Source organism: Lientehia hominis, assembly GCF_021044755.1.
Classification (GTDB): Bacteria; Bacillota; Clostridia; order Lachnospirales; family Lachnospiraceae; genus Lientehia; species Lientehia hominis.
On the sequence record NZ_JAJNOR010000004.1, the window covers coordinates 57,672 to 288,357 of the forward strand.

The following is a 230,686-nucleotide window of genomic DNA, read 5'->3' on the forward strand; positions in this document are numbered from 1 at the left end:
GCTGGCCCAGGGGGAATTCAGCCAGTTTCTGACGGCCTCCTCCAAAGAGAGAACGCAGATATTCCGGAATATTTTTGAGACAAGAATCTATGATTCCATACAAAAATATCTGAGCGGACGGGCCAAAGCACTCAGCCGGGAAATCCAAGAATGCCGTGTGAGGGAAGAAGAGGCCGCTGCCAGGATACGGACGGAGGATGAGGAATTTATACAGCTTCTTCAGGCCGAAAAGAAGGACTATGAGAGGATATTCCGCCGTCTTGAGGAAGAATTGGAAGAGTTGGAGAGTCAAAAGAATAACACGGCTGAGCTGGCAGAAAAAACGGGCAGGGAACGGGAAAAATGCCTTTCTCGTCTGGACAACGCCCGGAGCTTGAAAAAAAAGGAAGAGGAGGCAGGCCGGTTAAAGAAGACCATAGAAATTCTGGAAGAGGAGGCCGGACGCGCGGGGAAAGAGAAATCACAGATAGAAAAAGGCAGAAGAGCTCTGGAAATATACCCTTTCAAAGAAAGGCTTTTGTCGGAGAAGGACCGCCTGTATTCTGCTCAGAAGGAAATAGATAAAGAAAAGCAAATTCTGATCAGGAGGCAGGAAGCGTTTCTGGAGGCGCTCCAGAAAAAGAAACGTTTGAGGGAGCGTCTGGAAGAAATAAGGGATATACAGAAGAAACAGCTGATAGGGATTTTGGCAGAGGGACTGGAGGAAGGGACGCCATGTCCGGTGTGCGGCTCGAAACGCCATCCGTCTCCGGCGTATTGTAAGGAACAAAAGGATTCCGGATTCACGGACGCAGATCTGAAAGCCATGGAAAAACAGGTGCAGGCGGCGGAAACAGAAGAGGAAAGGGCTCATGAGGCCGCAGCATTGGCAAAGGGTACGCTGGAACGGCTGGAAAAACAGGCCGCGGACGATGAGAAAGAAATTTGCCGGCTGGAGCGGATTTGGAAAAAGAAGCTTGAAGACGCGGGGTTCTCGGGCGGGGAAGATTACCAGGCCTCTTTTTCGAGCAGGGCAGAAATAGAGAAGAAGGAAAGGGAAATACGAAAAAAAGAGGATGAACTACGGGAGAAAAAAACACTTTTCAGACGTCTGCGTCAGGAAATCGATACAGGGGAGAAAGAGGATGACAATGTCCTGCAGGAGGAAGCAGAAAAAATCCAAAGGGAATATGACCGCCTGACGAGAGAAAAGGAAGCCATAGCCGTCCTTCTGGAGACTGGAAAAAACAGCGCTGAGGTGCTGCGCGCACAGCAGAAGAAAGAACGCAGCCTTTTGGATGCCTATGGAATAGCTGGAGACGTGGAACGAGCCGTATCCGGCTACAATAAAAAACATTTGGTCTTCGAACAGTATGTGCTGTCCGTCTATTTTGAAGAGATCCTGGAGGCGGCCAACAAAAGATTCGGCAGGATGAGCGACGGACGGTATGGCTTTAAGCGGGCCGAGGAAGCAAAAGACGGGAGGACGAAGGAAGGGATGGAGCTTCTCATATTGGATGCTTATACGGGAAAAGCACGATCTGTGAAAACATTGTCCGGGGGAGAATCTTTTAAAGCCGCGCTTTCTCTGGCTCTGGGGATGGCAGACGTCATACAGGCCTATGCCGGAGGAATCCAGGTGGAGACTCTGTTTATCGATGAAGGGTTCGGTTCTCTGGACAGCGAGTCTCTGGATCAGGCGGTAAATGTGCTTCGTTCCCTGGCCGGAGGAAACCGCCTTGTGGGAATCGTGTCCCATGTGGAGGAGCTTAAGGAGCGGCTGGAGCGCAGGATCATCATAGAAAAATCGAATACAGGTAGCACAATACGCGCTTCTGTGATATGATGATTTGGAAAAATAGGTTATTATTCGGAGGGAATGGCGTGAAATTGGCATGGAAAAGGGGAACAGCCCTTTTGCTGGCTCTGGCGGTAATATGCGGCCTGTGTGGCTGCCAAAAAGGAAAAAGCATCCGTTTTACCACAGGGCTCGGCGATAAGGAACTCTTTAAAATAGGAGATGAGATATGTACCAGACAGGAGGCCATGGTATTTGTTCTGAGCCAGAAGAAGAATTATGAACGTTCTTACGGCAGGGAAATCTGGGATGTGAAGATATATGGCGAGACTTTTTCCGCATATATGCGGGACAACCTTCAGGACTTTCTGGCGAAGATGAAGTGTATGGTGCTGATGGCTGATAAATATAAAGTGGAGCTGAGCGATGAAGAGAAGCTCCGGATCGAACAGGCGGCGGAAACCTATTTTGAAGGACTTCCGGAGAATGTGATACAGGCTTCTGGGATTGGGGAGCCGGATGTGAAAACGGTGTTTCATGATTACTATGTGTCCAATAAGCTGATGAAGCAGCTGACAGCGGATGTCTCCACGGAGATCAGCGAAGATGAGGCGCGGGTGATCACGGTGCAGCAGATTTTTTTGAGCACAGAGGGTCTGAGCGCCGAGGAAAAAGAAGCGAAGAGAAAAACGGCGCAGAAGGTCAAAGAGCAGGCCGACGCGGGAGCGGATTTTGCCGTGTTGGGGAAAAACAACAATGAATCCGAGAGCTTTGAACTCCAGATTGCCAGGGACGATACGGAAACCCAGTTCGAGAATGCGGCATATGCGCTGAGCACCGGGCAGATCAGCGAGGTTGTGGAGACTGCCTATGGCTTTCATGTCATTAAATGTATCAACAATTATGACGAGCAGGAGACGGCAAAGCATAAAACGGAGCTGGCCAGAAAATGCAAAGAGGACCGGTTCTACGAGTATTATGACGCTTTTGTAAAGACCATTGTGGCAGAATACAATGAAAAAGCCTGGAAGACCATAGACTACAGCCAGGAGCTGGAAGAACCGCAGGCAGATTTCTATGAAGTATATGACCAGTATTTCGGAGCAGATACGTATTGAAATGAGGGAAACGAAAAAAGGGATGCCGAAGCATCCCTTTTCGTTGTTTGGAATCAGCATCCACTGCCGCAGATACAGGACAGAAGAAGAATCCAAATCAGGCATCCGCAGCCGTCGCCGCCGAAGTTGGCAATGCCGCTGCCGCCGCCGCATCCGCAGCCGTCGCCGCAGGAGCCGTTTCCGCCTCCGCACATGCACAGGATCAGTAACAGGAATAAAATGTTGTTTCCTCCACAGCCATTTCCACAGCTAGTTCCGCATCCACAGTTTGTTGCAGCCAAATCACTCATTTCGAGTCCTCCAATATTTGATTACAATATATGATATGTGAGGAGGCTTGCCCTTGTTTCCTAGGTTTCAATTAATTATTTAAAGTTTGGTGTTAGAAAGACTTGAAAAAAGTAAGCATGACCCCTATAATGAAATAGGAAACTATACAGGGGGTAATGTGTTATGATGGATTATATAGACAGACAGATTGTAAATATTTTACAGAAAAACGCCAGAACACCGCTTAAGGTCATCGCGGAGAAAGCATATCTCTCTTCGCCGGCCGTTTCGGCCCGTATTGAGCGTCTGGAGAAAGCAGGGATCATCACCGGCTATTCTGCTGAGGTGAACGTGGAGAAGCTGGGATACCATATCATGGCGTTTATCAATCTGGAAGTGCAGCCTAAGCAGAAGGCTCAGTTTTATCCCTTTATTGAAGCGTGTCCCAACGTGCTTGAATGCAGCTGTGTGACCGGACAGTTTTCCATGCTCATTAAAGTGGCTTTCAAGAGTACCGTGGAACTGGACCAATTTATAGGGCGCCTTCAAGATTATGGAAGGACCAGCACTCAGATTGTATTTTCTACGTCGGTGGGCCCCAGGGGGATTCAGGTGCTGGGAGAAGGTGCCGATGAGACAAAAGGGGGAGAGGGATGAAGGCCTGGGAGCATTTAAAGACGATATCCCATCATAAGCTTCTGGTCATGGAGAACTGTTTTGGGGTAGGGCTTTATAAGCAGGGGATTCTTCATGATCTGTCAAAATATTCTCCATCGGAGTTTTTGGTAGGCTGTAAATATTACCAGGGAAACAGGAGCCCCAATGCGGCGGAGAGGGAGATCAGGGGATATTCTTCCGCCTGGCTGCACCATAAAGGGAGAAATAAGCATCATTTTGAGTACTGGATTGATGTGGATACCGATAAGGGATGCCAGATAGCGGGCATGAAAATGCCGGTAAAATATGTGATCGAAATGTTTATGGACCGAATCGCCGCTTCAAAAACTTATAAAAAAGAGGCGTATACCGACAGCAGCCCCTGGGAATATTACGTGCGGAGAAAAGACGTTATGGTCATTCATCCGGTATCCCGAAGACAGTTGGAATTTTTGCTGAAAAAACTGGCAAGGGACGGTGAACAGGAGACATTCCGGTATATCCGGGAGAAAATCATGCAGAAAAAGCCGAAGTGATATGAAGATATCCTTCGGCTTTGCCATTATCCGGCATCTTTTGTGAAACTTGCGTGAATTCCAAACAAAAACTATGGAATAAATAGGGCAAGTCTGCTAAAATTACTAACAATAGCAGTTATTTTACAGGAAAGTGGGTCGGGAAAATGGATAGATTGAAAATACTTGTGGTAGATGATGAAAGCAGGATGCGGAAGCTGGTAAAAGACTTTCTGGTCAAGAAGGAGTTCGTCGTTTTGGAGGCCGAAGACGGCGAACAAGCGGTGGACATTTTTTTTGCGGATAAGGATATCAATCTGATCATCATGGATGTGATGATGCCGAAGATGAACGGCTATGAGGCGGTCCGGACCATCCGCCAGTATTCCCAGGTACCTATCATTATGCTGACAGCCAAAGGGGAAGAGCGGGATGAGCTTCTCGGATTTGAGCTGGGCGTGGATGAATATATCTCAAAGCCTTTCAGCCCTAAGATCCTGGTGGCCAGAGTGGAAGCAATCCTCCGGCGGAGCAAGACCGTGAAAACAGACAGTATGGAGATTGGAGGAATCGTCCTCGACAAAGCGGCACATCAGGTGAGTGTGGACGGTAAGTCCGTAGACTTGAGCTTTAAGGAATTTGAGCTTCTCACTTATTTTGTGGAAAACCAGGGACTTGCGCTCTCCAGAGAAAATATTCTGAATCATGTGTGGAATTATGATTATTTTGGAGATGCCAGGACCATAGATACCCATGTAAAGAAGCTGCGGAATAAGCTGGGCGCCAGAGGGGAATATATCAAAACCATTTGGGGCATGGGATATAAATTCGAGGTGGATAAATAAATGAGGCACACCATTCGCTTTAAATATACGATGATCCTGGCAGGAGTAGTGGCTTCTGTGATATTAGCCAGCTGGATGTTTATCAATCTCTGCCTGGAGCCGTTTTATATGCAGAGCAAGCAGCGTACACTGATCCAGTCTCATGAACAGCTGGAAAGCCAGCTTTCCAACGATGGGACGGTGACTGATGAGACAAAGATGTATTTGCGGAGAATCAAAGAGAATTACAATATTGAGATTTTTCTCTGGGATTCTTCTCAGAATGTGCTCTATTCTTCCAGTAATGCCGACGCGCTGAAAAATGGGAACGATCCATTGTCCTATATCTTGGGACGGCAGCAGACGGTGCAGCTTTTAAAATCCACCGATGAATATCAGATTAATAAGACATATGACAGCAATCTGGAGGCGTACTATATGGAGATGTTTTCCACCTATACGGGAGGGAGCTTTTCCATCATGAGAGTGCCGCTCCAGAGTATTGAAGAAACCGTGAATCTGGTGAACAGGTTTCATATTTATATCGCGCTGGGAGTCGCGTTCATCGGTATAGTGGCGGCCTGGTTTCTGACTAAGAACATGACGGCGCCGATCCTCCGCCTGTCTTCTCTGGCGGACAGGATGGCAAGATTGGATTTTACCGCGAAATATGAGGGCGGGGATGACAATGAGATCGGAATACTGGGACGGAATATGAACCACATGTCGGAGCAGCTTGAAAAGACCATTCTGGAATTAAAGACTGCCAATCTGGAGCTTAAACGGGACATTGAACAGAAGACGAAAATAGATGAAATGCGTCAGGAATTTTTGTCCAACGTATCCCATGAGCTGAAAACTCCGATCGCCCTGGTGCAGGGATATGCGGAGGGACTTAAGGAAGGCATCAGCGACGACCCCGACAGTATGGAGTGGTACTGCGACGTGATCATTGATGAGGCCGCGAAGATGAACAATATGGTAAAGAAGCTCCTGACTCTGAACCAGATAGAAGCAGGCCGGGAACAGATTTCCATGGAGCATTTCGATCTGATCTCCATGATCGAGGGCGTGCTGAATTCTTACCGGATACTGATCGAGCAAAAGGAAGCGCAGGTTGAGCTTCATAGTCCTGAAAGTCTTTATATCTGGGCGGACGAGTATATGGCAGAAGAAGTGATACGAAATTACGTGGGTAATGCTCTGAACCATCTGGACGGAGAACGGAAAATATCCATCACTGTGGAACGGCGGGATACGAAAGCGCGCATTTACGTGAAGAATACGGGAAACCCCATTCCGGAAGAAGATATTGGAAGGATCTGGGATAAGTTTTATAAAGTCGATAAGGCCAGAACCAGGGAATATGGAGGCAGCGGCATAGGTCTGTCCATCGTAAGGGCAGTCATGGAATCTCATAACTGCGGGTACGGTGTGGAGAACCGGGAGGACGGTGTGGCCTTCTTCTGTGAGTTTGACTGCGGCTAGAAGTCAGGTTGCTTTTTGCAGGAAGGATATGGTATACTAGACTCTATTGGGAAGAGGCGGATTTCTCCCTGTTTTATAAGTTTTATGATATGGAAATATGAGGAAAATATATGGCATTGATTATCACGGGAATAGTTTTGCTCCTTATATTCCTGCTGCTGTTTGCCTGCTCTCAGTATGAGCGGAAGCATGTGGCGGTGAGGGAATATGAGGTGGAGTCCCCGGACATCGGAGAGGCCTTTGACGGCTATACCATGGTGGTGATGGCCGACCTTCATGATGAGGGAGCCGGACGGCGGAACAACAGGATGATGGCCGCCATTCGAAGAGTGCACCCGGATGCTGTGATGGTGGCAGGCGACATGGTAATGGCCAGGAAGGGACGCTGCAGATACGCGGAGACGATACGTCTGATGAAGAGACTGGCGTTCCGCTACCCGGTCTATTATGGCCTTGGAAACCATGAAGACCGTATGGGGCGGGAACGGGAAGTCTATGGAGATGCGTATACAGATTGGTATGAGGGAATGATGCGCGCAGGAGTGACGATTCTGGACAATATTTCTGTGACTCTTCGCGACGGAAAAGATGCCATTACCATAACGGGTCTCAATATGGATAAGAGTTATTATCATAAATTCCATCTTAAGCCCATGGAGGACGGTTATCTGGATAAGACGCTGGGGTTTGCCAGAGGCGACGAATACCACATCCTGCTGGCTCATTCTCCTTCTTATTTTGAAGATTATGCCCGATGGGGCGCGGATCTGACCTTCAGCGGCCATTATCATGGCGGGACCATAAGGCTTCCCGGGATCGGAGGCCTGATTTCTCCCAACCTGGAGCTGTTCCCGGAATACAGCAGAGGGAAATACCAGAAGGGAAAAAAGACCATGATCGTCAGCGGCGGACTTGGCACCCATTCAGTCAATATACGGCTGGGAAATATGTCCGAACTTTTGGTGGTCAGGCTTAAGCGGGTGTCCTGAGACTAGTACAACGAGAACAGAAATAGAAATGAGGGTTTGACATGCCGCTCAAGCTGTCGGTAAAGCTGCAGGCATTTGAAGGTCCGTTGGATCTGCTCCTGCATTTGATAGACAAGAATAAAGTGAATATATATGATATTCCCATTGCGGAGATCACCGACCAATACATAGAATATGTGCGTGATATGGACAAAGAGGATCTGGATCTGGTCAGTGATTTTCTTGTCATGGCGGCGACGCTGCTTGATATCAAGTCGAGGATGCTCCTGCCCGCCGAAGTGGACGAGGAGGGCGAAGAGGAGGACCCCAGACAGGAGCTGGTAGAGCGGCTGCTGGAATATAAGATGTATAAATATATGGCGGAGGAGCTAAAGGACCGCCAGCTGGATGCGGGGAAGCTTCTGTTTAAGCCGGAGACGATTCCGGAGGAGGTCATGAAATACCGGCCGCCGGTGAACCTTTCGGAGCTTTTGGAGGGAGTCACCCTTACCAGACTTAACGATATTTTTCAAACGGTGCTCAAACGGCAGGAGGATAAGATCGATCCGGTCCGCTCCCGTTTTGGCCAAATACAGAAAGAACCGTTCCGGGTGACGGATAAGATTGTCCAGGTGCTGGAGCTGGCTGTGAGAAAGCGGCGGTTCAGCTTCCGGAGGCTCCTGGAAGAGCAGTCCAGCAAACTGGAGCTGGTGGTCACCTTTCTGGCGGTGCTGGAGCTCATGAAGATGGGAAACGTTGTGCTCATGGAAGAGTCCGGGAATGCAGGTGGTGATGATCTGATCCTGGAGGCGGCCGGAGGACTTGCGGACAATACAGAAAAATTGGCAGAAGAGATCGCGGTCAGCATGGAAGCGTAGAGGTACGGGAAGTTTATGGAAATTAAGGAAGCAAAGACGATATTGGAGGCAGTCCTTTTTGCCATGGGCGGCTCAGTGGATCTTAAGTCCCTGTCGGAGGCCGCGGGGCAGGATGAGGGGACTACGAAAAAGCTGGTGCAGAGTTTGGCGGATGACTACGACGCGGAAGGACGTGGAATGAAGATCATTGAGCTGGAGGGGGCTTTCCAGATGTGCACCAGGCCGGAATATTATGAAAATCTGATCAAGGTGGCTGCTCAGCCGAGGAAATATGTCCTGACTGAGGTACTTTTGGAGACACTATCTATCATAGCCTATAAGCAGCCGGTGACAAAGCTGGAAATAGAAAAGATCCGCGGGGTGAAATCGGACCATGCGGTCAATAAACTCATTGAATATGGACTTGTGGAAGAGGTGGGCAGGCTCAGTGTGCCTGGTAGGCCCATACTTTTTGGCACCACGGAGGAATTTTTGAGAAGCTTCGGGGTGTCTTCTGTGGAGGAGCTTCCTGTGGCGAATCCGGAGCAGGTAGAGGAGTTTAAACAGGAGGCAGAGGAAGAAGTGCAGCTTAAGCTGGATATTTAGGAGGAGACGGTATGAAGAGAATCGGTTTTATCGGATGCGGAAACATGGCGAAAGCGATCATCGGCGGGATCGTGGGAAAGAATATCATGGCGCCGGGCGACATCATCGCGTCTAACCGGAGCAGAAAGGCTCTGGACTATGCGGAGGAGACCTGGGGAATCTCGGTGACGTCCGACAATCTGGAGGTGGCAAGGGAAGCGGAGATTGTGGTACTTTCGGTAAAGCCTCAGTTTTACAGCCAGGTGATCGGAGAGATCAAGGAAGCGGTACAGGAGAGCCAGCTGATCGTGAGCATTGCCCCCGGAAAGACACTGGCATGGATGGAGGAGCAGTTCGGGCGTCCTCTTAAGTTCATCCGCTGCAATCCCAATACGCCTGCTATGGTGGGAGAAGGCATCACTTCTGTGACCCCCGGGGACAAAGTGACAGAGACGGAGCTGTCACGGGTGATCGAAATCCTGGAGAGCTTTGGAAAAGCCTCTGTAGTGTCTGAGGCGATGATTGAGGCGGTCATTGCCGTGAGCGGCAGTGCGCCGGCTTATGCTTTTATGTTCATGGAGGCCATGGCAGATGGAGCGGTTTCTTTGGGAATGCCCAGAGCACAGGCTTATGAATTTGCTGCCCAGGCAGTGCTTGGCGCGGCTAAAATGGTGTTGGAGACAGGGTTCCATCCGGGAGCTTTGAAGGATATGGTGTGTTCACCAGGAGGGACGACGATACAGGCAGTCCGCGTCCTGGAGGAAAGAGGGCTCAGAAGCAGCGTCATTGAAGCGATGATTGCCTGCGCCGACAAAGCGAGGAGTATGTAGAGGCCAATTAGGGGCATTGTTGAATATGTCAGGTGAAAAAGGGATATGGCCTATGGCCGGGAAGGAGCAGTTACAATGAAGAAAGTCACGGAGATGACGAAGGAAGAGCTTTTAGAGCTGCAGAAGGAGCTGCAGAAGCAGTATGAGGATTTTAAGGCGCAGGGCCTTAAACTGGATATGTCCAGAGGAAAGCCTGCCGCCGCTCAGCTGGACCTTACCAACGGACTTTTGACAGCCCTGGATGACTACCATACAGAGTCCGGCCTGGATGCCAGGAACTACGGCGTGCTGGACGGAATTCCGGAGGCTAAGCGCCTGTTTTCTGATCTGCTGGATATCCCCGCGGAAAAGATCATCGTGGGAGGAAGCTCCAGCCTGAACCTGATGTATGATGAGATGATGAGGCTGATGCTCTTCGGCACCCAGGGAGAAAAACCCTGGAAGGATGTGAAAGGGATCAAGTTTCTTTGCCCGAGCCCGGGATATGACAGGCACTTTGCCGTGACAGAGGACATGGGGATCGAGATGATACCGGTGCCTGTGACGGCGGACGGACCGGATATGGACGTGGTGGAAAAAATGGCGGCGGAGGACGAGGCCGTCAAAGGTATCTGGTGTGTCCCGCTTCACTCCAATCCTCTGGGCGCCTGTTATACAGATGAGACTGTGGACAGACTGGCTTCCATGAAGACGGCGGCGAAGGATTTCCGGATTTTTTGGGACAATGCCTATGGCGTTCATCATATTTATGAGGAAGTACCGCTCAAAGATATTTTTAAGGCGGCGGAGGCCTGCGGAAATGAGGACAGGATCCTTTACTTTTTCTCCACGTCAAAGATCACGTTTCCCGGCGCAGGGCTGGCGGTCATGGCTGCCAGTGAGTCCAATGTGGCTGAGATCAAGAAGCATATGACTGTACAGACGATTGGATATGATAAACTGAATCAGCTCCGTCATGTAAAATACTTTAAGACCGCCGACAATATCCGCGCTCATATGAAGAAGCTGGGGGATGCTCTGCGGCCGAAATTTGACATGGTGCTGAATACTTTAGAGGAAGAACTGGGCGGAACCGGTCTTGCGTCCTGGGTGAAGCCGAAGGGTGGATACTTCATTGCCCTTGATACGCTTCCCGGCTGTGCCAAGGCGACAGTGGCGTTTGCCAAGGAAGCGGGAGTGGTGATGACAGGCGCCGGCGCCACGTATCCATACAAGAAAGATCCGAAAGACAGCAATATCCGGATCGCGCCCACTTATCCTACGCCTGAGGAACTGGATAAAGCAATTCATCTGTTCTGTCTGTGTGTAAAGATGTCCGGAGTAAATGAGCTCTTAAATGAGCGGGGATAGCGGAAAAAGAGGAGGATGACAGCGATGTTTGCAGAAAAGATGGTTGAGCTCGGGAGCAGACGCTCTACGATTCGAGAAATTTTTGAGTTCGGGAAAAAGCGCGCGGCTGAGGTGGGAGCAGAAAATGTTTTTGATTTCAGTTTGGGAAATCCCAATGTTCCCGCGCCTCAGGCTGTGGAGGATAATATTCTGAAGTTGGTGACCACAGAGGAATCGGCGGCACTTCACGGATACACCAGTGCCCAAGGGGACTCAGGAGTGAGAAGCCGCATTGCCGGGTCCATAAACAGAGCTCACGGAACCCATTTTCATGCGGACAATCTGTATATGACGGTTGGGGCCGCGGCCTCCCTTTGCATATGTTTCAAGGCATTGGCGGAGGAGGGAGATGAATTCATCACGTTTGCCCCTTATTTTCCGGAATATAAAGTTTTTGCAGAGGGAACGGGGGCAGAGCTCCTGGTGGTGCCGGCGGATACCGGCAGCTTCCAGATCCATTTTGAAGAATTTGAGAAAATTCTCGGTCCTAAAACAAAAGCAGTCATTGTCAATTCTCCCAACAATCCTTCCGGAGCCGTCTATTCAGAAGACACGATTCTCAGGCTGACAGAGCTCATGAAGAGAAAATCGGAAGAATATGGCCATGCCATTTATCTGATTTCTGATGAGCCTTACCGGGAGATTGTCTATGGAAATGTGAAAGTCCCTTATCTGACTAAGTACTATGACAACACCTTTGTATGCTATTCTTATAGTAAGTCCCTGTCACTGCCGGGAGAAAGAATCGGATATGTGGTGGTTCCCGATGAGATGGAGGATCAGAAAGCCGCTTATGCGGCGGTCTGCGGCGCGGGCCGCGTGCTCGGGTATGTGAATGCGCCCAGCCTGTTTCAGCAGGTGGTCGGAGAATGTGCAGGAAAGACCTCCGATATCTCCATATATAGGAGAAACAGGGATCTGCTGTATAGTGCTCTGACAGATATGGGATATACTTGTGTGAAACCGGATGGCGCTTTCTATCTGTTCCCCAGATCCCTGGAGCCGGATGCCAATGCCTTCTGTGAAAAGGCGAAGGAGTTTGACCTCCTCCTGGTCCCGGGAGATGATTTCGGATGCCCGGGACATGTGAGGATTGCCTATTGTGTGCAGACGGAGATGATTGAACGGTCTTTGGATGCGTTCCGGAAGCTGGCAGAGCAGTACCGGTAATAGAAACTCCCCGCAAAGCGGCTTTCCTGCTTTGCGGGGAGTTTTAGGTTATAGAGATTATTTCTGACTGAATTTAACCGGCGGTGATGACAGTTCCGGTTTTACCGGCAAGCCCCTCCTTAGCCTTGGACAGATCCGTGATAACTGCCTTTCGGTCGGGACACGCGGAAACAAATTCAATGGAAGCTTCAATCTTCGGAAGCATGGACCCGGCTTCAAACTGGCCTTCCTCCATATACTTTTTGGCTTCTTCTGCAGTGAGACGGTCCAGGAAGATCTCATCGGGCTTCCGATAGTTTAATGCGACCTTTTCCGTCCCCGTCAGAAAGAGGAGAACAGAAGCATCCACCATATCGGCCATGCGGGCGGCTGCCAGATCCTTTTCAATGACTGCGCTGGCCCCTTTCAGCCTGGTGCCCTGCTGAAGAACAGGGATTCCGCCGCCGCCTGCCGCGATGACTAGCTGGTTGGCGTCAAGCAGCGCCCGAATGGCATCTATTTCATATATATCGATAGGTTTGGGAGCGGCAACGATTCTGCGGTATCCTTTTTCTTCTTTGACCACATAATTGCCTTTTGCCACTTCCGCGTCGGCTTCATCTTCACTCATATACCGTCCGATCACCTTAGACGGTTCACTGAAAGCCTCATCAAACGGATCCACCCGCACTTGCGTGATGACAGTGGAAACTGGTTTAAAGATTCCACGGTCCAGGAGTTCTGTCCGGATGGCATTCTGCAGATCGTACCCGATATATCCCTGGCTCAGTGCGCCGCATACGGACATGGGAGCTACGGTATATTCCGGCGAGAGACGGCTGAATTCCGTCATGGCCGTGTGAAGCATACCCACCTGGGGGCCGTTGCTGAACGTGATGGCGATCTGATATCGTTCTTCCACCAGATCGGCGATCGCACTGGCGGCTTTTGCAACAGCTTTTTTCTGTTCCGGGAACAAAGTGCCGAAAGCATTCCTGCCCAGGGCAACTACAATCTTTTTTTCATTCATGGTAATCCCCTCATTTCTGTATTAAAAAGAACAGCGTCCGTGCTCTTGTCAACTGACGCTGACTAGATTATACCATGACTTATCCGATTTTCATAGCATTTTCAGGCAAAGTTTACTTCGTAAAGAAACCAAATTCTACAGTTCCCTCAGGCCATGTGGCTTCTATCAGATAGACGTAGCCAGGATCGGATGAGGGGATGCAGAAAACGCCTTCCTCCAGAGCGGTCTCCACGGCTTCTTCCTGGGAAGAGGCGTCGGCAGAACCGGATTTCCATAAGTTCACAGGCCATCTGGTGACCATGACAGAATCCGGCTGGGGAGAACCGGACAGAGTCAGCTTCGTACCGCTGTCCAGGGAGACATCCACTAATTCTTCCCATTCGAGGATATGGGAACCGCAGGCGACTGCTTGCTGCTTTTCTCCGTTCTTGTCTGTATAGCTCCAGGAATAATTCCCTCTGGACAGCATGACCGCCGCCGCAGCCTGTTCAGTACGGTACTCTAGATTGAGAGATGCCGGCTGGCTGGGATCCGGCTCTGTATAGATTTCGTCTATCAGGTACTGGTATACAGCCGCGTCTTTCGCGGTCCCTTCTTTTACTACCGCCATTTTGGTGACACCGGGATACTGTCCGGGATAGCTTTCCAACATAATGCCGTTTCCATAGATATCCAGAATATATCCGGCGCTCAGATCCTCAGAAGACAGGCGGTTTCCGGAAGCATCGTATAATTCTTCCGGAATCGGAGCAGTAAAAAAGGTACCGTTATGGATGTCTACAAAGTAGATCTGCCCGTCGGGAGAAGTCAGATACATGGCCCGGAGCGCTTCGGGAGAATTTGGAGAAACGGCCTCGCTGCCCGCCGGTTTCATGGTTTCAGTGGTTTCTGGTTCCTCCGTCTTTTTGCCGCAGCCGGAAAGGAATAGGCACCCGGCCAGCACAAAGAAAAATCCTGCTTTCCATCGTTTCTTTTTTGTATGAGTTTTCAATGATGACCCTCCTTAATGATTGACACATGATAATCCTTCATAAAAGTAGTGTATCCGGAAATGAAAAGTGTTGCAAGAAAAATAATCTCTGGCTTGTCATGAGTGGGGGAAAGTATTAAAATAAAAACATAGATAAATGATGGATTTAAAAAGACAGGAAGGAGGCGGATCCAATGGAGACCAAGGTAAAAAAAGAAGAGTTTTTTGTGAAGTCGGGCGAATCGGGGCAGATGCTCCATTGTATAAAATGGGAGCCGGCAGACTTATATGTAAAGGCGGTGCTTCAGATTGTGCACGGCATGGTGGAATACGTGGAGCGGTATGATGAATTTGCTTTCTATTTGGCAGAAAGAGGATACGCAGTGGTCGGCCATGATCATCTGGGCCATGGAAAGACGGCGGCTTCGGAGGAAGAGCTGGGGTATTTTTCCGAGAAAGACGGTGACCGCCATGTGATCGGCGATATTTACCGTTTGACATGCAAAGCCAGGGAATTGTGGCCGGACGTGCCGCTCTATATTATGGGACACAGTATGGGTTCATTCTTTACGAGAAAATATCTGACCAGATGCAGCCGAAAAGTGGATGGAGCCATCATCATGGGGACCGGATATATGGGGCTGCCTCTCGTTGCCGCAGGAAAGTGTCTGGCTGAGATCATCTGCAGGATAAAAGGCAGCCGCTACAGGAGCCGTCTTCTTTACAAGATGACCTTAGGCGGTAATAATAAGCGCATTCCGGAGCATCGGACAGAGAATGACTGGCTGAGCCAGAATGAAGAGTCGGTGGACGCATACTGCAGGGACCCTTTCTGCACCTTTATTTTTACGGCAGGGGCGTACAGAGATTTCTTTGCCATTCTGGTGGACCTGGCGAAGAAAAAAGATTTCGGAAATATGAACCGGGAGCTTCCGATTTTGATGGTATCAGGAAAAGAAGACCCCGTGGGAAACTACGGAAAAGGAGTCAAGGCCTGCTATAAGCAGTTTCAGTCCATGGGTTTTCAGCATGTCCAGATGAAGCTTTATCCGGGGGACCGCCATGAAATCCTCAATGAACTGGACAGAAGTATCGTGTTTGAAGATATAAAAGTATGGATGGATGCCGCTGCGGAAGAGATAACAAAGCATTGAACAATCCGTGCGTAAAACAGCAGCTTCAAACATGGGAAGAGGTTTCCGGCCGCCACGATCGGCTCGGAACCTCAGCCGATTCAATTTAGATAATCAAATCTAATTCTGAAATTTCTTGATCTGATCTTTGATACATTCTTTAAATTTCTTTTGTTTTTCCATATGCCTTTATTGTTTGCTGTGTTTCATAAAGATTTGGAAAGGAGTGGAGTGTTTGTACAGTAAGGTCTATAGCGCCGCCATCCAGGGAATGGAAGGGCGGCTGGTCACAGTGGAAGCGGACGTGAGCGACGGGCTTCCGAGCTTTGATATGGTCGGAGCACTGTCCACTGAAGTAAAGGAGGCCGCCCCCAGAGTACGGACGGCGTTAAAAAATGCGGGCTACCGTCTTCCGCCGAAGAGAATCGTCATAAATCTGGCGCCGGCGGATGTGAGAAAGGACGGGACTTTATTTGATCTGCCTGTGGCGGTAGCGGTCTTGGCGGCAATGGACATCATACCGGCTGAAAACCTGGAAGGATTGCTGCTGGCCGGAGAACTGGGGCTGGGAGGGGAGCTGCGTCCGGTGGCCGGAGTAATGGCTTTAGCCGCGTGCGCGCAGGAATCCGGACTCAGCGAAATGCTGGTGCCGGATGGAAATGTGCAGGAAGGAGCGGTGAATCAGGAGATCCGGGTCTGCGGCGCCTCACATCTGAATGAGGTGGTGAAACTTTTAAAGGAGCCGGATATGAGAAAAGCAGTGCGTGTGGACCTGGCCTCCTGTATGGAGAACAGGCATTCAGGGATGGATTTTAAGGATATCAGAGGACAGGAGACAGCGAGACGCGCGGCGGAGATCGCCGCTGCCGGAATGCATAATCTGCTGCTCCTGGGGCCTCCCGGCGTGGGAAAAACCTTGATTGCCAGATGCATTCCGGGTATCCTGCCGAAGCTTACTCTGGCAGAAAGTTTGGAAATCAGCCGAATCAACAGCATCTGCGGACTGATGCCGGAAGGGACGGCTTTGCTTATGGAAAGGCCTTTCCGGGCGCCTCATCATACGGTCACGGCGGCGGCGCTGACCGGAGGGGGACGAGTCCCCCGGCCGGGAGAGCTGTCTTTAGCCAGTCATGGCGTTTTATTCCTGGACGAGCTTCCGGAAATGTCCCGGATGTCGTTGGAGGCCCTGCGCCAGCCTCTGGAAGAAAAACGAGTGGTGGTCTCCAGGCTATATGGTTCCTATGAGTTTCCGGCGAAATTCATGTTGGTGGCCGCCATGAATCCGTGTCCGTGCGGCTATTTTCCAGACAGAAATAAATGCAGATGCTCTGCGCCGCAGATACAGAAATATCTGGGAAAATTGTCCCGTCCGCTGATGGACAGGATCGATATCAGTGTGACGGTGGAACGTCTCCCGTTTCGGGAACTCCAGGAAAAGAACGGCCATGCGGAAGCCTCGGGCATCATCCGGGAACGGGTGGAAAAGGCGAGGCTGGCACAAAAAGAACGTTTTGCGGGAACCGATTTCCTATATAATTCTTCCATACCCGGCTGCAGGATATTGGAGTATTGTTCATTGGGCAAACCGGAAGAAGAATTTATGAGAAAAGCTTTTGACACAATGGAAATGAGCGCCAGGGCATACCACCGGGTCCTGAGAGTGGCCAGGACCATTGCGGATCTGGAGGGAGCAGTCATTGTAGAGAAAAAACATCTGAAGGAGGCAATTCTTTACGGAGCCCCCAAGCTGCAAAAAATGTAAAAAATTGGAAAATAAATCATATAATAATAGGAAGGAATAGGAACTATGGAAAAGAAAATAAATGTATTTTCTGAGCAGGAATATTGGTTTTGGTACTGCGGGTTGAGCCAGATACCGCTTCCGGTGAGAGAACGGCTTCTGCAGCGGCTGGGTACTCCGGCGGAAATTTTTCACGCATCAGAGAAAGCCCTGAGGGATGTGCTCAGGCCTGCGGGGCAGCCGGGCGGACAAATGGAACCTATGGGAGACACGGATGAGGCAGATGTGTTTTATAACAGAAAGATTCTGGAACGTGCGGTGAGGGATATCCGGGAGGGGCGTGAAACGGATAAGATTCAAAGAATGCTGGAAACTATGAATCAAAGGGGTATTTTATTTATACCGTTATGTGATGAAAATTATCCGAAACGGCTTTTGTCCATTCCGGGACGCCCCCTTGGATTATTTATAAAAGGCGGCCTTCCTTCCGATGACAGGCCGTCAGCTGCCATAGTGGGTTCCCGGAACTGCAGTTATTATGGACGTTCCATGGCAGAGGATTTAGGAAAAGCTCTGGCAGAAGCCGGCATACAAGTCATAAGCGGGCTTGCCAGGGGAATCGACGCCGCTGGGCACCGGGGAGCCCTGAGGGCTGAAAACCGAGTAGCCGGGACCTTCGGCGTTTTGGGATGCGGGCCGGACATGGTCTATCCCAGGGAAAATCAAAGTTTGTACGGAGAGGTGGAGGCAGCCGGAGGACTGATTTCCGAATATCCGACGGGCACGAGGCCGCTGCCCATGAATTTCCCGGCCAGAAACCGTATCATCAGCGGTCTGTCGGATTGTGTGGCTATCATAGAGGCGGGAAAGAGGAGCGGATCTTTGATCACCGCGTCCTATGCCCTGGAACAGGGAAAGGAGATCTGGGCAGTTCCCGGCAGGGCCGGGGACTACTTGAGCTGCGGAACCAACAGTCTTTTGAAGGACGGAGCAGAGCTATTGACAGAGCCGGAGGATATTCTCAGCTTCTGGAATCTAAAAGGGAAAAAATTAAGAATTTCTAATAATAATCAGTTATCTCTTGATAAAAATTTGGAAAGGGTGTATAGTTGTCTGGATTCCGAACCCAAATCTACGGAGAGAATCTGCCTGGAAACGGGACTGAACAGTGCCGATTTAGCGGTCTGCCTTGTGGATCTGGAGATGGAGGGGCTGGTTGTGCAGCCATATGAGCACTATTATGTGGCAAAAAGAGATAAAGGAGAACACTATGGCAAAGTATCTGGTCATTGTAGAGTCCCCCGCAAAAGTAAAGACAATTAAAAAATTTTTGGGGGCCAATTACGATGTAGACGCATCCAACGGGCATGTAAGAGACCTGCCGAAAAGCCAGATGGGCATTGATATAGAGCACGATTACGAGCCAAAATATATCACGATACGCGGGAAGGGAGACATTCTGGCAAACCTTCGCAAGAAAGTGAAGAAGTCGGATAAGATATATCTGGCTACTGACCCGGACCGTGAGGGAGAAGCAATTTCCTGGCATTTGATGACGGCTCTTAAGCTGGAGGACAAAAAGGTCCAGAGAATCAGTTTCAATGAGATTACAAAAACTGCGGTAAAAGCTTCCCTGAAAGCGCCGAGAGACATTGACATGAATTTGGTGGACGCCCAGCAGGCACGCCGTGTCTTGGACAGAATGGTGGGCTACAGCATCAGCCCGTTATTGTGGGCGAAGGTGAAGCGGGGACTGAGCGCCGGACGGGTACAGTCCGCAGCGCTTCGGATCATCTGTGACAGAGAAGAAGAGATTTCTGCGTTTATCCCTCAGGAGTACTGGTCACTGGAGGCAGATGTCCAGTGCGGCAGTGAAAAAAAGCCTATGAGGGTGAAATTCTATGGAAACAGAAAGCAGAAGATTACCATCGCAGACAAAAAACAGCTGGATGATATTTTAAAGGACGTGGAAAAATCTGAATTTAAAATCGCCGATATCAAACTGGGAGAACGGATCAAGAAGCCGCCTCTCCCTTTTACGACGAGCACTCTTCAGCAGGAAGCGGCCAACGTACTGAATTTTTCGACGCAGAAGACTATGCGGCTCGCCCAGCAGCTATATGAAGGAATTGATATAAAGGGAAACGGAACAGCCGGTATCATCACATATCTTCGTACCGATTCCACCCGTATATCCGAAGAAGCCCAGAAAGCCGCGGCAGAGTATATCTCGGCGGAATACGGACCGGAATATGTGCTGGCAGATGAACAAAAAGGAAAATCCGGCGGAAAGATTCAGGATGCCCATGAGGCTATCCGGCCGACGGATATCGAATTGTCTCCCACAAAGATCAAAGATTCCCTTTCCAGGGATCAATTCCGGCTGTATCAGCTCATCTGGCGCCGATATACCGCGTGCAGGATGTCGTCGGCCGTTTATGAGACGACTAATGTAAAGATCGACGCGGGGAACTATCGATTTACCGCTTCAGCTTCCAAGGTGAAGTTTGAAGGGTTTATGACCGTATATACGGATCCCAATGAGAAAAAAGAACCGAATACGCTGGCAAAGAATCTGACCACCGAGACGCCATTAACATTGAAGGAGTTTGATTACAAGCAGCACTTCACTCAGCCGCCGGCCCATTATACGGAAGCCTCTTTGGTGCGGGCGCTGGAGGAGGCAGGCATCGGCCGTCCCAGTACCTACGCTCCTACCATTACGACGATCATTGCCAGGCGCTATGTGGCAAAGGAGAATAAAAATCTTTATGTAACGGAGCTGGGAGAGATCGTAAATCACATTATGAAAGAAGCGTTCCCCAGTTTGGTGGACGTGGCGTTCACCGCGAATATGGAATCTCTTCTGGATGGAGTAGAAGACGGGGTCGTGAAGTGGAAGACCGTCATCCGTAATTTTTATCCAGATCTGATGGATGCAGTGACGGCCGCTCAGAAAGAACTGGAGGCCGTGAAAATAGAGGATGAGGTCACAGAGGAGATCTGTGAGAACTGCGGCCGCAACATGGTCATCAAATATGGACCTCATGGAAGATTTCTGGCGTGTCCGGGTTTTCCGGACTGCAAGAACACAAAGCCGTATTTGGAGAAGACCGGGGTCAGCTGTCCGGTCTGCGGCGGCGATGTTGTCGTGAAAAAAACCAAAAAAGGCAGAAGATATTATGGATGCAGCAACCATCCCGACTGCGAATTCATGTCCTGGCAGAAGCCGTCCAATGAAAAGTGTCCAAAGTGCGGGAGTTATATGGTGGAAAAGGGAAATAAGCTGATTTGTTCGGAACAGACCTGCGGTTTCCTGGTTGAAAAGGTAAAATAATCGAAATTATATAAAAATTACGAAAAGAAATGTGAAAAGTGTTGCGGCGTCTTAAAAAGTATGATACGATAAGGCTGAATAAGTTGGAATTACTGAATATGAATAGGAGGCCAGCAGTGAGCGTACAATTATTGGATAAAACCAGAAAAATTAACAAATTGCTCCATAACAACAATTCCAGCAAGGTTGTCTTCAACGATATTTGTGCCGTGCTGAGCGATATTCTTGATTCTAACATCCTTGTTATCAGTAAAAAAGGCAAGGTGTTGGGAGTAGGTATCAGCGAAGGGGTAGAAGAGATTGAAGAACTCATTGAAGATCAGGTGGGGGGCTTCGTAGACCGGATGCTGAATGAAAGACTGCTCAGTGTTCTTTCTACCAAGGAAAATGTAAATTTGGAAACGCTGGGATTTGCAGAGACGAACGTGGAGAAATATCAGGCGATTATTACGCCGATCGATATCGCCGGTGAGCGTTTGGGGACATTGTTCATCTATAAGTCCAATGATCAGTATGGAATAGACGATATTATCCTCAGCGAATATGGCACTACGGTAGTCGGGCTGGAGATGATGCGTTCCGTGAATGAGGAAAATGCGGAAGAGACGAGAAAGATTCAGATTGTAAAATCTGCCATCAGCACGCTGTCGTTTTCCGAGCTGGAAGCTATCCAGCATATCTTTGAGGAATTGGAAGGAAATGAGGGAATCCTTGTGGCCAGCAAGATTGCAGACCGAGTAGGTATTACCCGTTCCGTGATCGTCAATGCACTCAGGAAATTTGAAAGTGCCGGAGTCATTGAATCCCGTTCTTCCGGAATGAAAGGTACTTATATCAAAGTGCTGAATGACGTGGTGTTTGAAGAACTGAAAAAGCTGAAGGAAGTATAGAATAGTTCTGAATGGTCAGGAAACAGAAATGACAAATCCTGCGGAGGCCTCCGAATGGAAGGCGCCGCAGGATTTTTGCTTTCATCTATGTTGTCAAAACCGGCAGCGGTTGACGCAGGCATAGATTTCCTGAAGCCTGGGCAGAGCCATGAAGGGAGGACAGTCCCAGGAGGTGATGGATTCCATGCCCTCCCGGACTATCTTCTCATACAGTTTTGGAAGCTGGTCTGACAGTGGGACGGGCGAATTTAAATGCGTATTCAGATACAGCAGAATATAGCCCAGAGCTCTTGTCTGTTCCTCATCGGCCAGCTGTTCCACATAACGCAGGTCAATCATGGACTTGTCATAGAACAGGCTGTCTTTACCCTGTACTTTGATTTTAGGAGGTCTGGAGTCACGCTCAGAATTTTGAACGGAGCGGCGGCGATCATTCCCGCTTTTTTGGACGGCGGGCCGGTATATCCGATTCAGGGTGCCGCAGGGAAAACAGAAAAGATCAACGCCGCTGTTTTCTCCAGGAGAATCGGCGTGGGAAGCGTTATAGACCGCTGCTTCCTTTTTTGCGTGTATGGTGATATCCTTTGCCTGATAATTGTCCATTTGAAGGACACAGTCGGCCGTATGAAAAAATGCTCCGGAGCTTCCGACCACCAGGATGGTGGAAATGCCAAGCTGGGAAAACAAAGGGCGGATACGGCTGAGAAAAGGCGTGATAGGCTCCTTGTCAGGAGAGATGACTCTGCGCATCAGCTCATCACGCACCATGAAATTTGTCGCGCAGGTATCTTCGTCAATCAGAAAGAGCTTGGCCCCGGCTTCTATTCCTTCTATGACTCCGGCAGCCTGTGAAGTGCTGCCGCTGGCGTCTTCCGTGGAAAAGCTGCTGGTGTCTTTTCCGTTGGGAAGATGATTGATGAAAGGAGAGATATCCACCTTTTTTACGACACGGCCTTCCTCTGCCCGGAGCTTCACCGCTGAGGCGTCGGTTATGACGAATTCTCTTCCGTCTCCGGCAGTGTGGTTATAGACGCCGGTCTCCAGCGCTTTCAGGAGGGTGGATTTTCCGTGGTAGCCGCCTCCGGTGATCAGAGTGACGCCCTTTCGTATGCCCATGCCGGTGATTATCCCTCTGTGGGGAAGAGAAACCGAGATTTTCATGGAAGAAGGTGAAGAAAAAGGAAGGGCTTCTTTCATGGGAAGATTTGATACGCCGGATTTCCGGGGCAGGACTGCGCCGTCTGCTACGAATGCGATCAAGTCGTTTTCCGGCAGGAATGCACGGAGAGCCTGCTGGTCTTCAAAGAGCTCTATGGCGTTTTGAAGGGCTCCCCGGCTGATGTTTTTATGGTACAGGGATTTTTCCGCACACTTTGGCAGATAATCAAACAGGATTTTGCGAAGCTCCCTGGAATTGATGGTGCGCCCGTTGGCAGGAAAACCGGCTTCAAACCGCATGAGGATAGTTCTTTCCCTGATGGTACAGGCCGTGCGTCTGAGTACCTGGGGACCGCAGCGGGTGGTGAACAGAGCGCCGCTTTTACCGGAACCTTTGGCCTGGAAGGAATAATCCTGTACTGCCTTTTCAAACTGCCGGAGCAGAAAGTCGCAGAAAGCTGTTTTCCGGTCCTCCGAGCTCCAAAGATCTGGAGAAAATCCGGAGGCCTTGTCCGTGATGTGAATAGTGAGCCTTGAAGGAGAGGCGAACGGATCGCCCTGTACGTGGTCGATAGAGAGAGTATAGGTCCCGAAATCATAGACTCCCTTCAGCGTCTTATATGCCGGATAACTCTTGTGATCGATGTCACGGAGCATGGAGTCAAGCTGAGCAGATGTTTTCATAAGATAAACATTCCTTTCTGGATGATAGATTCTTTTCTATTATAGCATGTCTTTGCCGGTAAGAGAGCGGTTTTGCAGGAATAAAAGAAAAAATACTTGCATTTGAAAATGTGTCATGGTACAATGATAGGGCTGAAAAATTGTCACGTGGATGGATTCCGACGACGGTGCCGGGTATGCCCGGTCTCAAAGGAAAAAAGAAATTCACGGAAGTTTAAACCAAATGGAGGAAAGAAAATGAGCGTTATTTCAATGAAACAGCTGCTGGAAGCAGGCGTACACTTTGGTCATCAGACGAGAAGATGGAACCCTAAAATGGCTCCCTACATTTACACGGAGAGAAATGGTATTTATATCATCGATCTGCAGAAATCCGTAGGAATGGTAGACGACGCTTACAAGGCAGTAGCCGATATCGCGGCCGACGGCGGCACGATTCTCTTTGTGGGAACAAAGAAGCAGGCACAGGACGCGATTCAGATCGAAGCAGAACGCTGCGGTATGTATTATGTAAATCAGAGATGGCTCGGCGGTATGCTGACAAACTTCAAGACCATCCAGAGCAGAATCCAGAGACTTCGCACCATTGAGAAAATGCAGGAAGACGGAACCTTTGAGGTCCTTCCGAAGAAGGAAGTCATCGCTCTTAAGAAGGAGCAGGAGAAGCTGGAGAGAAACCTGGGCGGTATCAAAGATATGAAGAAGCTTCCCGATGCCATTTTCATCGTAGATCCGAAAAAAGAAAGAATCTGTGTACAGGAAGCTCATGCACTGGGCATCACACTGATCGGTATCGCGGACACCAACTGCGACCCGGAAGAGTTGGATTATGTGATTCCCGGCAATGACGACGCTATCAGAGCGGTTAAGCTGATCGTATCCAAGATGGCAGATGCCGTTATTGAAGCGAAGCAGGGTGAAGAGGTAACGGAAGAGACAGCAGACGTACAGGTTGAAACGGAAGCTGCAGAGGCGTAACAGCAGGACGTTATCCCGGAAAATTCTCAAGATTAAGAAAGGATTGAAATAATTATGGCAGCAGTTACGGCAGCAATGGTTAAAGAGCTGAGAGAAATGACAGGCGCCGGCATGATGGACTGCAAGAAAGCGCTTGCGGCCACCGACGGCAATATGGACGAGGCAGTGGAATTCCTGAGAAAGAACGGACAGGCAAAGGCAGAGAAAAAAGCCGGAAGAATCGCGGCGGAAGGTCTTGTCAAAACCGTTATCGACGGACAGAAGGCCGCTATTGTGGAAGTGAACTCCGAAACGGATTTCGTTGCGAAGAACGCTGATTTCCAGGCATACGTAGCGGATGTGGCAGATCAGGCGGTCAAATCGGATGCGGCGGATATGGATGCGTTCATGGCAGAGGCTTGGACGGCTGACGCCTCTAAGACAGTGAAGGAAGCCCTGGTGGAGAAGGTTGCCGTCATCGGCGAAAACCTGAGCATCAGACGTTTTGAAAAGGTAGAAGCAAAGGACGGCTGCGTAGTGGATTACATCCATGGCGGCGGAAGAATCGGCGTTTTGGTCGTGGCGAAAGCCGGCGTGGTCAATGACGCTGTTAAGGAAGCACTCAAGAATGTTGCGATGCAGATCGCAGCGCTCCATCCCCTGTATGTTTCCCGTGCTGAGGTCCCTCAGGACTTTATCGAGAAAGAGACAGCGATTCTTAAGGAGCAGGCAAGAAATGAGAATCCGGATAAACCGGAAAACATCCTGGACAAGATGATCGTCGGCCGTCTGAACAAGGAGCTGAAGGAGTTCTGTCTGCTTGACCAGGCATATGTAAAAGACGGTGATCTTACTGTCGGAAAATATCTTGCGGCTGTTTCAAAAGAAGTGGGAGCAGAGGTTTCCATCGAGAAATTCGTCCGCTATGAGACAGGTGAAGGCCTGGAGAAGAAGAGCGAGAATTTCGCAGAAGAAGTTGCAAAACAGATGGGACAGTAAAGAACCTTGCTGTAATTTTTAGATATCAACACCCTTGTAAATGGCGTGAGCGCGTCGTTTGCAGGGGTGTTTTTGTGTTTTGTTTAAAAATCAATCCGACGTTAAAGTAAACGCTTATGGCTATGATACGAGGTTTGATGTAACTGGTATTTTATATTGTGTATAAAAAATATAATTATATGTTTATATAGTTGACTTTTTTCGACCAAAATAATAGAATTTTATTAGAGATTTGATATGATATTGAATATATTTAGATATAAAATATATAATTGGAGGTACATAATATGGCTATCATCCAATGCCCTGAGTGTGGACAAAACATTTCGGATAAAGCATCGAAATGTCCCATGTGTGGTTATCCATTGAAAGCTGACCCGATGGAAGAAAGAAGCGATTCTTCAACGATTATGGGCGCAGGTACGGTAGAAAAAAGTGATATCAAAAAAAAATCTCATAAAAATATGATGATTATAGGGGTTATTGTTTTCATTGTTGTTTTAGTTGGAATTACAGCAGTTGTGTTATATAGCCGCCAGATGTCTGGAGATAATTTGTCTATCAGTGAGATAAACTTAAGCAAGTGGAAACTGATTGATGAGAGAGAAAATTCTGTAAGCTATGAAGGAATGGTGACCTCTAATGAATCCAGGCCGTTTGTGGCACTTATTGGATATTATGAAGAGCCAAACAACACTCCTCGTTTAGTATATATGGAAAATGGAAAGGGTACGATTAAAACGTATGAATCATCAGAAGATGATCCTTCCATTAAATATACTGCTGTTGGATACATGGCCGGCAAGAAGATTAAAGAATCCGATATTAGCATAGAACAAAATGATAAATATTATAATGATTGGACATGCGATGAGAGAACAAGCTGTTCAGTTGATTTAGTGATTAAAATGAGAAAAAAAGTTAATGGTTTACTTTTTATTGAGCTGAAAAATGATATGACCAAAGATATTACAAGAAATATTGCAGTTGTGATTGTTGACGGCGTAGGGGAATATTCCTGTTATTTAGATGATTTGCCATTGAAATCAAGAGGCGTTGAAGTGACAGTTACTCCTCAGATTTTTTGCGGCAGCAAGGAGCTTAAAGAAGCTGATTATACAGTCGAAACGCCTTTTGCGGTAGAAAAAGAAGAGGGAAAATATACCACGAGTTTTTCGGGCAAAGAGGAATTGTCCTTCAGCGGATATGAGGATGGGTTAGTAATATATACCAGCGAGCTGTTGGATGGAGGAAGGAAAGAAGACAAAGGGGAATTGATCAGAACCGCTTCCTGTTTGAGAGATGGTCGTTGCACTTTAGCAACATACACATGGGAAGACAGTGATAAAAAAATACTTATGCCTTCGTATGATATTAATGTAATTGGATATTTAAAATGGAATAATTTTAATAAATAAGGGGGAAGAAAATCATGGTAGAAATGAGATGTATGGAATGTGGAGAAGTGTTGTCAGAAGGAATGAGTGTATGTCCAAAATGTGGCTGCCCTGTTTCTCAACCGGAAAGAGAAATAAAGGCAGAAGACAGAGATGATCGATCATCATATGCTGCAAATTCGAACGGACAGAGCGGCAAAATAAAAATTATGCCTATTATATCTTTGATAATAGGAGTGGTAATCGTTATATTGGGTTTTACTGTTTTATCCCATAAGGAAAAGATAGAGATTTATGATGCGAAGACATATAATGTGGACAAAGCAGCGTTTGGCGGTGATTTCTACACAGAAATTTATGGCGCGTCTGATACTATTGTAGATGAATTAAGTGATATAAACGGTGGAATAGCGTCGTTATCTAATTCATTTGTCGCAGTTGTTAATATGATTTGTTACGGTTCTGGTATGATTATTATAGCATTGGGGTTGGGGGTTATTTCTGTATCAATTGTATATGTGGGTAAAGCCAAGAAATAAATAGCGTAATAATATAAGGCTGCTTGAGATATAGCAGTCTTTTTTATTTTATAAGAAAGTTTCCAAGGCGATATAAAACACAAACCCAGTAGAATCAGTCCCTCTTATATGATACAATCAAAAAAGAAATTGTTGGAAAATCTGCCGGCGGGATATGGCCGGAAAAGGATAGGAATACATGAGATGAAAGAGGACAAGGTATTTTATCGAAGCTTTTTTTCCATATATGTGGCGCTGGTGCTGCAAAATGTGATAACGCTCAGCGTAAACCTGGCGGATAATATGATGCTGGGGGCCTACAGTGAAACGTCATTGGCGGGGGTGGCCGCGGTCAATCAGATTCAGTTCGTATTTCAGCAGGTCCTTTTGGCCCTGGGAGACGGACTGGTGATCTTCTGCAGCCAGTACTGGGGAAAAAAGCAGGTCGAACCGATGAAGAGGATCACAGCGGCAGCAATGAAGACAGGGCTGGCGGTCGCTGTGGTCTTGTTTCTTGTCATTAGTCTCTTTCCTTATCAGGTGGTGGGGATATTCACCACAGACGGGCCCATCATCCAGGAGGGCGTAAAATATATCCTCATAGTCCGTTACACTTATCTGTTTTTTGCGGTGACCCAGCTTTTGCTGGCTTCCCTCAGAAGCGTGGAAATGGTAAAGATTGCTTTTTATCTTTCAATCATGACCTTTTTCATCAACTGCGGCATCAACTATGTGCTGATATATGGAAAATTCGGGGCGCCGGAGCTGGGAGCGGCCGGTGCCGCTATCGGGACCCTGGCTGCCAGGATAGTGGAATGTGCAGTCCTGATTCTTTTTGTGGCAAAAAAGGAAAAGCGTCTGCGGATGAGGCTTCGGGATTACCTGCGTTTTGATCAGGTGCTTTCCAAAGATTATTACAGGCTGACGGTTCCCATGGTCGTAGTCCAGAGCCTGTGGGGAATCAATACGGCGCTTCAGACTGTGATCCTCGGCCATATGGCGGCTGCGGCAATCGCCGCCAACAGTGTGGCATCCACCTTGTTTTTGGTAGTGAAGTCCACAGCCATAGGGGCTGCCTCGACTGCCTCAGTCATCATCGGAAAGACCATAGGGACCGGCGATACCCAACTGGTAAAGCGGTATGCGGGAAAGCTGCAGAAGCTGTTTTTGATCATAGGGATTTTTTCGGGTATCTTGCTTTTTTTTATCCGGATACCGATTCTTAACCTCTATGACTTGTCTCCGTCTACAAAAGAAATGGCCAATACCTTTTTGATTATTCTGAGCGTTGTCTGTGTGGGCATGTCCTATCAGATGCCGACGAACAGCGGCATCATCCGGGGCGGCGGAAATGCTATGTTTGTGGTGAAGATGGACCTGATCAGCATTTGGCTGATCGTTCTGCCCCTTTCCTTTTTTATGGCTTTTGTGGTGAAAGCTTCGCCGGTGATTGTGGTCTGCTGTCTGAATGCGGACCAGATATTCAAATGTATTCCGGCGTATCTGGAATCCCATTATGGGAACTGGATACGGAAGCTGACCAGAGACTGAAAAACCGGAAATAATTGTTGCTTTTTTATCAATTAAATCTTGACCAAAATAGTACAGTATAGTATAGTGGAGACAGTGAGGTGCTGTCATGTTAATTACCAGAGAATGTGATTATGCGGTCAGGATTTTAAGGGCCCTGTCCGGAGGAGAAACGGTCAGCGTGCAGGACATCTGCCGGAAGGAAAACATCACCGTGTCCATAGCCTACAAGCTGGCCAGGAAGCTGGAAAAGTCCGGATATATCCGGAGCCACAGAGGAAGCAGCGGAGGATATTCCCTGAAAAAGGACTTAAGAGAAATCACACTGTATGACGTATGCCGGGCGGTGGACAAGGAACTGCTCTTGACAGAATGTACGGTTCGGGGCCATCGGTGCTCTCAGAATACGGAAGCGACTCCCTGTATGGTGCATAAAGAATTCTGCCGCCTGCAGGAAATGATCACCCGGGAGCTGAAAGGCAGATCGCTTATGGAAATTCTGGAAGGATAGGGCTCACCTGAAAAATGGATAAAACTATAGGAGGAATTCTTATGAATCAGTGTTTTGGATGCAATACATGTAAAAGCGCGGATAAACCGCTGGAGACGTTTATCAAGGGGCTTCCCATGGAGACCTCCCACCACCGTGTGGATACGCAGAAAACAAAGTGCGGGTTTGGACTTCAGGGTGTCTGCTGCCGGCTGTGTGCCAACGGCCCCTGCCGTATCACTCCTCAGTCCCCGAGAGGTATCTGCGGCGCCAATGCCGATACGATCGTGACCAGGAATTTTCTGCGCGCAGTGGCTGCCGGCTCCGGATGTTACATCCATATCGTAGAGAATACGGCACGGAATCTTTTGAATACGGCAAAGTCGAAGGGAGAGCTGAAAGGGATCCACGCTTTGGACCGGCTCTGCGGGATGTTTGGAATTCAAGAAAAGGACGACTATGCCAGAGCGGAAATGGTGGCAGAAGCCGTACTGGCGGATCTCTATAAACCAGAATATGTGAAAATGGATCTGGTGGAAAAGGTAGCTTACGCCCCCCGCGTAAAAAGATGGAAAGAGCTGGGCATTATGCCAGGCGGCGCCAAATCTGAGGTGTTCAAAGGGGTCGTGAAATGTTCAACCAACCTGAACTCGGACCCTGTGGATATGCTGGTGGACTGCCTGCGTCTGGGAATCTCCACTGGTGTATACGGCCTGACACTGACGAACCTGCTCAATGATGTGCTGCTGGGAGAGCCGGAGCTTCGCTTGGCGCCGGTAGGTCTGCGGGTGATCGATCCGGAGTACATAAATATCATGATCACAGGACATCAGCATACGATCTTTGTGGATCTGCAGGAACGTCTGACTAAGCCTGATGCGGTGGCAAAGGCCCAGGCGGCGGGGGCTAAGGGTTTTAAGCTGGTGGGATGTACCTGCGTGGGACAGGACCTTCAGCTCAGGGGAAGCCATTATGAAGAAGTGTTCGACGGACATGCGGGAAACAATTATACCAGTGAGGCCATACTTGCCACGGGAGCCATTGACGCGGTGCTTTCAGAATTTAACTGCACTCTGCCGGGTATCGAGCCCATTTGTGATGAGTTGAAGATCAAACAGATATGCCTGGACAGCGTGGCGAAAAAGGCAAACGCTGAGATGATGGAGTTTGACTTTTCCAAAAGAGAAGAACAGAGTGAAGCCATCATCGATAAGATTGTGGCGGCATATAAGGAACGCCGCGGAAGCGTAAAACTGAACCTGCTTCCGGATCACGGGAATGATAATACGCTTACTGGTGTGAGTGAAGGCTCTCTGAAAAAATTCCTGGGTGACAGCTGGAAGCCCCTTATCGACCTGATCGTATCCGGTGATATCAAGGGAATCGCCGGAGTGGTGGGCTGTTCCAATCTGACGGCGGGAGGCCATGATGTGCTGACCGTAGAACTTACGAAGAAGCTGATCGCGAAAGATATCATCGTTTTAACGGCAGGATGTTCTTCAGGCGGCATCGAGAACTGCGGATTGATGACGCCGGATGCGGCGAAATACGCGGGACCTAAGCTCCGTGCGGTCTGTGAAAAGCTGGGGATTCCGCCGGTGCTGAATTTCGGACCCTGCCTGGCGATCGGCCGTCTGGAGATCGTGGCTACAGAAATAGCGGAAGAGCTGGGTGTGGATCTGCCGCAGCTTCCGCTGGTCCTTTCCGCCGCCCAGTGGCTGGAAGAGCAGGCTTTGGCTGACGGAGCTTTCGGACTGGCTCTGGGACTTCCTCTTCACCTGGGGCTTCCTCCCTTTGTGACCGGGAGCAAAACAGCGGTCAAGGTTTTGACGGAAGACATGAAGGAATTGACCGGCGGCCGTGTCATCATCAATTCAGATGCCGCAGACAGTGCAGATATCCTGGAGAAGATCATTCTGGAAAAACGTGCTGCTCTGAATATATAGGAGGATTCTGCTATGAAAAGGATCATGATAGATCAGGCGAAATGCGATGGCTGTAAAAGCTGCAGCATAGCCTGTATGCAGGCTCACCGGACGGATGAGGGTACGGTTTATGATCTGGACCTGACGGACATCCATAATGAGTCCAGGAACCACATCATAGAAATGGAAGACGGCACGTACCGGCCGATCTTCTGCCGGCATTGTGACCAGCCGGAGTGCGTAATGTCCTGTATGAGCGGGGCCTTGACCAAGGACCCGGCGACGGGCCATGTCTTATATGACGGGACAAAATGCGGCTCCTGCTTTATGTGTGTGATGAATTGTCCTTACGGAGTGTTGAAAGCGGATACGGCTACCCGCACAAAGGTCATCAAATGTGATTTTTGTATCGATGCCGGAGGAGAACCGAGCTGTGTGAAAGCCTGTCCTAAGAACGCTGTTTTTGTAGAGGAGGTGGTCCTGTGAGGCATGTGATCATCGGAGCAGGCGCGGCAGGCATCACAGCCGCAAAGACCATACGGGCCTGTGAGCCTGGAGCGGAGATTGTGATGATCTCTGCTGATACCCACGTACATTCCAGATGTATGCTCCACAAATATCTGAGTCATGAAAGGGATGAGCGCCGCCTGAGCTTTGTGCCGGAAGATTTCTTTGAAGAGCAGAAGATCACCTGGATAAGCGGAAAACGAGCGTCCCATGTCTGGACAAAAACGCATAATGTCCAGCTGGAGGATGATACGGTGATTTCATATGATAAGCTGCTGATCGCTACCGGCGCGGACAGTTTTATTCCCCCGGTGGGAGATTTCCGGAAAGCGAGAAACGTCTTTGGCCTGCGGCATCTGGAGGATGCAAAGCAGATAGACGAGGTGGCAGAAACGGCAGAGAGGGTGCTGATCGTGGGATCGGGCCTGGTGGGACTGGACGCAGCTTATGCCCTTTTGGAGCGGGGGAAGGATGTGACCGTTGTGGAAATGGCGGACAGAATCCTGCCGATCCAGCTGGACGAAACGGCGGGGAAGACTTATCAGAAACTGTTTGAAGAGGCAGGCTGTAAGTTCCTTTTAGGCAGAAAGGCGTCGAATACGGTAATGGATCAGACTGGATCCATCAGAAAGGTGATCCTGGATGACGGAAGGGAGATTTCATGCGATTTGGTCATTGTGGCGGCGGGCGTCCGCTCCGCGATTTCCTGTGTGGAATCCGGGGAGATAGCCGCCGACCGGTTCATACAGGTGGACGAATATATGAGGACCAACTGTCCTGACGTTTACGCGGCCGGAGATGTGGCCGGGCTGTCGGGAATCTGGCCCAATGCCATGAAGCAGGGACAGACGGCGGCGTATAATATGTGCGGCAGGAAGGTTCAGTATCTGGACCGGTATGCCATGAAGAATACTATGAATTTCTATGGGGTGACCACATTGTCCCTGGGAAAAGGCGCGGCAGAGGAGGGGGATGAGGTCGTGATCTGCGAAGACAGCCGTAGTTACAAAAAGGCGGTCATAAGAGACGGAAAGCTGGACAGCATCCTGCTCCAGGGAAATATGGATTATTCAGGCGTTTACCAGTACCTGATCAAGAATCAAGTGGACATTTCCGAAAAAAAAGACAGGATTTTTGCCTTATCCTTCGGAGATTTTTATGGAATCGCTCCGGACGGGCAGTATGATTATCAGATATAGACAGCGTCTATGTACGAAGGCGCAGCGCATTACTAAGAAAAAATTCATAATTTTTATATGGAAGTCTTTTACAGACCGTCGTATAATAACTCCGTATACAGGAGGATTATACTATGTGGCGGAAACGTAAGGAAGAGCTGGAAATAGAAGAGGAAGCAGTATATGACGCAGGGCGTGCTCCATTTACCCGTTATGCGGCGGATTACCGTGTCGGGCTGAGCCGGGACCAGGTCATGGAGAGAATGGATTATGGGCTGGACAACGTGGCTGTGGATTCTGCTTCCCAGACTACGAAAGAGATCATCTTAAGCAATCTGTTTACTTATTTTAACCTGATTTTTACCGTGCTGGCGGTGCTTCTCTGCGTGGTGGGGTCGCTTCGGAATCTCACGTTCCTGCCGGTGATCATCGTAAATACACTGATCGGGATTGTTCAGGAGATTCGCGCCAAAAAGGTTCTGGAAAAGATGAACATGCTCAATTCCCCGAAAGCCACTGTGATTCGGGACGGAAAAGTATGGACTGTTGATTCGGAAGAGCTGGTTCTAGACGATATCGTGGTGTTTAAAGCGGGAAACCAGGTCTGTGCCGACGCGGTGGTGGTTGCGGGAGAGGTGCAGGTGAACGAATCGCTTCTGACCGGTGAGGCAGACGAGATAACGAAACGGCGCGGGGACTCCCTGATATCAGGAAGCTTCATCGTATCCGGACAGTGCCACGCAAGGCTGGAGAAGATCGGGGCCGATTCCTATATTTCCCGTCTGACTCTGGAGGCGAAGGCTATGCAGAAGGGAGAGCAGTCAGAGATGATGCGCTCCCTGAATAAGCTGGTGAAATTTGTCGGGATCGCATTGATTCCCATTGGCATCGTATTGTTCGTTCAGGGTTTTTATTTCAACCATGAGACCTTCCGCGGGAGCATTACCTCCATGGTAGCGGCGGTCATCGGCATGATTCCGGAAGGGCTGTACCTGCTCACCAGTGTGGCTCTGGCCGTAAGCTCCATGCGTCTGGCGAAGCGCAGAGTCCTTCTGCACGATATGAAGAGTATTGAAACACTGGCCCGGGTCAATGTGCTCTGTGTGGATAAGACCGGTACGATTACGGAAAATACTATGAGCGTGAAGAAGCTTTTACCGGCGGAAGGATACGATCCTGAAACAATGCCGGAGCTTTCGAGACTGGTAGGAGACTTTGTCAGGGTCATGAGTGACGACAACATCACCATGGAGGCGATGAAAGCTTATTTTACAGAGGGGACAGACGCTGCTGCGGTCAGGGTCACTCCATTTTCCTCTTCTGTAAAATACAGCGGAGTTGCTTTTGAGGACGCGTCTTATGTTCTGGGTGCGCCGGAATTCATCCTGAGAGAGGATTATGAGAAATACCGGGAAGACATTCAAAGTCATGCGTCCAAAGGATACCGGGTGCTGGTGTTCGCTACTTACGAAGGAAAACCGGACGGAAAGCCGCTGACTGAAAAAGCGGAGCCTTTGGGTTATATCCTGCTTGCGAACCCCATCCGGAAAGAAGCCCCGGAAACCTTTGCTTATTTTGCGGAGCAGGGAGTGGAGGTCAAGGTGATATCCGGTGACAATCCGCTGACTGTGGCGGAAGCGGCAAAGGAAGCAGGCATTGTGAACGCGGACAGGTATGTGGACGCCGCTTCACTTAAGACAGATGAAGACGTAGACCGGGCCATGAGAGAATATACGGTATTCGGCCGTGTTACGCCGGATCAGAAGCGGCAGTTCGTACAGGCCTTAAAGAGCCAGGGAAAGACCGTCGCCATGACAGGGGACGGCGTCAATGATGTGCTGGCATTAAAGGACGCGGACTGCAGTGTGGCCATGGCATCGGGAAGCGACGCGGCTGTGCAGGCGTCTCAGGTGGTGCTTCTGGATTCCGATTTCGCCTGTATGCCGGCCGTTGTGCTGGAGGGCCGGCGGGTGGTGAATAATATCCAGCGTTCGGCCAGCCTGTTTTTGGTAAAGAATATTTTTTCTTTTCTTCTGTCGATTTTTTCCGTAGCATTTATGATCACGTATCCGCTGGAGCCGGCCCAGATTTCTCTGATCAGCATGTTTACGATTGGAGTTCCGGCCTTTTTCCTGGCGCTGCAGCCCAACAAGGATATGATAAAAGGACATTTTCTTTCCAACGTATTCCTGAAAGCGCTTCCGGCCGGCCTGACTGATGTGATAGCGGTGGGGGCTTTGGTGTTGTTTGGCCAGACCTTCGGCGTCCATCCCGATGATATCTCCACCGCTGCTACGATGCTGCTGGCCATCGTTGGGTTCATGATCCTGTTCAAGATCTGCCGGCCCATGAACAAACTGCGGGCCGCCGTGTGGTTTGGATCTATCGCCGGTCTGCTGGTCTGCAGCATTTTCCTTCCGGATCTGTTTGCGATCACCGGAATGTCCATGGAATGTATCATGCTCTTTGTGGTGTTCTCCATAGCCACGGAACCGGTTCTCCGGTATCTGACCGCGGCTTTGGAAAAGCTTCGGGAATGGGCGGGAAAACTGAAGGTAAAATGGCAGAGCCGGAGATACTGACAGCTCAGAAAGGCTCATTGCCGGCTGGAGCTTTGGCACCTGGCCTGACGCAGATGCCGTTGACCTCCACATGTTCGTCCATGGGGATGACGAGGCATTGGCGCCCGTCAACGATGCGGGTTTCCACCAGGTCGGCCCGGTCCGGGCTGACCTGAATGATGACATCGGGCGTACGGATTTCAAATTTTCTTGTGTTGATGACATTTGATGCCAAGATGGGAGCATGGGAACCGGCCGCTTCTTCATAACGGGAATCAAAGTCATGCAGGCGCTCCGGAGCCGCACCGCTTTCGGACAGAAGAGCACGTACCTCTGCTTTATCAAGGGTAAGAGGCTCCGGCTCTTCTTTTTTTTCCTCTACCATTTCGCTCAGCTTCTCATGGATGATCTTAACAGATTCATAATCGCAGTCGTCCCCAAGAGTTTCCTCGATCAGAGAGTTGAAGGTTTCCTTCTGGCTGCTGGCGGGCATGGGAAGAGTACATCCCAGGACCTCCTCAACCAGCTGCGCCTGAAATTCGTCCGCGTTTTTAGAATAGAAGAGAAGGCTGTGGATATCGGTGCTCCGCTCATTGAATGCCGGAAATAAAAAACCGGTATCCGGAAGCTCCACCAGCCAGTCCCGCACCCGGTTCTGGATGGTTCCCTGTTCCGCATTGTAGCAGAGTCCGGGTTTTGAGAGCTTGACCGGACATATGCTGCAGATCAGGTATTCATAGACCTCGTCGGAGGCGTCGAACATTTCATGGCCGTCGGCAGACTTTCCGGGAATGTCGTAGGCGCTGTGGATCAGCAGAATCAAAAAACTGCCTGTGTAATCATAGTTTTCGATAACCTTATCATAGAATAAGTCCAGCAGAGCATCATCGCCGAGACGGGAGGCCCGCAGCTTCATCAGAAAGTCGTGAGTATCTCCTTCTGATTCTGCCGACAGGGGAAATTCCATGTTGATGAGATTCTTTCCCAGAGTGCCTGAGAGATTTTTTCGGAAAATTTCAAAATATTTGAACATTTCTTCCTCGGGAAGGGAGAGAAATGCCTCTCTCATCTCAGACTTTTTTTCTTTTTCCCCATCCACATAGCAGCCGCATATGCGGGTGATGGCACAGCTGCCGGGGGTGAACTGTTTCTTTATTTCAGAGATATCTTTTTTGTTCATATGTGATTATGTTCCTTTCTTGTGCTCTGGTCTAGGCTACGTATTCATTTTAGTTACCAGGTGTGGTTCTGTCAATGGCACAAAGGGAGGAAAAAGGAGAAGACAATATGTCAGTGGATTGGAAAAAATATCTGGTGCCTTTAAGAGAGGTTTCCAGCGATACAGAGAGAATCCGGAAGGAATATTTCCGGAATAAGGCAGAAACAGCAGTTAAAAATTTAAAGAAAAATGAATTTGACGCATATTATACTGATAACAGGACCGAAGCCGGGAAACTCCTCCTGAGCCTGGTCCCAGAAGGGGCGACGGTCGGATGCGGTGATTCACACACCTTGTTTGCATTGGATATAGAGGAGGGCCTCCGGAAAAAGGGATGCACGGTAATCGCCCATGTCTGTGCACGGAACCGCCGCGTTTTTGAAAGTGAGACTGGGTTTCAGAACAGGGAAGAGGCCAGGGCGGCCATGCGGGAGATTCTTCAAAACTATTTGGTAAGCGACGTTTTTCTTCTGGGGGCCAACGCCGTTACCATGGATGGGCAGATCGTGAATGTGGACGGGAGAGGGAACCGGATAGCGGGCAGCATCTATGGCCCCGACCGGATCATCGTGATCGCCGGAGTCAACAAGCTGGTACCGGATGTGGAAGCCGGCAGACAGCGGGTGGGCTTTACAGCGGCGCCTATGAATCATTTGAAATATGGGCGGGACGGACTTCCCTGTTTGAAAGCCGGGGTCTGTTTGGACTGCCGTCATCCGGAGCGCGCCTGTCACATCACTTCTATTATTCACAGAAAGCCGCAGGATTCAGATTTTCATGTGATACTGGTAGGGGAAGAACTGGGATTTTGATTGCAGCTGTGTTTTGTTATATAGAATTTTCTAAATGGTTTATTTTGGTATGACAACAAAGGATTTCCGACAGAATACACGGAATATTTGTTGACAAAATTCGCTTAAAACGGTATAGTCGTAATAGTAAATAAAACATTTGCTTTTCCGGCGGGGGACAGACAGCAGCCTGAAAAAAGGCGTATCTGCCGTTGAGATGGGGAAGCATCAGGAGGGAAAACATGATAAGTAAATTGAGAAGCAAAGCAAAAAGCAAGAAGGGCTTCACACTGGTGGAGCTGATTGTAGTAATTGTCATCATCCTGATTTTGGCGGCAGTTATGGTTCCCAGCATGTTGAAATACATCGACCGGGCGAATAAGGCGAACTGCAAGGCTGACGCGGCTACCATACTTTCTCAGGTACAGGCGGATTATGCGGCGAGCCAGGCATCGGAGCAGACAGATGTCACTGCTAACTGGACGGATGGAAGCTATAAGATAGACGGCGTTCCCGTGAAGACTGGAGATATTGCGGCAGTGGCAAACAAGAATGCTGTATTTGCCGTCACAGATAAAAACGGCTACAGCGAGATCACAGCCTTTGCCTATAACAACGGAAAGTATACGGCAGTATGGGATGGGACCAAATGGGAGGTCAAGAAGAATTAAGTTTGACCGGTCAAGAAATAAAAATGAATTAAAGGGATTAGTGTAAACGAGAGGGGGTTATATCAGGATGTCAGATGATTATAACGCCCTCTCTTACCGTCATAAGTTACGGGTCGCTTTCCGGACGGCTCTCATCCTGCTGGCCGTGGTGCTGGGGGTAGCAGTGCCGGCGGTATGGTGCTGGGAACAGTCTGTATTGAAGCGGCAGACACTTCGGGAGGCGAAGAACGTACTGGAAAATATGGATCTTCTTTCCCTGGAATATTATGGCTTTGGTGAGCCTCTCGCTGACTCGAGCCGGCCCAGCGGCCTGTCCGAGTACGCAGAGGAAGAAATCCGCCGGTTTGCCGGCGTAGAGGGAGAAATCCATCTGGCGGCATGGAATCAGAAAGAGAGCGCTGTGACTGCCATGACGTATCAGAAGGGGAAATATCTGGTACAGTTCCGCCGGGAGAAGGCGGGAGAAAACGGGACCTGGGAAGTATACAGGAGCCTGCACCGATATGGGAAACAGAGCTAAAGGGGATTCGGTCCGGCAGGAGCGCCGGGCGGAATCTCTATTCCCTTATGAGGGCTTATAGAGAGTCTTTATAGGAAGATTACAGGGCCGTCGGGCCGGAAAGAGAAGACAGTGCTGCTTTTTTATGAGATTTTTTTGGGGCTCCTGATTTTTTTGGCCGGAGCCTGTGTGTTTTCATTTTTGAATGTCATCGTATACCGGGTTCCCCGGCATATGTCATTTATAAAAGGCTTTTCCATATGCCCGGCCTGCGGGCACAGGCTCAGGGCGGGGGATCTGGTCCCGGTCTTGAGCTATCTTTTGCTGAGGGGAAAATGCCGGTATTGTAAAAAGCCCATAGGTTTGAGAGATACTGTGACAGAGCTTCTCGGAGGGGGCGCGGCTCTTTTGTGTGCGGCGCACTATGTAGAGTGGCCGGAAGCGCTCACAGTCTTTCTTTTTTTCTCTGCCCTGATTGTGACGGCGCTTATCGATGCGGATACCATGGAGATTCCGGATGGCTGCTGTATAGCGCTTACGGCTCTGGCGGCAGTCTCGGTTTTTACGATGGGCGGCACATCCATCCTTTCGCGGATAGTCGGAATGGTCTGCGTCAGTGTTCCGATGCTTTTGGTGACCTTGATCGTCAAAGGGGCATTCGGCGGCGGAGATATCAAGCTGACCGCGGCGGCAGGGCTGCTTTTGGGCTGGAAGCTCATGCTGATATCCGGGGCTATAGCGGTTTTTCTGGGAGGCGGCTACGGGATATACCTGCTCGCTTCCGGAAAGAAAAAGAGAAAAGACCATTTTGCTTTTGGGCCTTTTTTATGTGCAGGAATGGCTGTTGGAATCTTATACGGGCAGCCGCTTATTGACTGGTATCTGGGCTTTTTGTTATACTGAGAGTATCGGATCATCATAAAGGATATGGGAAGAGGAGCTTTATGGCACAATATAAATATAAAGCACAGACATATGAAGGAAAGAAAAAATCAGGCGTCATGAATGCGGCAGACGAAGCGGAACTCCAGCAGCGTCTGCGGGAAGAGGGAGCCCTTTTGCTTTCCGCGAAGCTTACAGACCAGCGGAAGGCGGAGCGTCAGATAAAGCCGAAAGCGTTATCTGACTTTTCCAGACAGCTTGGAACTCTGATCTCTGCCGGTGTGACTCTGGTACGTTCGCTGAATATCATTGCGTCCTCAGAGTCCATTAAGCCCAGAGAGCAGCGGATATATGAAGACATGCTCCGCCAGATCCGGCAGGGCGTTTCTTTGTCGGATGCGATGGAGGCGCAGAACGGCGCGTTTCCTCCACTGATGGTATACATGTTCCGTTCGGCGGAAAGCAGCGGGAATCTGGACCAGGTAGCCGTGCAGATGGCGGATCATTATGAGAAAGACCACAGGCTGAATGCCAAAATATCTACTTCCATGGTGTATCCGAAGATTCTGGGGGTCATGATCATCGGTGTCATCCTCGTGCTGACAAAGTTTGTCATGCCTCAGTTCCAGGAGCTGTTCGACCAGATGGAGACCTTGCCCCTGCCGACCAGGATCCTATATGCCGTAAGTGATTTCATGGCCGGATACTGGGTGCTGGTGATCGTACTGATACTTGGAATGTGGATCGGCATCCGGGCGCTTCTGCGGGTGCAGAGAGTACGGGTCTGGTGGCACAGAAAAAAGCTTCATATTCCTTTGCTGGGAAAGTTATGGAAGACGATTTGCACCTCTCGGTTTTCCCGTACCTTGAGCGCCCTTTATGCGTCGGGTATCCCTATTGTTCCGGCGCTTCAGATCGCGAGGAAGACGATCGGAAATGATTATATCGATGCCCAATTTGACGACGTGATCCCTTTTGTGAGGGCAGGCAATAATTTGAGCGACGGTCTGGATATGGTAGACGGATTTGTGAGGAAGCTTTCTGATTCCATAAGGGTAGGGGAAGAAACAGGGAGTCTGGATACGATGCTCTTATCCACGTCGAACGCTCTGGAATTTGATGCGGATGCCGCCGTCACCAAGATGGTTTCCTACGTAGAACCGGTCATGCTCATTATTATGGGCATCATAGTGGCTTTTGTTATGGTAGCGGTATTCAGCGCGCTTTATGGTTCTTATGATTCCATTGCGGGCATGGAATAAGGAGGAAGAGCTATGCTGATAGTATATTTGTCAAACCGATATATCCGGGTGGTGTCTGGTGAAGCTTCCGGCGGACATATCACAGTCCGCGGCCTTTACTATACGGTGGACCACAGAGGCTGCATTCTCAATGGAACCGTTACTGATGAAGAAGGGTTCCTGGAGATTATCCGGGAGCTGTGGGAGAGCAACGGCCTGCCGAAAAAAGATGTGAATCTGGTGATTGACAGCAGCCAGTTCACGGCCAGGGTGATTGACGTACCGGCCCAGAAGCCGGCGCAGACCATTCAGTATCTGAGCCGGGAATTTACAGACGTCGGGAGGATATCAAATCCTGTCTACGGCTGTTTTCCGATGCCGGATGAGAAAGAACATAAAGCGAAGATACAGACGGTTTATGCGTCTGTGGTGCAGAAGGAGTTCATAAGCGGATATCTGGATCTTTTTGAACGCCTGGGAATCACCATAGACAGCGTGGAATGCGCATCCGGGGCCATGGTACGGCTTCTGGCATGTCTGCCTCAGCTGAGAGGGATGACCGGGATCGTGCAGTTTGTGGACGATATGATATTGGTGAATGTGCTGCTTGTAGAGGGCAGGTACGAGTATTCCAGCAGGAACCGCCTGTTTTCCGATGCGGGGACCAGGGAGTTCGCGGCGGAGGTGGCCAGGGCGGTGAACGGTATCCTGCAGTTCGCAAAGGCCCAGAACATACCTCAGAAGATATCCGTGGTCTATATTGCCGGTTTTTCAAGGGAAGACGTTTCCTTCTATCATGACAGCATCCGTCAGATAAACGACGGACTCAGAGTTGAGGAGCTGGACGGAAGCCATATCGTGTCTGGTGGGCGGAACAGCCAGCCGTACCAGTGTTTTTCCAATTTTGCGGTGGCCATCGGCGGACTAATTAAGACCGGGGCAAAGACCAACATCATGAGCCAAATGCGGCGGAACCCGGAAAGCCAGGAGCTCAAGAAAAGACGGAGAAGGGTATGGGTCCCTCTGTCGGTGCTGGGGCTGGTCATGGCGGCTGCAGTGACGGCGGCCGGCGTCTACTCTCTTTATCTTTCCTCCGCCTTGAGAGAGGTTCAGGATTACAACAGCCGTGCTGACGTACTGGCAGACTGTGAGGAATACGATAACCTGAAGCAGGAGATTCAGACCGCTGGCAGCCTGAATAAAAATCTGACGGGTCTTCGGTCCAGTATTTTGGAATATCCCGTGGTAGACAGCACCGTAGAACAGGTGCTCTCCTACTGCGCGGCAGGGTTGGTATCGGCGGAAATAAGCAGCTATGATTCTGGAACGGGAGTCGTCAGCTTCCATACCAGTGCGGGAAATGTGGATCAGATCCACCAGTTCGCAACTCTGCTCAGTCAGCAGGATATTTTCGCGTCCGTGGATTACAGCGGATATACCCAGTCATCCGACGGCAGCTGGAGCGTGAAGGTAAATTGTGTCATGGCAGGCAGACAGGGGGAATAGGAATATGACGTTAAAATTGACAGAACGGGATAAAAAACTTCTGGTCTTCCTGACGGCCTTTGTCATTGTTGTCGGCTTGGGATTCGGGGTACTTTTTCCGCTGCTGGAAAAAAATGAGAAGAAAGCCGAAGCTCTGTCCGAAGCCAGGCTTGAAAGGCTGGAAAAAGAGCGGAAGAGTTCGATGCTGGGAGACATGAGGACGAAAGTGGATTCCATGAAGGAGGAGCTCTCTGACTCTCAGAGGAGCTTTTATGAGATCACTCCCAGTATGGGGATCGATAAGATGCTTACGGGAATGGCCCTTTCCTACGGCCTTGAGGTCAGGGACCTGGATATCGTGATGCCGCAGACAGGAGACTACACGTCCCTTACCGGCTATACGGAGATTCTTCTTAAGCTTGTTTCTCAAAACGGCGGAGGGGAAAGCGCTTCCGTTTATTCCGGAGCGTATACGGCGGATATCACCATGATCATGAAGGGCGGCCGTGAGGGGCTTCAGTCTATGCTGGATGCCTGTGCCGCCCAGGAGCCGAAGCTTCGGATATCGGAGTTTTACTGGCAGGCGGAGAAGGAAAAAGAAGGACAGTTCATCCTGTCAGTCTCGATGGAGCTATATATGTATGAGGATATCGATCAGTATACGGCGCTTCAGAAAATACTGGCTGCCGAGGAGACCGAGGCGCCTGCAGACGGCGTTCAGGATGGGACGGAGGCCGGAGAGCTTCCGGAAGAATGATAAGAGGGGCTTATGGATAAGAATATCAGGAATCTGAGAATAGGCGATGTATTAAAAGAATATGGGTATATTTCGGATGCACAGATAGAGGCGGCCCTGGCATATCAGAAGGAACACCGGAATACACGTATGGGAAGCGCCCTGGTGGAGCTCGGCTATATCACGGAACAGCAGGTGCTGGAAGCGCTGTCGGAGTGTCTGAACCTCCGCCTCGTGGAAATTTCCAATGTGGACGTGGATGTGGAGGCGGTGGAGAGTATCCCCCGCCCTCTGGCGGAAAAATATGAGATGCTGGCAGTCCGTCAGGCGGAAGGCGTGCTGACGGTCCTGCTCAACGATCCGATGAATTTTTATGGGATAGAGGACATCCGCCAGCTGACAGGAATGCAGTTGGAGATTTGCCTGTGCGAGCTGTCTGTCCTGAAAAATGCCATTAAGTATTACTACGCGGAAGTGGAGGCCAGAGACGCGGCGAAGATAGCCAATCAGAGCTTTGAAAACCAGCAGCTGGAGGAGTTCGATGTCGCGGAGGAAGGGGACGATGATACACCTGTCATCAATCTTCTGAACCGGCTGATCAGGCGGGCATACAGCACCAACGCTTCGGATATCCATATAGAGCCCTTTGAGGATAAGACCATTGTCCGTATGAGAATCGACGGCGTGATCGTCGAATATGTGACTCTTCAGAAAAGCCTCCATGGCTCTCTGATCGCACGTATCAAGATTCTTGGAAATATGGATATCGCGGAGAGACGGATTCCCCAGGACGGCCATTTCCGGCAGAAGGTAGAGGGAGAGTACGTCAATATCCGTGTTTCGGTCATTCCGACCGTATTCGGAGAAAAGGCAGTGCTCCGGCTTCTGACAGGAAATGCCAGAGTGGACTATCCCGCCACATACGGGATGGGGGAAGAGGATTTCCTGAAGATGCAGAAGATGCTTCAGTCCCCCAATGGGATCATCTATTTTACAGGACCTACCGGTTCCGGAAAGACCACAACTCTTTATATGATCCTGGAGGAACTGTCCAAACGGTCTGTCAATATCTCTACCATAGAAGACCCGGTGGAAAAGAATCTGCAGAAGATCAATCAGATGCAGGTGAACAACCAGGCGGGGCTCACCTTTGAGACCGGCCTGCGCGCCCTGCTGCGCCAGGATCCGGATATCATAATGGTGGGAGAGACGAGGGATGTGGAGACCGCGGCCATATCGGTGCGCGCGGCCATCACCGGCCACCTGGTGTTTTCCACTCTTCATACCAACGATGCCGTTTCCTCCATCGTCCGCCTGGAGGATATGGGGCTTCAGCCTTATATGGTCTCCAGCTCCCTTGTGGGGATCATTGCCCAGCGTCTGATGCGCAAGGTATGCCCCGACTGCGGAGAGAGCGTTATTCCCACTGAGGAAGAGAGACAGATTCTGGGGGAAGACGTAAAAACCATCAGACAGGCGAAGGGGTGCCCTCTCTGCAATTATACTGGTTACAGGGGACGGACCGCGATTCATGAGATCATACAGATCGACAGGCCCATAAGGAAAATGATACAGGAGGGCGCTTCCGTGGAAGAAATCCAGGATTATGCGGTGATGAAACAAGGGATGCGCACGCTGAGAGAATGTGGCATAAATCTGGTAAAAGAAGGGATCACCACAGCCGAGGAGCTTAAAAAGGTGGCATATTATTCGTAGACAGGAGTCGGAGAGCTTATGTATGATATAAACAGAATCATTTATATGGGAAGAGAGCTGGAGGCTTCGGATATCCATATTTCAGCCGGACAGCCGCTTCTCATCCGCAGATATGGAAAGCTGGAAGAAGCACCGCTGCAGCCCACGGAGGCGGAGACGGAGGAGATGCTCTACGGCCTTTTGGACGGGCGGCAGAACGAGTGGCTGAAGGAGGGGAAAGACATTGACTTCGCGGTTCAGACTCAGGACGGAAACCGCCAGAGGATCAACGTCTTCCGCCAGCAGAACCGGATCGCTGCGGCCATCCGTCTGCTGAGCAGCCATATACCGAGTCTTAAAGAGCTGCATCTTCCAGAGAAGCTCTATGAGCTGGCGGCAGAACCGAGAGGACTGGTGCTGGTGACCGGTCCTACCGGAAGCGGAAAATCCACGACTTTAGCGTCCATGATCGAGTATATCAATCAGAATCAGGCGGTCCATATTATCACTATTGAGGACCCTATTGAATATACTTATGAGGGAAAAAAGGCTCTGATTCATCAAAGGGAGACAGGAAGGGACACCGCCGGTTTTGCGTCTGCCCTCCGAAGTGCCCTGCGTGAAGACCCGGACATCATCCTCGTGGGGGAGATGCGGGATTTTGAGACTATCCAGGCGGCCCTGACGGCGGCGGAGACGGGCCATCTGGTCCTGTCCACGCTCCACACAACAGGGGCTGCACAGACCATAGACCGTATCATCGACGCCTGCCCGGCAGGTTCACAGAACCAGGTGCGTACCCAGCTGGCCGGTGTGCTGAAGGGTGTGATTACCCAATGCCTGATGCCCATGGCAGGCGGCAGAGGCAGGATAGCGGGGACAGAGGTCCTGCTGGGCACCGATGCGGTGACCAACCTGATCCGGGAAAATAAGAGCCATCAGATGGGAAATGTGATGCAGTCCGGAGGAGCTCTCGGAATGCACACTCTGAACATGGACTTAAGGCGTCTGACGGCACAAAATTATATAACAAGAGAGACTGCGTTCCAATATACCAACGACCGGAAGGATCTGGAGCAATATTTTTAGAAAAGCGGGAGAATCATGAAAGCATTGAAGATCAGGGGGAAGAACAGAAAAGCGGGAAGAAACAGCCGGGGTGGATACACGCTGGTTGAGTTGATTGTCGTGATCGTGATCCTTTTGATTCTTGCGGGGGCCACTGTTTTTGGGATCACGAGATGGCTGAGTTTTACAGATTTTAAAAGACAGAATGAATATGCCCAGACCATTTTTGTGGCGGCCCAGAACCAGCTGACAGAATACAGTGAGAACGGCCGGCTGAGTGAGCTTCAGGCTGCTGTTTCAGACGAAGCAGGGGAATATGAGCATGTTCTGGATGTCACAAAGCTTAAGGGAATGGACGGAGAACCGTATAAGTTATCTGAGGTCTGGCCTGAAAGCGACAAGGATACCACCAGGCCCAACGCATCCCGCTATCAAGGAGAGATATGCTCTCTGATCGGAACAAAGGAGGATTATCAAAACTATCTGGCAGGAAACGCCGGAAAGGAAATGACGGCCCTCTATGATATGCTGTCGGCATATCTTTATGATACTTCTATACTTAACGCTGCTGTCTGTGTGGAGTTCACTCCGGAGGACGGCCAGGTGTTTGCAGTCCTTTACAGTGACAAAAGCACAGGATTTGAATATAATCCGGACAACAAGGCCAAACGGAATACCGTGGATATTTCCAACAGAAAGAGTGACTACCGTAAAGCGCGGATGATAGGCTATTATGGAGTGGATACTTTATCCAGAGCCACCAGCACCAAGACGGAAAAGCCTTCCATCGGTGAGGTCAGACTGAATAATGAAGATACTTTAAATTTCTCTTTCCGGCTGACTAAGGTGAAGACGGCGACTCAGGAATTGGTCTATGAGATCGCGGTCTGCGCCAAAGGGACCAAGAATCCCCTCTTAGTATTCACTCTGGACGGAAGCCGGCTGAAAAATGAACTGTTTAAATCGGAGGTCGCATGCGGTGTGACCAGATACAGCTATGATGAAAACGGCAAGAATCCGACGGCGCAGAAGCTGGGAGATTATGAAATTCCCGCCTGGGTGGAAAGCGACGGGACGGTGCGTGTGGTACTGGACGCGGCGGATCTGGGAGCCACCAGTTCTCTTTATTATGATGTATATGAGGCGCTTACGGGAGAGACGGATACTTTGTCACCTGATCTCAGCAAATTCAAGTCCACTTACAGCTTCCGCCGCTTCGGCATAAAGGCGGAGGATATTTACTGTACCGTTCAGGGCTCCGGCGTTTATTATAAGACGACTGCGAAAAAGCAGAGCAATTTGGAGAATGCTTATTTTGGAAGTGTGCGTTCTGTTTCGGCACAGGACCATACTGTGGCTTCATATGCCGTTGAAAACGGACGGCATCTGTATAATATCCGCTATATGGAGGATTATTCAGAGGAACAGAGGGAAGTGGAGGGCTATGAAGACCTTAAGACGGCCGACAGGGTGATTTATCAGCTGACCTCCGATGTGGACTGGAATATCTTCGCTGAGAGCGGCAGCCTGTTTGAGACGAATGAATATGGTGAGACGGGGTCCGTATCCGGAGCCGGTTTTCCTTCTTTTAAGCAGCTTAGGGAATGCGCCGTTTTTGAGGGGAACGGCGGAAAAAGCCATACCATCGGCGGAATTGAAATCTCCGTGAGCCGGAACCAGGAGACGGGGCTCTATGGCGACGGGACGGGAATCAGGCCCGCAGGGCTGTTCTTGAAAAATGCAGGCGTGATAAGATACATTTCCCTGGACCGTATCACCGTGTCAGGAGAGGAGCAGACAGGGGCGTTCTGTGGTGTGAACAGCGGAACGCTGGAGGATCTGACGGTTCTGGATTCAGAACCTTCCACACATCCGAGTACGGTGACGGGAACAGAGGATGTGGGAGGAATCACAGGAGCACAGGAAAATGATGTAAATGAGACGGTCATTTACGACGGTCTGGTAAACCGCGCCCGCGTGACAGGGAACGTTTACGTAGGAGGCATTGTAGGGAGGCTGAAAGCAGAAAAGGACGGCGAGATCCTCGTGGAAGGCTGCCAGAATTACGGACCGGTGGAAGCGTCTGGGGATGATCCCGCGGAGGCCAGATATATAGGAGGAATAACAGGATACAGCGAAAATATTACCGGAGATCATGACGGACTGATCATAAGGGACTGTATCAGTTCTCCTCAGTACACAGATTCGTATCTGGAGGAGATATTGGGAGATCGCGCCGGTCTGGAAAAAAGACTTCGCGGAGTCTATGTGGGCGGCATAGTGGGATATAATAAGTCTGCTTCCATTGAATCCTGCAGCACAGAAGAAGAGACCGGGAAGGAAGGCTATATTTTTGGGTGGCGTTATGTGGGCGGCATTGCCGGCTTCAGTGAAGGCTCTGAAACTGGGATAGACGGCAGCACCGGACATGGAAAAAGCGGTGTGAATGAAGCTAATGTTATCGGCAGTTCTTATGTGGGCGGCATAGTGGGCTGCAGCGCCGGCGTCTGGAAACAGGATGATAACGGCATCCTTATACCGAAAGAGGACAGAAACCTGTCTTTCCAGGTCAAAAATTGGACGAACAAAGGTGTCGTTCTGGCAGCAGACGGATATGCCGGAGGGATTGCCGGTTACAATACGGGACTCATTTTTGCCTGCAGCAGTGAGGTGGACGGAGGCTCTGTCTCAGAAAAACTTTCAGCGGCGGCTTCTCTGAGCGGCGATTATGCCGGGGGAATTGCCGGGTATAACAATGGGATACTGGGCAATACGGCCCGGGATCTTTCCGGCGCCGTTATTTCCGGACAGGGAAAGGCTCTGTCGGTGGTATGCTATGTGGCCGGCCGGAATTTTGTGGGCGGGATAGCCGGATACAACGACGTGGATGCTGTTATTGAGGATTATGAAGTGGCAGGCGGTTATATAAAAGGAAGCGGCTGCTATGCAGGCGGTTATGCCGGTTTCAATGCTTCACTGGCCCTGCTTGCCGATGAGAACGGACAGGGACGTTCCATAAGCGCCGACCCCAATGAAGTGACCGGCACCTACTGCGTGGGCGGAACCGTGGGAGGCAATGTCCTCGCTGCAGAGCAGGAGATCAGCGCGGCTTTCCAGACTGACAATTTCCTTGGCAAGCTGACGGCAGATGCTTTTGCAGGCGGCTTTATTGGTTATAACCGTCTGGTGGCCGGCGATACCTCCAGGGAGGAGATCCGGGCCATGGCAGAAACCAGCGCCGGAGAACTTAAAAATGCCAGCCTGGAGGAGATTGCCGGAATTCTGGACGGCAGCGGGCTGAAGACAGGGAGCGCAAGGCTTGTCATCCGCGGAATGGAAGAAGGTTCGGGGACACAGAGCAAATTCGGAGGAATCACTGCACAGATCTACGCCGGCGGAGTAGTCGGTTACAGCGATAAGGATACGTTTCTTTTGATTCAGGACGTGGTGAACCTGACTCCGGTCACAGCGACAGGATCCATAGAAAACGGGACGGAGCAGCCGGGCAGGCGGACTTATGACGGAAAAATGTTTTCATATTCCTATGCAGGCGGCATCATCGGAAAAGTGGAAAAGAATGTGGTGCTGGATGCCTGCCGGAACCAGGACGTGGGAGATGTGGTGTCTTCCGGAACTTATGTGGGCGGCCTCTGCGAAGTAAATGAAGGCATCATCCGCAACTGCAGCGTTTCCAGTATTGGGAGCGGCAGTTCAGATTATGTGGGCGGTCTCACCGGCGTCAATAAAGCAGGCGGGATCATAGAAAACGGCAGATTCGAAAAGAAAACCGTTACAGGACGAAACTTTGTGGGAGGAATTGCCGCGGAGAATTTCGGGACCATTGACGGCACGGTTGTGGAAAGAGCTTCTGTGACGGCCTACGGTGAAACAGGAAATGTGGGAGGTATCACCGGATATCATTATGGAGAAGCTTTCCTCACTTTGAACCAGGATATTTCTGTAACCGTCACATCCTCCGGCAGCAATGTGGGAGGGGTGGCCGGAACCACGGAGGGGAATCTTGGGCCGGGTCAGGGAGCAGGAACGGTCCGCCTGGAGGGCTCTGTTTCCGGAACAGGAAATGTGGGAGGCATCGCGGGAGACAGCAAGGCAGATCTGATAGAAGGATTTGAGAATGAGGCGTCCGTAAGCGCGGAAGACGGCGCTGCCGGAGGGATCATCGGAAAAGACAGCGGTACTGGCGGAACGATTCGGAGCTGTATTAACCGGGGAAGTGTTTCTTCAGCGAAAAGCGGAGATGCGGGAGGTATCGTCGGGCAGAACCAGGGAACCATACAGGGCTGTAAAGGATATGGAACCGTGTCGGCGTCCAACGGCATCGGAGGCGGCATTGCCGGAGTGAACAACGGAAATATTCAGGGCTGCTTGGTGCAGAAAGAGACAGGAAGCGGGATGCTTTCCTTCATGGGACGAAAATATGCCGGCGGAATCAGCGGCTTAAACAACGGGACCATAGCGGACAGCAGCGTTTCTGGGGTGAAGCTCACCAACCCCGCCGGAGGCAGAGGAGGAGCTCTCGGCGGAATCAGCGGACGGAATACAGGAATAGTTTCCGGATGCAGCGTGGGGGAGAACGGAAAAGCGGCAGAGCTTCTCTCCAACGTCCCGGATGTTTCCATGGGAGGCGTTTCTGGTGAGAACACAGGGACCATTGAAGGAACCAATCCGGAATACAGCCGTGTCTACGCACAGCTTTCCTTTATCCAGACGAACATGTCCTATTACGGGAACTTGGGAGGGATTGCCGGAAGCAACACCGGCGCCATCCGCCGTTATGAGTTCAACGGAACCGTGGAGGGCACGGCGAATGATCCGCAGAACACGCCGGAATATAATCCCAACACAGACTTTGAGACAAATGGAGCGAAGATATACGGGTACGGCGGCATAGCCGGGATAAACGGGAGCTCCGATGCGGGCAGCGGCGGTAGTATTTCTGACTGCCGGGTGAATGTGGCGAAGGTCACTGGTACCGGTGATCCCAACAATGTGTCCAACATCGGCGGCGTGACCGGTGTAAACGGGCAGGGGTCGTCTGTGAGCCGGATTGTGTTCGGTACATCTGCCGGAGAATACCAGGTCAGCCTGAAAGGGAACAGCAAGCTCGATGAAGTGAAGAATGCTGCCGGGTGTGTTTATGTGGGAACTGGTTCGAATACTTCCGCCTACGCCCATACGGGAGGCGTCGCCGGTCTGAATAACGGGACCATCACGGATATCGGCTTTGTAAACGGGACCTATTCGGACAACTGGGATGATACCAGCGTCATCGTGGAAAGTTACAGGGGTCATGTGGGAGGAATTACCGGTTACAACCGGAAGAACGGCGGGATCACATACGCTGCCACAGGAAAGAAATGGGCAGTCTTCGCGCCTCAGAATGGTCAGGACAACGGCTGCGGAGGCATCATAGGCTACAGTGCGTCGGCGAAGGATACCTTATATTGTATTAACCGCGCGGCGGTAGAAAAGACCGTGCCGGCTTCCAACGGTACCGGAGGAATCATCGGAAGGCTGGAATGCGCCACCGGAAGCACCTGGTCTATTCGCTATTGTGAAAATTACGGAAAGGTCAGAGGCGCTAATCGTGTCGGCGGTATGGTCGGCATCTGGAAATATTATGGGGGGACTATTTCAGACTGCGTCAATTATGGAGAGATACAGTCGGACGGCAATGAGGGGAGCAGCGGTATCGTCGGAATGCTCTACGATATCCGGTCTACGGCAGCCAGGGCGGTGCGGTGTGAGAACCACGGCACAATCCGCGGCAGCCGTTCAGGGGGCATCGTCGGTGCATCCTACGGAGGAAAGGCTGTATACATGCAGCTTCAAAGCTGTGTCAACACCGGCCTGATCCAATCAGGGGATAACTGCGGCGGAATCACGGGATCCATCACAAATTACGTGAATGGATCGTATATTACAGCCTGTAATAATTATGGCTATGGAATCGGCGGAGGCAGCATCTGCGGAATCGCGGCAAAAAACACCAGCGGTCTGACGGTATCCAAATGTTTTGGCATTGCGGATACGGTCTGTCCGATTTCGGAAAATGTGGGAGATTCGAACAACTATTATCTGTCCGATGCTCAGGCGGGGACGGAACTCATCTGTTATGACGGGGCCGGAAAAGAGACCAGTCAGGCGCCAAACACTTTTTATGTGAAAAAGATCGATGCGCCGGGCATACTGAAGCCAGAATTCATGAGAAAGCTGGTGCTGGATACATCAGGCCTTTCTGATGGAGACCGTTCTTATTATTCCAATACCCAGTCAGGAACGATCTCTCTGTCTTATACCTTTACATTCAGTACGGCCATAGAGCTGAACAGTATGGATCTTTACTGGAACAGGAATGGAAATGACGGGCGTGTGACGGACTATACCGTGTATTACAGCTCTTATACGGAGGGAGGAACCTGGAAAGAGCTGGCCTCCATGGATAACGCTTCCTCCGGGAACTTTACGGCGGATTCCAAAGAGACGGTGAATGCCGGAAGCCCTGTGGAAGCGCGCAGAGTGCAGATCGTGATCACGAGGTCCATTAAAAAGGGAGGCGCGGGAACCAACGCCTGCCTGATTCGCGCGCATTTTAAAGGGACGGTTTCCGGACAGGATTACGACGGAAGCCAGGGCTATGCTGACTTCGGAAACGGCAGTCTGACCTGTACGAAGTACGATGGGGCAGACAGCAGTCTGTCCTATAAACAGAGCGGCACGGTTTGCACTTACAGCGGGGCTGGATATGAGACCTTCCGTTATAGAGAAGCGTCCGGAGACAGCGGCAGGGGAAGAGGCACCGGCGCCAATGTGCTGCAAATGGGGGAGGGCAGTGCCTATCGTCTTGCTGTCGGCACAGACGGGGAGCAGGTGACGCTGGGCCTTCCGGGTTTTTCCATGAACCCTAAAAAAGAATTCCTCACAGAAAATGTGTCCTCAGATACCTCCTTAAGGTCTATGGGAGATGCAGAAGATAACATCCGTTACCAGGTATTCCTGGCGGATGATCCTTATTTTGATGTGGATGCCTCTGAGACCATATCCAGTCTGGGTGTTCCGGATGGGATCAAAATGGCCGATGTGGGAAATGCCGTATATCAGGCGGAATGGATCCGTGTGCCGAAAGCGGCATTCTATGAATATGAAGCTGTTTATTACGGAGCGGACGGCAGAGAACTGTCGGTGAAACAGGATACCGTCTATGATACGTCGGTTCAGCTTCCCGTTTCCTCCATAGACGGCGATGCTGTCCGTAAGATCGTATTCCGCGTGCGTGCCGGAGCCAATACTATTGACGGAAACGGCGGGGTATCGGAGATTTGGTCATCTTATTCTGATCCGGCGGAGCAGGCGGTCGCGGATGTGCTGCCGGTTCCTCAGTATCATCTGGAATTGGTGAGGGACGGTTCTGATCTGAAATATCAGGCGTTCCTGGACAATCAGGAAGAGTACCGGACATTTCTGCAGGAAAGGGGAAGCGCCGATGTGGAAGCGGATATGGAAAACATTCAGATCACCGTGGATGCGGGCGGGACAGATCTGTCCTTTACGGCGCAGTCCGGAAAATCTGAGGGATATTTTGGGGGAAGCGAGGGCAACTGCCTGTTTTCTTCCTATGCGGTTCACAAGGAAAAGACATTTACCAGCTCTGTGAAACAGCTGAGGGAATCCATGGCGCCGGTTTCCGACAGTTATAAAAGTGGCGACACGGATTTCGCGCAGGTCAGCCTGAAGCCGGATGCAGGAAACGGCGTCGGCTTCATGGGAATCACTTCCGATACCCTCAGCTATCAGCTTAAGATCAGGCACAATAAATATATTTTGTATATGCGGTCAGAGCTGACAGCACTGGACAAAGAACTGGGAGTGCCGGTAGTGCTTTCCAGCTCTCAGCTGCGTACTTCAGACACTACTTCTTCGGCAGTGCCTACCTCCTTAAGCTCCCTTCCTGAGGAGCTTTTGGATGAGTCCGTATACGGAGAACTGATGGTGAGGAGCTATCCGTCCATGATGTCAAATAACATTGTATATACCGGCCATACGGTAGATATTTCTGCGTTTAAAACAGAGATGGGGGCTGTCGGACTTTCTAGGGACGAACTGAAAGAACTTTATGTGGCTGAAAACGGACAGGTGACAGACGCAGTGACCGGAACTCATTTGATCGAGTCAGGGAAACTGGCCGGCGGATTTGTGATCGAGCTGGCATCCGACGGCACCTATACTTTATATTACAATTCTCTTCTGGAGTACAACAATCATCAAAGCTTCGATTATCCGGATTCTGGGCAGGGGAAACAGACTCAGGTGTTTTATTACCGCCTGAATGAGGAAAAGATAAAAGCGTCTGTTCCTGTCGTCCGCGTCAATGACCATGGACAGAATGGGACAGACGGAGATCCCAATGAAGATTTCCTGGTCCTCACCTGGGATCTTGATAAGGACGGATATGAAAATACGTCAGGAGGCCGGAATTATGAAAGCGGAGCCGTTTATGACTATGTGATCGTGGGATATACTGCCGACGGCATAGCTGTACAGCTGGATAAAGGAGTCTATGTCACAGGGACGGACGGAGAAAACAGCCTGATCTACGACATCACTTCCTGGAATTATAAAAAAGCAGAGATATCCGTCAGCAGGAGAGGAAAAGAAAGCCAAAGCGGCATGACGGAGATTTTTCCGGCAGGAGCAGTGAAGACTTGTGAATTCAAACTTAGATTTTCGCAGATTGCAAAGCCGGTTGTTTCTCTGCACAGAAATGAAAGTGGAATCGTAGAGAAGAATTCACTTCTTTATGACGTGACATGGGACGGCATACCGACGGCGGAACGGAGTGAGCTGGCGGGGTATCAGGTGACGGCAGAGCGCTCGGAAGAGGATTCGGGGGCAGTAAGTACGTATGCGGATGAGAATGAATTTGAGGCGGCAAGGCAGGCACTCATGGCGCTGTACGGTGGAAAACCTGGAGTCCAGTCGGCAGAGGAGGAAGGAAAAATCCTTTATTCCTGGAATGAGGATACGGCCGGCGCTTCCATAAGTAAGACCATGATCATCCAATGGAAGAAGAGCGAAAACGATTCTGTCTGGACAATGGAACGGAGTCTGGAGACAGTCTGGATTTTTGAGATATCGAAGGACAGCCAAGATGCCGGAGGAGACGTTCTGACCCGAATGATCGATCTGAACGACTATGAACGCGGCGAGACGCTGGATATTTCTGTGAAAGCCCTGGCCGCAGCGGATGCCGGAATCTACCGGGACGGATCCAAGGGAGTGATACGCAGTATGACGCTTCCCAGCCGACTGGATGTGCCGGATGTGGAGGAGATGACAGGAAGCCCGGCGTACCGAGTACACGGGGACCAGGGAGCGGATGGAACTGAAAAACCTTTTATGACCCAGAAAGAACTTGTGGCAGACGGTATAAAGCTGGTATTTGAACCGACGTCAGAGAGCGGAATCCTGCAGGGGAAATATGAAATAGCGGCGGCCGTCTATGACAGCAGAGAAGACGCTGATTCGGAAAAAATCATGTATACAGGAGACGGTGACGGCAGTCAGGCGGGATACTGGAACTACGGGGCGATTGAGACAGTGATCACGAAAGCTTCCGCAGCCTCGATGGGAGGAAACTTCCTCCGGTCTGAATATACGATGGAAAGTCTGTCGGCGGATTATGCAGGAAAATGGCTTAAGATTGCCATGAGGAGCGTATCCGACAGCAATGTCAGCTCCATGTGGTCCGATGAGGATGAGGCGGCAGATGGAACCGTAAATTATAAGTGGATTCGTATCCCGCGTATACAAACGAGCGCTCCGGAGATGGAAGAGGGCGCCAGGACATTATACTACATGGACGGAAAATGGAAGGGGGATTTCTCCCAGACCGAAGCAGGCACGGATGATCTGGCCGTTTCACAGACTGCTCTTACCTTCAAGGAACAGAGCTATGGAGACGGATACCAGGTACAGCTTGTAAGAGCTGGGGAGGATTCTGAGATAACCGGCACGGCGGAGGATCATACGGTCTATTATGCGGACTGGATCTATCTGGAGAAAAATGGAGCAGGGGGATACCATGTGTTTTATTCTTCCTCCGTTCCTTCTTTTCAAAGGGAAAACTGGATGGATCCGAATGCGCCTGTCTGCATGGCCGACGATCTGGCGGTTTATCTGGGCGATGTCGGTCCTGAGACGGCTTATGTAAAACTTCCCTATACCGGAACGGCCTGGGAATCCGCTGCTGATTCCGCATCAGAGGTCACAGCCATATCAGCGTTCCAGTGGGCGGACGGCGTGTTTACACTGATACTTCCGGATGTCATATCGGTGGGAAGCGGCGACAGTGCGTATTTTGACAGCGCTTTCCTGTTTACGGCTCATGTGTCGGCGCGCACCAGGGTTTCTGAGGAGAATCTGGAGTGGTATGAGAACTCTGAAATAGCGGGATGGTACCGGACTGCAGGTGCAGCCGGCGAGCACGGAACTGCGGCAGAGACAAGGGAAGAATTTCAGCCCGCGCCGTCTCTGACGGTGAGCCTGAGCGCTTCCTCACGGCCTGGAACCGCCTATGAGATTTCAGCCGTATCGGATAAATGGCTGGTCTTTGAGGTCTCTGTCAAAGACGGCGCCGGCGGTGTATACAGCAGAAGACGGCTGAGCGCCGCAGGCGCGGGGACTAGTGATATTTCCTCACTTCTTCTTTTATCGGACGGAGAATACGCCGCTTTTGCGGGAAAGACTCTGGATGTGCGGGCTGCTTCTGTGGATATGAAAACAGGAGGACTCAGTGAGTGGACAGAATGGGTGTCTCTCGGCATTCTGCCGGAGCTCATTTTAGAGGCTCCTGTGGTATCAGAGACTTCCGTATCCTCATTGAACGGGATCATAAATAAAGAGAACAGGTCAGAATCCGTTTCAAATCTGCCTGGAAAGACTTATAGCTGGATGTCGAATGCGAAAGCGTCAGGCTATGACATTCTGTCTGGCGGCCAGTCAGGGAGGATTGGTCTGGAGACAGGGACCTATGTTCTTGCCACGCTGACGGCAGAAAGTAACAGTGGAGGGACTTCAGGAACACTTTCGGTGGAGGTGGCTGTTTCAGTTACGGAGACTTCTTCCGGGTACCGCTTCACCCTTACAGTGCCGGATGATACCGTGACAGTGGATACAGGAGACGGTTTACAGGTATTTCGGTTTGAAAACAGTACAGAGATCCGGGGCGTGCCGGAAGATCCAAATTACCAGGTCAGGGCATACGTAAGTCCATCATAAGCAGTAATTATGCAGGGAAAGGAGACAGAGGATGAGTGTTAAAAATCTGAGAAAAAAAGACGGATCCGCGCTCCTCAGCGCAGTAGTGGTCATGGCGGTGGTCATGCTCTTAAGCCTTTCCCTGCTGCTCATCTCTTATTCTCTGTTCCATACAGTAAATAAACAGCAGAATGATGCTCAGTGCAGGGAGCTTGCCCAGAGCCTGAGCAGGGCCCTGGAGGAAGAAATCACCATTCCGCCTTTTGCGTCCTACAGGGAACAGGAAACGGCATTAATTGAGGGAAGCTGCCCTCTTTGGTTTTATTTGAGATACAATGTCTGGCAGAGCAGCTGGCCTTATTTCAACGCAGAAGAGCGGGGTCATACCGCGGCCTACGCGTACCGGTATTTTAAGCTGGACCCATCCGATAGCGGCCTGGACGGGGCGGAACTCATGGATGATATTTCCGTGATGATCTACTGGGAAAGTGAGTCTGGGGCTGAGGCAGCAGGGACTCCTCTGGTGATACGGGTCAGCTGCAGAAAGGGCAGACAGGAGAGCACCATAACATCTGCTTATGAGCTGATCGTAGGGAGTACCGATTACAACGATGCGCCGGAGGAAAGCTATACGCCGGCGGGACAGGGAGTGAATCCCAATGGGAATTACATTGAGAATGAGAAGATATGGAGCTGGAGCCTGAATATCAGAGAGTGACAAGGAGACCGGTATGAAAAAAAGCATAATAGGACAAAAGAGCAAAAAAACAGATACGGCCGGTTCTACTATGGTGGAGGTGTTGGTGGCTTTTCTGATCGTGATGATCATGGTGGTGATGTTTTCCAAGGTGATCGCGGTATCGGCTGATATGCTGAAACGGTCCCAGCAGATGACCGCAAGGTATGAGACTTTCAATGAGAACTATTATAAGACAGAGAACAGAAAACGAAGATCGGAAATTGGCGGCCTGACATTACGCCTTTCGGTGGATACAGAAAAGACTGCTGCGGGGAACAAGGCGAAGGGCGCCAGCCTGGAGCTTCCAAAGACTGGTCTTCAGGTTTATACGGATACGGAGACTGGTCTGAAAATGTACTCCTTTCAAAGCCAGGAGAGCGAAGCAGCGACGGATTAGCAGAAACGCAAGGGGTATGAAGGATGGCAGACAAGAGGTATCATGGGAAAGTGGATAAGAAGAGAAATAAAAGGAGGATTCTGAGAGACAAAGGCGGAGTGACCCTTGTGGAGCTTGTAGTGGCCTTCGCACTTTTAGGTTTGTTTCTTGCGCTTTCCTGCCAGGTCATTGCTTCCTGTATGAGAGTATATTATCAGGTCAAGGGAGCGTCTTATGGCCGGCAGGTTACGGAAACCTTGTTGGATAAGATCACCGGTGAGATTGAAGGAGCCCAGGTAAGTATTGCAAGGGGGACGGGAGAGAGCGAAGACAAGACTCTGAAAATATACGGAGATGGCCGGGTGATCGAGCTCTATGACAGAACAGGGAGCCATATCTGCATCACCACGGCCCTTGCAAAGGAGGAGATAAGGGATCCGGAAAACGCAGATCTCAGTACAGAAGCGTATCAGGGAGCTGGTAATCAGCTTCTGATCTATTATTATGCGGTGCTGAGCAGCGTACCCGGCGCCGGCGGGAGCGAGACAAGGGTCACCCGTTATGAGGCGGTGGACTGGACCTTTGATAAAGCGTCCTATATGGGGTACGGTGTCGAAACGCTCCGGTTTTCTCAGGCGGATCCGACTGGAACGGTCTATCCCAAAAATGTGATAAAAGTGGAGCTTAAAATAAAGAGCGGACGGTACGGAAGCTATAAAGCTGTCCGGTATGTGGAGTGTTATAATTTCTCGGAACCGGCAGATTTTGACAAAATCATCGATGAAGACGGTTCCGGAGGCGGGACAGATCCCGTGGAAGCGGATACGGAACCGACGGAGCCTTCGACGGAGCCCACCACAGAATCCCCTACAGAGCCTTCCGGTGAGCTTGCGCCCGGAAAACCTTCTGATATGGATTTTACAGACGGGACGGAAGATATGGATTCGCTGGTAAAAGCCCTTGATGAATATTTCAGCTCCGGATGGAATGAGACGCAGATCGTGGACAAAAATGGAACAGCCGGAACGGTATATTACAAGATCACGGAAAACAATGGCAGGAAATATATTACTGTCTACCGATGCGGTCTTGATATCGACAAAGGTGATCTGAAAAATTTTGCAGAAGCTGTGACGGGAGATAAAAACAACCGGATGATCGACATCAACAACGAAGTTTTGTCCAATAACTCTGACAGTAAGAAACTTTTAGAGGCTCTGGGGGAAAACTATTCGGAAGAATATAAACAGATAAACCTTTATTTTGATACGGAACGGAAAAAACTGATGGGTGTGAAATATAATTATCACGATGGGCAGGATCAGAAAAATCATTGGGGCTATTACGGAGATCATAAGGAAGAAGATATTCGGGCTTAGTCTTTGAACAAGTAAAAAGTGCGGAGCTGACGGGAAGGAGTGAGCGTATGACGGTCTGGAATCCATGGCATGGGTGCCGGAAGCTGTCGCCCGGATGTACGAACTGTTACGTATACCGCAGGGACGCGGAATTCGGAAAGGACAGCAGCCTGGTCTCCAAGACAGCCGGTTTTGCCCTGCCGGTGCAGAAGAACAGAAAAAAAGAATACAAGCTCCAGTATGACGGAGAGCCAGTGTATACTTGCATGACTTCAGATTTTTTTCTGGAGGAAGCGGATACATGGAGGGAAGATGCCTGGGGCATGATACGGGAACGACAGGACCTGTTCTTCATCATTATCACTAAACGGATTCAGCGGTTTTATTCCGGGCTTCCCACTGACTGGGGAGACGGGTACGGGAATGTGGAGATCATGTGCACTTGTGAGGACCAGAGGAGGGCAGACGAGCGTCTCCCGGTTTTTCTGGAGCTTCCCATCCGCCACAGGGGAATCGTCCATGAGCCCATGCTGGAATCCATCTGTATTGAGCCGTACTTGGCATCGGGAAAGATAGGCCTGGTCATCTGCGGCGGGGAATCAGGCTCCGGAGCGAGACTCTGTGATTTTGGCTGGATTCTTTCCACTATGGAACAGTGTGTGAAATATGATGTCCCGTTTCACTTTAAGCAGACAGGGGCAAAGTTCAAAAAAGGAAACAAGGTCTATCATATCGAGAGGAAGGACCAGATGGAACAGGCGGCCAGGGCGGGAGTGGATTATAGATTTGGAGGATAGACATGGAGAGAAGACCAAAGGATGGAAATAGAGCAGAATGCAGCCGTGCGGAACGGGCCGCGGAATTTTTCAGCCAGGGATATAACTGCTGCCAGTCGGTGTTCCTTGCCTTTTACGATAAATACGGGATTGAGCAGGAAACGGCGCTCCGTCTGGCATGTTCCTTTGGAGGGGGCATGGGCCGGATGCGGCAGGTCTGCGGGGCAGTGTCTGGGATGGCCCTGGTCTGCGGCCTGGAGACCGGAAACACAGACTGCGGGAACCAGCGGGCAAAGACTGAAAACTATAAAACCATGCGCCGTTTGGCAGAAGCGTTTCGGAAAGAAAACGGGAGCATCATCTGCGGCGAGCTTTTGGGACTTACGGACACGGAAAAGAAGGCCGAGACAGCGGCGCCGTCTTACCGCACCGCCGAATATTATAAAAAACGTCCCTGCAAAGAACTGGTGCGGTGCGCTGCGGAGATTCTGGAAAAAGAATTTTATTAAAACCTCGTTGACAAATTCAGGCGTAGTGATATAATTATGTCTATATCAAATATGGGAATACGTTGATGAGACCAGTAGGATGCAGGAATGTCCAGAGAGAAGGGATTTAAGGTGGAAGCCCTTTACAGGAGAGCATATCGAAGACCAGCTCGGAGCGGCTTTAATACAGCCCGGCAGGCGCCGTTACCGCCGCTTAAGTGGATTCCTGGAATCAATCAGGGTGGAACCGCGGATTAAAAGTTAATTCGTCCCTTGTCGTGCAGTGTGCGTGGCAGGGGATTTTTTATTACATAGGGAACGAAGTTTCCTATGTAATAAAAAATGCTCCGCAGGATCGCACTGCGGTGCGCATAGTGACCTCGCTGCAGCGGAAAGGAAGGTATAGAAACCATGAAATGTAAGAAATGTTTATGCAAAGCCTGGCTGGAAAGTGACTGGAGCAAGAAAGACAAGACACTGTATCTTATGATCACATTAATGGCAGGATTCATCGCCGGCATGTTTTTGTCGCCGGCAAAAAAGAAGATTCTGTTTTTAAGAGACAATGACTGGGAGCTCTGCGAAGACGCCTCCGGGGATGACAAATAAGGCATATATAGAGAAGAAGGAGAAAACAAATGAAGATTACTTTAAAAGACGGATCGGTGAAAGAGTATAGTGAGCCGAAATCCGTTATTGAGATTGCGGCAGATTTAAGCGAGGGCCTGGCCAGAGCAGCCTGTGCCGGTGAAGTGGATGGAGTGGCCGTGGATCTGAGGACGGCAGTGGACAAGGACTGCAGCGTGAATATTCTGACCTTTAACGATGAAGAGGGAAGAGCGGCGTTCCGCCATACCGCCTCCCATATCATGGCTCAGGCTATCAAACGTTTGTATCCTGATGTAAAACTGGCCATCGGGCCTTCCATATCCGATGGATTTTATTATGATATTGACAGTGAAGAACCTCTTGCCGCGGAAGATCTGGAGAAGATTGAAGCGGAAATGAAAAAGATCGTGAAGGAGGCTCTTCCGCTGAAGAGGTTTACGAAGCCCAGAGAAGAGGCGATCGCGTTTATGAAGGAGAAAGAAGAGCCTTATAAGGTGGAACTGATCGAAGACCTTCCGGAGGATTCCATTATCAGTTTTTATGAGCAGGGCGAGTTCGTCGACCTCTGTGCCGGCCCTCATCTGATGACAACAAAGCCTGTGAAAGCTTTTAAGCTGACCAGCATTGCCGGCGCCTACTGGAGAGGCAGTGAAAAAAATAAGATGCTGACCAGGATCTATGGCACGGCGTTTCCCAAAAAGGCGGATCTGGAGGAGTATCTCCAGAAGATTGAAGAAGCGAAGAAGCGCGACCACAGAAAGCTTGGCAAGGAGCTGGGCCTTTTCATGATGAGTGACGAGGGACCCGGTTTTCCGTTCTTCCTTCCCAAAGGAATGGTGCTCAAGAACACACTGCTGGATTACTGGAGAGAGATCCATAAGAAAAACGGGTATGTGGAGATTTCTTCTCCGATCATTTTAAACCGTCATCTGTGGGAGACCTCCGGACACTGGGATCATTATAAAGAAAATATGTACACGACAGTGATCGATGAGCAGGATTATGCCATTAAGCCCATGAACTGCCCCGGCGGTATTCTGGTATACCAGTCGGAGCCCAGGTCTTACCGTGACCTGCCCCTTCGGATGGGAGAACTGGGCCTGGTACACCGCCATGAAAAATCCGGACAGCTGCATGGACTCATGCGTGTCCGCTGCTTTACCCAGGACGATGCTCATATCTTTATGATGCCGGATCAGATTCGCGGTGAGATCAAGGATGTCGCCCGCCTGATCGATGAAGTATACAGCCTGTTTGGATTCAAGTATCATGTAGAATTGTCCACCCGTCCGGAAAACAGCATGGGAAGCGACGAGGACTGGACGATGGCTACAGACGCGCTCCGCGGCGCGCTGGATGACCTGGGTCTTGACTATGTGGTAAATGAAGGCGACGGAGCTTTCTATGGTCCTAAGATTGATTTTCATTTGGAAGATTCCATTGGAAGGACCTGGCAGTGCGGAACTATTCAGCTGGATTTTCAGCTTCCCCTGCGGTTTGAGATGGAATACATCGGTGCTGACGGCGAGAAGCACAGGCCCATCATGATCCACCGTGTGGCGTTTGGTTCCATCGAACGTTTTATCGGTATCCTGATCGAACATTTTGCGGGCGCATTCCCCACATGGCTGGCTCCTGTACAGGTGCGCGTACTGCCTATCTCCGACAAATACATCGATTATGCGAAAAAAGTATCCGGTGCCCTTTTAGCAGCAGGAATCCGTACAGAGATTGATTTGAAGTCAGAAAAGATAGGTTATAAGATCCGGGAAGCGCAGCTCCAGAAGCTGCCTTATATGCTGATTGTGGGGGAAAAGGAAGAGGCTGATGGGAAGGTGTCTGTGAGAAGCCGTTCTGACGGCGACGAAGGACAGAAGACGCTGGAAGAATTTCTTGTATCCATCCAGGAGGAGATCCGGACGAAGGAAATTAAAAAAATGAAAACTGAAAAATAAAAGGCGGGCATAAAACAGTGAAATTGGTGCAGACTAATTCTGACTACCATATATAAAGGAGGAACAGTCATGACTAATTTGAGCTGTAGTGCGGAAACCTGTGTTCACAATTCCGACAAATGCTGCTGCAAGGGAGAGATCCTGGTAGACGGTGCAAATGCAAAATGTTGCAGCGAGACCTGCTGTGCCAGTTTTGACGAGCGTGTTCAGGGATGTTGTACCAACGAGTACGAGACCCCCTGCCATGCCCTCAATGTAGAGTGTGAAGCAGAGTCTTGTATCTTCAACGAGTCAAGGAAATGTACGGCTAAGGAAATCTCCATCGCCGGACATGGCGCGAAGAACGCAAATCATACGGAGTGTGCAAGCTACCGCAGCCGCTAAACGGAAGAAAGACAGAGAAAAAAGGAATGCCATGGAGATATTTTCTTCGTGGCATTCCTTTTTACAGAAACATAAATGCCATGCCGCGCTCATTACAGATCTGCAGGAAAGAAGGGGGCCAATGAAACGGTATTTTCAAAATGTAACATATATAGTTCGGAGTATTTTCAGCAATTGGAGAGTCCTGCTGTTATTTGAATTCGTTTATATGCTGATCGGAAGCCTTGGTCTCTATCCCTTCTTCCGTTTTCTGCTCAGGAAGTCACTTGCCCATATAGATGCGGCTTATATTGAACTGGGTAATCTTCTCATATGGCTGCGCCAGCCTCTTACTCTTCTTGTTCTTCTTGTGTGCTTCGTGCTGGGCGGTCTTTATATCTTCTATCAGATGAGCGCCCTGGCGCTTTACTTTGACTGTGCCCGAAAGAAGGAGAATTTATCCTTTTTTTCTTTGTGGAAGGAAGCATTTGTAAAAGCCTTTCCGGTGCTTTTGCCGAAAAACTGGGCGCTGCTGTTTTTTGTGCTGGCGATATTTCCGCTGACCTCCCTGTCCCTTACGCCGGCTGCCCTTACGAAGGTCCGCATACCGGAATATTTTGTTGATTTTTTTAAGGGGCAGGGCAGTCTGTATTATTTTTATATTGCGGCGCTTATCGGGCTCAATATCCTGGTATTTTATATGCTGTTTGTTATACCAGTGTTCCTTCTGGAGAAAAAGAGCTTTCTTTCCGCATTCCGGGAGAGCAGGAAGCTAATGAAAAAACATTTTTTGAAAACACTTATTTCCTATGTCATGTGGCAGATAGGGGTGACGGTGGTATTTGTTCTGCTATGGTGCGGAGCGATATCGCTCCTCAGTCTGCAGTATTATCTTATGCCGGATTCTGTCTCGTCCGCGGCGGGATTCCAGCTGGATTATATGCAGCTTAAACAGTATGCGGGCTTTATATTCCAGATTATCACGTTCACCGGAAGTCTGGCTATCATCATGTATTCCTATTTCAGACGCACGGGTCTGGAAGTCATGGAGGAAAAAAGAAAAAAGAAACATTCATGGAAAACGGCGGTTCTCGGCGTCCTGGAGGTGATCTTGATCGTAATGGCGCTGGGGTTTTATTTTGATTACCAGGGAAATGCCTCAGCGGAATACAATATCATGCGAAAGCCTATAGAAGTCGTGGCTCACCGGGCGGGGACGCTTTTTGCGCCGGAGAATACGATACCCGCTCTGGAATATACCATCAGCACAGGGGCCGCCTACGCGGAGATCGATGTACAGCAGTCCAGGGACGGGGAGCTGTATATTCTTCACGATACCAACTTCAGGCGTACTGCCGGCGTGAATAAAAATGTATGGGATGTAACATCGGATGAGATCGATACTTACGATGCGGGAGTTCTGTTTTCGGGGCAGTTCAAGGGTACAGGGATTCCAAGGCTTGAGGATATGATAAGAGCCGCGGATGGGAAAATAAAACTGATGATAGAGCTAAAGGAAAATGGACATAGTCAGGGGCTGGCGGAAAAGACCGTAAAGCTCATTAAAGAATATGGATTTGAAGACCAGTGCGTGATCGCGTCCATGGATCTGGAATTATTGACAAAGGTGAAGGGGCTGGAAAGCAAAATGACGACTGCCTACATCGCTCCCGTGGCCTACGGAGATTATTATGATCTGGAGCAGGTGGATATTTTCAGTGTAGAAGCCACCTTTGTGAATCACGATATGATAAATTCCCTGCACAGGTGCCAAAAGCAGGCGTTTGTGTGGACGGTCAACAGAGGCGGAGAATTTAAGCGTCTGCTGTCCATGGACATCGACGGAATCGTGACCGACAATCCGGAGCTCGCTTTCTATTATAAGCAGGCGGGCAAAAGGGACGATTTTATGGATGAGATCATGAAAATTTTATTTCCGGAGAGCAGTGCTTTGATGCAGATGGAGGGATGAAGACAATTCATCCTGCAAAAAGAGGAAAAGTACTTGCACTTTACTCTGATAATGTGCTACTATTACGTAGTCAACAATAAACGAGGGAGGATTTATCATGAAAAAACTAATGGTATTGTTAATGACGACGGCCTTGATCGTTGCTTCATTAGCCGGTTGCGGCGGCAAGGATGCGAAAGAAACGACATCGGCCAAAAAGACGACGGAAGCCGCCAAGGATGAGACGACAAAGGCGGCGGATAATGGTGAGAGCAAGGCGGAAGAAAAGACGACGGCTGCTGAAGAGGGTTCTGAAAGCGGTACGTTTACGGTGGGGTTTGACCAGGATTTCCCGCCCATGGGATTTGTCGGCGATGACGGCGAGTTTACCGGATTCGATCTGGAGCTTGCGGCGGAAGTGGCGAAGAGACTCGGACTGGAGATCAAATATCAGCCCATCACCTGGGATTTCAAGGATATGGAGCTTAATTCAGGGACGATCGACTGTATATGGAACGGTTTTACCATGAACGGCCGTGAGGATGAATATACCTGGTCAGAGCCTTATCTGGACAACAAGCAGGTTTTTGTAGTGAATGCCGAAGCAGGCATCGTCACATGGGATGACTTGAAGGGAAAGGCTGTGACTGTACAGGTGGATTCTTCTGCCGAGGCGGCTCTCAAGGACGATCCAGATCTGACGGCTACCTTTGGAAGTCTTGATACCTGTGCGGAATATAATACGGCATTTATGGAGCTTGAGTCTGGTGCGGTGGACGCCATTGCCATGGACGTCGTGGTTGCCGGATACCAGATCGAGAGCCGCGGATCAAACTTTGTCATATTGGAACAGGAGATCTCCACAGAAGAATATGGAATTGGATTTAAAAAAGGCAACGAGGAGCTTCGGGACAAGGTACAGGCTACTTTGGAAGAGATGGCAGAAGACGGCACCATGTCTGAAATTTCCATGAAATGGTTTGGCTCTGACATCACCACCATTGGAAAATGACCGGACGTTTATAGTATGAGCGCGTTTTTGAGGAGGAGTCCATGAAAAGCTTTAGTCTTCTGATTTCCCAACTGGGAGCAGGCATGGCCGCGACCGTAAAGATTTTCTTTCTGACGCTGGTTTTTTCTCTGCCTCTGGGACTTTTGCTGTCCTTCGGGCGGATGTCTAAGAACTTCTTTGTCCGGAATCTGTCAAAATTGTATATATCCATTATGCGGGGCACGCCGCTGATGCTTCAGCTGGTCGTGGTGTATTTCGGACCGTATTTTCTCTTTAATATGCAGATTTCCTCTGCCTACCGTTTTCCGGCGGTCGTCATTGCCTTCGTGCTGAACTATGCGGCTTATTTTGCGGAGATCTACCGGAGCGGCATTGAATCCATGCCGGCGGGGCAGTATGAGGCGGCCAAGCTTTTGGGATATTCCAGGACGCAGACATTCCTGAAGATCATCCTGCCACAGGTCATCAAGCGGATTCTGCCGCCGGTGACCAACGAAGCTATTACGCTGGTGAAGGATACTTCTCTGTCCTTCGCAATCAGCTACGTGGAGATGTTTACCGCGGCGAAAGCGCTCGCCACATCCTGGACCTCCATGATGCCTTATCTGGGCGCAGGTGTCTTCTATTACATTTTTAATCTGCTGATAGCGGGGATCATGGGCTTTGCTGAGAAAAAACTCAATTACTACAGATAGGAGGGAATGTCATGAGCCTGTTGGAAATGAGTCATATCAAAAAACGGTTTGATGATCTGGAAGTGCTTACGGATATTTCCCTCACGGTAGATGAAGGGAATGTTTTGGGGATCATCGGGCCTTCCGGTTCGGGAAAATCCACACTTCTGCGCTGTGCTGTCATGCTGGAAAAGGTGGACTCCGGAGAAATTACATATTTGGGAGAGAAAGCCGTATGGGATGGGCAGAACGGCCGGGCAGTGTATGCGCCTAAGAAAAAGCTCAGAGAGATCAGCAGAAATTATGGGCTGGTATTCCAGAACTTTCATTTGTTCCCCCATTATTCTGTCCTTAAAAATGTGATGGACGCGCCGGTGCATGTGCTGGGGCAGTCTAAGGAGGAGGCCGCGCAGTCGGCAATGGAGCTTCTGAAAAAAATGGGACTGGAAGAAAAGGCGGGAGCTTATCCGTATCAGCTGTCCGGCGGACAGCAGCAGCGGGTCTCCATTGCGAGAGCGCTGGCCATGAATCCGAAGGTGCTTTTCTTTGATGAACCCACCTCTGCTTTGGATCCGGAGCTAACCGGTGAGATTCTTTCTGTTATCCGGAGCCTGGCGGCGGAGAAGATGACTATGGTGATCGTGACCCATGAGATGAGTTTTGCGCGGGATGTGGCCGACCATATTATTTTTATGGACGGCGGTGTGATCGTGGAGCAGGGAGCGCCGGAACAGGTGATTAACAGCCCGAAAAACCAGAGGACCATGGATTTCCTGTCAAGATTTCAGAACTGAACTTTACGGCAGAGAGATTAAACTGATAGATGGAAAAACTGGTTGACAAGAGAACGCAGACATGGTATTATATAAAAGCTGTGTTAATGAAAAGAAGAGTATCCGCTCTCACCTTAGCACCATCGAGTGACTTGGGTTATTATAGTTCTCATTTCTCTGGAGAGATTACAGAGGAAACGTGACGTGATATTTTAAGTGGATAGTTCTTCTATCCACTTTATTTATTCTATGGAGGTGTAGAGTTATTAGCGAGTTAATGGTGAATGAACAGATTAGAGACAAAGAAGTCCGTCTGGTTGGCGAGAACGGCGAACAGCTTGGTATCGTATCATCCAAGGAAGCGCAGCGGATGGCACGGGAAGCGGAGCTTGACCTGGTGAAGATCGCTCCGATGGCGAAACCGCCGGTATGCAAGATCATTGATTACGGCAAGTACCGCTATGAATTGGCCAGGAAAGAGAAAGAGGCCAAGAAAAAGCAGAAGGTCGTCGAAGTCAAAGAAGTACGTCTATCTCCTAATATTGAAGAAAATGACTTGAATACAAAAGTTTCGGCCGCCAGGAAGTTCATTGAGAAGGGTAATAAGGTGAAAGTCACCCTGCGGTTCCGCGGCAGGGAAATGAGCCATATGAATAACTCCAGACACATCCTGGAAGATTTTGCAGAGCAGCTTTCTGATATCGCAGTGGTAGATAAGCCGTCTAAAGTAGAGGGCAGAAGTCTTGTGATGTTTTTGTCGGAGAAGCGTTAGAAGAAGAACAGGCGCCATGCCTGGGACAAAGTTTAAGGAGGAAGAATCATGCCTAAAGTAAAAACCAGCAGAGCAGCAGCAAAGCGTTTTAAAAAGACCGGTACCGGTAAATTAAAGAGAATGAAGGCGTATAAGAGCCATATCTTGACCAAAAAGTCTCAGAAAAGAAAAAGAAATCTTAGAAAAGCGGCCGTTACCGTTCCTGCGAACGCAAAGGTCATGAAGAAGATTTTACCGTACTGATTGATTGAGAGAATAAAGGAGGAAGACCGAAATGGCAAGAGTGAAAGGCGGTTTAGGCGCTAAAAAGAGACACAATAGAGTTTTGAAGCTGGCAAAAGGCTATAGAGGAGCACGTTCCAAGCAGTATCGGGTAGCAAAACAGTCCGTTATGAGGGCTCTGACAAGCTCTTATGCAGGCAGAAAGCAGAGAAAGAGGCAGTTCAGGCAGCTCTGGATCGCACGTATCAATGCTGCTGCCAGGATGAACGGCCTGTCTTACAGCCGTTTTATGTATGGGCTGAAGGAAGCCGGCGTTGAGATGAACCGGAAGATTCTGGCTGATATGGCTGTTAATGATGCGGCAGGCTTCACGAAGCTGGCAGAAGTTGCAAAGGGAAAGCTTGCTTAATTTTTCCCTGGCAGGCGGTGTACAGGCCGTCAAAAAAAATGAGTCAAAATTTGGCAGGGAAAATAAAAAAAACACTTGCCAGAATGTAAAATATATGATAAAGTATACGAGGATTTGGTTCTGAGATATACACAGAACCAAATCTGAATATCGGAATGTGGCTCAGTTTGGTAGAGCGTTCGGTTAGGGACCGAGAGGTCGCAGGTTCGAATCCTGTCATTCCGACTGATTATTGCAGATAAGCAGATGCTTATCTGCTTTTTTATTTCATAGAAAAGTGCGTCCTATGAAATAAAAGCCCTCCGGGCAGGGCCCGGCGTAATTGACAGTGCCGGGACGGAATGTTATAATTTCCATATCCCCCTATGGGGGATATGGAAAGTTCGACTGTTATATATGATGCAGAAGAGGAAAAACATAAACATTGTGAATATCCCCGAGGGGAGGATGAAAGGAGAAAGGAAGATATGCATGAAGGTAAACATGGGATTTTAGACGGTGTGGAGGATATGGATGAGCTGTATGGAATCGGTCATGAACATTCCCATGATCATGAATCCCGTCACACTCCCCATGACAGACATAGCTGTGAGAAAAAGGAACAAAAGCCAAGGGGAGTGCTGGGGAAACTTTTTGGAAAAAAAGAGTCGTGAGGACGAATCTAAAGAAAGGTGTGAAGGATGGACGGAAAAAAATTGCGGAAACGAAAGTGGCTTTTTCCGGCTGCCGTATTGGTTCTGATTATAGCTGCGGTGATCGTGGATTATATCCTTGAGCTGCGGCTGCCGGTTCCTTTTTCCATGATTCCGCTGGCAGCAGCAGGAGGCTATGTGACCGTGTCGGCCATTGGCGCCGCCGCCGCGCTTAAGAAAATAACGGCCGGTATGCTGGTGGTGCTGGCACTGATCGGCTGTATTTTTGTGGGAGAATATCTTTCCGGTGCGATTGTAGCCTTTATGATGATTTTCGGGGAATTTCTGGAGGATCTGACCATGGAAAAGACAAGAGGCGCAGTCGGAGAGCTTCTGAGTCTGGTTCCCCGCACCTGCCGGAAACAGGAAGACGGCGTCTGGAAGGAGGTCTCCATACGGGAGGCGCGCCCGGGAGATCTGATACGGGTGATTCCGGGAGAAAGGATTCCGGTGGACGGAGTCATCGTAAAAGGCAGCGCTTCTCTCAATGAAGCTTCCATTACCGGAGAATCGATTCCCGCAGATAAGACGGCGGGTGACAGGGTATTTGTGGGTTCCTTGAGTGAGAACGGGGCCATAGAGATCAAGACAGAAAAGATCGGGAGCGATACTCTGCTGGGGAAGATTGTTTCGACGGTCCATGATGCACAGGAAAACAAGGGACGGGCACAGAGGACAGCAGACACTTTTGCAGCGTTTTTTCTGCCTGCCATAGTATTCATATGCGTTCTGGTATGGATTTTTACAGGCGATATTATACGGGTGATGTCGGTGCTCGTCATCGCCTGTCCCTGTGCGCTGGTCCTGGCCACCCCCACGGCCGTGATCGCGGCAGTAGGAAATGCGGCGAAGCGGGGCATTCTCATCAAAGGAGGAACCGCCATTGAAGCTATGGCAAAGATTACAGTCATCTGTATGGATAAAACCGGGACCTTGACGGAAGGAAAGCCAAAGGTCACGGATTTTACGGTATTTGGCGGGATATCCCGTGAGGAGGCGGCATATGTCCTGGCTGCCGCCGAACAAAGCTCCCAGCATCCGGTCGGAAGAGCTGTCATGGAGTATCTGAGGACGGAGGGTCTGCTTCCTGAGGAACTTCCCCAGGGAGAATTTGAAGTATTGTTTGGCCGGGGCGTGAAGATGTGTCGGGAAGACTGTGTTCTTCTGGTATGTAATGGCGCGGGGCTTTTGGAAGCGGGAATCAGCGATGAGGAGGCACTATCCTATCTGGAAGAGAGAGAAGAGGAGGGCCAGACAGCGATGATAATCTCTGAAAACGGCCGGGCTTTTGGTGGTGTCTCTGTATCGGACACGCTGCGGAAAAACAGTCGAAATGTGGTCAGAGAATTGAAAGATACCGGGTGCAGCCGGATCGTGATGCTCACTGGGGACAATAAAAAGACGGCAGAGTCCATTTGCCGGAAAACCGGAATCAAAGAGTTCCATGCCGGACTTCTGCCCCAGGAAAAACTGGAATTTCTGAAAGGGCTTCAGGAAAAAGGAGAGCGTGTAATGATGATCGGAGACGGCATCAACGATGCGCCGGCTTTGGCGGCGGCGGACGTGGGAGTGGCCATGGGAGCGGCCGGCACCGATGTGGCGGTGGAAGCTGCGGATATGGCGCTGATGTCAGACTGCATAGAGCTTTTGCCGGCTGGAATGGCGCTCTGCCGCCGCACCTATCGTATCATCTTGGAAAATATCATTGTTTTTGCTTTTATCGTCAACATTGCAGGCATCACGCTTTCTAGCATGGGATTTTTGAATCCAGTGGCGGCTGCCCTGATCCACAATGCTTCCTCGATCTTTGTCGTCATGAATTCTTCCAGGCTTCTGGCCTGGAGACCCAGGAAAGGAGGCAGGACAGAATATGCCTGGAGAAAAGAGGACAGTTCCGGAGATCATCAGGCTCCTGAAAGCCCTGATAGACTGTGATACCACCAGAGGAAAGAAAAATGAACGTCAATGTGCCTTGCAGTTGCAGGCGTATTTTGATAAAATGGGCATTGAGAACAGAATTTATGAGCCAGAACCGTTCCGGACAAGTATCGCAGCGGTGATTCCAGGAAGAAATCCAGATGCTCTCGTTCTTTATTCCCATTTGGATACGGAAGATTACCTGGATCTGTCCTGCTGGAGATTTCCTCCCGGTCTGGGAGTCCTGTCAGAGGGCAGGGTTTATGGGAGGGGAGCTCTGGACGATAAAGGGATGACGGCGGTAAACGCAGTAATCATGGCGGAAGCAGCAAGACAGGACAGGGAAAAGACATTGATCTTTGTTTCTGCGTGTGGAGAAGAAGATTGTGAAGACTGCGGCCTTCCGTGGCTTTTGAATCATACGCGGCTGTTTTCCCATGCCGGGCTGGTGTTGAGTGAAGGCGGGGGTTTTCCGGTCTGTGCCGGAGGCGTCTGGTATTACACCGTGCAGGTAGGAGAACGGGACGGTATCCCGGCTGAAAGGACCGGTTGCGGACAGGACGGGGCTGTCCTGTCTTATCGGGAAGGCCGGAGGTCCGATGGTGAGAATAACAGGAGGCATGTGGCGGAGGAATGTCTGGAGGACGCGTACCTTCCGGAAGAATACCGAAGTCTGCTGAAGCCTCATCTGGACCGGTTCAGAAAGGCGGAGCTTCTTCCGGTTATTTCTTCCGGTTTCAGTGATAACCGCCATTTCCGAAGGGCGGGGATTCCGGTGCTGGGCTTTTTTCCGCTGGATGAGAGAAACAGCATATCCGGAATTCATGGATATCAGGAATATATTTCCGTGGATTCTCTGGAGCTGGCATATCAGGTTCTTTATGGAATCACAGAGCAGTGGCTGGAGGCCCCGTATCAAAGAAGGAGCGGGGGAACGGAAGGCCGTACAGAGGCAGATGGGGCATGGCTTCTGGGACCGTGTAGCTGAGAAAGACGAAAGAGAGGAATGCACTTGGAACCTCAGGAGCAGAATGATTTATTGGAACACGGGCACAGACACGGCCGCGGAAGCCGTCATGGCCATTCCGGAAGGATATTCGGACATCAGCACGGAGAAGGGCATCTTTCCATAGACTATTATGCCTATTCGTCGAAAATGCGTCCGTGGAATCCTTCCTTCAAGATCGTGATGTCCGTATTTTTTTTGATATGTGTGATCGCCATGGATTCCATGGCAGTTTCCGCCATCGTGCTGTTTACCATGGCGGCGCTTGTGATGTTTAAGGGAAAGCTGGGCGTGAGCCGGTATTTGAACCTGATGACGCTTCCATTTATTTTTATTGCCTTGAGCAGCACCGCGATCGCTTTTGACTTTTCTTTGGTTCCGAAAGGAGAATATTGTCTTCAACTGGGTTTTTTTTATATTTCCGCGACCAGGGCGAGTCTTATTTCCACGGCAAATCTTGTGCTGAAGGCTTTCTCAGCCGTCAGCTGTCTTTACATGATGACGCTCACTACGCCCATGGGAGAAATCGTCGGATTTTTCCGAAAGATCCATGTGCCCAAAATACTGGTGGAGCTTATGTATATGATATACCGGTTTATCTTTATCCTGCTGGATGCCCAGCGCCGGATGAGCGTAGCGGCAAGGTCCAGGCTGGGATATTGTGACCGGAAGACATCCTGGTATTCCTTTGGCAGCATTTTCTCCAATCTGCTGATCATATCCCTGAAAAGAGCGAACGCTTATTACGATGCGATGGAATCCAGATGCTATGACGGCGATCTGCGCTTCCTGGAGGATGACAAGCCTCTCAGCCCGTTCCTGGCGGCCGGCGCGGCGCTTTTTACGGCTGTTTTGGCAGGAGTTTGGTATTTTACCCGCTGAGGGCGGAAAACGGCGGATAAGGTGCAGGAAGAGAAACGTTTCAGAGAGAAAGGCGGAAAGCAGAATGGGAGAAACGATACTGGAAGTATCACATCTGAGTTATTTATACGGAAACGATCAGGAGGCTCTTCAGGATGTGAGCGTCTCCATGGAGAAGGGAGAGAAGATAGCGGTCATCGGTTCCAACGGGGCCGGGAAATCCACGTTTTTCCTGAATCTGAACGGCGTGCTGACTCCCCATGAGGGAACGGTATCCTATCGGGGCAGGGTAATCACAAAGAGCAAAAAGGATTTGAATTATCTTCGGAAAAATGTAGGCATCGTGTTTCAGGACGCGGACAATCAGATCATTGCATCTACCGTGTTCCAGGAGGTGTCTTTCGGTCCCATGAATCTGAAGCTCACGAAAGAAGAGGTAACAGAGCGGGTAAAAGAAGCTCTTTCGTACATGAACATAACCAGGATGCGGGACCGGGCGCCCCATTATCTGAGCGGGGGAGAAAAAAAGCGGGTCAGCATCGCCGATATCATAGCCATGAAGCCGGAAGTGATCATTTTTGATGAGCCCACTGCGTCTTTGGATCCTATGAATGCTTCTATGCTGGAGGAAGTCCTCAAAAAGCTGGAACAGGAGGGAAGGACGATTCTGATCTCCACCCATGATATTGATTTTGCCTACCGATGGGCAGAACGGATTTTGGTGTTCGAGGGAGGAAGGATCATAGCCGACGGAAAGCCGGTGGAAATTTTCCAGAATGATGAGGTCCTTGCCCGGGCGAATCTGAGGAAACCGACTTTTCTGGAGGTGTTTGAGACGCTGGAGCAAAAAGGGCTTGTTAAGGGTGATTCTTATCCGCGGGATATCCAATCATTTCGTGCGCTGTTTAAATAGTTTTATATTCAAAATATTTTACTTGCCAAATATATCAGGATGCGTTATAATGCGGTTGGTGAACATGAAATAGATCTGTCCCGTGGGGACGGCGGTCGTTCAGGAGGAATTATGAGCCAGCTGGTATTGGAAGCATTGGATACAAGGACGGCGGACGTCTGGCAGATGTCCGCACGTAAAAAAAGGAGTCTTGCGGTGAAGAAGGGAATTTCTGCCGTTATACTCCATTTTTTATTTTATGGACTCGAAGTGCTGAATCAGAAAGAAGAGAAGGTCCGGGCAGAGGTCGGGGACTGGGAAGAAGATTTTACTTTCGGTATCGGAATGGGAGAAAAGGCACCAGCTCTTTATATGAAGAAGACGAAAAACCGCCTTGTCCGGCTTTCGGCTGCCATAACGGTGCCGGAGGATATGGATCTGATGATTCGTTTTAAAAGTGTGGATGCGGCGTTTGCAGTGATGTCAGGACAGATTGGAGTGGCGGGTTCCTATGCGCGCCATGGCTTTATGCTGAAGGGAGACATTGCGAGGGCGATGTCCGTGGTCAGATGTATGGATTTGGCGGAGGCTTATCTGTTTCCCCGCTTCCTTTCCAGGAAGATATTAAAAGAAGTGCCGAAAAAGAATATGGGGATCATCCGCACTTATCTGGCTGTGGCCGGCAGGATGATCCGGTTTGAATCAGGAAAACGAGAGAATAAGCGACAGGATGGAGGCAGGCAGAATGTTACCGGATTACTATGAATTTCAGCACAGTACGAAGATGATTTCGGGAAAGTCGGCTCTGGAAAATATACCGGCAGAGCTGGTCATGCTGGGCTCCAGACGTCCTATGATACTTTCCGACCGGATACTTCACGAGATTGGTACGTTGTCTGTGGTGTGTGATGCGCTGTGTGCGGAGGGAATATCCATTGGAGCGGTGTTTCACGATATTCCGGCAGATTCATCATCTGCCGTTGTGAATCAGATCGCAGAAAGATACAGAGAATGCGGATGCGACGGACTTGTGGCGGTAGGAGGCGGATCGGTGCTGGATACGGCAAAAGGAGTCCGTATGCTCCTTTCGCAGCGGGTTGAAGACATCATGGAGCTTCTTGGATGTGAGATCATGGGCAGGGGAAGACATATTCCCTTTGTAGCTGTGCCGACCACATCGGGCACAGGATCAGAATCCACGCTGGTGGCGGTGATCAAGAATGCGGCGGATGGAATGAAGATGGAGTTCATCTCTTATTATCTGCAGCCAGATGTGACAGTCCTCGATGTACGGATGACGGAGACGCTTCCGGCCAGGATGACGGCATCTACCGGTCTGGATACTCTCTGCCATGCCATAGAGGCTTGTACCTGTCTTCAGAAAAATCCGTTAAGCGACGCATATGGGACTGCGGCGATCCGCATGGTCGGAAAATATCTGGAGCGGGCGGTCAGGAATGGAAAAGATAAAGAAGCGAGGCTGGGCATGGCAAATGCCGCCGCAATGGCCGGAGCCGCATTTTCCAACTCCATGGTTGGAGTGGTGCACGCGGCCGGTCATGCTCTGGGAAGTGTCTGCCATGTGCCGCATGCAGACGCTATGACGATTCTGCTGCCTTATTGTATGGAATACAACATGGATAAGCTGTCCGGAGCTTATGGAGAACTGCTTTTGTATCTGTGCGGCCCGGAGGCCTATGCAGGGACTGCCGCAGAGGAACGGGGGGAGGCCATGGTACAGGGGGTGCGTGTCCTAGAAAGAAGGCTTCACAAACTCTGCGGCCTGCCGATGACTCTCAGAGAAGCCGGGGTGGAAAGAAAAGATCTGGAGGCGGTGGCGGTGGCAGCGTTAAACGACGGAGCCATGATCGTCAATCCCAAGAAAGCGGATAAGGAGGACGTCCTCAGGATTCTGGAGAACGCGTACGCTTAGCGGCGCTGATCTTTGACTGGTACCGCGAGAGCAAAACGCGGTACCTTTCATTTTTTTTGAGAAATTCACATTTGGGATCTGTCTCCAGAAGCTTTAAAAGCGGGGTCAGGATCAGGGAATTGTAGTCGGGGGCCTGTTCTTTGCCGGATAAATGCCGGTATAAATAGGTATCTGAAAATTTCCAGGTCTTTTCCGCGGAATCGAGCAGAGATTCCATAAGAAAAATACTTTTCTTTTCCTCTTTTTCAGACACGGCGGTCAGAAACTGAGGGATGATCTTGTGATAATCCGGGAATTCGAACAGCTCCGCGCATTGACTGCAGATATCGGCAAATCTGGCTGCGTTCAGATGATTTCCAGTCTTTTGCTCCAGCTCAGACAAGGTCAGCAGAAGACTCCAGATTTCGCTGGCTTTCCAGTATAACAGCCGTTCATGGATTTTTTCTGCTTCTTCTGTTTTTCCTTCTTTTTCCAAAAGAGACGCCTGCAGCTGTCTTTTATCCAGGACGTTCGGTTCCGGGAGCAGATTGAGCATTTCCTGTGCTTTTTCAAAATTTTCCTTTGTAATGTATTTGGATGCGAGCATGAATCTTGCCCCCATACGGATGCTTTCATCGCTGCTCTGAGCGGCCCGTTCATAAAGGGAGTTGATGGGCTCGTCATATTTTTCCTTATCTTCAGGCATCATGCCGGCCATGATCATGGCACCTTCCAGCAGCAGCGCCATATTGTGTATGAGCTTTGTGCTGTTTGGATATTCTTTTATTATTTTCCGGACCTTTGAAAGACCTTTGTCGAAGCCCTCTTGTTTGATGATCTCCATCACTTCATTACTGAAGTTTACGATTTCCTGGTCGGTCACCTCTTCATGGAAGCACAGCAGGGTATTGAGATCCGTCTGAAGCAGGCGCGCCAAAGGGGGCAGCAGGGCAATATCCGGATTGGTGGCGCCGTTTTCCCATTTATTGACGGCAGGAGTAGAGACTCCCAGATAATCCGCAACCTGTTCCTGGGTAAGCCCGAGGGCTTTTCGTCGTTCTTTTATGATGTTCTGTATCGGCATTATGAACTTCCTTTCTTTTTGAAGTTTATGAAGGTCCTTCATCTGTCTTTATCATATCAGATTACCATTCCATATACCACTGAGCAGAAGTTAAATAAAAGTAAAATAAATTAGCGGGAGGTTAATTTTTGATGTCGTCCATTTCCAGCATTTCTATGTTACAATAGAAGAAAAAAATAATGGTATCATGCAACAGCCGCTGTATTTTCTGACACTGTATTAATAGAAGAACGCGATTACCGCGGATACGTTGCAGCGTAAAATATGAGCATTTCAACAGGCCGGCAGGGATGCCGGACGCTTTTGAGATGTCTGAAGGGCGGTGGAGTATGGAACGATCAGAAGAGCTGCGCCTTATAAAATTGGCGAAAAAAGGAAATGTAGATGCCTTCGGGCAGCTGTATGAGGAAGTTTACAAGGATTTGTATCGGTTTGCACTTTTTATACTGAAAGAACCCCACGATGCGGAGGACGTAGTCGGGGATACGGTGACGGCAGCCTTTGAGGGAATCCGGGGGCTTCGCCATGACGAAGCTTTTCGGAGCTGGATATTCCGTATCCTGACCAATAAATCCAAAAGGATGTTGAAGCATTATGCGGAGCGGCCGGTGTTCGGGGAATTTGAGGCAGCGGCAGAAACAGAGGGGATGCAAGAGGAACATGGTGCCAGATCATCCGGCGCGGGCCAGGAAGATATACTTGATCTGTGGGATGCGTTTCAGCAGCTTTCTGAGGAGGACAGGGTGATCGTGGGACTGTCTTTTTTCGGAGGCTATAACAGCCAGGAAATCGCGGAGATGCTGAGGAAAAAGCCGGGTACTGTGAGATCCAGACAGAGCCGGGCTCTGGCTCGGATGAGGACGCATCTGTCCGGTTCCTACGGAATTTGAGATCCGTTATGTGAAGGAGATGAATCGTATGAGTGAAAGATGGGAGCAGGACCCCATGGATCAGAAATGGATAGAAGAGGCAAAAAAAACGGCGGGCATGGTCGAACCTCCGGAGAGGTTGTCTCCGGACAAGGTGACAGAAAAACTTAAACGGGAGAGTCGGAAGCCAAAACGTATAGTTGCCGGATATAAAGCGGCTGCAGCAGTGCTTCTTTTTTTGATCTTAGGCGGAGGAAGCTTTTGGCTGTTCCGACAGATCGGCAGGGACAATGCCGCGGTTCCGGACACCCGGATAAAAGGGCGCTCTGGTTTCCAGGCAGGCGAGGAACCGGCGGAAGGAGTGAGCCTGTCGGGCGGCTATAAGACAGCGTCTTCCTATGGAGAAATCTACGAGTATCTGAAGCAGCAGGAGGAGGACCGGACGGAAACGTATGCCGGAGAAACGGCTGCCGGTGCGCTGCCGGAGACGGCGGCACCTTCCGAGAACGGTATTGAGACGAAGGATGAAGCGGCGACTGCGGAAGTGAACCATTCGGAAACGAACACTCAGGTAGAAGGAGTGGACGAAAGCGATATCGTCAAGACAGACGGAAAATACCTATATGTGGTATATACGGGAGAAAACGCCGTGGGAGCCGTGCACATCATCGAGGCGAATGGCGGGGATATGAAGGAAGTGTCCAGGACGGGCCCTGTGACAGACGGGGTCTACAAAGAGTATGATTCCGTACTGGAGCTCTATGTGGATGGGGATACGATGGTGGTACTCATGGACTGTTATAATGAGGCCGGAGAAAACTATACAGTGACGGCAGTTTATGATATAACAGACCGAGGCGACCCGAAACTGACAGGAATGCTGTCCCAGGACGGCGCTTATCATTCCAGCAGAAAAAACGGCAGCTATGTTTATGTGTTCACAAAAAAATACGCGGCGGCAGAATCGAAAGAAAATGACAGATCTTATATCCCCTATGTTGACAACGAGCCCGTGGCATATGACCATATCCACTATCCGGAGAATGTGGCGGTGAGCTGTACTCTTGTGGCGGCCTCACTGGATATAACGTCCCCGGGCCGATTCTGTGATACGGAGGCGGTTTACTTTAGCGGGGATACCATGTATGTGAGCGGCGATGCCATATATGTGGCTGAACAGCTGTGGAGCAGCGGCAGCAGCAAAAGCCAGACAGAGATATTCAAGCTTTCCTATAAAGACGGCCAGATGGAGGTCTCGGCGAACAAGCGGTTCCTTGGACGGCTGAACGATCAGTTCTCTTTGGATCAGTATCAGGGTTATCTGAGGCTGGTCGCCACAGTTGACGATTATCAGAACGGCGGCGAGACAAACTCTTTGTATGTGATGGATGAAAATCTGGATATTGTGGGAAGCATCCATAATCTTGCTCCCGGTGAACAGATTTATTCAGCCCGGTTCATGGGAGATACCGGATACTTTGTCACCTTCCGCCAGATGGATCCTTTGTTCAGTGTGGATCTGTCGGATCCGGAGAATCCGAAGATCATGGGAGAGCTTAAGATTACCGGTTTTTCCAGCTATCTGCATTTCTATGAAGACGACAAGCTTTTGGGCATCGGCAGAGAAGTAAATCCCAGGACCGGAGCTTTTGAAGGGATCAAGCTGTCCATGTTTGACATCGGCGACCCTTACGATGTGAAAGAACTGGATAAGACGGTCCTGGAGGACGCGGACGGAACCGCCGTACTGAATAATCACAAGGCGGCCCTCATCGACGTTTCCAAAAATCTGCTGGGCTTCTGTGTGACCGAGAATGTGGAGAGGAAAGATGGGGGATGGACAGAGATTTCCCGATACGTCGTATATTCTTACGAAGCGGGGAGCGGCTTCACAGAGAAACTTTCCATTGAGCTCAATGGAGAGGAGTCGGGATATCGGTATTACGATACACGGGGGCTTTATATCGCCAATACCTTGTATCTCGCCAACACAGGCCCTTTTGTGTCGGCGTATTCCCTGGAGAGCGGTGAAAAGCTGGGAGAGGTTCTTTTGGAGGAGGAACGGTAAGGAAGGAAAGACAAATGGAATATTTCGATATACTGACAGAGAACGGGAAGCTTACAGGAGAGAAGAAAGCGAGGCGGCTGGTGCACAGGGACGGGGATTGGCATGGAGCTTCCCGCGTATGGATCGTGCGCCGGCTGCCGGAAGCAGACGGCAGTGAACGTGTACAGGTGCTCCTCCAGAGGCGCAGCGAGGAAAAGGACAGCTATCCGGGACTTTGGGATGTGGCGGCGGCGGGACACGTTTCTGCGGGAGACGGTTATCTGGAGACGGCGGTCCGGGAGACGAAGGAAGAACTTGGGATATCCCTGGAGTCTGGAGAGCTGCAGTTTCTGTTTTGCCTCAAGTCGGAAAGCAGCTGGGAATATCAGGGAATCAGCTACATCGACCGGGAGTTCCACTATGTGTTTCTGGTGGAGAAGGATGCCGGGCTTTCTGGGTTCCGCCTTCAGAAGGAAGAGGTGGAAGAGGTGCGCTGGATGGATGCCGAAGTGCTGTATCACAGACTTAAGGACGGAAGTATCCCGTCTTGTATCCACTGGGAAGAATATGAGAGACTGTACGCTGTTCTGGCGGGGAAGGATTAAACGGCAGCCCTGAGGAAGTCGGAAGACATCGGAAAAAGGTAAGTTTAGGGTTGCAATTTGACGGAATTGCATTTAGAATAGAACCCGTAGCCGGAAAAGGGTATCCGGTTTTCTGAAAGGGCGAATGAATTGATGAAATACGGGTTTGAGGTGGAAGCCATCCAGGCGAAGAAAGGAAAGCTTCCGAGAGAAGAGAGAAACGATATAGCAGCGTATATTACCACCGTGGTAGTGGAAGCAGAAGAGGGAAGGAAGGCTTTTAGGAGACTGGCCAGCCAGGTGAACGGCAGGCTTTCCAGGGACTGTACGGATAAGTCGGCCACCATAACTCTTCCCGATTACAGCAGCTGTCAGGTCATGGTGCGTCTTAAATCGTGCTGATGCGGATACATGGATATATAAAAAGGACTACTGAAAAGCCGAATGGCTGCAGTAGTCCTTTGCTGTTTTATACCTTGCCCCACGGAGTGCGCCTGCCCGGGAGGGCATATCTTTGAATATCTTTTAAACAAATTTATCTTTGCAAACCAGAGGAGACAGGAGAAAGTCCGCTTCCCGCACCGAAATAAGCTTTTATTTGTTGTGAAAGCCATTGGAGCGGCCACGGAGGCCCGCTGCCGTAAGGCGTGCGGGCCCTGCGGATATCCGATTCTTTTCTGGAATCAGAAATATGGCGCATGTTTGTAACGGTGCGGCAGACAGAAAACCGGCAGAATGATTCCGGGCCGGCCTAAAGGGGAGCGCCGCAGGGCAGCGGACGATGTTCCCCAGGCGGAGGAAGGCAGAAACGGAAATACCGATTCTGTTTCTGAGGGAACGGGAGACGGGAAATCATAAAGATTTCCTGTCGACATGTGAGCGGTACTGCCAAAGCGGAGATAAAGCGGCCCCTGCATCGCCAGCGAACCGAAATCGTGACGGTCCGGAACTTCTGCCGGTGCTGAACCGGAACTTGATCGGAGCTGATTATAAATGATTCCAAAAAGTATTTTGTATCATACCTTATCTCACGAAGTGCGCCTGTCCGGCAGGCTTGTATTAGGGACGCCCTTGGGTATGATCACGGAAGCGGCAGAAACAACTGGACCGGTTCAATCTTCAAAGCATGGCATATTTTAAAAACGGTGTCAAGAGAGCATTTTTGGAAAGCGTTGGGAGCTTCAATATGGCTCAGATAAGAACGGGATATTCCCACCATTTTAGCCAGCTGCTCCTGAGTGAGCTTAGCTTTTTTTCGGTAATAGGATATATGGTTGCCAAGGTCCAGGTAATAATCAACGTTTTCAAATTGTACATAATAATCAGTCGGATGTTTTTCGCCCATGTAATCACCTCTACTCAGCACAAGTATACGATATTGCGTTACTATATGCCTAGAAGTGCGCTTTTATACAACATTAATGCGCTTATAAAAAGCGCATAATTATCTCATAAAGCAGAAAAGAGAAAAAGAAAAAAACAGCCATTTCTTATGAAATGACTGTAAAATTCGTGCAGTTGGAGGGACTTGAACCCTCACGAGCGTAATGCTCACATGAACCTGAATCATGCGCGTATGCCAATTCCGCCACAACTGCATATTATATTTTGTCTGGTCCAGATTATCTAAAAGCCTGTCTTTCATTTCCGAACGCTAGTGTAGTATAACCCAAATTTTCTCAGATGTCAACACAATTGAAAGAAAAAAATTGTAAAAAAATTTAAGCGATTTTTTCACCTAAAAACCATTGACTTTTTAGTGCCGCAATGCTATCATAATATTCGCGTCAGTTAAACTGACGGCACGCAGTTGTGGCGGAATTGGCATACGCGCTAGACTAAGGATCTAGTGAGCATTGCGCTCGTGCGGGTTCAAGTCCCGCCAACTGCACGGACAGGTCTTTCTGAGAAGAAAGGCCTGTTTTTGTATCAAGGATAATTTCACTTTGTTTTTCAATAGGAGTTCCCTTGAGACAAAAGCACTTGCAACTCCGGCAAAAAAGCCGTATAATTTATAGCGGTGTACGGGGATGAGGTATATCTGGGCAACGATAGCAGAGACTTGATATGAAAGATATACGATTAGGAGTGATGATATTGAATTATATGAAATATGTAAAGCAGCTGGCTGTCATCATGGCAGTCTCCTTTGCCGGTGAATTTCTGAACCGTGTCCTGCCCCTGCCGGTCCCGGCCAGCGTGTATGGCCTGGTCCTCCTGTTTCTGCTCCTGATAACAAAGGCCGTCAAATTGGAGCAGGTGGAAGAGACAGGAAGCTTTTTGGTGAAGATCATGCCGGTCCTGTTTATCGGCCCCTGTGTAAGTCTGATGACGGTCATGGGAAGCGTGGCGGACAAGCTGGTTTCAATCCTTGCGGTCATCGGTATCAGTACGGTAGTAGTTATGGCTGTGACAGGAACCGTAGCCCAGGCCTTCCTTGACAAAAAAGCGGACAAGGAGGAAAAAGCCCATGAATGACCTGTTCAGGGAAAGTGTTTATTTCGGCTTTTTCCTTGCACTTGCAGCGTATTGGATTGGCCTTAAGATTCAAAAGAGATTCCCGTATACGATATGCAATCCACTGCTTCTGTGTACGATTCTGATCGTGATCCTACTGACGGCGTTTCATATTGATTACGATACCTTCGATCAAGGCGCGAAGTATATCACGTATTTTCTAACGCCGTCGACGGTCTGCCTGGCGATTCCGATGTATAAGCAGATACAGGTCCTGAAGAAAAACCTGGCGGCCATTCTCATCAGTCTGGTGAGCGGCTGTATCGCGGCGGCGTTTACCATTTGGGCGCTCTGCGCGGTTTTTGGACTGGATGCTGTGATCTACCATTCCCTTCAGCCGAAATCCATTACCACGGCTATTGCCATGGGGGTATCGGAGGAGCTGGGAGGGAATCCCACTCTGACAGTGGCGGCCGTCATCATCACCGGCCTTTTTGGGGGAATCGCAGCAAAATTGGTGTGCAGATTGTTTCGGATCACCAATCCTATCGCGGTCGGACTGGCCTGCGGAAATTCGGCACATGCCATCGGCACCAGCAAAGCGTTGGAATTCGGTGAGGTGGAAGGAGCTATGTCCAGCCTGGCGGTCGTGACGGCCGGCGTGATAACCGTGGTGCTTGCGCCTATGTTTTCAGGGCTTATATCCTAAAAGAACAGGGTTGGCAGTGGCAGGAAGGAATATAGAACCGATGTCTTGAGACATACAGGTGATTTTGGAATACCCAGGAAAAATCCGGGGAAAATGAAAATACCCGTGAGAAAGAAAGAGAGGGCAAAGCCTATGCTGGAATTACAGAATATCTCCTTTCAGGTGGAGGAAGAAAACAGCCAGAAGGAGATTTTGAGAAATGTGAATTTAAAGATCGAGGATGATCAGTTCATCGCGCTTACGGGACCGAACGGCGGTGGGAAATCCACTTTGGCCCGTGTGATCGCAGGGATAGAGAAGCCCGTGGAAGGGCGTATTTTGTTTGACGGTGTGGATGTCACCGATAAGAGCATCACAGAACGGGCCAACATGGGTATCAGTTATGCGTTTCAGCAGCCGGTGCGTTTCAAAGGCGTGACAGTGTTAGATCTGATCCGCCTGGCGGCGGGTGAAAAGATCAGTACCGCCGGCGCCTGCGATTATCTTTCGGAAGTAGGGCTTTGCGCCAGGGATTATATCAACAGAGAGGTCAATGCCAGCCTGTCCGGCGGCGAGTTAAAAAGAATCGAGATTGCTACGATTATCGCCAGGGGCACGAAAATGTCGGTATTTGACGAGCCGGAGGCCGGAATTGATCTTTGGAGCTTTAACAATCTGATCAAAGTCTTTGAAAAAATGCATGAACGGATTGCGGGAGCTTCTATTCTGATTATTTCCCATCAAGAGAGAATCTTGAACATAGCGGACAGAATCATCGTGATCGCCGACGGCCGCGTGACGGCGGAAGGGAAGAAAGAAGACATCCTTCCCGGCCTTCTGAACGATGAGAGTGACATGAACTGCAGATTTTATAAGGAGGGATATTGATGGACGCAATCGAACAGACATTGCTGGAGCAGATCGCGGGGCTTCATGAAATCCCCACAGGCGCGTATAATATCAGGGCTAACGGGCAGACCGAGAGCAGAAACACCACAGCCAATATCGATATCATATCCAAGCCGGACGGAACCGGAATTGATATCAGGATAAAGCCGGGGACGAAGCATGAGAGCGTGCATATTCCCGTGATTTTAAGTCAGACGGGCCTTCAGGAAGTGGTCTACAACGACTTTTATGTGGGAGAGGGTGCAGATGTGGTGATCGTTGCAGGCTGCGGCATCCATAACAGCGGGTGCGATACATCAAAGCATGACGGCATCCATCGGTTTTTCCTGGAGAAGGGTGCCAGGGTGCGGTATGTGGAAAAGCATTATGGAGAGGGCGACGGGAACGGAAAGCGCATCATGAATCCAAAGACCGTCGTAGAGCTGGGGCAGGACGCCTATATGGAAATGGACAGTGTTCAGATCAAAGGTGTGGATTCTACCATCCGGACGACGGAGGCAGTGCTGGCGGACGGAGCCAGGTTCGTGGTCACGGAAAAGCTGATGACCCATGGGTCGCAGGACGCTAAGAGCGAGTTTGTGGTAGATCTGGACGGGAAGGGTTCCAGCGCCAATGTGGTATCACGCTCCGTGGCCAGAGAGGATTCCCGTCAGCTTTTCGTTTCCAAGATTCACGGGAACAACAAGTGCAGCGGCCATTCTGAGTGCGATTCCATCATCATGGACGACGCCAAGATCAGCGCGGTGCCGGAAATAACGGCGAATCATCCTGACGCGGCCCTGATCCATGAGGCCGCCATCGGCAAGATTGCCGGGGAACAGATTACGAAGCTGATGACACTGGGACTTACGGAGCAGGAAGCAGAAGAGCAGATAGTGAATGGTTTCCTGAAATAACAGTGTAAATGGAGGTTTCCGTTAAAACTTTGTAAAAGTTGTCTTCATATGCTTGAGGCCAATGAAATAATATGATAGAGTAAAGACAAGCGGCAGGCTTAGGCCTGCCGCAAAGTGTATACAATAATCGGTGTTTTGCGGGGGATGGCCATGAATGAGAAGCTGGAAAAAAGAAAAGCGTTTATCATAAATTTTTTGTATTTTATTATTATGGTGGGCGTTCTCTATTTTATCTTGAAAAAGCTGTTTCCCATCTTTCTTCCGTTTGTGATTGGCCTTTTGGTGGCTGTCATCCTGAATCCTGTGATTCGGTTTTTGTCGAATAAAATCAGACTTGACCGGAAGTTCTTTGCCCCTGTTGCGGTAGTCCTGTTTTATGTACTGCTGGGGATTTTGATATACTTCTTTGGCGCGCGGATATTTGCTTTTATCCAGGAGATGGCCAAGAAGCTTCCGGCATATTATGAAACTCATATTGAGCCTCAGCTCAGCATGCTGATGGATAAGATTGCGGGGAGTTTCCCCGGAAACCAGGATCGTGTGATGGCTGTGGCGGATTCTTTGGAAAATACGATGCAGGAGGTCGTTCTGAAAGCTTCCGGCAGCATTATAAGTCTGGGGGCTTCCTATGTGGTCGCGTTTCCCGGCCTTTTGATTCAGCTTTTGTTTTCTGTGATTTCGTCCTTTTTCTTTACGGCGGATTTGGAAAATGTCAAAAATTTTGTGCTGCGCCAAATGCCGGACAAAAAACGGGACATGATCGTGGATGTGGCGAAGAACGCTAAGGTAATGGTGGGCAAAATCCTGAAGGTCTATCTGTTTCTGATGTGTGTGACCTTTGTGGAGCTGTACGTGGGCTTCCTGATTCTCAGAGTGGATATGCCGCTTCTGTATGCGTTCCTGATAGCTATCGTGGATATCCTTCCGGTGCTCGGCACAGGGACGGTCTTGATTCCCTGGGGTCTGGTTTCCTGTGTTCTGGGAAATGTGGGCTTTGGAGTGGGGATTCTGATCTTGTATTTATTCATTACAATGGTACGCCAGATCCTTGAGCCAAAGATTATCGGGCAGCAGGTGGGGCTTCACCCGATCGTCACGCTGATCTGTATTTTTGCCGGAGCCAAGGTGATGGGAATATGGGGGATTTTCCTGTTTCCAATCATGGCAACGGTGCTGAAAAAGATGAATGACGAAGGGACGATCCATCTGTGGAGATAGAGGAGAGTACGGCATGATTTTGAAAAATACTGGAAATAGCTCTGTACAAACTGTAAAAAATATGTATAATGAAAGAGGTATCAATAAAGGGGAGTAGCCGGCATGGTTATGGATTCTTTGGCGTCAGTACGATTGTAAAATCCGCTGAGAATTGAAATGGCGAGACTTTTATTGCAGCTTGTGTTAGTTGCGATAGGAGTCTCTTTTTGTTTCATGATATTCGTGTGTCAGTATTTGGCAGCGATTTGGAATAAAAACAGCACTTACAGGCAACTGTTATATAATGTGATAAGGAGAATGAATATGGACTTTTTATTGGAAGGAATCACATCAATTACCTGGCAGCAGGCTGTCATGTACTTGGTCGGCATTGCCCTCATCTGGCTGGCGGTCAAGAAAAAGTATGAGCCGGCCCTGCTTCTTCCCATGGGATTTGGAGCAATCCTGGTGAATCTCCCGATGAGCGGAGTCATCAATCAGGTATTGTCCGGAGTGGGAGAGACCAATGGAATTATCCAGTGGCTGTTTGAGGTAGGGATTGAAGCCTCAGAGGCTTTGCCGATCCTGCTGTTCATCGGCATCGGAGCGATGATTGATTTTGGGCCTCTGCTTCAGAAGCCGGTGATGTTTTTCTTTGGAGCTGCTGCCCAGTTCGGCATCTTTTTCGCTCTGTCAGCGGCCTGTCTGATGGGGTTCCCTCTTCAAGACGCAGCATCCATCGGTATTATCGGCGCGGCGGACGGACCGACCTCAATTCTGGTGTCGCAGATCCTGCATTCCAATTATATCGGACCCATTGCAGTGGCCGCTTATTCCTATATGGCGCTGGTGCCCATTGTCCAGCCTTTTGCCATTAAGCTGGTCACGACCAAAAAGGAACGTCAGATCACGATGGATTATCAGCCGAATTCAGTTTCAAAGAGTATGAGGATCGTCTTCCCCATTGCCGTAACCTTCATCGTTGGCCTGCTGGCGCCTTCCGCAGTGGCTCTTGTAGGATTTCTGATGTTTGGAAATCTTCTCCGTGAATGCGGCGTACTTGGAAATCTTTCTGAGACGGCCCAGACAACCCTGGCCAACCTGATCACGCTGCTGCTCGGCATCACCATTTCCTTTAGTATGAGGGCAAACGCGTTTGTGAATGTAAACACGCTGATGATCATGGGAATCGGCCTGCTGGCGTTTGTGTTCGATACGATCGGTGGAGTCTTGTTTGCAAAATTCATCAATCTGTTCTTAAAGAAAAAGATAAATCCGATGATCGGGGCGGCAGGAATCTCAGCATTCCCTATGTCATCCCGGGTCGTGCAGAAGCTGGCCATGGAGGAAAAGCCCGGCAATGTTCTGATCATGCAGGCGGCAGGCGCCAACGTTTCCGGCCAGATCGCATCGGTTATTGCCGGAGGCCTGGTGGTAAGCCTTGTGACACAGTTCCTGTAAAGACACAGTTTCACGGAAGTGGAAAGGAGATATGGATATGTGGGAAAATTTTTGGATTTCTCTTGAGATTATGGGAAAAGGGATGGGCGGTATCTTTGTCGCGATCCTGATAATCGTGGCGCTGGTCTGGATTATGAACCGGCTCGGAAAAGAAAAGGATAAATGATATTCGGCTCTTTCATGTAAAAGCCAGAACAAGTGCAGACAGTTTAACTCCGATGAAAAAATACTGGTAATGAAAAGCATCCGCTGTTATAATGAAAGCAACAAAATATGAGGAGCAATAAATGACATGAAAGAATTGGAAATCACTGAATTGTTTGATTTGAGCCACACGCTGGCGGCACCGTATTTGTCAGGCTTTACGTATCCCTGGGAAGCGCTGGGAGGCCTGAGCGATTTTATCATAGAACTGGGGAAGAGCCTTCCTAAGGAGGAATATGAAGAAATCGGGGAGATGATCTGGGCGGCGAGGTCGGCCGTGATCGCTCCTACGGCGTCCCTGACGGGGCCTGCCATCATCGGCAAAAATTCGCAGATCCGCCACTGCGCGTTCCTGAGAGGGAGTATCCTGGTGGGGGAAAATGTGGTGGTGGGAAATTCCACGGAACTTAAAAATGTGATTCTTTTTGATAATGTGCAGGTTCCCCATTATAATTATGTAGGGGATTCGATTTTAGGCTATCGTTCTCATATGGGGGCAGGTTCGATCACTTCCAATGTGAAATCCGATAAAAAACTGGTAGTCATCAAAGCAGGAGAAGCGCGGATAGAAACAGGAAGGAAAAAAGTAGGCGGAATGCTGGGAGACTTTGTGGAAGTAGGATGCGGCACCGTCATCAATCCAGGATCCGTTATCGGGCGGAACACCAGCATATATCCACTTTCCATGATCAGGGGATATGTACCTGCCGGTTCTGTATACAAAAGACAAGGCGAGGTGGCCGAGAAGTCAGAAGATTAAAGTATCCTCCGGGTATTCATGGCGTATAAGCCGCTTAAAGAAAGTGACCTGGGGAAATATGCCGGGCTCAAGGAACAGGAAATAGAGCCGTTTCACCGTTCCGGCTTTACAGTGGTGGAATGGGGCGGCTGCGAGGACGCGTCTGACTGACGCCTGTTGGAACTGTCTTCCAGCATTTTGTTGAGCTCCGCTCCCAAAAGCACGATATTCATGCAGATATAGAGCCACAGCATCAGCAGGATAATGGCCGTTAGGCTTCCGTAAATATAGGAGAAATTCGCCACATGGTCAATATATAAAGAATAGACATAGGAGAATATCAGCCATCCAAAGGTGGTAAACGCGGCTCCCGGAATCTGCTTCCAAAAAGAGAGCTTTTTATTGGGCAGTATCGTATAGATCAGCACGAAGAACAGCATGAAAAGCGCAATGGAAAGACCGGTCCGGAATAAGATGATCACGCTGGAGAAATAAGCCAGCGACGGTATCCAGGATTCCAGGAGGAGCTGAAGCTTGTTTCCGAAGAGCAGTACTCCCAGTGTGAAGATCAGTACGAAAATAAACCCTAGGGTGTAGACAATAGATAATAGTCTCTGTACGACGATGTTTCTTGTCTCCTTTGTGTATGCGATGCTGTTGAGGCCCTGCTGTAGGGAATAAATGCCTTTGGAGGCGGCCCAGAGAGTCGTGATGGCGGAGACGGAGATGATCGTGCTGGCAGAATTTGTATAAACGTCGTTCAGCAGGCTGGTGACAAAGCGCTGCGTCTCTTCAGAGCTGGGCAGCACGGCCAGAATCGCTTTTGTGACGGTGTCTTGAGAAAGAGGAATCAAGAACTGTATAAGGGGGATCAAGAGCATAACGAGCGGTATCGCGGATATGATCACAAAAAAAGAAACCTGCGCCGCATATACAGAAACTCTGTCGTCCAGCATATATTCTATGAGCTTTCCAAAAAATAACTTGACGTGTTTCATTTATAAACTCCTATTGAGGAAAACAATTCCTGAACGCATTTGATGTCTTTGAAATCATAGCATGATACGAATGAGAATTCAAGAGAGGAATCGGGGGCGCGGCAAAATAAACCTTGACAAGAGAAGGTTTTATGTTAAAATATGTCATAGGTTATCAATTTATATGATACTTTGAAAAGGCGTAGAAGGTGTCAGTAGACGCTTGTTTTCTTTCAGAGAGAGGAGGCCACCGGCTGAAAGCCCCCTTAGGTTCAGACAAGTGTTGAGTTTCCCACCGGAGCCGCGTTTCCCAATTATAGTTTTTCTGCTGTATAGTAGGAGATGACGTGACCGCGCGTTAGGCGGAAATGAGAGCCTGTGTGATGCAGGAATCAGGGTGGTACCGCGAGAATTCGTCCCTTTGCCGTAGTGGCAGAGGGATTTTTTCATTTACAGATAATCGCAGGCAAAGCAAAGGAGATAATTATGAAAGAAAAGCTGGAGAAGATCAGGCAGGCAGCATTGGAAAAGATTGCCGGATCTGACGCATTGGAGACCCTCAACGAGATCCGGGTAGCTTATCTGGGGAAAAAGGGTGAGCTGACCAGTGTGTTGAAAGGAATGAAAGATGTGAGCGCCGAAGAGCGCCCGAGAGTAGGGCAGATGGTGAATGAGACCCGCGCCGTCATCGAAGCGAAGCTGGAGGAGACCAGGGCTGCTCTGGCAAAGAAGGCCAGAGAGGAAAAATTAAGGAAAGAGGTCATTGACGTGACCCTTCCGGCTAAAAAGAATAACGTCGGTCACAAGCATCCGAATATGATCGCGCTGGAAGAGGTAGAGCGTATTTTCGTTGGCATGGGTTATGAAGTCGTAGAAGGTCCTGAAGTGGAATATGATTACTATAATTTTGAAGCGCTCAATATCCCGAAGGGACATCCGGCCAGAGACGAACAGGATACCTTTTATATCAATGATAAGATCGTCCTGAGGAGTCAGACTTCTCCTGTACAGGTTCGCACCATGGAAAAAGGGAAGCTGCCGATTCGCGTGATCGCACCGGGAAGGGTGTTCCGTTCCGATGAAGTGGATGCCACTCACTCTCCGTCCTTCCATCAGATAGAAGGGCTGGTGATTGACAAGGGAATCACATTTGCAGATCTGAAGGGGACTTTGGCTGAGTTTGCCAAGGAGCTGTTCGGAGAGGATACCAAAGTGAAATTCCGTCCGCATCATTTCCCGTTCACAGAGCCCAGCGCTGAAGTGGACGTGACCTGCTTCAAATGTCATGGGGAGGGCTGCCGTTTCTGTAAAGGGAGCGGATGGATAGAAATTCTGGGCTGCGGTATGGTGCATCCCAATGTACTGCGTATGAGCGGCATTGCCCCGGAGGAGTATTCTGGCTTCGCGTTTGGCGTCGGCCTGGAACGTATCGCGCTTCTGAAATACGAGATAGATGACATGCGTCTCTTATATGAAAATGATATCCGTTTCCTGAAGCAATTCTAATTTAATAAGAAAGGACAACAATTATGAATACAGCATTATCCTGGATCAAAGCCTATGTTCCTGATCTTGATGTAACGGCTCAGGAATATACGGACGCCATGACTCTTTCCGGTACGAAGGTGGAAGGATACGAGTGCCTGGACAAGAACCTGGAGAAAATCGTGGTGGGCCAGATTTTATCCATAGAAAAGCATCCGGACGCCGACAAGCTGATTATCTGTCAGGTAGACATCGGGACAAAGACCATACAGATCGTGACGGGTGCTCCCAATGTAAAGACAGGGGATAAGGTGCCGATTGTTTTGGACGGCGGCAAGGTGGCGGGCGGCCACGACGGAGGCCCGCTGCCGGAGAATGGAATCCGGATCAAAAAGGGAAAGCTGAGGGGAGTGGAATCCGATGGTATGATGTGTTCCATCGAAGAGCTTGGTTCCTCCAGGGACATGTATCCGGATGCACCGGAATCGGGAATATACATTTTGAAAGAGGACGCGCCTGTAGGCGCCGATGCCATAGAGCTTTTAGGGCTTCGTGATATTGTATTTGAGTATGAGATCACTTCGAACCGTGTGGACTGCTACAGCGTCCTGGGAATCGCGCGGGAAGCGGCCGCTACTTTCCGGAAGAAATTCGAAGCTCCGGTCCCGGAAGCCAAAGGAAACGGAGAAGATGTTCATGACTATGCGTCTGTGGAAGTGGAGGACAGTGACCTGTGTCCAAGGTACTGCGGCCGGGTGGTGAAAAATATCAAGATTGGTCCTTCTCCGGAGTGGATGCAGAGACGTCTTGCCGCCAGCGGCATCCGTCCGATCAACAATCTGGTGGATATCACCAATTATGTCATGGAGGAATATGGACAGCCGATGCATGCGTTTGATCTGGACACCGTTGCCGGACATAAGATCATCGTAAAGCGCGCAAAGGATGGAGATGAATTCCAGACCCTGGACGGACAGATGAGGAAGCTGGATAAAAATATCCTCATGATCAATGACTCAGAAAAGGAAATTGGTATAGCAGGCATCATGGGCGGTGAGAATTCTAAAATCACGGATGAAGTGAAAACGGTACTTTTCGAGTCCGCCTGCTTTGACGGCACGAATATCCGGCTGTCTGCAAAGCGGCTGGGGCTTCGCACGGATGCGTCCGGAAAGTATGAAAAGGGGCTGGATCCCAATAACGCGGAGGCTGCTATCAACCGTGCCTGCCAGTTGATTGAAGAGCTCGGCTGCGGCGAGGTAGTCGGCGGTATGATTGATGTCTGTGCAGGAAAGCCGGAGCCCAGGCGCATACCCTTTGATTCCGATAAGATCAACCAGCTTCTGGGAACGGATATTTCCAGGAAGGATATGATTTCTTATTTCGGACCGCTGGAGCTTTTGGTGGATGAAGCGGCCGGAGAGGTCATTGCGCCGACATTCCGCCAGGATCTGGTGTGTGAAGCGGACATTGCAGAAGAGGTGGCCAGATTTTTTGGATATGACAACATTCCGACTTCTCTTCCGGCCGGAGAAGCGACCACAGGGAAGCTGTCCTTTAAGCTCCGGGTGGAAGAGGCGGTCAGGGAAGTGGCGGAATTCTGCGGATTCAGCCAGGGCATGACATATTCCTTTGAGAGCCCGAAGGTGTTTGACAAGCTTCTCCTTCCTTTAGACTCTCCTCTCCGGAGGACGGTGGATATTTTGAATCCCCTTGGCGAGGATTTCAGTATCATGAGAACTATATCATTAAGCGGGATGCTCACTTCACTGGCCTTTAACTATAACAGGAGAAATAAAGACGTGAAGCTCTATGAGCTGGGCAATATCTATCTGCCGAAGGCACTGCCCCTTACGGAACTGCCGGATGAGAGGATGCAGATGACCCTTGGATTCTACGGGGACGGAGATTTCTTTACACTCAAGGGAGTCATTGAGGAAATATTTGACAGGCTGGGAATGAGAGATAAGATAACCTACAGCCCGGAGGCCGGAAAACCGTTCCTCCATCCCGGGCGCCAGGCGGTGATCTCCTATCATCAGAAGGTGATGGGATATCTGGGAGAAGTCCATCCTGAGGTCCTGGACAATTATGATATCGGAGACCGGGCTTATGTGGCTGTTCTGGATATGCCGGTGGTCACAGAATGCGCCTCCTTTGACCGGAAATATGAGGGAATTGCGAAATTCCCGGCAGTGACTAGAGACATCAGCATGGTGATGGACAAGGAGATTCTGGTCGGACAGGTGGAAGAGGTCATCGAAAAGAAAGGCGGACGGCTTCTGGAATCCTACCATATGTTTGATCTGTATGAAGGCAGCCAGATAGCAGAAGGCTATAAATCCGTGGCTTACTCCATTACCTTCCGGGCGAAGGACAGGACGCTGGAGGATAAAGACGTAAGTGAGATCATGGAAAAAATCTTGAAAGAATTAAAAGGAATGGGAATCGAGCTTCGTGGTTTTAACAGCGGCGGTTCAAAATGACAGAGACGGCAGCAGGGTGACCTGCTGCCGTCTCTGTCATTTTGATTTATGTTCTCTCATGAGGAAGGAGGTGGGGAAGCATCGTGATTTTATAAATTTTATAGAGATTTACGAATAGGAATGTACGGATTTCTTATACTAATTCATAAAGATTATGGAAAAAGGAGAATGAGATGGATAAATTTTTAAAAATCGTGGGCGTCAAGGGAAGAGAAATTCTGGATTCCAGGGGGAACCCTACCGTAGAGGCAGAAATTACTTTAGAAGGCGGAATCAAGGGGCGGGCCAGCGTTCCTTCAGGCGCATCGACGGGAAAATTCGAAGCAGTCGAGCTTAGGGACGGCGGGGAACGTTACTCCGGCTTGGGGGTTAAAAAAGCGGTAAATCATATTGATACAGTGCTGGCTCATGCCATCCTTTCCGAAAACGCCATGTGCCAGGGGCGGATCGACAAGCTTCTGACAGATGTCGACGGCACAGAAAATAAGGGGAATTTGGGAGCAAACGCAATCCTTGGGGTGTCCATGGCCACGGCGAGAGCTTCTGCTGCCGCGCTGGGCATGCCTCTTTACTCTTATTTGGGAGGAATTTACACGAGGAATCTTCCTGTCCCGATGATGAATGTACTGAACGGTGGAAAACATGCGGATAATACGGTGGATCTGCAGGAATTTATGATCATGCCGGTGGGCGCTTCCGATTTTTCTTCCGGACTGCAGTCCTGCGTGGAGGTATATCACACCCTGAAAGGGATTCTGAAAGGAAAGGGACTGTCCACAGCCGTAGGGGACGAGGGGGGATTTGCGCCGGACCTTCCCGATACGGAATCGGTGCTGTCCCTTTTGGTTGAGGCGATTGAAAAATGCCGGCTGAGACCGGGCGTGGATATGGGAATCGCCATTGACGCGGCGTCCAGTGAACTCTATGATCCGGACAGGGACGCGTACTATTTTCCCGGCGAAAGCAGGATGGGAGGAAAAGAGATTCTGAGACTGCGGGAAGAAATGGTGGATTATTACGAAAATCTGGTAAACCGTTTTCCCATTGTATCCATTGAGGATGGGCTGAATGAGGAGGATTGGTGCGGTTGGAAGCTTCTCACAAGCCGTCTGGGAGATAAGATCCAGTTGGTGGGAGACGATCTGTTTGTGACGAATACAGAACGGCTGAAGCGCGGAATCGAACAAAAGATTGCCAATTCCATTCTGGTCAAGGTAAATCAAATCGGAACTCTGACGGAAGCGTTTGCGGCTATTGAAATGGCACAGAAGGCCGGTTATCATGCCGTTATTTCCCACCGCTCCGGGGAAACAGAGGACGCGATCATCGCGGATATAGCCGTAGCGGTCAATGCAGGCCAGATCAAGACGGGAGCGCCCTGCCGTTCGGACCGGAACGCGAAATACAATCAGCTTCTGCGGATAGAGGAGTCTTTGGGAAGCCAGGCCGTATATGAACATCCTTTTGCCGCGTTTTAAAAAATAGTTGCCAATCCTGTCCTTTTATGGTAAGATAACTATGTTTGACCATAGGAGGTGTGAAGATGACTGTTCTGAAAGTGATTTTAACCGTGGTTTTCTTGATAGTGTGTTTGGCATTGGTTGTGATAGTATTGCTGCAGGAGGGAAAATCAGCAGGACTGACCGGCTCCATAAGCGGCGCTGCCGAGACTTTCTGGGGAAAGAATAAAGGTCGTTCGATCGAGGGAAAGCTGGAAAAGGTTACGAAGTATGCGGCGATTTTATTCCTGCTGCTTGCCCTTGCGCTGAATATACTTTAAGCGGGACCTGTATAGCGGAGAAGATGGGATTCATTGCTTGCCAAGGCATTCACGACACGCCTTTGGCGGGATGAATCCCTTTTTGTTATGATACAGGGGAATTCTCCGTCATGGTCGCAGTATTCCGGCGTGCAGGACAAAAAGCAGAAGCCGGATGAATAGGAGAGAGATGGATAACAGAAATGAAAAAAAGAGCGGCGGAAGAGAAAAGCAGTCCGGAATAGGCGGAACGTATAAAAAGAAAAAAGAGAAGAAGTGGGAAACTGGCGGGACGCGAAGAGGAAAAGGACGCGGACGGCGGGAGGAGCTCCGGAAGGAATATGTGAAAGCATCAGATGAGCTTTCCGAGGGCAGGCCGGAGGCTGAGAGGATGGAGGAAAGAAAAGAGAGGCTTTTAAAGCTCTTTGGTCATAAAAATTACGTCCCTCTTAAGATTAAGGAGCTGGCGATTCTGCTGGGAATATCCAAAGAGGAGCGTCCGGAGCTTCAGGAGGTTTTGGATGCCCTTCTTTCAGAGGGGAAGATAGGCCTCTCAAAGAGAGGCAAGTACGCTTTGGCAGAGCATTTTCTGATCACCGGAACTTTTTTGGGGAACCGAAAGGGATTTGGTTTTGTCGTTGTGGAAAAAGCAGAAGGAGAGGAATCGGAACCGGATATTTTCATCCCGGAAGATGAAGTGGGAAATGCCATGGACGGAGATACAGTCCAGGTGGCGCTCTGCAGCGGAAAGAAAAGCGGAAGAAGAAAGAATCCGGAGGGCCGCGTGGTCAAGGTACTTGTAAGGGCTCATGAAGAAATTATCGCCACTTATGAAAAATGCAAGAATTTCGGATTTGCCGTACCGGTGAATCAGAAGCTTTGCAGCGATGTGTTCATCCCTGAAGAAGACTCAATGGAAGCATCCACCGGCGAACGTGTCGCAGTGAAGATCACGGATTATGGAAAGGGCCAGAAAAATCCAGAGGGCCGTGTTACAGAGATTCTGGGCCGGGTAGGAGAGCCCGGGGTGGATATTCTTTCCATTGCCAAGGCCTATGGATTTGAAAATGTGTTTCCCGACGAGGTTTTGGCTGAGGTGAAACGGATCCCTTCTTCAGTCCTCCCGGAGGAATTGGAAGGCAGGAAGGATTTCCGGAGCCTCCAGACAGTGACCATAGATGGAGAAGATGCAAAGGATCTGGACGATGCGATTTCCATTTCCATGGAAGATGGAATATATAAGCTGGGAGTCCATATCGCCGATGTATCTCACTATGTAAAAGAAGGGAGCGCACTGGACAGAGAGGCACTTAAGCGCGGAACCAGTGTTTACCTGACGGACCGCGTCATTCCCATGCTCCCGAAGGAACTTAGCAATGGCATCTGTTCATTGAACGCGGGGGTTGACCGGCTGGCATTCAGCTGTATAATGGAAATTGATGGTAAAGGCCGTGTGCTCGGACACGAGATCGTGAAATCTGTGATCTGCGTAGACAAGAGGATGACCTATACTGCTGTGAAAGGGATCCTGGAAGACAAAGATGAAAAACTGCGCCGGGAATATGAAGGGTTTGTGCCTATGTTCCGGATGATGGAAGATTTATCGTGCATCCTTCGGGCGAAGAGAAAAAAACGCGGGTCCATTGACTTCGATTTTCCGGAAAGTAAGATACTTCTGGATGCAGAAGGAAGGCCGGTGGAAATTAAGCCCTATGACAGAAATGTGGCTACGATGCTCATAGAGGATTTTATGATGCTGGCGAATGAGACGGTGGCGGAGGATTATTATTGGCAGGAGCAGCCGTTTGTTTACAGGACCCATGAAAATCCGGATCCGGATAAGATTCGGGAGCTGGCGCTCCTGATCAGCAACTTTGGATTTCATCTGAGGATGGGACAGGAAGAGGTACATCCCAAGGAGCTTCAGAAGCTTTTGGCGGGTATCCAGGATTCCCCGGAGGAAGCTCTCATAAGCAGACTGACCCTGCGTTCCATGAAGCGGGCCAAGTATCAGCCGGAATGTATCGGGCATTTTGGCTTGGCAGCGAAATATTACTGCCATTTCACCTCGCCGATCAGGCGGTATCCCGATCTGCAGATACACAGGATAATGGGCGAATGTCTGGCAGGGAAGATGTCGGGAAAGCGCAAAGAGCACTACGCTGGGATCCTGCCAGAGGTATGTGCCGGATGCTCTTCCATGGAAAGAAAAGCGGATGACGCGGAAAGAGAAGCGGAGAAACTTAAGAAATGCCAGTATATGGCGGGCCATATCGGCGAAGTATTTGATGGTGTGATATCAGGCGTTACAGGATGGGGGATGTATGTGGAGCTTCCCAATACCGTGGAGGGGATGATTTCCCTGTCGGCTCTTGACGGGGATTATTATCAATTTGATGAAGCGCAGTACCGGTTGGTAGGGACTACCACGGAACAGGTCTATAAACTGGGCCAGAGGATTCGCGTGCGGGTGGCCGCAGTGGATAAAGTGGGAGGTACCATTGACTTTGTGCCGGAGCGCTCCTGGGAGGAAGAATAGTGTCAAAGGATAGCTATAAGCTGGTTGCGAATAATAAAAAGGCATACCACGATTATTTTATTGACGATACGTATGAAGCGGGGATTTCCCTGTCAGGAACAGAAGTGAAGTCCATTCGGATGGGAAAATGCAGCATCAAAGAATCCTTTGTGAAAATCGAACGGGGAGAAGTCTATATCTTTGGAATGCATGTCAGTCCGTATGAAAAGGGTAATATTTTCAATAAAGATCCATTGAGGGTGAGGAAGCTGCTGCTTCACGGCTATGAGATCAATAAGCTGGTGGGAAAGATCCAGCAGAAGGGTTACACGGTCGTACCCCTTAAGGTATATTTCAAAGGAAGCCTGGTCAAGGTGGAAATCGGACTGGCCAGAGGGAAGAAGCTGTATGACAAACGGCAGGACATAGCCAAGAAGGACCAGAAAAGAGAAGCGGAAAAAGAATTTAAGATTCGAAATCTGGGATAAGGAGGAGCTGCGAATGAAGCCGGATACGAGAGAAGAGCTGCGCCGTCTGGTGACGGGCGTCACTCTGGAGACTTATGAAGAGCTGGCGCCGCAGCTTGTCATGATGCTGGACCAGTTGAAAAAACGGGAGGATCTGAGCCAGGATCAGATGAATGATGAGATTCTGCTCAACATGATGGGATATATAAAATCCTGTACCAATGAGATCATGATTCAAGTGCTGGGTGAGATTTTGGAGCTTCCGGCAAAAGAGCATCATAGCCATGATCACGATCATGAGCATCACGAGGCTTGACAATCGCTGCTTTTGGGCATATAATAGCACTACACTAAGAGTCATATGTGACCAGGGCTTGTACTGGTTTCGACGGGGGTTTAGAAGTTTGGGAAGCCATCCGCAGACCGTGACTGCGTCATCAACATGGAAAACCTAAATATAAACGCAGACAATCAGTTAGCGTACGCTGCTTAATTGCAGCTGTCGACCCTAGGCCGCTCACAGCTTAGGACCTCGGCATCGTGAAAGTGGGGAACTTCGTCTCTTAAGCTTTGCGGAGATGGAAGAAACGATGAAGCTACTAAGCACAGAAGCCTGTCTTTGGGCGTTTGTGTAAGGGAATGTTAAAACAAGGACTATGATGGAAGAAACCTGGATGGAAGGGCTTTCGGACAGGGGTTCGATTCCCCTCAGGTCCACTAAAAGTGGAAGCGTTGAACTCTATTTCGTGAGAAATGAGTTAGCGCTTGTTTATAGATTGGGGAACGCCGGTTAAGCGCTCCCCTTTTCTATTTCGACGCCGTATTTTGCGTTTTAAGACGTTTTTAAGCCCGAAGTGCCGATGCCCCCCTTCGGGCTTTTCACGCCCAGAATCGCCTTCTGAGACGTTCACGGGACGAGAGCGGAACAAAGTGCGCATCTCGCTCCGCTCGATGCCCTTGGGTGGAATGGGTCATACAGAAAAAGCGGGGGATGCGAGGGGCGGATTCCGTAATGCCCGCATCAGTATATATAAGTGATAGAAAACGGCGGTTTTGACGGGGTTCGTTCGGAGGGTTGGCACACCAACTGGTGTGTACGTAGATTTTCGCCTATATGGAGGCTCCCGGTTAAGTTCGCGATTCCTCTGGCACACCATGATTTTCGGAAGTGTGTACGCTGATTTCCGCTTATATCGGTCGATTAGAGGTCGTTGGCACACTTGGCACAGGTTTTTTAATATTAAACATAGGGAGATATGTTTATATTCCTCTTCCCGTGTATGGGTCTATATATAAATAACTACGAAAAATGTGTGCCAAGTGTGCCAGTGCGTTCGCGAGCCTCCATATAGGCGGTTTTTAGCGTACACACCAGTTGGTGTGCCAACGTGTGCCAGAGAAGCGAGTTTTTGGCGTGAAAAACGTTGCGAAAAGTTATTTCAGGCGATTTCTGCTCGTATATGAGATGATTTGCCCTCTGAGCTGAGGTTATGCGAAATAAACTATTGAAAAATGAGTTCGGATGATTTATAATGAACAAAATTGAAGAATTTTTCGCGATATGACGAACCAGTGGGCGACATCAGTTGCCTGAGACCGGGCGATAGTCCGGGATGGGAGCCGTGAAGGGCAGAGCCCTTCGAGACGTCGCAGGGCTGGCAACTCTGCGATGGAGGCAACAGCGCCTAAGCTATCGAATAGATGGCGAATAGCACGAACGTGACGAGCGGCGAATCAGATTTCAGCTTTACAGCTGTTTTCTGGTTCGCCGCTTTTTGCGTTTAAGGACAGAAAAGGAGGACTTTGCACATGAGTAAGACGAAACGAGAGGTGGAAACCACGCGTCATATCGTCGGCGGCGAGGAGCTGACGCTGACGGAGTACGCGGCGTATATGAGCGCTCTGAGCGTGAAGCCGTTGCTGACTGTGAATGAGACGGCGAACCTGTTCGACGTCGGTGCGCGGACGGTGAAGAAGCTTATGAACTCGCCTGATTGCGATTTCACGGTGAGCGCGAGCGGCAAGGGCGCACGCAAGATTCACCGCGCGAGCTTCGAGAAGTATCTGATGGAGCATGCGCTGGTGGCAGATAAGGAGGTGTGATTATGGCGAAAAAAGAAACCGCCCCACTCGCGACAAATGGGACGGCTCATAACAGTTGTGATTATGATAACACGATTTGCGCTGATGTTCAAGGGTTTTCTGATGCAACAGAGCAGACATACAACGAGATGCTTTGTTCCGTGACCGAGAACTACCTGCAGGGCATCGACCCGGATTGTATGCCGTCCCCGTCTGTTATCGAGTATGAGTTGCTGACGGTGACGAACAATGCAATCAAAGAATACAATCTCGGGCCTCGCGACCCGTCTGCGCCGCCGGGTGCGCCGCTCAAGGACGCATATCCCGACCAGAAACCGATGGATGAGCGCGTGCGAAAGCTTCGCGTGCTGGTGCCGTGGCAGGTTGCGAAAATTCTGATGTATCTGCATCATGCGGTGCGAATCAGCCTTACCGGCGGGCGCGGAGACAACGAGTGCGAAATCGCGGTCTATGTCGCCGAGGGTGAGAAGGCAGGAATCTACGACGTGTCGCTCTTGTCGATTGAGCGTTTGGCGCGTGTGTATAACCCGCAGTTTTCCATCCGCGACGTGAAAGAGGTGATGGCGGTTCTGCTGTCGGAGTCCCCTTGTGTGAAGCGCTGCGACGACCAGAACCTGATTGCGGTGAACAACGGCATCTTCGATTATAAGAACAAGGTTCTGATGCCGTTCGACCCGAAGTACGTTTTCACGGCGAAGTCGGATACCGACCTCATCAAGGATGCGCCGAATCCGGTCATCCACAACGATGCCGACGGCACCGATTGGGATGTGGTCTCGTGGATGGATGAGCTGTCCGACGACCCGGAAGTGGTTCAGCTGCTCTGGGAGATTCTGGGCGCAATCATCCGCCCCAGCGTCCGTTGGAACAAGTCCGCATGGCTCTACTCGACCATGGGAAACAACGGCAAGGGAACGCTCTGCACCCTGATGCGCAATCTTTGCGGCGAGGGCGCTTGGGCGTCGATTTCCCTGAAGGCGTTCTCCCAGCGCTTCATGCTTGAGCCGCTGCGCCATGTTTCGGCGATTATCACCGACGAGAACGACACGGGAACCTTCGTCGACGATGCGGCGGCGCTGAAATCCGTCATCACGGGCGACCCGTTCCAGATGGATATCAAGCACAAGGACGCCCGCAAGGCGCGATTCACCGGCTTCATGGTTCAGTGCGTCAACGAGCCTCCGAGGCTCAAAGACCGCTCCGAGTCGATGTATCGCCGTCTGCTCATCATCCCGATGAATAAGCGGTTCGAAGGGCGCGAGCGCAAGTACATCAAGGACGATTATCTGCATCGTCGGGAGGTTCTTGAGTACGTCCTGTCGCATCTCATGTATGAGACGGACTACTAAGAGTTGAGCGAGCCTGCGGTTTGCGTCGAGGCGCTGGATGATTACCGCGTGGATAACGACCCTGTTCGTCAGTTCGTCGATACAGTCATGTCGTCGCTGGTTTGGAATTTGGTTCCGTGGCAGTTTCTGTATGACCTCTATGGGGCGTGGATGTCGAGGAACAATCCGAACGGCCGGGCGGAGAATCTTCGGACGTTCAAGCGCCGCATTACCGAGCTTCTTCCGACGCTCCCTGAGTGGTCGGATACAGGCGAGAACGCGATGCGTACCGGAGACAAGATGAACGACCCGGGACCGTTGATTGTCGAGTACGACCTGAAGAACTGGCGCAACCAGAGCTATCGCGGGATGGACGTCAACAAGATTGCGACGCCGGAGACGAAAGCGAGGTATCGCGGCCTCGTTCGCGTATCCGGCGGAAGCGTTGCGGCTGGATAGAGTAGCTAATTCAACAGGTAAGGAGTGATTGATTATGGCGAGTAAGACATATGAGGCTTTCGCAAAGGTGAGGCCGAGGGCGGTTCGCGCAAGTGCTGGGAAGAACAGCTCGGAGACGATAATTGTTGAGGAACAAGTGGCTGCGCTGGCGAAACATTTTCCCGTTCTCAACGAGACGGAAATGCGAGGCGGCGTGCTCGTACCGAAAGTCGGCGACGTCGACAAATTCATCGGACATTTGCGCGAGTTGTATGACGCCGATATGCACGAGTCGGATTGCATCTGTTCAACGCGACGGTTCTTTGAGGAGATTCATGCGGAATGTGCATGGGATTTGCTCCCATGGCAATTCCTGCATGACCTTTACGTTGCATGGATGTCAAGAAAGCATCCATGTGGAATGGTCGATAGCGCAAGGGCGTTCAAGCGTCATCTCCTCGAGATTCTGCCGGATTTTCCAGAGTGGTCGGAAACGGGAGAGTGCGGAGTGAGACCCGGCAGCAAGATGAACAAGCCGGAGCCTCTGATTATCGAATACGACCTCAAGCGCTGGCGTAATTCGGATTACAAGGGCGAAGACATGAACAAGGCGGCGATGCCGAATTTTAAGTCGAAGTATCGCGGACTTGTTCGCGTGCAGACAAAGCAAATTAACGAATAAACAAGGAGTGATTGATTATGGCAAGTAAGGCATATGAAGCCCTCGCGAGGGCGAAGCAGAAGGAAGCTGCGGCACGAGCTGAGAAGCGCCGTGCGGAGAAGATGATTATGGAGGAACGCGCGTCCGCTCTGACGAAGCATTTCCCCGTTCTCGACGAGACGGAAATGCAGAACGGCGTGCCCGTTCCGAAGGTCGGCGACGTCGACAAGTTCGTTGCGCATCTGCGCGAGTTGTATGACGCAAGTCTGAAGGGAGAGTCGTCGACCGCTGGCGCTCCGCAGGAGCAGCCGGAAGCTCAGCCGGTGGTTGCCGACGAGGAGCCGCAGGAAGCCGTTCAGACGCCGCAGGAGCCGATTTTGGAACCGGATGCAGAGCAGGAGCCGGAACAATCCTCTTACACCGTGTACGAGCCGGATGAGGACGACGTGGCGGGCATGGCTGGCGAGCTGCGAGGTGCGTATGGCAAGCAGCTTCGTGCGAATGCGAAGAGCCTTGACGATGGCTTGTATAAGGGGCTGCGCGAGGTCGAGAACGACCCGTCAGACCAGTTGGAGAGCCTGCGCGCCGAGGTAGAGCGTGCCCGCGAGAGGTTCCACGGCAGCAAGGCCGAGGTGGAAGCCCTGAAGCATCGCAAGAGCCCGAGCTTCTACGCCAGCATGAGGCTGTATGCGTTCATCGGCAACCGGTCGCAAGACCCGCTCAACCGCCTGATGTCCCGCATGATGGAGCAGATGTTCGAGGCCATGATGCGCAGGATGCAGGAGGAGCAGCGCCGCCTGTATGAGCGCCGCCGTGAGATGTGGGATGCCGAGAAGGCGCTGAAGGCCGAGGAGAACCGCGTGAGCAAGCGAGGGCTTTCGCCAGAGCTTCAGCGAATCAACGACAAGATTCAGCGCGGGTGTGAAAGTAAATCTTTGGGCGAGTGATTTCGGTCGGGCGGTTTCCGTTCTGGGAGCCGCCCACCATTGAGCCTTTGAAAGGGCTGTTGGTGGGTGGAATAAAGCCCTTTGAAAGGTCTCTCCTGCCATACGAAAAAAAGCGGAAATTGCGTTCTGCTGATAAACGAGCGGAAGTCGTAAATCAGCGTTTTACCGGCGAAGCGGTGGGCTGCGAAAAGACCTTTCAAGGGGCTTTTCGAGGGCTGTAAGTGGGCTTGTAAGAGACCTTGCAGGGGTCTCATTCCAAATGTCAATAGAATCTTGACAAATATCTAAAAAGTATCTATAATATAGATACTGAGTATCTAATAAATATCTACAAAGTAGATAATCGGAGGTGCTTACATATGAAGACAATCGCAGTTGTTTGCGAAAAGGGCGGCACGGGCAAGTCGGTCATAGCGTCCGAGCTTTACGAGAGCTATGTTCGGTAGGGTCTGCGCACGTCCCTCTATTCCTTGGACGGTCAGTATTCCGATACGTCCCGTTCCAAGAAGGTCGATGACGCCGAGGTGGCCGTGGTGGATACGCCGGGCGTGCTCACGGATAACCTGAAGGACATTGTTTCCGGCGCTGACGTGGTGGTGATTCCCGTGCGTCCTACGCCGAACGACATCGAGCCGTTCACGCGAACGGTATCCATCGTGGAGAAGAACACGAAGGCTCCCGTGGTCATCGTGGTGAACGGTCACAACCGTTTCCGCATGTGCGCCTCGTTCATGGAGTGGCTGGGCAAGAAGCCGTGGGCGAAGAACGTCGTCACGGTGCCGCAGTCCGAGGCCGTCGTTCAGGCGCAGGGCATGCACAAATCCGTGTTGAAGGTAGACAGGCACGGCATCGCTGCCGAGGCAATCCGTATGATGTGCCGGAAGGTGAGTTCGCTTGCCGGTCTCCCGTTCGAGCACAAGGAGTTGAAAAAGTAGATACTCGATAGCTATCATGTAGCTATGACGTATCTAAAAGGAGGCATATATGGCAAAGAAGCAAGATATGGCGGCAATGCTCGACGGGTTCGAGGCTGCTGCCGCCAAAGAACATGAAGCAAAGGAGACGAAGGCGACTGTAGGCGCTGTCGATGATTCGCGCGCTACCGCCCTTGTCTCTATGACGAAAAGCGATAAGGAACGTCTGACGGCGATTGCGAAGGCTCACGGGTTGAGCCTGAGTGCGTTCTTCCGTTTGGCGGCTGACGAGTACATCGCGACGCACGAGTGGTAAGGAGGGGGATTACATGGCACATGTTTCGGAATACGATGTCGAGAGCCTTTTCATCGACAGGCTCGAAAGCATCGGTTACGAGTTCATCAAGATGGATGATTACGACGACGTCGTGACCAACTTCCGCAAACAGCTCGCGGCGTTCAATGCCAAGAAGCTGACCGAGGCCAAGGGCGAGGCGTCCTTATCGGATGCGGAGTTTGGGCGCGTGATGATTCACGTCGACAATCACAGCGTCTACGAGTCTGCGAAAATCATGCGCGACAAGTACGTGCTGACGCTGGATAACGGGAAGACCGTGTATCTGGATTTCTTCAGTTCTGACGTCGAACGCAATATCTATCAGGTGACGCATCAGGTCACGATGGATAAGGCGCACAAGGACGACGTGGTTTATGAGAACCGTTATGACGTGACGATTCTCATAAACGGTTTGCCGGTCGTGCAGATTGAGCTGAAGCGCCCCGGCGTCGAAATCAACGAGGCGATTAACCAGATTAACCGCTACCGCAAGTTCTCGTTCAAGGGTTTGTTCCGCTACTTGCAGCTTTTCGTAGTGTCGAACTCGGTGCAGACGAAGTATTTCTGCAACGAGAACGAGATGGATGGCGGTGCATACAATCCGATTCTGAAGAGCCTCGTGTTCTTCTGGACGGACGACAAGAACACGCGAATCAACAAGCTGGACGAGTTCACGGCGGAGTTCCTGCGCCGCTCGACCATCACGGAGATGCTGGATAAGTACATGGTCATCAAGACCACGGAGCCGGTTCTGATGGTCATGCGCCCATATCAGATTTACGCGGTGAAGGCGGCGAAGCGCCGTGTGCTGGATTCCAATCAGAACGGCTATGTCTTCGCTTGCACCGGTTCGGGCAAGACGTTAACTTCGTTCAAGTTGGCGCAGCTGCTGCGCGAGGAGCCGAGGATGGATAAGGTCATCTTTCTGATTGACCGCAAGGACTTGGACGACCAGACCGTGGACGAGTACAACTCGTTCGAGAAGGACTGCGTGGACGGTTCCGATTCCACCGCTGTTCTGGTCAAGCAGTTGAAGCAGGACGACCGCAAGCTCATCGTGACGACCATTCAGAAGATGGCGAACGCCGTCAAGAACAAGCGATATGAGGCGCTGATGGATTCGTATCGCGACAAGAAGGTCGTGTTTATCATCGACGAGTGTCATCGCAGCCAATTCGGCAAGATGCACGGCGACATCCAGTGTCATTTCAACAACGCGAACTATATTGGCTTTACCGGCACGCCTATCTTCGAGGCGAATCGCGGCAAGGACGGCAGGACGACCGCAGACGTGTTCTATGCCGGTTCCAAGCTGGATGCCTGCCTGCATCGTTACATGATTAAGGACGCCATCGCCGACGGCAACGTGCTGCGCTTTTCGGTGGAGTATCAGCGCACGATTTTCGCGAAGCAGATTGCAGCGAAGGGCATCGACCCCGAGCAGTTGGACGACCCGGACTATTGCCGTCGCCATAATCTCGATTTGGAGTCCCTGTATCACGATGATGAGCGCATCCGCGTGATTGCCGAAGACATCTTCGAGCATCACGAGCAGCACGTCCATCCGCAGGGCAAGGACGTCTACACGGCGCTTTTCGCGGTGGATACCATCAAGACGCTGGGCAGATATTACGATGCCTTCAAAGCGCTGAACGAGTCGCGGGATGCCGACGAACGGTATCGCGTGGCGGCAATCTTCACGTATCAGGCCAACGGCGACATGGACGAGGGCGGCGACGAGCATTCTCAGGAGTTGCTGTCGCGCTGCATGGACGATTACAACGAGATGTTCGGCACGGCGTTCGGTATTGATTCCTTCGATGCCTATCGCAAGGACATCACGCGCCGCATGAAGCAGAAGGACTTGCCGCAGGTGGATATTCTGCTGGTAGTCAACATGATGCTGACCGGGTTCGACGCGAAGCCGTTGAATACGCTGTATTTGGACAAGAATCTCATCTGGCACACGCTGGTGCAGGCATACAGCCGCACGAACCGCGTGGATAAGGTGACGAAGCAGTTCGGGCAGATTGTCTCCTACCGCAACATCAAGCGTGCGCAGGACGATGCGCTGCGTCTGTTCTCCGGCGACGGCGACCCGAACGAGTATCTGTTGGAGAGCTACGAGTATTACCTGAACAAGTGGATGAATCAGGTGCCCGTGTTGCGCAAGGTCACGCAGACCGTGGACGATGCAGGGCAGCTTCAGAGCGAGGGCGACATTCGCCAGTTCATCCTTGCGTTCCGTTCGCTGTCGGGGACGCTCGCGACGTTGAAGACCTTCGGCAAGTTCGATTGGGCTGATTTGTCCGTGGCGCTCGATGATGAGGAATACGAGGGCTTCAAGAGTTGGTATCTGTACTACCACGACGAGGCAAAGAAGACCGACCCGAAGGTTCCGGTTCCTGTTGACGTGGACTTCGATGTGGAGCTGGTTCGCACTGACCGCATCAACGTGATGTACATCCTGAGTTTGCTGAAGTCCGCTCATGATGAGGGCAATGAGGCAGACCGCGACCGTGACATCGACTTGGTGATGCGCGAGATTGAGCGCTCGGACAATGATGCCCTTCGCGCGAAGAAGGGCATCATGGAGGCGTTCATCCGCACACGTTTCTACGACCTGCCGGAGGGCGCTGACGTTCAGCCGGCCTATGAGCAGTTCGAGCGGGAGAGCCTGCAAGCCGACATCGAGGCGTTCGCCTATGACAACGGGCTTGAGACGAAGGACGTGCTGGACATCTTCTCGGAATACACCTTCGGCGGAAGCATTTCCGACGAGGTCATCCGAAAGAGGTTGACCGCCTATCGCATGGGACTTTTGAAGATTACGAAGATGACGAACGCCATCAAGGAGTTCGTCGTTGACACATACGGCCGTTACAAGGCAGAAGGAGAGTAAAGAAGCATGATTGATTCTGTGAAGTATCAGGCGCAGGCAAGCGAGCTGTCCCAGAAGCTCTGGGCTATCGCGAACGACCTGCGCGGGAACATGGATTCCACGAAGTTTCGTAACTATATTCTCGGGACGATTTTCTACAGCTATTTGTCGGAGCGTACCGAGGAGTACATGCAGGAGATTCTGAAGGAAGACGGCTTGACCTATGAGCAGGCGTTCGCGGATGCGGATTACCGCCCTATCGTCGAGCAGTGGTCTATCGAGCATCTTGGCTACATCATCACGCCTGAGAACCTGTTCCGTGAGCTGGTTCGCAAGATTGTTCGTCCCAAAGGGGATGCGGACAAGTTCAGCGTCGAGGACTACGAGCGCGCGGTGAACGAGCTGACGGGTTCCACGATGGGGCAGGCGTCGGAGACGGCGTTTTCCGGCCTGTTTAATGACATGAAGCTGCAAGACCCGGATTTGGGCGACACCGTTGCTGACCGGACGGCGCTCATCTCGAAGGTCATCGTGAAAATCAGCGAGATTGATTTCCGCTTGGCTGATTCCCAGTTTGATGTTCTGGGAACGGCGTACATGATTCTCATCGGTCTGTTCGCATCGGATGCGGGCAAGAAGAGTGGTGAGTTCTTCACGCCCACGGGGCCGTCGAAGCTGGTGGCGACGCTGGCGACCGTTGGTCTGGACGAGGCGAAGACCGTGGGCGATTGCACTTGCGGCTCGGCTTCCATGCTGCTTGAGGTGCAGAAGCATCTCACGACCGGGCGCGTCGGGCATTTCTACGGTCAGGAGAACAACGCCACGACGTACAACCTCGCGCGTATGAACATGCTGATGCACGGCGTTGATTATCAGAATTTCGACATCTACAAGGGCGACACGCTGCGCGAAGACAAGTACGGTGACGAGAAGATGACGGTGCAGGTCTGCAACCCGCCTTACTCTCTGAAGTACGACGCGAACCCGGCGCTGCTGGACGACCCGAGGTATTCCGGTGCTGGCAAGCTGCCGCCGAAGTCCCATGCGGACTATGCCTTCGTTGAGCACATGATTTATCACATGGATGATGACGACGGGTGCGTGGCGGTGCTTCTGCCTCATGGCGTGTTGTTCCGTGGCGGTGCCGAGGAGGTCATCCGTAAGTACATCGTCAAGGACTTGAACCGCCTCGATGCGGTCATCGGCCTTGCGCCGAATCTGTTCCATGGAACGGGTATCCCGGTGTGCCTGTTGGTCTTGAAATCAAAGCGCAACGGCAACAGCGGGAACGTGATGTTCATCGACGCGAGCAAGGAGTTCAAGCCGGGCAAGAATCAGAACACGCTTGAGGACGAACACATTCATAAGATTGTGGAAGCCTACGTGAAGCGTGAGGACGTCGAGAAGTTCGCCCATGTGGCGGATATGGCTGAGATTGAGGCCAACGGCTGGAATCTCAACATTCCGCGCTACGTGGATACGTTCGAGGAAGAGGAACCCGTCGACCTTGAGGCTGTCCGCGCGGAACTCAAGCAGATTGAGGCTGACAAGCAGGCTGCCATCGACAAGGTGGAGCTGATGCTTCAGGAGCTGGGGGTGTGATTATGAATGAGCAAGTTATTTTTAAGACAGACATGTTTCTTGAAGTGAAATCAGAGGCGCTATATAAGCCACAGATGATGGATGGACTTGGCGATAAGACGCTCGGACAGTACGCACCATTAACTTGCGGTGCATTAGCGAAACCGGAATACAAGGGTGATATGTTCGAGAAGGAATTTATCAGTTCTTTTCTTGAATCGGCAAAAATGCTTGCTGTTGCTTCACGGCGAGATAGTGTTCCTACACCGGGCATCTATCTTTTTCATACATATTCATTGGTGCTCCCGGTTTTGTATATGACGAGGCACTGCATGGAGCTTTCGATTAAGCGGGCGATACATTTAGTGGGTGGCAATCCCAAGCAGACGCATAAGTTGATGAGCTTATGGAGTTCGTTTTTGTCTTACCTGCCTCAAGAGCGCAATGCCAATGACGAACGCATTCTCAAGAGGATGCAACATTTCGTCCGAGATGTTGATGCGTTGGATGACAACGGGGAGAAGCTACGTTACCCGAAAGGGAACGATAAACAACTTACGCAAGATACGTTTTATTGGGTGAATTGTGTTGCTATCACAGATGCACTTGAGCACTTTGTAAAACAGCTGGATGTTTTAGCGGTTAATGAAGAAAAGGAGGTGAAGTGATATGGAACCGATGTTGCGATTTAAGGCCGACAATGGGCCTGATTTTCCGGATTGGGAGGAGAAGACGCTGGGTAAAGTCTTTACCGAGATAAAAGAAAAGAATCATCCAGAGTTGCCAGTGCTCTCTGTTCAGCAGGGGGTTGGCACCGTTTTGAGGGATTCTTCAGAGCGTCGTATTACATATGACAAAGGCAATCTAAAAAACTACAAGGCCATGAAGAAAGGCGATTTTATCATTCACCTGCGTTCGTTCGAAGGTGGGCTTGAGTGTTCGAACCATGACGGGATTTCCAGTCCAGCGTATCGCATTTTGCGGCCGAACGTGTTGATTTCGGATGCCTTCAGAGACTATTTCAGGTCATATGCCTTTATTGAGGGAAAGTTGTCTGAGTCTGTTGTTGGCATTAGGGATGGTAAGAACATAGACATGCCGACGTTCTGGGAAATTCAAATTGCAGTTCCTTCCCTCCCTGAGCAGCGCAAGATTGCCGACCTGCTTTCGACTGTTGACCGCGTTATCGCTGGTCAGCAGTCCGAGGTCGCCGCGTGGGAACAGCGCAAGAAGGGTGTGATGCAGAAGCTATTCAGTCAGGAGGTCAGGTTTAAGGCTGACGATGGGTCTGATTTCCCTGATTGGGAGGAGAAGACGCTGGGGGAACTGGGGCGATTTTATTCTGGGACAGGTTTTAGTGAAAAGTATCAAGGTTATGTTGATAAGCCGGTTGATGTTTATAAGGTTTCTGACATGAACATACCAGCAAATTACAGAGAAATGACTGTGGCAAATAATACTGTTGATGAGGATATTTTGCGACTTATGGGGACAAAAGCAATTACTGTTCCGTGTATCGTTTTCGCAAAGGTTGGTGCTGCGATTTTCTCTGAACGAAAACGCATGGCAAGAAAACCATTCGTCATTGATAACAACATGATGGCGTTTGCACCATCCGAGAAATATGACTTTGAATTTATTTTTTGGCTAGTGCAGACTTTGATGTTTTCTCGCTACGCGCAGGTTGGTGCTCTGCCTTCATATAATGCTTCGGATATCGGCATTCTACATGTTGTGATTCCTGCAAATTTAGATGAACAGCGCAAGATTGCCGACTGTCTTTCCTCTTTCGATGAGGTTATCAGCAAGGCAAAGGCCGAGCTGGCGAAGTGGCAGGAGCTGAAGAAGGGTCTGCTTCAGCAGATGTTCGTATAAGCAATTTGACTACGGTATCGCCCGTTAGGGTCACAATAGCGGGCGATACCGGTACATTCGTTTATGAGTAAACAGGAGGTGATGACGTTTGGCGAAAAGCAAGAAGTTCGTCCAGAACGACAACAACCTCGCTATCGCGTACTACCGCTTCTCTTCCCACTCGCAGAACGATGCGAGCATCGACCAGCAGAGGGAGCTTGCCCACGAGTGGGCGGACAAGCACGGTCTGAGAATCGTGAGGGAGTACGAGGACGCGGCCATATCTGGCACCACGGAGAACCGACCGGGGTTCCAGCAGATGCTGTCGGAGGTCGCGAAAATCCGTCCGAGTACCCTCATCATGTGGAAGACCGACCGCCTTGGGCGGGACAAGTACGTGCTGGCCATGGCGGAGTTCTACGGCCAACAGCTGGCGCAGAACATACGCCGTGGGATGGATTACAACGCGAACCGCGCCCTGTACAACGGGCACAAGGTGTTCGGGTACGGCGTGGATAAAGCAACGAAGCGGTACGTCGTGGATGAGGCCACGGCTCCCTTCGCACAGCGCATGTTCGCCGAGTACGCGGCGGGCAAGGCGATGCAGGAGATTTGCGACGAGTTAAACGCGCAGGGCTTGCGCACCACGCGCGGCAAGGAGTTCGGCGTCAAGACCATGAACAAGATGCTCCAAAATCGAGCCTACATAGGCGAGTATCATCATGGCGACATCGTGGTTCCCGATGGGATGCCCGCATTGGTGGACGTGGCGACGTTCGAGAAGGTGCAGAGGCGTTTCGTCGAGAACAAGCGCCTCGGCTCGCAGAGGGCGCATCGCAAGGGCGAGTAAGCTCCCCGCTACTGGCTGACCGGCAAGCTCTACTGCGGCGAGTGCGGCGCGTCCATGCAGGGCGTGTCCGGTACCAGCAAGACCGGGCGGAAGTATTATTACTACTACTGCAAGGCGCAGCGTGAGAAGGCGTGCTCGAAGAAGAAGGTCAGGAAGAACTGGCTGGAGCAGATCGTGATGCAGCTTCTGAAGCTGGTTCTGTCCGATGATGAGAACCTTGCGTCCATCGCGGTGGACTCCGCCGATTACTACAACAAGAACTACCGTGACACGGGCTATCTGGAAGGCTTGGAGGCAAAGCGCCGGGAAGTCGAGCGCTAGCTGGCGAACATGGTGAAGGCCATCGAGAACGGCCTGTTCAGCGAGACGCTGGCGAAGCGCCTGATTGAGCTTGAGGAGCAGAAGAAGGGACTGAACGAGGCCATAGAGGCCGAGAACGTCCGCATGTCCCTGTACGAGGACGAGCACAGCATGCAGGCGTACTGGGAGAAGTTCCTGCACGCCGACCTCGACAACCCGGAGACGCGGGATGCGGTGATGGAGTATTTCGTCGAGCGCGTGGTGCTCTACGACACGAAGGTCGTGCTCATGTCGAAGTTCGCGGACGACTTGCCGTACGAGGTGGATTGGAGCGAGCTGTTCGAGGAGAACGCCGACCCTTTTTTGTTATTCTATGGATTTGAAACGGACCTCCCTACTTTGTTTTTCACAAATTAGTCGGTCAGTTCCCAGGTGTAGGACTCCGGAACACATTTTTCGTGTACGAAGCTGTTTTCTCCTCCATGCAGCTCATAATCTTTCACCAGGTCGTAAAACGCTTCTTTTTCCATTCGGTTCCATTCTTTGAGAGCGTGATAATACCGGTATGACTGACCAATCCGGTCTTTCAGCTCTGCTCGTTTGTTGGCATCGTTTTTCTTCTGGATATCCAGATGAAACAGCCGGTTTTCATGGTCGTTTTTTTCAATCAGTTCTCTTAATTCCTTCATTCTGGATGTAAGGCGGTTGATTTCCTCATTGGTCTTTTGAAGGCCCGCAGATATACCTGCCAGCATCTTATCGTGCTCGGCCAGCATCTGAGCCTGAGATTTTTCTTTCAGGGACCACTTTGTTTCTATTCCGAACCGTCCTGCTGTCCAGTCTGCCAGTTTCAGGATTTCCTGGACGGCAAACAGGAAGGCGAAGATCAGAATGACAGTGTGTGTGATTCCGCTATCGATCAAAGCCGTGATATACGACATTCAAAGAGCACCATTCCTTTCATAAAGGAGGGCTTATGCCCTCCGGATATAATCTTTTGATACCCAGCCCGTATATTTGCCGGCGATTCTTGTCTGATACCAGCCGCCGGATTCTCTTAAAATATCCACCAGATTTCCGTCGCCCAGCTTAGGCCAGGCAGCCAGTTTACCAAAGGATGTACCGGGACCGGTACGGACATTTAAGCCCGCGCCGCCGGTTCCGGTGACCTTTCCGACCCATGCAGTGCCAGACTGAACGGCGGAATGGTCTGCGTGTATGCCGGATATCTTCAGATATCCGGCATACACGAATCCCTCTTGTCCTACAATATTGATTTTTGCCCAGTCATTGGCATAAAGTGCGGCCACATCCACTTCGTTTCCATTGCCCAGCCGGCGGATGATCGGATAGGTTGTGCCAGGGCCGGTACGGACGTTTAGATACGGGTCTGATTTTGTCAGGTTACATATTTTCGCATAAGCCCAAGGTTCATAGACTTCTGTGATTGTGGGAAGCGGCGTATTCGGTGAGGAATCAGGGGAGGAGGATTCCCCTCCGGACATTATTTCCTTTATTTCAGCACGAAAATCTGACATACTTTTGCCAAAGCGGCGGAAATATGGCTCCGGATCGCTGTGATTCGAAGCAATGCCTTTATCATGCGCCTCGCAATGGCCGATGACTTTATCCGACGTCAGTCCAAACCGTTTGCACAGCTCCGCGTAATGGACCACGGCATTATCCCATACCTTTTTAAATTCCGCCGCTGTCTGCAGCTCGCATAATTCGTAGCCGATACAATGGGTGTTCCCCCATCCGTTTCCTATATGCCAGCAGGACATAGTGGGTGGAGCGAACTCATAGATTCCGGTGTCGTCGATGAAGCCGTGGACCAGCTTTTCCACTCCCGGCTTGTTCCAGCGCTTGAACCAGCCGCCTCCCGCGCCGGACTGCGCCCGTATAATGACGGGATAAACGGCGGGAGAGTGGACGATCAAAAAAGAAACGCCCGAGAGGGGCGTTCCTTCTTTATAACAGTCATTTTTGATACAATAAATCTGGATTATATTTGCCATAGATTCCTTCTTTTCAGTTATGAGTTTATTTTATCGTCAGGAGCGATACTTTCTTTGCTTTCAGGGGCTGATTTTTTGGTATATTGTTCTTCTTCCTGCTGTTCAAACACTTTGGCTTGGGAGTCAATATCGATGTAGATGTCTTTCATGACAAAACGAATGATCGTCGGATTTAATCCGGATTTATTAATACTGTCGAATACTTTCTCACGCAGTTCTGAAATTACCATGGATATGGGCTTCTGCATAGGTTACCTCTCTTTCTTGGTTTCAATTGCTTTTTTGATTGCTGTGTTTTCATCCAAAAGATATTTTAATACGTTAATGATATCTGATTCGAACTCATCATAACGTAAAGCGTATGTATAGTCTTTTACAATGTCCGTAGGCTGTTCTACTCCGTTTTCATCCTTTATGGTTTCATATACCGGGGATTTAATGAGACCGGCAAAATCCATGGATGTAAGGCCGAGCTCAGAAAGACTGTTTTCCACGTCCTGTGCGATTAATCCTTTGTGTGTCCTGCCGGAGTCACCGTCGATATATTTATAAGAAGCCGGGGCTAGAGAACGGATAAATGCGATGGATTTTTCATAAGGAGTGTAGACGATATCTTTTTTCACACGCCGGTCAGAAGACACATTTACCGATGTAGCGCTGTAAATATTACGCCATCGGTAGGTGGAGGTGCCTAAATGTACATGTCCGGCTACTCCATTCTTTACCGAAGGGCGTAACGCAAAGGAATCGTTACCATCAGAACCGCTTATGCCGATCACGATATCATAAACATTGGAATTCCACGGACCGAGTGCCAGCATATTGCTGGTACCATATATATGAGGGAAGTTGGCATCACTTGGCGCTGCAGCCATATGAAGACCTCTTCCGGAAGATATTTCCACAGTGCTGGCGTTTATTGTACATTTGCCAGTGGAGTTATTGATACTTAGAGGCCTTAGACCGTTAAACCCTCCATAGGGATCACCGGAGTTAGTCACTAGAAAATGTGTAGTTCCTCCGTCGTTTCGGATAATAAAACCATAATTACCATAGACAGCACGAAATTGGGCCACCTGGCTTCCAAGATGCGAGACAATCCCCTGGTTGGAATAAATGCAGTTAGGGCGTATTTCAATTCTCGTAGTTCCGCCGGACCGGAAAATATGATAATTGGAGGCAGCAACATCGTAGTAGAGATTAGTCCATGAATTATTTCCAATCATCAAGGAACTGCTGGAAGAATAGAGAGATGTAATCTCACTGTCCGACGATGCAGACTTTATCTTGATGCCGCTTCTTGCAGAAAGACTGCCGGCAAAAGTGGCGGAACCAGCGAAGGAACTTGTGCCGGATACGGAAATATTGTTTTTAAACGTACTGGCGCCGGTGAACGTACTGCTCTGCCCAATGGATAAGGCTCCGTTGACACTGAGGCTGTTTTTTGTGGTGAGTTGGTTTTCCACGTATATATTACCGTTGAAGAGGCTGTTTCCTTTTACTGCAAACATATTTTCCTCGGCGGGATAACAATTTATACCGACTGCCCCGTCTTCGCACATGGAAAGAAGCGGAGTCGCGGCGGTGATGGAATAAGTCCTGGTGATTGTAGTTCCCACTTTGTCGGATAATGTGACAAGGATTTCGTAGGCATCAGTCAGAGAAAAGGTGTCGGAGACTGTCTGACTCACTGTAAAGTATCCTTCTGTGTCCATGGAAGAGGGCGATACGGTGATATTCGTATAGGAAGTATCTGACAGGCGCTTATATTGGATGGACAGTGTATAGGTATTATAAAAAATGCTGTTAATATATAAGGGAGAAATTTTACATTTCCCGTCTATAATGACATTTTTAGAATAACCGTTTCGGTTGATTACCAGCATGATTACAGGAAATTCATATTTGACAGAAGTCAGTGTAGCCAAAGTAGCGGCGGCGGAATGGCCTCTGGAGTCAAACACCTCAATTTTAAAAATATTTTGTCCTACAACGGTACTGTAGGATGTGTAGGATGTAGTAGAGGCAGGTAAGAGATTTCCCGTAATCTGATTCCAGGTAATCTTGTAACCACTTATGGAGGCTCCGCCCTGAAGTGTGACGGAGGATGCATTCCATGAGGCCCGGACTTTGGCATCCTGGCTGGTGATCGTATATCCTTCTACAAAACTGCTGAGGATTCCGTCCGGCAGGCTTCTGGTAAATGACGCGAAACCACTTCCAATCACCGGGTCGAGATTGACGGATGAGAAATCTACATTCAGAGAATATCGGTTTTCTCCCATATACTTGTTTTCATCCTTAGAATAGGTGACGATTCGTACACTGATTTTTCCGCTGGTAGAACTGGGATAATATGGATAGAAACGGGCAGACCACAATGATGCGTTTGCTGTCCTTGAAGTTTCAGAATGCCGGTTTGAACCGTCCTCTAATATTTGATAGGCGGCAGGAGCATCCATGTTGTCAGTACGGACACTCATACTGTATGTAGTTCCTCCGTCGGGTATGGATATTCCAAACGTCATGTTATTGTTCGGTATAACGGATGAAGAAGCCAGAGCTGCCAGTGCGGGAGCTGTTGTGGAAGCCCCGACAGGAGTGACACTTCCGCTTCCGGTATACTGGTTAGCATCTGTGGTCACCAGGCATCGGAATTTGTATGCGGAAGCGTAGTGCAGGTTGGAATAAGTATGAGTATAGCTTTTAGTAGGCTGTACATTATATATTTTTGCGGCGCCGCTTATTGCGCCGGGGTCATTTTGGGCATACCAATGGGTTCCATTATCAGGACTATACTGAAAATTAAAGATTTTACATGGCAATGATGTATTTGCCGTGATGGAAATACTATTTTTTGTGGTCCCTCCTACGGAAAGAGTTACCGCTGCATAGCGGTTTATCTTATCCAGAGTAAATGTGGTGCTAATAATATAATCGCAGTCAGAGCGCTGACTCTGATAAAATCTGGCATACACAGGTATTGTTTTGGTACCGTCTGTATTGTGAGCGACTGTAATACTGCCGGAGACAAGCTGAACGACTCCTCCGGCAGGAAGACTGCTGATATCGATGCGCCCATAATCGGTGGTGGAGATTATGCTGTTACCATTCAGCGTAAGATATAAATGGTTTCCGTGGGAGTAAGCATAGCTGCCGTTTATGGTGGGCTTGCACCAATTCAAAGTATAATTAACGGTGGACGAGTTGGCGGCAGCTCCATTGCCGGATGAAGAAAGAATCAGCTGAAGCAGCATGCCTGCGGCATAACTGGATGTCGCATAAAAAGTTTCTTGGGCCATGAAAGCACCTCCTTTATGGTTTGATAAATACTAAGACTTTTTTGATATTTCCGCCTCGGGTCATATTCTGTACTTCCGTTTTGAAGGAAGGGGAAGAATCATTCATGGAAGCCTTGAAATTTATAACGCCGGTATCAACAGTTGTTTCTTTCTGGCTGGAACCGGTATCGGTCAAATAGAAGATTTTTGTTTCTGCATCGGAGATTCTTGCATATCCGGTCAGTCCGTTTTCATCCAGCACAGTTCTGCTGATGATGGAATCGGAACCATCGCTTCTATAGACCGTCAGTCCGTTTTGAGAAAATCTGATTCCAGTCGTATCAGGAGAGAAATAACGGGTATACATGAAAGATGTCATCTCCGCGGTATGTGAGATGTCAGAACGTATGGTGTCAAGTTCTTCTGATTTCACAAAACTTGCCGTCAATTGTTCAGCAGTACGGGTCACGAAGCTTTCAAAAGTGCCCGACAAGACTGACCCGTTACTGAGAGCGTTTTCGAAGAAGGCAGTCATCCTTGAGGTCTCTTCTCTTGCAGTCTGTTTATAGTCATTAAAAAATTCTTGAACCGTCATAGGCTCATCTTCCGTATTCTTGATTACGGTTAAGTCTTTTATTTTAGTTTCGAGAGATTCGGCGGTAGAGATAGTCTGATTATTCAGTTCCTGGATACTGGTCTGCAGTCCATCCATAGTGGTTGTCGTCTTGGAAATCTGAGAACGGGTGTCCTCTACTCTCTGTATGGTATGATTGACGGCATCTATGATGTTCTTTTCGACTTCTTCAGTAATCTGATCCCCTTCATCATTTTTAATATCCTGTTTTACGGTTACAATCTGTGATTTTGAGACTTTCTGTTCGATGGATTTTGTATTCTGGTCTACAGTCAGGGAAACATTGTCAATCGTACTGGTAATCTCTGCAAGACGGGAATTCATATCCTCTGGAGCGGGAGTCCAGTCAGTGGGACGATTTCCCCGTTCCAGCTTAAGGCATCTAACAAATTCTACAGAAGTACTGGATATGGTACTGGATGTTAAATCCGCATTAATATACAAGCGGATTTGAGAAAACCCTTCTTTTACCGGAGCAGTTACATATAATCGTCCTTCTTGACTCTGCAGGAAGTTCTCACTAAAAATAGAAGACTTGTTATCTGGGCTATTATAGAATTCGATTTCTGCCCTTAATTTTTTGCCACTTACTGTTTTAGCAAAGAAAGAAAACGTAATTTTTTCCTTTGGAGCCAAATCTATGTCTGCAATTATTAATGGAGGATAAAGGGAACCGCGGTTTTTATCTACGGTTATATCGTTATAAATATCTGAAGTTTCTGTAAGCAGGTTCCTTCCGCCGATATCAATATCTGATATCAGGTCTGTTACTTTCTCTTCAATGGTGGTAAATTTTACATCCAGCCCCTGGCCGTCCGCGGTGATACTGGAGATATCAACTTTACCGTTTTCGTCTGTATCTACAGTGTTGAAGCCAAGCTTGTCCTTGGTAATTCGGCCGGCGAGCATATCATTTTTTATTAAACCGTCTTGGATGGCAGATTCTTTGATTCCGGTGGAATCCAATAATATACCGGTTCCGGATTCATCATACAAGACAAAGGAAAAGCGCCCCATTTCATCCCGGCCAATCTGTACTCGGACTTTTCCATTATCATCATAGAATTGTTGAGTTCCGTTTTTAAAGGCAATCAATGGATTATTGCTCTCATCGGATATCAGGACGATTTCATTGGCAGAGGAAGTATGAGCGACCAGATCACCAACGGATATTTTGGACGAGATCAGCTCTTTTACGAAAGCGTCTTCAATGGATACGTTGTCGGCGGTCAGATGGATGGTCTGCACCAGGCCGCTTCCCACATTGCCGGACAAGAGGGTATCAATGTTGGCTGCCTGACTTTCCAGAACTTTGATATCTGCATTTTCGGACACGATTCGGTCTATGTCTGCATATCCAGAACTGAGGATGGAAGAAGTCAGTCTGCCAATAGTCCCTTCATCTGCTTCTATGATCTTGGTCACAAGATAGCTTCCTTCCAGAGTATTAAATCGGCCGTTGACCAGAGCATTCAGGTAACCCAGCTCCTGAGAAGAAAAGGCTGCTCCGCTGGAGCTGCCTATGGACAAGTTGAACAGCTGAGACTTCAATTCTTCATGGGTAACGTATTCATCAGAGCTCATCGAACCAGATCCTCCCTGGCCGGAATGTGAAGCACTGCTCCTGCGTGAAGAACTGGAGGAATTATCCAGCAGATAGGCGAGATCAGAAATACCGTTCCGGCTGCGTTTCATATTGCTGTATTCCACAGAGACAGTTGAAATATCGTCAAAGTCTAACGAAAAGGAGAGAAGCCGGAGAGGAATATCGACGAAATCGTTGAACATAACAGTGATGAGATGGCCTAAGCTAATTTTATCCAAGATTGGGGCATAAGCCGGAAGCTCCGCCAGATTCACCAGTTCAGTGTCTATAGCATATTGCGGCTGTGACATCTCAGAAAGACATTCCGCTGCATGTTCTTTTAATTCCCATTTTTTTTGAATGATCTGTTCATAGGTGAAGATATCGGTAGTCAGAAACGTATCATCCTCGAAATCTCCTTCACGGATATACGAGGACAGAAGAGAAATCTGTTCTGGAGTAAAATTATTTTCCCAACTGACATCAGCGGCGATGGTTTGCAGATTCGCCAAGTTTTCTTCCGCCATTTTTTCCAGCTGCTGATATTCCGATTCCTTCTTGGAGATTTCCGCCTGCAGAGTATTCTTTTTTTCTACGTATCTGATATAGTCCTTGTAATACTCGCTGTCAATTTCATGGAATCCCATATTAATATAGTTCTCAATGGTCAGGTTTGTATTGTTCAGAATTGAAGTCAGCGCGGCTATGCCATATTCGGCCCAATCCTCACTGTCGGCCTGAGCAGGAAGAATATTCTGAAGCAGCCCGCAGGATTCTTTGGATTTGGTATAGGTTACAATGGATTCCCTGTAGTCTTTGATACGGCCATTGAATTTGATCTGATAAGCTTTCCATGAGGATACCAGACCTGGTGGCATTTTGTCGTAAAAATAGGTCAGATCATACAGGTAGTCAAAGCCACAGTTGACTTCACGGATACTTAGGCCGTCAGCGCCGCTGACTGCCAGAGCGGTGACCAGATCATCCTCATCCACAGGAGAACAGCGCAGAGATTTTATCAGTGAGTCGTGAGAAAGAAACACATCGAAAGTTTCTCCAAACTGAGACCAGGGATAAGCGCTGATGGTAAAATCCATGATGTCAAACAGAAACAAACATTCTGCAGCTTTAGAGAGATCATCTGTGAGGAAACTGTACACGTCTTGTGAATCTACGGAAAAGGAACCGATGGCTTTTTTGTTTGCCAGCAGGGGATGGACGTAACCGATTGACCATCCCGGATATTTTTCCAAGACCAGATGAAGAGCGCTTTTTTCAGGATTTTCAGCATTGTAAAATTCTGCAAATCCGTTTTCCATACTGCCGATGGAACCTGCATCATTGGTGTTAAGATAAAAGCTCCGGAGCATCCGGTGAGTCAGCTCATGCTCAGCAGAGTACATTTGACATGATTTTGTCTGGGAGGTGCCGTCCAGGGAAATCGTAGGTTCATCCAATATGAACCAGCCAATATCTTCTATGAAAACTTTTTGCATTTTAGTGATTTGATCATAGATCAGGCTGTTTTCTCCGGTCTTACGAACAGAAAAAGAGATTTCACTGTAAGGAGTCAGTTTAAATGTCCCCTTTTTATCTTGTGGGTCTGGAATGACCCCTAGGATTGTTTTATCAGGGGATGCCAGATAAAAAGTTTTTTTATGAAGCTCTTTTAATAATGTCATATCGCATAACATATCAGTACCCTACCTTTCTCGGAAGGCTGGCAGATATGTTGAGAGACGGGATGCCCGAAAAGGAAATCGTATTCTCTCCTGGGACAAGATCAATCCATTCCCGATTAAATGACGCGTAGAAATTCCTTTGCGGTATATCAGAAAGCAGTAAATAATGTCTTGTATCAATGGTACAAGTTTCTTCTTTTAAAATATTAGACAGAATCATACGTTTTCCAGTAGTAGTATTTTCCAAGGTTACATCTCCTGGTTCCGATACGGTGAAGTGGAAAACCGGCTTTACTGGATTCAGGATGTCGTCGCTGGTATTGTTGAATATACAAGGAGATTTTGTATAGTCATATGTCACATCTTCCCAGCCGTAAGGAGAATCGCAGGTTGCTTCGAAATAAATACCGACCGGCAAACCATTGTATTCATACATTTTGATATCTGACACGATACAGTTGAAATAGATTCCCTTACATTTGTCGTTGTCAATTTCCATTTTCATATAACTTTTTGTGGTAAGCCATCGAACGGCGGCCCTGAATTCTTTCATGGATAAACAGCGGCCGTCTTCGTATACCATTGTCGTCTGGAATATGAGAGAATCTTCATAAGAAACATCATATAAATGATTTATGGGATTGGAACCGATTTTTTCTGTTTTAAGGCTTTTCTTCAGTCCAATGTCTACGGCGTCAATGGACGGGGAGTCCAAAGTCGCAGTTATAAAACCGAAATCTGACATATGCAGTCCATTGAAAAAGAAGTCCGTACAAATCAGCGAGGCCATAATATATTTCCCTCCTTTGATTATATATGAGCCTTTTGCTCAAAAAGCGGCGGTACATTTTGCACCGCCGCAGGATAGTAGGTTATCGATAATAATTTACTGCATTTCCAAGCAGTTTAAGTTCTTGTTTTAAATTTTGCTTTACAGCAGGAACCGCGTTTTTTACCAGTTCTGAAATGGTCGGAATTGTGTCTTTGATCACATCGCCGTTTACCGTTATCAGACTGTCATAATGTACGGAAACGGCATTGGTCGGATTGACTTTTGGAAATCGGACTGGATACAGTTGCTTTTGCAGATATATGGCTGGATTATTTGCAAATTCATAGAGTGCGTCAGTCGCCTTCCTGTTAAATACAGCTTCTCCGCCGGAAAATGGAGTGAGGAGGCCGTCCTTGGTCATAATTGCTTCCAGACCTGATTCGTTCGTCAGATGAAGTCCTTTTTTGGCATATATGGTACCCGAAGCATATTTCTTGCCTTTAAAAGAATCCAATATCATCTGGACGATTTCTTCCATAGATGATGAACCAGACTGCAGGGTAGCAATCTTATGCTGCAGATCCTTCCACCGCTGATCCTCAGTAAAAGATCCTATAGAACCAGGCACGTTACTGTAATTACTTGTTATGATAGACTGGAGATAGTCGGGTGAATGTATGGGACCGGTCGTCACATTTCCAATCCCGATTCCCATGGAATTTAGGATGAACAGGTATTCCTGCATGGCTGTTACGGCACTTTCCCATGGAGCAGTCAGAGCATTGCCAATTTCCATACCGTAGTTTCCTGCAATGGCTTTTATACTCGCCAACACTGCTTCAGAATCAGTTCCCGCTTCAGACAAGATTGCCGCGATAGCTGCATTTTGATAATCCAGATCCTGTTTGACCATATCGGTTCGTTCTTCCTGCATTTTTTTGAAATTCTCGGTGTCTTTATCCAAGTATTCCAGTTGTTCATCATATGCGCGGTCTTCCTGTAATTCGGTCAGTTCCTTTTTTGCGTCAGAAATCTCCTGCATCAGCTGTTCACGCTTGGCCTGGGCTTCTCTGCTGTTTACTCCCGTCAAAGAAGCGTATTCTGCTTCCAGTTTTGAAATGGCATCGGACTGCTCTGAAACCTTTTTATTATAGTTGTCTAAATCCTTTTGCGTTCGGAGCGCTTCTTTTTTCGCATCATTTAGCTTTGAATAGGCATCCGTTTCTTTCTCAATGCCTTCGGCGATCAGCTTTACTATGGAGTCTTTGTATTTTTTTATATCTCCTGCTGCGTCACGCTGCAGCTGGGAATATTCTTTTACCGTCTCGTTATATTCATTTTGTGAGATATTTCCATTTTTTAAGTCTTTACGCAGAGCGGATAGGGCGTCAGAATACTGACGGGATTTCAGAACAGCCAGTTCAATCTGCTGTCCATACAAGCCGACCATCGCTTTCCCCTCTGCCGTGGTTCCGCCGTTGTCATCGAAGAGCAGAGAGTTGTCATATAGATTGATCAGATCGGATAATTCACTTTCGGCGTCTTTGAGGACATCAATACCCTTGTCAAATTTTTCCCATCTTAATTCATACAACTCGTTTTTCAGTTTTTCCACAGAAGATTCAGTTTTGGTTATGGCCGTTTCCGTATCATAAATCTTAGACATCCAGTCATGCCATTCAGTGGAATATTTTTGAATGACACCCTGGCTCATGAGGCTTTGCAGCTGATTTTTGAGATTATCCAGCTCTGCGTTAAGCTTCCCGTTAATGGTGACCTGACGGTCGATCATGTAATTATACTGAGATTCTGTATTGTCGATTCCCTTTGTATCCGCCAGGTCCATGTAAGCTTTCATTCGGTTTGAGAGAGACTCCTGATAATCGATTCTCGCATCAGCCCATTTTACAACAGTATCCAGCTTTTGAAGCTGCAGTTTCTTTATTTCATTGTTTAGGCTGCGGACAGTATCATAGCAGTCCGCTGCTTTGTTATACCAGGTCTGATATTCAGAAATCTGTTCCTTTAAATTTTTATCTGTGATTGTCTGGATATCCATGGTGCCGTTTTTGATCTTATCAATATAGTCTGAAGAGAGACCGAGAGAATCGGCGTAGCTTTGATAGGAAACAGCGGCATTGTTCAGAACGGAAATGTATTCTTTTGCACTTTGGACAGCGTCATTAAGCTCATTGATGGTTTGTTCTGCGGAGAGATTGCTCGCCGTATCGTCGATAATCTTGGATATCTGGTCATAGATATCCTTCACCTTTTTCAGCCGCGTTTCCATCCAGTCAATCTGGGAGTTGAAGTCCTCTGCGGATTCCGATGCTTTTGCCATACTGCCGGAAAGTGCGGCTGCCTGAGAAAGACCGGCGAGGTCTCTTATGATATTTTTACCGGAGGTGACAGAAGAGACCGATGAACCGTCTGCCAACGCTGTTCCCTGTGCCAATGCCATACCGCGTCCGTTTATCCGCCCTCGTTCTAACAGTGTCTCAGACTGCTGATGGTTAAATACGATTGCCCCGGCGGGAAGATAGGTGAATTCTGCGCCTGCGTTTCCGACGGTATGCCATCTTCCGGAGCTGGGATCAACAATAATTTCCGGTCCCAGTTCCCCAACCAGCGCTGTTCCGCCCGATTTGATCCCCCAGCTTCCGCCTGCCGCAGAGCCGCCGGAAGAGCCTTTTTTTGTGGAACCGCCGGAGCCTGTATTTGCTACACGATACTGGACATATCGGATGATATCGGGAAAACTGTAGGGAAGCATGCCAACATTGGCTTTATACATGACACTACGCATCAAAGGGGGGAGAATAGGATTCAGGAGTGACCGGCTGGCATCTGCTCGATAACCTAGTTGAACTGATACATGCGGGTTAGAATTCTGGAGTTGAGCGGCAATTGCTTCCGGTGAGGAAGTATCCGTGATTCCAAGGCTTGCCAGAATAGTAGGATGGAGCTGCTGAATCTGTTCATAATATCCCAAAATGCTTCCTTCCGCAGAAGAGGTATCGGTGCTGACGTCAGTTTGGATATTAATGTTGCCGTAGTTTTCTTGGAAAGCATATAATAATCCGGCTGCCTGTTCCATTTCTCCGTTTACAAAGGAAGTGTCTACAGACATCACAGTGGGATTATCCAACTGGCTGAGACAATCGCTAATAACCATATTGGCGTTTTCTACAGATGAAGTATCGACATCAAAAGCTTTGGCGGCAACAGCGTCTTCCATCTGGTCATTTAAACTATAAAGTCTTTCTTCTGCACCTGTGACCTGAGAGGAGTCCAAACTAATTCCCAAGCTATCTTCTTTCTCAACTGCATTTATTAGATCAGACAAAGTTTTAATGGAACCGTTATCGTCATTCATGATGATATCATAAGCTATGCCTATCTGCGTTTCGGTCAGCGTACCGCTTAAAGAATCTTTTGAAATACCGGTCATGGTTTCGATTTGACTTAAAAGGTTATCTGCTTGAAATTCATCACCTTCGCCATCTGCACTTTCTAGTGTGATTCCGTATTTCAGACGAAAATTAATCTTTTCTTGTTCATTATCTGCGTCACTGCCAAGTATTTCTTCAGTGAGTTGTTCAATTTTATCTTTGTAGTCGTCAAAAATAAATTCATTAGGATTCAGGGAAAGAAATTCTTTATAAGCAGATTTTTTCTCTTCGGAACTTGTAATATTTCTAATTTCATCTTCAATTTGTTGTTGTAATTCCTCAGGACTGCCATAATTAAAATTAGAAAAATCCATATTACTTATCGCTGCTTTAATAATATTTTGAGTATCCGGGGCAGAATCCAGATATTGATTACTTTTCGTGATATCAGATAGAAGAGCAGAGGCAAGATAAGTATTGGCGGTTTGCAGATTTTTTTCTTGTTTTGTATTGGAAAGGTGATTCATAAGCTGTGTGATAAAAGCTTCCTGCTCAGACTCTGATAATTTTTCTGTAAGAAGAACTGTCTCATCAATAAGTTCTTCTGATCGAAGCTTATAACTAATGCCAGCTTCTTCAGCAGCTTGTTCAATAATTTCTTTAAGCTTGTACTTGCCGGGATCAGTATTTTTGAGATGAAATACGCCAAACCCTTTTTTTTGACTAAAATTATTATTTATCCAGTCTTCTTCTGTATATTTTTTATACTTATCATATTGTGGAGAATCGTAAATTTCTCTTGATGGTTTTACTTTATTGAATGTGAGCTTTGATTCTTCATAAATCTGTGGTAAATTTCCTTGAATTTCAAGGCGACTAGCTTGGCGCTCTTCTTCTATGAAATCGTTTAACATTTTTCTGGATGAATCAGCGTTTTGTCCTAATTCTAAAATTTTATTTCCATATATATCATAATGATATGCTAAGTCAGGATAGAGGTCCGCCAATTCATTGTTTAGTTCCAGAAATTCTTCATACTCTTTTGTAGAAAGTTTATTCGTTTTGTTTCCGTTTAAATCAACGCCCTTCAAAAGTTGATCGTATCTAGCAGCTTTTTTTTGAGCGGCAGGATAAGTTGAATTAAATTCTTGATCAATCATTTTGATATTGTTCCGGGCTTCTAAACCTTCTGTTTTAATGGTTTCTTTTTCATGAATTGCCTTATTTAAATTATCTTCTCCGTAACTAAGAAGCTTTCCCAGTAAGAGATTGGCAAGTATAGTTAAAAGCGATGTAAGATCATTAAATATAGGTAGGCTACCTCCGCTAAAAGAATTAGGTTTTATTGCGGATGTTCTTTGTATTGGAATATCATTGTCTTTATTTGTTTGTATCATTGAACTGTTATTTATGTTTGAATAACATAGTACATTTGATGCATTTACTGGATTATTATTTTTATAAATCAGAGCTATATTGTACTGTACAGTTTAAAAATCTAACACATAGGTATAATGATAAATATACCGATATTTCAGGTGATGTGTTCACCTTAGCTCGTGACTATTCCTTTCTGAAACTGCTTTGTGAATTCCAGATTCCCATTATAGTCGATGAACGTTCCTCTGCAGGGGGATAGAGGCTTCGCTGCAGATTCCTCATACCTCAGACTTATTACTATAAACAATCCCTTTCAGGTTGCCCGCCATGAAATCTATTTATACCCCTGATTTTCCATGGTTTAGTATCTGAGGGTTAACGAGTTACCCTGTTCGCAATATCAGACGAAACACATTTTTTACATGTGCCAGTTTCGGTTGTTTTCTATGCAATCTCTTGTCTGAAGAAATTATATCTTATACAGACTCGTTCCGCATTACTGCCAGATTGCAGCGGGCATTCTGCTAATAACAGTCGGAGAGGAGCATTTTTAAAACCTCTCACCCGCATTTTGAAGTGAACTATTTTGATGAATTTGTATAGGAGATTGATCTTCAAAAAGTGTGGAGATTCTACGAGTCTCTTTTGGGAGTTTATTTATTATGTTTAATAAACTATAAATATCATTAGTTGAACCTGCAGTTTGAAGGCCAGAAGAATAGCTGTCGTAAGCCTGCTGACCAAGTTTAAAAAAGGTTTTTTTAAGATTGTTAAAGTCTATTCCCTTTGTATCAAAATCTAGTTTTATCTTAAATGATTGAGAAGAGAATTTGTCCAGCTGTTGCTGAAGTTTATCTATTTCTATAAGTTTATTCAGTTCGGTAGTGACTCCTGTACGATAATCACTCATGGTTTATCATACTCCTTTCTGAAAAGTTATGATAAATAATCATACTTTTTACGTTAATATATGATTCAGCTGACTTGCTTTTTGGTATTTATGTCCGTATTTGATTTCAAACCATATTTTGTCATATGTTCCGCAAGCTTCTCCAGATCAAAATTAAGCTCACTCATTTTTTTTATGATATCGGCTTTTTCTTCGAGAGTGAACTTTGCTTCTACCTTATTGGAGTTTTCTACTTTTTCTGCCTGAGCTTTGGCCAGGCGTTCCATTTCCTTGACAGCTTTGTTTTCAGCTTTCAGCTTCTTGATTTCTCTTTTTAGATATTCGCAGATACAGGCTTCGACAGCAGGGAAGGAATGAATCTGTGTTTGTTTTTCATATTCGATCATTTCTCCGGCATACATTTCAATTGAAGAGACGAGGCTCCGGTTCTTTATAAAGAAACCATAGAGTTCAATGTTATCGATATAATCTGGATAATCAGGGGATTCTTCCCCGTCTTCTGGAATCAGGATCAGTCCATCCGTCAGCTTGCTGTAGAACAGTCCGACGAGAGCCCTTTCCGCTTGGGTGGGCAGATAAATCTGCTGATGGTTTTCCGGTGTATCCCCGGAAATAGAAACAAAGGCGTTCTGCGCGACGATTCTGGCATACATTTCGATTTCGGAAAATGTAAGATTTTTTTTCAGCATTATCTTATCAAAATTCACATTCATGATAAATCCTCCGGGATTAAATTATAAGTTGATAAAAGAAAAAGACCGCCTGTTCCGGCGGCCTGGGCTAAGATATTGGGTTTTATTGGTTCTTTTATGGGCAATCCTATCCTGTTTAGTCAAGCGAGAATATATCTTCAATTGTCACATTTAAAGCTTTTGCCAGCTTCAGCGCAGTGACAATGGAAGGATTCGCAGTATGACCGTTTTCAATATTGCTGATGATACTGCGTTTCACACCGGATTTGATCGCGAGTTGCTGTTGACTTAAGTTACTGTCCCACCTCAATTGCTGTAATTTGTTTTTCATAGATTCATACACCGCTTTTATCTGATAGTAGTTGAAAGTAATAAAGTTTTATATTTTAACTAATATTATCATAGAAAGCTGTATGAATTGGGTACGACTTTTTGAAGAGACGGCTGTAATAAAGGAGCTGCGAGAGCCGTTGTATATTAATAGGGTATTTTTTTAGGCGTAAGTTCTATTCGGATGTGCAATCCGGAGAAGCCGAAAACTGTGTTTTCAAAGCCATAAGAAGCTCTTCAATGGTTTTTCCTGATTTTTTCAGTTCCTTATTCAGTTTTATAAGATCTTCTTTTTCTTTTTCATCTAAAAGTATTTCCAGCTGTCTTTTTGTGTCGTTCAGTTCTTTTTCCTTTGAGAGGATGAGCTTTTGTGTGGCTTCAATCTTTTCTTCCAGAGTATAGTTCTTTTTTCCTCTTGGCATCTTTCCTACCTCCATTACTATAAGATATTCTGGTATTGTCCAGTTTATCATTCATTTCAGAAAAAAGTGAGAGAAAAGAAGAAGAGCATCATCGAATCATCCACCCGGTATCATACTCTCTCCATTTTTTAAAGAGAAGTACAGTATCCTTTTTTAAGAAAATAAAGACGATTTTATCGTCAAAGCCTGGTTCTACCCATAAAGGAAAAACATTTTGAGACATATAATAATAGGCCTGTTTTGGATTGATGATTTTTATGGTAATTCTATCCTTGTATTTTTCTTTGATAAAAGCCTGTAAATCAAATTCCTGATTGATTTTTTTCAGTCCCTTCTGTAATCATGAGAATTGTATTAATCGTAAAAAATATGGTGTACAATTGCTAATATGAATTGTACACCATATTTTTACTCAATACAATTCATCTGTTTCACGGAGTGTATCTCTGTGTCAATACTGGTTGTGATCCGTAAGTGACGGATCCATAATTAATATTTAATCATTTCGATCATGACAGGTGAGTCAGCTTCTCTCTGTACTTCACATTCAAAGGTCTGTACGGAGGGATCGCCCTCTGCGGCAAAACTTAAAGTAAGGCCGGAGCTCCACTTGAGAGAAGGAATGACAATCTGGAAAGATTCATCCTTTCCAGTAGAAGCATTGCGGACAACGGTATCACCGACCAGCTTATATGTGCCGGAGAAATTCTCACTGTCGATCACATAGGTCTCTGCGGTATCCGAACTCATGTAGCTGTAGTATACAATTACACGCTTACCACCAGCAGCTGCGATTCCGCCTGATCCCAGAGTAAGTACTTTTTCACTTAAAGTAGCGCCTGTCATATCCACAGGAGTACCACAGTCATCATCAGCCAGGTATACCAGGATATTGGATACCTCTTCATTAGGTTTAAATGCCAAGTTGATAGCACCGTCGGAAGAGCAAGTCAGAAGATGACTTCCGCCCTTGTCTTTTGCAATACCGTCTACGACATCCCATTCTGTTTTCTGGCACATCTGGATGGATTTCGTGCCTGTCTTTCTGGCGAGGCCGGAAACCAGCTCCAGAGATTTGGGAGACAGGAGCGCATCCTCGATCTTCATGGTCGCTTCTTTGTTGATTTCCCATGTGAGCAGCTTGGAATTTCCTCTGCCTCCGCGGGCGTATACCTTCTCTGTCGTCACGGCGATCTCAGAGGTTTTTAAAGTATCGAACCGGATGACAGGTTTTCCTGTCGCCATATCATAGAGTACTGCGTCTAAAACTTCCTTTGCGCCAAATTTACCATTTGCCATTTGAATATCCTCCTTGAAATAGATGGAGACCGGATGAGACCGGCCTGTTAGATTATGGTTTCTTTATTTTTGTGAGCCAGTGCTGCATATGAAGCTCTTCGCTTTTTGCACCAGCCAGCAAAGCTTGTATATTTACGTGATAATCATCCATTATCTTCAGTCGGTTAAACTGATTATTGAACTGGTAGATGTCATATTTATCATAGACATCCTGAAGAGGAAGGTGTTCCGCCTCTGCAAAGATACTGATCAGATCTGCCATCGAAAGGCCTTCATTCTCGTCACTTCCTACATTGGATTTTAGTTTACTGACTTTTTCTCTTAATTTTTTTCGCCTTTCCAGCAGGGATTTTGTCCTGGCGTCGGCGGGGTTTTCCTCATTCCAGTCTTCGGAATCGGTCAAACAGAACCGCTCCCGGATAATTTCACGAAAACTACCGTAATTGTGGCTCCCCAGGATGAAAAAATCATCCGGTTCATTGCCAATGATGAAGCCTGAGTCCAATTGAAAAATAACATGTTTACGGAAAAGAAGTTCCAGAAATACGGGAATAGAAATCCATAGAGGAGTATCTTCAAAGTTTTCTGGCAGAATTCCTGCCTCCATTTGTTTTTGTTCCCGGTATAAGTTAAATGCCATCATCAGATAGGTAGACGGCGTTATGTTTTCTGGGAGAAGCGCTCTTGTTTTTTCATCGTCCATACATAAGATTCCGATGATGCTCTGGGCCTTTGAATATCCGAAATCCACCATTTTTCCCAGTGATATTTTATATATGGGGTGGTTTTCAAAATAGAGTTCGCTACCTTTGAGAAGCCGGTGTTCCAAATCCGTCTTGTTCAAACGATCACCGCCTGATCTGTATTCCAGGTATCGAACTCCAGGCATTTATAGGTCAGCTGTTTCCCGTAAAACCCTTCTGAAGGGGTAAAATAGGAAACGGATTCCAGCTTGAGTTTTCCGATTCCAAATTTTCCGGAACCGTTTAAAAGAGTGTCCACCGCATCTGCGATCAGATCAGGAAGTGTGGCGGCCTGGTCTTTTCCGGCCCGGTCCATGATGCTTTGGGGGCAATAAGCCCAGACCATGACTTTCATATCCTTGTATACGAGATTCAGGGTACGCGGGATATCTACCTCCACACATAAGTATGGCTTCGCTTCTGCAGCGGGATCCGGGATGTGAAGGTAGGGAAATACATAGATGTAGTTTAGATCCTCTTTTGCCGTTTCTGCATGATAGCTGTCACCCAGCAGGTAACCTGCAATCTCTTCTGACTGGAAGATTCCGGACAGAATGTTATCTTTATAGAGGCTGATCTCATTCAAAGTCATATCAGACACCTCCGTTTGCAGGACCGTTTTCAATCAGCTGCTTGAACATTTGATGAAGGCCGGTGGAGGCCAGACCGCTCACTGCACCTGCAACGATGACAGAAAGACTGACCGTCCGGCTGACTGTACATGCCAGAGCAGCCCCAATGATGCAGAGGATAGTCGGAATCCATTTGTTGTCCACGTCTTGTATCCATTTCTTCAGAATGTACCCGATGACCAAACATGCAAGCAGCACGAGCGGGATATACATATCAGTGATAAATGTCAAATCCATTTTAGTTCTCCTTACGATAAAGAAGGGATAGATATCCCAGTGTTCTCCCGATAGCTGCGAAGGTGGAAAAACCCAGCTCACGGAGTTTCATAGCTTCTTTTTTTGTGATCCTCAGTATGTTATATCACTCACTTTCCTTGTTTATTTGCCGTTTTTACCGAGACCAGAGAGCTCATCTAATTTGGCAGATTCATTAAGCTTCTGATTAAAATACCGGCTGATGGATGCCTTTGCTTTGATTTTCGGAGCGCTTTTGAGGCTATGAAACATGCCCTTGTTGATTTCCTTTGCAGGAATATAGGTACATTCCAGGCTCAGGCCCTTAAATAATTTAAGAGTCATATCCTGGTGCGGGTGCGTGGAAGATAAATATTCCACTACCAGCTGTTCCATGGAACCGAAGATGCTCCGGACTGTCGCGATATCTCGGTGTTCCATTTCCGCTATACGGCGGATAAGCATTTCTTGTGTTATAGTCAATTTCATTCACCGCCTGTCATAAAATATTGATTCAGGCCGCTTATGGAAGCGCAGGAATGTGCTTCCATAGTAGAGGCCCAAATAAGATCCGATGGTTACGGGTGTTTTTCTTTTTGTTTATTTATTAAAGGACGAAGACGTCGGCCGATTTTATTTGGGGAAGAAGAGTGGAATCAAGTCCTTTTCTTTTTGCGTTCCCGATCCCAGGCTTTTCGGTATTCCTTTCGGCAGGATTCACAGCGGCAGCTCTTGGAATGGATACCGGCTTCGAACCATTCACCGCAGTCCATACATTGGATAAGCTTTGTGCTTCCCGGATTCTGGTTCCGCTTTAGATTTTCCAGGATATAAGAGCCGTAACAAAACCAGAGGGCTTCTTTGGACTTGGATTCTCTGCCGTACAGATATTTTACCAGCATATCGGACAGCTCCTGGTTCGTATGTCCAAAGCTGCTCAGCCGATTTCGCATATCCCGGGCCAGATATTCCAGGTTATGGATGTACTCATCCTGCATATTGATCTTGAAATGGTACTGTTGGTTTAATTTCGTATATAGTGCCGTTACGTTCGAATCGATCTCTGTTTCCGGGTCTGCCATGAGCCTGCGGTAATCCAGTTTGGGAATTCCGGCTTTTCGGAAATTCAGCCTGGGATTTGGGATGAGATTCCGAAGCTGGTTTACCAGGCTGCCGTTGCAGGCGGCTACTTGATCCTCTGTTTTATCCTTGGCATAGAGAAAGAACGCCGGCAGTTTCGCCTGTGTATAGGTTTTTATCAGATGGTTCTTTTCATCTGGACGTTTGGGCTTGTACAGGGTCTTCGCGTAATCGATGACGAAGTTATTTTCCATGCAAAGAAGCTTGACAGTGTCCACAGCGTCTTGTTTTTCTTGTTCGGTTCCAGAGAGAAAGACCTCATGATTCCAGACCTTTGCTATGTTATTGCTGTAAATACCGATATTTCCTCCGGTAAATGCTGCGTTCAGTCCCTGATAGATGCTTTCCTGACTTAAAAGACATGGAGCGGATTTTTTCATATTATAGTAAAGAGGGACGACTCCTTTCATATTCCGTTCGGCGACGGAGATGAGATACTTGTCGGCGGCTACGAGCGCTTTGTCCCCATCCACGTCGAACTGGAGGAGCCGGCTGATCAGATCCCGGGAACTGGTATACAGGCCGTCGGTGGCAAACCATTTTTTCAGAAGCTGTTTTTTGGAAGAGGGTGCTCTGACAGCGGCATTGTATCGGATGGCATGTTCTTTGTATAGATGAGGACTTCTCAGACAATCCAATTTTTCAGCCTTGGGATACAACCGGCAATATACTTCTCCGTCATCCAAAAGTCCTGCGGGCTGGTCCACATGACCGAACCAATGCTCGCACGCGGCATAAAGATCCGGAAGGATGAAGGTATATTTTCCGTCGATCTCCAGACGGCCGGATCTATATTCCCGGACCATCCGGTCTTTCATGCCCCGAACTATGGTTTTCATATATGGATCGCCAATCAGGGCGGGATATAATTTTACGGCGTTCTGCAAACTGGTCATGCGGCTGTTATAAGAAGTGACGCCGAATATCTTCATCAGGCTCTCGATGGAGGAGCACATATGATTAAGCTTGTCTACGGATTTTGCCGCCAGAAGGCGGACCTCATCCGGGGAGATATCCGTGAGAGTTTGGAGCATCTGATAATTGATCTTTGCATCCTTTATGTATTTTTCCTCCGGGTTGCAGAGCCCGGCGGTACAGCCGTACTTCTTATAGAAACCTATGTATTCTTCCCAGGAGCTGTAGTAGCGGTGCATCTTGAACTGGCTCCTTGTAAATATGATCCGGATGTCCTCGGATATCAGATTGTGTTCCTGTCCATAGATATCCCGGACAATGGGAGAGTATTTCTTTTCTTCTATGAAAGACCGGTAATCAAATACACAGAGCAGTCCTTTTATCCATGGAGCCCGGAACATGACATTGCGGTCCAGTACGGAAGGGAGCATCATTCCGGCGCCGTCTGTGTGGGTAATGTTGACCGTATCGTTTCTCCTGGTAATGGAATAAGTTTCGTCATCAATGAAATCTAAAATACCGGATACCGGTGTCTCAAAATCGTCAATGACGATGGTTTTGTCAATGTCGAAATCCTCCCAACGGTCTGTGGCAGAATTGGAGAGGGCCATATAAGCCAGATGTTTGTTGACATTGTTTCCGCCCTTTAAATTGATCTTGTCGATGGTCAGGCCGCACATAATTGTCTTTTCATAGCGGTTCCAAGCGGACTCTTTTATAAAGACAGCTTTTTTCCTGCGGATCTGTCCTGCGGAAGAGGTGTAGTAACGGTATTTTTCGTCACGATGGAGAAAACCGAAATACGAGATATCTTTAAAAATAGAAAAGTAATATACCTGGACTACCATAATGTCTTCGGTCAATTCCCCCATTTTGATTCCCATCATGCGGGTTAGGGAGGAATCGAACAGTGATATGACGTTTCCGTCATTCAGGCTGCCTTCTCGTATACTCCGGATATGGTCCCGTCCTTGGGTGCGTTCATTCTGGAGAACTTTATTTGACAAGAGCAGAAGAAGCTTTTCTTTGGATTCTTTTGCTTTCTTTCTCTTGTGGGCGATTCGGCAGTTCCAATTCAGATATTCATATAACAGATGGGAAGTACTTGACAGGAGTTTCATTTTGCTGATATTTCCGGCCCGGAGATTCTTTAAATCTTCAGAATCATATCCGTTTTTGAAGAGAAGCTCCTCATATCGGGAAAGTTTATCGGCGGCTGAGTTCCTTTCCTGACGGTAACGGCAGTTCATACGGTGCAGGTATGCTTCCGCGTTGCTGTAGAAATTTCCGGTGTCGACGGAATAAAGGTTGATCTGTGTGTCGAGCAAGTCTTATTTCCTCCCTTCCTTTTGGAGCCAAACCATAAAATACGGATAGATTCCCTCATCGCGGATCAAACGAGTGGACAATCGATCTTTTTCAAATAGCAGCAGGTCATATATCTGATAGGTGAAAAACACATATGCAGTATGGCCGCGGCGTATCCACGAAAGGGTATCTTCTATAAAATCCCTGTAGCTTTGGTATTCAGCGTCCTGGCAGGGAAGTATTTCTGATGAAAAAGTATGAGATTTTAAAAATTGAAATGCCAGCTGCCACTGGGCATCACTTAAGTTGGGAGAGGGTTTTCCCGCGGCAGATAGCATATGTACCCACTGTTGTTCGTTATCATCTGAAATCGTCATGTAAAGCATACCTCCTTTCTGTCCGGTATCAATGTACCTTTTAATCTCTGTTCAATAGTGAAATATAATTTCAGGAATGACGTACAATATCGATAAAATAAAAAATATGATAAATAAGAGCATATCATTGTTTGGATTGTACGTCAATAGGAATTTCAGGAATAATGTATAATATTTGAGATAATATTTATGTCCCTTATTCCTACCACTTTTCGACAATTTATTGACATCAAAGTATTCCAGTGATACTTTGATATTCTAAGTGTGACCGCCGTACGGGCAAAGTGCCGTTTATATCAGGCAGAAAATATAAAAAAGAACATAAGTTCGAGATGGGTACGGAAAGCATGGCAAATATGATATCATATATATAACAGGAACAGAAAAGCCTGTATTCCTTAAGGGAAAGTACTTTGAAAAATGAATGGATAGTCTGTAGGTGTGTTTTTGAATTTTTAATTATACGTTATTCCTGATAAAATGCTTGACATAGAACTGCCGCCGTGCTATGATGTGGATATTCGGGCAGAAAGTGATTCATTTGTCCGATTTCGGCATGATTGAGATTGAGAAGGATGGTGCGGCATGTTTAACGAAAAGCAGAAGGGGGAATTTCTGGACTTCTACAGAAGTAATTTCCAGGATGCCACATATATGCGGCTTAAGAACCTTTTTCATAAGACAGAGCCCTATGAAGAAGCGAAGGGGAAGGATTTGTGCGCCATGGATGGAGAGGAGCTTGTCCATTTCCTCATAACGAATTATGATAATCAGAAGACGCTGCTTGGAGAAAAATACAGGCTGTCCCGATATTTGGAATGGTGTCAGGTAAAGGGATACTGCCAGATAAATTACCTGGGAAAGAGCCTGTGTCCCAACGATTACCTTTTGTCCAAGATGGAATCCTATAAGACCAGGTATTATATTTCCGACGAAAGATATGAGGAATATGTGGAACTGATCAGGCATTCCGGCGCCAGCGTGAATGACCTTCCCATCCTGATGTCTGTCTATGAAGGGATAGCCGGGAAGTGTTTTGAAAATCTGGTTTATCTTCAAAAGGATGATATTATAGAAGAAGGAGACGGCTATCGCGTTTCACTGGCAGACGGAACCTGCAAAAATATCAGCGGCAGACTGGCCGGGGCGCTTCTCAGCTGTTACAAGCTGGAAGAATATGTGGGAAATAAAAGACTGGTCCGTCTTAAATATTCATTTCTTCCGGAATCCATCTGGAAGAGCCGTTCTATGAAGGACAGCGAGGAAGGAATGGTCCGGAATTTTCGGAATTCCTTTAAACGGATAAAAGAAGTGACAGGAGATGAAGCACTGAACTACAGCAGCCTTTTTACATCAGGCAGATTTAACCTGGTAGTACGGGAGGCGATAAAGGCCGGGTACCGGATAAAAGAAGATCTGGAGCGGCCCAGAATAGATGAGGATACGGTGAACCGGTATCAGACGATTTTCGACAGACTACAGATGAATATAAGTTTTTCAATTTTCAAATATCGATATCAAGAATATACCCCTTATCTGTAAAGGGGTATAAACATAAGATAATTATGCGTTATTCCTGAGAATAGCGGCGCAGAAGGGGTGGGTATTGTGAAAACAATTGATTTAGTTACGCTTTTTGACATGCTGTCGGGCCATGGTGTCTATTATTTTACAAAGCCTCCGGAATATGTGGTCGTAATTCCGGAGAAGTCAAAAATAGTCCGTAAAAAATGGGAGGAGCTGGACGGATATCTGAAAGAAACTCAGAAGGACATTCTCCAGATACGAACGGACGATAACGGAAGGCAGACGATTATCTGCGTGGATGTACATTATAGTGACAGACTGATAAGGCTGTTCCTTTGCCGCAGGCAGAACACCGAATGATCATGAGATGAGCGGATTGGTGGACAGGAGGACACAGATGACTTTGAATCATCAGAAGAAGGTTCGATACCTTCATCCGCTGTTTCTTGCAGGCATGAGAGAAAAATCATCCCCGCGGAAACGTATGTCCGCGGAAAACCTTGCCGGCAGGACCCCATCCCCGGCAGAAAGGCGAAGAACCAGGAATGATAATCCAGGGAAGGTTTTCATTCCAGTAAGTTTCAATTCAATAGTCTGCGGATTTAAGGCGGTGAGAATGAGGTCTTACGAATCAGAAACAGGCTGGCCATCCCACTTTTGGACAGGCATTCCAGACAGGATATGCGGGGTTCGACTCCCCGGTGGCCACGGATATATGAGCGGCAGAATGAAAAGAGTCAGAAAGGAGAATGTCAAAATGAAGAGGATAGGAAGATTTGATAAAATAGGACTGGAACAATTCCGAAATGATTGGGAGGAATTGTTTGCGGGGAGCGTCATGATGCGGAATATGGATATTGAAAAAATATATGCTTCCATTAAACTGCCGGAGAGAGAGAACAAGGACAGCGCGGGCTATGATTTCTTTTCTCCTGCCGCATTTACGCTGATGCCCGGAGAATCGATCAGGATTCCCACGGGTATACGGGCTGATATCCGGAGCGGGTGGGCCCTGAGCCTTTATCCTGCCGATGTGCCGGGTCCGTGGAGCGGCATCCGGCTGAGCGGGGCGGGAATCATAGACGGGAGCTATTCCCATTCCGAAAATGGAGGTCATATATGCGTGAAGCTTGTTAATGGGACAGAAGAAGCGCGGATGCGGAGCATAGAATGCGGCAGCCGGATTCTGAAAGGGATTTTCCTGAGGCACGGTTTCACATATGACGACTGATCTTCTGGCGCGCGCTGGATGGGGACAGTTTTTGAACAGGGGAAAACTCTTGCAGTTTTCCCCGAAGTATGCTATTCTTCTCTTATCCTATTCTTCTGTCCAGGGGGTCTCCTGGATTTTCCCGATAGTAAGGCAGCAGGCTGTTCCAGAAAGAAAAACCGGTTGACTTTTACGTGAAACTATATTACTATTATTTACAGAAAAGAGCGAACATTCGTTCTAATAATTGGAGGATTTACAATGGTAAAGGAAGAAAAGCAGAAAGCCCTGGATGCGGCGTTGATGCATATTGAGAAGGCATATGGGAAAGGGTCTATCATGAGGCTGGGGGATTCCACTGCCAATATGAACATTGAGACGATTCCCACCGGTTCATTGAGCCTGGATATCGCGCTTGGCCTGGGAGGTATTCCCAGGGGCCGTGTTGTAGAAATCTACGGGCCGGAATCCAGCGGCAAGACCACGGTGGCCCTTCATATGGTAGCTGAGGTACAGAGGCGGGATGGGATTGCCGGATTCATTGACGCGGAGCATGCGCTGGATCCTTCTTATGCAAAGAAAATTGGTGTAGATATTGATAATCTGTATATTTCTCAGCCGGACAGCGGAGAGCAGGCGCTGGAGATCACCGAGACTATGGTGCGTTCCGGAGCTGTGGATATCGTGATCGTAGACTCCGTGGCGGCGCTCGTACCGAGAGCGGAGATAGACGGGGACATGGGGGACGCCCACGTAGGGCTTCAGGCCAGGCTAATGTCACAGGCGCTCCGGAAATTGACAGCGGTCATCGGCAAATCCAATTGTGTAGTCATTTTCATCAATCAGCTCCGTGAAAAGGTGGGTGTCATGTTCGGAAATCCGGAGACGACCACCGGAGGGCGCGCGTTAAAATTCTATTCTTCTGTCCGCCTGGATGTGAGAAGGATTGAGACGCTCAAGCAGGGCGGAGAGATGATTGGAAACCGGGTCCGCGTAAAGGTAGTGAAGAACAAAGTAGCGCCTCCTTTTAAAGAGGCGGAATTTGATATCATGTTCGGAAAAGGGATTTCCAGGGAAGGCGATATCCTTGATCTGGCGGCTAAAGAGAATATAGTGGAAAAAAGCGGCGCATGGTATGCCTATAATGGGGACAAGATCGGCCAGGGCCGTGAGAATGCAAAGATCTTCCTGGCAAATAACCCGTCTGTAATGGAGGAAATCGAGAGAAAAGTACGGATTCACTACGGATTTGAAACAGGAGAAGAGGCAGACGTGAAAGGCACAGAGACTGCTTCTAAAAAGGCAGGAAAAGAACAGAAGACGGAAGCGTGATGAAAGGCTCTTCAATCTCCGACGTTTTTCGCACACAGAGTAATAATGCTTGACAGTAACCGGAAAAAAGTTTAAAATTGTATTGTTGTAGTACTTATGGTATGTCTGCCATTGCGTACGGTAAGTGATGTACAATGAAAACTAAATAAGGAGGTGCTCCTGTGGGAGGAACTATAATTGCTGTAATTGTTACACTGTGTGTTGTAGCTCCTATTACTTGGTTTATTGCAATTGCATACCGCAAGAAGGTATACGAGAGCAAGATCGGCAAAGCGGAAGAAAAATCAAGAGAAATCATAGATGAAGCGTTAAAAGTTGCGGAAACCAAGAAGCGCGAAGCTCTCTTAGAGGCCAAAGAAGAATCCATGAAAACGAAGAATGACTTGGAAAAAGAGGTCCGTGAGAGAAGAGCGGAGATACAGCGATATGAACGAAGAGTATTGAGCAAGGAAGAGAATTTAGAGAAAAAGTCCGAGGCACTGGAGAAGAAAGAAGCCGGTTTATCTGCTAAAGAAGAGGCGTTGGTGAAAAAGAAAAAGGAAGCCGAGGAACTCTTTGAGAAAGAAGTGCAGGAGCTGGAGCGGATTTCAGGATTTACCTCCGAACAAGCAAAAGAATATCTTTTAAAAACTGTTGAAAATGACGTAAAGCATGATACTGCAAAGCTGGTTAAGGAACTGGAGACGAGAGCAAAGGAAGAAGCGGGCAAGAAAGCGAAAGAGTACGTGGTCACTGCCATTCAGAAATGTGCGGCGGATCATGTGGCAGAGTCGACGATTTCTGTTGTTCAGCTTCCCAATGATGAGATGAAGGGCCGTATCATCGGCCGGGAGGGGCGGAATATCCGTACCTTAGAGACGCTTACTGGTGTAGATCTGATTATTGATGATACGCCGGAAGCCGTGATTTTATCAGGGTTTGATCCGATCAGACGTGAAGTGGCCAGAATCGCTTTGGAAAAATTGATTTTAGATGGACGTATTCATCCGGCCAGAATTGAAGAAATGGTTGAAAAAGCTCAAAAAGAAGTAGATACTATGATTCGGGAAGAAGGGGAAGCCGCTGTTTTGGAGGTTGGCATCCATGGTATCCATCCCGAGCTGGTTCGGCTTCTGGGTAAGATGAAGTTCAGGACAAGTTATGGACAGAATGCTTTGAAACATTCGATTGAAGTTGCGCATTTGTCAGGACTCCTGGCTGCCGAGATCGGCGTAGATGTGCGTATGGCTAAGAGGGCTGGTTTGTTGCATGATATCGGCAAGGCAGTGGACCATGAAATGGAAGGCTCACATATTCAGCTGGGTGTTGAATTATGTAGGAAATACAAGGAATCAGCTATAGTGATCAATGCGGTGGAATCTCATCATGGCGATGTAGAACCTGAGACGCTGATCGCCTGTATCGTACAGGCCGCGGATACTATTTCCGCTGCACGTCCTGGCGCACGCCGTGAGACAATCGAAACATATACCAACAGATTGAAGCAATTGGAAGATATTACGAATACCTTTAAAGGTGTGGACAAATCTTTTGCTGTTCAGGCAGGACGCGAAGTCCGTATTATGGTTGTGCCGGAGCAGGTGAGTGACGACGATATGGTCCTGATGGCAAGGAACATCTCGAAGCAGATTGAGTCTGAGCTTGAATATCCTGGTCAGATTAAAGTCAACGTTATTCGTGAATCACGAGTTACGGATTACGCAAAATAATGGTTTGGATTTAACTGGAGAGTACAGATGCCCCATCCTGAGTGAATCGTTTGATTCATTCAGGATGGGGTATCTTTATTACTGTATTGCTTTCATAAAAGGAGTGGAGAAATGGAAGAAATCGTACGGATTAAACGGGAACTGGCTTATCAGGGAAAGATTCTTAATATTTATAGAGACTATATGGCGCTTCCCAACGGTCATACGGCAGTCTGGGACTTTGTGGAGCATAAAGGAGCGGCTGCGGTGGTCCCAGTGACAGGGGAGGGAAAGATTCTTATGGTACGGCAGTACAGAAACGCTCTGGAGCGTTATACGCTGGAAATACCGGCGGGAGCCCTTAATTATGTGGGGGAGCCTAAAGAAGTTTGTGCAGCCAGGGAATTAGAGGAGGAGACCGGATTTCGTGCAGGAAAGCTGGAATGGCTGATAAATGTAAATACTACGGTAGCCTTTTGTAATGAAATCATCGGGATTTATCTGGCTTCCGATCTGATTCCTTCTAAACAGCGTCTGGATGAGGATGAATTTCTGGATGTGGAAGAATATGGCCTGCAGGAGCTTCTTGATATGATATTTACAGGGAAGATAACGGACGGAAAGACCATCGCCGCATTGCTTGCGTATCAGGTCAAGCGGGCATAACCATGGTGTTCCCATCATATAGTATCTGTAGCTATAGGATGGAGGAAATCATGGAGAAGAACGGAAAACTTTGGAAAATGGCCTGTATCGTTTTTGCTGCGTCTCTGCTGCTGGGGACTCTGGCGGCTAACCTGACCGGAAAAAATGGACAGGGTAGTTGGGAGCTTTATTTTACACAGGTTGGAGACGCCCTGAAGCAGCAGGATTTTGCCAGGGAAAGTTATTTCTTTTATATTTTACGGCTTCGCCTGATGGAAGTCGGGGCAATTTGGCTGTTGTCCATGACAGCTTTTGGAAGCGTATCCCTTTGGGCATCGATGGGATGGATTGGTTTTACGACTGGAGTACGAATTTCTCTCGGGACCATGGTGTTCGGACGCACCGGAATCCTCTATTTTTTATGCAGTATACTGCCCCAGGCTCTTTTTTATGTGCCGGCGCTTATACTCTTATATGCCCGCGGGTTCCAGATATACTCCTTTATGAGAAAACAGAAGGATTGGGGACAGTACAGACGGATACGGATGCCGAAGGATATCCTGCTCCTGCTGATCACTTTGCTTTGCCTGCTGCCGGGTATCATCTGTGAATGCTATATCAATCCGCTTTTGTTGAAGATCTACTTTTAGGCAGGACTACAGCAGCAGAATCTGGGATGGTCTGATTTGCAGCTGCACATAGAAGCGTAAAAAAGACAGGCCCCAAAGATTAAGGGGCTTGCCTTTTCTGTACCTTTATAATTAATTCTGATTCTTTATGCCAATTCCGCGATATCGTATATCAGCTGTCTGGATTCTTCCCATCCGAGACAGGGATCGGTGATGGAGCAGCCGTAGATATGGCCTCCTACCTTTTGGCTTCCGGGTTCAATGTAGCTTTCTATCATAACTCCCTTAACAAGGCTGCGGATATCCAGGGAATGCTGCCTGCTGTGGAGAACCTCTTTTACGATCCGGATCTGTTCCTTGTACTGCTTGTTGGAATTGGAATGATTAGTATCCACGATGCAGGCGGGATTCTGCAGATCCCGTTTTGCGTACATGTCGCAGAGCAGCCTCAGATCCTCATAGTGGTAGTTGGGCTGGCTCTGTCCGTGCTTGTTTACCGCACCTCGCAGAATGGTATGGGCGTAAGGATTTCCATCGGTATGGACTTCCCAGCCGCGGAAGATGAAGGTATGTCCATGCTGAGCGGCTATGACGGAATTCAGCATAACGGAAAAATCACCGCTTGTGGGATTCTTCATGCCGGCGCCCACATCCATGCCGCTGACGGTGAGACGATGCTGCTGGTTTTCCACGGAACGGGCTCCTACGGCCACATAGGACAATAAGTCTGAAAGATACCGGTAGTTTTCTGGATAAAGCATCTCGTCCGCAGCCGAAAGGCCGGTTTCCTGCAGAACCCTCATATGCAGCTTGCGGATAGCCAGAAGTCCTTCAAACAGATCGGGGGCTTTTTCCGGATTTGGCTGATGAAGAATGCCCTTGTAGCCTTCGCCGGTAGTGCGGGGTTTGTTGGTATAGACGCGGGGAACGATGAGCAGCCTGTCCTTCGTATCCTCCTGGATTTTTACCAAACGAGACACATAGTCACATACAGAGTCTTCATTATCGGCAGAACAGGGCCCCACGATGACCATAAACTTATCACTGTTTCCGGTGAGAACATCGCGGATATCCTGATCACGTTTGTGTTTTTCCTTGGTAAGTTGTTCTGACAAGGGGAACTGATGGCGAATCTCGGCTGGAGTCGGCAGCTTACTGATGAATTCAAAGCTCATAATACGGCCTCCTTTTTATCAGGCATTTTTTTCTCCCATGATATAAGTAGCATAGCCGCCGGCGAACATGAGTATAAGTCCGATGATGAGGCCTGCCACGGAGAAGTGTGCCAGTGCGTTTGTATTATAAAAAATTCCGAAAGGTGAAGAAAGAATCAGGCCCAGGATCGCTGCATAGGTAGAAACGGTATGTTTTGCGAACAGATATTCAATCATCTTGGATATCAGGAAAATGCCCAGGATGGCTCCGATACCGAAAGGCACAAGGATGGCGGCCTGGGACATGACAGCTGACCAGTTGCCTGCCTTTAATGCGTCTACGAAGCTGGTGATAGAATTGATCACGCCGTAATAGTATCCGAGGACCATGAGGACCATAGAGCCGCTGACACCAGGGATTACCATGGTAGCAGATGCGATGACGCCGAGGAAAAACAACAGAACGATGGTACCGGGGGCAGCGGTAAGGGTTTTCAGGGTGTCCTCACTGCCCTGCAGCAGAGGAAGGATAATCGCAAAGGCGAATAGAATTACAAACGCCGCAATGTTGAACGCAGTTACACGGCCGCCGCGGCTTTTCCGGATACCTTTCTTCATTTCCCGGACAAGCATAGGCACGCCGCCGAGGATAAGGCCGAGAAACGTAAGACAGGTGGGAAGAGGCTGATTGCCGAGAAGATATTTAATGGCATATGTGAAACAGATGATTCCCACGGCGCATCCGAGCAAGATTGGAAACAGAGTCGTGATACTCTTTTTAAACTGTTTGAACAGATGGGTAATGGAAGAGATCAGCTTATTGTAGATTCCCATGGATACGGCCATGGTTCCGCCGCTGACACCGGGGATGACATTGGCAATGCCGATCACCGCGCCTTTTATGATGTCCAGAATGAAGTTCATAGTTATTTCCTTTCGTGTTCAAAATAATAAAGTATACAGCAACCTATTATAAAAGGATTTCCAGGGGATGTCAAGAAAAGCAGACGTTTAGCGGCATAAAGATTTTCCAGAGAATACTAATAAATAAGTAAGAAATTAGTAAAAATCACCTATAGGAATCAGGCGGAAAATCTGCTATAGTCTTCTATAGAACAATCGGAAAAAGGGTGGGAAAATGAGGAAATTTTTTGAGAATGTTCAAAAGAAGACGGCGCGGCATCCATTGCTCAGCTGTTTTCTCACTGCCATACTGCTGAATCTTTTTGTGGAGCTGCTGTCCAGGCGGTCTTTTATCAGCCTGGCTGTTTTTGTCGGCACAAGGCCGCATATCTTTCTGTTTAACGCTTGTATCATATTCTGGAGCTTTTCACTCCTTCTTCTGGTCCGGAGAAAACTGTTTCTCTCAGCTGTCATCAGTGTCATCTGGCTGATTCTTGGAATTGTGAACTTTGTGCTCCTGGGGTGCCGCGTCACGCCGTTTAACGGAGCGGACCTTCGTCTGACAAAGGATGCGATGGCAGTGGCCGGAAAATATCTTTCCTGGTGGCATTTGGTCCTTTTGATCATAGCTGTCGCCGCGCTTCTCGCGGCATTGGTCATCTTGTTCCGAAAGCTTCCCCGTTCAGAGAAGAAGCCTTCCTATATTAAGTCTCTGATATTTGTAGTGTTTTCTTTTATGGCGCTTTTGGGGATCAACAGTGTAGGGAAGAGCACCGGGGTCCTGGCAAATCAGTTCGGCAATCTGGCTCAGGCATATCAGGATTATGGATTTTCCTATTGCTTTGCCAATAGCCTCATCAATACCGGAATCAGCAAGCCGGGGGACTACAGCACGGAAGTGGTCAGGGAAATTAAAGAGGAGGAAATCGTTCCGGAGGAGCATGTGTCAGCTCCGTTCGTTGTGGAGAACAGGCCGGATGTGGTCAATGAACAGGGAGTGGCGGTGACAGAAAAGACGCCGAATATTATCTTCCTGCAGCTGGAATCCTTCAGCGACCCTCTTAAGTATCTTCATATGGAATGCTCGGAAGACCCGATTCCCAATTTCCGGAAGCTGATGGAACAGTATTCCTCCGGATACCTGTGGGTACCTTCCGTGGGGGCGGGGACCGCCAACACGGAGTTTGAGGTAATCACCGGCATGAACCTGGATTTCTTTGGGCCGGGTGAATATCCTTATAAAACGGTACTGCAGAAGCAGGTTTCCGAAAGCATCTGTTTTGACCTGAAAGAGATTGGGTATCACGCTCAGGCGATTCACAACAATTCCGGTACTTTTTATGACCGGTATACGGTGTTTTCCCAGTTGGGATTTGATACGTTCACCTCTTTGGAATACATGACAGGATATGATACCACTTATATGGGATGGGCGAAGGATGAGATTCTGACAGAGCAGATTGCGAAGGTGCTGAATTCCACTTCCGGGGCGGATGTGATCTATACGATTTCTGTACAGGGGCATGGCTCTTATCCTCAGGAGAAGGTATTGGATTCTCCTGCCGTGCGGGTGACGGGGCTTCCCACAGAGGGAGAGACCAACGCTATGGAATACTATGTGGAACAGATCCATGAAATGGATATCTTTGTGGGAGAGCTGATCTCATATCTGGAAAGCCGGGACGAGGAAACCATTCTCGTCATGTACGGTGATCACCTGCCCAGCCTGAATCTGACGGAAGATAAGCTGGAGAACGGGGACTTATTCCAGACGGAATATGTCATCTGGGACAATATGGGTCTAGCGAGGACCAGCCGGAACGTGGAGGCATATCAGCTGGGGGCCTATGTGATGGATAAGGCAGGGCTTAAAAAGGGAACGATGTTCCGCTACCACCAGGCATACCTTCAGAAGACATCACATACCGCAGAGGAAGAAGAGACGTATCTGAATGATATGAAGATATTGGAATATGATATCCTTTACGGAGATCAGGATGTGTTCGAAGGAGATATGCCCTATGAGGCGACTAATCTGCACATGGGAGTGCAGCCGGTCAGCATCAACCGGGTGCTGCTCCAGAATAAGGGACTCTATGTGACCGGATGGAACTATACAAAGAACAGTGTGATCTATGTGAATGGAAAGGCATGGGAAACCAACTGCGTTTCACAGAATCTGCTCTATGCGGCAGATGTAAAGCTCAAGGAAGGCGACAATGAGATCACAGTCAGCCAGGTGAGCGATGATAATATTGTACTGAGTGTCTCAGAGCCGTATATCTTGAAGCAGGAGAAAAAGGACGGTTCTGAAGGTTCCTGAACAAAAGCGGACAGGATAAACATCGGTTTTTTCAGTTGCGTTTATGGACAAGATATGATATAGTGGGAATGTGCAAAGAAATATTGCCGTATCAAGTGCCTGTCCTTTGACAGGGAAAAGGGAATCAGGTCAGAATCCTGAGCGATCCGGTCACTGTATTCAGGGAGCGAAGCCTCGTCATCCATTGCAAACCCTATCATGCGAGAAGGAGAGGCCGAGCGGAGAACTGTAAGTCAGGAAACCTGCTTGATATGTGAGATGGGCTTCCGGGCAAAGCTACACATCCGACAGGGTATTTCCCTCATGGTGTCGGCTTATGGGTTAAGCGGACATACTTTTGTGAATCTCAAAGCAACAGCAATGCACAAAACTTTCGTTCAGAGAATGAGTCTGGGCTGGCGCAGTGCCGATCCTACTCGCCGGGCTGTGTGCCTGTGTACTGTGTTGTCTGGACTGTGTGCACATTCGCAGGAACGGAACAAAGGCGTACCGTCTGGTACGCCTTTTTATATTTGTATTAGAGAGACAATTTACAGTGACAGTCAAAAAGCAGGAGGAGAGAAATGGAAATATTGCTGACCGGAGGCGCCGGTTATATTGGAACTCATACGGCCATCGAAGTGGCAGAAAGCGGCCGTCAGGTCGTGATTGCGGATAATTTCGTCAACAGCTGCCCTGAGGCAGTGAAGCGTGCGGAAGAGCTTGCGGGCGCAGAATTTCCGGTCTACAATGTGGATGTGGCGGATGAGGCGGCGATGGAACAGATATTCAAAGAGCACCGGATCGAAGCTGTGATTCATTTTGCGGGCCTTAAGGCAGTGGGAGAATCCGTAGAGAAGCCGCTGGAATATTACCGGAACAATCTGGATAGTACCCTCACGCTGCTCAGGGTGATGAAAAAATATGGCTGCAGGCAGATTGTCTTCAGCTCTTCGGCCACGGTGTACGGGACGCCGGAAAAGGTGCCTTTAACAGAAGAAATGCCGGTGGGCAGGAGCTGCACCAACCCTTACGGGTGGACGAAGGTCTTTATCGAGCAGATACTCAGGGATGCAGCCAGAGCGGATGAGGAGCTATCGGTGGTACTCCTTCGGTACTTCAATCCCATAGGAGCCCATGAGAGCGGAAGAATAGGGGAGAATCCCAACGGAATTCCCAATAATCTGATGCCTTATATTTCTCAGGTGGCAGTGGGAAGACTGCCGCGCCTGAGGGTATTTGGAGACGATTATCCGACGCCCGACGGGACAGGAGTCAGGGATTATATTCATGTGGTCGATCTGGCCAAAGGGCATGTGGCGGCTTTGGATTATGCCGGAGGGCATAAGGGAGTGGAGACTGTCAATCTGGGAACCGGTATTGGATATAGTGTCCTGGATATCGTGAAGGCATTTGAAAAAGTCAATGGAGTGAAGATTCCTTATGACATTGTGGAACGCCGGGCAGGTGATATTGCGGAATGCTACGCGGATGCGTCCAAGGCAGAACAGATTCTTCACTGGCATGCGGAAAAGAATCTGGAGGATATGTGCAGGGATTCCTGGAGATGGCAGAAAAACAATCCCAATGGATATGAGGAAAAGGCCGGAACAGGGTTGTCATAGAATCTTGCCGGAGACAATAGAATAGAAGTAATGATAAGACCCTGGAGTCGGTTTTATGAAAAGATTGTATCGAATGACGGCTGCCCTTTGTCTGTCGCTTTGCATGATGGTATCACTTTGTATGCCCGTGTTCGCGTCCGACGAAGGACAGCCATCTGTGATTCCGGAGATTATGGAATCCGTAGAAGCCGGAGGCGGTTCCGGAGCAGAAGAGAAGCCCGTCTCCGGACAGCCGGAAGAAGGACAGAGGAAACAGGAGGATGTGCCGGGAGAGGCAGTAGAAACATCCGGAAAGGCACTGCCGGCTTCGGCAGAAACATCCGGAAAGGCACTGCCGGCTTCGGCAGAAACATCCGGGACAGAGGAAACTGGCGAGAGTGCCGCTCAGCCAGAAAGCAGCACTCAGAGAGCGGAAGAAAGCCAGGGGGAAAATGCATCATCCCAAGAAAACGGAGCTCAGGCGGATTTGGGAATAACTGCTCAGGCCGCTATTTTGATAGAAGCCTCCACAGGAACCGTGATCTATGAAAAAAATCCGGATGAGGCCCTGCGCCCAGCCAGTATTACGAAGATTATGACGCTGATCTTGATCTTTGATGCCATAAGGGACGGCAAGATCTCCCTGGATGATCAAGTCGCAACCAGCGCGTATGCCAAATCCATGGGCGGTTCTCAGGTGTTTTTGGAAGAAGGAGAAGTCCAGACCGTGGAAACACTCATAAAATGTATCGTGATCGCGTCAGGAAACGATGCGGCTGTGACCATGGCAGAGTACATAGCCGGCAGTGAGTCCGAATTTGTCCGCCAGATGAATGAAAGAGCAAAATCCCTTGGCATGGAGAACACAAATTTTGAGGACTGCTGCGGATTGACGGATTCGGGTACCCATTTGACGTCTGCCAGAGATGTGGCTCTCATGAGCCGGGAACTTATCACGAAATATCCCGAGATCGAAAATTACAGCACGATCTGGATGGAAAATATCACTCATGTGACGAATAAGGGCAGCAGTGAATTCTGCCTGTCCAATACCAATAAACTACTGAAAATGAGCAATTCATTCACGGTCACCGGCTTAAAAACAGGGAGCACCAGCCTGGCGAAATACTGCCTGTCGGCCACGGCCAAAAAGGACGGGGTAGAGTTGATCGCGGTCATTATGGCTGCACCAGATTTTAAAGTACGGTTCAGTGAAGCTGCCAGCCTTTTAAACTATGGGTTCGCGGGCTGCAAGCTCTATACAGATTCGGATGAAAACCGGGAGGAGCTTCCAAAGCTTCCGGTGGCTATGGGAGTTGTACCGGAGGTATCCCTTCGCTATGGCGGAGAGTTTTCTTATCTCAGCACCAGCGGAGAGGATTTCAGCACCATAGAGCGCCAGATATCCATTCCGGAAAAGCTGGAGGCGCCGGTTCAAGAAGGAGATATTGTGGGCAGTCTCACCTATATGCTGGGTGGTAAGACTCTGGGGACCGTAGATATCCTGGCTGCAGAGTCGGTGGAAGCAGCCGGTTTTGGAGATTATCTGGGCTGGATGTGGCAGTCCTTGCTGATATAATGACATGAATCAAATAGAAAAAAAGAAAAGGCGTCTGTTTCCGGCTGTTTGCCGGAGACAGGCGCTTTTGGCGATTTACAGAAACTTTACGCGGTTTATACAGTACAGTGGTGTTGGCTGAAAGAAAAAAATGATATTTTCTATGGAGAAGCGAAGAGAGAAAAGAAAAAGAGGGAGCAATTATGGATCGATCGACATTCAGCATTGTGGGAAACAGCAAAGCCAAGAATATGACGGAAAAAATTGCGGGGATTTTGTTTCTTGCCTGTGGTTTTTTCGCAGTGGCTGCCGTTATCGTCATCACTGTGTATATGATTGCAAAAGGGACGCCGGCGCTTCACAAAGTAGGCATCCTGGAGATTTTATTTGGAACAGTCTGGAGTCCTACAAGCGCGGAACCGAGCTTTGGTATCCTGTATATCATTCTGACATCCGTTATCGGGACAGGAATGGCAGTCCTCATCGGAGTCCCCGTCGGTGTTCTGACCGCAGTATTCATGGCGGAGGTAGCTCCGCCGAAGCTGGCGGGTATAGTCAGGCCTGCAGTAGAGCTTCTTGCAGGAATTCCTTCCGTGGTATACGGGCTTGTCGGGCTTTTGATCTTGAACCCTCTCATGTATAAGCTGGAAATGTGGGTTTTCAAAGGTTCCTCCACTCATCAATGGACGGGAGGAGCAAATCTGCTCTGTGCAGTCCTTGTTCTGGCTGTCATGATTCTTCCCACAGTCATCAATATCAGTGAATCTGCCATCCGCGCCGTGCCGAGAGATTATAAGATGACTTCACTGGCCCTAGGCGCCACACGGATTCAGACGATCTTCCGTGTTATCCTGCCGTCGGCAAAATCCGGTATCGTGACAGCCATCGTGCTCGGCGTAGGGCGCGCCATAGGAGAAGCCATGGCGATCTGTATGGTGGCTGGAAACTCAGTCAATTTTCCGTTTCCGTTCAGCTCAGTCCGGTTCCTGACGACGGCAATGGTCAGTGAAATGGCCTATTCCCAGGGATTACATAAAGAAGTGCTGTTTACCATCGGACTGGTATTGTTTGTATTTATTATGATTATCAACCTGGTGTTAAACCGGGTTATGAAGAAAGGAGCAGAGGATGGGAACAAATACCGTTAGTTTATATACGAAGCGCAGACGATTGTCAGACGGGATTCTCACAGCTCTCATTTATTTGTGTGCGTCATTGGCAATCTGCCTGGTGGCAGGAATCGTGGGATATGTGGTCGTCAGAGGCGTGAGATCCGTCAACTGGACATTTTTGACCACGGTGCAGAGCAGTAAGAACAATACCTTTGGCATTGCAGGGAATCTGCTGAATACGCTGTATATCATTGTCATAACCCTGCTGATCGCGACGCCTCTCGGTATTGGGGCGGCGATTTATCTGAATGAATATGCAAAGCCGGGAAAGCTTGTCCGGATGATTGAATTTACGACAGAGACGCTGTCTGGAATTCCCTCTATCATCTTCGGTATGTTCGGCATGGTGTTCTTCGGAACGACTCTTCATCTGGGATTTTCCATATTGACCGGAGCACTGACCTTGACCCTGCTCATCCTTCCGCTGATCACGAGGAATACTCAGGAGGCCCTGCGGACCGTGCCGGACAGCTACAGAAACGGAGCTTTGGGCATCGGGGCCACGAAGTGGTATATGATACGCACGATCCTCCTGCCGTCTGCCATGCCGGGAATCATCACTGGTGTGATACTTGCCATAGGGCGTATTGTCGGAGAATCGGCAGCCCTTATTTTTACTGCGGGAAGCGGCTATATTCTGCCCAAATCTCTTTTCGGCGCTTTTCATAAGATACTGGAATCGGGAGGGACTCTTACGATCCAGATGTATCTTAGAATGACCAACGCGAAATACGACGACGCTTTCGGGATTGCCTTGGTATTGCTGATCATCGTTTTGGGAATCAACTGCCTGACCAAATTTCTGACGAAGCGCTTTGATGTGACGAGACTGGACGAACGCCGGGGGAAACAGAAGAGAGTTAAAACGAAAGTATCTAAATAGGCCGGCCACAGGAGGATATATATGCTTGCAAATAAGATTATCACAAAAGATTTAGATTTATATTATGGGGAGAATCATGCACTGAAAACAGTAAACATGGATATCAAAGAAAAAGCTGTGACAGCTTTTATCGGACCTTCAGGCTGTGGGAAATCAACATTTTTAAAAACATTGAATCGTATGAACGACTTGATTCCCAGTGTCCGCATCGAGGGCACAGTGACCCTGGACGGAGAGGATATTTACAGCCAGGGAGTGGATACTACTCTGCTGCGGAAGAAGATCGGTATGGTATTTCAGCAGCCGAATCCGTTTCCCATGAGCATTTATGATAATGTGGCATATGGCCCCAGGATCCATGGAATCAAACACAAGGCACAGTTGGATGAGATTGTAGAAAAGAGTCTTCGGTCGGCAGCCATATTTGATGAGGTAAAGGACCGGATGAAAAAGTCGGCTCTGGGGCTTTCCGGCGGTCAGCAGCAGAGACTGTGCATAGCAAGAGCTCTGGCGGTGGAGCCGGAGGTCCTATTGATGGATGAGCCGACCTCTGCTCTGGATCCTATCTCCACGCTGAAGATCGAAGATTTAATGGCGGAGCTTAAGTCTGAATATACGGTAGTCATCGTTACCCATAACATGCAGCAGGCGGCCCGTATTTCCGACTATACCGCATTCTTTTTAGTAGGAGAGATGGTGGAATTCAATACGACGGATGAGATATTTGCAAGGCCAAAGGATAAAAGAACAGAAGACTATATCACCGGACGGTTTGGGTGATGAGCCGGCAGCTGCGCCGGCAAAGCCGGAATGAAAAGGCATTTTAGACAAACAGGAGGGTTTAATGTGACGACGAGAGTAAACTTTCAGCTGGAACTGGAAGCATTGGATGAGGCCTTGGAAGAAATGGCCGATATGGTGGAAAACAACATTGAGAAATCCCTTGCTTCTTTCGAAAAAAGAAATGTGGAGCTGGCCAGGGAAATTGTTCAGGGGGACCGGGCCGTAGACGATATGCAGCGTTCCATAGAAGCGCGCTGTCTGTCCTTGATGCTCCACCAGCAGCCTGTGGTAGCCCGGGATCTGCGTATGGTATCTTCTGCTCTGAAGATCGTGACAGATTTGGAGCGGATAGGCGACCATGCACAGGATATCGCAGAACTGGTCCTGCGGATCAGCGATGCCAACGTGATGGAAAATGTGGGGCATATCATCGAGATGGCCTCGAAAGCCAAGCTGATGATGAAAAACGGTATACGTGCGTATACCACACGGAATACAGAACTGGCATATCAGGTCATTGACGCGGACGATGAAGTGGATGACCTGTTCAATGAAGTAAAAGAGGAGATTTCAAATCTTCTTCAGGAGAAAAAGGAACCGGTGGACGACTGTGTCGATATCCTTATGATCGCAAAATATCTGGAGAGGATCGCAGACCATGCGGTGAATATCTGTGAGTGGACAGAATTCAACGAGACAGGAACGGTGCAGAATATCCGGCTTTTGTAATTACCAAAAACACAGACTGGTTTACAGAAACTTTACGAAAAATACGGAAAACCGTGATAGTCCATATAGAGAACCGATGTTACACTGTGGTTGTTCCAAGAGGAAAGAAAAAGGAATGACAAAGAAGAAAAAAGGAGAGTATTGAAGATGAGAAAGAAAATTTTTGCTGCTGTTATGGCAGGTATGATGCTGTTGTCTTTGGCAGCATGTGGAAACGAAAAGGAAGAGACTACGAAAGCGGCAGATACGACTAAGACTTCCGAGACGACTTCAGAAGAAAAAACAACCACGGAAAAGGAGACGACGAAAGCAGCGTCCGATCTGAGCGGTTCTATTTCCCTGAGTGGTTCCACTTCCATGGAAAAGCTTGTGACTGCTTTAGGTGAGGCGTTCATGGATGAAAATAAGAATGTGACGGTGAATTCTGAATTCGTAGGTTCCGGAGCTGGTATTGAAGCTGTGACAGCAGGCACTGTTGATATTGGAAATTCGTCCAGAGCACTCAAGGACGAAGAAAAGGCAAACGGAGTACTGGAGAATATCGTGGCAATAGACGGAATCGCCATGGTAGTCGACCCGGAGAATGCGGTCACTGACCTGACAAAAGAACAGCTTATCCAGGTGTATGATGGGACTGTGACAAACTGGAAGGATCTGGGCGGAAGTGATATGCCTATCATCGTGATCGGAAGAGAGGCTGGCTCCGGTACAAGAGGAGCCTTTGAGGAAATCTTAAAGCTGGAAGATAAATGCCAGTATGCTTCAGAGCTTGACAATACGGGCGCTGTTATGGCCAGGGTGGCTGCGACTCCCGGAGCGATCGGATATGTATCTCTGGATGTGGTGGATGATACTGTAAAAGCCGTGTCTTTGGATGGTGTAGAGCCTACGGAAGAGAACATCAAGGCAGGAAGCTATATCCTGAGCCGTCCTTTCGTTATGGCGACAAAGGGTGAGATTTCCGAGCAGAGTGAACTGGTCCAGGCGTGGTTTGCCTACATAAACTCAGATGCAGGCAAAGAAGTTATTCAGTCAGTGGGACTGATCCTTCCCGACTGATTGGATTCATCAAGGATAAGGCAGAGAAACGGGATATCATTTACAAGAATCTGAAAATGATTTACACTAAAGGGTGAGCAGGCTTCCTGTTCACCCTAATGTGCGGAACAGGCAAAAATCAGAGATGCCGGCGGATCAGAAAATCAGGAGGAAAGAATCACATATGGAGTTAATTTACGTCATTGAAGACGACGAGAATATCAGAGAGCTGATTCGAGCGGCTTTGGTCAGCTATGGCTATCAGGTGGAAGCGTTTGAGGCGGCAGAGCCTGCTCTTAGCAGTATTGTGAAAGACAGGCCGTCTCTGGCGATCTTTGACTTGATGCTCCCGGGTATGGATGGCCTGGAAGCCATTGAAGAAATCCGGAAGGATCCTCAGGTCGGAGGTGTGCCCATAATCGTCCTGACAGCAAAGGATAAGGAATTTGATAAGGTCATAGGTCTGGACAGAGGTGCAGACGACTATATGACAAAGCCGTTCAGTGTTCTGGAGCTGGCTGCCAGAGTGCGCTCTCAGCTGCGCCGGGAAAGCGGAAAGGGGCAGCAGACAGCGGGCCGTCTTGAGGAAGGGAGCCTTCTTATTTGTCCGGACACGAGGGAAGTATTTCTAAATGGAGAGATGCTGCACCTTACGTTAAAAGAGTATGAGCTCCTTAAATATCTGGCAGAGAATAAGACGAGAGTCGTGACGAGAGAGCAGATCTTGAATCAAATTTGGGGTTACGAATATGAGGGAGAATCCCGAACCCTGGATATGCATGTCCGAAGTCTCCGGCAGAAGCTGGGAGAAGGCGGGACGGAGATGATCCGGACGGTCAGAGGTGTGGGATACCGTTTTTACAGTCAGGAGAAGGAAGATTGAAAAAGGCTATTTTTAAAAAGTTTGTGTGGATGATCTTATTGGCACTGGTCGTCAGCAGCACGGTTTTTTGTCTGGTGATGAGCAGTGAAAGCTTGAAACAGACGGAGGATAAACTTTTAGATACCCTGCATATGATGGACTATGCGCTGGATTATGGTGAGGACGTGGCGAAGCAGATAACGGACATCTGCGCCATAGACGGTAATCAGGACAGCCGGGCCACAATTCTTTCTGTGGATGGGACTGTGCTGGCGGACAATGGTGTCACAGATATGGAACAGCTTGAAAATCATCTGGACAGGAAAGAGGTAAAAGAAGCCATTGAAAATGGCCGAGGATATACCAAGCGTTATTCCAAAACTCTTCATAAGGAAATGCTTTACGCGGCGATCCTCTCGGAAAACGGCGGATATGTCCTGCGGCTAGCCGTGCCCTATGAAGGACTTTTTATGTATCTGAAGATTTTGATTCCGGCTGTATTTTTCGGAGTGGCGGTCGCTCTGATAGCATCATTCTTTTTGGCAGAACGGTTTGCCCGTTCTGTAACGACTCCGCTAAATGAGATCGCGGGAGAGCTGCGGAAAGTAGATAAAGGCGAACCGGAGATCTTTATGAAGCACTATCAGTATGAAGAGCTGAATGTCATCATAGACGCGATGAATCAGATGTCGGCAGAAATCGGCACCTATGTGAAAAAGCTGGAATTGGAGAGGATTATCCGACAGGAGTTTTTTTCCAACGCGTCGCATGAACTGAAGACGCCGATCACTTCTATTAAGGGATATACGGAGCTTTTGGGAAGCGGATTGGTGACGAAGGAAGAGGTCCAGCAGGATTTTCTGTCCAGGATAGAAAAGGAAGCCGACCATATGACCAATCTGATTAATGACATTCTGATGATCTCCAGGCTGGAAACGAAGGATGTGGAAGTAGAAATGGCGGATCTGCAGATATATCCGCTGGTGGAGGAGATGCTGGCATCTCTGGACCCCATGGCCTGTGACTATGGAGTGAAGGTGATCACAGAATGTAAACCACTGACCATTGCGGCAAATGTACAGCAGATACGGGAACTTTTAAATAATCTGCTGGTAAATGCAATCAAATATAATAAACCGGAAGGTATTGTCCGTCTGACGATCACCTCTGATAAAAAGGAGATGGTCCTGATAGTCAGCGATACTGGTGTGGGAATCCCGAAAGAAGCTCAAAGGCGGGTATTTGAGAGGTTTTACCGAGTGGATAAAGGGAGAAGCAAGAAAATGGGGGGCACCGGCCTGGGCCTTTCCATCGTCAAGCATATTGTCAATTATTATGGCGGTAGCATCCAGCTGGACAGCCAGGTTGATGTGGGGACCACATTTACGGTCCGCCTGCCTGTAGTAAAGGAAGGAAGATAACAAAGGCGTTATATCTCCTCCCCCAGGACCATATGGTTTTCCAAAGAGAGTTCTTCGCCCCAAGGAAAAGAAGGGGATCTGCGGCAGATGAATTTCTTTTTCTTCGTGTCATAAAAATGCTCGTACATGGCTTTGTCGTAAGCGTTCATTCTCCGGGCGGCAGAACGCACCCATGACTGGTAATTTCGGTATGCGTATCCAGCGGCTTCCAGAGAGATATCAAAAACGTTGGATACGTCTCTTGCATTTCGGCAGTGAGTATAGTGAATGGCCATGGCGGGGGCCAGGAAACGTCCGGCGAAATAATTTGCCTCCAGTTCCTGCTTTGGGTTTTCACCCCGGTGGTTTAAGATACAGTGTCCGAATTCGTGTGCGAGAGAAAAACGGATTCGCCTGTCGGGGACATCCTGGTTATAATAGATGCGTTTTTTATAACGAAAGGCATCTTCCGAATACCTGAGAGCCATTTGATAAAGCTCCGGATTCTTTCGCCCCATGTCTTGGTAGGAGCAGACCCGGAAGCCATATTTTTTCAGCACTTCAAAGCAGTCTATGGGAAAGCTTCGGATATCCAGGACTCGATAAGCTTCCAGGATTTTTTGTTCGATCAGATTATATTCCATATTATCATCCCAAATCTTTATTCCAATTCTGACAAAAGCTTGATCAGCTTTATTTTTTCCTCAGCAGACAGATTTTTTCCGTTCCGCGCGATCAGCTCCTCCATGTCTTCATAGGACGGCGAGGCTGGAACAGAAGCAGAGGGGCTGCCGCTGCAGAAATATTCTGCGTCGACCTGCAGCTCCCGTGCAATCTTTATCAGCACTTCTATATCGGCCTTCTTACTGTCTCTTTTTATCATGGAGTAGATAGTTGTAGGTGCGACACCAATCTTCTGAGCCAGTTCATTTGCATTGGTGCCTCTGTATTTCATCAATTCACTCAGTCTGGATCCAATCCCCATATTATCACCACCTTTCCTATCCAATTTTAACATAATAAGGAAGGAAAGTAAATGGAAAAAATATGCAATCGCGTAATAATAAGCTTGACAAAATACTCAAAAGAGTATATCATATGAAATATAAAGAACGCAGTTGCGTAGGAGGGGGATGGTTTTTATGTCATATTTTCATTTAAAAGCTGCTATGGCAGGAAAGAATATATCCATAAAGGATATTTCCGAATCCACGGGTATATCCCAAAAGAATTTGGCGTCCAAAATCGACAGCGGCCGCTTTTCCATAGAAGAAGCCGAGCAGATTCAGAAGACATTCTTTCAGGATATGAAAATAGAATGCCTGTTCCAATCTGAGTGCTTATAATCGAACATATATTCGATATACTATTATTATAGACGATGATCAGACCACTGTCAACGGGATTTTCAGGAATAAGAGCAGAAGGAAGGAGCGGAAAAGATGGAAGTCAAAGAAGAGTTCTACAATATTATGACAGCCCATACAGCAGAGATTTATTATGAGGTGTTGGGTCTTGAGATCATTTTATCTGACGGAAAAGTGGGAAAGGTAGAAATTAGTCCGGCTTTCGAATCGAGTGTTTCTATGAAATAAAAAAGGGACCGGTGATCCGGTCCCCATATATCAGTAGTCCCTGGGCTCCGGCCTGGGCGGCCTTACCGGACCAGGCCCCATGGGAGGCCTTCCAGGAGGCGGCCCCATAGGGGGTCTTCCAGGCGGCGGACCTACAGGAGGTCTTCCAGGCGGCGGGCAGTGCGGACAAGGTCTGCAAGGAGGGCAGCTGGGCGGCCTGCCAGGACGGTTGGGCGGTGGAAAGAACATATTGATCATATCCTTTTTGTTTTAGGATATGACAGGCCGGAAAAATAGTGCAAAATAAAAATGCCATGGATATTTGTCCATGACATAAAAATGGAGCATACGGGATTCGAACCCGTGGCCTCAACAATGCGAATGTTGCGCGCTCCCAACTGCGCTAATGCCCCATGCAACTATTTTATTGTATCACAAACTAAAAAAAAGTAAAGAAGAAAATAGAAAAAAATGTCTGGAGGGAAAGACGATGAAATCATTGAGAGGCATGTCTTATGAAGATTATGGGATTTCAAAGGAACGATATCTGGAACTGAAGCACTTTTGCCTTCAATATGAGGAAAAAAAGAAAAATGTCCGGCCGGAAAAACAGGCAGAGCAAAAAGAAAATTTCATTAGGGACTGTGAGCTGATCGAACAGGCGGCGAAGCAGACGGATGAGATGCTGTCCCCTTATATCTTAAAATGTGTGGCCACCGGCTGGCCATACGAATATCTGGGGAACGTCCCTGTGAGCCGGAACGATTTTTATGGATACAGAAGGCTGTTTTTTCATCATCTGGATAAGGTAAGGTAAGGGGAAGAGGAAGGCTTTACACCTTTCCTCCATCCCCGCATATTTTAGAGAGACAGAATTTTTTCTCTGTCAGTTGTTTGGATTTAATGAAATGAAGAAAGGAAGGAAAACCATGGATTTTGGGACAATTGGCAATGTGGTGGGAATCACGGTCATCTGCTATCTGGCAGCAATGGCAGTGAGGGCCACGACCCTTGACAATAAATGGATTCCAGTCATATGCGGTCTGACAGGCGGGATCCTGGGAGCAATAGGCATGCGCTTTATGCCGAACTATCCGGCGGACGATTATATTTCAGCAATCGCCGTAGGAATCGTCTCTGGACTGGCTGCGACGGGAAGTCATCAGATATATAAGCAGATGTCGAAAAAACAGGACAGCAGAAAAGGGGATGACGCTTCTGAACAGATAACGGCAGAAGACGGCGGTTCGGATGCCGGAAAATGAAAAAGAGGTGAATGGTTATGAGTAATGTGACAAACAGCTATTGCGTCAGAAATGACTGCTATGTAGAAGGAACCAGGCTGGACGGCGTGAAGTATCTTATCGTTCACAGTCCTTCCGTCTATCCGGCTGTCATTCGGGCGGTAAACGGTTCCAATAATTGGTTCAAACGCTGGAACAAGCCGGGAGTGGAAAAACTGGTCCATGGATTCATTGATGATACAGGAGTCTATAATTTTGCGCCTTATTCTCTGGCCTGCTGGCAGATAGGAACTACCTGGGGAAACAGGAATTGTATCGGATATGAGCTCTGTGAGCTGGACAGTGCCGCAGAATTTCAGAAGGTCTGGAAGAATGCGGTCGATCATTATGCGGAGCTCTGCAGGACTTATGGTCTGACTCCAGATAAGATCGTAGGCCATTATGAGGCTCATGAAAAAGGCTTCGCTTCCGACCATGACGATCCGGCTCCTTATTTCAGACGCTTTGGAAAGACTATGGATGATTTCCGCTCCGATGTGAAGAAAAAACTGTCAGGTGGTGAGGACTCCGATCCGGTTTCCGGAGATGTGACTATAGTAAAGACGTATGAACCGTGGGCCCACGGACAGGTGACAAATTTAAAGGCGGGGGACACCTTGAACGTCCGTACAGGCCCGGGCGCAGAGTATCCGAAGCTGGCAGCCTGGCCGGAGCTGGCAGAGGGGAATGAAGTAGATGTTTTAGATAAATACAGCAACGGCTGGGTGAAAATCAACATCCAGGGTGCAAAGGGTTTTGTAAATTCCTATTATCTGAAAATCACGGAGCGCCAATCTTCCGGTGGACAAAACGGTTATTCTGTATGGGTGGGAAAAGCTTCGGGCCTTGGGGGCTCCCGCCTGAATGTGAGGACCGGACCAGGTATCAGCTATGGACTGCTGGAAGCCTGGCCAAAACTGGGAGAAGGAAATGAAGTGGAGGTCATCGGAGAAAACGGCGGCTGGTATCAGATCCGAATAGAGAATAAATATACGGGCTGGGTCAGCAAGGATTATATCAAGAAGAACTAAAGAAAGACAAAAAGGAACGGCGAACGGGGGACGATTTTATATCGTTCCCCATTTGTCTGCTCCTTTAAGAGGTAATCAGTTCAATTCTGCAATCCTTGATATTCCCACATAGATTTCTGAAATTTTGTACCAGGTCCGGAAATCCACCACACCTGTCTGGGGAAGGCCAAATACGTTCTGGAAAGCCTCTACAGAGTTTTTTGTGGCCTCACCGTAGATTCCGTCAGGAGTGAGGGAAGGAATCGCGGAATAAACGCTGGCAATGCTGTTCAGCTGTTCCTGAAGCTGCTGTACCTTAGGACCGGTGGAGCCGATGGTGAGATCTGTACCCGGCCAGGAGGAGGGAATTCCAGAAATCTGTTCCGCTGTATTGATGTACATATCCTGACCGTAATAATAACGGAGGATTTCAATGGGAGAATATCCCTGATCCCCGAGGCTTTTTGAACCCCACTGAGTCATCCAGTTCGGGCAGGAGACTCTCTGACCGTCACAGTATTGGGTGAGGATTGGCTGTTTAACATCCGGCCTTGACAAGTAATTATCAAAAATCTCATCTACAATAACAGATATGCTTTCAAAAATATTTCGGCCGTATATCCATTTATGATCGTAAGCGGTAGAGGATGTAATGGTGAAATCATAGCCTTTATTCCTATACCATTCCGTATAGACCCGATTCAAAGTAAAGGACATGATCGCCAGGACGTTGGCTGTGATAGTGGCCTCAGGCCAATTGGCATAGATTTCACTGGAAGCCACATTTTTGATGTAATCTTTATAGGGTACGTAATAATTCGGAGCCGAGGTATTGCTTATGGTGCCGTCGTGAACGATGATAGTCTCGGGGACCACCACGCGGCTAAGGACGATATTTCCGCTCTCTGCGATCGGTTTGATTTCCGGTTCCGCAATCTTGGGAGGATATTCCCCGTAGAGCGTATGATCGGGAATGACGATAGGAGAAGGGACTCCTTCGTTATCAGAAAGAGGGCGGAGTCGTATTGTCTGCAGGGCAGTGCTTTCCGGAAGCACTTCTGTGCCGTCTACGACCTGAGGTTCATAGCCGGGAGCAGAGACCGTGATGTTAAATTCGGAATATGGACGAGGCTCGCCAGGCTGCATGCTGTAGTCAATGGGGGGCGTTTTGAGCGTGATTTCCTCCGTCTGACCGGAGGTATCGGTATCCAGCTGCTCCAGGGGCTGACCGTCTCCGCCGGTGATGGAGATACTGACTGTGGCTCCGCTAATCGGGAAATTATTGAGTGAGGAGTTGACACTGATGAGAAGCTGTCCGCTGTCAGGCGTATCATTCTGCATGGTTTTTATAATCAATGGAAATACCCCGCAGTTTTGTTTGTATTAATATATGATGGGAAAGTGAAATTAGTGATATTATATGAAAAGAAAATTCCTTTCCCAAAAAGGTTGAAATGTATGTCGCATTGTGGTAAAATCTTTACAATTTGAGCTGAAGTTAGATGAAATGCGCGGACTCCGCGCATTTTGCGGAACTACGAAAGGAAACGGTGGATAAATGAGAGCTTTTCTAATACTCGAAGACGGGACTGTCTTTTCCGGCACCAGTATTGGTTCGGCAAAGGAAGTCATCAGCGAAATCGTCTTCAACACATCAATGACTGGTTATCTGGAAGTTCTTACAGACCCCTCTTATGCCGGACAGGCAGTAGTTATGACATATCCCCTGATTGGAAATTATGGCATTTGCCACGAAGATATGGAATCCGCGAGGCCCTGGCCTGACGGCTATATTGTACGGGAGCTCTCCAGGAGGCCCAGTAACTTCAGGAGTGAAGACAGCATCCAGCATTTTTTGGAGAGTTATGATATCCCCGGGATTGCAGGAATCGATACGAGAGCTCTTACTAAGATTCTTCGGGAAAAGGGTACCATGAACGGCATGATCACCACTGACGAAGATTATAAGCTGGAAGAGATCCTTCCGAAGATTAAAGCCTATTCTCCGGCCGGAGTCGTGAGAAAGGTCACATGTCAAGAAAAATATATACTGCCGGGTGAGGGCTATAAGGTAGCGCTCATGGATTTTGGGGCAAAGCAGAATATCGCCCGTTCCCTGAATGAACGGGGCTGCCAGGTCACGGTATATCCGGCGTACACGGCGGCAGAGGAGATTCTGGCAGATGATCCCGACGGTATCATGCTCTCCAACGGACCGGGAGATCCGAAAGAATGTACAGAGATCATCGCGGAGCTTAAAAAGCTCTACGAGACGGATATTCCAATCTTTGCCATCTGTCTGGGCCATCAGCTCATGGCGCTGGCCACCGGTGGAGATACTTATAAAATGAAATACGGGCACAGAGGCGGTAACCATCCGGTCAAGGACTTGGAGACTGGCCGTGTGTACATTTCTTCTCAGAACCATGGCTATGTGGTGGATACGGATTCTATGGATGAAAACACGGCAGTTCCCGCATTCGTGAATGTCAATGACCAGACAAATGAAGGTCTCGCCTATACCGGAAAAAATATATTTACCGTACAGTTCCATCCGGAGGCGTGTCCCGGACCGAGAGATTCCGCGTACCTGTTTGACAGATTCCTTAAGATGATGGAGGTAGCCAGATAATGCCTAAAAATCCTGAGATAAAAAAAGTATTGGTAATCGGTTCCGGCCCCATTGTCATCGGCCAGGCGGCAGAGTTTGACTATGCCGGCACCCAGGCATGCCGTTCTTTAAAAGAAGAAGGCATTGAAGTAGTGCTGGTGAATTCGAATCCGGCTACTATTATGACAGACAAGGATATTGCGGATAAAGTGTATATAGAGCCTCTGACCGTGGAGGTTTTGGAACAATTGATAGAAAAAGAAAAGCCTGACAGTGTGCTTCCGACCCTGGGCGGCCAGGCAGCGCTCAATCTGGCCATGGAGCTGGATGAAGCAGGCTTTTTGAAAAGCCATAATGTAAAATTGATCGGCACCACGCCGGAGACCATCAAAAAGGCGGAAGACCGACAGGAATTTAAGGATACCATGGAAAAGATAGGCGAGCCATGCGCTCCTTCGACGGTGGTGCATGACGTGGAAGCCGGAATTGCCTTCGCAGATCAGATTGGATATCCTGTAGTCCTGCGCCCGGCCTATACTTTGGGCGGAAGCGGCGGCGGCATCGCCTCCGATGAAGAGGAACTGGTGGAGATCCTGTCCAACGGCCTTCGGCTGAGCCGCGTGGGAGAGGTGCTGGTTGAGCGCTGTATCGCGGGTTGGAAAGAAATTGAATATGAAGTGATGCGGGATGGAAACGGCAATGTGATCACAGTATGTAATATGGAAAACATTGACCCGGTGGGCGTCCATACGGGGGACAGCATCGTGGTGGCTCCTTCCCAGACGCTGGGAGATAAGGAATACCAGATGCTTCGGAGCGCTTCTCTCAACATCATAGACGAGCTAAAGATCACAGGAGGCTGCAACGTGCAGTTTGCTCTTCATCCGGAGAGCTTTGAATACTGTGTGATCGAAGTGAATCCCCGGGTAAGCCGTTCATCGGCGCTGGCATCAAAGGCCACCGGCTACCCTATTGCCAAGGTGGCTGCAAAGATTGCGCTTGGCTATACTCTGGATGAGATTCCCAACGCCATAACCGGAAAGACTTATGCCAGCTTTGAGCCCATGCTGGATTACTGTGTGGTAAAGCTGCCCCGCCTGCCATTTGATAAGTTCATCAGTGCGAAAAGGACCCTCACCACGCAGATGAAAGCGACCGGAGAGGTTATGAGCATCTGCACAAATTTTGAAGGTGCTCTGATGAAAGCCATCCGCTCTCTGGAGCAGCATGTGGATTGCCTGATGAGTGAAGATTTTACCAAAGCGTCGGAGGAAGAGATCATCGAATACCTCTATCGTGTGGACGACAGAAGGATTTATGTGATCGCGGAGGCTATCCGCAGAGGGATTTCTTATGACGTCATCCACGATATCACAAAGATCGATAACTGGTTCATAGACAAAATCGCGATACTGGTGGAGATGGAGAACCGTCTGAAGACAGAGCCTCTTACGAAAGAGCTCCTTGCAGAAGCAAAGCGGATTGAGTTCCCCGACACTGTGATCGGACGCCTTTCCGGAAAGACCGGGAAGGAGGTCAAGAGCCTCAGAAATGAATACGGCATCCGGGCCGCGTTTAAAATGGTGGATACCTGCGCCGCAGAATTTGCTGCTGCAACGCCTTATTATTATTCCTGCTTCGGAAGTGAAAATGAAGCAGACGGTGCAAGAAAAAAGAAAAAAGTGCTGGTGCTCGGATCTGGTCCCATCCGGATCGGGCAGGGAATTGAGTTTGATTTCTGCTCGGTACACAGTACCTGGGCCTTCAGCGAGGCAGGTTATGAGACTATTATCATAAACAATAACCCAGAGACAGTCAGCACAGATTTTGATATTGCAGATAAGCTCTATTTTGAACCTCTGACTCCGGAGGATGTGGAAAATGTGGTGGAGCTGGAGAAGCCGGACGGCGCCGTGGTGCAGTTTGGGGGGCAGACTGCCATCAAGCTGACAGAAGCCCTTATGAAAATGGGAGTTCCGATCCTCGGTACTTCGGCGGAGGATGTGGATGCCGCAGAGGACAGGGAGCTGTTTGACCGGATTCTGGAAGACTGCTGTATTCCCAGGCCTGCTGGTCATACGGTCTTTACCTGTGAGGAAGCAATCCAGGCTGCGGAAAATCTGGGATATCCGGTTTTGGTGCGTCCTTCCTATGTGCTGGGCGGCCAGGGTATGCAGATCGCCATAAGCGACCAGGATATCGTCGAGTTCATCGGAGTCATCAACCGAATCGCCCAGGAGCATCCGATTCTTGTGGATAAATATCTTCTAGGCAAAGAAATCGAAGTGGATGCTGTATGTGACGGGGAAGAAGTTCTGATTCCTGGAATCATGGAACATATTGAACGGGCGGGCATCCATTCCGGCGACAGCATCTCCGTATATCCGGCGCAGAGTATTTCCAATAAGACAAAGCGTGTGATAGAAGAGTATACCAGAAGGCTTGCGAAAGCACTCCATGTCCGCGGGCTGATCAATATCCAGTTTATCGTGAGCAATGACGAAGTATATGTCATTGAAGTGAATCCCCGTTCCAGCCGCACGGTGCCTTATATCAGCAAGGTCACCGGCATACCTATCGTGAAGCTGGCTACCCAGGTCATCATCGGCAGCACGATTCGGGAGCTGGGTTATGAGCCGGGGCTTCAGCCGGAGGCCGATTATATCGCCATCAAAATGCCTGTGTTTTCCTTTGAGAAGATTCGCGGCGCAGACATTGGTCTTGGGCCGGAAATGAAATCCACCGGTGAGTGTCTGGGCATAGCGAAGACCTTTAATGAGGCGTTATACAAGGCGTTCCTTGGGGCGGGGATCAATCTTCCAAGGACAAAGAAAATGATCATGACCGTCAAGGACGCGGATAAACTGGAGGCTGTGGATATCGGCAGAAGATTTGCAGCGCTGGGGTATAAGATTTACGCCACCAGAAGTACGGCGAAGATTCTCAATGAGAATGGCGTGAAAGCGATCAAGATCAATAAGCTGGAGCAGGAATCTCCGAATCTGCTGGATCTGATTCTGGAGCATGATATCGACTTGGTCATTGATACGCCAAATCAGGGAGCGGCCAAGAGTCATGACGGGTTCATTATCCGGAGAAATGCCATTGAGACCGGGGTGAACGTACTGACTGCCATCGATACGGCCAAGGCCCTGGTGGCCAGCTTGGAAAACCGGGAGGAAGGACTTACTCTGATCGACATTGCAACCGTGAAGAACAGGACAGGAGAATAGCGAATGGGACAAGAGAGCTGGGGGAGAAGAGTCTGGAGGCTTATTTATCCGGGACTGACGTATTTTGGCGTCTGCTTCATCGTAGAGGCAATTGCGGCGGTGTTCATCGCCATGTCGACGCTGCCGGGGTATAGTCCCAATAATTTGAACAACCAGATGGAGATCATCAACGAGATGATGAACAGGACGCTGTCCGTCGCGTTGGAGCTGCAGGTACTGGCCGCGGCCATATCACTTCCGGTTCTCATGCTTTATTACCGGATGGACAGAAAAGCCGACTTGAAGAAGGGAAGCGTCCGCCGCTTTGCGTCAGTGCCGTCCTGGCAGTATCTTCTGATCGTCGTTTTAGGGGTGGCCACCTGCCTGGCGGGAAATAATCTGATAACCGCCAGCGGCCTTTATAACGTTTCGGATACGTATGACGCGATATCCGAGATCATGTATGGGGGGAAGCTGGCCCTGGAATTCATCGGGCTGGGAGTCATCATTCCCATTGTGGAAGAACTGATCTTCCGTGGACTCATATACAGACGTTTGAGAGAATATCTGAATATCGGACCAGCGGCAGTCCTCTGTTCTCTGATATTTGCGTTTTACCACGGCAATTTGGTACAGGGCGTATATGCGTTCTGCCTGGGACTTTTGTTCATTTACACGTATGAGCGTTTTCATAACATGCTTGCTCCAATCCTTTTCCATATGGCGGCCAACCTTTTTTCAGTGGCCGTGTCGGAGTTGGGATTTCTCGACAATATGTACCGGTCGGCAGGGAAGTTTTGGGGAGGAACCGTTATATCCTGCCTTGTGCTGATCCTGATGGTATACTTGATAGAGCGCCATGTCCATTCTGAGGAAATTGCGGTAAAGGACTCAGAAAATGCGGCAGCGGGAGACAGCGGAGAAACAGGACAGGAATAGAATATCAGATCTGAAAAAAGGCGCCTGCATTTTGCAGACGCCTTTTAATTTCTGATTTTACTTATAGAGAACATTGCTTCAGCCGTGATCAAAGCTTATTCTTATAGCTGTACAGCTTCTTTGATTTGGTTTTCTCCTTCGCCGCCCTCGCGGAAGCTCTCGTCATCTCTGGCTGATATACGAAAAAATAAAGGACGATGGCAAGCACGATCGCTCCAAGTCCGTCCAGCACCGAGTGCTGTTTCAGGAAAACTGTGGACAGACAAATGGAAATAGTGATCAGGGTGGTTACAGGGCGAATCCATTTATGCTTCTGAGAAACAGGGCTGTTCCACCATGCCAGATTGATGCCGAGTGAGGCAAATACATGAATGCTTGGAAATACGTTAGTTGATGTATCAGTTTTGTACAACATGACGATTAGCTTCGAAAACAGATTTTTCTCCGGATTTACAGGAGGACGCATGGTCTGGCCGTTGGGAAACAGAGTACAGATGGCGAGACAGACAGTCATTCCAATGAAGAGAAACGCGGTCATACGGTAAAATTCTTTTTTCGGCCGTTTCAGCAGGAAATAGGTCACAGAACCTGCCACGAAAATGAACCAGAATAAATAGGGTATGATGAAATACTCATTAAACGGAATAAGGTCGTCAAATGCTATATGAATATTGGTGAACTGGGTTCCTACGGTCACGTGCTTTTCAAGCCAGAAAAACCATGGGAAATAGATAAAAACGTAAAGGAGAACCCAGGACTGACGATAATTGCTGAAGAAATTCTTGATTGCTTTCACACGAATCGCCTTCCTTCCCCCCCTTGCAGGGCATACTGCTAGCCTTTAATAATTTTCATGTGATTATAACACGGTTTGCCGGGGATGGCAAGTGAATTCATAAAATCTTTAAGAACAATTCTGAATAATTACCGCAAATTAACACAAAAAACGTATTTTCTTTTCAACACAACGGACAGATATATCCGTCTGACCATGACAGGACTCTCCGTCGGCATGAACTAACAGAGGCTCTTCCGTATGGATGGCTGCTTCCCGGCAGGCGTAGGTCCGTACACCGTTGCAGCAGACATGTCGGCCGGCCAGAGAAGCAAGCAGCAGGAGCGTCAGCCGCAGACGAGAAACGCCGGATACGACACAGAGTTCCAGATAACCGTCACAGGGATCGGCTTTGGGGGCGAAACGGAAACCGCCGCCTTCAAACTTCTGAATGTGGGAAGAGATAAACCGGATTTTCTTCAGATTTATTTTTTTCACTCCGTCCAGAAGCAGATAACCATTGGTGCTTTTACAGAGGACTATTCGCTTGATTCCGATGAATAAATAGATAAGCTTTCCCATATGAAGCTGGTTGAATGCTTTCTTTAGTTTAGTGGTAAATAAATTCTGGCAGACATCTGCGTCGTAGCCAATGCCGCTGCTCACGATGAAACGCCTGTGAGCGGGATGATCCGACATATAGGATAAGATACCATAGTCGAGATAACGGCAGTTTTCGGATTTTAAGAGCTGATTCATGGCTTTTTCCGGGTTCCTCGAGAGCCGCATGCCTCTGGAAAAATCGTTTCCCGATCCGGAGGGGATATATCCCAGTGTCACCGGAGAGGAAAGGGAAATGCCGTTCAGTACTTCGTTCAAGGTACCGTCACCTCCCAGGGCGACAATGGTTTTAGATGAGGGATCCTGATGCCTTGGCGAAGTGAGCTCCGCCGCCAATTCAGTCGCGTGTCCCGTATGCTCAGTTAGATAAGCTTCGTAGGGAATTTTTTCTTTTTCCAGCCGTTCCTTCAGCTTATTCCAAATACTCAGCCCCCTGCCGGAGCGGGCGTTGGGATTTACGATAAAATAATACATAACGATCCTCCTGGAGTCCGGCTGTTCCGGGCTGCCTTCCGAAATTACTTTTATTATAACATAAGGAACAGAGAGGATACAAAGAAAAATTTTATAAATAAAAAGTGTGGAAAAAGTCTTGACAATTTGGACAATAAAAGGTATACTACCTAGGCAGTCAAAAATGAAGAATGTGGTTTTTTACTGCGGTCGGGGATCTTAGCTCAGCTGGGAGAGCATCTGCCTTACAAGCAGAGGGTCATAGGTTCGAGCCCTATAGGTCCCATTATGGCGGAATAGCTCAGTTGGCTAGAGCACACGGTTCATACCCGTGGTGTCGAGAGTTCAAATCTCCCTTCCGCTACTTTAAAACCCTTGTGTGTTCAAGGGTTTTTATTTTATGTATATTCTTTTGTTAGGTAATATTAAAAAAAGCCTGCGGTGCTTCCGCAGGCTTTTCCGTATGAATATTGAATATTCTGTCAGCTTATTTCGTCCGGGGTCTAAAGAATCTGTATGCTGTATGCCGTGGTCTGCGGAGGGATACTCGCAGTCTGGAAATTAGCGTGGGTGATTCTGACCAGCTGGCCGGGACGAAGAGCACTGAGCTTAACTGGCCGTCCGGCACGGTTGGTTATGGGAGTAGAGTCCGATACTACGAATCTGGTCTGACTGTTGATGTTCCAGGGGTTCCCCGTTAAAAGCATATTGTTTCGTACATCGACAAAAATGACTCGGTCGGTCGTGGTGACCGAGGGCACTTGAGACATTCCCTGAACAATGATCAAAAAGGCATTTGACTGGGGCGGTATGCTTCTGGTCATGCGAGCCGAAAATATGGCGCTCACCCACATTCCCGGCTGTATGCAGCATATGCACATGTTTTGGCCGAATGAGTCCAGGATGACGGTATTGCCTGTAAGGTTCAGCCTGATAGTTTGGATGGAAGTCATATTGTTTGCTTCCGGTACAGAGTAGGAAACCTCGATGCTGCCGCTGGAATTATCGAGGCAAGAAGTATCTTCAACTAAAGCGTTATCTATACGCATAATGTTTCCCTGTTGGACTAAGGCTCCACGAGGATCGTCATTCATATATTTTTCCATTGAAATTGATTTGTTCTATACTATGCAGCCTGCGTGAAAAAGTGAAAGCCTCCGGACAGACCAAAACATATAGGGGATTGATAAGAAGACAGTTCAGGTCATCAGATGCCGGAGGAAACGGAAAACTCCGGGATACCAGTGGAATAAGGGGCTATGTCATACTGCTGAAAGTAGATCACGAGACCGCTTGGCTGCAGATAAAAACTGTTTGGATTAAACGTATTCTGGATAAGGGAGCTGTAATCGTCAAAATAAGAGCCGGGGGTGATTTTTAGGCGTTTTTCGACCTGATTATCCAGATTCTTCTGCAGCCTGTACAGAGAAACAAAGCTCAAGGGATAAAAATCATTCAGCCTCAGCTGCATGCCGGTATTAAAATTCCATGTGTCTGATGTTCTGGTCGTCTCTCCGTGTGCTCCGCCCATGTAAAGATAGGTGTCCATATAAAGGCTGGTCAGACAGCCAGTATTAAAAGTAATCTCATAGGTGACATCGAAGGTATAGCTGTTAAAAGGCGGTGAGTTGGAGGGAATGTACTTTGCATTTTCAGCTGCCTGTTTATAAAGAACAGTCCGGCAGTGTTTTTCTGCTTTTTTTGCGGCTTGTGCATAATATTCATTTATAGCCTGAGCAGCAGCTTCATTGCATGTGGTAACAAAAGAAGGGTAATGGATCTGATAAATGAATACGGGAATCTGTCCGAGATACATGGAATCCTTTAGGGTCATTTGTTCTATAGTCTGCATAATAGCCCCTGAATAAAACGTTATTATATTATATTCCCGCTTTGTGTAAGCAGTCATTTTTAATAAGCTCCGATCAAGCTCCGGTTCAGCACCAGCAGAAGTTCTGGACCGTTACGATTTCGGTTCGCTGGCGATGCAGGGGCCGCTTTATCCCCGCTCCGGAAGTACCGCTCACATGTCAACAGGAAATCCAAATGATTTCCCGTCTCCCGTTCCCTCAGAAACGGAATCGGATGTTCCGATTCTGCCTCCCTCCTCCCGGAGAACACCGGCCGCTGCCCTGCGGTGCTCACCTTTAGGCCGGCCCGGACTCTCTCTGCCGGTGCCTTTCCTGCCGCGCTGTACCGGACAAATTTCATTTTTTAGATTCCAGAAAAGGATTGGATATCCCCACGGCCCGCGCGCCTTACAGCAGCGGGTAGCGGTGGGCCGCCTCAATGGCTTTTAGAACAAACGAAAGCTTATTTCGGTGCGGGAAACGGACTTCCTCCTGTCCCCTCTGATTTGCAAAGATAAGTTTGTTTGAAAGGTATACCTTGCTGCACGAGGTGGCCTGCCCGGAGGGCATGTATTTAGGGGTGCCCTTGGGTATAATTATATAGCAACGGTAAACTATAATATGAAATGGGCTGTTTGACATTTGGACAGTGAGAGATTAGAATGAAAGAAAACTTAACGGCGCCGATTTGCGTTCGGCCGGTAAGTGGTACTTGGCTGTTTTTAAATTTATAGGAGAATATAGGATGATAACCATAAGAAATGAAAAAGAAGCGGATTATAATATTGTAGAGGAAATTACAAGGAAAGCATTTTATAATCTTTATGTTCCGGGATGCGTGGAGCATTATCTGGTCCATATCATGCGCCGGCATGAGGATTTCATACCAGAGCTGGATTTTGTGATTGAGCTTGATGGTCAGGTGATTGGAAATATCATGTATACGAAAGCCAAGCTGACAGATGAGTCCGGGATGGAAAAAGAAATCCTTACCTTTGGGCCTGTTTGTATTGCACCTGAGCATCAGAGAAAGGGTTATGGAAAGATCCTCATGGAATATTCGTTTAAACAGGCGGTTTCGCTTGGCTATGATGTGATTGTTATACTTGGAAGTCCGGCAAATTATGTAAGCCGTGGATTTGTGAGCTGTAAGAAACACAATGTCTGTATGGAAAATGGAAAATATCCGGCGGCGATGATGGTGAAAGAGCTTGTTCCCGGCGCTTTGGACGGAAAAAGATGGTGTTACCATGACAGTCCTGTAATGGCGATCACTGAGGAAGAAGCACAGAAATATGATGATACTCTGGAAAAAATGGAGAAGAAGCATTTGCCGAGTCAGGAAGAATTCTATATTATGAGCCAATCATTTCTTGAGTGAGATGTAAGGCAATAATGTTATGAACGATGAATGAAAGATTAAAATCTATTCGTTTACGGTGGACTGCAGGGAGTCGCTTGAACTGGCAAAATTTTATGGGGAATTGCTCAAGTGGGAGATTTGCCGGGAGATCCAGACGCTCAGCAGCAGATGCACAGTTTTCCGATGGATGGAGAGTTCCCATTTTACGCTGTTATAGAAGTCTATGTATTGAAGACTGACCGTATATAGACAATGGATAAATAACGAACGAAAAGACAGGACAGGAAACCAATTCTGATTTTCTTAATGATGAGATCCGTTCTTTATAAGAAATAATTGAATCATTGCAAAAGGATGTGGACAAATATGCTTCGGATGTTCAACCGTTAGAATCACGGGTAGCAGAATTAGAGTCTGTCAACGACGACATAGCTTAGAACCTCAGCACCGCTCGGGATACTATAGATAAGAAACAGAAGAAGCTGGAATCTGCGGAAGCCAGAATAGGTGAGTTATCCGTTTTAGAGAATCAGCAAAGCGAGATTGATGAACTAAATGTTCAGGAAGAGTCCCTGCAGCAAGAAAACAACGAGCTAAGAGGATAAATAAGCAGCTTGAAGGCGTCTCAGGCTCCGGCACGCAGTTCCGGTTCTAATACTTTTCGCAAGAGGATGACGAGATTCCTAGAGGAGCAATCGTATATTGGACGCCGGGAGGAGAAGTGTATCATTCAACATCGAATTGTTCAACGTTAAAAGTGGTCAAAGGCAGCGGCAAAAGCAGAGGCTGTAAGGTCTGGTATTCGCAGCCCAAGAGACATTTGAAGGTAATCGACGTTCGACCAAATCTGTCGGAATCAGGTTTTTTAATATTCATAAGCTTAAAAATATAAAAAAATATAAATTCTATAACATGAAATTGCAATGTCTGCATTTGTCTATTCGACATATCAATAGAGGAAAAATATAAAAATTATTTACAAATATACAAAAAAATAATATATTATAAATATAATATTCGGATTAATTTGCTTTTGGATATAATATAGTGTGTTTTTGCGGGAGGAGGGAAATGTCAATGGGAATTTAGACGAATCTTGATCATACTGGAGAAATTTTTATTTGTGGAGGGCGATATATGAAAAGGACAATTAGTTTGATTTTATCTTTATGTATTGGGGAATGGGCCCTTTATTAAGACATCGATACGATCAATATTTTTATTGGGAAGGATATGAACCACTTTTATATTATGATAAATAAGAGAATAGTAATTAGCGGTTTGGCTCTTCTGATATTATTGTTCAGCGGTTGTACGTTAAAAAATAATATAACGGAAACAGAAAGTAATTCTATGTCAGAAGAAAACAAAGAATTTGATGATTGGGATGGCGACTACTATACTGAAAAATGGATACGTCCTTGTAAATTCTATGTGCCTACTCCAATGCCGGAAGAAAGATGGAATATGGAAAAATCGAAAACTTATTCATTGAATGGAGATACTTTTACTGTTATTAATCCATTTTCAGACGATGATCCGGCATACCAGGACCATAAGTATATAGGGACTCGAGATTATGAAACCTATATTTTGGACAAGCCGCTTATAGAAAAAATCCAAGAAGAATTGATTGGAAGTATTATTTGTCCGGATGAAGATTTATCATATTTTGATGACTTGGATTTTGACCTGATGGACTATGTAGATAACAAGAGCTTGGTTTTTCATACGAGTGACGGAAAAATCAGTGAGTGTTGGGTAGATGCGGGCAATGACGAAATTATTGTAATCAATAAATTGATTATATCTTTGAGAAAAAAATCTTAAACAGCAACAAAATCAAGACGGGCCTTCAGACAATTGAAGGCTCATCTTTTTTAATATAGTAGCTTTACAGGCGATTTTATTGGATGGACATGTTTGCTTTTTGATTAACCACATCAAAAAAACCCTTAATCTACAAGGGTTTTCAAGAGCGGATGACGGGAATCGAACCCGCCTATCCAGCTTGGGAAGCTGGTGTTCTACCAATGAACTACATCCGCGCGCAAGAACATTATACCGGTTATGGCTTAAATAGTCAAGCGCTGAAATATAAAATTTCCTGTGAGTCCCATTCTTTCCGTTTTAATCCTGACTGGCGAGTTCAGGGAGGTTTTCTTTCAAAAATTCGTGGGCCACATCCTTTGCCGGACGGTCCTCTTCGTCTACCAGATAGTTGAGACCGGCCATGATGTCCGTGGATAACGCGCCGGCCAGCATATCGGTGATCTCTGTCAGCTCAGGATATTTTTTCAAGGTTTCACTTCGGAATACGGGAACTGCATAATAGGGAGGAAATGCACCCTTGTCGTCTTCCAATATTTTCAGATCAAATTTCTTTATCAGGCCATCTGTGGAATATGCATCTATGATTTCTCCCTCGCCGCTTAAAAGAGCAGTATAACGGGGCGCTCCATCTACTCCAATCTCTGAAGCAAACTTTAAACCATATAATTCTTTTACGCCCTGCAGCCCGTCGGCCCGGTTTAAGAAGGTGAGAGTGGAGATCACACGGAGCTGACCGTTGACCTTGGCGAGATCGCTGATGCTTTCCAGATGATATTTTTCTGCAATTTCCTTAGTCGTGGAAAGGGTATACGTATTGTTCACATTTAAAGAGGAGAGGAGCTCCAGGTCATATTTGTCTTTCATCCCCTGCTTAGAGGTATCATAGACCTCCTGAACGTCGGATATAGCCTGCTTTCCAAGGATGCTCACATAGATGGTCCCGGTGTATTCCACGTAGCCGTCAATGTCGCCGCTCTGGATAGAGGTGAGACAAATGGAAGAGCCGCCCAGATCGGGAGTGGTCTCCACGGATATGCCCAGCTTTGTTTCTATAGCCTCCGAGAGCATGTACGCCAGGATTTCATTTTCCGAAAAATCCATGCTGCCGATATGGATGGACGTTTCCTTAACAGGGCGGAACACATTTCCGATGAACAGGGCTGCGAGCAGCACTGCCGCAGCGATGGCGACAACGCGTTCCTTTTTTTTGTGTTTCTTTTTCTTTTCCTTATTATCACCGGCCATGAGACTGATGGGAGTGACGAGAGTTTCGACGGCAGAGAATATCCGGTCAACCAGCAGCGCCAGGATACAGGCAGGAATCGCGCCTGCCAGGATTTTATAATTGTTGACCGTACGGATTCCAGAAAAGACCAGGAATCCAAGTCCGCCGCCGCCGACAAAAGCGGCTAGTGTCATCAGGCCTACTGCCGATACGGCAGAAATACGTACGCCGGTCATGATGACAGGCATGGCTAAAGGGAAACGGATCTTAAATAGTATCTGCCATTTTGTAAGTCCGATGCCTCTTGCAGCTTCCAGTGTCTGGGCGTTTATGTTCATCAGGCCGGCATAGGTATTTTTTATGATGGGCAGCAGAGAATAGATGACCACCAGGAAGATCGCCGGCTTCATGCCGATTCCCAGGACCGGGATGGTCAGGCCCAGGAGAGCCATACTGGGGATTGCCTGCACCAGATTGGCAAAGGCCAGAACAGGCTTGCTCGCGGGTTTTAAATAAGAGATCAGAATACCCAGGGGAACTCCGATGAGTATGGCGGCAGCCAGGGCCAGGGTGGTGAGCTGTATATGTTCCAGGAATAAAGACAGGATCTCAGACCTGGCGGAAACAATATATTGTATGAATTCTGTCATGCTCTTTCCTCCTCTTCCTCTGAAATGAACTGGCGGCTGAGGGTGGTGACCAGTGTACTTCTGGTGATCAGGCCTTCAATGATGCCCTGCTCATTGATCACCGGCAGAGTGGAGAGCTTCCTTTCGTTGAACAGATTCAGCAGATCCACGATGGAGCTGTCCGGGCTGGCGGAAGTAAAGGATTTTTCCATCAGATCCTGGGCAGGACGTTTGGTATCGTGAGTTCCGATCAAAGACTCTGCGAACAGCACGCCGAGCAGGTGTTTTTTCGGATCCGTCACCATGAGTGTGTCCACTTTTTTCTGGCTCATCAGTTCGATACATTTGAAAACTGGCATCCAGGGGAGACAGCAGACAGGCTCCCGGATCATGATATCCTGAGTTTTTATGAGCTCCGGCGACATCCATATCCGGTTAGGTCCCACAAATTCCCGGACAAAGTCATTGGCGGGATGCTTCATGATCATTTCTGGATTGTCAAACTGAGTGATCTTTCCGTCTTCCATGATGCAGATCCGGTCTGCCAGCCTCACCGCTTCATCCATATCATGTGTTACAAATACAATGGTACGCTTTAACGCTCCCTGCATTTCCATAAGAGAGTTCTGGAGCTGTGTCCTCGTGAGCGGATCCAGGGCGGAAAACGGCTCGTCCATGAGTATGATCTCCGGGTCGGACATAAATGCCCGGACGACTCCTGCCCTTTGCTGCTGCCCGCCGGACATCTCTGAGGGGTATACGTCCAGGTAAACGTCCGGATCCAGATTTACCATATCCATCAGGTCTTTTGCATCTTTTTCAATTTTTGCCGTGTCTTTGGAATTGAGCCGGGCAATGATCTCAATATTTTCCCGGATGGTCATGTGGGGAAAAAGACCGGTCTGCTGGATGACATAACCCATCCTCCGGCGAAGCGGGATCGTTTCCAGCTGCGCGATATTACTGCCGTTGATCTTTATGGTGCCGGAAGAGGGGAGGATCAATTTATTGATCATCCTAAGGGTTGTGGTCTTGCCACAGCCGCTTTCACCCAGGAGGACCACAAATTCTCCGTCGTCGATCGTAAAACTGATGTTGTCAATTACAGTATTCCCCTGAAAGGTTTTTGAAACGTTTTGAAATTCTATCATTTATGCATGATACCTCCTGTTATGTATGGCAAGCCATGTGAAACGAATTAAATGGTCATAACAGACAACAGCTCTGTATAGATTTACGGGCCGGAAAAGACAGATGTTTCATATGGCTTTATTAGACGGTGTTTTTAGAGGATGACAGATTGCTTTTCCAGATGCAGAAAAGTTTTAGAAGGATAAGGATAAATAATTGTTTGTTAATTATTTTATTATACATGATTTTATATGAAGTTTAAATAAAAAATAAGGAATTTCATAAAGATTTAAGAGTCTGTTAAGTTTTTGGATATTTTATCCGCATAAGCACCCGATAACTCTCAGGGAAGTAACGGCTTGTCTATTGGACAGAAGAGGGGTATAATTACAGTATATGCTGGATATGCTGAAAATATGACTAGGAGGATCTATGAGAATTGGAATGGGTTATGATGTCCACTGTCTGACAGAAGGACGGGACTTGATTATAGGAGGCGTGAAAATTCCCTTCGAAAAAGGGCTTTTCGGTCATTCAGATGCCGATGTCCTCCTTCATGCCATTATGGATGCGCTTTTGGGAGCGGCCGCGCTTGGGGATATAGGAAAGCATTTTCCTGATACCGACGAAGCATACCGAGGGATTTCAAGCCTTGAGCTTCTGGAGAAGGTTGGAAAGCTTTTGGAAGAAAATCTATATTTTATTGGTAATATAGATGCTTCTGTGATTGCCCAAAGGCCCAAGCTGGCTCCCTACCGGGAGGAAATGAGACAGAATATTGCGGATGCTCTCCATATATCGGTAAACCAGGTGAATGTAAAAGCGACCACGGAAGAGGGTCTTGGATTCACCGGCACCGGGGAGGGGATATCCTCTCAGGCAGTAGTCCTGCTTGAGACAGTCGGGAATTACAGTTACGGTTACGACCCCATGGAAAGGGGAACGGGCGGTAGCTGTGCGGGCTGCAGGGGCTGTCGGGAAAATGGCTGAAAAGGGGTTGACAAATCTTTCAAAACTGCATAGACTAGATAAAGAAGCAGGAACTTTTCATGCTTATAAATCAGGAAAAGGCTTTGAAGGAAAGAGTAGTACCGGCGTAAATAGCAGAGAGGGTCTGTCACCGGCTGAAAGCAGACCTTAGGAAGGCGGGTATGAAGTGCATTCCGGAGCTGACAGGGCGATGGCATCGGCAGTAGTCCTGTACGTGTAGTTTACGTTACAGACCTCAAGTGAGAGACGTCCATAGAGGCGTGTCTTATGAAGAGTGGAACCGCGGAGTGAACTTCGTCTCTTTTGAGACGGAGTTTTTTTATTCCATTAAAATGATTTTAGAACGGATAATATTCTGTAAGGAAAGAAAAGGAGAGGATATTATGGGATTCATTCGATATATTAAAGAAGAAATTGCGATCATTCGAGAGAGAGACCCGGCTATCAAAACACCGATGGAGGTTTTTCTGTATCCGAGCTTCAAGGCGATTCTGAGCTATCGGATATCACATTGGCTGTTTCTCCGAAAGCATTATTTTTGGGCCAGATGGGTATCCCAGCGGGCAGCCAGGAAAACAGGAATTGAGATTCATCCCGGCGCCACCATCGGAAAAGGGCTGTTCATAGATCACGGCCACGGGGTGATCATCGGAGAAACCGCGATAGTCGGCGACAATGTGACGTTGTTTCAGGGGGTGACTCTGGGCGGAAACGGAAAGGAAAAAGGAAAGCGCCATCCGACTATCGAAGATAATGTGATGATCAGTGCGGGAGCTAAAGTATTAGGTTCTTTTACTATAGGAGAAAATTCTAAAATAGGCGCGGGCAGCGTGGTCCTGGGGCCGGTGGAGCCGAATTCTACAGTAGTCGGCGTGCCAGGAAGAAGCGTAAAGAGAAATAACGTGCGCCTGCCCAGGATGGATATGGATCAGGTGACGCTGCCGGATCCGGTGCTGGCAGATATCCGGCAGTTAAAGGAAGAAAATCAGGAAATCAAAAAAGAGCTGGAAAGGTTAAAGGAACTGCTCCGGGTGCAGGTTTGTCAAGACAGAGCCGGTAAAGCCCGAAGTGCAGGAAAAGCCTGCAGCGCCTGATGCCCCCCTGACAGAGGAGCTGGAGAGCAGAACAGAAACGATTTAATAACGGAGCAGAAAGCAGAAGGGAGAAACCGATGAAGATTTTTAATACGCTGTCAAAGAAAAAAGAGGAATTTGTACCGCTGGAGCCTGGAAAGGTAAAAATGTATGTCTGCGGTCCCACGGTATATAATTTTATCCATATTGGAAATGCGAGGCCTATGATCGTGTTTGATACGGTCCGGCGGTATTTTGAGTATACAGGCTATGATGTGAATTATGTTTCCAACTTTACGGATGTGGATGATAAGATCATCAATAAGGCCATTGAGGAGGGGGTAGAGGCTTCCGTCATCTCCGAACGCTATATCGCGGAATGTAAAAAAGACATGGAAGGTATGAATGTGAAGCCGGCCACTACTCATCCGCTGGCCACAGAGGAAATCTGCGGCATGATCTCCATGATTGAGAACTTGATAGAAAAGGGATTTGCTTACCGGGCGGCTGACGGCACAGTGTATTACAGGACAAAGAAGTTCAAAGACTATGGAAAACTGTCCCATAAAAACCTGGAGGATCTGCAGGCCGGGCACAGAGAGATCAAAGTGGTGGGCGAAAAGGAAGACGAGTTGGATTTTGTGCTGTGGAAGCCTAAAAAGGATGGAGAGCCTTATTGGGAAGCTCCCTGGTGCAACGGCCGCCCCGGATGGCACATTGAGTGCTCTGTTATGTCGAAGCATTATTTAGGGGATCAGATTGATATTCACGCCGGCGGGGAGGACCTGATTTTCCCCCACCATGAAAACGAGATTGCCCAGAGCGAAGCCGCCAACGGCAAGGAGTTTGCAAAATATTGGATGCACAATGCGTTCCTTAATATTGACAACCGGAAAATGTCCAAATCTTTAGGGAACTTTTTTACCGTAAGGGAGATCAGTGAAAAATACGATCTGCAGGTACTCCGCTTCTTCATGCTGAGCGCCCACTACAGGAGTCCGCTGAATTTCAGCTCCGATCTCATGGAAGCGTCAAAAAACGGTCTTATGAGGATCGTGACTGCGGTAGAACGCCTGAATGAGCTTCTGGCTTCTGCATCCGGTGAGTCCATGACGGAGGAAGAAAAAGCCGTTGAGACTCAGATTAAAGAATTGGCTGCTAAATATGAAGCCGCCATGGATGATGATTTCAATACGGCGGATGCCATTTCCGCTGTATTTGAGCTTGTGAAGCTGGCGAATACCGCTGTGACAGAAGCCAGTACAAGGGCTCTGGTGGAATACGCAAAGCAGACCATTGAAACTCTCTGCGGTGTCTTGGGCATCATCACGGAAAAGAAAGAGGAGCTTCTCGACGGAGAGATAGAGACACTTATCGAGGAGCGGCAGCAGGCGAGAAAAAATAAGGATTTTGCCCGCGCCGACGAGATACGTGACACTTTGGCAGACAAAGGAATCCTTTTAAAGGACACCAGAGAGGGTGTGAAATGGACGAGAGCATAAAAGGCTGTATTCCTGGGCTCATATCCCAGGAACAGCTGCTGGTCGGTGAGGACAGTCCGGATATCCGTACTTACTCACCGCTGACGCTGGCCTTTATCGGGGATGCAGTATTCAGCCTTTATATCCGAACCATAGTGGTGGGACAGGGAAATATGGCGCCGGGCAGGCTTCACGAACGCTGCAGTGAACTGGTGAAAGCCAGCGCTCAGTCTCATATGATACACGGTATTTTTGATGCATTGACCGATGAAGAAAAGAGCGTATATAGAAGAGGAAGGAATGTCCAGGCGGGCAGCCGCGCCAAGAATGCCACAATGTCAGAATACCGCCATGCAACCGGTCTGGAGGCCTTGTTCGGCCATCTGTATCTGACTGGACAGGGAGAGAGGATGACAGAGCTGGTGGAAAAATGCCTGGCTTATCATGAGGCGGAAAAAGAAGCCGACGTGCCGTCTGATACGAAAGCTTCTGCTCCGTGACAGGGCGGCGGATCATCTGACGGAGCCGGAAAGGAGATACATGAGATACGAAGAATTTACCATAGAGGGCCGCAACGCGGTATTGGAGGCTTTCCGTTCGGGAAAGACCATAGATAAAGTCTTTCTTTTGAAAGGGTGCCAGGATGGACCGGTGCTCAGTATCGCAAGAGAGGCGAGAAAACAGGATACGCTGGTACAATACGTGCCTAAGGAGCGGCTGGACCAGTTATCCTCCACAGGGAAGCATCAGGGAGTTCTGGCTTATGCGGCGGCCTATGAATATGCAAGTGTAGAGGATATGCTCGCTCTGGCAGAGGAAAAGGGAGAGCCGCCTTTTTTGTTCCTGCTGGATGGAATTGAGGACCCTCATAATCTGGGGGCAATCATCCGGACCGCGAATCTGGCCGGCGCACACGGAGTCATCGTTCCCAAACGGCGCGCGGCAGGGCTGACTGCCGTAGTGGCGAAGACATCAGCCGGAGCTTTGAATTATACGCCCGTGGCTAAGGTGACGAACCTGACGGCAGTGATGGAAGAGCTGAAAGCAAAAGGAATGTGGTTTGTCTGTGCTGATATGGACGGAACTGTCATGTATGATCTGGATCTGACCGGTCCTATGGGGATCATCATTGGAAATGAAGGAGAGGGAGTCGGCCGCCTGTTAAAGGAACGGTGCGATCTGACCGCGTCCATCCCGATGAAGGGGGATATCGATTCTCTGAACGCTTCTGTAGCGGCGGGGGTACTGGCCTATGAGGTGGTACGGCAGCGCCTGAAGAAATAGAAGAGGCATCATTTGATTGACAGTTGCGGAAAAATATGATAGGAATATAATATAGCAGAGAAAGGATGTGAAGAATTGCGTGGACGACAGTGATGACAGCGACAGTGAATCCTGTGAGCAGAGAATAGTGGTTCCATGCAGTGTGATGATATGATAAGGGCGTGGTCTGTATCTGAAAAAGCGGATATGGGCTGTGCCTTTTTGTGTTCTGAAAACTGCGGGGCTATGGCCCGAGATTATAGGATAAGGAGATTGCTATGATAGGACCGATTCTTTTACAAGTTGTTTTGATATTTTTAAATGCGACCTTTGCCAGTGCGGAGATAGCCGTTATCTCTATGAATGAGACAAAGCTTAAAAAGCTGGCGGATGAGGGAAATAAACGGGCAGGAAAGCTGGCGGCGCTGACGGAGCAGCCGGCTCGTTTCCTGGCCACGATACAGGTGGCAATCACTCTGGCGGGGCTTTTGGGCAGCGCTTTTGCGGCGGAAAATTTCGCGGGACCACTGGTGGCGGTATTAATGGATAAGGGGATCACGGTACCGGAGAATGTTCTTAAGTCCGTGTCCGTTTTTTTGATTACTTTGGTTCTGGCGTATTTTAATCTGGTGTTCGGAGAACTGGTCCCTAAGCGGATTGCAATGAAAAAATCAGAGGAGACTGCTCTTGGTATGGCAGGGACCCTCAGCTTCGTGTCCAAGGTCTTTGCCCCGCTGGTGTTTCTTTTGACTGCCTCCACCAATGGAATCCTCCGTCTTATGGGCATTAATCCGGACGAAGACGACGAGAAGGTAACAGAAGAGGAGATTCGGATGCTTTTGATGGCCGGGAATGAACAGGGTACAATTGATGCAGACGAAAATGAGATCATTCAGAACGTATTTAAGTTCGATGATATTACCGTAGGCCAGATCTGTACTCATCGTGTGGAAGTGACTTCTCTGCTGTTTACGGACAGCATGGAAGAATGGGAACGAGTTATCCATGAGAGCCGGCATACGCATTATCCGGTCTGCGGAGAAAGCCGGGATGATATATTGGGAGTTCTGGATACAAAAGATTATTTCCGCCTTCCGGAAAGAACGAAGGAAGCCGTGATGGAGAAGGCGGTCGACGGGGCGTATTTTATACCAGAAGCGATGAAAGCGAATGTCCTGTTTCGGAATATGAAAAAGGCGAGGACTTACTTTGCCGTGATTATTGATGAATACGGAGGCATGGCGGGAATCATAACACTCCATGATCTGATGGAGGCATTGGTCGGTGATCTTTATGAGCTGGAAGAGCCGGAACAGCCGGAGGATATTCAGAATATTGGAGAAGGGCAGTGGCAGATACAAGGATGCGCGGATCTGGATGAAGTGGCAGAAACGCTCGGCGTCCTGCTGCCCACAGATGTATATGATACCTACAATGGATTTCTGTTTGGGGTGATCGGCCGTGTACCGAGCGACGGAGAAACGTTTACGTGCCAGTATGACAGGATGAAGATAGAGGTACATACTGTAGTGAATCACAGGATCTGTGATACGACAGTGACTCTTCTTCCATCTGGTGAAGAAGCAGAAGGCCCGGGCGTTTAAACGCCCGGACCTGCTTTGCTCCAAAAGAAAAGAACCTGATATTTATCAGGTTCTTTTAAGCTGACGAGCGGACTCGAACCGCCGACCTCCTCATTACCAATGAGGTGCGCTACCGCCTGTGCCACGTCAGCACTTTTCCGCTTTTCTAAGCGGCAACATGAATAATATACTATAGAAGTTACGGCTTGTCAACTATCATTTTCGCCAAAATATTATTTCTTATATTTTTTGAGCAATTAAATAATTTTGAGCTGATTCCATACAATTACCTCTGTCAGAATTGAATTGATTTTTCAAAAAACGGAAGATAATGGATGTACTTCAGGGAAGTATTTAGTAAAATAATAACAGCGGATATGGATTTCTGCCGCTGTCTGCACATGGACAGGAGGGTGGTCATGATAGAAATTGTAACACTTATGGAAGAATTGCAGAGGGGGCTGCATGATGGGCGCCTGAAGGAAATCTACATGGATGACTCTGTACTTATATATCAAAGAGAACGATATATAAAAGCACTGAAAAATCATCAAAAATTATTTGGCGGGGAACTGGCAGCGGTCTACAGTATACCGGGCAGAAGCGAAATAGGCGGAAATCATACGGACCATCAGTGCGGAATGGTATTGGCGGCCTCTGTTAATCTGGACATCATTGCTGTGGCGGGACGAAGCTGTGACAGAAGGATTCGAATCATTTCAGAGGGTTATGATGAAATCACGGTGGATTTATCGGACCTGTCCAAAAAACAGGAAGAGGAAGGGACGCCGGCCAGTCTGGTCCGCGGAGCGGCGGCAGGGCTCAGATCAGAAGGGTTCCAGCTGGAACAGGGATTTGACGCATACGTGACAAGTGATATTCCGATTGGAGCCGGTCTGTCATCTTCAGCGGCTTTTGAAGTGATGGCGGGTACAATCATTTCTGGTCTGTTCTATGATGGAAAGATCAGTCCTTTGGAAATCGCCAGAGCAGCTCAATATGCAGAGAACATTTATTTCGGAAAACCCTGCGGCCTGATGGATCAGATGGCTTGCTCAGAAGGCGGATTGATCCAGATTGATTTTAAGGATCCGGTGACTCCGGAAGTGAGAAAAGTACATGGAAACTTTGATGCGTATCACTATAGCATGTGTATCGTGGATACGAAAGGCTCTCATTCCAGTCTGACAGAGGAATATGCCATGATTCCGGCGGAAATGAAATACGTTGCCGAATACATGGGAAAAAAGGTGCTGAGGGAGGTTGATAAAAGGGAATTTTTCAGAAGGCTTCCAGAGATTCGGAAAGCGGCCGGAGACAGAGCAGTCCTTCGGGCTATTCATTTCTTTGAGGAGGACGAGCGCGCGGAGGCGGAGACAGAGGCTCTTTCGGAAGGGAGGTTTGCGGATTTTTTGAAGCTGGTGAAAGAATCTGGGAATTCTTCTTTTAAATATCTGCAGAATATCTATACGTGTAAAAGCCCACGGGAACAGGGACTGTCTATAGGCTTGGCAGTCAGTGAGGACATCCTGGGCTCCCGAGGCGCAAGCAGGGTGCATGGAGGCGGGTTCGCCGGAACTATCCAGGCTTTTGTACCGGATGATCTTGTAAGTCGGTACAAGGAGGCCATGAACGGTATTTTTGGTGAAGGCTCCTGCCATGTTCTGAAGGTGAGGCCATATGGAAGCATTTGGGTATTATAGGAAAAGAACTGTAAAATGTATGGTCCGGACAGGGGAAAGGGAGCTTGACAAAAGCCTTTCCTGCGGGTATAATATCCGATGATATGGAAAAGAACGTAGAAGAGAAAGAGTAAGGCTCCATAAGGTTTCAGAGAGCCGCCGGATGGTGTGAGGCGGTGCCTGATGTGCCCGAACTGGTCTCGGAGTTCCGCGGCAGAACAATTATCCCATTGCGGGATGATGCAAGTAAGCGGCGGCGGGTCTTCCCGTTACAGAAGCGATGAGTGCACAGCAGTCTGGCTGTGAAGTAGAGTGGTACCGCGAACAGGCCCTTCGTCTCTATAAGAGACGAGGGGCTTTTTGATTACGACTAAAAACTGAGAAAGGATGAATCATATCATGGCTATCCCTTATAATCATAAGGAAATTGAAAAGAAATGGACAAAAAAATGGACGGAGGACCCGGTCAATGTAAATGATGGGAAGAAACCGAAATATTACTGTTTGGATATGTTCCCTTATCCTTCTGGGAACGGACTTCATGTGGGGCATTGGAGGGGTTACGTAATCTCTGATGTCTGGAGCCGGTATAAGATGCTGAAAGGATATTATATCATCCATCCCATGGGATGGGACGCGTTTGGGCTTCCGGCTGAGAACTATGCGATCAAGATGGGAGAGCATCCGGCGAAATCCACGGCTGACAATATCGATCACATCAGAGAACAGATCAAGCAGATCGCTGCTGTTTATGACTGGGACATGGAAGTGAATACCACGGATCCTTCCTTCTATAAATGGACTCAGTGGATTTTCGTCAAGATGTTCAAGGCGGGGCTCGCATATGAAAAAGAGATGCCGATTAATTGGTGCCCGTCCTGTAAGACAGGTCTTGCCAACGAAGAAGTAGTGAACGGATGCTGTGAACGGTGCGGCGCCCCGGTCACCAAGAAAAATCTGAAGCAGTGGATGCTCAAGATCACCGCCTATGCGGACAGACTGCTGGACGATCTTGATAAGCTGGACTGGCCGGAAAAGGTCAAGAAAATGCAGACAGACTGGATCGGAAAATCCTACGGCGCTGAGATTGATTTTCAAGTGGATGGAAAAGCGGAGAGCATCAAGGTGTATACCACCCGTCCGGATACGCTGTATGGAGCTACCTTCATGGTGCTGGCGCCGGAGCATGCCATGGCGGCCGGACTCGCTTCTCCTGAGAAGAAAAAAGATGTGGAGGACTATATATACCAGGCTTCCATGAAATCCAATGTGGACCGTCTCCAGGATAAAGAAAAAACCGGCGTGTTTACGGGAAGCTATGCGGTAAACCCGATCAATGGAGCAAAAGTTCCCATTTGGCTGTCTGATTATGTACTGGCAGATTACGGTACCGGCGCAATCATGTGCGTGCCCGCCCATGACGACAGAGACTTTGAATTCGCGAAGAAATTTGATATACCGATCATCCAGGTGATCTCACCGGACGGAAAGGAAAATCCGGATCTTGAGGAGGCATATGTGAATCCCGGCGTCATGATCAATTCCGGGGAGTTCAACGGGATGAGCTCAGAAGAGGCCAAAGCGAAAGTTCCGGACATCATGGAGGAGAGGGGACTGGGTAAAAAAACTACTCAGTACAAGCTGCGTGACTGGGTATTTTCCAGACAGCGCTACTGGGGAGAGCCGATCCCCATCATTCACTGCGACCACTGCGGGTGTGTCCCTGTGCCGGAAGAGGAGCTTCCTCTGCTTTTGCCGGAAGTGGAATCCTATCAGCCGACCGGTACAGGAGAATCTCCTCTGGCGGCAATCGATGAATGGGTGAACACCACTTGTCCTGTCTGCGGACGGCCCGCTAAGAGAGAAACGAACACGATGCCTCAGTGGGCGGGATCCTCCTGGTATTTTCTCCGTTACGTGGACAATAAGAACAGCGGGGAGCTTGTCTCCAGAGAGAAAGCAGATAAATATCTTCCGGTGGATATGTATATCGGCGGCGTAGAGCACGCGGTACTCCATCTTCTGTACTCCAGATTTTATACGAAATTTCTTCATGATATCGGCGTGGTGGATTTTGATGAGCCCTTCAAAAAGCTCTTCAACCAGGGCATGATAACCGGAAAGAACGGCATCAAGATGAGTAAGTCCAAAGGCAATGTGGTATCGCCGGATGATCTGGTGCGCGACTATGGATGCGATTCCCTGAGAATGTATGAGCTGTTTGTGGGACCTCCGGAACTGGATTCGGAATGGGATGAGAGAGGAATCGACGGAGTGAACCGTTTCCTCAACCGTTTCTGGAACATGGTGATGGACAGCAGAGATTCAGAAATGACGTCTACGAGGGAGACAGAAAAGCTCCGTCACAAGATGATATATGATATCACCAGCCGTTTGGAAAGCTTCAGCCTTAATACGGTCGTCAGCGGCTTCATGGAATATAACAATAAGATGATCGAGATGGCGAGGAAGAACGGCGGCATGGATAAAGAAACTTTAGAAACGGCTGTCACGCTTCTGGCCCCCTTTGCCCCCCACATCTGTGAAGAGCTTTGGAGCCAGCTGGGACATGAGACCAGTGTCTTTGACAGCAGCAATACCTGGCCGGAATATGATGAAAGCAAAATGGCAGACGATGAAAAAGAAATTGCCGTGCAGCTCAACGGCAAGACAAGATGCGTCATCACCCTGCCGGTGGATATGGAAAAGGAAGCGGCTCTGGAAGCGGGACGAAAAGCCCTGGGGAGCAAGCTGACGGGAAGCATCGTAAAAGAGATCTATGTACCCGGAAGGATCATCAATATCGTGGCTAAGTGATGGAAAATTCTGTAACCTGTTCCGTAAAGGGGAACCGCCGCGGCGATGTGACCGACAACGATTAAACGGTACTATAAAAATTCTTTATAAACAGGAAAGAATAAATTGATAAATAATCAACAGAAATTTCATTGACTTTTGTCAGATAAAATGAGATAATAAAGCAGATTTCGATTTTACTTAATTTTATAAAGGAGGAACAAGGAATGGCAACAAAAGCATATTATCCTATTTCTGAAATCGGCAAGGGTAAAGTTGGTTTTTCCAAAACCCGTGCTATCGTTGAAGCCGCGTTTTATGGCAACAACGTAGTAAAGGTAAATACCCTGAAAGAGGCTTACAAGCTGGCTAAGAATTCACCTGGAACCATTGTGACAGACATGCCGGTATATAGAGCAGAAGAAATCGGCCTTGACAGTGACGCCAAAGTTCTTTTATTCAACGATGGCGCGATCACAGGGCGTTATGCAGCGGCACGCCGGATTGCAGGCGAGCCCGGAGTAGACTGTGAAGCACTTGATAAGGTGGCGATGGACGCTGTCTACGATTCCCGCTGGAAAAAAATGTACCATGCAGAGGTATATGTAGGACTTGATCCTGAGTTCATGGTAAAGGCACATCTTCTGCTTCCTGAAGGAGAAGAGAACATCATGTACTCCTGGATGTTAAACTTCCAGTACATGTCAGATGAGTACGTAAAGATGTATAAGAACTCTAAGGCAGTTGGAGACGGAAAAGAAGCTGACATCTATATCTTCTCCGATCCTCAGTGGAGCCCCGTGGATCATCCCGGCGTAAACTTCGACTGCTTAAGCGACCCTGCAAAGAAGACTCTCTGCTATTTCAATACAGATACCAACTGTGCATGTATCCTGGGTATGAGATACTTCGGGGAGCACAAGAAGGGTACTCTGACCATGGCATGGGCGATCGCGAACCGCAATGGTTATGCTTCCTGCCACGGCGGACAGAAGGAATATACTCTGGCGGACGGCAGCAAGTATGTAGCTTCCGTGTTCGGCCTGTCAGGTTCCGGAAAGTCCACTCTGACTCATGCAAAGCATGACGGAAAATACGGCGTTACCGTGCTTCATGACGATGCGTTTATCATCAATACCGATACCTGTGCATCCGTAGCTCTGGAGCCCGCTTATTTTGACAAGACTGCCGATTATCCTACCGGCTGCCCTGACAACAAATATCTGCTGACAGTTCAGAACTGCTCCGCAACTCTGGATGAGGACGGCAAGATTCAGCTTGTGACGGAAGATATCCGCAACGGCAACGGACGTGCCATCAAGTCCAAGCTGTGGTCCCCGAACCGTGTGGACAGGGTGGATTCTCCTGTAAATTCTATTTTCTGGATTATGAAGGATCCCACCATTCCGCCTGTGGTAAAACTGAAAGGTTCTGCTCTGGCTTCCGTAATGGGTGCTACTCTGGCCACGAAGAGATCTTCCGCAGAGAGACTGGCTCCCGGTGTGGATCCCAACAAGCTGGTCGTAGTTCCTTATGCGAACCCCTTCAGGACTTATCCTCTGGCAAACGACTATGAGAAGTTCAAGAAGCTGGTTGAGGAGAAGGATGTAGACTGCTACATTATCAATACCGGTGATTTCATGGGCAAGAAAGTACAGCCCAAAGATACGATCGGCATTCTGGAGAAGATCGTGGAAGGCAAAGCCGAGTTCAAAAAATGGGGACCTTTCTCTGATATTGAGATCATGGATTGGGAAGGCTTTGTTCCGGATCTGAATGACGCGGATTACCTGGCACAGTTGAAAGCACGTATGCAGGATCGTGTAAACGAGGTTTCTGCGTTCGCTACAGAGAAGGGCGGATACGACGCACTTCCTGAAGAAGCTTTGGAAGCTCTGAAAAAGGTAGTCAGTGAACTGAACTGATTAAATATTATCTCGTTTTGAGTAATAAGTGAAAGAAACGCCGTCTGCGGCCATGTGTCTGCAGACGGCGTTTTTTAATATATAAGCTTTTAAAATGATTGGCCGGTTTAGTATAATGTATTGTAGATACGCTGAAAATCCTCCAGAATCTGCATATGAGAAAAGTCCGGCTGGTAGATCATATGGATCTCCCGGACCATGCTGCCGTTTTCAATGGGCAGAACTGCAAGGCGGCCCTGACGGATATCTTCGCGGCAGGCGGACCGGGCGATGATGGATACGCCGAAATTCTGGGCTACCAGTTCTTTGGTCATGGCCAGATTGTCCAACTCCATGACGATGTTGAAATTCTGAATGGATTCCCTCTGACTCCAGAGAAAGTTTTCAAAAAGCATCCTGGTCCCGGCAGTCTGAGGACGGAGGATCAGCTTCTCATCCTTGATCTCTTCCAGGCGGACCTCCTGGCGTTTTGCGAAGCGATGCTCCAGAGACACGGCCAGACACAGATAATCGGTGTCCAGAAGGACAGAAGGAAAGCGGTTATTGGGCAGAATGCCTTCCACAAAAGCGAGATCCAGTTCATAGAGGGCCATTTTACGATAAAGATTATTTATAGTGTCTGTATGAATTTTTATATGTGTTTCCGGATGATCATCACAATATCGGGCTATTACCCGGGGCATCATATTCTCTCCGGCGGTCTGGGTGATGCCGATGGTGAGGTGGGTGCTCTGTTTCCAGCTGTCTTCGATGGAACGGCGCACATCCTGATCGATAGCAGCCATTCGTTTGGCATATTTCAAGAGGATTTCTCCCTCCGCGGTCATGATCAGGGACTTTTTGTCTTTCTTGAAAATGGTGACAGTATAGTCCCTCTCCAGTGTCCGGATGTGATGGCTGACAGCCGGCTGAGTCAGGGATAATTCCCTGGCAGCGGCCGTAAAACTCCCGGTTTCCGCTACTTTTAAAAGAGTATATACTTTAGAATCTAACATGCAGTTACCTCCCCCGGTTACAAGTTATAAATTTAATTTATGAATTACAAGGAAAATATAATTTGATTATAGCAAAGTGTTATTTTATAATCAATATATCATAAAAATATTTTATAGACTGAAATGGAGGGCCTGAATAAAATAAATAAAAAATAACGGGGGTGATTGCAATGATGTTGCTCAGTATGATTGAAAATGATTCTGTGCGCGTGATTCTTTCTTTGGCAATTATGGTATCTGCGGGGTTGATATTTACAGCCGTTACAAGAAGAATCCATTTGCCAGATGTGACCGGTTACATCCTGGCAGGGGTGGCGATTGGGCCATATGCGCTCCATCTGATACCAGATGGGATTGCAGATCATATGAGCTTTGTTGCAGATGTGGCGCTGGCTTTCATTGCATTTGGAGTGGGGCGGTATTTTAAGTGGTCGGTGTTAAAGAAAAATGGGAAGAAAGTGGTGATAATCACCGCGATGGAAGCGCTGATGGCCGGACTTGTCGTTACGCTTGCCATGCTTTATATCTTTCGCCTTTCTCTTCCCTTTTCCCTGCTTTTGGGTGCGATCGGATCGGCCACGGCTCCTGCGTCTACGATCATGACCATACGGCAGTATAAGGCAAAGGGAGAATTTGTAAATACGATCCTCCAGGTAGTAGCGCTGGATGATGCGGTGGCTCTTTTAGCGTTCAGCGCATGTACGGCAGTTGTGAATGCTTCGGAAGGGAACGGAGCGGGTGTATGGTTTATACTAAAACCAATCCTGCTCAATATTGGGGCCTTGGCTCTGGGGGCGTTTTTTGGTCTGGTCCTTCATTGGCTGGTGGACAGAGAGAGGAACCGGGAGCGGAGGATCATCCTTCTCATCGGTATGGTGCTTATACTGACTGGCTTCTGTTCTTCCTTTGATATATCGCCGCTTTTGTCCTGCATGGTGATGGGAACGGTATACATCAATGTGGGCGGCTCAAAAAAGACCTTTACTCAACTGAATCATTTCACTCCCGCAGTCTTCCTTTTGTTCTTTGTGAATTCGGGGATGCGGCTGAATGTGCCGATGTTAAAGACGGCCGGGATTATAGGGGTAAGCTACTTTTTTATCCGGATAGTCGGAAAGTACATAGGGGCGTATCTGGGAGCACGGTTCACAGGGGCGGCGGTGGAGATCCGGCGCTATCTGGGGCTGGCCCTGATACCACAGGCCGGGGTATCCATCGGGCTTTCTGTACTGGCAGAACGGATGCTTCCGGAAAAGCTTGGGATGCTGTTATCTACGATCATTTTATCTTCCAGTATTCTTTATGAACTGACAGGACCGGCCTGCGCGAAAGCCAGCTTGTTCCTGGCAGGGGCGATACCGGGCAGAAAAAAAGGAACGGGCAGGGAAATGCCGCCGGATACGAAGAGTAAGAAAACAGAAAAGAAGTGAAGTTTTTCTGAAATTGTTTTTCTTGTCAGACGGGAAAAGAAGTGATATATTTACAGATACAGAAGGAGCAAAGGTGCAGCTTTTATAAAGGTTGTGCCTTTTTTATTTCATTGGGAAATCTGCTGAGCTTTCTGGAAGTGCAGGGCTGGAGACTTTCAGGGAACGTGAGGAAAGGGAGTCTGAAATGGTCTTGCATATTTTGTCACACGGACAAACGCAGCGCCGGGTTTTCCTTTATTTAAAGTTCTCGGCGGCATGTACTAAGGAGAAGACCACAAGAATAACATTAAATAGAAAATAGCCTTTTTGTGTAATATCCCGTTGGTCTCGGTTGCGCAACAAGCCGATATTCGGTGAATGTGCATAATATTGAGAAGGGAGGGAGGGTTTTGTAAGACTTTTTTTAAAAGATATGGCAAAGTGCTTGACGACGCTTTGTCGACAATATATAATGGACAAAAAGGAAGCTATCAAAGGGGAACGTACCCGATAGCGTAGAAAGGAGAACAAATATGCCAATCGTAAAAGCATCAAAGGATCGTGTAAAAACCGGCGTGCATTTCATGCTGGGGAATTACGCACTTGTGGAAGGCGCCATCAGTGCCGGATGTAATTTCTTTGGCGGGTATCCCATCACACCTGCTAACGAAATCTCTGAGAGGATGTCACAGAGGCTGCCGGAAGTAGGAGGTAAATTTGTACAAGGTGAAGATGAGCTTTTCTCTATCTTTGCGTGTACAGGTGCTTCTCTGGCAGGCGGCAAGGTCATGACCGCTACCGCAAGCGCAGGCTTCAACTATATGCAGGAGGGACTTGGCTATGCTTATACCATAGAAGCTCCTCTGGTTATTGCAGACGTTCAGAGATGCCGTGGTGAGAACTATGCCAGCCAGGCGGACGTATATCAGATGAGATACGGCGCCAGCGGCGACTATGAAGCCATCGTAGTATGTCCTTCTTCCGTTCAGGAGCTTTATGATTATACAATCTGGGCTTTCAATCTGGCAGAAGAGTACCGCAATCCGGTCGTAGTGATGTCCGAAACGACAATCGCTCTGATGAGAGAACGTCTCGATATTCCTGAGGCTTCTCAGATTGACTTATTTAATAGAAACTACACGACTCTTTCTCCGGAAGAATATCAGCCTTTTGCGGCTCCTGAATTCGGGTGCCCTGATGCTGCACCTTTGGGAAAAGGATATCAGACCATTTATTCCCTGAACCCTCATGATGAAAAGGGAAGCATCGACTGGGATCCCGATGTATTCGATAAGCTGTATAAGAGAATCTGCGGCAAGGTCCGTGAAAATGCAGATAAGATCTGCCGCACTGAGAGCTTCATGATGGACGACGCAGAGTATGCGATCATTGCGTATGGCAGTGAAGTACGTCCTTCCATCGAAGCTGCCCAGATGGCAAGAGAAAGCGGCATCAAGGTCGGTGTTCTTAAGCTCTGCAATGTATGGCCGGTTCCGGAAAAGGCTATCGCAGAGGTGTCAAAGAATGTATCCAAGATTTTTGCGGTCGAGATGAACATGGGCAAATATGTCAATGAGATCGCACGGGTTGCAGCAGGCCGCTGTGAAGTGATTCCCGTTACCAAGAATTTGGGCTTGGTACATACAGGATACGAGATTCTCGAAGATATTAAGAAGGGGGTTAAATAAGATGAGTGAGCTGAAGATCAATCCCAGAAGAAAATATTTAAGACCGGAAAAGCTTCCGCACTTTTTCTGCTCAGGCTGCGGCTGCGGCCAGGCGCTGAATTATTATATGCAGGCTCTGGAAGAGCTGGATATGGACCCCCGGTACATGATACATATAGCAGGCGTAGGCTGTACGGCCAGAGTACCCGTATATATTAAGACGGATATGTTCCATGGCGTTCATGGAAGAACTCTTGCGTGGGCGACAGGCGTGAAGATGATGCAGCCGGATACTCCTGTGGTCATTTTCGCAGGCGACGGTGACATTGCGTCCATCGGTGGCAATCATCTGATTCATGCAGCCAGAAGAAACCTGGATGTGACCGTAGTGATGGTCAATAACATGAACTTTGCCATGACCGGCGGCCAGGTGGCTCCTACCACCCCGGAAAAGGCACGTACCATGACGACTCCTTATGGCAGCGCAGAACCCAGATTTGATGTATGCGCACTTGCCCAGGCGGCAGGAGCTACCCATGTGGAACGCTGGACGACGGCACAGCCTGCCCAGTGTAAAAAAGCTATGGAGCGCGCACTGCAGCACAAGGGTTTCTCGTTGATTGAAATCGTTTCCCAGTGCCCGACCCACTTCGGCCGCTACGCACTGAAGACCGGCGATCCCAATGCTGTGATCGCTTGGATCAAAGAGCATACCTATACTGATGCGCAGGCAAAGAAGATGTCTCCGGAGGAACTGGAAGGCAAGCTTCGCTGCGGCCAATATATCTGCGTTGAGAAGCCTATTTATGAAGGCACCAACGAATTAATGTAAGGAGGAGAAGAAATGGTTACATATCCGCAGAGAATTACCTTATGTGGCTTTGGTGGACAGGGAATCATTTTGTCCGCAGTTATTTTAGGGACGACCGCCGTGACAAAGGGCGATTTATATGCAGTACAGACTCAGTCTTATGGTTCTGAGGCCCGCGGCGGCCAGTGCCAGTCTGAGCTGATCATCGACAAGAAGGCCATTAATTCTCCTGTTGCAGAAAAGAAGAATCTTCTGGTCGCCATGTTCCAGACTGCTTATGAGAAATATATTCCTACTCTGGAGGATGATGGCGTCCTCGTGATCGATCCCGGTCTGGTGACAAAGATCACACGCCCCATCAAGACCACATTTGAAGTTCCCGCTACGCAGATCGCGGTGGATCTGGGCAATCGTATGGCGGCGAACATGGTCATGCTGGGATTCCTGAGTGAGTCCCTGGGCATTATCAGAAGGGAAGACCTCCTGGATGTTGTGAAAGATACTGTAAACCCCAGATTTGTAGAGCTCAACTTCAAGGCAGTGGAAGCGGGCATCGCTTATGCCAAGGAGAACGATCTTTACCATAAATAAGGAGCGGTCATGAATTTATTCGAATATGAAGGCAAGCAGATGATGCGGGAATACGGGATTCCCGTGCCGGAAAGCCACCTGATTACCGCAGAGGATGCACCTGCTCCCATGGCTTATCCTTTCGTACTGAAGGCTCAGGTCATGACTGGCGGCAGAGGCAAGGCCGGCGGCGTAAAAGTCTGCGAGAATGAAGCGGATTATAAAAAATATGCCCATGATATCCTCAATATGGAAATCAAAGGACATAAGGTTCACGGTCTTTTGGCGGAACAGATGATGAAAGCCGAGAAGGAACTGTATCTTTCTATCACCCTTCAGGGTGTGGCGAAGCCTACGCTGATCGCCAGCCGTATGGGCGGTATGGATATTGAGGCGGTTTCCAGGGATAATCCTGAGGAGATCGTGAAGATGGAGATTGACCCTTTCACGGGGCTTAAGGGCTATCAGCTCAAATATCTGGCAAAGAAGCTTCAGGTGGAGGACAAAAAAGATTTGTTCGCCATGGTGTCCAAAGTTCAGGATGCTTTTTTCAAGGCCGGCGCGATGCTGGTGGAGATTAATCCTCTGGGCCTGGTGGACGGCAAACTGATAGCGATGGATTCAAAGTTTGTTATTGACGGCCATGCACGCCATATGCAGGCAAAGATGGATGAGCTGGAAGCGGCAAGACAGGAACTTCATGCGTATGAGACTCCTTTTAAGGAGGAGACTACAATCACGTATGTTCCCCTTGACGGAGATTTGGGACTGATTTCTGATGGAGCAGGCACAGGCATGCTGACCCTGGACCTTCTGAATGATGCAGGCGGGCATGTGGCCAGCTTCTGTGAACTGGGCGGCATGACCACCGAAGAAGTTATGTACCGCGCCATGGATCTGACTCTGACCGGACATCCGGAGATCAAAGGAGTGATCGTTGTCCTGATCGGCGGATTCAACCGTATGGACAATATGGCCCTCGGAATCACGAAATATGTGAAAGAGCATGATGTGAAGATTCCCATTTATACGAGAATGTGCGGAACCATGGAAGAGGTGGGCCTTGAGACCATGAAACAGGCAGGTATGCCTACTTATAATATCCTGACTGACACCGTAAAAGAATTTGTGCATGAAGTAGAGGGGGTGTAGGGAATGTCTATATTGATCAATAAGGATTCCAAAGTCCTGGTACAGGCAATTACGGGAAAATCCGGTTCCCTGCAGACCAAGGTCATGCTGGAGGCCGGTACGAATATCGTTGCCGGCGTTACTCCTGGAAAGAGCGGACAGGAAGTGTATGGCGTTCCCGTATACGATTACATAGCGGAAGCAAAGGCAGAGCATGATTTTGATACGGTCATCAGCTTTGTTCCTCCTGCTTTTGCAAAGGATTCTTGTTTTGAGGCCATTGATGCGGGCATAAAGGTTCTGGTTCTGACCACAGAGGAGATCGCACTTCATGATGTGGTGGAGATTATCGCCTATGCAAAAGCTCATGATACTATCCTGGTGGGACCCGGCTGCGCCGGTGTGATCGCTCCTGGCGTATGTAAAGTGGGAGCCCATCCCATTCGTTTCTTTAAAAAAGGACATGTCGGCGTAGTATCTAAGAGCGGCGCTTTATCTTATGAGATTGGAAAGACACTTACGGATGCGGGAATCGGCCAGTCCAGCGTGGTCGCCATCGGCGGGGGCCCTATCTGGGGATTCACGCAGGCGGATGCCGTGGCGCTGTATGACAAGGACCCGGATACGGATGTGATCGTGCTCTTAGGTGAGATCGGCGGCGGTTCTGAAGAGGATGCGGCTGCATATATCAAAGCGAACGTGAAGAAGCCTGTAGTATCTCTGATCGTGGGACGGAACGCCCCTCAAGGCAAGAGCCTTGGCCACGCCGGTGCTATTGTCAGCGGAAACGTTGGTACGGCAAAGACAAAGATCGCAGCTCTGGAAGATGCCGGCGTCCATGTGGTGAAAAACCCCGTGGAAATGGTGGAGACCATTCGCTCATTGATGGATACAGAACGTATGTGATGCGGCTGTACAGGATTCTAAAAGAAAGAGAGGAATTACCATGGCGGTATATATTGATAAGGAGCTTTGCAAAAGCTGCAAGATCTGCATAAATATCTGTCCCAAAGATGTGTTTGAGATTACGCATCATGTGAACAAAAAGGGATATAACTACGTGGAAGCTGCCAGAGAAGAGGCATGTATCCAGTGCGGCCAGTGCGAAACGTCCTGTCCGGATTTCGTCATCCATATTGAAAAGGATGAGAAATAATCATAAAAAAGTGATTAAAATAAACAAAGATGATATTTGGGAAGGAAGGCGGCCGGTATGAAGAAGACCATAGGCATTGTAGGCGGCATGGGCCCTTTGGCCACATGTGATCTGTTTCGAAAAATCGTGGAGATTACCGACGCGGGCAGCGATCAGGAACATGTACGTGTCTGTATTGACAGCAATACGGAAATCTCTGACAGGACAGCGGCTATATTGAGCGGAGGAAAGAATCCCGTGCCGGAAATGGTGAAGAGTTCCGTCAGGCTTCAGGGAATGGGCGCGGATGTGCTCATCATGCCCTGCAATACGGCCCATTATTTTTACGATCAGATCACACCTTATGTGGACGTACCATTTCTCAATATGCTGGAGGAGACTGCCAGAGAGATCAAGAGACGGGGAATCGGAACGGTAGGCCTTTTGGCCACCGACGGCACCGTTCAGTCGGGAGTCTACAAAAAAGTGTTTGACGCCGAGGGAATCCGGATGCTGCTGCCTTCACCCGAAAATCAGAAGCATGTTATGGATGTGATCTATAAAGGCGTGAAAGCCGGGAACATGTCCATAGATCTGACAGGTTTTTACAGAACCATGGAAGCACTGTTTGAAAGCGGTGCAGAAGTGCTTGTCTTGGGCTGTACGGAGCTTCCGGTGGCCTTTGACCTGTTTCATATCGAGAAGCCCAACATTGACCCTACCCTTGTCCTGGCGGCGGCAGCGGTGCGTTTCACCGGGGCAAAGGTAAAAGAAGAGATAGGATATTAAAAATCTGGAATAAGAGGAGGATTGTCATGTTAAGTAAAATTGCTCAGAATATCACCCCGTCCGCAACCTGTGAGCTGGAAGGTGTTGTATCCGATATGAAGGCGGCAGGCGTCGACGTCATCGGACTGAATGCCGGAGAGCCGGATTTTGATACTCCTGAGAATATCCGGGATGCCTGCAAAAAGGCGCTGGACGAAGGAAAGACAAGATATATCAACGTACCTGGTATCCCTGCCCTTAGAAAGGCGATTTGTGAGAAATTAAAAAGAGACAATGGCGTTGAGTACACTCCCGCCCAGATTTGTGTATCTACAGGTGCGAAACAGGCGCTTAACAATGCCATTATGGCCGTGGTAAACGCAGGCGACGAGGTCATCATTCCCATGCCCGGATGGGTAAGCTATGTAGAAATCGTGAAATTGGTTGGAGCAGTTCCTGTGTGCGTAGACACAAAGGAAGATTTCCAGCTGGATTTAGATGCAATTGAAAAAGCAATCACCCCCAAAACAGCAGCTATCATGATCAATACGCCGAACAATCCCACAGGCGCTGTCTACACGAGAGAGAGCCTGGAGAAATTGGCGGAATTGGCCATTAAGCACGATTTCTATATTGTTTCCGACGAGGTTTATGAGAAGCTTATCTACAACGGGAAAAAGCATGAGTGCGTGGCTTCCTTCTCAGAAGGCGCATACAACCATACGGTCATTATTAACGGCATGTCCAAAGCGTTTGCAATGACTGGATGGAGATGCGGATACACGGCGGCGCCGGCTGATATCGCGGCGGGCATCAGCGCGATCCAGGGCCATACGACGTCCAACAGCACCACCTTTGTACAATGGGCCTCTCTGGAAGCCTTGGAAAAGAATGACGGGACCATCAGGGAAATGGTGGGAGAGTACGCTAAGAGGAAAGATTATACCTATGGCAGACTGACCGGCATGGAAGGCATTTCCTGTGCAAATGTGGACGGCGCTTTCTATCTTCTTCCCGATGTGAGCTATTATTTCGGAAAGAAATATGACGGCAAAGAGATCAAGGATTCCTTTGATTTCTGCAGCTATATCCTGGAAAAAGCCCATGTGGCCATCGTGCCCGGCGGCGCTTTCAACGCGCCCAACTGCGTGAGGATTGCGTACACCAATTCTATGCCTAAGATTCAGGAAGGCCTTGACAGGCTGGAGAAAGCTTTGAAAGAACTGGACTGACAATGCTTTTCCTTTGAAAGACGGTACTATCCGTTAGCTGAATGAAAAGACCGGAAAGAAGAATGATTGACGAAGGTGCTGCTGTCTTGGGATAGCAGTACCTTCGTTTATTTCAGGAAACATCCCTTTTAAGTAACAAATAATAGGATATGCAAAATTAAATATTTGTTTTATTCATATAAAACAAACAAATATGTTGACAAGTCTTTGGCTTATATATTAAAATTAGTTATAATAACAGGAAATATGAAATACCGGAGGAAGATACTAAAAACCGGAAAGGGGAATAGTGTCTTTTTTATAAATATTCAATTGTAGACAATTGACGATATACAATAAATAAAAATACAAGGTGGCAGGGTTTCAGGACCAGGCTGTCAGATAAAGTACCAAAGCAGGGTGCCTTGTTTGTTTGGCGGGCTTTTAAAGTAAGCGAAAAGAGAAATTGTGCGGTACAAAATTCAAACTGGAGGGTGAACATATGGCAGCGTCTGATTTTGGGTCCAATCCGTCTTTAAAGCAGTTAGTCTATAATAATTTAAAGGAACGTATCATAAACGGCGATCTGAGGCCGGGAACCCGGCTCAGGGAGGAAGACCTGTCGGCAGAAATGAACATCAGCCGTGCGCCCATCCGGGAGGCGTTAAATATGCTGGAGCGGGACGGCTTTACTACGATCGTGCCGAGGAAAGGTGCGATCGTGGCGGAAGTGATGAAAGAGGATATCCTGTATATCTGGGAGATGCGGGCACTTTTGGAGCCTTATGCCGCAAAAGTTTCCACGGCGGATATTCCGGAAGAGAAGATTGCAGAGACAAAGCGGTTCCTTTTCAGGGTAATGGACCATCCGGGCGATCTGGCACAGTATGTGAACTCCGATTTGGAAGTACATGAAATGATGGTGGACTATTTGTCCAACCGGTTTCTGAAGAGCATCCTTCAGAATATGAAAGCCCATTCTCTAAGACTTCGCTGGGCAGCGGAATACGACAATGAGGAGACTCAGGAGTCCATAGTGGAGGATGCCACCAGGGAGCATCTGGATATTATCTATGCTTTCGAAAAGCGGGATGAGGATCTGGTATATCGTGCTGTGCAGAAGCATGTGGAGAACAGCGCGGAACGCCTGCTCGGTGCAAAGTATGTAAATTACAGGAACTAGGCAGAAAGCGACAGGATTCTTGGAAAAATAAGGCAGAATTCTCTTGGATATACTTGACAAATTCTGTAGATTGTCTTAAAATAACTGTAATATCAGTGGGTCCGATTTTTACAACTAAATATATGCATGGTAAAGGAGCCATTCGCAAATCAGTCGAGCGGGGTATGTTGATTTGTAATGGCTTTTTTTATAAACAAGGGGAATTGTATACAATCTTCAATATACATTCCTGTTTTGTCCAGCGCAGATATTTGGGGAAATCAGTAATGGGAAGCTGAGAAAACGGTCAGGCTGATAAATATGCTAAAATCAAGGAGGAAGTAGTATGAATGAAAAGAAACTGACGTTCAAAGACTATGCAAAAGCCTTGGGGCCCGGCGCCATCATGTCTGCCGCCATCATCGGCCCGGGCACAGTGACGACCGCATCCACTCAAGGTGCGAATTATGGTTATACGGCACTTTGGATCCTGCTGTTGGCCTGCCTTATCGCTTATTTTTTCCAGGAACCCGCGACAAGAATCTCCATCGGATGCAAAGAGTCCGTGATGGTAGGCGTAAGAGAGTACATAAGCCCCGGAGTGGCAAAATTCCTGTGGATCGTGCTTTTCGTAGGCAGCATTGCTTTCCAGGCAGGAAACTTGAGCGGTGCTTCCATGGCCCTCACATATTTCTTCCCCGGAACCACCAATCTGCTGTGGGCGATCATCATGTCTGTCCTGGCTTTGCTGATCGTGCTTTTAAACCGCTATAAGATTATTGAAGGCGTGAATCAGGTCCTCATCATTTTGATGGTCCTGGCTTTTGTGCTCACCGCATGTACTTCCGGACCTAATATTGGAGATATGGTTACAGAAGGCTTCTCCTTTAAAATCCCCGGCGGCAACGCGATACTGGCGGTGTCCCTGCTGGCGACCACCGTCACCCCGAACCTGGTTCTCGGATATTCTTCTTTCCTGAGAAAGAAATATCCTGATTCCAAATCGCCGAAAACGGATATTAAGCTGGCCAAGGCGGATTTAGGTCTTAATATGTTCGTTACATTCCTGATCACTGGCGCGATCATTGTCTGTGCAGGAACTCTGCTCCATCCCAAGGGAATTCAGATTTCTTCCGCGGCCGATATGGCACAGCAGCTGACTCCGCTGCTCGGAAGATTTGCGGGAATTTTCTTCTCGTTAGGTCTGTGGGCAGCCGCTATTTCTTCCGTGCTCTATCAGATTTCGATTCATAATATGCTGTTCCCGCCTGCCTTTAATATGGATGAGAACCCGAAAGCAAAGCATAATGTCATCATTACCTGCCTGGTAGTGCTGATTCCCATTATCCTGATCGTGATATTCGGCTCTTCACCGGTACAGCTGATCATCGCTGCTCAGGCGCTTAATGGCATCGCCCTTCCTATGGTGTGTATCATCAGCTGGATATTGTGCAATAAGAAATCGCTGCTTGGTGATTTTGTAAATAACCTGAGGCAGAACATCATCATGGGCATCGTGACGGCGCTGACTCTGCTGTTTGCGATCAACGCGCTTTACAGCGTAATACAGAAAGTGATAGCGATGTTCTGATAAGCTGCATGCGGCATTAAATGAATTGAATGAAATGGAAATTGAAGAATGATTTGATGTGAAGGGAGATATATATGTATCAGAAGATTTTGGACATTGTAAAATCTCATGAAGACGAGATGATCAATCTGCTGGCCCAGATGGTGAAGATTCCCAGTGTGAGCGGAAACGAGGCGGAGCTGGCAAAATTCATCACCGATTACTGCGGCAGGCTTGGATTTGAAAGCGAGATTGACCGTCACGGCAACGTACTAGTCTTGGTGAAGGGCGGAAAGCCCGGAAAGAGGATCGCTTACAACAACCATTTGGATACAGTTCCGGTAGGAGAAGGCTGGACGAAGGATCCTTTCGGTGCAGAGATCATAGACGGCAAAATGTACGGACGCGGTTCTACAGACTGCAAATGCGGGATGGCAGCTCAGATCACGGCGGCCAGAGCGCTGGTGGAATCCGGTATTGAATTCTCTGGTGAAATAGCCCTGATGTATGCGGTTGATGAGGAAGTACAGGATATAAGCCGTAAAGGCACTCTGAAGATGCTGAAAGATGGGTTCACCGCGGATATGTGTATCAATGGAGAGGATGTTGACCTCCACTGCTGCCTGGTATGCGAGGGCATGCTGGAAGTTAAGATCACCACGATGGGCGTGGGCGCCCATGGCGCAACCGCGTTTAAGGGTGTGAATGCGATCGGCATGATGTGCAGAATCTATGATGAGATTATGAAGATCGTCCCCGGAGAGAATAAATATGTAAAGGGTTCCATAAATCCCGGCGTGATTTCCGGCGGAGAGCGATCCAGTGTTGTACCTGACAGATGCGAGATGAAGGTTTCCAGGTTTACGGTTCCCGGTGAGACAGGCGCCATGTTCCTTGGGCAGATAAATGATATCATTGCCAAGCTTAAGGCAGAAGATCCGACCTTTGACGCGGTGGCGGAGCTGACCTATGACAGCAATCCTTCTGAGGTTTCTGAAGATGCCGAGGTTGTGCAGGCTGTTGTAAAGGCTCATGAGATGCTGGGAAAAGAATGCCCGTTCTATGGAACCCCTCAGCATGATGACGCTGATTTCATGACCAACTATTCCGGTATTCCTACTGTGCTCTATGGACCTGGTACGGGCCTGAAAGCACATATGCCTGATGAATATGTGATTCTGGATGAAGTAAGAGAGGCCGCGCAGGTTTATGCGCTGGTGAATTACAACGTATTGGCGGAAAAATAAAGTCGCAGGTACATACGGGGAAGCCGGCTGGCTTCCCCTCCTGTGCTTTGGAAAGTAAGGAGGGAGACCATGTTGATCGGTGGATTTTACCACGTAGATCCGGAGCTTCTGCAAAAAGATCCGGAGAAGGAGGATCTGGAGCTCCGGTGTGATACAGAAGGGAAATATAACAGAAAGGTCTATACGGGTAACGGACGCACGGCGTCTTCTTATATATTTTTGAACGCCCTGCATCTTACAGAGGAGGACGTGATTCTTCTGCCGGATTATCTTTGCGTATCTGTTATCAATTCTCTAGAAGTGTGTAAAGCGCAGTTTCGTTTTTACCGGGTGAAGAAGGATTTGACGGCGGACATGGAGGACTTGCGGAGTAAGGTGGATGACAAGGTGAAGGTTCTGTATGTGATCCATTATTTCGGCGTGCCGCAGCCAAAAGCGGTTGTGGATGAGATGCTCCGCATCAGCGAGGAGAATCATCTGGTGATCGTAGAGGATCTGACCCAGACACTTTATACAAAGGAAGCGGGCCGGATTGGGTTCGGGGATTACCTGGTAGCCAGCACGAGAAAATGGATGCCGGTTACAGACGGCGGGATTCTGGCGGTAAAGGACGGAGTGGACTGTCCCATGGTGCCGCTTGAGAACGCTTATGATGAGGCGGTATATAAGCAACTGCTGATTTCCATCATGCGTGATTATTATGATAACCATCCAGGAAAGGATATCTCTTATTATCTGCAGCTGGAAAAGGAAGCTAATAAAGCCCGTTATCTGGATTTTACACCCAGAGGGATGACGGAGCTCACCAGCCGCATTCTGTTCAATATGGATCATGAAGAATCCATGAGGAAACGCAGGGAGAATTATACGTATCTTTATCATCAGCTGAAGGATGTGGAGGGCCTGGAACTGGCCGGAGGGCCTTTGGATAAAGAAGGTAAGTATGTTCCTTTCGGGTTTGTTGTTCTGGTAGAGAAACGGCAGGAATTCTATCGGTATCTGGCGGACAACGGTATTATCGGAGAGATCCAGTGGATTCTTCCGGAGGAATATTATGTTCCGGGGGAAGACGCAAAATATTTATCGGACCACAACGTCATGCTTCAATGTGACCAGCGTTACGGAGAAGAAGAAATGTCGTTTGTAGTAAATACAATAAAAAAATATTTTAGGAGGCAGAGATGAGCGAGAAGGCAATGAAGGGCTGTGAGATTCTGCTCCATACCTGTGGGGCAGTGAAAAAAGGAGAAAGAGTTCTTGTGATCACCGACGATACCAGCAAAGAGATTGGCGAGGCGATGTATAAGTGCGCGTCCGCATTTACGGATACCACGATGGTATGCATGCCTGACCGTTCTACTCACGGGGAAGCTCCCACTGACGCAGTCGCGGCGGCTATGAAGGAATCTGACGTGATGTTTTCTGCGACCACATTTTCGCTGTATAACAGTTCGGCTAGAATCGAGGCCTGCGAGGCCGGATCTCGTTTTGTGAACATGGCGGATTACTCCATGGGAATGCTGGAGGAAGGCTGCCTGTTTACGGATTGGGGAGAAGTCCGCAGACTCGTGGATGAGACCAAGACGAAGATCGTAGGAAAAGAGCTGTCCATTACGACACCGGCCGGTACCGATTTCCGGACTTCCATCGTGGGAAGACATGCAGACGTGGGATACGGTGTATCCAGAGATAAGGGCGAGGCTTCTTCCCCGCCTGACGCAGAGTGTGCTGTAGGACCTGCGGACGATTCAGCCGAAGGCGTTTTGGTGATCGACGGAAGTATTCCTCTTCCCGGATTGGGAGTCATCAAAGAGCCGATCACGATCAAGGTGGAAAAGGGATACATCACCTCCATTGAAGGCGGAAAAGAAGCGGATATCCTTCGTGATACACTGGCGGGTTTCCACGATGAGCGGGTATATCTGGCGGCGGAGGTAGGCTTTGGCCTGAATCCTGCCGGTACCTTGAGCGGACGTATGCTGGAGGATGAAGGCGTTCTGGGTACTATGCATATTGGTATCGGAAACAACTTATCCTATGGCGGAACCTGCGATACGCCGGTACATATTGATTTGATCATGAAAGAGCCCACCTGCATTGTGGACGGCCATTATGTGATAAAGGACGGCAAGCTGCAGTAATTCCACAGACAGCTTATGGATGGCAGGAGGTGGCACAGTGGAGTTTAAGACCTTTTGCACCGGTACGCGCACAACGTACCGGGAAGTACGGCTGGAGCATGAACTGATAAACAAGTTTTATGAAATCAGGAATCCGCTGCAGGAAAAGATATTATCCATCCCCGACGGCTGCGTGAATATTTGGTTTCTATGGAAGGACGGAAAATGCCAGGCAAGACTGATTGGAAGCGCATTGATGGGAAAACCGTCTCTGGTGAGCAACCATGAACAGTGCTTTGGCATAAAATTCAACGCAGGAGTCGTGCCGGAGGTGTTCTTGAACGACATCGGCCATATCATCAATAATAATTGTCCGGTAAATAAATATAAAGACATCTCATTCATGGAAAAAGAAGTGGAAACAATGGAAACCTTCGAACAGAAGCTGATTTATTTTCTGGAACGTGATTCCGTATTCGGGAAGAACCGGGTAAATTCCATTACCAGGTTTATTGTGGAGGACGTGGCGGAGAAGATGGGGAATCTGACGATTTCGGAGCTGGCTGATATGCTGGGGTACAGCCAGCACTATACCAATCAAGTTTTCCGCCGTAATCTCGGTATGCCCATTAAACAGTATTCCGGTATCGTGAGAATCCAGCAGGCGATTTATGGAATAGAAATGAAAGACAGGGATTTTATCTATGAAAATCTGGGTTACTATGACCAGTCACATTTCATCCGTGAATTCAAAAGGTACACGCTGCTGACTCCTAAGTCATACGATAAAGAAGATTGGTCCTTTGTATAGGGTTTTGTAAAAAAATAATAAGAAAAGAACCGCCGCATGGCTGAATAAAAAGTCAAGCGGCGGCTTTTTTTGTTTTTATAATCGTATTTTTTGAACATTGTACAAGTTTTTCCGGTTGTTTCTTAAGAAAATAAAGTATTTTGGTCCTTTTTTTACAATATGTTTTACTGCTGGTTTTATAAAATGAAATCATAAATATTGTAATAAGAATGTCGAAATAATCATAAATACAAAAAACAAGAGGGAGGGGCTGGAATTATGGAAATATTGGAAGAAGCACTGGAACTTTTGGGTCAAATGGTCGAAATACCCAGCACGGAAGGGCATGAAGAGAAAATGGGAGAACTGGTGGCTCGATATGCAGAAAGCCTGGGCATGGAAGTGGAGAAACAAGAAGTGGAAAAAGGGAGATTTAATGTTATTGCTAGGGCCAGCATTGGAAAGGGAGGTAAGACAGTTGTGCTGAATTCCCACATGGATGTGGTTCCCGCAGCAGACGGCTGGGATACGGAGCCCTACAAGCTGACAAGAGGAGAAGACCGTGCTTTCGGCAGAGGGGCAACTGATGCAAAAGGCTGCTTGACCGCACTTTTGATCGCCACAAAGCATATACTGGAAAATCCGGGTAGTACAAGCGGAAACATCATAGTTACAGCTGTGGTGGACGAGGAGACCTACAGCAAGGGGGCCAGGTATCTGGTGGACCATACGGAGCTGTCGGCCGATTTCGGAATTGTGGGAGAGCCTACTAACTGCCGGATTGGACTGGGGCACAACGGAAGTATACGGCCCGTGCTGGTAATCCATGGACGGACGGCTCATTCTTCCGCGCCGGAACTGGGAATCAGCTCGGTTAGAGTTGCAGCGTATATTTCCAAGCTGGTAGACGATATTCAGGCAGAGCTTCATAAGATTACCCATCCTTCCACTGGAAAGCCTTCCATTTCCATCACATTGCTGAAGGCGGGAACGAAGGAGAACATGTTGCCGGATTGGTGTGAACTTGTTATAGACCGCAGGATGATACCGGGAGAAGATGAAAAGGAAATCATAAAGACGATTGAAAAAATCTGTTCCGATGCGGAAGCCGAATTCCCAGGGTCCAGAGTAGAGATAGACCGTTATCTGGTAACTACAGGACCGGCATCCGAGGTGAAGCCTGACAGCGAGATAGCACGGATTGCTTATGAAGCGTGTGAAAAGGTGACCGGAGTAAAGCAGACGCCTTATGGGGTAATCTGCAATACAGACATGAATCATCTGATGAGAAAGGGGATTCCCACTGTCATAATCGGACCGGGTAATATCAATTACTGTCATAAGCCGAACGAATATGTGGAATACAAGGAGCTGGAAATGGCATGCAGGGTGGATGAACAGGTGATTCGGGTGCTTTTGAGCTGAAGGGGGAATGGTATGAAAATCAAGAATGTTTCTGTATATACCTGCCTTCATCCGCTGAAAATACCCTTTCGTCATGCGTCTTCGGGGCTGGTGACAAATCTGGAGGGAGTCTACGTAAAACTTGAAGCAGAAGACGAGACAGTGGGATTTGGAGAAGTCAGAGGAAACTGCTCTTATTTTACTGGAGATACCACAGGAGCGGTGGTATCCACGATCTGCTCGTCCATCGCGCCTAAAATGGTTGGACAGGAGGCAGAAAATCTGAATATGCTTCACCAGATCATCGAGAGAAGCCTTGTCGGCAATACAGCCGCAAAAGCAGCCTGTGACTGTGCGGCATATGATCTGGCCGGAAAACTGGCTGGAAAGCCGGTATATGAATTGCTGGGGGGGAAACTTCACGACAGACTGCCGTCAGAAGAGAACATTCCTTTTATGACGGTCAAAGAAGCGGAAAAAAGAGCGGAGGAGATTCTGGACGGCGGCGGCCGTTTTATCAAGGTACGGGTTGGAGGAAAGCATTTCCGCTATGATGAAGAACGGGTGAGCGCGGTTTGGGATGTGATACGGAGCAAAGGGGTACAGAATGAAGTGGTCTACAGTGTGGACGCGAACCAGGCCTGGAATACGAGAGAAGCCATTCAAAATTTGAACCGTTTAGCGGGATATGGCGTCACCATCGCGGAACAGCCGGTACGTTATAATTCACCCATCCGTCTGAAGGAATTAAAGGAAAACTGTCCGATGAAGCTTTTCGGAGACGAGTGTGTGGCTACGGTGGAAGACTTGGCGCGCTATATTGAGATGGGGGCGGTGGACGGTATCCATATCAAGCTGATCAAATGCGGAGGCATTTACAATGCGGTCCGGCTTGTGAATCTGGCTAAAGCCCATGAAATCGAGTTCATGATAGGAGGGATGGATGAGGGAATGATGGCGGTGGCCGCCGCCGTTCAATGTGGAGCCGTGGCGGATACGGAGCTGTTTGAGGTACACGGGCATGTGAGGATCAAAGAGGATGCCGCGAGCGGCCTCGCAGTGCACGGAAGTGTGGTGGAAGTACCGGATGGCCCCGGACTCGGGGTGACAGTCAGAGAAGAAATGCTCAAGAAAGTATTCTCAGTAATTTAAGAAAGTAATGAAACGAAAGACAATGCAGGTAAAGAAAATTATAACAGGAGGGAAAGAGTATGACATTAGGATTGATTCTGGTACTGTGTATGGGCGCAGTGATGCTGACAGTCGGGCTGTGGGCGTCAAAACGGATAAAGACTTCAGATGATTACTATGTGGGCGGAAGAAGCCTCGGTCCTCTCGTCACAATCAGCACGCAGTGCGCTACCTTCGTAGGCGGAGGCATGACACTCGGATGGATCGGGATGGGGTACCGGTATGGAGTGGGTGCGGCTTGGTACGGCGCGCCGCAGGCATTGGGGTTTTTCTTTATGGCGGTCGTCATGGTAAAAGCCATGAGAAGAGGAAACAGCTTTATCTCTCTGCCGGATTGGTTTGACAGCCTGTATCACAATAAATTCCTGAGCATTGTATCTGCTCTTGTCTGTCTGATCGTACCGATCACTTGGGTGACCGCCCAGACGACGGCGGCAGCCCGTATGCTGGAGACGATCGGAGTCCCGTATCTGGTGGGAGTGCTGGTAATCGGAGGCGTCGTGATCCTCTATTCCACAGTGGGCGGATATCTGGCTGTGGCGTATACAGATACCCTGCAGTGGATCTTGCTGCTGCTGATCTTTGCTGGTACGGTTCCATTTGCCATTTATTATGCCGGAGGCTTTGGCGGTATCACTTCCGGTGTGGAGGCTCATATGATGAATCCGATGACGGTACAGGGGATGCCTGGGTATACGATACCCCTTTGGATCGTATCCGGCCTGGTGTCCGGCATGGGGCTTCAGTCCAGCTATCAGAGGATCTATTCGGCCAAGACAGACCGGGTGGCGAAACAGGGCCTGGTGGTGACCGGAATCGCGACAATCTTCTTTGCCGTTTTGACTGCGTTTGTAGGTATGGCAGTCCTCAGGCTGGGAGCGCCGGATGATCTGATCAATGATAAGGTATGGCCTTGGTTCCTCAATAATTACATGCCCCAGTGGGTGGCTTTGATCTATACGGTGTGTATCATGATGGCGACCATGTCCACGGCAGATTCCATGCTGAATTCTATCTCCCTTACGATTACCCATGACCTATATTCGAAGTTCATCAATCCGAAAGCGGATGATAAAAAGGTGCTCAGAGTGGGAATCATCGTATCCGGGATCTTTGGAATATTGGCGCTCTATTGGGCGACCGGCGGTTCCTGGATGATCGCGCTTTTCGGCATGAGTTATACATTAGGCGCAGGTCCTTTGGCCGGAGCGGTCATGACGGCAGCTTTGATGAAGAAGAAGGCCAACGCGAAGTGTCTGGCGGCCGGGATGATCCTCGGAGCGGCAGTAGGGTTTATCACCCTTAAGGTTCCGGCTTTGTCCGGTATTCCGGCAGGAGGTACAGTATTTTCCTTCGGAAGCTGCATCCTTGTCTGTATAGTCGGATCTCTGATCTGGAAGAACAAAGAAGGAGGTAATGACTTATGAAGCCTATGATTGGTGTTCCCATGGATCTGATCCATGATATCGACTGCATTATGTCGGGAGGACTTCCCGACATGATGATAGCGGATACTCCGATGGAGACCATAGATGGAATCAGAGCGGGAGGCGGGATGGCCGTAGGATTGCCGCTTGTCTGCGGGGAAGAGCAGGCTATGGAAGTGTGCAGAAGAATAGACGGGCTCGTGGTGCCGGTGGGGCAGGATCTTTCACCGGAAGCCAGCGGTGTCCCGGTGAACGGGCACAGCGGAGTATTCTGTGTAAAGAAGGACAAAAGCGATATTTATTACATAAAGGCGATGAAAGCGCTGGATAAACCGATATTGGGGCTTTGCAGGGGAATGCAGCTCATGAACGCGGCCGCTGGCGGTAGCATGATCAAACATCTGCCGGATATTCTGGATGAGAGTGTGGTGCACAGTTCTCCGGTCGTGCCGACGGATTATATCCTCCATCAGGTCTGGATAGAAGAGAATACACAATTGGCATTGGTCTATGGAACGAAAGAGCCGGTGGATGTCAACAGTTTTCACCATATGGCCATCGAAAGACCAGGCGAGGGCTACAGGGTGGCCGCGAGGAGCCGGGACGGAGTCATTGAGGCCATTGAAGATGAACCCGGAAAACGGATTGGTGTGCAGTGGCATCCAGAATGTCTCTTCAAGGAAAGAGAGGAACATCGGAAGCTGTTTGAACGGTTTGTGGAATTGGCCAGAGAAGGAATGAAGTAAAATCGGGATTTCAGAAGGAGGAGGATATGGGGATTTTTATCAAGATAAGTGACTTTTTATGGGGATGGCCATTGATCATCATCATACTTCTGACAGCCGTAGTGCTGACCGTACGGACAGGAGCGATCCAGTTTCGCAGATTTGGGTATATGCTCCGGACTACCTTTGGCAGTATTTTTAAGAAAGAAGAAGAGGGCGAAGGTGTCATGAAGCCGTTTAAGCTGGCTATGGCAGCCATGAGCGGCACTATCGGCACAGGAAATATCGCCGGCGTAGGTCTGGCGATCGGCATCGGAGGCCCGGGAGCAGTATTCTGGATGTGGATCGTCGCATTGTTTTCCATGGTGACAAAATACAGTGAGATTGTTTTGGGCGTAAAGTACCGGGAACTCAATAAAGAGACAGGCGAATATAATTCGGGACCGATGTACTATATTCTGAAGGGTTTGGGAAGCAAATGGGGCTGGCTGGCCGTGACTTATGCGGTTCTTTTCGGTCTGGGATATTTTGTCATGGCTTTTGTACAGTCCAATACAATAGCGGCAGCCATGAGTACGATGCTGAATGTAAAGCCTTTGATCACAGGCATTGTCCTGGCGGTTCTGATGAGCCTTGTAGTCTATGGCGGGCTGAAAAGGCTTGTGAAGGTAGCCGATGTTCTGGTCCCTTTCATGACTATCGTGTATTTCCTGGCTTCTCTTGTGATCATTCTTATGAATATCAATAAACTGCCGGGCGTTTTTGGAACTATCATATCCAGCGCGTTTACCGGAAGCGCTGCACTGGGAGGATTTGCAGGATCCACAGTAGTGCTCTCCATGCGCCAGGGATTTGCCCGCGGCATTTATTCCAATGACGGCGGCGTAGGTCTGGGAGCAGTCATCCACGGCCAGGCGATCACAACACATCCGGCAAAGCAGGGAATGTGGGGTATTTTCGAAGTGTTTATTGATACATGTGTTGTATGTACGGCGACCGCGCTGGTCATTATGTTTACAGGCGTGTATGGAAGCGGTGAAAAGGGGCTTGCTCTCACGAGTCTCGCATTTTCCACCGGCCTTCCGGGAAAATGGCTTGGTCACGCCATCGTATGCTTCGGCGTGGTGATGTTTGGCTATACGACATCCATCAACAACAATTTCCTATTCCAGAATGCCATGGGGTATGTTTTCAAAAATGTAAAGCGGAAGATCATCATTTTAGTCTGCGGCACGTTAAGTCTGTCTGGAGCCATATTCGGGGCTGTTGGAGGGCTGGAAGAGATCTGGGGCTTATCGGATCTGTTCCTGGCGCTTGTCATCCTGATCAATGTACCGGTGGTACTGGCACTTTCCAAGGAGGTGAGAGAGCTGACCAAGGAGTATTATGGTCATGGTCAGCATCGAAAATAAAGAGAGTTCAGGAAACATGTCCGTTTTTTACAATACACAGATCGACTGAATCACTACAATAAATAGCAATTTAATAATATATACGAATGTCTTTAAGGAGGCGCGATATGAGTCAGAAAGAAATCGGATTTTCAATGAATGAGTTTCAGGCCAGGGTTCAGAAAGTAAAGGCATCGATGGCGGAACAGAGACTGGATATGCTCCTTGTGAACACTCCGGAAAATATATTCTATTTGACAGGGCATAAATCACCGGGTTATTATATGTATATGTGTTTGGTCCTTCCCATGGAAGGAGAGATGACACTGGTCCTCCGCAGAGGTGAGGTCGGAAACGCGAGTGTCTATTCCTGGCTGGAGGGCGGCGGCTTAGTAGCTTATGACGATACAGACGATCCGCTTCAGAAGACGGTGGACGTCATACTTGAAAAGGGTTTTAAAGGAGGATGCGTCGGAGTGGAGTTCACTTCCTGGTTTCTCACGACGAAAAACTTCCTGGGACTTAAGGAAAAGCTTGCAGGGGCGCAGATTACAGATGCTTCCGGAACGGTGGAAGAGGCGAGGATGATTAAATCCCCTAAGGAGATCGAATACATAGAGGAATGCTGCCGCATTGCGGATATGGCGATGGCAAAGGGGATGGAAAAGGTACGTCCCGGAAATAAGGAAAAAGAAGTAGCAGCGGCATTTTTCTCAGAGATGTGCCTGCAGGGCAGCGAGTATTATGGCACGGAGCCTTATGTGGCTTCCGGACCCAGAGCAGGTGCGATGCACTCCTCCTGGGGTGAAAGAATTATTCAAAGCGGTGAATCGGTGCTTTTAGAGTTGGCAGCCACGGTGAATCGGTATAATGGAGCTCTGATGAGGACCGTTCATCTTGGAAAACCTTCTCCGCTTATCACGGAATGGACAAAAGTATGTATCGAAGCTTTAAACGCGGCGATTGACGCGATCAAGCCGGGCGTGACTTCCGAATACGTGGATGCTGCCTGCTGCGGTGTCATCGAAAGGGCAGGATTATACGAAAATTACCGGAAACGTACCGGTTATTCCCTGGGGATCGCATTTGCTCCTGACTGGGGCGAGGGCCATATCATGAGTCTCCAAAAAGGAGATAAGCGTCTTCTTCAGCCGGGCATGGTATTCCATATGCCTCCGGCGCTCCGGGAACTGGATGCTTACGGTGTGGGTTTCAGTGAGACCGTGCTGGTGACAGAAACAGGATGCAAGGTCCTTGGAAATACAAAACGCGAACTTTTAGTGATAGATTGACATTAAAACAGACTTATGCTCGAGACAGGACGAAGGCGTCATTGGAAAATCCAATGGCGCCTTTTATGTTGTTTAAAGAAAGGAGAATGATTATGAAAAGAAGAGGATTAGCAGTTTGTTTAACAGCATTGATGATTTTGAGTATGCTCGGTGGATGCGGAACGAAAAAAGCGAATGAAACTGCGGCAAGCAGAAACACAGCAGACAAAACTACGGCCGTGGAAACAACAGCGTCAGACACGAACACAAAAGAGACAGAAACTTCGGCAGCACCCTCCAATCTGGTGAAAAAAGGAACGCTCACCTACGCAGTGGCCGCTACTTTCCCGCCCTTTGAGTATATGAAGGATGAGGATTATGCCGGTTTTGATATTGAGATGGGTGAGGCTCTGGCAAAGGAGATGGGGCTGGAAGCGGAGATTATGGATATGACCTTTGACGGACTGATCAATGCTCTTAAGGGAGGACGCTGCGATATCATCAATTCCGCTATGTACATTAAACCGGAAAGAGAGGAACAGGTGGATTTTGTCCGCTACCTGACCCTCGGTGATACTATTCTGGTCCGTACGGGTACTGCCGAGGAACTGGGAATTGCCGGACCGGATGATCTGCCGGGAAAAACGGTAGCCGTGACGGCAGGAGCAGTGGAAGAAATGAAATGCAATGAGCTCAATGAGCAGTTTCAATCAGAGGGAAAAGAGGCGATTAATATCCTTTCCCTTCCTACCAGCAATGACGCGGTACTGGCAGTGAGAAACTCTCAGGCAGACTGTATGATCTATTCTTCTCCCAGCGCGGCATACCTCCAGGAAGAAGAACCTGGCGTATTTGATGCAGTGACTACTTTTGACAATGATACAGAGATCGGCATCGCCGTTAGAAAAGGCGATACTGAAATGAAGGAGGCGGTGGAGACGGCGCTTCAAAGACTGGTTGAAAACGGGACATATGCAGAGCTGATGAAGAAATACAATCTGCCGGAAGAACTGAGCTACTTTAAGTGACTCTGAACGAAACCGTATCTGTTTTTTAAATATTTTCTTTGAATAGGAGCTGATAATATGGATAAAATATTGAACTATCTGGTATCCCCGATGTTCATCGATGGAGCGCTTAATACGCTCAAGGTCACACTATGTTCTCAGACTTTGGCGATTCTTCTGGGATTCCTTATTGCTTTGACGAGACGATCCAGAGTAAAGCCTCTTGTTTGGCTGGTCAGAGGTTATGTTTGGATATTCCGTGGGATTCCTGTCATGGTACAACTGATTTTTGCTTTTAATGTTCTGCCCCAGTGGGGAATCCGCTTGAGCGGATTTCAGACAGCCATTCTTGCACTTACGCTGAATGAATCGGCCTACATGTCCGAAATTATTCGATCCGGTCTGGCTTCTGTGAGCAAAGGACAGCAGCGCGCGGGTCATGTGCTGGGGATGAGCAGACTTCAGATCATGTGCCACATCACGCTTCCCCAGGCACTTAGAGTCATTGTTCCTCCCACCGGGAATCAATTTATCGGTATGCTGAAGACCTCTGCCATGGCATCGGTGATCGGTTTTGGGGATCTGCTGAGAAGGGCTTCACAGTCAGCGGCGTCCAACTTTGACTATGTATCCGCATTGGCGGCGGCGTCCATTTATTATCTGGCATTTTCTGCAATTTTCACCGCAATTCTCGGGCTGATCGAAAGGAATATGGATATCACCCGGAAGGAGAAAACGGCGGCGAAGCCCGTCGCTGTTTTAAGCCAGGAGAGTCAGGCATAGTATCGGAGATAAGGAGGAAAGGCCATGGAAAAAGGAATGATTATGCTGAAAGCGGACCATATTGAGAAATCTTATAATGGGACACAAGTATTGAAAGATGTGTCGGTGAATATCCGGCAGGGAGAAAAGGTCGTCATCATCGGACCATCTGGATCCGGGAAGTCCACCCTTCTCCGAAGTATTTCCGGATTAGAAAAGGCAGATGCGGGCAGCGTCGTTTATAAGGGTGTGCCGATACAGGAAAAAGGGGCATATGATAGGACAGAGATCGGCATGATATTCCAGTCCTTTGATTTATTTGAGCACTTGACTGCGCTGGAAAATATCATGCTGGCTCCTGTGCTGGTCCATAAAGAAAGTAAGGAAAGAGCAAAGGAAAAGGCCATGGAGCTCTTGGAAACTATTCATTTATCTGAAAGGGCGGACTATTATCCCCAGGAATTATCGGGCGGGCAGCAGCAGAGGATTGCCATAGCCAGGGCGCTGGCCATGAATCCGAAGCTGATGTTCTTTGATGAACCGACCTCTGCCCTTGATCCGGAAATGACAGTAGAGGTGCTTGATATTGTCGTGGAACTGGTAAAGGACGGGATGACTGTCGTGATCGTTACCCACGAAATGGAGTTTGCCAGGAGAGTAGGAGACCGTGTGATATTTATGGACCAGGGGACCATCATCTCAGATATGCCGGCAAAGAAATTGACCATGTCAGCAGCGGAGAATCCCAGGATAAAGCAGTTCTTAAGTCAGCTGGAGCAATACAACTAAGAGAAAAAGAAAAGTTTATTCTTGAAGAGGGAATAGACTTTTCTTTTTTGACACAGCAATGATTATACAGAATGATTGGATAAATTGACAAAATTATCAGATATAACCTCGGTGATATAAGCTTATAGACAATATGTATTTGACAAATGCCTTTATAATTGATAAACTATACTTATCAATAACATAATATTAATTGACAGAGAATAGACAGAGACGTCGTTGAGCGAATTCAACGGCGTCTCTTTTCTATAATAAGGAAGGTCTAAGACTATAGAACGAATCGTTCGGGTTTATTTTAAGAGGAGGGATGAAATGAAGCTTATTTTTCATGATGACGGATAATGAAGTGACATATTTTAAAAGACAAATGAATAGTTTAATTTTAGACGAATCTGCTGAGTGATGATAGGCTGGAATTTCATAATTTTACTTTTTATTTTGATTAATATTTTTTTGAGGCTTTTTGTTCAGAAAAGATTGACATCGAGTGGAAACTATTGTATGCTTTCACTATAAAAAGTAAATATGTTTTTGAATATCGTCGTTATTGTGCTCAAATGAAAGAAAACAGTCATCTTAGGATTCGTCAAAATTATTCTAAAGTGGCTGTTTTTTTAAAAAAGTAGATTGTAGACAACCTACAATCCACAAAATGGTGTTACTAGAGGATGTTCAAACATATAAAAGTAAAAAAGAAAATGGAGGGAGAAACATGAAGAAACGGTTTGTTGCATGTGTTATGACAGTGGTGGTAGTTGCAGGACTGTTTGCCGGATGCGGGAAGAAGAAAGAAGCAGAATCTTCAGTCAGCGGCAGCGAGACTATCAAGATCGGCGTGGGCGTACCCATGACCGGAGGTTCGGCAGAACTGGGCGGACGTGTATTCAACGGCGCGGAGCTGGCAGTAGAAGAGATTAATGAGGCCGGCGGTGTAAAAGGCAAGAAGATTGAACTGGTATCTATGGATGACAAGGCTGACCCCAAGGAAGCCGCCAACGTTGCAAAGCTGTTTGTAGCTGATAAAGACATTATTGCATGTATCGCCGGATACAACAGCTCATGTACTTTGTCGGGTGCCCCTATTTACAATAAAGAGGGCTTGGTACATATCGCAGTCGGTTCCAGTTCTCCCAAGGTGAGTACGGCCGGTGACTATACCTTCCGTGTATGGAACTCCGACGTTTACCGTGCTACCTTCGACTTAAATGTTATCATTGACGCGGGTTATAAGAAGATTGGCATCATCTATCAGAACGACGACTTCGGCCAGGGAGCTCTGGAAGTTGCAAAAGAACGTCTGAAAGAAGAAGACATTGAACCCCTTGTAGCAGAAGGTTATCTGCTGGGTGAGACCATCGATTTCAATACCGTCATTACAAAAATGGTAGATACCGGATGTGAAGCCGTATTTGCCATCGCGGACGAGACAGAGCTGGCGGCTTTCGCGAAACAGTGCGTACAGCAGGGTTATACTCCGTTTATCTCCGCAACCGGTACATACAATCCTTCTGTTATCAGCCTCGGCGGTGATGCGGTAGAAGGGATGGTAGGCGATTCCTATTTCGATCCTGACAATGTACCCGAGAAAGCAAAAGAATTCTTTGACAAATACAATGATAAATATTCTGCCAATGGTGAAAGGACAGAAGATCCTACGTCTCCCTGTGCATATGCGGCTATCTATATGCTGAAGGCAGCGATTGAAGACGGTGCGGAGACCCGCGAAGATATCCAGAAGTATCTGGCCAACCTGAAGGATTTTGAAACCGTTGTTGGTTCTCTTTCCTTTGATGAAAACGGTGATGTGAAGATTCCGCTGGTTGCAGTACAGATTAAGGACGGCGCATTTGCAGCGTACAAATAATAAGACGTAAAGCATCCGCTAAGAGGACGGGCAGGGGTGCATCCCCTGCCTGCCCTGTATCTTACGGTCAAAGGAGGCAGAAACTTTGATAGCACAACAATTAATTAACGGTTTGACCCTGGGCGTGTTGTACGCATTACTGGCCCTCGGCTATACCTTGATATTCGGAACTCTTTCCTTTATCAATTTCGCTCATGGCGAAGTGTCCCTGCTGGGCGCTTACTTGGCTTGGTTCGCCATAGCCAGGATGGGATTCGCAGTGATTCCGGCCTGTATTTTTGGTATCATCATCACATCGGTTGTCGGCGTAATTATAGAGAGAGTCGGGTATAAACCCATCCGTACAGCTCCGAAGCTGGCCATGATTACGGTTTCGGTAGGTTTTTCTTATATCGTGCAGACAGCGATTCAGCTGATTTTCGGTACGCAGCCCCATGAATTTAAGGTTATAAGTGTTGCATCCTGGAATTTTGCGGGCATTACGATCAATTCTATTCATATTTTAGTTTTGATCGTGTCCATCATCCTGATGGTTTCTCTTCAGCTGTTTATCCATTATACCAAGAGCGGCAGAAGCATCCGCGCCATTTCCATGGACCAGGATACAGCGGGCCTTATGGGAATCAACGTAAACGCAACAATTTCTCTGACCTTTGCCATCGGTTCTGCTCTCGGTGCAGTTTCCTCCATCTTGATGGGTATGTACTATGCGCAGGTTTATCCGATGATGGGTACTTCCATCGGAAACAAGGCATTTGCGGCTGCCGTTCTGGGCGGATCCGGAAGTATACCCGGCGCCATGCTGGGTGGTATCATGATGGGACTCATCGAGAGCATAGCTGGCACCGTGCTGAATACTCAGGTCAGAGAAGGTGTTGCATTTGTCGTGATGATTCTCATCCTTATCTTTAAGCCTTCTGGCATTTTAGGAAAGGAGGTTGTCAAGGATTGAAAAAGGTATATGGTTTATTAAAAAGACATTCTATCATTGTTATTGCCGTCCTGGGAATCCTGGCACCTTTGGTAATCCGCAATACATATCACGTACATATCATTTTAATGTGTATGATGTTTGGTATCCTTGCGTCCAGCCTTAACATTGCAGTGGGTATGACCGGATTGTCAAACCTGGCACATGCTACCTTCTTCGGTATCGGTGCATATGCAGCAGCTATTTTAAATACAAGATATGGTCTTCCTTTTTATCTGACATTTTTTGCCGGAGGTCTCGTGGCCATGGTATTTGGATTTATCCTTGGCGCTCCGACCCTGAGACTGAAAGGTGTTTTCCTTGCGTTGGTCACCACAGGATTCGGGCAGGTAGTCAGGATCATAGAGCTTAACTGGGTGTCTCTTACCAACGGGCCTATGGGAATCAGCGGCATTGACGCGGCAGAGATCGGAAGCTACAGCTTCTCCACCGTTTCTTATATTTATTATGGCCTGGCGCTCCTCATTCTCTGCATGTATATGAGCAAGCGTCTTATGGGCACCAGAGTGGGGCGAGCTTTATTTGCCATCAAATATGATGAGACGGTAGCCCGTTCCCTGGGCGTAAATATCACATTTTATAAGGTAGGGGCGTATGTCCTTTCCGCATGTATGGCAGGTATGGCCGGAACTATTTTTGCACACTACGTATCCTTTATCAGTCCGGATACCTTCACCGTGGCGGATTCCACCACCGTACTCTGTATGGTTATCCTGGGCGGCGCCGGTTCGCTGCTTGGGCCGGTAATCGGTGCTTTTATCCTTACCATTGCGCCGGAAATCTTCCGTTTTGCCCAGACCTATCGTATGATCTTCATCGGTGCAGTTATGGTAATCGGTGTAATTGCCAACGAACGCGGATGGGTCCCCATGCTCACTTCAAAAATAAGGGGACTGTTCCACAGGAAGCAGACATCAGAAGAGGGAGGTAAGGCATAATGGCATTGTTAGAGGCACAACACATTAACATGTTTTTCGGCGGCCTTAAGGCTCTGAATGATGTTTCCCTGCAGGCGGAAGAAGGAAAGATTTCGGCCTTGATCGGCCCCAACGGCGCAGGCAAGACGACACTTTTTAATGTAATGACCGGATTTTTAGTCCCCACGGCGGGAAAGGTGCTCTTCCGGGGGGAAGAAGTTCAGGGACTGCCCGCATATAAATATGTTGAGAAAGGGCTTTCCAGGACCTTCCAGAATATTCGTCTCCTTCAGGAAATGACCGTTTTGGAAAACGTACAGCTGGGCTGCCATCATAACATGAAACAAAACCTTTTTGATGAACTTTTCATTTCTCCCCGCTGCAGGCGTGAAGAAAACGAAAGCAGAGAGAGTTCCATGGAAGCCCTGGAGTTCGTAGGGCTGGGAGATTTGGCAGGCGAAAAAGCGAAAAATCTCCCTTACGGACATCAGAGGAAGCTGGAGATTGCGAGGACCCTGGCTACCGGTGCGGAAATGCTTCTGTTTGACGAGCCTTGCGCTGGCATGAATACTGCAGAAAAAGCCCAGCTTTCCGAGCTGATTCTGGATATCAACAAGAAGCTTAAGAAAACCGTCATGTTAATCGAGCATGATATGCGTTTTGTAATGAAGCTGAGCGATACCATTACGGTTCTGGCTCAGGGTGAATGGCTGGCGGCCGGTTCTCCGGAAGAGATTCAGGCGAATCCTAAGGTCATCGAAGCATATCTGGGAACCAAGAGAAAGGCGGTGGGCTATCATGTTGGAGATTAAAAACCTGACGGTTCGGTATGGAAGTATTACGGCCCTTCATGGTATCAGCCTGGAGGTAAGAGAAAATGAAGTAGTGGCTCTGGTCGGGAATAACGGTGCGGGAAAGACGACGACTCTCCGCAGTATTTCCGGGCTTCAGAAGCCGGCTAAGGGCGATATCCTTTTCCAGGGCGAATCCATTGTGGGAAAACCTGTTCATAAGATAGTACAAATGGGTCTCATCCATGTGCCGGAAGGAAGAAAGATATTCACGAAACTGACCGTTCGCGAGAATCTTTTGATGGGGTCATTTTCCATAAAGAGCAAGACTGAAGTGTCGAATAACCTGGAACGGGTAATGCAGGTATTCCCTAAGCTGAAAGAGAGAATCAATCAGTACGGCGGCACCTTGTCAGGCGGCGAACAGCAGATGCTGGCGGTAGGACGTGCCATGATGGCGTCTCCGAAGCTTTTGCTGCTGGATGAACCTTCTCTTGGACTTGCGCCTCAGATCGTAGACGTGATCGGCGATACCGTTTTGGATATTGCAAAGCTTGGCATTCCGATTCTTCTGGTGGAGCAGAATGCGAACCTGGCTCTGGAAATTTCCAACAGAGCTTATGTGATCGAAACAGGAAATATCCAGATGTCCGCGGATTCGGCAGACCTTCTGAAGGATGATACCATCCAGAAGACCTATCTGGGCGTTTCATAATGATCGTCCAATCTGAACAGGGGGAATAATGACCTATGGATGAAAGAATTTTATATCCGTCTTTTTGCGGCATCAATACGTTCCTTCGGGCTCCGTATGTGAAGCTGGATGAAATAAAAGAGGGAGATTACGTGATCTCCGGCGTTCCTTATGATGTGACTATCGGTACCAGGCCCGGCCCGAGATATGCGCCGAATGCCATTCGGGAAGAGACGAGGCACTTTATCTATCATCTCTGCGCCATAGACGGAGAAGTGATTGATGTGTGTACAAAAAAAAGAATGCTGGCTCCGCCGAAAGAGATCGTAAAAGATATCGGAGATATACGGGTATATCCTACAGATGTCTGCAAGACTACCGACAGTGTGGCTTCCACGATCAGTAAGATCGTAGAGAAGGGAGCAACACCTGTGACCCTGGGCGGCGACCATTATGTGGCGTATCCCGTGGTAAAGGGATTTGAAGACGGCTTTAAAAAACGAATGGGCCGTCCTGTAAAGATCGGTTACATCCATGTGGATTCCCATATGGATATGTATGATGAAAACGATACCTGGGGGAAATATTATCAGGGTTCTCCCGCGAGACGGATCAGTGAATTTGAGAGTGTGGATCTCAAAAATATGGTGTTTGTGGGCCTGAACGGGACTACAGGTGTGGAAGGCTATGACTACGCTGTGAACGGCGGAGCGACCTTGTATACGATTGATGATATCCGCAGGGAAGGAATCTCGGATATTATGGAACGGGCTATTGCCATTGCATCCAAGGACTGCGACACAGTCTATGTGACCATTGACATCGATGTACTGGACAATGCCTTTGGCTGCGGCACAGGATGTTATGTCTTTGGAGGGATCACCTCCGTAGAACTTCTGGAGATCGGTTCCATTCTTGGCAGGACTCCCATCATAGGAGGCGTTGACATGGTAGAGGTATCTCCTCCCTGTGATACGACAGGATCGACTACCCGACTGGCAGCCAGTACCTTGATTAACTTCCTGAAGCCGAGGATTTTTGAGTTTCGTTAGGGGAGAAAACCAAAAATATAAACATGGATAGAAGGGGTGTCTGCCCCTTCTTCCTTTGTGTATCCATAAGGAGGAGACGAAATATGGATGGATTACAGGATTTCCGGATGAAACGAATCAAAAAAGCCATGGAGGATGCCGGAGCGGATATTCTCGTGGCGACGATGCCGTCAAATTTGTCTTACCTGACAGGAGGCTATGTGAGCGTCATGCAGTCTGCCATCCAGCATGCGGAATGCGCAGTCGGATATGTGCCGGAAGAGAATGCGCTGTTTTACGTGGTCGGATATTCGGAGCTGCCAACGGTTTTTGAATTTGCCGGGCTCTCGGCAGAGGTTTATGTGTCTGGCGGCCGGTTTTGCTTTGAAAAGGAAGAGGCTTGTAAGGATGGTTTTGCAGAGAGGGTCATGATTTATCAGAGGCAGGCATATGAGACAACGGCAGAAGCGTGGGCGGCAGCCGTGAAGGCCCATGGGAAACCGGGAGCGGTGGTCGCCGTGGATGAAGGGCGCATATTTCCAAGTCTTCTGGATGCCGTGAAAAGGGAACTGCCAGAATACCGTTTTGCCGGAGGAAATGTCATATTCAAGGAAGCCAGGCGCATCAAGCATCCGGATGAGATCATGGGAATCCGGAAAGCGGCGGTGACTGCGTCGGAAGCTTTGATGGAGATGCTGTCACGGTTCCGTCCGGGTATGACAGAATATGAGATGTACAGAGATTACAATCTGGAGCTTACAAAGAGAGGGGCGATTCCGTGCTATGGAGTGATAACCGCCGGAAAACGGGCGGCTTATTCGGATACCGTAAGTGACAGGACGAGAAAGATTCTGCCGGGAGAAATGGTACGGTTTGATTTTGGCTGTTTTCTGGATGGATATTGTTCGGATCTGGCCCGTACGGCCTATGTCGGAGAACCGGATGAAAAGGTTGCCCTTTATTACCGGGCGGTGCGGGAAGGCTGTCTGGCAGCCGCGGAAAAGATGAGGCCTGGGGCTTTATGCGGTGATGTTTTTGAGACGGCGGTGGAAACGGTAAGAAGCGCCGGAATCCCCCATTACCGCAGGCATCATTGTGGACATGGGATTGGCCTTGAGATGTATGATCTGTATTCCATCGCTCCGGGAAGTGAGGATGTGGTGGAGGAGCAGATGACGTTCTGTGTAGAGACCCCCTACTATGAGCTGGGTTGGGGCGGCGTACAGCTGGAACATACATTGGCCGTCACGAAGGACGGGTATGAATATCTGGATAAGACGGAGGACGGGCTTATCCTGATAGGATGAGATATGCAAAGGGCCGGACTTGATCGTCCGGCCCTTTGTTCTATTTTACCATGGCTTTTTCTATTTCAACCACATACATGGTGTGGTAGTCCTTAGATGGATACCATTTTTCATCTATCCAGCCGGCTGTCATATATTTGGCGTCCATGGGCTGGGAATAGAGCTTTTCACAGATAAAGGCAATGTCTGCATCGGCAAAGTAAGGAACGCCGTCTTCCTCTTCCAATTTCAGACCGGATTTGGCGATCTTGTCTTCATCCCGTCCAGATACGGTGCCGAAGTAGGAAAGTGTCTTTCTGTGAGCATCGTCCAGCACGGATATGGAAAGCTTGGTCCCTGCATCTACGAATTCTTTCGTATAACGGGTGGGACGGATAAAAATAAAGGCGGCGGGCTTTCCCCACATGATGCCGACGCCGCCCCAGGAAGCGGTCATGGTGTTTACTTTGTCCCCTTTTTTCGCTGTCAAAAGAAGCCAGTCCTTCCCTATCATCTGGAAAGGGTTTCTGGCGAGTTCCTCCGGATTGATCGATTTCATAATAGCTCCTCCTGTTCTGTATTTCTTAGTTTGCACAGCATTATGTTACACATATTATACCATAATACAGAAAGGGCGGCTATACCTGGTTTCATATTGAGACAGTTTGTGACGGGGACACAAGAGAAAAGGAAAAAGTAGTTGTATCCTTATAAACAGGGTGGCCCTCAGGGTGATAAAATAGAATTGGCGGCTGCCGGATTTTGGCAGCCGCCGGAATCTGTAATAAAAGGGGTAAGAGGGATGGATGCAGGAATCGTATTTCAAAAAATGCTTGTTTTGTTGATCATGATATTTGCCGGCTGCCTGGTATACAGGCTGGGAATTATCGGAAAGGAGACGAGCCGGCAGATATCCAGCCTCATGATAAAGGTCTTGAATCCGGCGCTTCTGCTTTCCAGTGCCATGGGAGATAAGGGAAACGTAACGGGAAAAGAGCTTCTGATCGTAGCGGCTTTCACCATTTTGATGTTTGCGTTCTTAATCGTCCTTGGGATTCCTTTTGGGGCCCTGTTCGGAAAGACAAAAGAAGAGAAACTCATGTATAATATGATGACCGTGTTTTCCAATTTGGCCTTTATCGGCATTCCGGTGGTCAAGGCGCTTTACGGAGACAAGGCGGTGATTTATGCGTCTGTATTCAATTTGGGATATAGCTGTTGCTTTTATACATATGGGATGATGCTGGTCGATAAGGCGGCGGGAGTGAGAGATAAAGGATTTTCTCTGAAAAGTCTTTGGAATCCAGGAGTGGTCTCTTGCCTGCTGACTCTGCTTCTGACGGTCACAAAGTTTCGGCTGCCGTTTTTTATCAGCGGGCCGGTAGAGTATTTGGGGAGTGCAAGCGTTCCGATAGCGCTGCTGACCGTCGGCATTTCACTGGCACAAAATGACTGGAAATCGATTTTTTTGGACTGGAAGGTGTATGTCTATTCCATATTGAAGCTGGTGGTGATCCCCGTAGCCTGTGTCTTTTTGCTGAGATTTCTGCCGATAGATGAAACGATATTGGGCGTGACGGCAGTAATGCTGGCCATGCCGGTAGGAAATATGGCAGTCATAGCGGCGGAGAGCGTGGGGATGGACGGCAGCGTCTGCGCCAGAGGGATCATGGTCTCGACTATCATGACGTTGGTCACGGTTCCCATGGTGGCCGCCATGGTATAAGGACCGGCATCAGTGACAGGAGCTGGGAGGAAAAAAGATGGATGCTGGAATTGTGTTCCAGAAAATGCTGGTACTATTGATTCTGATATTAGTGGGGTATCTGACTTATAAATTGGGTATACTGGGAAAAGATACAGGAAAGCAGATTTCAGGACTTATCGTAAAAGTACTGAATCCGGCCATCATGCTTGCCAGCGCCATGGGAGACCGGGGCAGTGTGACGGGAAAGGAACTGTCTCTGGCAGGAGTATTTGCTTTTTTTATGTTCGTGCTGCTGATCGGTCTTGGATGGGTCCTGGGAGCTGTATTCGGAAGAGACCGGGAAGAAAAGAGACTGTATAATTTAATGACGGTCTTTTCAAATTTAGGTTTCATTGGGATTCCGGTCACACAGGCGATCTACGGTGAAGCTGCGGTGATCTACGTATCGATTTTTGTACTGGAATATAATTGTTTTTTCTATACCTATGGAATGATGCTGGTAGACCGGGCTTCCGGAAGGGCAGGAAGAGGTTTTTCTCCGAAAAGTCTCTTAAATTCCGGTATGGCAGCCTGCGTCATCACATTACTTCTTACCGTCTTCCGTACTCCGGTTCCGTTCTTTATAAGCGGTCCCATCAGTTATCTGGGAGATGCCTGCGTGCCGATGGCCCTCCTGGCCATTGGGGTGTCTCTGGCGCAGAATGACTGGAGGACTATATTCCTGGACTGGAGGATTTATCTGTTTTCTATTCTTAAGCTTTTGGCAGTCCCTGTAATCTGCGTCCTTTTCATGAGGCTGATTCCGGCGGACCGGACCATACGCGGTGTGACGGCAGTGATGCTCGCGATGCCGGTGGGGAATATGGCAGCTATGGCGGCGGAGACCGCAGGCATGGATTCTGCCGTCTGTTCCAGAGGAGTTACCATTACGACGGTATTGACACTCTTTACAGTTCCGTTGGTAGCGGCGTTAATATAATAGGACAAATGTTTTTCTTCCCATTTTTTGAAAAAAGGCTTGACAAAAAGCTCTAATTGAGATACAAGTGATACAATTCAACAGGAAAGGCCTGGTCCTGCCGTTTTTAATGAGGGGAAAATATGAAAAGTGTAGATGTGTATTTGCAGAGAAAACAGTGGACAAAATATATGCTCTGTGTGATAGGGGCTTTGATCTATTCCTTTGGCATGAATGCGTTTGTGGTGCCGGTTCGGCTGTATGCCAGCGGTGTCATGGGAGTCAGCCAGATCATAGAAACTCTTCTGGTGGAAAAAGCCCATATTAATCTGGGCGGTTTTAATCTTACCGGAACGATTTATTTTCTGATGAACCTGCCTCTTTTCTTTCTGGCTGTACGTCAGATTGGAAAACAGTTTCTTTTAAAGACCGGAATCAATGTGGTCTGTGTCACGTTTTTTATGAGTGTCCTGCCGGTTCCGCAGATTCCCATCATGGAAGAACGGCTGACCAGTGCCATCATAGGAGGCATCATCTGCGGAGTAGGATCAGGAATCGCGCTTCAGGCCGGAGGAAGCGGCGGCGGTTTGGACATTTTGGGAATCTATCTGGCGAAAAAGAACAAGGAGTTCAGCGTCGGGCGCTTGTCTTTGATCATCAATGGCGTCATATACGGAATCTGTATCCTGCTGTTCGACGTGTCAGTGGCAATCTATTGTATCATATACGCGACCTTTGCAGCGATGATAGTGGATAAAGTGCATACACAGAGTATCAATGTGGAGGTGATGATATTCACCAGGACTGACGGGGAAGCCATATGCAATATTATCATCCAGGAGTTTAACCGAAGTGCGACATTCTGGAAAGGTGTGGGAGGTTATACGGAGAAAGATACGGTGATCGTCTATTCTGTCCTTTCCAAATACGAGGCTACAATCTTGAGACGGCTGGTGAAGGAAAAAGATCCTCACGCTTTCATAGTGCTGCAGGAAGGATGCCATATCGCAGGAAATTTTCAGAAGCATTTATAACAAAAAACAGGAAAAGAATCCCGTTCGCGGGATTCTTTGTTATTTTACATAACTTTTTTCTGTCTTTATATGATTCAAACAGCAGAAACAAGGTGTATAAAATTAGACTTAAAATTGAATGATTATTTTGGCATAATAAAGAAAAATGATAAATTGTAAAAAATAAATTGATAATATGGGCTAATATGTTATACTTATGCTATGCAGATGTACACGGAAATGGAAAAAATGTATCGGACAGATGACAGAGAAATCGGAACTAAATAACAGAAAGGAGAACAGAGGGATTGAAGAAGATTATCAACAAACCGGAAGACGTTGTAGAAGAAATGCTCCACGGACTGGCATTGGCCAATCCGGCGGTGAAACACAGCAAAGGGCTTGGAGTGATCTCCAGAAAAGAAAAAAGTGAAAAGGTTGGAGTGGTATCCGGCGGAGGGAGCGGCCACGAGCCGGCTCATGCGGGCTATGTGGGAAAAGGGATGCTGGATGCGGCGGTGGCCGGCAATGTATTTTCTTCCCCCGATCCGGAACGGATCCGTGAAGGCATCGATCAGGCAAACGGTGGAAAAGGCGTGCTTCTGGTGATCAAAAACTATTCCGGCGATTATATGAATT

The 230,686-nt window shown here is 48.5% G+C and carries 204 protein-coding genes, 9 tRNA genes, 1 other RNA gene, 1 riboswitch and 3 other annotated features (2 of these 218 only partly in view); of the genes, 170 read left to right on the forward strand and 44 right to left on the reverse strand.

The window, feature by feature from the left end:
• Together LQE92_RS07000 and LQE92_RS07005 are read left to right on the forward strand one after the other, a co-directional pair.
• On the forward strand, positions 1-1,825 hold the 3' portion of the coding sequence (locus LQE92_RS07000) for an AAA family ATPase (protein ID WP_231062284.1). 464 nt of this gene lie to the left of the window's left edge; the window shows 1,825 of its 2,289 coding nt (coding positions 465-2,289); its start codon lies beyond the left edge, outside the window; its stop codon occupies positions 1,823-1,825.
• A gap of 38 nt (positions 1,826-1,863) precedes the next feature.
• Positions 1,864-2,895 carry a peptidylprolyl isomerase gene (locus LQE92_RS07005; protein WP_231062285.1) on the forward strand — a complete coding sequence of 344 codons (1,032 nt, stop codon included), beginning with the start codon at positions 1,864-1,866 and terminating at the stop codon, positions 2,893-2,895.
• A 53-nt stretch (positions 2,896-2,948) separates the two neighbouring features.
• Here LQE92_RS07005 and LQE92_RS07010 read toward each other — a convergent pair whose 3' ends face one another.
• Positions 2,949-3,185: a chorion class high-cysteine HCB protein 13 gene (locus LQE92_RS07010; protein WP_231062286.1), complete on the reverse strand. Its 237-nt coding sequence runs from the start codon at positions 3,183-3,185 to the stop codon at positions 2,949-2,951.
• Positions 3,186-3,351: 166 nt separating this feature from the next.
• On the opposite strand from LQE92_RS07010, the gene LQE92_RS07015 reads away from it, so the two are divergent.
• The 10 genes from LQE92_RS07015 to LQE92_RS07060 all read left to right on the forward strand — a co-directional run bounded on the left by LQE92_RS07015 (position 3,352) and on the right by LQE92_RS07060 (position 12,448).
• Entirely contained in the window at positions 3,352-3,822 is a 471-nt protein-coding gene (locus tag LQE92_RS07015) for an Lrp/AsnC family transcriptional regulator (protein ID WP_231062599.1), read from the forward strand.
• Positions 3,819-4,358 carry a DUF5662 family protein gene (locus tag LQE92_RS07020; RefSeq protein ID WP_231062287.1) on the forward strand — a complete coding sequence of 180 codons (540 nt, stop codon included), beginning with the start codon at positions 3,819-3,821 and terminating at the stop codon, positions 4,356-4,358. Before LQE92_RS07015 ends, LQE92_RS07020 begins: the two co-directional genes overlap by 4 nt.
• Before the next feature lie 146 nt (positions 4,359-4,504).
• Positions 4,505-5,182, forward strand: coding sequence for a response regulator transcription factor (locus LQE92_RS07025; RefSeq protein ID WP_147596720.1), 678 nt, complete (start codon positions 4,505-4,507; stop codon positions 5,180-5,182).
• Positions 5,183-6,649 (forward strand): sensor histidine kinase, encoded by a 1,467-nt coding sequence (locus LQE92_RS07030; protein WP_231062288.1) that lies wholly within the window; start codon positions 5,183-5,185, stop codon positions 6,647-6,649.
• Between the two features lie 110 nt (positions 6,650-6,759).
• Positions 6,760-7,638 carry a metallophosphoesterase gene (locus LQE92_RS07035; protein WP_231062289.1) on the forward strand — a complete coding sequence of 293 codons (879 nt, stop codon included), beginning with the start codon at positions 6,760-6,762 and terminating at the stop codon, positions 7,636-7,638.
• Between the two features lie 41 nt (positions 7,639-7,679).
• Positions 7,680-8,495, forward strand: a complete 816-nt coding sequence (locus LQE92_RS07040) for a segregation and condensation protein A (RefSeq protein ID WP_231062290.1) — start codon at positions 7,680-7,682, stop codon at positions 8,493-8,495.
• Positions 8,496-8,510: 15 nt separating this feature from the next.
• Positions 8,511-9,080 (forward strand): SMC-Scp complex subunit ScpB, encoded by a 570-nt coding sequence (scpB, locus tag LQE92_RS07045; RefSeq protein ID WP_231062291.1) that lies wholly within the window; start codon positions 8,511-8,513, stop codon positions 9,078-9,080.
• A gap of 11 nt (positions 9,081-9,091) precedes the next feature.
• On the forward strand, positions 9,092-9,889 hold the full coding sequence (gene proC, locus LQE92_RS07050) for a pyrroline-5-carboxylate reductase (protein WP_231062292.1): 798 nt from the start codon (positions 9,092-9,094) through the stop codon (positions 9,887-9,889).
• A 75-nt stretch (positions 9,890-9,964) separates the two neighbouring features.
• Positions 9,965-11,239 (forward strand): aminotransferase class I/II-fold pyridoxal phosphate-dependent enzyme, encoded by a 1,275-nt coding sequence (locus tag LQE92_RS07055; protein ID WP_231062293.1) that lies wholly within the window; start codon positions 9,965-9,967, stop codon positions 11,237-11,239.
• Positions 11,240-11,263: 24 nt separating this feature from the next.
• Positions 11,264-12,448 (forward strand): pyridoxal phosphate-dependent aminotransferase, encoded by a 1,185-nt coding sequence (locus tag LQE92_RS07060; RefSeq protein WP_231062294.1) that lies wholly within the window; start codon positions 11,264-11,266, stop codon positions 12,446-12,448.
• Positions 12,449-12,521: 73 nt separating this feature from the next.
• Here LQE92_RS07060 and arcC read toward each other — a convergent pair whose 3' ends face one another.
• Entirely contained in the window at positions 12,522-13,457 is a 936-nt protein-coding gene (gene arcC / locus LQE92_RS07065) for a carbamate kinase (RefSeq protein ID WP_231062295.1), read from the reverse strand.
• Positions 13,458-13,569: 112 nt separating this feature from the next.
• A complete protein-coding gene (locus LQE92_RS07070) occupies positions 13,570-14,448 on the reverse strand; it encodes a hypothetical protein (protein ID WP_231062296.1) in 879 nt (292 codons plus the stop codon).
• Between the two features lie 173 nt (positions 14,449-14,621).
• Here LQE92_RS07070 and LQE92_RS07075 point away from each other — a divergent pair, with 173 nt between their 5' ends.
• From LQE92_RS07075 to codY, 5 genes are all read left to right on the forward strand, one after another.
• A complete protein-coding gene (locus LQE92_RS07075) occupies positions 14,622-15,581 on the forward strand; it encodes an alpha/beta fold hydrolase (protein ID WP_231062297.1) in 960 nt (319 codons plus the stop codon).
• Between the two features lie 214 nt (positions 15,582-15,795).
• The gene (locus tag LQE92_RS07080) at positions 15,796-17,322 is read left to right on the forward strand and encodes a YifB family Mg chelatase-like AAA ATPase (protein ID WP_231062298.1); all 1,527 of its coding nucleotides are present in this window, start codon (positions 15,796-15,798) and stop codon (positions 17,320-17,322) included.
• Positions 17,323-17,367: 45 nt separating this feature from the next.
• Complete coding sequence (gene dprA / locus LQE92_RS07085; protein ID WP_231062299.1) at positions 17,368-18,624, forward strand: DNA-processing protein DprA; 1,257 nt, start codon at positions 17,368-17,370, stop codon at positions 18,622-18,624.
• Entirely contained in the window at positions 18,572-20,638 is a 2,067-nt protein-coding gene (gene topA / locus LQE92_RS07090) for a type I DNA topoisomerase (protein WP_231062300.1), read from the forward strand. Before dprA ends, topA begins: the two co-directional genes overlap by 53 nt.
• Positions 20,639-20,754: 116 nt before the next feature.
• Entirely contained in the window at positions 20,755-21,528 is a 774-nt protein-coding gene (codY, locus tag LQE92_RS07095) for a GTP-sensing pleiotropic transcriptional regulator CodY (RefSeq protein WP_147596707.1), read from the forward strand.
• 93 nt (positions 21,529-21,621) lie between these two features.
• Here codY and LQE92_RS07100 read toward each other — a convergent pair whose 3' ends face one another.
• A complete protein-coding gene (locus LQE92_RS07100; RefSeq protein WP_231062301.1) occupies positions 21,622-23,370 on the reverse strand; it encodes an ABC-ATPase domain-containing protein in 1,749 nt (582 codons plus the stop codon).
• Between the two features lie 237 nt (positions 23,371-23,607).
• Here LQE92_RS07100 and rpsB point away from each other — a divergent pair, with 237 nt between their 5' ends.
• The 10 genes from rpsB (at position 23,608) to LQE92_RS07150 (ending at position 35,453) form a co-directional block, all read left to right on the forward strand.
• Positions 23,608-24,348: a 30S ribosomal protein S2 gene (gene rpsB / locus LQE92_RS07105; protein WP_147596705.1), complete on the forward strand. Its 741-nt coding sequence runs from the start codon at positions 23,608-23,610 to the stop codon at positions 24,346-24,348.
• Between the two features lie 54 nt (positions 24,349-24,402).
• The gene (gene tsf / locus LQE92_RS07110; protein ID WP_231062302.1) at positions 24,403-25,326 is read left to right on the forward strand and encodes a translation elongation factor Ts; all 924 of its coding nucleotides are present in this window, start codon (positions 24,403-24,405) and stop codon (positions 25,324-25,326) included.
• A 287-nt stretch (positions 25,327-25,613) separates the two neighbouring features.
• Positions 25,614-26,744, forward strand: a complete 1,131-nt coding sequence (locus LQE92_RS07115) for a zinc ribbon domain-containing protein (protein WP_231062303.1) — start codon at positions 25,614-25,616, stop codon at positions 26,742-26,744.
• 14 nt (positions 26,745-26,758) lie between these two features.
• On the forward strand, positions 26,759-27,262 hold the full coding sequence (locus tag LQE92_RS07120) for a zinc ribbon domain-containing protein (protein WP_231062304.1): 504 nt from the start codon (positions 26,759-26,761) through the stop codon (positions 27,260-27,262).
• A gap of 183 nt (positions 27,263-27,445) precedes the next feature.
• Positions 27,446-28,792 carry an MATE family efflux transporter gene (locus LQE92_RS07125; RefSeq protein WP_231062305.1) on the forward strand — a complete coding sequence of 449 codons (1,347 nt, stop codon included), beginning with the start codon at positions 27,446-27,448 and terminating at the stop codon, positions 28,790-28,792.
• A gap of 88 nt (positions 28,793-28,880) precedes the next feature.
• A complete protein-coding gene (locus LQE92_RS07130; protein ID WP_231062306.1) occupies positions 28,881-29,282 on the forward strand; it encodes an RrF2 family transcriptional regulator in 402 nt (133 codons plus the stop codon).
• Between the two features lie 41 nt (positions 29,283-29,323).
• On the forward strand, positions 29,324-31,207 hold the full coding sequence (gene cooS / locus LQE92_RS07135; RefSeq protein WP_231062307.1) for an anaerobic carbon-monoxide dehydrogenase catalytic subunit: 1,884 nt from the start codon (positions 29,324-29,326) through the stop codon (positions 31,205-31,207).
• 12 nt (positions 31,208-31,219) lie between these two features.
• Complete coding sequence (locus LQE92_RS07140) at positions 31,220-31,672, forward strand: 4Fe-4S dicluster domain-containing protein (RefSeq protein ID WP_231062308.1); 453 nt, start codon at positions 31,220-31,222, stop codon at positions 31,670-31,672.
• Positions 31,669-32,892, forward strand: coding sequence for an NAD(P)/FAD-dependent oxidoreductase (locus LQE92_RS07145; protein WP_231062309.1), 1,224 nt, complete (start codon positions 31,669-31,671; stop codon positions 32,890-32,892). Before LQE92_RS07140 ends, LQE92_RS07145 begins: the two co-directional genes overlap by 4 nt.
• A gap of 113 nt (positions 32,893-33,005) precedes the next feature.
• Positions 33,006-35,453, forward strand: coding sequence for a cation-translocating P-type ATPase (locus tag LQE92_RS07150; protein ID WP_231062310.1), 2,448 nt, complete (start codon positions 33,006-33,008; stop codon positions 35,451-35,453).
• Positions 35,454-35,457: 4 nt separating this feature from the next.
• On the opposite strand, the gene LQE92_RS07155 is transcribed toward LQE92_RS07150, so the two are convergent.
• Positions 35,458-36,612, reverse strand: a complete 1,155-nt coding sequence (locus tag LQE92_RS07155) for a DUF4317 domain-containing protein (protein WP_231062311.1) — start codon at positions 36,610-36,612, stop codon at positions 35,458-35,460.
• A gap of 107 nt (positions 36,613-36,719) precedes the next feature.
• Here LQE92_RS07155 and LQE92_RS07160 point away from each other — a divergent pair, with 107 nt between their 5' ends.
• The 33 genes from LQE92_RS07160 to LQE92_RS07320 all read left to right on the forward strand — a co-directional run bounded on the left by LQE92_RS07160 (position 36,720) and on the right by LQE92_RS07320 (position 76,774).
• A complete protein-coding gene (locus tag LQE92_RS07160) occupies positions 36,720-37,463 on the forward strand; it encodes a lactate utilization protein (RefSeq protein WP_231062312.1) in 744 nt (247 codons plus the stop codon).
• Between the two features lie 221 nt (positions 37,464-37,684).
• Complete coding sequence (locus LQE92_RS07165; RefSeq protein ID WP_231062313.1) at positions 37,685-38,113, forward strand: prepilin-type N-terminal cleavage/methylation domain-containing protein; 429 nt, start codon at positions 37,685-37,687, stop codon at positions 38,111-38,113.
• A gap of 67 nt (positions 38,114-38,180) precedes the next feature.
• Entirely contained in the window at positions 38,181-38,633 is a 453-nt protein-coding gene (locus LQE92_RS07170; RefSeq protein ID WP_231062314.1) for a hypothetical protein, read from the forward strand.
• Between the two features lie 111 nt (positions 38,634-38,744).
• Positions 38,745-39,515, forward strand: coding sequence for a prepilin peptidase (locus LQE92_RS07175; RefSeq protein ID WP_231062315.1), 771 nt, complete (start codon positions 38,745-38,747; stop codon positions 39,513-39,515).
• A 41-nt stretch (positions 39,516-39,556) separates the two neighbouring features.
• The gene (locus LQE92_RS07180; RefSeq protein WP_231062316.1) at positions 39,557-40,756 is read left to right on the forward strand and encodes a type II secretion system F family protein; all 1,200 of its coding nucleotides are present in this window, start codon (positions 39,557-39,559) and stop codon (positions 40,754-40,756) included.
• 12 nt (positions 40,757-40,768) lie between these two features.
• A complete protein-coding gene (locus LQE92_RS07185; protein ID WP_231062317.1) occupies positions 40,769-42,241 on the forward strand; it encodes a type IV pilus biogenesis protein PilM in 1,473 nt (490 codons plus the stop codon).
• A gap of 4 nt (positions 42,242-42,245) precedes the next feature.
• Positions 42,246-42,977, forward strand: coding sequence for a hypothetical protein (locus LQE92_RS07190; protein WP_231062318.1), 732 nt, complete (start codon positions 42,246-42,248; stop codon positions 42,975-42,977).
• A gap of 12 nt (positions 42,978-42,989) precedes the next feature.
• Positions 42,990-44,672: a GspE/PulE family protein gene (locus LQE92_RS07195; RefSeq protein ID WP_231062319.1), complete on the forward strand. Its 1,683-nt coding sequence runs from the start codon at positions 42,990-42,992 to the stop codon at positions 44,670-44,672.
• Positions 44,673-44,690: 18 nt separating this feature from the next.
• On the forward strand, positions 44,691-45,740 hold the full coding sequence (locus tag LQE92_RS07200; protein ID WP_231062320.1) for a type IV pilus twitching motility protein PilT: 1,050 nt from the start codon (positions 44,691-44,693) through the stop codon (positions 45,738-45,740).
• A gap of 15 nt (positions 45,741-45,755) precedes the next feature.
• Positions 45,756-57,017, forward strand: coding sequence for a discoidin domain-containing protein (locus LQE92_RS07205; protein WP_231062321.1), 11,262 nt, complete (start codon positions 45,756-45,758; stop codon positions 57,015-57,017).
• Between the two features lie 31 nt (positions 57,018-57,048).
• Positions 57,049-57,714 (forward strand): hypothetical protein, encoded by a 666-nt coding sequence (locus LQE92_RS07210; RefSeq protein ID WP_231062322.1) that lies wholly within the window; start codon positions 57,049-57,051, stop codon positions 57,712-57,714.
• A gap of 13 nt (positions 57,715-57,727) precedes the next feature.
• Positions 57,728-58,132 carry a hypothetical protein gene (locus LQE92_RS07215; RefSeq protein WP_231062323.1) on the forward strand — a complete coding sequence of 135 codons (405 nt, stop codon included), beginning with the start codon at positions 57,728-57,730 and terminating at the stop codon, positions 58,130-58,132.
• A 23-nt stretch (positions 58,133-58,155) separates the two neighbouring features.
• Entirely contained in the window at positions 58,156-59,490 is a 1,335-nt protein-coding gene (locus LQE92_RS07220) for a prepilin-type N-terminal cleavage/methylation domain-containing protein (RefSeq protein ID WP_231062324.1), read from the forward strand.
• A 47-nt stretch (positions 59,491-59,537) separates the two neighbouring features.
• A complete protein-coding gene (locus tag LQE92_RS07225) occupies positions 59,538-60,266 on the forward strand; it encodes a DUF5131 family protein (protein WP_231062325.1) in 729 nt (242 codons plus the stop codon).
• Positions 60,267-60,268: 2 nt separating this feature from the next.
• Positions 60,269-60,754, forward strand: coding sequence for a C-GCAxxG-C-C family protein (locus LQE92_RS07230; protein ID WP_231062326.1), 486 nt, complete (start codon positions 60,269-60,271; stop codon positions 60,752-60,754).
• A 390-nt stretch (positions 60,755-61,144) separates the two neighbouring features.
• Positions 61,145-61,342 carry a hypothetical protein gene (locus LQE92_RS07235; protein ID WP_231062327.1) on the forward strand — a complete coding sequence of 66 codons (198 nt, stop codon included), beginning with the start codon at positions 61,145-61,147 and terminating at the stop codon, positions 61,340-61,342.
• A gap of 29 nt (positions 61,343-61,371) precedes the next feature.
• Entirely contained in the window at positions 61,372-63,297 is a 1,926-nt protein-coding gene (thrS, locus tag LQE92_RS07240; RefSeq protein WP_231062328.1) for a threonine--tRNA ligase, read from the forward strand.
• Between the two features lie 69 nt (positions 63,298-63,366).
• Positions 63,367-63,681, forward strand: a complete 315-nt coding sequence (locus tag LQE92_RS07245; protein ID WP_231062329.1) for a DUF1540 domain-containing protein — start codon at positions 63,367-63,369, stop codon at positions 63,679-63,681.
• A 121-nt stretch (positions 63,682-63,802) separates the two neighbouring features.
• Positions 63,803-65,632 carry a glycerophosphoryl diester phosphodiesterase membrane domain-containing protein gene (locus LQE92_RS07250; protein ID WP_231062330.1) on the forward strand — a complete coding sequence of 610 codons (1,830 nt, stop codon included), beginning with the start codon at positions 63,803-63,805 and terminating at the stop codon, positions 65,630-65,632.
• Positions 65,633-65,729: 97 nt separating this feature from the next.
• Positions 65,730-66,623 (forward strand): amino acid ABC transporter substrate-binding protein, encoded by an 894-nt coding sequence (locus LQE92_RS07255; RefSeq protein ID WP_231062331.1) that lies wholly within the window; start codon positions 65,730-65,732, stop codon positions 66,621-66,623.
• Positions 66,624-66,664: 41 nt separating this feature from the next.
• A complete protein-coding gene (locus LQE92_RS07260; RefSeq protein ID WP_231062332.1) occupies positions 66,665-67,318 on the forward strand; it encodes an amino acid ABC transporter permease in 654 nt (217 codons plus the stop codon).
• A gap of 11 nt (positions 67,319-67,329) precedes the next feature.
• Positions 67,330-68,091, forward strand: a complete 762-nt coding sequence (locus LQE92_RS07265; protein ID WP_331001262.1) for an amino acid ABC transporter ATP-binding protein — start codon at positions 67,330-67,332, stop codon at positions 68,089-68,091.
• 256 nt (positions 68,092-68,347) lie between these two features.
• The gene (gene infC, locus LQE92_RS07270; protein ID WP_147596676.1) at positions 68,348-68,842 is read left to right on the forward strand and encodes a translation initiation factor IF-3; all 495 of its coding nucleotides are present in this window, start codon (positions 68,348-68,350) and stop codon (positions 68,840-68,842) included.
• Between the two features lie 48 nt (positions 68,843-68,890).
• Positions 68,891-69,085 (forward strand): 50S ribosomal protein L35, encoded by a 195-nt coding sequence (gene rpmI / locus LQE92_RS07275; protein ID WP_147596675.1) that lies wholly within the window; start codon positions 68,891-68,893, stop codon positions 69,083-69,085.
• Positions 69,086-69,116: 31 nt separating this feature from the next.
• Positions 69,117-69,473 carry a 50S ribosomal protein L20 gene (rplT, locus tag LQE92_RS07280; RefSeq protein WP_147596674.1) on the forward strand — a complete coding sequence of 119 codons (357 nt, stop codon included), beginning with the start codon at positions 69,117-69,119 and terminating at the stop codon, positions 69,471-69,473.
• Positions 69,474-69,624: 151 nt separating this feature from the next.
• Positions 69,625-69,698 (forward strand) — tRNA-Pro (locus LQE92_RS07285).
• 242 nt (positions 69,699-69,940) lie between these two features.
• A complete protein-coding gene (locus LQE92_RS07290; RefSeq protein ID WP_231062333.1) occupies positions 69,941-70,126 on the forward strand; it encodes a hypothetical protein in 186 nt (61 codons plus the stop codon).
• Positions 70,127-70,153: 27 nt separating this feature from the next.
• Positions 70,154-72,100, forward strand: a complete 1,947-nt coding sequence (locus LQE92_RS07295) for a heavy metal translocating P-type ATPase (RefSeq protein ID WP_231062334.1) — start codon at positions 70,154-70,156, stop codon at positions 72,098-72,100.
• Complete coding sequence (locus LQE92_RS07300; protein WP_231062335.1) at positions 72,036-73,070, forward strand: M20/M25/M40 family metallo-hydrolase; 1,035 nt, start codon at positions 72,036-72,038, stop codon at positions 73,068-73,070. Before LQE92_RS07295 ends, LQE92_RS07300 begins: the two co-directional genes overlap by 65 nt.
• Positions 73,071-73,094: 24 nt before the next feature.
• Positions 73,095-73,970 (forward strand): cobalt ECF transporter T component CbiQ, encoded by an 876-nt coding sequence (gene cbiQ, locus LQE92_RS07305; RefSeq protein WP_231062336.1) that lies wholly within the window; start codon positions 73,095-73,097, stop codon positions 73,968-73,970.
• Between the two features lie 64 nt (positions 73,971-74,034).
• Positions 74,035-74,862 carry an energy-coupling factor ABC transporter ATP-binding protein gene (locus LQE92_RS07310; protein ID WP_231062337.1) on the forward strand — a complete coding sequence of 276 codons (828 nt, stop codon included), beginning with the start codon at positions 74,035-74,037 and terminating at the stop codon, positions 74,860-74,862.
• A 111-nt stretch (positions 74,863-74,973) separates the two neighbouring features.
• Positions 74,974-75,606 (forward strand): hypothetical protein, encoded by a 633-nt coding sequence (locus LQE92_RS07315; RefSeq protein WP_231062338.1) that lies wholly within the window; start codon positions 74,974-74,976, stop codon positions 75,604-75,606.
• On the forward strand, positions 75,587-76,774 hold the full coding sequence (locus LQE92_RS07320; protein ID WP_231062339.1) for an iron-containing alcohol dehydrogenase: 1,188 nt from the start codon (positions 75,587-75,589) through the stop codon (positions 76,772-76,774). The genes LQE92_RS07315 and LQE92_RS07320 overlap by 20 nt, the downstream gene beginning before the upstream one ends.
• On the opposite strand, the gene LQE92_RS07325 is transcribed toward LQE92_RS07320, so the two are convergent.
• Positions 76,746-77,837, reverse strand: coding sequence for a helix-turn-helix domain-containing protein (locus LQE92_RS07325; protein ID WP_231062340.1), 1,092 nt, complete (start codon positions 77,835-77,837; stop codon positions 76,746-76,748). The genes LQE92_RS07320 and LQE92_RS07325 overlap by 29 nt on opposite strands.
• 329 nt (positions 77,838-78,166) lie before the next feature.
• Here LQE92_RS07325 and LQE92_RS07330 point away from each other — a divergent pair, with 329 nt between their 5' ends.
• The 5 genes from LQE92_RS07330 (at position 78,167) to LQE92_RS07350 (ending at position 82,334) form a co-directional block, all read left to right on the forward strand.
• Positions 78,167-78,727: an RNA polymerase sigma factor gene (locus LQE92_RS07330; protein WP_231062341.1), complete on the forward strand. Its 561-nt coding sequence runs from the start codon at positions 78,167-78,169 to the stop codon at positions 78,725-78,727.
• A 28-nt stretch (positions 78,728-78,755) separates the two neighbouring features.
• Positions 78,756-80,774, forward strand: coding sequence for a beta-propeller domain-containing protein (locus LQE92_RS07335; RefSeq protein ID WP_231062342.1), 2,019 nt, complete (start codon positions 78,756-78,758; stop codon positions 80,772-80,774).
• A 14-nt stretch (positions 80,775-80,788) separates the two neighbouring features.
• Entirely contained in the window at positions 80,789-81,358 is a 570-nt protein-coding gene (locus tag LQE92_RS07340; RefSeq protein WP_231062343.1) for an NUDIX hydrolase, read from the forward strand.
• Positions 81,359-81,490: 132 nt separating this feature from the next.
• Positions 81,491-81,739 carry a hypothetical protein gene (locus LQE92_RS07345; protein ID WP_147596662.1) on the forward strand — a complete coding sequence of 83 codons (249 nt, stop codon included), beginning with the start codon at positions 81,491-81,493 and terminating at the stop codon, positions 81,737-81,739.
• Between the two features lie 379 nt (positions 81,740-82,118).
• Complete coding sequence (locus tag LQE92_RS07350) at positions 82,119-82,334, forward strand: hypothetical protein (protein ID WP_231062344.1); 216 nt, start codon at positions 82,119-82,121, stop codon at positions 82,332-82,334.
• Positions 82,335-82,418: 84 nt separating this feature from the next.
• Here the strand turns inward: LQE92_RS07350 and LQE92_RS07355 are convergent, their stop codons facing one another.
• Complete coding sequence (locus tag LQE92_RS07355) at positions 82,419-82,682, reverse strand: helix-turn-helix transcriptional regulator (RefSeq protein WP_231062345.1); 264 nt, start codon at positions 82,680-82,682, stop codon at positions 82,419-82,421.
• A 168-nt stretch (positions 82,683-82,850) separates the two neighbouring features.
• Positions 82,851-82,935 (reverse strand) — tRNA-Leu (locus LQE92_RS07360).
• A 208-nt stretch (positions 82,936-83,143) separates the two neighbouring features.
• On the opposite strand from LQE92_RS07360, the gene LQE92_RS07365 reads away from it, so the two are divergent.
• From LQE92_RS07365 to LQE92_RS07400, 9 genes are all read left to right on the forward strand, one after another.
• Positions 83,144-83,228 (forward strand) — tRNA-Leu (locus LQE92_RS07365).
• A 176-nt stretch (positions 83,229-83,404) separates the two neighbouring features.
• A complete protein-coding gene (locus LQE92_RS07370) occupies positions 83,405-83,815 on the forward strand; it encodes a CidA/LrgA family protein (RefSeq protein ID WP_231062346.1) in 411 nt (136 codons plus the stop codon).
• Positions 83,808-84,503 (forward strand): LrgB family protein, encoded by a 696-nt coding sequence (locus LQE92_RS07375; protein ID WP_231062347.1) that lies wholly within the window; start codon positions 83,808-83,810, stop codon positions 84,501-84,503. Before LQE92_RS07370 ends, LQE92_RS07375 begins: the two co-directional genes overlap by 8 nt.
• A gap of 132 nt (positions 84,504-84,635) precedes the next feature.
• Complete coding sequence (locus LQE92_RS07380) at positions 84,636-85,370, forward strand: ABC transporter ATP-binding protein (protein WP_231062348.1); 735 nt, start codon at positions 84,636-84,638, stop codon at positions 85,368-85,370.
• Positions 85,370-86,287, forward strand: a complete 918-nt coding sequence (locus LQE92_RS07385; RefSeq protein WP_231062349.1) for a SufB/SufD family protein — start codon at positions 85,370-85,372, stop codon at positions 86,285-86,287. The genes LQE92_RS07380 and LQE92_RS07385 overlap by 1 nt, the downstream gene beginning before the upstream one ends.
• A gap of 150 nt (positions 86,288-86,437) precedes the next feature.
• Positions 86,438-87,505 carry a sporulation integral membrane protein YtvI gene (ytvI, locus tag LQE92_RS07390; protein WP_231062350.1) on the forward strand — a complete coding sequence of 356 codons (1,068 nt, stop codon included), beginning with the start codon at positions 86,438-86,440 and terminating at the stop codon, positions 87,503-87,505.
• A 303-nt stretch (positions 87,506-87,808) separates the two neighbouring features.
• Entirely contained in the window at positions 87,809-88,945 is a 1,137-nt protein-coding gene (locus LQE92_RS07395) for a sodium ion-translocating decarboxylase subunit beta (RefSeq protein WP_231062351.1), read from the forward strand.
• A 37-nt stretch (positions 88,946-88,982) separates the two neighbouring features.
• Positions 88,983-89,111, forward strand: coding sequence for a hypothetical protein (locus LQE92_RS14430; RefSeq protein WP_269141910.1), 129 nt, complete (start codon positions 88,983-88,985; stop codon positions 89,109-89,111).
• Positions 89,112-89,237: 126 nt separating this feature from the next.
• Complete coding sequence (locus LQE92_RS07400) at positions 89,238-89,909, forward strand: LbetaH domain-containing protein (protein ID WP_231062352.1); 672 nt, start codon at positions 89,238-89,240, stop codon at positions 89,907-89,909.
• Positions 89,910-90,001: 92 nt separating this feature from the next.
• On the opposite strand, the gene LQE92_RS07405 is transcribed toward LQE92_RS07400, so the two are convergent.
• Positions 90,002-90,886 carry a YihY/virulence factor BrkB family protein gene (locus LQE92_RS07405; protein WP_231062353.1) on the reverse strand — a complete coding sequence of 295 codons (885 nt, stop codon included), beginning with the start codon at positions 90,884-90,886 and terminating at the stop codon, positions 90,002-90,004.
• A gap of 173 nt (positions 90,887-91,059) precedes the next feature.
• Positions 91,060-91,289 (forward strand) — a binding site (T-box leader).
• Between the two features lie 62 nt (positions 91,290-91,351).
• On the opposite strand from LQE92_RS07405, the gene pheS reads away from it, so the two are divergent.
• The 22 genes from pheS to LQE92_RS07515 all read left to right on the forward strand — a co-directional run bounded on the left by pheS (position 91,352) and on the right by LQE92_RS07515 (position 114,191).
• Positions 91,352-92,371 (forward strand): phenylalanine--tRNA ligase subunit alpha, encoded by a 1,020-nt coding sequence (gene pheS, locus LQE92_RS07410; RefSeq protein WP_231062354.1) that lies wholly within the window; start codon positions 91,352-91,354, stop codon positions 92,369-92,371.
• Positions 92,372-92,394: 23 nt separating this feature from the next.
• A complete protein-coding gene (gene pheT, locus LQE92_RS07415; protein WP_231062355.1) occupies positions 92,395-94,836 on the forward strand; it encodes a phenylalanine--tRNA ligase subunit beta in 2,442 nt (813 codons plus the stop codon).
• Positions 94,837-95,009: 173 nt separating this feature from the next.
• On the forward strand, positions 95,010-96,314 hold the full coding sequence (eno, locus tag LQE92_RS07420; protein WP_231062356.1) for a phosphopyruvate hydratase: 1,305 nt from the start codon (positions 95,010-95,012) through the stop codon (positions 96,312-96,314).
• A gap of 65 nt (positions 96,315-96,379) precedes the next feature.
• Positions 96,380-96,616: a preprotein translocase subunit SecG gene (gene secG / locus LQE92_RS07425; RefSeq protein ID WP_147596649.1), complete on the forward strand. Its 237-nt coding sequence runs from the start codon at positions 96,380-96,382 to the stop codon at positions 96,614-96,616.
• A 370-nt stretch (positions 96,617-96,986) separates the two neighbouring features.
• The gene (gene rnr, locus LQE92_RS07430) at positions 96,987-99,134 is read left to right on the forward strand and encodes a ribonuclease R (protein ID WP_231062601.1); all 2,148 of its coding nucleotides are present in this window, start codon (positions 96,987-96,989) and stop codon (positions 99,132-99,134) included.
• Complete coding sequence (smpB, locus tag LQE92_RS07435; protein ID WP_231062357.1) at positions 99,134-99,601, forward strand: SsrA-binding protein SmpB; 468 nt, start codon at positions 99,134-99,136, stop codon at positions 99,599-99,601. Before rnr ends, smpB begins: the two co-directional genes overlap by 1 nt.
• 13 nt (positions 99,602-99,614) lie before the next feature.
• Positions 99,615-99,896, forward strand: coding sequence for a hypothetical protein (locus LQE92_RS07440; RefSeq protein ID WP_231062358.1), 282 nt, complete (start codon positions 99,615-99,617; stop codon positions 99,894-99,896).
• A 54-nt stretch (positions 99,897-99,950) separates the two neighbouring features.
• Positions 99,951-100,300: a transfer-messenger RNA gene (ssrA, locus tag LQE92_RS07445) on the forward strand.
• 1,089 nt (positions 100,301-101,389) lie between these two features.
• Positions 101,390-101,683, forward strand: coding sequence for an excisionase (locus tag LQE92_RS07450; protein WP_231062359.1), 294 nt, complete (start codon positions 101,390-101,392; stop codon positions 101,681-101,683).
• 2 nt (positions 101,684-101,685) lie between these two features.
• Positions 101,686-103,032 carry a DNA primase family protein gene (locus LQE92_RS07455; RefSeq protein WP_231062360.1) on the forward strand — a complete coding sequence of 449 codons (1,347 nt, stop codon included), beginning with the start codon at positions 101,686-101,688 and terminating at the stop codon, positions 103,030-103,032.
• Between the two features lie 3 nt (positions 103,033-103,035).
• A complete protein-coding gene (locus tag LQE92_RS07460; protein WP_231062361.1) occupies positions 103,036-103,470 on the forward strand; it encodes a primase-like DNA-binding domain-containing protein in 435 nt (144 codons plus the stop codon).
• Between the two features lie 34 nt (positions 103,471-103,504).
• On the forward strand, positions 103,505-104,131 hold the full coding sequence (locus tag LQE92_RS07465; protein WP_231062362.1) for a hypothetical protein: 627 nt from the start codon (positions 103,505-103,507) through the stop codon (positions 104,129-104,131).
• A 17-nt stretch (positions 104,132-104,148) separates the two neighbouring features.
• Positions 104,149-105,057 carry a hypothetical protein gene (locus LQE92_RS07470; protein WP_231062363.1) on the forward strand — a complete coding sequence of 303 codons (909 nt, stop codon included), beginning with the start codon at positions 104,149-104,151 and terminating at the stop codon, positions 105,055-105,057.
• Between the two features lie 470 nt (positions 105,058-105,527).
• Positions 105,528-105,992 (forward strand): P-loop NTPase family protein, encoded by a 465-nt coding sequence (locus LQE92_RS07475; protein WP_231062364.1) that lies wholly within the window; start codon positions 105,528-105,530, stop codon positions 105,990-105,992.
• Between the two features lie 49 nt (positions 105,993-106,041).
• Positions 106,042-106,287 carry a ribbon-helix-helix protein, CopG family gene (locus tag LQE92_RS07480; protein ID WP_231062365.1) on the forward strand — a complete coding sequence of 82 codons (246 nt, stop codon included), beginning with the start codon at positions 106,042-106,044 and terminating at the stop codon, positions 106,285-106,287.
• A gap of 13 nt (positions 106,288-106,300) precedes the next feature.
• Positions 106,301-109,210 (forward strand): type I restriction endonuclease subunit R, EcoR124 family, encoded by a 2,910-nt coding sequence (locus tag LQE92_RS07485; protein WP_231062366.1) that lies wholly within the window; start codon positions 106,301-106,303, stop codon positions 109,208-109,210.
• Positions 109,211-109,216: 6 nt separating this feature from the next.
• Positions 109,217-110,791, forward strand: coding sequence for a type I restriction-modification system subunit M (locus LQE92_RS07490; RefSeq protein WP_231062367.1), 1,575 nt, complete (start codon positions 109,217-109,219; stop codon positions 110,789-110,791).
• 2 nt (positions 110,792-110,793) lie between these two features.
• Positions 110,794-111,438 carry a HEPN domain-containing protein gene (locus LQE92_RS07495; protein WP_231062368.1) on the forward strand — a complete coding sequence of 215 codons (645 nt, stop codon included), beginning with the start codon at positions 110,794-110,796 and terminating at the stop codon, positions 111,436-111,438.
• A 1-nt stretch (position 111,439) separates the two neighbouring features.
• On the forward strand, positions 111,440-112,645 hold the full coding sequence (locus tag LQE92_RS07500) for a restriction endonuclease subunit S (protein ID WP_231062369.1): 1,206 nt from the start codon (positions 111,440-111,442) through the stop codon (positions 112,643-112,645).
• 88 nt (positions 112,646-112,733) lie between these two features.
• Positions 112,734-113,474 (forward strand): recombinase family protein, encoded by a 741-nt coding sequence (locus LQE92_RS07505; protein ID WP_231062370.1) that lies wholly within the window; start codon positions 112,734-112,736, stop codon positions 113,472-113,474.
• 15 nt (positions 113,475-113,489) lie between these two features.
• The gene (locus tag LQE92_RS07510; RefSeq protein WP_269141903.1) at positions 113,490-113,795 is read left to right on the forward strand and encodes a zinc ribbon domain-containing protein; all 306 of its coding nucleotides are present in this window, start codon (positions 113,490-113,492) and stop codon (positions 113,793-113,795) included.
• Positions 113,796-113,804: 9 nt separating this feature from the next.
• The gene (locus tag LQE92_RS07515; RefSeq protein ID WP_231062372.1) at positions 113,805-114,191 is read left to right on the forward strand and encodes a hypothetical protein; all 387 of its coding nucleotides are present in this window, start codon (positions 113,805-113,807) and stop codon (positions 114,189-114,191) included.
• Here the strand turns inward: LQE92_RS07515 and LQE92_RS07520 are convergent.
• From LQE92_RS07520 to LQE92_RS07605, 18 genes are all read right to left on the reverse strand, one after another.
• Positions 114,188-114,715, reverse strand: a complete 528-nt coding sequence (locus tag LQE92_RS07520) for a coiled-coil domain-containing protein (RefSeq protein ID WP_231062373.1) — start codon at positions 114,713-114,715, stop codon at positions 114,188-114,190. The two genes, LQE92_RS07515 and LQE92_RS07520, sit on opposite strands and share 4 nt — an antisense overlap.
• 33 nt (positions 114,716-114,748) lie before the next feature.
• Positions 114,749-115,792, reverse strand: a complete 1,044-nt coding sequence (locus LQE92_RS07525; RefSeq protein WP_231062374.1) for an SH3 domain-containing protein — start codon at positions 115,790-115,792, stop codon at positions 114,749-114,751.
• A gap of 17 nt (positions 115,793-115,809) precedes the next feature.
• On the reverse strand, positions 115,810-116,040 hold the full coding sequence (locus LQE92_RS07530; RefSeq protein WP_231062375.1) for a hypothetical protein: 231 nt from the start codon (positions 116,038-116,040) through the stop codon (positions 115,810-115,812).
• Between the two features lie 3 nt (positions 116,041-116,043).
• Positions 116,044-119,094 (reverse strand): tail fiber domain-containing protein, encoded by a 3,051-nt coding sequence (locus LQE92_RS07535; RefSeq protein WP_231062376.1) that lies wholly within the window; start codon positions 119,092-119,094, stop codon positions 116,044-116,046.
• 13 nt (positions 119,095-119,107) lie between these two features.
• Positions 119,108-122,986, reverse strand: coding sequence for a hypothetical protein (locus tag LQE92_RS07540; protein WP_231062377.1), 3,879 nt, complete (start codon positions 122,984-122,986; stop codon positions 119,108-119,110).
• Between the two features lies 1 nt (position 122,987).
• Positions 122,988-123,764, reverse strand: a complete 777-nt coding sequence (locus LQE92_RS07545) for a phage tail family protein (protein WP_231062378.1) — start codon at positions 123,762-123,764, stop codon at positions 122,988-122,990.
• An 82-nt stretch (positions 123,765-123,846) separates the two neighbouring features.
• A complete protein-coding gene (locus tag LQE92_RS07550; protein WP_231062379.1) occupies positions 123,847-128,535 on the reverse strand; it encodes a coiled-coil domain-containing protein in 4,689 nt (1,562 codons plus the stop codon).
• 533 nt (positions 128,536-129,068) lie between these two features.
• Positions 129,069-129,428 carry a hypothetical protein gene (locus LQE92_RS07555; RefSeq protein WP_231062380.1) on the reverse strand — a complete coding sequence of 120 codons (360 nt, stop codon included), beginning with the start codon at positions 129,426-129,428 and terminating at the stop codon, positions 129,069-129,071.
• A 65-nt stretch (positions 129,429-129,493) separates the two neighbouring features.
• Positions 129,494-130,141: a hypothetical protein gene (locus tag LQE92_RS07560; RefSeq protein ID WP_231062381.1), complete on the reverse strand. Its 648-nt coding sequence runs from the start codon at positions 130,139-130,141 to the stop codon at positions 129,494-129,496.
• A 115-nt stretch (positions 130,142-130,256) separates the two neighbouring features.
• Positions 130,257-130,451, reverse strand: a complete 195-nt coding sequence (locus LQE92_RS07565) for a helix-turn-helix transcriptional regulator (RefSeq protein WP_231062382.1) — start codon at positions 130,449-130,451, stop codon at positions 130,257-130,259.
• 175 nt (positions 130,452-130,626) lie between these two features.
• A complete protein-coding gene (locus LQE92_RS07570) occupies positions 130,627-130,872 on the reverse strand; it encodes a hypothetical protein (RefSeq protein WP_231062383.1) in 246 nt (81 codons plus the stop codon).
• Between the two features lie 489 nt (positions 130,873-131,361).
• Positions 131,362-132,171 carry a hypothetical protein gene (locus LQE92_RS07575; protein WP_231062384.1) on the reverse strand — a complete coding sequence of 270 codons (810 nt, stop codon included), beginning with the start codon at positions 132,169-132,171 and terminating at the stop codon, positions 131,362-131,364.
• Positions 132,172-132,223: 52 nt separating this feature from the next.
• A complete protein-coding gene (locus LQE92_RS07580; protein WP_231062385.1) occupies positions 132,224-133,015 on the reverse strand; it encodes a hypothetical protein in 792 nt (263 codons plus the stop codon).
• Positions 133,012-133,506 (reverse strand): hypothetical protein, encoded by a 495-nt coding sequence (locus tag LQE92_RS07585; RefSeq protein WP_231062386.1) that lies wholly within the window; start codon positions 133,504-133,506, stop codon positions 133,012-133,014. The genes LQE92_RS07580 and LQE92_RS07585 overlap by 4 nt, the downstream gene beginning before the upstream one ends.
• A gap of 1 nt (position 133,507) precedes the next feature.
• The gene (locus LQE92_RS07590; protein ID WP_231062387.1) at positions 133,508-133,783 is read right to left on the reverse strand and encodes a phage holin family protein; all 276 of its coding nucleotides are present in this window, start codon (positions 133,781-133,783) and stop codon (positions 133,508-133,510) included.
• Between the two features lie 141 nt (positions 133,784-133,924).
• Positions 133,925-134,269 carry a hypothetical protein gene (locus LQE92_RS07595; protein ID WP_231062388.1) on the reverse strand — a complete coding sequence of 115 codons (345 nt, stop codon included), beginning with the start codon at positions 134,267-134,269 and terminating at the stop codon, positions 133,925-133,927.
• A 167-nt stretch (positions 134,270-134,436) separates the two neighbouring features.
• Entirely contained in the window at positions 134,437-137,163 is a 2,727-nt protein-coding gene (locus LQE92_RS07600) for a hypothetical protein (protein ID WP_231062389.1), read from the reverse strand.
• 3 nt (positions 137,164-137,166) lie between these two features.
• Positions 137,167-137,520 carry a hypothetical protein gene (locus tag LQE92_RS07605; RefSeq protein WP_231062390.1) on the reverse strand — a complete coding sequence of 118 codons (354 nt, stop codon included), beginning with the start codon at positions 137,518-137,520 and terminating at the stop codon, positions 137,167-137,169.
• Positions 137,521-138,105: 585 nt separating this feature from the next.
• Between LQE92_RS07605 and LQE92_RS07610 the strand changes: the two genes are divergently transcribed.
• The 8 genes from LQE92_RS07610 (at position 138,106) to LQE92_RS07645 (ending at position 144,572) form a co-directional block, all read left to right on the forward strand.
• Positions 138,106-139,062 carry a phage lytic cycle repressor MrpR family protein gene (locus LQE92_RS07610; protein ID WP_231062391.1) on the forward strand — a complete coding sequence of 319 codons (957 nt, stop codon included), beginning with the start codon at positions 138,106-138,108 and terminating at the stop codon, positions 139,060-139,062.
• 66 nt (positions 139,063-139,128) lie between these two features.
• Entirely contained in the window at positions 139,129-139,407 is a 279-nt protein-coding gene (locus LQE92_RS07615; protein WP_231062392.1) for a hypothetical protein, read from the forward strand.
• A gap of 10 nt (positions 139,408-139,417) precedes the next feature.
• Positions 139,418-139,489: transfer RNA gene (locus LQE92_RS07620), tRNA-Gln, on the forward strand.
• Positions 139,490-139,804: 315 nt separating this feature from the next.
• Positions 139,805-140,278 (forward strand): dCTP deaminase/dUTPase family protein, encoded by a 474-nt coding sequence (locus tag LQE92_RS07625; RefSeq protein ID WP_231062393.1) that lies wholly within the window; start codon positions 139,805-139,807, stop codon positions 140,276-140,278.
• A 240-nt stretch (positions 140,279-140,518) separates the two neighbouring features.
• The gene (gene recA, locus LQE92_RS07630) at positions 140,519-141,589 is read left to right on the forward strand and encodes a recombinase RecA (RefSeq protein WP_231062394.1); all 1,071 of its coding nucleotides are present in this window, start codon (positions 140,519-140,521) and stop codon (positions 141,587-141,589) included.
• Positions 141,590-141,750: 161 nt separating this feature from the next.
• Entirely contained in the window at positions 141,751-143,298 is a 1,548-nt protein-coding gene (gene rny / locus LQE92_RS07635) for a ribonuclease Y (protein WP_231062395.1), read from the forward strand.
• Positions 143,299-143,409: 111 nt separating this feature from the next.
• The gene (locus LQE92_RS07640; RefSeq protein ID WP_231062396.1) at positions 143,410-143,943 is read left to right on the forward strand and encodes an NUDIX domain-containing protein; all 534 of its coding nucleotides are present in this window, start codon (positions 143,410-143,412) and stop codon (positions 143,941-143,943) included.
• Positions 143,944-143,993: 50 nt separating this feature from the next.
• Entirely contained in the window at positions 143,994-144,572 is a 579-nt protein-coding gene (locus LQE92_RS07645; RefSeq protein WP_231062397.1) for a stage II sporulation protein M, read from the forward strand.
• Between the two features lie 125 nt (positions 144,573-144,697).
• Here the strand turns inward: LQE92_RS07645 and LQE92_RS07650 are convergent, their stop codons facing one another.
• Both LQE92_RS07650 and LQE92_RS07655 read right to left on the reverse strand, forming a co-directional pair.
• Positions 144,698-145,726 carry a 3-deoxy-7-phosphoheptulonate synthase gene (locus tag LQE92_RS07650; RefSeq protein ID WP_231062398.1) on the reverse strand — a complete coding sequence of 343 codons (1,029 nt, stop codon included), beginning with the start codon at positions 145,724-145,726 and terminating at the stop codon, positions 144,698-144,700.
• Between the two features lie 18 nt (positions 145,727-145,744).
• Positions 145,745-146,629: a DUF368 domain-containing protein gene (locus LQE92_RS07655; protein WP_231062399.1), complete on the reverse strand. Its 885-nt coding sequence runs from the start codon at positions 146,627-146,629 to the stop codon at positions 145,745-145,747.
• Positions 146,630-146,843: 214 nt separating this feature from the next.
• Between LQE92_RS07655 and LQE92_RS07660 the strand changes: the two genes are divergently transcribed.
• From LQE92_RS07660 to LQE92_RS07705, 10 genes are all read left to right on the forward strand, one after another.
• Positions 146,844-148,931, forward strand: coding sequence for a sulfatase-like hydrolase/transferase (locus tag LQE92_RS07660; RefSeq protein WP_231062400.1), 2,088 nt, complete (start codon positions 146,844-146,846; stop codon positions 148,929-148,931).
• 76 nt (positions 148,932-149,007) lie between these two features.
• Positions 149,008-149,195, forward strand: a riboswitch (cobalamin riboswitch).
• A 299-nt stretch (positions 149,196-149,494) separates the two neighbouring features.
• Complete coding sequence (gene galE, locus LQE92_RS07665; RefSeq protein WP_231062401.1) at positions 149,495-150,535, forward strand: UDP-glucose 4-epimerase GalE; 1,041 nt, start codon at positions 149,495-149,497, stop codon at positions 150,533-150,535.
• Between the two features lie 55 nt (positions 150,536-150,590).
• Entirely contained in the window at positions 150,591-152,093 is a 1,503-nt protein-coding gene (locus tag LQE92_RS07670; protein ID WP_231062402.1) for a D-alanyl-D-alanine carboxypeptidase family protein, read from the forward strand.
• 182 nt (positions 152,094-152,275) lie between these two features.
• Positions 152,276-153,220 (forward strand): phosphate ABC transporter permease subunit PstC, encoded by a 945-nt coding sequence (pstC, locus tag LQE92_RS07675; protein ID WP_231062403.1) that lies wholly within the window; start codon positions 152,276-152,278, stop codon positions 153,218-153,220.
• Entirely contained in the window at positions 153,201-154,127 is a 927-nt protein-coding gene (gene pstA, locus LQE92_RS07680) for a phosphate ABC transporter permease PstA (protein ID WP_231062404.1), read from the forward strand. Before pstC ends, pstA begins: the two co-directional genes overlap by 20 nt.
• Before the next feature lie 21 nt (positions 154,128-154,148).
• Entirely contained in the window at positions 154,149-154,907 is a 759-nt protein-coding gene (pstB, locus tag LQE92_RS07685) for a phosphate ABC transporter ATP-binding protein PstB (RefSeq protein ID WP_231062405.1), read from the forward strand.
• 66 nt (positions 154,908-154,973) lie between these two features.
• Positions 154,974-155,639, forward strand: coding sequence for a phosphate signaling complex protein PhoU (phoU, locus tag LQE92_RS07690; RefSeq protein ID WP_231062406.1), 666 nt, complete (start codon positions 154,974-154,976; stop codon positions 155,637-155,639).
• 141 nt (positions 155,640-155,780) lie between these two features.
• On the forward strand, positions 155,781-156,698 hold the full coding sequence (locus LQE92_RS07695) for a phosphate ABC transporter substrate-binding protein (RefSeq protein WP_408611445.1): 918 nt from the start codon (positions 155,781-155,783) through the stop codon (positions 156,696-156,698).
• A 163-nt stretch (positions 156,699-156,861) separates the two neighbouring features.
• Positions 156,862-157,560 (forward strand): response regulator transcription factor, encoded by a 699-nt coding sequence (locus LQE92_RS07700; protein ID WP_231062408.1) that lies wholly within the window; start codon positions 156,862-156,864, stop codon positions 157,558-157,560.
• Positions 157,557-158,960: a sensor histidine kinase gene (locus LQE92_RS07705; protein WP_231062409.1), complete on the forward strand. Its 1,404-nt coding sequence runs from the start codon at positions 157,557-157,559 to the stop codon at positions 158,958-158,960. The genes LQE92_RS07700 and LQE92_RS07705 overlap by 4 nt, the downstream gene beginning before the upstream one ends.
• Before the next feature lie 8 nt (positions 158,961-158,968).
• Here the strand turns inward: LQE92_RS07705 and LQE92_RS07710 are convergent, their stop codons facing one another.
• Positions 158,969-159,583 (reverse strand): ImmA/IrrE family metallo-endopeptidase, encoded by a 615-nt coding sequence (locus LQE92_RS07710; RefSeq protein WP_231062410.1) that lies wholly within the window; start codon positions 159,581-159,583, stop codon positions 158,969-158,971.
• A gap of 17 nt (positions 159,584-159,600) precedes the next feature.
• Positions 159,601-159,924 carry a helix-turn-helix domain-containing protein gene (locus tag LQE92_RS07715; RefSeq protein WP_231062411.1) on the reverse strand — a complete coding sequence of 108 codons (324 nt, stop codon included), beginning with the start codon at positions 159,922-159,924 and terminating at the stop codon, positions 159,601-159,603.
• A gap of 157 nt (positions 159,925-160,081) precedes the next feature.
• Here LQE92_RS07715 and LQE92_RS07720 point away from each other — a divergent pair, with 157 nt between their 5' ends.
• Both LQE92_RS07720 and LQE92_RS07725 read left to right on the forward strand, forming a co-directional pair.
• The gene (locus LQE92_RS07720; protein WP_231062412.1) at positions 160,082-160,285 is read left to right on the forward strand and encodes a hypothetical protein; all 204 of its coding nucleotides are present in this window, start codon (positions 160,082-160,084) and stop codon (positions 160,283-160,285) included.
• A 96-nt stretch (positions 160,286-160,381) separates the two neighbouring features.
• A complete protein-coding gene (locus LQE92_RS07725) occupies positions 160,382-160,534 on the forward strand; it encodes a hypothetical protein (protein WP_231062413.1) in 153 nt (50 codons plus the stop codon).
• A 319-nt stretch (positions 160,535-160,853) separates the two neighbouring features.
• Here LQE92_RS07725 and LQE92_RS07730 read toward each other — a convergent pair.
• Positions 160,854-160,926, reverse strand: a tRNA-Ala gene (locus LQE92_RS07730).
• Between the two features lie 77 nt (positions 160,927-161,003).
• On the opposite strand from LQE92_RS07730, the gene LQE92_RS07735 reads away from it, so the two are divergent.
• The 3 genes from LQE92_RS07735 to LQE92_RS07745 all read left to right on the forward strand — a co-directional run bounded on the left by LQE92_RS07735 (position 161,004) and on the right by LQE92_RS07745 (position 162,827).
• Positions 161,004-161,330, forward strand: coding sequence for a hypothetical protein (locus LQE92_RS07735; RefSeq protein ID WP_231062414.1), 327 nt, complete (start codon positions 161,004-161,006; stop codon positions 161,328-161,330).
• Between the two features lie 112 nt (positions 161,331-161,442).
• Positions 161,443-161,778, forward strand: coding sequence for a phage holin family protein (locus tag LQE92_RS07740; RefSeq protein ID WP_331001264.1), 336 nt, complete (start codon positions 161,443-161,445; stop codon positions 161,776-161,778).
• Positions 161,779-161,795: 17 nt separating this feature from the next.
• Positions 161,796-162,827, forward strand: a complete 1,032-nt coding sequence (locus tag LQE92_RS07745; protein WP_231062415.1) for an SH3 domain-containing protein — start codon at positions 161,796-161,798, stop codon at positions 162,825-162,827.
• A gap of 75 nt (positions 162,828-162,902) precedes the next feature.
• Here the strand turns inward: LQE92_RS07745 and LQE92_RS07750 are convergent, their stop codons facing one another.
• Complete coding sequence (locus tag LQE92_RS07750; protein WP_231062602.1) at positions 162,903-164,147, reverse strand: peptidoglycan-binding protein; 1,245 nt, start codon at positions 164,145-164,147, stop codon at positions 162,903-162,905.
• Positions 164,148-164,364: 217 nt separating this feature from the next.
• Between LQE92_RS07750 and LQE92_RS07755 the strand changes: the two genes are divergently transcribed.
• Genes LQE92_RS07755 through LQE92_RS07765 form a run of 3 tightly spaced genes read left to right on the forward strand, consistent with a single transcriptional unit; the run spans position 164,365 to position 169,568 of the window.
• On the forward strand, positions 164,365-165,438 hold the full coding sequence (locus LQE92_RS07755) for a carbamoyl phosphate synthase small subunit (RefSeq protein WP_231062416.1): 1,074 nt from the start codon (positions 164,365-164,367) through the stop codon (positions 165,436-165,438).
• The gene (gene carB / locus LQE92_RS07760) at positions 165,438-168,650 is read left to right on the forward strand and encodes a carbamoyl-phosphate synthase large subunit (protein WP_231062417.1); all 3,213 of its coding nucleotides are present in this window, start codon (positions 165,438-165,440) and stop codon (positions 168,648-168,650) included. The genes LQE92_RS07755 and carB overlap by 1 nt, the downstream gene beginning before the upstream one ends.
• A 3-nt stretch (positions 168,651-168,653) precedes the next feature.
• On the forward strand, positions 168,654-169,568 hold the full coding sequence (locus LQE92_RS07765) for a CPBP family intramembrane glutamic endopeptidase (RefSeq protein WP_231062418.1): 915 nt from the start codon (positions 168,654-168,656) through the stop codon (positions 169,566-169,568).
• Positions 169,569-169,656: 88 nt separating this feature from the next.
• On the opposite strand, the gene LQE92_RS07770 is transcribed toward LQE92_RS07765, so the two are convergent.
• Entirely contained in the window at positions 169,657-170,364 is a 708-nt protein-coding gene (locus LQE92_RS07770) for a phosphatase PAP2 family protein (RefSeq protein WP_231062419.1), read from the reverse strand.
• A 138-nt stretch (positions 170,365-170,502) separates the two neighbouring features.
• Positions 170,503-171,438: a diacylglycerol/lipid kinase family protein gene (locus LQE92_RS07775; protein ID WP_231062420.1), complete on the reverse strand. Its 936-nt coding sequence runs from the start codon at positions 171,436-171,438 to the stop codon at positions 170,503-170,505.
• 192 nt (positions 171,439-171,630) lie between these two features.
• Between LQE92_RS07775 and LQE92_RS07780 the strand changes: the two genes are divergently transcribed.
• Positions 171,631-171,703: transfer RNA gene (locus LQE92_RS07780), tRNA-Val, on the forward strand.
• A gap of 4 nt (positions 171,704-171,707) precedes the next feature.
• Positions 171,708-171,781, forward strand: a tRNA-Met gene (locus tag LQE92_RS07785).
• 139 nt (positions 171,782-171,920) lie between these two features.
• On the opposite strand, the gene LQE92_RS07790 is transcribed toward LQE92_RS07785, so the two are convergent.
• The 3 genes from LQE92_RS07790 to LQE92_RS07800 form a co-directional block, all read right to left on the reverse strand.
• On the reverse strand, positions 171,921-172,511 hold the full coding sequence (locus LQE92_RS07790; protein WP_231062421.1) for a hypothetical protein: 591 nt from the start codon (positions 172,509-172,511) through the stop codon (positions 171,921-171,923).
• Positions 172,512-172,624: 113 nt separating this feature from the next.
• Positions 172,625-173,269 carry a DUF3298 and DUF4163 domain-containing protein gene (locus tag LQE92_RS07795; RefSeq protein WP_231062422.1) on the reverse strand — a complete coding sequence of 215 codons (645 nt, stop codon included), beginning with the start codon at positions 173,267-173,269 and terminating at the stop codon, positions 172,625-172,627.
• Positions 173,270-173,328: 59 nt separating this feature from the next.
• Positions 173,329-173,628, reverse strand: a complete 300-nt coding sequence (locus LQE92_RS07800; RefSeq protein ID WP_231062423.1) for a hypothetical protein — start codon at positions 173,626-173,628, stop codon at positions 173,329-173,331.
• Positions 173,629-174,012: 384 nt separating this feature from the next.
• Between LQE92_RS07800 and LQE92_RS07805 the strand changes: the two genes are divergently transcribed.
• Positions 174,013-174,648 (forward strand): GNAT family N-acetyltransferase, encoded by a 636-nt coding sequence (locus LQE92_RS07805; protein ID WP_231062424.1) that lies wholly within the window; start codon positions 174,013-174,015, stop codon positions 174,646-174,648.
• Positions 174,649-175,983: 1,335 nt separating this feature from the next.
• Complete coding sequence (locus LQE92_RS07815; RefSeq protein ID WP_231062425.1) at positions 175,984-176,460, forward strand: hypothetical protein; 477 nt, start codon at positions 175,984-175,986, stop codon at positions 176,458-176,460.
• A gap of 147 nt (positions 176,461-176,607) precedes the next feature.
• On the opposite strand, the gene LQE92_RS07820 is transcribed toward LQE92_RS07815, so the two are convergent.
• The 3 genes from LQE92_RS07820 to LQE92_RS07830 form a co-directional block, all read right to left on the reverse strand.
• Positions 176,608-176,678 (reverse strand) — tRNA-Gly (locus tag LQE92_RS07820).
• Positions 176,679-176,760: 82 nt separating this feature from the next.
• The gene (locus LQE92_RS07825) at positions 176,761-178,338 is read right to left on the reverse strand and encodes an ABC transporter permease/substrate-binding protein (RefSeq protein ID WP_231062426.1); all 1,578 of its coding nucleotides are present in this window, start codon (positions 178,336-178,338) and stop codon (positions 176,761-176,763) included.
• Positions 178,335-179,468 carry an ABC transporter ATP-binding protein gene (locus LQE92_RS07830; protein WP_147596580.1) on the reverse strand — a complete coding sequence of 378 codons (1,134 nt, stop codon included), beginning with the start codon at positions 179,466-179,468 and terminating at the stop codon, positions 178,335-178,337. The genes LQE92_RS07825 and LQE92_RS07830 overlap by 4 nt, the downstream gene beginning before the upstream one ends.
• Positions 179,469-179,880: 412 nt before the next feature.
• Here LQE92_RS07830 and ispF point away from each other — a divergent pair, with 412 nt between their 5' ends.
• The 6 genes from ispF (at position 179,881) to LQE92_RS07860 (ending at position 185,859) form a co-directional block, all read left to right on the forward strand.
• Positions 179,881-180,438 carry a 2-C-methyl-D-erythritol 2,4-cyclodiphosphate synthase gene (gene ispF / locus LQE92_RS07835; protein WP_231062427.1) on the forward strand — a complete coding sequence of 186 codons (558 nt, stop codon included), beginning with the start codon at positions 179,881-179,883 and terminating at the stop codon, positions 180,436-180,438.
• Positions 180,439-180,512: 74 nt separating this feature from the next.
• Positions 180,513-180,743, forward strand: a binding site (T-box leader).
• 78 nt (positions 180,744-180,821) lie between these two features.
• Positions 180,822-181,532, forward strand: coding sequence for a serine O-acetyltransferase EpsC (gene epsC, locus LQE92_RS07840; protein WP_231062428.1), 711 nt, complete (start codon positions 180,822-180,824; stop codon positions 181,530-181,532).
• A 77-nt stretch (positions 181,533-181,609) separates the two neighbouring features.
• Entirely contained in the window at positions 181,610-183,013 is a 1,404-nt protein-coding gene (cysS, locus tag LQE92_RS07845) for a cysteine--tRNA ligase (protein ID WP_231062429.1), read from the forward strand.
• A complete protein-coding gene (locus LQE92_RS07850; protein WP_231062430.1) occupies positions 182,998-183,492 on the forward strand; it encodes a Mini-ribonuclease 3 in 495 nt (164 codons plus the stop codon). The genes cysS and LQE92_RS07850 overlap by 16 nt, the downstream gene beginning before the upstream one ends.
• 40 nt (positions 183,493-183,532) lie before the next feature.
• Complete coding sequence (gene rlmB, locus LQE92_RS07855; RefSeq protein WP_231062431.1) at positions 183,533-184,276, forward strand: 23S rRNA (guanosine(2251)-2'-O)-methyltransferase RlmB; 744 nt, start codon at positions 183,533-183,535, stop codon at positions 184,274-184,276.
• A 257-nt stretch (positions 184,277-184,533) separates the two neighbouring features.
• Positions 184,534-185,859, forward strand: a complete 1,326-nt coding sequence (locus LQE92_RS07860) for a hemolysin family protein (protein WP_231062432.1) — start codon at positions 184,534-184,536, stop codon at positions 185,857-185,859.
• Positions 185,860-185,917: 58 nt separating this feature from the next.
• On the opposite strand, the gene LQE92_RS07865 is transcribed toward LQE92_RS07860, so the two are convergent.
• Positions 185,918-185,990, reverse strand: a tRNA-Thr gene (locus tag LQE92_RS07865).
• 267 nt (positions 185,991-186,257) lie between these two features.
• Here LQE92_RS07865 and LQE92_RS07870 point away from each other — a divergent pair.
• The 3 genes from LQE92_RS07870 (at position 186,258) to LQE92_RS07880 (ending at position 192,241) form a co-directional block, all read left to right on the forward strand.
• Positions 186,258-187,541: a galactokinase gene (locus LQE92_RS07870; protein ID WP_231062433.1), complete on the forward strand. Its 1,284-nt coding sequence runs from the start codon at positions 186,258-186,260 to the stop codon at positions 187,539-187,541.
• 87 nt (positions 187,542-187,628) lie between these two features.
• Positions 187,629-187,864: a binding site (T-box leader), on the forward strand.
• Between the two features lie 55 nt (positions 187,865-187,919).
• Entirely contained in the window at positions 187,920-190,337 is a 2,418-nt protein-coding gene (gene leuS, locus LQE92_RS07875) for a leucine--tRNA ligase (RefSeq protein WP_269141892.1), read from the forward strand.
• 206 nt (positions 190,338-190,543) lie between these two features.
• Positions 190,544-192,241, forward strand: a complete 1,698-nt coding sequence (locus tag LQE92_RS07880) for a phosphoenolpyruvate carboxykinase (ATP) (protein WP_231062434.1) — start codon at positions 190,544-190,546, stop codon at positions 192,239-192,241.
• A gap of 107 nt (positions 192,242-192,348) precedes the next feature.
• Here LQE92_RS07880 and LQE92_RS07885 read toward each other — a convergent pair whose 3' ends face one another.
• The gene (locus LQE92_RS07885) at positions 192,349-193,236 is read right to left on the reverse strand and encodes a LysR family transcriptional regulator (protein ID WP_231062435.1); all 888 of its coding nucleotides are present in this window, start codon (positions 193,234-193,236) and stop codon (positions 192,349-192,351) included.
• 170 nt (positions 193,237-193,406) lie between these two features.
• On the opposite strand from LQE92_RS07885, the gene LQE92_RS07890 reads away from it, so the two are divergent.
• The 31 genes from LQE92_RS07890 (at position 193,407) to LQE92_RS08040 (ending at position 226,389) form a co-directional block, all read left to right on the forward strand.
• Entirely contained in the window at positions 193,407-194,666 is a 1,260-nt protein-coding gene (locus tag LQE92_RS07890) for a cation:proton antiporter (protein WP_231062436.1), read from the forward strand.
• A gap of 512 nt (positions 194,667-195,178) precedes the next feature.
• Positions 195,179-196,333: a 2-oxoacid:acceptor oxidoreductase subunit alpha gene (locus LQE92_RS07895; protein WP_231062437.1), complete on the forward strand. Its 1,155-nt coding sequence runs from the start codon at positions 195,179-195,181 to the stop codon at positions 196,331-196,333.
• 1 nt (position 196,334) lies between these two features.
• On the forward strand, positions 196,335-197,144 hold the full coding sequence (locus tag LQE92_RS07900; RefSeq protein ID WP_147596568.1) for a thiamine pyrophosphate-dependent enzyme: 810 nt from the start codon (positions 196,335-196,337) through the stop codon (positions 197,142-197,144).
• A gap of 12 nt (positions 197,145-197,156) precedes the next feature.
• Positions 197,157-197,714: a 2-oxoacid:acceptor oxidoreductase family protein gene (locus LQE92_RS07905; protein WP_231062438.1), complete on the forward strand. Its 558-nt coding sequence runs from the start codon at positions 197,157-197,159 to the stop codon at positions 197,712-197,714.
• A 9-nt stretch (positions 197,715-197,723) separates the two neighbouring features.
• On the forward strand, positions 197,724-198,845 hold the full coding sequence (locus LQE92_RS07910) for an ATP-grasp domain-containing protein (protein ID WP_231062439.1): 1,122 nt from the start codon (positions 197,724-197,726) through the stop codon (positions 198,843-198,845).
• Positions 198,846-198,848: 3 nt separating this feature from the next.
• Positions 198,849-199,730: a succinate--CoA ligase subunit alpha gene (gene sucD, locus LQE92_RS07915; protein WP_147596565.1), complete on the forward strand. Its 882-nt coding sequence runs from the start codon at positions 198,849-198,851 to the stop codon at positions 199,728-199,730.
• Positions 199,731-199,770: 40 nt separating this feature from the next.
• On the forward strand, positions 199,771-199,980 hold the full coding sequence (locus LQE92_RS07920) for a 4Fe-4S dicluster domain-containing protein (RefSeq protein WP_147596564.1): 210 nt from the start codon (positions 199,771-199,773) through the stop codon (positions 199,978-199,980).
• Positions 199,981-200,037: 57 nt separating this feature from the next.
• Complete coding sequence (gene cuyB, locus LQE92_RS07925; RefSeq protein WP_231062440.1) at positions 200,038-200,748, forward strand: cysteate racemase; 711 nt, start codon at positions 200,038-200,040, stop codon at positions 200,746-200,748.
• A 26-nt stretch (positions 200,749-200,774) separates the two neighbouring features.
• Entirely contained in the window at positions 200,775-201,959 is a 1,185-nt protein-coding gene (locus LQE92_RS07930) for a pyridoxal phosphate-dependent aminotransferase (protein WP_231062441.1), read from the forward strand.
• 481 nt (positions 201,960-202,440) lie between these two features.
• The gene (locus tag LQE92_RS07935) at positions 202,441-203,121 is read left to right on the forward strand and encodes a GntR family transcriptional regulator (RefSeq protein WP_231062442.1); all 681 of its coding nucleotides are present in this window, start codon (positions 202,441-202,443) and stop codon (positions 203,119-203,121) included.
• A gap of 325 nt (positions 203,122-203,446) precedes the next feature.
• A complete protein-coding gene (locus tag LQE92_RS07940) occupies positions 203,447-204,691 on the forward strand; it encodes an Nramp family divalent metal transporter (protein WP_231062443.1) in 1,245 nt (414 codons plus the stop codon).
• 74 nt (positions 204,692-204,765) lie between these two features.
• On the forward strand, positions 204,766-205,917 hold the full coding sequence (locus tag LQE92_RS07945) for a M20 family metallopeptidase (RefSeq protein WP_231062444.1): 1,152 nt from the start codon (positions 204,766-204,768) through the stop codon (positions 205,915-205,917).
• Between the two features lie 69 nt (positions 205,918-205,986).
• Positions 205,987-207,102 (forward strand): aminotransferase class I/II-fold pyridoxal phosphate-dependent enzyme, encoded by a 1,116-nt coding sequence (locus LQE92_RS07950; RefSeq protein WP_231062445.1) that lies wholly within the window; start codon positions 205,987-205,989, stop codon positions 207,100-207,102.
• Entirely contained in the window at positions 207,099-208,058 is a 960-nt protein-coding gene (locus LQE92_RS07955) for an aminopeptidase (RefSeq protein ID WP_231062446.1), read from the forward strand. Before LQE92_RS07950 ends, LQE92_RS07955 begins: the two co-directional genes overlap by 4 nt.
• A 37-nt stretch (positions 208,059-208,095) precedes the next feature.
• Positions 208,096-208,848 carry a helix-turn-helix domain-containing protein gene (locus LQE92_RS14535; RefSeq protein ID WP_231062447.1) on the forward strand — a complete coding sequence of 251 codons (753 nt, stop codon included), beginning with the start codon at positions 208,096-208,098 and terminating at the stop codon, positions 208,846-208,848.
• Positions 208,849-209,106: 258 nt separating this feature from the next.
• Positions 209,107-210,252, forward strand: a complete 1,146-nt coding sequence (locus LQE92_RS07965; protein WP_231062448.1) for a M20 family metallopeptidase — start codon at positions 209,107-209,109, stop codon at positions 210,250-210,252.
• A 12-nt stretch (positions 210,253-210,264) separates the two neighbouring features.
• Positions 210,265-211,383 (forward strand): mandelate racemase/muconate lactonizing enzyme family protein, encoded by a 1,119-nt coding sequence (locus LQE92_RS07970; protein WP_231062449.1) that lies wholly within the window; start codon positions 210,265-210,267, stop codon positions 211,381-211,383.
• A 59-nt stretch (positions 211,384-211,442) separates the two neighbouring features.
• Positions 211,443-212,849 (forward strand): sodium:solute symporter family protein, encoded by a 1,407-nt coding sequence (locus LQE92_RS07975; RefSeq protein ID WP_231062450.1) that lies wholly within the window; start codon positions 211,443-211,445, stop codon positions 212,847-212,849.
• Positions 212,846-213,595 (forward strand): gamma-glutamyl-gamma-aminobutyrate hydrolase family protein, encoded by a 750-nt coding sequence (locus LQE92_RS07980; protein ID WP_231062451.1) that lies wholly within the window; start codon positions 212,846-212,848, stop codon positions 213,593-213,595. Before LQE92_RS07975 ends, LQE92_RS07980 begins: the two co-directional genes overlap by 4 nt.
• Positions 213,596-213,621: 26 nt before the next feature.
• Entirely contained in the window at positions 213,622-214,986 is a 1,365-nt protein-coding gene (locus LQE92_RS07985; RefSeq protein WP_231062452.1) for an alanine/glycine:cation symporter family protein, read from the forward strand.
• A 107-nt stretch (positions 214,987-215,093) separates the two neighbouring features.
• Positions 215,094-216,257, forward strand: coding sequence for a M24 family metallopeptidase (locus tag LQE92_RS07990; protein ID WP_231062453.1), 1,164 nt, complete (start codon positions 215,094-215,096; stop codon positions 216,255-216,257).
• A gap of 92 nt (positions 216,258-216,349) precedes the next feature.
• Positions 216,350-217,264, forward strand: coding sequence for an ABC transporter substrate-binding protein (locus tag LQE92_RS07995; RefSeq protein WP_231062454.1), 915 nt, complete (start codon positions 216,350-216,352; stop codon positions 217,262-217,264).
• 57 nt (positions 217,265-217,321) lie between these two features.
• Positions 217,322-218,026: an amino acid ABC transporter permease gene (locus LQE92_RS08000; protein ID WP_231062455.1), complete on the forward strand. Its 705-nt coding sequence runs from the start codon at positions 217,322-217,324 to the stop codon at positions 218,024-218,026.
• A gap of 24 nt (positions 218,027-218,050) precedes the next feature.
• The gene (locus tag LQE92_RS08005) at positions 218,051-218,794 is read left to right on the forward strand and encodes an amino acid ABC transporter ATP-binding protein (protein ID WP_331001267.1); all 744 of its coding nucleotides are present in this window, start codon (positions 218,051-218,053) and stop codon (positions 218,792-218,794) included.
• Between the two features lie 712 nt (positions 218,795-219,506).
• Positions 219,507-220,658: an ABC transporter substrate-binding protein gene (locus LQE92_RS08010; RefSeq protein ID WP_231062456.1), complete on the forward strand. Its 1,152-nt coding sequence runs from the start codon at positions 219,507-219,509 to the stop codon at positions 220,656-220,658.
• An 85-nt stretch (positions 220,659-220,743) separates the two neighbouring features.
• The gene (locus LQE92_RS08015) at positions 220,744-221,610 is read left to right on the forward strand and encodes a branched-chain amino acid ABC transporter permease (RefSeq protein WP_231062457.1); all 867 of its coding nucleotides are present in this window, start codon (positions 220,744-220,746) and stop codon (positions 221,608-221,610) included.
• Entirely contained in the window at positions 221,607-222,587 is a 981-nt protein-coding gene (locus LQE92_RS08020; RefSeq protein ID WP_231062458.1) for a branched-chain amino acid ABC transporter permease, read from the forward strand. The genes LQE92_RS08015 and LQE92_RS08020 overlap by 4 nt, the downstream gene beginning before the upstream one ends.
• The gene (locus tag LQE92_RS08025) at positions 222,587-223,378 is read left to right on the forward strand and encodes an ABC transporter ATP-binding protein (protein ID WP_231062459.1); all 792 of its coding nucleotides are present in this window, start codon (positions 222,587-222,589) and stop codon (positions 223,376-223,378) included. Before LQE92_RS08020 ends, LQE92_RS08025 begins: the two co-directional genes overlap by 1 nt.
• Positions 223,365-224,072 carry an ABC transporter ATP-binding protein gene (locus LQE92_RS08030; RefSeq protein ID WP_231062460.1) on the forward strand — a complete coding sequence of 236 codons (708 nt, stop codon included), beginning with the start codon at positions 223,365-223,367 and terminating at the stop codon, positions 224,070-224,072. The genes LQE92_RS08025 and LQE92_RS08030 overlap by 14 nt, the downstream gene beginning before the upstream one ends.
• Before the next feature lie 35 nt (positions 224,073-224,107).
• Positions 224,108-225,103: an agmatinase family protein gene (locus LQE92_RS08035; RefSeq protein ID WP_231062461.1), complete on the forward strand. Its 996-nt coding sequence runs from the start codon at positions 224,108-224,110 to the stop codon at positions 225,101-225,103.
• A gap of 83 nt (positions 225,104-225,186) precedes the next feature.
• Entirely contained in the window at positions 225,187-226,389 is a 1,203-nt protein-coding gene (locus tag LQE92_RS08040) for a M24 family metallopeptidase (RefSeq protein WP_231062462.1), read from the forward strand.
• A gap of 40 nt (positions 226,390-226,429) precedes the next feature.
• Here LQE92_RS08040 and LQE92_RS08045 read toward each other — a convergent pair whose 3' ends face one another.
• The gene (locus tag LQE92_RS08045; RefSeq protein ID WP_231062463.1) at positions 226,430-226,927 is read right to left on the reverse strand and encodes a flavin reductase family protein; all 498 of its coding nucleotides are present in this window, start codon (positions 226,925-226,927) and stop codon (positions 226,430-226,432) included.
• A 243-nt stretch (positions 226,928-227,170) separates the two neighbouring features.
• Between LQE92_RS08045 and LQE92_RS08050 the strand changes: the two genes are divergently transcribed.
• The 4 genes from LQE92_RS08050 to dhaK form a co-directional block, all read left to right on the forward strand.
• A complete protein-coding gene (locus LQE92_RS08050) occupies positions 227,171-228,094 on the forward strand; it encodes an AEC family transporter (protein WP_231062464.1) in 924 nt (307 codons plus the stop codon).
• A 37-nt stretch (positions 228,095-228,131) separates the two neighbouring features.
• On the forward strand, positions 228,132-229,055 hold the full coding sequence (locus LQE92_RS08055; RefSeq protein WP_231062465.1) for an AEC family transporter: 924 nt from the start codon (positions 228,132-228,134) through the stop codon (positions 229,053-229,055).
• Between the two features lie 122 nt (positions 229,056-229,177).
• Complete coding sequence (locus LQE92_RS08060) at positions 229,178-230,068, forward strand: YitT family protein (RefSeq protein WP_231062466.1); 891 nt, start codon at positions 229,178-229,180, stop codon at positions 230,066-230,068.
• Positions 230,069-230,355: 287 nt separating this feature from the next.
• Positions 230,356-230,686, forward strand: the start of a protein-coding gene (gene dhaK / locus LQE92_RS08065) for a dihydroxyacetone kinase subunit DhaK (protein WP_231062467.1). The gene runs 668 nt beyond the window's last position; the window shows 331 of its 999 coding nt (coding positions 1-331); it begins with the start codon at positions 230,356-230,358; its stop codon lies off the right edge, out of view.

Excerpts from the sequence above, each read along its gene's own strand:
- LQE92_RS07010 (WP_231062286.1), bottom strand. The coding sequence starts at position 3,185 with ATGAGTGATTTGGCTGCAACAAACTGTGGATGCGGAACTAGCTGTGGA.
- LQE92_RS07015 (WP_231062599.1), top strand. The coding sequence starts at position 3,352 with ATGGATTATATAGACAGACAGATTGTAAATATTTTACAGAAAAACGCC.
- LQE92_RS07020 (WP_231062287.1), top strand. The coding sequence starts at position 3,819 with ATGAAGGCCTGGGAGCATTTAAAGACGATATCCCATCATAAGCTTCTG.
- LQE92_RS07025 (WP_147596720.1), top strand. The coding sequence starts at position 4,505 with ATGGATAGATTGAAAATACTTGTGGTAGATGATGAAAGCAGGATGCGG.
- LQE92_RS07030 (WP_231062288.1), top strand. The coding sequence starts at position 5,183 with ATGAGGCACACCATTCGCTTTAAATATACGATGATCCTGGCAGGAGTA.
- LQE92_RS07035 (WP_231062289.1), top strand. The coding sequence starts at position 6,760 with ATGGCATTGATTATCACGGGAATAGTTTTGCTCCTTATATTCCTGCTG.
- LQE92_RS07040 (WP_231062290.1), top strand. The coding sequence starts at position 7,680 with ATGCCGCTCAAGCTGTCGGTAAAGCTGCAGGCATTTGAAGGTCCGTTG.
- scpB (WP_231062291.1), top strand. The coding sequence starts at position 8,511 with ATGGAAATTAAGGAAGCAAAGACGATATTGGAGGCAGTCCTTTTTGCC.
- proC (WP_231062292.1), top strand. The coding sequence starts at position 9,092 with ATGAAGAGAATCGGTTTTATCGGATGCGGAAACATGGCGAAAGCGATC.
- LQE92_RS07055 (WP_231062293.1), top strand. The coding sequence starts at position 9,965 with ATGAAGAAAGTCACGGAGATGACGAAGGAAGAGCTTTTAGAGCTGCAG.
- LQE92_RS07060 (WP_231062294.1), top strand. The coding sequence starts at position 11,264 with ATGTTTGCAGAAAAGATGGTTGAGCTCGGGAGCAGACGCTCTACGATT.
- arcC (WP_231062295.1), bottom strand. The coding sequence starts at position 13,457 with ATGAATGAAAAAAAGATTGTAGTTGCCCTGGGCAGGAATGCTTTCGGC.
- LQE92_RS07075 (WP_231062297.1), top strand. The coding sequence starts at position 14,622 with ATGGAGACCAAGGTAAAAAAAGAAGAGTTTTTTGTGAAGTCGGGCGAA.
- dprA (WP_231062299.1), top strand. The coding sequence starts at position 17,368 with ATGGAAAAGAAAATAAATGTATTTTCTGAGCAGGAATATTGGTTTTGG.
- topA (WP_231062300.1), top strand. The coding sequence starts at position 18,572 with ATGGCAAAGTATCTGGTCATTGTAGAGTCCCCCGCAAAAGTAAAGACA.
- LQE92_RS07100 (WP_231062301.1), bottom strand. The coding sequence starts at position 23,370 with ATGAAAACATCTGCTCAGCTTGACTCCATGCTCCGTGACATCGATCAC.
- rpsB (WP_147596705.1), top strand. The coding sequence starts at position 23,608 with ATGAGCGTTATTTCAATGAAACAGCTGCTGGAAGCAGGCGTACACTTT.
- tsf (WP_231062302.1), top strand. The coding sequence starts at position 24,403 with ATGGCAGCAGTTACGGCAGCAATGGTTAAAGAGCTGAGAGAAATGACA.
- LQE92_RS07115 (WP_231062303.1), top strand. The coding sequence starts at position 25,614 with ATGGCTATCATCCAATGCCCTGAGTGTGGACAAAACATTTCGGATAAA.
- LQE92_RS07120 (WP_231062304.1), top strand. The coding sequence starts at position 26,759 with ATGGTAGAAATGAGATGTATGGAATGTGGAGAAGTGTTGTCAGAAGGA.
- LQE92_RS07125 (WP_231062305.1), top strand. The coding sequence starts at position 27,446 with ATGAAAGAGGACAAGGTATTTTATCGAAGCTTTTTTTCCATATATGTG.
- LQE92_RS07130 (WP_231062306.1), top strand. The coding sequence starts at position 28,881 with ATGTTAATTACCAGAGAATGTGATTATGCGGTCAGGATTTTAAGGGCC.
- cooS (WP_231062307.1), top strand. The coding sequence starts at position 29,324 with ATGAATCAGTGTTTTGGATGCAATACATGTAAAAGCGCGGATAAACCG.
- LQE92_RS07140 (WP_231062308.1), top strand. The coding sequence starts at position 31,220 with ATGAAAAGGATCATGATAGATCAGGCGAAATGCGATGGCTGTAAAAGC.
- LQE92_RS07150 (WP_231062310.1), top strand. The coding sequence starts at position 33,006 with ATGTGGCGGAAACGTAAGGAAGAGCTGGAAATAGAAGAGGAAGCAGTA.
- LQE92_RS07155 (WP_231062311.1), bottom strand. The coding sequence starts at position 36,612 with ATGAACAAAAAAGATATCTCTGAAATAAAGAAACAGTTCACCCCCGGC.
- LQE92_RS07160 (WP_231062312.1), top strand. The coding sequence starts at position 36,720 with ATGTCAGTGGATTGGAAAAAATATCTGGTGCCTTTAAGAGAGGTTTCC.
- LQE92_RS07165 (WP_231062313.1), top strand. The coding sequence starts at position 37,685 with ATGATAAGTAAATTGAGAAGCAAAGCAAAAAGCAAGAAGGGCTTCACA.
- LQE92_RS07170 (WP_231062314.1), top strand. The coding sequence starts at position 38,181 with ATGTCAGATGATTATAACGCCCTCTCTTACCGTCATAAGTTACGGGTC.
- LQE92_RS07180 (WP_231062316.1), top strand. The coding sequence starts at position 39,557 with ATGGCACAATATAAATATAAAGCACAGACATATGAAGGAAAGAAAAAA.
- LQE92_RS07185 (WP_231062317.1), top strand. The coding sequence starts at position 40,769 with ATGCTGATAGTATATTTGTCAAACCGATATATCCGGGTGGTGTCTGGT.
- LQE92_RS07190 (WP_231062318.1), top strand. The coding sequence starts at position 42,246 with ATGACGTTAAAATTGACAGAACGGGATAAAAAACTTCTGGTCTTCCTG.
- LQE92_RS07195 (WP_231062319.1), top strand. The coding sequence starts at position 42,990 with ATGGATAAGAATATCAGGAATCTGAGAATAGGCGATGTATTAAAAGAA.
- LQE92_RS07200 (WP_231062320.1), top strand. The coding sequence starts at position 44,691 with ATGTATGATATAAACAGAATCATTTATATGGGAAGAGAGCTGGAGGCT.
- LQE92_RS07205 (WP_231062321.1), top strand. The coding sequence starts at position 45,756 with ATGAAAGCATTGAAGATCAGGGGGAAGAACAGAAAAGCGGGAAGAAAC.
- LQE92_RS07210 (WP_231062322.1), top strand. The coding sequence starts at position 57,049 with ATGAGTGTTAAAAATCTGAGAAAAAAAGACGGATCCGCGCTCCTCAGC.
- LQE92_RS07215 (WP_231062323.1), top strand. The coding sequence starts at position 57,728 with ATGAAAAAAAGCATAATAGGACAAAAGAGCAAAAAAACAGATACGGCC.
- LQE92_RS07220 (WP_231062324.1), top strand. The coding sequence starts at position 58,156 with ATGGCAGACAAGAGGTATCATGGGAAAGTGGATAAGAAGAGAAATAAA.
- LQE92_RS07225 (WP_231062325.1), top strand. The coding sequence starts at position 59,538 with ATGACGGTCTGGAATCCATGGCATGGGTGCCGGAAGCTGTCGCCCGGA.
- LQE92_RS07230 (WP_231062326.1), top strand. The coding sequence starts at position 60,269 with ATGGAGAGAAGACCAAAGGATGGAAATAGAGCAGAATGCAGCCGTGCG.
- LQE92_RS07235 (WP_231062327.1), top strand. The coding sequence starts at position 61,145 with ATGAAATGTAAGAAATGTTTATGCAAAGCCTGGCTGGAAAGTGACTGG.
- thrS (WP_231062328.1), top strand. The coding sequence starts at position 61,372 with ATGAAGATTACTTTAAAAGACGGATCGGTGAAAGAGTATAGTGAGCCG.
- LQE92_RS07245 (WP_231062329.1), top strand. The coding sequence starts at position 63,367 with ATGACTAATTTGAGCTGTAGTGCGGAAACCTGTGTTCACAATTCCGAC.
- LQE92_RS07250 (WP_231062330.1), top strand. The coding sequence starts at position 63,803 with ATGAAACGGTATTTTCAAAATGTAACATATATAGTTCGGAGTATTTTC.
- LQE92_RS07255 (WP_231062331.1), top strand. The coding sequence starts at position 65,730 with ATGAAAAAACTAATGGTATTGTTAATGACGACGGCCTTGATCGTTGCT.
- LQE92_RS07260 (WP_231062332.1), top strand. The coding sequence starts at position 66,665 with ATGAAAAGCTTTAGTCTTCTGATTTCCCAACTGGGAGCAGGCATGGCC.
- LQE92_RS07265 (WP_331001262.1), top strand. The coding sequence starts at position 67,330 with ATGAGCCTGTTGGAAATGAGTCATATCAAAAAACGGTTTGATGATCTG.
- infC (WP_147596676.1), top strand. The coding sequence starts at position 68,348 with ATGGTGAATGAACAGATTAGAGACAAAGAAGTCCGTCTGGTTGGCGAG.
- rpmI (WP_147596675.1), top strand. The coding sequence starts at position 68,891 with ATGCCTAAAGTAAAAACCAGCAGAGCAGCAGCAAAGCGTTTTAAAAAG.
- rplT (WP_147596674.1), top strand. The coding sequence starts at position 69,117 with ATGGCAAGAGTGAAAGGCGGTTTAGGCGCTAAAAAGAGACACAATAGA.
- LQE92_RS07290 (WP_231062333.1), top strand. The coding sequence starts at position 69,941 with ATGCATGAAGGTAAACATGGGATTTTAGACGGTGTGGAGGATATGGAT.
- LQE92_RS07295 (WP_231062334.1), top strand. The coding sequence starts at position 70,154 with ATGGACGGAAAAAAATTGCGGAAACGAAAGTGGCTTTTTCCGGCTGCC.
- LQE92_RS07300 (WP_231062335.1), top strand. The coding sequence starts at position 72,036 with ATGCCTGGAGAAAAGAGGACAGTTCCGGAGATCATCAGGCTCCTGAAA.
- LQE92_RS07310 (WP_231062337.1), top strand. The coding sequence starts at position 74,035 with ATGGGAGAAACGATACTGGAAGTATCACATCTGAGTTATTTATACGGA.
- LQE92_RS07315 (WP_231062338.1), top strand. The coding sequence starts at position 74,974 with ATGAGCCAGCTGGTATTGGAAGCATTGGATACAAGGACGGCGGACGTC.
- LQE92_RS07320 (WP_231062339.1), top strand. The coding sequence starts at position 75,587 with ATGTTACCGGATTACTATGAATTTCAGCACAGTACGAAGATGATTTCG.
- LQE92_RS07325 (WP_231062340.1), bottom strand. The coding sequence starts at position 77,837 with ATGCCGATACAGAACATCATAAAAGAACGACGAAAAGCCCTCGGGCTT.
- LQE92_RS07330 (WP_231062341.1), top strand. The coding sequence starts at position 78,167 with ATGGAACGATCAGAAGAGCTGCGCCTTATAAAATTGGCGAAAAAAGGA.
- LQE92_RS07335 (WP_231062342.1), top strand. The coding sequence starts at position 78,756 with ATGAGTGAAAGATGGGAGCAGGACCCCATGGATCAGAAATGGATAGAA.
- LQE92_RS07340 (WP_231062343.1), top strand. The coding sequence starts at position 80,789 with ATGGAATATTTCGATATACTGACAGAGAACGGGAAGCTTACAGGAGAG.
- LQE92_RS07345 (WP_147596662.1), top strand. The coding sequence starts at position 81,491 with ATGAAATACGGGTTTGAGGTGGAAGCCATCCAGGCGAAGAAAGGAAAG.
- LQE92_RS07350 (WP_231062344.1), top strand. The coding sequence starts at position 82,119 with ATGTTCCCCAGGCGGAGGAAGGCAGAAACGGAAATACCGATTCTGTTT.
- LQE92_RS07355 (WP_231062345.1), bottom strand. The coding sequence starts at position 82,682 with ATGGGCGAAAAACATCCGACTGATTATTATGTACAATTTGAAAACGTT.
- LQE92_RS07370 (WP_231062346.1), top strand. The coding sequence starts at position 83,405 with ATGAAAGATATACGATTAGGAGTGATGATATTGAATTATATGAAATAT.
- LQE92_RS07375 (WP_231062347.1), top strand. The coding sequence starts at position 83,808 with ATGAATGACCTGTTCAGGGAAAGTGTTTATTTCGGCTTTTTCCTTGCA.
- LQE92_RS07380 (WP_231062348.1), top strand. The coding sequence starts at position 84,636 with ATGCTGGAATTACAGAATATCTCCTTTCAGGTGGAGGAAGAAAACAGC.
- LQE92_RS07385 (WP_231062349.1), top strand. The coding sequence starts at position 85,370 with ATGGACGCAATCGAACAGACATTGCTGGAGCAGATCGCGGGGCTTCAT.
- ytvI (WP_231062350.1), top strand. The coding sequence starts at position 86,438 with ATGAATGAGAAGCTGGAAAAAAGAAAAGCGTTTATCATAAATTTTTTG.
- LQE92_RS07395 (WP_231062351.1), top strand. The coding sequence starts at position 87,809 with ATGGACTTTTTATTGGAAGGAATCACATCAATTACCTGGCAGCAGGCT.
- LQE92_RS14430 (WP_269141910.1), top strand. The coding sequence starts at position 88,983 with ATGTGGGAAAATTTTTGGATTTCTCTTGAGATTATGGGAAAAGGGATG.
- LQE92_RS07400 (WP_231062352.1), top strand. The coding sequence starts at position 89,238 with ATGAAAGAATTGGAAATCACTGAATTGTTTGATTTGAGCCACACGCTG.
- LQE92_RS07405 (WP_231062353.1), bottom strand. The coding sequence starts at position 90,886 with ATGAAACACGTCAAGTTATTTTTTGGAAAGCTCATAGAATATATGCTG.
- pheS (WP_231062354.1), top strand. The coding sequence starts at position 91,352 with ATGAAAGAAAAGCTGGAGAAGATCAGGCAGGCAGCATTGGAAAAGATT.
- pheT (WP_231062355.1), top strand. The coding sequence starts at position 92,395 with ATGAATACAGCATTATCCTGGATCAAAGCCTATGTTCCTGATCTTGAT.
- eno (WP_231062356.1), top strand. The coding sequence starts at position 95,010 with ATGGATAAATTTTTAAAAATCGTGGGCGTCAAGGGAAGAGAAATTCTG.
- secG (WP_147596649.1), top strand. The coding sequence starts at position 96,380 with ATGACTGTTCTGAAAGTGATTTTAACCGTGGTTTTCTTGATAGTGTGT.
- rnr (WP_231062601.1), top strand. The coding sequence starts at position 96,987 with ATGGAGGAAAGAAAAGAGAGGCTTTTAAAGCTCTTTGGTCATAAAAAT.
- LQE92_RS07440 (WP_231062358.1), top strand. The coding sequence starts at position 99,615 with ATGAAGCCGGATACGAGAGAAGAGCTGCGCCGTCTGGTGACGGGCGTC.
- LQE92_RS07450 (WP_231062359.1), top strand. The coding sequence starts at position 101,390 with ATGAGTAAGACGAAACGAGAGGTGGAAACCACGCGTCATATCGTCGGC.
- LQE92_RS07455 (WP_231062360.1), top strand. The coding sequence starts at position 101,686 with ATGGCGAAAAAAGAAACCGCCCCACTCGCGACAAATGGGACGGCTCAT.
- LQE92_RS07465 (WP_231062362.1), top strand. The coding sequence starts at position 103,505 with ATGGCGAGTAAGACATATGAGGCTTTCGCAAAGGTGAGGCCGAGGGCG.
- LQE92_RS07470 (WP_231062363.1), top strand. The coding sequence starts at position 104,149 with ATGGCAAGTAAGGCATATGAAGCCCTCGCGAGGGCGAAGCAGAAGGAA.
- LQE92_RS07480 (WP_231062365.1), top strand. The coding sequence starts at position 106,042 with ATGGCAAAGAAGCAAGATATGGCGGCAATGCTCGACGGGTTCGAGGCT.
- LQE92_RS07485 (WP_231062366.1), top strand. The coding sequence starts at position 106,301 with ATGGCACATGTTTCGGAATACGATGTCGAGAGCCTTTTCATCGACAGG.
- LQE92_RS07490 (WP_231062367.1), top strand. The coding sequence starts at position 109,217 with ATGATTGATTCTGTGAAGTATCAGGCGCAGGCAAGCGAGCTGTCCCAG.
- LQE92_RS07495 (WP_231062368.1), top strand. The coding sequence starts at position 110,794 with ATGAATGAGCAAGTTATTTTTAAGACAGACATGTTTCTTGAAGTGAAA.
- LQE92_RS07500 (WP_231062369.1), top strand. The coding sequence starts at position 111,440 with ATGGAACCGATGTTGCGATTTAAGGCCGACAATGGGCCTGATTTTCCG.
- LQE92_RS07515 (WP_231062372.1), top strand. The coding sequence starts at position 113,805 with ATGGTGAAGGCCATCGAGAACGGCCTGTTCAGCGAGACGCTGGCGAAG.
- LQE92_RS07520 (WP_231062373.1), bottom strand. The coding sequence starts at position 114,715 with ATGTCGTATATCACGGCTTTGATCGATAGCGGAATCACACACACTGTC.
- LQE92_RS07525 (WP_231062374.1), bottom strand. The coding sequence starts at position 115,792 with ATGGCAAATATAATCCAGATTTATTGTATCAAAAATGACTGTTATAAA.
- LQE92_RS07530 (WP_231062375.1), bottom strand. The coding sequence starts at position 116,040 with ATGCAGAAGCCCATATCCATGGTAATTTCAGAACTGCGTGAGAAAGTA.
- LQE92_RS07535 (WP_231062376.1), bottom strand. The coding sequence starts at position 119,094 with ATGGCCCAAGAAACTTTTTATGCGACATCCAGTTATGCCGCAGGCATG.
- LQE92_RS07540 (WP_231062377.1), bottom strand. The coding sequence starts at position 122,986 with ATGTTATGCGATATGACATTATTAAAAGAGCTTCATAAAAAAACTTTT.
- LQE92_RS07545 (WP_231062378.1), bottom strand. The coding sequence starts at position 123,764 with ATGGCCTCGCTGATTTGTACGGACTTCTTTTTCAATGGACTGCATATG.
- LQE92_RS07550 (WP_231062379.1), bottom strand. The coding sequence starts at position 128,535 with ATGATACAAACAAATAAAGACAATGATATTCCAATACAAAGAACATCC.
- LQE92_RS07555 (WP_231062380.1), bottom strand. The coding sequence starts at position 129,428 with ATGAGTGATTATCGTACAGGAGTCACTACCGAACTGAATAAACTTATA.
- LQE92_RS07560 (WP_231062381.1), bottom strand. The coding sequence starts at position 130,141 with ATGAATGTGAATTTTGATAAGATAATGCTGAAAAAAAATCTTACATTT.
- LQE92_RS07565 (WP_231062382.1), bottom strand. The coding sequence starts at position 130,451 with ATGAAAAACAAATTACAGCAATTGAGGTGGGACAGTAACTTAAGTCAA.
- LQE92_RS07570 (WP_231062383.1), bottom strand. The coding sequence starts at position 130,872 with ATGCCAAGAGGAAAAAAGAACTATACTCTGGAAGAAAAGATTGAAGCC.
- LQE92_RS07575 (WP_231062384.1), bottom strand. The coding sequence starts at position 132,171 with ATGGCAAATGGTAAATTTGGCGCAAAGGAAGTTTTAGACGCAGTACTC.
- LQE92_RS07585 (WP_231062386.1), bottom strand. The coding sequence starts at position 133,506 with ATGACTTTGAATGAGATCAGCCTCTATAAAGATAACATTCTGTCCGGA.
- LQE92_RS07590 (WP_231062387.1), bottom strand. The coding sequence starts at position 133,783 with ATGGATTTGACATTTATCACTGATATGTATATCCCGCTCGTGCTGCTT.
- LQE92_RS07595 (WP_231062388.1), bottom strand. The coding sequence starts at position 134,269 with ATGAAATTGACTATAACACAAGAAATGCTTATCCGCCGTATAGCGGAA.
- LQE92_RS07605 (WP_231062390.1), bottom strand. The coding sequence starts at position 137,520 with ATGACGATTTCAGATGATAACGAACAACAGTGGGTACATATGCTATCT.
- LQE92_RS07610 (WP_231062391.1), top strand. The coding sequence starts at position 138,106 with ATGTTTAACGAAAAGCAGAAGGGGGAATTTCTGGACTTCTACAGAAGT.
- LQE92_RS07625 (WP_231062393.1), top strand. The coding sequence starts at position 139,805 with ATGAAGAGGATAGGAAGATTTGATAAAATAGGACTGGAACAATTCCGA.
- recA (WP_231062394.1), top strand. The coding sequence starts at position 140,519 with ATGGTAAAGGAAGAAAAGCAGAAAGCCCTGGATGCGGCGTTGATGCAT.
- LQE92_RS07640 (WP_231062396.1), top strand. The coding sequence starts at position 143,410 with ATGGAAGAAATCGTACGGATTAAACGGGAACTGGCTTATCAGGGAAAG.
- LQE92_RS07645 (WP_231062397.1), top strand. The coding sequence starts at position 143,994 with ATGGAGAAGAACGGAAAACTTTGGAAAATGGCCTGTATCGTTTTTGCT.
- LQE92_RS07650 (WP_231062398.1), bottom strand. The coding sequence starts at position 145,726 with ATGAGCTTTGAATTCATCAGTAAGCTGCCGACTCCAGCCGAGATTCGC.
- LQE92_RS07655 (WP_231062399.1), bottom strand. The coding sequence starts at position 146,629 with ATGAACTTCATTCTGGACATCATAAAAGGCGCGGTGATCGGCATTGCC.
- LQE92_RS07660 (WP_231062400.1), top strand. The coding sequence starts at position 146,844 with ATGAGGAAATTTTTTGAGAATGTTCAAAAGAAGACGGCGCGGCATCCA.
- galE (WP_231062401.1), top strand. The coding sequence starts at position 149,495 with ATGGAAATATTGCTGACCGGAGGCGCCGGTTATATTGGAACTCATACG.
- LQE92_RS07670 (WP_231062402.1), top strand. The coding sequence starts at position 150,591 with ATGAAAAGATTGTATCGAATGACGGCTGCCCTTTGTCTGTCGCTTTGC.
- pstC (WP_231062403.1), top strand. The coding sequence starts at position 152,276 with ATGGATCGATCGACATTCAGCATTGTGGGAAACAGCAAAGCCAAGAAT.
- pstA (WP_231062404.1), top strand. The coding sequence starts at position 153,201 with ATGGGAACAAATACCGTTAGTTTATATACGAAGCGCAGACGATTGTCA.
- pstB (WP_231062405.1), top strand. The coding sequence starts at position 154,149 with ATGCTTGCAAATAAGATTATCACAAAAGATTTAGATTTATATTATGGG.
- LQE92_RS07700 (WP_231062408.1), top strand. The coding sequence starts at position 156,862 with ATGGAGTTAATTTACGTCATTGAAGACGACGAGAATATCAGAGAGCTG.
- LQE92_RS07710 (WP_231062410.1), bottom strand. The coding sequence starts at position 159,583 with ATGGAATATAATCTGATCGAACAAAAAATCCTGGAAGCTTATCGAGTC.
- LQE92_RS07715 (WP_231062411.1), bottom strand. The coding sequence starts at position 159,924 with ATGGGGATTGGATCCAGACTGAGTGAATTGATGAAATACAGAGGCACC.
- LQE92_RS07720 (WP_231062412.1), top strand. The coding sequence starts at position 160,082 with ATGTCATATTTTCATTTAAAAGCTGCTATGGCAGGAAAGAATATATCC.
- LQE92_RS07725 (WP_231062413.1), top strand. The coding sequence starts at position 160,382 with ATGGAAGTCAAAGAAGAGTTCTACAATATTATGACAGCCCATACAGCA.
- LQE92_RS07735 (WP_231062414.1), top strand. The coding sequence starts at position 161,004 with ATGAAATCATTGAGAGGCATGTCTTATGAAGATTATGGGATTTCAAAG.
- LQE92_RS07740 (WP_331001264.1), top strand. The coding sequence starts at position 161,443 with ATGGATTTTGGGACAATTGGCAATGTGGTGGGAATCACGGTCATCTGC.
- LQE92_RS07745 (WP_231062415.1), top strand. The coding sequence starts at position 161,796 with ATGAGTAATGTGACAAACAGCTATTGCGTCAGAAATGACTGCTATGTA.
- LQE92_RS07750 (WP_231062602.1), bottom strand. The coding sequence starts at position 164,147 with ATGCAGAATGATACGCCTGACAGCGGACAGCTTCTCATCAGTGTCAAC.
- LQE92_RS07755 (WP_231062416.1), top strand. The coding sequence starts at position 164,365 with ATGAGAGCTTTTCTAATACTCGAAGACGGGACTGTCTTTTCCGGCACC.
- carB (WP_231062417.1), top strand. The coding sequence starts at position 165,438 with ATGCCTAAAAATCCTGAGATAAAAAAAGTATTGGTAATCGGTTCCGGC.
- LQE92_RS07765 (WP_231062418.1), top strand. The coding sequence starts at position 168,654 with ATGGGACAAGAGAGCTGGGGGAGAAGAGTCTGGAGGCTTATTTATCCG.
- LQE92_RS07775 (WP_231062420.1), bottom strand. The coding sequence starts at position 171,438 with ATGTATTATTTTATCGTAAATCCCAACGCCCGCTCCGGCAGGGGGCTG.
- LQE92_RS07790 (WP_231062421.1), bottom strand. The coding sequence starts at position 172,511 with ATGAATGACGATCCTCGTGGAGCCTTAGTCCAACAGGGAAACATTATG.
- LQE92_RS07795 (WP_231062422.1), bottom strand. The coding sequence starts at position 173,269 with ATGCAGACTATAGAACAAATGACCCTAAAGGATTCCATGTATCTCGGA.
- LQE92_RS07800 (WP_231062423.1), bottom strand. The coding sequence starts at position 173,628 with ATGAAATTTGTCCGGTACAGCGCGGCAGGAAAGGCACCGGCAGAGAGA.
- LQE92_RS07805 (WP_231062424.1), top strand. The coding sequence starts at position 174,013 with ATGATAACCATAAGAAATGAAAAAGAAGCGGATTATAATATTGTAGAG.
- LQE92_RS07815 (WP_231062425.1), top strand. The coding sequence starts at position 175,984 with ATGTCAGAAGAAAACAAAGAATTTGATGATTGGGATGGCGACTACTAT.
- LQE92_RS07825 (WP_231062426.1), bottom strand. The coding sequence starts at position 178,338 with ATGACAGAATTCATACAATATATTGTTTCCGCCAGGTCTGAGATCCTG.
- LQE92_RS07830 (WP_147596580.1), bottom strand. The coding sequence starts at position 179,468 with ATGATAGAATTTCAAAACGTTTCAAAAACCTTTCAGGGGAATACTGTA.
- ispF (WP_231062427.1), top strand. The coding sequence starts at position 179,881 with ATGAGAATTGGAATGGGTTATGATGTCCACTGTCTGACAGAAGGACGG.
- epsC (WP_231062428.1), top strand. The coding sequence starts at position 180,822 with ATGGGATTCATTCGATATATTAAAGAAGAAATTGCGATCATTCGAGAG.
- cysS (WP_231062429.1), top strand. The coding sequence starts at position 181,610 with ATGAAGATTTTTAATACGCTGTCAAAGAAAAAAGAGGAATTTGTACCG.
- LQE92_RS07850 (WP_231062430.1), top strand. The coding sequence starts at position 182,998 with ATGGACGAGAGCATAAAAGGCTGTATTCCTGGGCTCATATCCCAGGAA.
- rlmB (WP_231062431.1), top strand. The coding sequence starts at position 183,533 with ATGAGATACGAAGAATTTACCATAGAGGGCCGCAACGCGGTATTGGAG.
- LQE92_RS07860 (WP_231062432.1), top strand. The coding sequence starts at position 184,534 with ATGATAGGACCGATTCTTTTACAAGTTGTTTTGATATTTTTAAATGCG.
- LQE92_RS07870 (WP_231062433.1), top strand. The coding sequence starts at position 186,258 with ATGATAGAAATTGTAACACTTATGGAAGAATTGCAGAGGGGGCTGCAT.
- leuS (WP_269141892.1), top strand. The coding sequence starts at position 187,920 with ATGGCTATCCCTTATAATCATAAGGAAATTGAAAAGAAATGGACAAAA.
- LQE92_RS07880 (WP_231062434.1), top strand. The coding sequence starts at position 190,544 with ATGGCAACAAAAGCATATTATCCTATTTCTGAAATCGGCAAGGGTAAA.
- LQE92_RS07885 (WP_231062435.1), bottom strand. The coding sequence starts at position 193,236 with ATGTTAGATTCTAAAGTATATACTCTTTTAAAAGTAGCGGAAACCGGG.
- LQE92_RS07890 (WP_231062436.1), top strand. The coding sequence starts at position 193,407 with ATGATGTTGCTCAGTATGATTGAAAATGATTCTGTGCGCGTGATTCTT.
- LQE92_RS07895 (WP_231062437.1), top strand. The coding sequence starts at position 195,179 with ATGCCAATCGTAAAAGCATCAAAGGATCGTGTAAAAACCGGCGTGCAT.
- LQE92_RS07900 (WP_147596568.1), top strand. The coding sequence starts at position 196,335 with ATGAGTGAGCTGAAGATCAATCCCAGAAGAAAATATTTAAGACCGGAA.
- LQE92_RS07905 (WP_231062438.1), top strand. The coding sequence starts at position 197,157 with ATGGTTACATATCCGCAGAGAATTACCTTATGTGGCTTTGGTGGACAG.
- LQE92_RS07910 (WP_231062439.1), top strand. The coding sequence starts at position 197,724 with ATGAATTTATTCGAATATGAAGGCAAGCAGATGATGCGGGAATACGGG.
- sucD (WP_147596565.1), top strand. The coding sequence starts at position 198,849 with ATGTCTATATTGATCAATAAGGATTCCAAAGTCCTGGTACAGGCAATT.
- LQE92_RS07920 (WP_147596564.1), top strand. The coding sequence starts at position 199,771 with ATGGCGGTATATATTGATAAGGAGCTTTGCAAAAGCTGCAAGATCTGC.
- cuyB (WP_231062440.1), top strand. The coding sequence starts at position 200,038 with ATGAAGAAGACCATAGGCATTGTAGGCGGCATGGGCCCTTTGGCCACA.
- LQE92_RS07930 (WP_231062441.1), top strand. The coding sequence starts at position 200,775 with ATGTTAAGTAAAATTGCTCAGAATATCACCCCGTCCGCAACCTGTGAG.
- LQE92_RS07935 (WP_231062442.1), top strand. The coding sequence starts at position 202,441 with ATGGCAGCGTCTGATTTTGGGTCCAATCCGTCTTTAAAGCAGTTAGTC.
- LQE92_RS07940 (WP_231062443.1), top strand. The coding sequence starts at position 203,447 with ATGAATGAAAAGAAACTGACGTTCAAAGACTATGCAAAAGCCTTGGGG.
- LQE92_RS07945 (WP_231062444.1), top strand. The coding sequence starts at position 204,766 with ATGTATCAGAAGATTTTGGACATTGTAAAATCTCATGAAGACGAGATG.
- LQE92_RS07950 (WP_231062445.1), top strand. The coding sequence starts at position 205,987 with ATGTTGATCGGTGGATTTTACCACGTAGATCCGGAGCTTCTGCAAAAA.
- LQE92_RS07955 (WP_231062446.1), top strand. The coding sequence starts at position 207,099 with ATGAGCGAGAAGGCAATGAAGGGCTGTGAGATTCTGCTCCATACCTGT.
- LQE92_RS07965 (WP_231062448.1), top strand. The coding sequence starts at position 209,107 with ATGGAAATATTGGAAGAAGCACTGGAACTTTTGGGTCAAATGGTCGAA.
- LQE92_RS07970 (WP_231062449.1), top strand. The coding sequence starts at position 210,265 with ATGAAAATCAAGAATGTTTCTGTATATACCTGCCTTCATCCGCTGAAA.
- LQE92_RS07975 (WP_231062450.1), top strand. The coding sequence starts at position 211,443 with ATGACATTAGGATTGATTCTGGTACTGTGTATGGGCGCAGTGATGCTG.
- LQE92_RS07980 (WP_231062451.1), top strand. The coding sequence starts at position 212,846 with ATGAAGCCTATGATTGGTGTTCCCATGGATCTGATCCATGATATCGAC.
- LQE92_RS07985 (WP_231062452.1), top strand. The coding sequence starts at position 213,622 with ATGGGGATTTTTATCAAGATAAGTGACTTTTTATGGGGATGGCCATTG.
- LQE92_RS07990 (WP_231062453.1), top strand. The coding sequence starts at position 215,094 with ATGAGTCAGAAAGAAATCGGATTTTCAATGAATGAGTTTCAGGCCAGG.
- LQE92_RS07995 (WP_231062454.1), top strand. The coding sequence starts at position 216,350 with ATGAAAAGAAGAGGATTAGCAGTTTGTTTAACAGCATTGATGATTTTG.
- LQE92_RS08000 (WP_231062455.1), top strand. The coding sequence starts at position 217,322 with ATGGATAAAATATTGAACTATCTGGTATCCCCGATGTTCATCGATGGA.
- LQE92_RS08005 (WP_331001267.1), top strand. The coding sequence starts at position 218,051 with ATGGAAAAAGGAATGATTATGCTGAAAGCGGACCATATTGAGAAATCT.
- LQE92_RS08010 (WP_231062456.1), top strand. The coding sequence starts at position 219,507 with ATGAAGAAACGGTTTGTTGCATGTGTTATGACAGTGGTGGTAGTTGCA.
- LQE92_RS08025 (WP_231062459.1), top strand. The coding sequence starts at position 222,587 with ATGGCATTGTTAGAGGCACAACACATTAACATGTTTTTCGGCGGCCTT.
- LQE92_RS08030 (WP_231062460.1), top strand. The coding sequence starts at position 223,365 with ATGTTGGAGATTAAAAACCTGACGGTTCGGTATGGAAGTATTACGGCC.
- LQE92_RS08035 (WP_231062461.1), top strand. The coding sequence starts at position 224,108 with ATGGATGAAAGAATTTTATATCCGTCTTTTTGCGGCATCAATACGTTC.
- LQE92_RS08040 (WP_231062462.1), top strand. The coding sequence starts at position 225,187 with ATGGATGGATTACAGGATTTCCGGATGAAACGAATCAAAAAAGCCATG.
- LQE92_RS08045 (WP_231062463.1), bottom strand. The coding sequence starts at position 226,927 with ATGAAATCGATCAATCCGGAGGAACTCGCCAGAAACCCTTTCCAGATG.
- LQE92_RS08050 (WP_231062464.1), top strand. The coding sequence starts at position 227,171 with ATGGATGCAGGAATCGTATTTCAAAAAATGCTTGTTTTGTTGATCATG.
- LQE92_RS08055 (WP_231062465.1), top strand. The coding sequence starts at position 228,132 with ATGGATGCTGGAATTGTGTTCCAGAAAATGCTGGTACTATTGATTCTG.
- LQE92_RS08060 (WP_231062466.1), top strand. The coding sequence starts at position 229,178 with ATGAAAAGTGTAGATGTGTATTTGCAGAGAAAACAGTGGACAAAATAT.